At 63.2% G+C, this 226048-nt stretch carries 215 protein-coding genes, 2 tRNA genes and 3 pseudogenes (1 of these 220 cut by a window edge); 133 read left to right on the top strand and 87 right to left on the bottom strand.

Translation table 11 applies throughout. The annotated features are described in order from the left end of the window. The first annotated feature begins 182 nt into the window (after nt 1-182). Both N1058_RS02520 and N1058_RS02515 read left to right on the top strand, forming a co-directional pair. Complete coding sequence (locus tag N1058_RS02520) at nt 183-1361, top strand: low temperature requirement protein A (protein WP_265515889.1); 1179 nt, start codon at nt 183-185, stop codon at nt 1359-1361. A gap of 2 nt (nt 1362-1363) precedes the next feature. Next, complete coding sequence (locus N1058_RS02515) at nt 1364-2029, top strand: potassium channel family protein (protein ID WP_265515888.1); 666 nt, start codon at nt 1364-1366, stop codon at nt 2027-2029. Nucleotides 2030-2129: 100 nt separating this feature from the next. Here the strand turns inward: N1058_RS02515 and N1058_RS02510 are convergent, their stop codons facing one another. From N1058_RS02510 to N1058_RS02475, 8 genes are all read right to left on the bottom strand, one after another. Further along, complete coding sequence (locus tag N1058_RS02510; protein WP_265515887.1) at nt 2130-2858, bottom strand: transcriptional regulator NanR; 729 nt, start codon at nt 2856-2858, stop codon at nt 2130-2132. Nucleotides 2859-2962: 104 nt separating this feature from the next. Continuing rightward, complete coding sequence (apnL, locus tag N1058_RS02505; RefSeq protein WP_265515886.1) at nt 2963-4789, bottom strand: D-apionate lactonase; 1827 nt, start codon at nt 4787-4789, stop codon at nt 2963-2965. Continuing rightward, nucleotides 4789-5817 carry a Gfo/Idh/MocA family protein gene (locus tag N1058_RS02500; protein ID WP_265515885.1) on the bottom strand — a complete coding sequence of 343 codons (1029 nt, stop codon included), beginning with the start codon at nt 5815-5817 and terminating at the stop codon, nt 4789-4791. Before N1058_RS02500 ends, apnL begins: the two co-directional genes overlap by 1 nt. Nucleotides 5818-5828: 11 nt before the next feature. Continuing rightward, entirely contained in the window at nt 5829-6896 is a 1068-nt protein-coding gene (locus N1058_RS02495; RefSeq protein ID WP_265515884.1) for an ABC transporter permease, read from the bottom strand. Further along, complete coding sequence (locus tag N1058_RS02490; RefSeq protein WP_265515883.1) at nt 6893-8473, bottom strand: sugar ABC transporter ATP-binding protein; 1581 nt, start codon at nt 8471-8473, stop codon at nt 6893-6895. The genes N1058_RS02495 and N1058_RS02490 overlap by 4 nt, the downstream gene beginning before the upstream one ends. Next, a complete protein-coding gene (locus N1058_RS02485; RefSeq protein ID WP_265515882.1) occupies nt 8470-9126 on the bottom strand; it encodes a DUF2291 family protein in 657 nt (218 codons plus the stop codon). Before N1058_RS02485 ends, N1058_RS02490 begins: the two co-directional genes overlap by 4 nt. A 94-nt stretch (nt 9127-9220) precedes the next feature. Beyond that, nucleotides 9221-10171, bottom strand: a complete 951-nt coding sequence (locus N1058_RS02480; protein ID WP_265515881.1) for a D-ribose ABC transporter substrate-binding protein — start codon at nt 10169-10171, stop codon at nt 9221-9223. Nucleotides 10172-10247: 76 nt separating this feature from the next. Then, nucleotides 10248-11075, bottom strand: a complete 828-nt coding sequence (locus tag N1058_RS02475) for a phosphogluconate dehydrogenase C-terminal domain-containing protein (protein WP_338040607.1) — start codon at nt 11073-11075, stop codon at nt 10248-10250. A gap of 104 nt (nt 11076-11179) precedes the next feature. Between N1058_RS02475 and N1058_RS02470 the strand changes: the two genes are divergently transcribed. From N1058_RS02470 to N1058_RS02460, 3 genes are all read left to right on the top strand, one after another. Then, the gene (locus N1058_RS02470) at nt 11180-12433 is read left to right on the top strand and encodes a ribulose-bisphosphate carboxylase large subunit family protein (RefSeq protein WP_265515879.1); all 1254 of its coding nucleotides are present in this window, start codon (nt 11180-11182) and stop codon (nt 12431-12433) included. Continuing rightward, nucleotides 12430-13776 (top strand): four-carbon acid sugar kinase family protein, encoded by a 1347-nt coding sequence (locus N1058_RS02465; protein ID WP_265515878.1) that lies wholly within the window; start codon nt 12430-12432, stop codon nt 13774-13776. Before N1058_RS02470 ends, N1058_RS02465 begins: the two co-directional genes overlap by 4 nt. Nucleotides 13777-14046: 270 nt before the next feature. Continuing rightward, on the top strand, nt 14047-14811 hold the full coding sequence (locus N1058_RS02460) for a TIGR01458 family HAD-type hydrolase (protein ID WP_338040606.1): 765 nt from the start codon (nt 14047-14049) through the stop codon (nt 14809-14811). On the opposite strand, the gene N1058_RS02455 is transcribed toward N1058_RS02460, so the two are convergent. Next, the gene (locus N1058_RS02455; protein ID WP_420847931.1) at nt 14808-14951 is read right to left on the bottom strand and encodes a TOBE domain-containing protein; all 144 of its coding nucleotides are present in this window, start codon (nt 14949-14951) and stop codon (nt 14808-14810) included. The two genes, N1058_RS02460 and N1058_RS02455, sit on opposite strands and share 4 nt — an antisense overlap. Nucleotides 14952-15061: 110 nt before the next feature. Then, entirely contained in the window at nt 15062-15967 is a 906-nt protein-coding gene (locus N1058_RS02450; RefSeq protein ID WP_265515876.1) for a LysR family transcriptional regulator, read from the bottom strand. Between the two features lie 100 nt (nt 15968-16067). Here N1058_RS02450 and N1058_RS02445 point away from each other — a divergent pair, with 100 nt between their 5' ends. The 4 genes from N1058_RS02445 (at nt 16068) to N1058_RS02430 (ending at nt 19469) form a co-directional block, all read left to right on the top strand. Beyond that, nucleotides 16068-17246 carry an MFS transporter gene (locus N1058_RS02445; RefSeq protein WP_265515875.1) on the top strand — a complete coding sequence of 393 codons (1179 nt, stop codon included), beginning with the start codon at nt 16068-16070 and terminating at the stop codon, nt 17244-17246. A 31-nt stretch (nt 17247-17277) separates the two neighbouring features. Continuing rightward, a complete protein-coding gene (locus N1058_RS02440; protein WP_265515874.1) occupies nt 17278-18312 on the top strand; it encodes an aldo/keto reductase in 1035 nt (344 codons plus the stop codon). 86 nt (nt 18313-18398) lie between these two features. Next, the gene (locus tag N1058_RS02435) at nt 18399-18992 is read left to right on the top strand and encodes a 2'-5' RNA ligase family protein (RefSeq protein ID WP_265515873.1); all 594 of its coding nucleotides are present in this window, start codon (nt 18399-18401) and stop codon (nt 18990-18992) included. A gap of 129 nt (nt 18993-19121) precedes the next feature. Then, nucleotides 19122-19469, top strand: coding sequence for a TraR/DksA family transcriptional regulator (locus N1058_RS02430; RefSeq protein ID WP_265515872.1), 348 nt, complete (start codon nt 19122-19124; stop codon nt 19467-19469). Nucleotides 19470-19488: 19 nt separating this feature from the next. Here the strand turns inward: N1058_RS02430 and N1058_RS02425 are convergent, their stop codons facing one another. Then, nucleotides 19489-20550, bottom strand: a complete 1062-nt coding sequence (locus tag N1058_RS02425; RefSeq protein ID WP_420847924.1) for a fatty acid desaturase — start codon at nt 20548-20550, stop codon at nt 19489-19491. Between the two features lie 371 nt (nt 20551-20921). Here N1058_RS02425 and N1058_RS02420 point away from each other — a divergent pair, with 371 nt between their 5' ends. After that, entirely contained in the window at nt 20922-21374 is a 453-nt protein-coding gene (locus N1058_RS02420) for an SAM-dependent methyltransferase (RefSeq protein ID WP_265515871.1), read from the top strand. Nucleotides 21375-21395: 21 nt separating this feature from the next. Here the strand turns inward: N1058_RS02420 and N1058_RS02415 are convergent, their stop codons facing one another. Continuing rightward, nucleotides 21396-22133 carry a GntR family transcriptional regulator gene (locus N1058_RS02415; protein ID WP_265515870.1) on the bottom strand — a complete coding sequence of 246 codons (738 nt, stop codon included), beginning with the start codon at nt 22131-22133 and terminating at the stop codon, nt 21396-21398. Nucleotides 22134-22328: 195 nt separating this feature from the next. Between N1058_RS02415 and N1058_RS02410 the strand changes: the two genes are divergently transcribed. The 4 genes from N1058_RS02410 to N1058_RS02395 all read left to right on the top strand — a co-directional run bounded on the left by N1058_RS02410 (nt 22329) and on the right by N1058_RS02395 (nt 26775). Next, nucleotides 22329-23285, top strand: a complete 957-nt coding sequence (locus N1058_RS02410) for a sialic acid TRAP transporter substrate-binding protein SiaP (protein WP_265515921.1) — start codon at nt 22329-22331, stop codon at nt 23283-23285. A gap of 75 nt (nt 23286-23360) precedes the next feature. Beyond that, the gene (locus N1058_RS02405) at nt 23361-23912 is read left to right on the top strand and encodes a TRAP transporter small permease (RefSeq protein WP_265515869.1); all 552 of its coding nucleotides are present in this window, start codon (nt 23361-23363) and stop codon (nt 23910-23912) included. Nucleotides 23913-23920: 8 nt separating this feature from the next. Continuing rightward, nucleotides 23921-25201, top strand: coding sequence for a TRAP transporter large permease (locus tag N1058_RS02400; RefSeq protein ID WP_265515868.1), 1281 nt, complete (start codon nt 23921-23923; stop codon nt 25199-25201). Nucleotides 25202-25242: 41 nt separating this feature from the next. Then, nucleotides 25243-26775, top strand: a complete 1533-nt coding sequence (locus N1058_RS02395) for a UxaA family hydrolase (protein WP_265515867.1) — start codon at nt 25243-25245, stop codon at nt 26773-26775. Between the two features lie 320 nt (nt 26776-27095). Here the strand turns inward: N1058_RS02395 and mtnA are convergent, their stop codons facing one another. Both mtnA and mtnK read right to left on the bottom strand, forming a co-directional pair. Continuing rightward, nucleotides 27096-28202 carry an S-methyl-5-thioribose-1-phosphate isomerase gene (mtnA, locus tag N1058_RS02390; RefSeq protein WP_265515866.1) on the bottom strand — a complete coding sequence of 369 codons (1107 nt, stop codon included), beginning with the start codon at nt 28200-28202 and terminating at the stop codon, nt 27096-27098. Then, complete coding sequence (gene mtnK, locus N1058_RS02385) at nt 28199-29488, bottom strand: S-methyl-5-thioribose kinase (protein ID WP_265515865.1); 1290 nt, start codon at nt 29486-29488, stop codon at nt 28199-28201. Before mtnK ends, mtnA begins: the two co-directional genes overlap by 4 nt. 126 nt (nt 29489-29614) lie before the next feature. On the opposite strand from mtnK, the gene N1058_RS02380 reads away from it, so the two are divergent. The 3 genes from N1058_RS02380 (at nt 29615) to N1058_RS02370 (ending at nt 33296) form a co-directional block, all read left to right on the top strand. Further along, a complete protein-coding gene (locus N1058_RS02380; RefSeq protein WP_265515864.1) occupies nt 29615-31132 on the top strand; it encodes a sugar ABC transporter ATP-binding protein in 1518 nt (505 codons plus the stop codon). Between the two features lie 86 nt (nt 31133-31218). Further along, nucleotides 31219-32205, top strand: coding sequence for an ABC transporter permease (locus tag N1058_RS02375; protein ID WP_265515920.1), 987 nt, complete (start codon nt 31219-31221; stop codon nt 32203-32205). Nucleotides 32206-32240: 35 nt separating this feature from the next. Continuing rightward, nucleotides 32241-33296, top strand: a complete 1056-nt coding sequence (locus tag N1058_RS02370; protein WP_265515863.1) for a substrate-binding domain-containing protein — start codon at nt 32241-32243, stop codon at nt 33294-33296. A 67-nt stretch (nt 33297-33363) separates the two neighbouring features. Here the strand turns inward: N1058_RS02370 and N1058_RS02365 are convergent, their stop codons facing one another. From N1058_RS02365 to N1058_RS02355, 3 genes are all read right to left on the bottom strand, one after another. After that, nucleotides 33364-35418 (bottom strand): bifunctional aldolase/short-chain dehydrogenase, encoded by a 2055-nt coding sequence (locus N1058_RS02365; protein ID WP_265515862.1) that lies wholly within the window; start codon nt 35416-35418, stop codon nt 33364-33366. 96 nt (nt 35419-35514) lie between these two features. Continuing rightward, nucleotides 35515-36498: a sugar-binding transcriptional regulator gene (locus N1058_RS02360; RefSeq protein ID WP_265515861.1), complete on the bottom strand. Its 984-nt coding sequence runs from the start codon at nt 36496-36498 to the stop codon at nt 35515-35517. A 265-nt stretch (nt 36499-36763) separates the two neighbouring features. Beyond that, on the bottom strand, nt 36764-37030 hold the full coding sequence (locus N1058_RS02355) for a YMGG-like glycine zipper-containing protein (protein WP_265515860.1): 267 nt from the start codon (nt 37028-37030) through the stop codon (nt 36764-36766). A gap of 350 nt (nt 37031-37380) precedes the next feature. Between N1058_RS02355 and N1058_RS02350 the strand changes: the two genes are divergently transcribed. Next, nucleotides 37381-38961 (top strand): BCCT family transporter, encoded by a 1581-nt coding sequence (locus N1058_RS02350; protein WP_265515859.1) that lies wholly within the window; start codon nt 37381-37383, stop codon nt 38959-38961. Between the two features lie 200 nt (nt 38962-39161). Next, nucleotides 39162-40442, top strand: a complete 1281-nt coding sequence (gene sbmA, locus N1058_RS02345) for a peptide antibiotic transporter SbmA (protein WP_265515858.1) — start codon at nt 39162-39164, stop codon at nt 40440-40442. 33 nt (nt 40443-40475) lie between these two features. Here the strand turns inward: sbmA and N1058_RS02340 are convergent, their stop codons facing one another. Further along, a complete protein-coding gene (locus N1058_RS02340; RefSeq protein WP_265515857.1) occupies nt 40476-41459 on the bottom strand; it encodes a polysaccharide deacetylase family protein in 984 nt (327 codons plus the stop codon). Nucleotides 41460-41719: 260 nt separating this feature from the next. Here N1058_RS02340 and N1058_RS02335 point away from each other — a divergent pair, with 260 nt between their 5' ends. Beyond that, nucleotides 41720-42388, top strand: a complete 669-nt coding sequence (locus N1058_RS02335) for a tetratricopeptide repeat protein (RefSeq protein ID WP_265515856.1) — start codon at nt 41720-41722, stop codon at nt 42386-42388. Nucleotides 42389-42390: 2 nt separating this feature from the next. Continuing rightward, on the top strand, nt 42391-43818 hold the full coding sequence (der, locus tag N1058_RS02330) for a ribosome biogenesis GTPase Der (RefSeq protein WP_265515855.1): 1428 nt from the start codon (nt 42391-42393) through the stop codon (nt 43816-43818). An 18-nt stretch (nt 43819-43836) separates the two neighbouring features. Here der and moaB read toward each other — a convergent pair whose 3' ends face one another. The 6 genes from moaB to N1058_RS02300 form a co-directional block, all read right to left on the bottom strand. Beyond that, a complete protein-coding gene (moaB, locus tag N1058_RS02325) occupies nt 43837-44379 on the bottom strand; it encodes a molybdenum cofactor biosynthesis protein B (protein WP_265515854.1) in 543 nt (180 codons plus the stop codon). Beyond that, complete coding sequence (locus tag N1058_RS02320; protein WP_265515853.1) at nt 44372-45250, bottom strand: 4-(cytidine 5'-diphospho)-2-C-methyl-D-erythritol kinase; 879 nt, start codon at nt 45248-45250, stop codon at nt 44372-44374. Before N1058_RS02320 ends, moaB begins: the two co-directional genes overlap by 8 nt. A gap of 39 nt (nt 45251-45289) precedes the next feature. Beyond that, nucleotides 45290-45475: a hypothetical protein gene (locus tag N1058_RS02315; protein WP_265515852.1), complete on the bottom strand. Its 186-nt coding sequence runs from the start codon at nt 45473-45475 to the stop codon at nt 45290-45292. Nucleotides 45476-45544: 69 nt separating this feature from the next. Then, a complete protein-coding gene (locus tag N1058_RS02310) occupies nt 45545-46369 on the bottom strand; it encodes a S49 family peptidase (protein ID WP_420847930.1) in 825 nt (274 codons plus the stop codon). 135 nt (nt 46370-46504) lie between these two features. After that, the gene (locus N1058_RS02305; RefSeq protein WP_265515850.1) at nt 46505-47281 is read right to left on the bottom strand and encodes a tRNA1(Val) (adenine(37)-N6)-methyltransferase; all 777 of its coding nucleotides are present in this window, start codon (nt 47279-47281) and stop codon (nt 46505-46507) included. Nucleotides 47282-47296: 15 nt separating this feature from the next. Then, entirely contained in the window at nt 47297-47512 is a 216-nt protein-coding gene (locus N1058_RS02300) for a putative signal transducing protein (protein WP_265515849.1), read from the bottom strand. A gap of 166 nt (nt 47513-47678) precedes the next feature. Here N1058_RS02300 and N1058_RS02295 point away from each other — a divergent pair, with 166 nt between their 5' ends. From N1058_RS02295 to N1058_RS02285, 3 genes are all read left to right on the top strand, one after another. Then, nucleotides 47679-48695, top strand: coding sequence for a polyprenyl synthetase family protein (locus N1058_RS02295; protein ID WP_265515848.1), 1017 nt, complete (start codon nt 47679-47681; stop codon nt 48693-48695). A 111-nt stretch (nt 48696-48806) separates the two neighbouring features. Further along, nucleotides 48807-50852, top strand: coding sequence for a tetratricopeptide repeat protein (locus tag N1058_RS02290; protein WP_265515847.1), 2046 nt, complete (start codon nt 48807-48809; stop codon nt 50850-50852). Nucleotides 50853-50970: 118 nt separating this feature from the next. Further along, entirely contained in the window at nt 50971-51909 is a 939-nt protein-coding gene (locus N1058_RS02285; protein ID WP_265515919.1) for a glycine--tRNA ligase subunit alpha, read from the top strand. 306 nt (nt 51910-52215) lie between these two features. On the opposite strand, the gene N1058_RS02280 is transcribed toward N1058_RS02285, so the two are convergent. Further along, a complete protein-coding gene (locus N1058_RS02280) occupies nt 52216-52422 on the bottom strand; it encodes a hypothetical protein (protein ID WP_265515846.1) in 207 nt (68 codons plus the stop codon). Between the two features lie 224 nt (nt 52423-52646). Here N1058_RS02280 and glyS point away from each other — a divergent pair, with 224 nt between their 5' ends. From glyS to N1058_RS02245, 7 genes are all read left to right on the top strand, one after another. Then, nucleotides 52647-55040 carry a glycine--tRNA ligase subunit beta gene (gene glyS, locus N1058_RS02275; protein WP_265515845.1) on the top strand — a complete coding sequence of 798 codons (2394 nt, stop codon included), beginning with the start codon at nt 52647-52649 and terminating at the stop codon, nt 55038-55040. Nucleotides 55041-55539: 499 nt separating this feature from the next. Beyond that, nucleotides 55540-56694, top strand: a complete 1155-nt coding sequence (locus N1058_RS02270; protein ID WP_265515844.1) for a cell wall hydrolase — start codon at nt 55540-55542, stop codon at nt 56692-56694. 212 nt (nt 56695-56906) lie between these two features. Continuing rightward, nucleotides 56907-57263, top strand: coding sequence for an AtpZ/AtpI family protein (locus N1058_RS02265; protein ID WP_265515843.1), 357 nt, complete (start codon nt 56907-56909; stop codon nt 57261-57263). Between the two features lie 38 nt (nt 57264-57301). After that, the gene (locus N1058_RS02260) at nt 57302-58051 is read left to right on the top strand and encodes a F0F1 ATP synthase subunit A (protein WP_265515842.1); all 750 of its coding nucleotides are present in this window, start codon (nt 57302-57304) and stop codon (nt 58049-58051) included. Nucleotides 58052-58135: 84 nt separating this feature from the next. Continuing rightward, a complete protein-coding gene (locus N1058_RS02255) occupies nt 58136-58360 on the top strand; it encodes a F0F1 ATP synthase subunit C (protein WP_008595464.1) in 225 nt (74 codons plus the stop codon). Between the two features lie 251 nt (nt 58361-58611). Next, on the top strand, nt 58612-59190 hold the full coding sequence (locus N1058_RS02250; protein WP_265515841.1) for a F0F1 ATP synthase subunit B: 579 nt from the start codon (nt 58612-58614) through the stop codon (nt 59188-59190). A gap of 9 nt (nt 59191-59199) precedes the next feature. Further along, complete coding sequence (locus tag N1058_RS02245; RefSeq protein WP_265515840.1) at nt 59200-59679, top strand: F0F1 ATP synthase subunit B; 480 nt, start codon at nt 59200-59202, stop codon at nt 59677-59679. 102 nt (nt 59680-59781) lie between these two features. Here N1058_RS02245 and N1058_RS02240 read toward each other — a convergent pair whose 3' ends face one another. The 4 genes from N1058_RS02240 to N1058_RS02225 form a co-directional block, all read right to left on the bottom strand. Next, a complete protein-coding gene (locus tag N1058_RS02240; RefSeq protein WP_265515839.1) occupies nt 59782-60468 on the bottom strand; it encodes a ribonuclease HII in 687 nt (228 codons plus the stop codon). Nucleotides 60469-60604: 136 nt separating this feature from the next. Then, the gene (locus N1058_RS02235; RefSeq protein WP_265515838.1) at nt 60605-61759 is read right to left on the bottom strand and encodes a PA0069 family radical SAM protein; all 1155 of its coding nucleotides are present in this window, start codon (nt 61757-61759) and stop codon (nt 60605-60607) included. A gap of 149 nt (nt 61760-61908) precedes the next feature. Next, entirely contained in the window at nt 61909-62322 is a 414-nt protein-coding gene (locus N1058_RS02230; RefSeq protein WP_265515837.1) for a hypothetical protein, read from the bottom strand. A 62-nt stretch (nt 62323-62384) separates the two neighbouring features. Continuing rightward, nucleotides 62385-62855, bottom strand: coding sequence for a hypothetical protein (locus N1058_RS02225; RefSeq protein ID WP_265515836.1), 471 nt, complete (start codon nt 62853-62855; stop codon nt 62385-62387). Between the two features lie 183 nt (nt 62856-63038). Here N1058_RS02225 and N1058_RS02220 point away from each other — a divergent pair, with 183 nt between their 5' ends. From N1058_RS02220 to N1058_RS02205, 4 genes are all read left to right on the top strand, one after another. Next, nucleotides 63039-64013 carry an L-threonylcarbamoyladenylate synthase gene (locus tag N1058_RS02220; RefSeq protein ID WP_265515835.1) on the top strand — a complete coding sequence of 325 codons (975 nt, stop codon included), beginning with the start codon at nt 63039-63041 and terminating at the stop codon, nt 64011-64013. Beyond that, nucleotides 64010-65437: an FAD-binding oxidoreductase gene (locus N1058_RS02215; protein WP_265515834.1), complete on the top strand. Its 1428-nt coding sequence runs from the start codon at nt 64010-64012 to the stop codon at nt 65435-65437. Before N1058_RS02220 ends, N1058_RS02215 begins: the two co-directional genes overlap by 4 nt. Before the next feature lie 9 nt (nt 65438-65446). Next, entirely contained in the window at nt 65447-66193 is a 747-nt protein-coding gene (locus tag N1058_RS02210) for a maleate cis-trans isomerase family protein (RefSeq protein WP_265515833.1), read from the top strand. Nucleotides 66194-66406: 213 nt separating this feature from the next. Continuing rightward, nucleotides 66407-66970: a DUF6101 family protein gene (locus N1058_RS02205; protein ID WP_265515832.1), complete on the top strand. Its 564-nt coding sequence runs from the start codon at nt 66407-66409 to the stop codon at nt 66968-66970. A 21-nt stretch (nt 66971-66991) separates the two neighbouring features. Here the strand turns inward: N1058_RS02205 and ubiA are convergent, their stop codons facing one another. Further along, a complete protein-coding gene (ubiA, locus tag N1058_RS02200; RefSeq protein ID WP_265515831.1) occupies nt 66992-67975 on the bottom strand; it encodes a 4-hydroxybenzoate octaprenyltransferase in 984 nt (327 codons plus the stop codon). A gap of 124 nt (nt 67976-68099) precedes the next feature. Between ubiA and N1058_RS02195 the strand changes: the two genes are divergently transcribed. The 6 genes from N1058_RS02195 (at nt 68100) to N1058_RS02170 (ending at nt 74179) form a co-directional block, all read left to right on the top strand. Beyond that, entirely contained in the window at nt 68100-68414 is a 315-nt protein-coding gene (locus N1058_RS02195; RefSeq protein ID WP_265515830.1) for an ArsR/SmtB family transcription factor, read from the top strand. Nucleotides 68415-68416: 2 nt separating this feature from the next. Then, entirely contained in the window at nt 68417-68881 is a 465-nt protein-coding gene (locus N1058_RS02190) for an SRPBCC family protein (RefSeq protein WP_265515829.1), read from the top strand. Between the two features lie 43 nt (nt 68882-68924). Further along, entirely contained in the window at nt 68925-69338 is a 414-nt protein-coding gene (locus N1058_RS02185) for a GFA family protein (RefSeq protein ID WP_265515828.1), read from the top strand. 193 nt (nt 69339-69531) lie between these two features. Beyond that, on the top strand, nt 69532-70818 hold the full coding sequence (gene purD / locus N1058_RS02180; RefSeq protein WP_265515827.1) for a phosphoribosylamine--glycine ligase: 1287 nt from the start codon (nt 69532-69534) through the stop codon (nt 70816-70818). A gap of 818 nt (nt 70819-71636) precedes the next feature. After that, a complete protein-coding gene (locus tag N1058_RS02175) occupies nt 71637-73427 on the top strand; it encodes an acyl-CoA dehydrogenase family protein (RefSeq protein WP_265515826.1) in 1791 nt (596 codons plus the stop codon). Further along, a complete protein-coding gene (locus N1058_RS02170; RefSeq protein ID WP_265515825.1) occupies nt 73424-74179 on the top strand; it encodes a crotonase/enoyl-CoA hydratase family protein in 756 nt (251 codons plus the stop codon). Before N1058_RS02175 ends, N1058_RS02170 begins: the two co-directional genes overlap by 4 nt. Before the next feature lie 12 nt (nt 74180-74191). Here N1058_RS02170 and pdxH read toward each other — a convergent pair whose 3' ends face one another. Continuing rightward, a complete protein-coding gene (gene pdxH / locus N1058_RS02165; protein ID WP_265515918.1) occupies nt 74192-74809 on the bottom strand; it encodes a pyridoxamine 5'-phosphate oxidase in 618 nt (205 codons plus the stop codon). A 77-nt stretch (nt 74810-74886) separates the two neighbouring features. Between pdxH and N1058_RS02160 the strand changes: the two genes are divergently transcribed. The 4 genes from N1058_RS02160 to N1058_RS02145 all read left to right on the top strand — a co-directional run bounded on the left by N1058_RS02160 (nt 74887) and on the right by N1058_RS02145 (nt 77977). Beyond that, nucleotides 74887-75270: an RT0821/Lpp0805 family surface protein gene (locus N1058_RS02160; protein ID WP_265515824.1), complete on the top strand. Its 384-nt coding sequence runs from the start codon at nt 74887-74889 to the stop codon at nt 75268-75270. Between the two features lie 165 nt (nt 75271-75435). Beyond that, entirely contained in the window at nt 75436-76365 is a 930-nt protein-coding gene (locus tag N1058_RS02155) for a DnaJ C-terminal domain-containing protein (protein ID WP_265515823.1), read from the top strand. A 92-nt stretch (nt 76366-76457) separates the two neighbouring features. Further along, on the top strand, nt 76458-77276 hold the full coding sequence (fabI, locus tag N1058_RS02150; protein WP_265515822.1) for an enoyl-ACP reductase FabI: 819 nt from the start codon (nt 76458-76460) through the stop codon (nt 77274-77276). Between the two features lie 113 nt (nt 77277-77389). After that, nucleotides 77390-77977 (top strand): histidine phosphatase family protein, encoded by a 588-nt coding sequence (locus N1058_RS02145; protein ID WP_265515821.1) that lies wholly within the window; start codon nt 77390-77392, stop codon nt 77975-77977. A 557-nt stretch (nt 77978-78534) separates the two neighbouring features. On the opposite strand, the gene N1058_RS02140 is transcribed toward N1058_RS02145, so the two are convergent. After that, nucleotides 78535-78789 carry a DUF1344 domain-containing protein gene (locus N1058_RS02140; RefSeq protein ID WP_265515820.1) on the bottom strand — a complete coding sequence of 85 codons (255 nt, stop codon included), beginning with the start codon at nt 78787-78789 and terminating at the stop codon, nt 78535-78537. A gap of 162 nt (nt 78790-78951) precedes the next feature. On the opposite strand from N1058_RS02140, the gene aroC reads away from it, so the two are divergent. Next, the gene (aroC, locus tag N1058_RS02135) at nt 78952-80052 is read left to right on the top strand and encodes a chorismate synthase (protein WP_265515819.1); all 1101 of its coding nucleotides are present in this window, start codon (nt 78952-78954) and stop codon (nt 80050-80052) included. An 80-nt stretch (nt 80053-80132) separates the two neighbouring features. Next, nucleotides 80133-81233: a 3,4-dihydroxy-2-butanone-4-phosphate synthase gene (gene ribB, locus N1058_RS02130; RefSeq protein ID WP_265515818.1), complete on the top strand. Its 1101-nt coding sequence runs from the start codon at nt 80133-80135 to the stop codon at nt 81231-81233. A 64-nt stretch (nt 81234-81297) separates the two neighbouring features. On the opposite strand, the gene N1058_RS02125 is transcribed toward ribB, so the two are convergent. Beyond that, entirely contained in the window at nt 81298-82518 is a 1221-nt protein-coding gene (locus N1058_RS02125) for an MFS transporter (protein ID WP_265515817.1), read from the bottom strand. A gap of 120 nt (nt 82519-82638) precedes the next feature. Here N1058_RS02125 and N1058_RS02120 point away from each other — a divergent pair, with 120 nt between their 5' ends. The 8 genes from N1058_RS02120 to N1058_RS02085 all read left to right on the top strand — a co-directional run bounded on the left by N1058_RS02120 (nt 82639) and on the right by N1058_RS02085 (nt 90265). After that, nucleotides 82639-83244, top strand: a complete 606-nt coding sequence (locus N1058_RS02120; protein WP_265515816.1) for a TetR/AcrR family transcriptional regulator — start codon at nt 82639-82641, stop codon at nt 83242-83244. Between the two features lie 190 nt (nt 83245-83434). Continuing rightward, nucleotides 83435-84361, top strand: a complete 927-nt coding sequence (locus N1058_RS02115) for a histone deacetylase family protein (RefSeq protein ID WP_265515815.1) — start codon at nt 83435-83437, stop codon at nt 84359-84361. Nucleotides 84362-84364: 3 nt separating this feature from the next. Next, the gene (locus tag N1058_RS02110) at nt 84365-84646 is read left to right on the top strand and encodes an exodeoxyribonuclease VII small subunit (RefSeq protein ID WP_265515814.1); all 282 of its coding nucleotides are present in this window, start codon (nt 84365-84367) and stop codon (nt 84644-84646) included. A gap of 25 nt (nt 84647-84671) precedes the next feature. Continuing rightward, nucleotides 84672-86591, top strand: coding sequence for a 1-deoxy-D-xylulose-5-phosphate synthase (gene dxs / locus N1058_RS02105; protein ID WP_420847923.1), 1920 nt, complete (start codon nt 84672-84674; stop codon nt 86589-86591). Nucleotides 86592-87062: 471 nt separating this feature from the next. Next, nucleotides 87063-87332: a GIY-YIG nuclease family protein gene (locus N1058_RS02100; RefSeq protein WP_265515917.1), complete on the top strand. Its 270-nt coding sequence runs from the start codon at nt 87063-87065 to the stop codon at nt 87330-87332. Between the two features lie 377 nt (nt 87333-87709). After that, the gene (locus N1058_RS02095) at nt 87710-88495 is read left to right on the top strand and encodes a TlyA family RNA methyltransferase (protein ID WP_265515812.1); all 786 of its coding nucleotides are present in this window, start codon (nt 87710-87712) and stop codon (nt 88493-88495) included. Then, complete coding sequence (locus N1058_RS02090; protein WP_265515811.1) at nt 88492-89724, top strand: class I SAM-dependent RNA methyltransferase; 1233 nt, start codon at nt 88492-88494, stop codon at nt 89722-89724. The genes N1058_RS02095 and N1058_RS02090 overlap by 4 nt, the downstream gene beginning before the upstream one ends. 79 nt (nt 89725-89803) lie before the next feature. Next, complete coding sequence (locus tag N1058_RS02085) at nt 89804-90265, top strand: NUDIX hydrolase (RefSeq protein ID WP_265515810.1); 462 nt, start codon at nt 89804-89806, stop codon at nt 90263-90265. 122 nt (nt 90266-90387) lie between these two features. Here N1058_RS02085 and tldD (N1058_RS02080) read toward each other — a convergent pair. Further along, nucleotides 90388-90531, bottom strand: a pseudogene (gene tldD / locus N1058_RS02080) (metalloprotease TldD); the annotation flags it as partial. Between the two features lie 100 nt (nt 90532-90631). On the opposite strand from tldD (N1058_RS02080), the gene N1058_RS02075 reads away from it, so the two are divergent. Beyond that, a complete protein-coding gene (locus N1058_RS02075; RefSeq protein WP_265515809.1) occupies nt 90632-91003 on the top strand; it encodes an antitoxin Xre/MbcA/ParS toxin-binding domain-containing protein in 372 nt (123 codons plus the stop codon). After that, nucleotides 90996-91508 (top strand): annotated as a pseudogene (locus tag N1058_RS02070) (RES family NAD+ phosphorylase); the annotation flags it as partial. The gene N1058_RS02075 and the pseudogene N1058_RS02070, both read left to right, overlap by 8 nt. Before the next feature lie 71 nt (nt 91509-91579). Here N1058_RS02070 and tldD (N1058_RS02065) read toward each other — a convergent pair. Together tldD (N1058_RS02065) and N1058_RS02060 are read right to left on the bottom strand one after the other, a co-directional pair. After that, nucleotides 91580-92995, bottom strand: a complete 1416-nt coding sequence (gene tldD / locus N1058_RS02065; RefSeq protein WP_265515808.1) for a metalloprotease TldD — start codon at nt 92993-92995, stop codon at nt 91580-91582. 94 nt (nt 92996-93089) lie between these two features. Beyond that, nucleotides 93090-93599, bottom strand: coding sequence for an invasion associated locus B family protein (locus N1058_RS02060; RefSeq protein ID WP_265515807.1), 510 nt, complete (start codon nt 93597-93599; stop codon nt 93090-93092). A gap of 389 nt (nt 93600-93988) precedes the next feature. Here N1058_RS02060 and coxB point away from each other — a divergent pair, with 389 nt between their 5' ends. From coxB to N1058_RS02000, 12 genes are all read left to right on the top strand, one after another. After that, nucleotides 93989-94870, top strand: coding sequence for a cytochrome c oxidase subunit II (gene coxB, locus N1058_RS02055; RefSeq protein ID WP_265515916.1), 882 nt, complete (start codon nt 93989-93991; stop codon nt 94868-94870). A gap of 37 nt (nt 94871-94907) precedes the next feature. Beyond that, nucleotides 94908-96560 carry a cytochrome c oxidase subunit I gene (ctaD, locus tag N1058_RS02050; protein ID WP_265515806.1) on the top strand — a complete coding sequence of 551 codons (1653 nt, stop codon included), beginning with the start codon at nt 94908-94910 and terminating at the stop codon, nt 96558-96560. Between the two features lie 57 nt (nt 96561-96617). After that, a complete protein-coding gene (locus N1058_RS02045) occupies nt 96618-97550 on the top strand; it encodes a heme o synthase (RefSeq protein ID WP_265515805.1) in 933 nt (310 codons plus the stop codon). 3 nt (nt 97551-97553) lie between these two features. After that, nucleotides 97554-97715, top strand: coding sequence for a hypothetical protein (locus N1058_RS02040; RefSeq protein ID WP_265515804.1), 162 nt, complete (start codon nt 97554-97556; stop codon nt 97713-97715). Between the two features lies 1 nt (nt 97716). Further along, the gene (locus N1058_RS02035) at nt 97717-98322 is read left to right on the top strand and encodes a cytochrome c oxidase assembly protein (protein ID WP_265515803.1); all 606 of its coding nucleotides are present in this window, start codon (nt 97717-97719) and stop codon (nt 98320-98322) included. A 1-nt stretch (nt 98323) separates the two neighbouring features. Further along, the gene (locus N1058_RS02030) at nt 98324-99205 is read left to right on the top strand and encodes a cytochrome c oxidase subunit 3 (protein WP_265515802.1); all 882 of its coding nucleotides are present in this window, start codon (nt 98324-98326) and stop codon (nt 99203-99205) included. Between the two features lie 112 nt (nt 99206-99317). After that, nucleotides 99318-99707, top strand: coding sequence for a DUF983 domain-containing protein (locus N1058_RS02025; RefSeq protein ID WP_265515801.1), 390 nt, complete (start codon nt 99318-99320; stop codon nt 99705-99707). Nucleotides 99708-99718: 11 nt separating this feature from the next. After that, nucleotides 99719-100453 carry an SURF1 family protein gene (locus N1058_RS02020; protein ID WP_265515800.1) on the top strand — a complete coding sequence of 245 codons (735 nt, stop codon included), beginning with the start codon at nt 99719-99721 and terminating at the stop codon, nt 100451-100453. Between the two features lie 120 nt (nt 100454-100573). After that, nucleotides 100574-101581 carry a 4-hydroxy-3-methylbut-2-enyl diphosphate reductase gene (gene ispH / locus N1058_RS02015; RefSeq protein WP_265515799.1) on the top strand — a complete coding sequence of 336 codons (1008 nt, stop codon included), beginning with the start codon at nt 100574-100576 and terminating at the stop codon, nt 101579-101581. A 1-nt stretch (nt 101582) separates the two neighbouring features. Continuing rightward, nucleotides 101583-102551: a homoserine kinase gene (locus tag N1058_RS02010; RefSeq protein ID WP_265515798.1), complete on the top strand. Its 969-nt coding sequence runs from the start codon at nt 101583-101585 to the stop codon at nt 102549-102551. Further along, complete coding sequence (gene rnhA, locus N1058_RS02005; protein ID WP_265515797.1) at nt 102548-103012, top strand: ribonuclease HI; 465 nt, start codon at nt 102548-102550, stop codon at nt 103010-103012. Before N1058_RS02010 ends, rnhA begins: the two co-directional genes overlap by 4 nt. A gap of 90 nt (nt 103013-103102) precedes the next feature. After that, entirely contained in the window at nt 103103-104317 is a 1215-nt protein-coding gene (locus N1058_RS02000) for a hypothetical protein (RefSeq protein ID WP_265515796.1), read from the top strand. Between the two features lie 103 nt (nt 104318-104420). Here the strand turns inward: N1058_RS02000 and N1058_RS01995 are convergent, their stop codons facing one another. The 3 genes from N1058_RS01995 to N1058_RS01985 all read right to left on the bottom strand — a co-directional run bounded on the left by N1058_RS01995 (nt 104421) and on the right by N1058_RS01985 (nt 106448). Next, nucleotides 104421-104768, bottom strand: a complete 348-nt coding sequence (locus N1058_RS01995; protein ID WP_265515795.1) for a YxeA family protein — start codon at nt 104766-104768, stop codon at nt 104421-104423. Between the two features lie 214 nt (nt 104769-104982). Then, the gene (locus tag N1058_RS01990; protein ID WP_265515794.1) at nt 104983-105468 is read right to left on the bottom strand and encodes a peroxiredoxin; all 486 of its coding nucleotides are present in this window, start codon (nt 105466-105468) and stop codon (nt 104983-104985) included. A 119-nt stretch (nt 105469-105587) separates the two neighbouring features. Next, nucleotides 105588-106448, bottom strand: coding sequence for a protein-disulfide reductase DsbD domain-containing protein (locus N1058_RS01985; protein WP_265515793.1), 861 nt, complete (start codon nt 106446-106448; stop codon nt 105588-105590). A 214-nt stretch (nt 106449-106662) separates the two neighbouring features. On the opposite strand from N1058_RS01985, the gene N1058_RS01980 reads away from it, so the two are divergent. After that, the gene (locus N1058_RS01980; RefSeq protein WP_265515792.1) at nt 106663-107247 is read left to right on the top strand and encodes a YqgE/AlgH family protein; all 585 of its coding nucleotides are present in this window, start codon (nt 106663-106665) and stop codon (nt 107245-107247) included. Between the two features lie 232 nt (nt 107248-107479). Here N1058_RS01980 and N1058_RS01975 read toward each other — a convergent pair whose 3' ends face one another. The 6 genes from N1058_RS01975 to thrC all read right to left on the bottom strand — a co-directional run bounded on the left by N1058_RS01975 (nt 107480) and on the right by thrC (nt 115272). Beyond that, a complete protein-coding gene (locus N1058_RS01975; protein ID WP_265515791.1) occupies nt 107480-108124 on the bottom strand; it encodes a HEAT repeat domain-containing protein in 645 nt (214 codons plus the stop codon). Between the two features lie 156 nt (nt 108125-108280). Beyond that, nucleotides 108281-108691 (bottom strand): helix-turn-helix domain-containing protein, encoded by a 411-nt coding sequence (locus N1058_RS01970; RefSeq protein ID WP_265515790.1) that lies wholly within the window; start codon nt 108689-108691, stop codon nt 108281-108283. 335 nt (nt 108692-109026) lie between these two features. After that, nucleotides 109027-111873 carry an EAL domain-containing protein gene (locus N1058_RS01965; protein ID WP_265515915.1) on the bottom strand — a complete coding sequence of 949 codons (2847 nt, stop codon included), beginning with the start codon at nt 111871-111873 and terminating at the stop codon, nt 109027-109029. A gap of 82 nt (nt 111874-111955) precedes the next feature. Further along, the gene (locus N1058_RS01960) at nt 111956-112528 is read right to left on the bottom strand and encodes a GNAT family N-acetyltransferase (RefSeq protein ID WP_265515789.1); all 573 of its coding nucleotides are present in this window, start codon (nt 112526-112528) and stop codon (nt 111956-111958) included. A 14-nt stretch (nt 112529-112542) separates the two neighbouring features. Continuing rightward, nucleotides 112543-113835 carry a M16 family metallopeptidase gene (locus tag N1058_RS01955; protein ID WP_265515788.1) on the bottom strand — a complete coding sequence of 431 codons (1293 nt, stop codon included), beginning with the start codon at nt 113833-113835 and terminating at the stop codon, nt 112543-112545. Nucleotides 113836-113880: 45 nt separating this feature from the next. After that, the gene (thrC, locus tag N1058_RS01950) at nt 113881-115272 is read right to left on the bottom strand and encodes a threonine synthase (protein WP_265515914.1); all 1392 of its coding nucleotides are present in this window, start codon (nt 115270-115272) and stop codon (nt 113881-113883) included. Nucleotides 115273-115570: 298 nt separating this feature from the next. Between thrC and N1058_RS01945 the strand changes: the two genes are divergently transcribed. Then, the gene (locus tag N1058_RS01945) at nt 115571-116134 is read left to right on the top strand and encodes a hypothetical protein (protein ID WP_420847929.1); all 564 of its coding nucleotides are present in this window, start codon (nt 115571-115573) and stop codon (nt 116132-116134) included. 8 nt (nt 116135-116142) lie between these two features. Here N1058_RS01945 and N1058_RS01940 read toward each other — a convergent pair whose 3' ends face one another. Further along, nucleotides 116143-116835: an HAD family hydrolase gene (locus N1058_RS01940; RefSeq protein ID WP_265515786.1), complete on the bottom strand. Its 693-nt coding sequence runs from the start codon at nt 116833-116835 to the stop codon at nt 116143-116145. Nucleotides 116836-117013: 178 nt separating this feature from the next. Between N1058_RS01940 and N1058_RS01935 the strand changes: the two genes are divergently transcribed. Continuing rightward, a complete protein-coding gene (locus N1058_RS01935) occupies nt 117014-118147 on the top strand; it encodes a site-specific DNA-methyltransferase (RefSeq protein WP_265515785.1) in 1134 nt (377 codons plus the stop codon). Between the two features lie 145 nt (nt 118148-118292). On the opposite strand, the gene N1058_RS01930 is transcribed toward N1058_RS01935, so the two are convergent. Beyond that, a complete protein-coding gene (locus tag N1058_RS01930) occupies nt 118293-118904 on the bottom strand; it encodes an HAD family hydrolase (protein ID WP_265515784.1) in 612 nt (203 codons plus the stop codon). Between the two features lie 14 nt (nt 118905-118918). Continuing rightward, nucleotides 118919-120043 (bottom strand): A/G-specific adenine glycosylase, encoded by a 1125-nt coding sequence (gene mutY, locus N1058_RS01925; protein ID WP_265515783.1) that lies wholly within the window; start codon nt 120041-120043, stop codon nt 118919-118921. Between the two features lie 68 nt (nt 120044-120111). Between mutY and N1058_RS01920 the strand changes: the two genes are divergently transcribed. From N1058_RS01920 to N1058_RS01900, 5 genes are all read left to right on the top strand, one after another. Then, nucleotides 120112-120603, top strand: a complete 492-nt coding sequence (locus N1058_RS01920) for a DUF721 domain-containing protein (RefSeq protein ID WP_265515913.1) — start codon at nt 120112-120114, stop codon at nt 120601-120603. A gap of 25 nt (nt 120604-120628) precedes the next feature. Beyond that, nucleotides 120629-121135 carry an OsmC family protein gene (locus N1058_RS01915; RefSeq protein WP_265515782.1) on the top strand — a complete coding sequence of 169 codons (507 nt, stop codon included), beginning with the start codon at nt 120629-120631 and terminating at the stop codon, nt 121133-121135. A gap of 161 nt (nt 121136-121296) precedes the next feature. Further along, complete coding sequence (locus N1058_RS01910) at nt 121297-121968, top strand: DsbA family protein (RefSeq protein ID WP_265515781.1); 672 nt, start codon at nt 121297-121299, stop codon at nt 121966-121968. 51 nt (nt 121969-122019) lie between these two features. Then, nucleotides 122020-125478 (top strand): chromosome segregation protein SMC, encoded by a 3459-nt coding sequence (smc, locus tag N1058_RS01905; RefSeq protein ID WP_265515780.1) that lies wholly within the window; start codon nt 122020-122022, stop codon nt 125476-125478. 25 nt (nt 125479-125503) lie between these two features. Beyond that, nucleotides 125504-126202 carry a hypothetical protein gene (locus N1058_RS01900; RefSeq protein WP_265515779.1) on the top strand — a complete coding sequence of 233 codons (699 nt, stop codon included), beginning with the start codon at nt 125504-125506 and terminating at the stop codon, nt 126200-126202. Nucleotides 126203-126591: 389 nt separating this feature from the next. On the opposite strand, the gene N1058_RS01895 is transcribed toward N1058_RS01900, so the two are convergent. Continuing rightward, nucleotides 126592-126939, bottom strand: a complete 348-nt coding sequence (locus N1058_RS01895) for a VOC family protein (RefSeq protein ID WP_265515778.1) — start codon at nt 126937-126939, stop codon at nt 126592-126594. Between the two features lie 222 nt (nt 126940-127161). Here N1058_RS01895 and ppdK point away from each other — a divergent pair, with 222 nt between their 5' ends. Then, nucleotides 127162-129825 carry a pyruvate, phosphate dikinase gene (gene ppdK / locus N1058_RS01890; protein ID WP_265515777.1) on the top strand — a complete coding sequence of 888 codons (2664 nt, stop codon included), beginning with the start codon at nt 127162-127164 and terminating at the stop codon, nt 129823-129825. 6 nt (nt 129826-129831) lie between these two features. Here the strand turns inward: ppdK and N1058_RS01885 are convergent, their stop codons facing one another. Both N1058_RS01885 and N1058_RS01880 read right to left on the bottom strand, forming a co-directional pair. After that, on the bottom strand, nt 129832-130218 hold the full coding sequence (locus N1058_RS01885; protein WP_265515912.1) for a DUF427 domain-containing protein: 387 nt from the start codon (nt 130216-130218) through the stop codon (nt 129832-129834). A gap of 101 nt (nt 130219-130319) precedes the next feature. Then, nucleotides 130320-130664: a hypothetical protein gene (locus N1058_RS01880; protein WP_265515776.1), complete on the bottom strand. Its 345-nt coding sequence runs from the start codon at nt 130662-130664 to the stop codon at nt 130320-130322. Nucleotides 130665-130977: 313 nt separating this feature from the next. On the opposite strand from N1058_RS01880, the gene N1058_RS01875 reads away from it, so the two are divergent. Next, a complete protein-coding gene (locus tag N1058_RS01875; RefSeq protein ID WP_265515775.1) occupies nt 130978-131751 on the top strand; it encodes a DUF1499 domain-containing protein in 774 nt (257 codons plus the stop codon). 4 nt (nt 131752-131755) lie between these two features. Here the strand turns inward: N1058_RS01875 and N1058_RS01870 are convergent, their stop codons facing one another. Beyond that, nucleotides 131756-132655, bottom strand: a complete 900-nt coding sequence (locus N1058_RS01870) for an MBL fold metallo-hydrolase (protein WP_265515774.1) — start codon at nt 132653-132655, stop codon at nt 131756-131758. Between the two features lie 108 nt (nt 132656-132763). Here N1058_RS01870 and N1058_RS01865 point away from each other — a divergent pair, with 108 nt between their 5' ends. Next, nucleotides 132764-133366, top strand: coding sequence for a biotin transporter BioY (locus N1058_RS01865; RefSeq protein WP_265515773.1), 603 nt, complete (start codon nt 132764-132766; stop codon nt 133364-133366). A gap of 97 nt (nt 133367-133463) precedes the next feature. Then, complete coding sequence (gene galE, locus N1058_RS01860; RefSeq protein WP_265515772.1) at nt 133464-134453, top strand: UDP-glucose 4-epimerase GalE; 990 nt, start codon at nt 133464-133466, stop codon at nt 134451-134453. Nucleotides 134454-134492: 39 nt separating this feature from the next. On the opposite strand, the gene N1058_RS01855 is transcribed toward galE (N1058_RS01860), so the two are convergent. Together N1058_RS01855 and N1058_RS01850 are read right to left on the bottom strand one after the other, a co-directional pair. Next, nucleotides 134493-135077 carry a sugar transferase gene (locus N1058_RS01855; RefSeq protein ID WP_265515771.1) on the bottom strand — a complete coding sequence of 195 codons (585 nt, stop codon included), beginning with the start codon at nt 135075-135077 and terminating at the stop codon, nt 134493-134495. A 17-nt stretch (nt 135078-135094) separates the two neighbouring features. Then, entirely contained in the window at nt 135095-137044 is a 1950-nt protein-coding gene (locus N1058_RS01850) for a polysaccharide biosynthesis protein (RefSeq protein ID WP_265515770.1), read from the bottom strand. Nucleotides 137045-137314: 270 nt separating this feature from the next. On the opposite strand from N1058_RS01850, the gene N1058_RS01845 reads away from it, so the two are divergent. Continuing rightward, nucleotides 137315-137389, top strand: a tRNA-Gln gene (locus N1058_RS01845). Between the two features lie 278 nt (nt 137390-137667). On the opposite strand, the gene N1058_RS01840 is transcribed toward N1058_RS01845, so the two are convergent. After that, entirely contained in the window at nt 137668-139026 is a 1359-nt protein-coding gene (locus tag N1058_RS01840; RefSeq protein ID WP_265515769.1) for a phosphohexomutase domain-containing protein, read from the bottom strand. Nucleotides 139027-139263: 237 nt separating this feature from the next. Here N1058_RS01840 and N1058_RS01835 point away from each other — a divergent pair, with 237 nt between their 5' ends. The 4 genes from N1058_RS01835 to cysQ all read left to right on the top strand — a co-directional run bounded on the left by N1058_RS01835 (nt 139264) and on the right by cysQ (nt 144212). Then, nucleotides 139264-140391, top strand: a complete 1128-nt coding sequence (locus N1058_RS01835) for a DegT/DnrJ/EryC1/StrS family aminotransferase (RefSeq protein ID WP_265515768.1) — start codon at nt 139264-139266, stop codon at nt 140389-140391. A 146-nt stretch (nt 140392-140537) separates the two neighbouring features. Beyond that, nucleotides 140538-141479, top strand: a complete 942-nt coding sequence (gene cysD, locus N1058_RS01830; RefSeq protein WP_265515767.1) for a sulfate adenylyltransferase subunit CysD — start codon at nt 140538-140540, stop codon at nt 141477-141479. Nucleotides 141480-141489: 10 nt separating this feature from the next. Continuing rightward, nucleotides 141490-143394 (top strand): sulfate adenylyltransferase subunit CysN, encoded by a 1905-nt coding sequence (cysN, locus tag N1058_RS01825; RefSeq protein WP_338040605.1) that lies wholly within the window; start codon nt 141490-141492, stop codon nt 143392-143394. Further along, nucleotides 143388-144212, top strand: coding sequence for a 3'(2'),5'-bisphosphate nucleotidase CysQ (gene cysQ / locus N1058_RS01820; protein WP_265515765.1), 825 nt, complete (start codon nt 143388-143390; stop codon nt 144210-144212). Before cysN ends, cysQ begins: the two co-directional genes overlap by 7 nt. 46 nt (nt 144213-144258) lie before the next feature. On the opposite strand, the gene N1058_RS01815 is transcribed toward cysQ, so the two are convergent. From N1058_RS01815 to N1058_RS01800, 4 genes are all read right to left on the bottom strand, one after another. Then, the gene (locus N1058_RS01815; protein WP_265515764.1) at nt 144259-144618 is read right to left on the bottom strand and encodes an HVO_A0114 family putative DNA-binding protein; all 360 of its coding nucleotides are present in this window, start codon (nt 144616-144618) and stop codon (nt 144259-144261) included. Beyond that, nucleotides 144615-144896 carry a toxin-antitoxin system TumE family protein gene (locus tag N1058_RS01810; protein WP_265515763.1) on the bottom strand — a complete coding sequence of 94 codons (282 nt, stop codon included), beginning with the start codon at nt 144894-144896 and terminating at the stop codon, nt 144615-144617. The genes N1058_RS01815 and N1058_RS01810 overlap by 4 nt, the downstream gene beginning before the upstream one ends. 81 nt (nt 144897-144977) lie before the next feature. Further along, nucleotides 144978-145907 carry a carbohydrate kinase family protein gene (locus N1058_RS01805; protein WP_265515762.1) on the bottom strand — a complete coding sequence of 310 codons (930 nt, stop codon included), beginning with the start codon at nt 145905-145907 and terminating at the stop codon, nt 144978-144980. A gap of 25 nt (nt 145908-145932) precedes the next feature. Next, nucleotides 145933-147174 carry an ROK family transcriptional regulator gene (locus tag N1058_RS01800; protein WP_420847922.1) on the bottom strand — a complete coding sequence of 414 codons (1242 nt, stop codon included), beginning with the start codon at nt 147172-147174 and terminating at the stop codon, nt 145933-145935. Nucleotides 147175-147367: 193 nt separating this feature from the next. Between N1058_RS01800 and N1058_RS01795 the strand changes: the two genes are divergently transcribed. The 3 genes from N1058_RS01795 (at nt 147368) to N1058_RS01785 (ending at nt 150481) form a co-directional block, all read left to right on the top strand. Then, a complete protein-coding gene (locus tag N1058_RS01795) occupies nt 147368-148402 on the top strand; it encodes a sugar ABC transporter substrate-binding protein (RefSeq protein ID WP_420847928.1) in 1035 nt (344 codons plus the stop codon). A gap of 181 nt (nt 148403-148583) precedes the next feature. Then, entirely contained in the window at nt 148584-149663 is a 1080-nt protein-coding gene (locus N1058_RS01790; RefSeq protein ID WP_265515761.1) for an ABC transporter permease, read from the top strand. Then, entirely contained in the window at nt 149660-150481 is an 822-nt protein-coding gene (locus N1058_RS01785; RefSeq protein WP_265515760.1) for an ATP-binding cassette domain-containing protein, read from the top strand. The genes N1058_RS01790 and N1058_RS01785 overlap by 4 nt, the downstream gene beginning before the upstream one ends. A gap of 53 nt (nt 150482-150534) precedes the next feature. On the opposite strand, the gene N1058_RS01780 is transcribed toward N1058_RS01785, so the two are convergent. Beyond that, nucleotides 150535-151506: a LysR family transcriptional regulator gene (locus tag N1058_RS01780; RefSeq protein ID WP_265515759.1), complete on the bottom strand. Its 972-nt coding sequence runs from the start codon at nt 151504-151506 to the stop codon at nt 150535-150537. A gap of 138 nt (nt 151507-151644) precedes the next feature. Between N1058_RS01780 and chvE the strand changes: the two genes are divergently transcribed. The 9 genes from chvE to N1058_RS01735 all read left to right on the top strand — a co-directional run bounded on the left by chvE (nt 151645) and on the right by N1058_RS01735 (nt 162885). Beyond that, on the top strand, nt 151645-152712 hold the full coding sequence (gene chvE, locus N1058_RS01775) for a multiple monosaccharide ABC transporter substrate-binding protein (RefSeq protein WP_265515758.1): 1068 nt from the start codon (nt 151645-151647) through the stop codon (nt 152710-152712). Between the two features lie 217 nt (nt 152713-152929). Next, complete coding sequence (gene mmsA, locus N1058_RS01770) at nt 152930-154450, top strand: multiple monosaccharide ABC transporter ATP-binding protein (protein WP_265515757.1); 1521 nt, start codon at nt 152930-152932, stop codon at nt 154448-154450. A gap of 59 nt (nt 154451-154509) precedes the next feature. Then, nucleotides 154510-155685 (top strand): multiple monosaccharide ABC transporter permease, encoded by a 1176-nt coding sequence (gene mmsB, locus N1058_RS01765; protein ID WP_265515756.1) that lies wholly within the window; start codon nt 154510-154512, stop codon nt 155683-155685. 11 nt (nt 155686-155696) lie between these two features. Next, nucleotides 155697-156662: an AraD1 family protein gene (araD1, locus tag N1058_RS01760; RefSeq protein ID WP_265515755.1), complete on the top strand. Its 966-nt coding sequence runs from the start codon at nt 155697-155699 to the stop codon at nt 156660-156662. A 284-nt stretch (nt 156663-156946) separates the two neighbouring features. After that, nucleotides 156947-158692: an L-arabinonate dehydratase gene (araD, locus tag N1058_RS01755; RefSeq protein ID WP_265515754.1), complete on the top strand. Its 1746-nt coding sequence runs from the start codon at nt 156947-156949 to the stop codon at nt 158690-158692. A 110-nt stretch (nt 158693-158802) separates the two neighbouring features. Next, nucleotides 158803-159729 carry a Gfo/Idh/MocA family protein gene (locus N1058_RS01750; protein WP_265515753.1) on the top strand — a complete coding sequence of 309 codons (927 nt, stop codon included), beginning with the start codon at nt 158803-158805 and terminating at the stop codon, nt 159727-159729. Nucleotides 159730-159788: 59 nt separating this feature from the next. After that, the gene (locus tag N1058_RS01745; protein ID WP_265515752.1) at nt 159789-161315 is read left to right on the top strand and encodes an aldehyde dehydrogenase (NADP(+)); all 1527 of its coding nucleotides are present in this window, start codon (nt 159789-159791) and stop codon (nt 161313-161315) included. Between the two features lie 5 nt (nt 161316-161320). Further along, nucleotides 161321-162250, top strand: coding sequence for a 2-dehydro-3-deoxygalactonokinase (locus N1058_RS01740; RefSeq protein WP_265515751.1), 930 nt, complete (start codon nt 161321-161323; stop codon nt 162248-162250). Beyond that, on the top strand, nt 162247-162885 hold the full coding sequence (locus N1058_RS01735; RefSeq protein WP_265515750.1) for a 2-dehydro-3-deoxy-6-phosphogalactonate aldolase: 639 nt from the start codon (nt 162247-162249) through the stop codon (nt 162883-162885). The genes N1058_RS01740 and N1058_RS01735 overlap by 4 nt, the downstream gene beginning before the upstream one ends. 32 nt (nt 162886-162917) lie before the next feature. On the opposite strand, the gene N1058_RS01730 is transcribed toward N1058_RS01735, so the two are convergent. The 3 genes from N1058_RS01730 to N1058_RS01720 all read right to left on the bottom strand — a co-directional run bounded on the left by N1058_RS01730 (nt 162918) and on the right by N1058_RS01720 (nt 165957). Then, complete coding sequence (locus N1058_RS01730; protein ID WP_265515749.1) at nt 162918-163331, bottom strand: VOC family protein; 414 nt, start codon at nt 163329-163331, stop codon at nt 162918-162920. Between the two features lie 141 nt (nt 163332-163472). Further along, a complete protein-coding gene (locus tag N1058_RS01725; RefSeq protein ID WP_265515748.1) occupies nt 163473-165467 on the bottom strand; it encodes a putative bifunctional diguanylate cyclase/phosphodiesterase in 1995 nt (664 codons plus the stop codon). Nucleotides 165468-165474: 7 nt separating this feature from the next. Further along, on the bottom strand, nt 165475-165957 hold the full coding sequence (locus tag N1058_RS01720; protein WP_265515747.1) for a putative pterin-binding protein: 483 nt from the start codon (nt 165955-165957) through the stop codon (nt 165475-165477). A gap of 182 nt (nt 165958-166139) precedes the next feature. Between N1058_RS01720 and N1058_RS01715 the strand changes: the two genes are divergently transcribed. The 9 genes from N1058_RS01715 to N1058_RS01675 all read left to right on the top strand — a co-directional run bounded on the left by N1058_RS01715 (nt 166140) and on the right by N1058_RS01675 (nt 174488). Continuing rightward, complete coding sequence (locus N1058_RS01715; protein WP_265515746.1) at nt 166140-166874, top strand: GntR family transcriptional regulator; 735 nt, start codon at nt 166140-166142, stop codon at nt 166872-166874. Between the two features lie 263 nt (nt 166875-167137). Continuing rightward, complete coding sequence (gene ligM / locus N1058_RS01710; protein WP_265515745.1) at nt 167138-168550, top strand: vanillate/3-O-methylgallate O-demethylase; 1413 nt, start codon at nt 167138-167140, stop codon at nt 168548-168550. A gap of 120 nt (nt 168551-168670) precedes the next feature. Beyond that, complete coding sequence (locus tag N1058_RS01705) at nt 168671-169675, top strand: TRAP transporter substrate-binding protein (protein ID WP_265515744.1); 1005 nt, start codon at nt 168671-168673, stop codon at nt 169673-169675. 6 nt (nt 169676-169681) lie between these two features. Next, nucleotides 169682-170185 (top strand): TRAP transporter small permease, encoded by a 504-nt coding sequence (locus N1058_RS01700; RefSeq protein ID WP_265515743.1) that lies wholly within the window; start codon nt 169682-169684, stop codon nt 170183-170185. Continuing rightward, nucleotides 170182-171486, top strand: a complete 1305-nt coding sequence (locus tag N1058_RS01695; protein WP_265515742.1) for a TRAP transporter large permease — start codon at nt 170182-170184, stop codon at nt 171484-171486. Before N1058_RS01700 ends, N1058_RS01695 begins: the two co-directional genes overlap by 4 nt. A 27-nt stretch (nt 171487-171513) precedes the next feature. Further along, nucleotides 171514-172488 (top strand): catechol 2,3-dioxygenase, encoded by a 975-nt coding sequence (locus N1058_RS01690; protein ID WP_265515741.1) that lies wholly within the window; start codon nt 171514-171516, stop codon nt 172486-172488. Between the two features lie 17 nt (nt 172489-172505). Further along, nucleotides 172506-173354: a formyltetrahydrofolate deformylase gene (gene purU / locus N1058_RS01685; RefSeq protein WP_265515740.1), complete on the top strand. Its 849-nt coding sequence runs from the start codon at nt 172506-172508 to the stop codon at nt 173352-173354. A gap of 6 nt (nt 173355-173360) precedes the next feature. Next, the gene (locus N1058_RS01680; RefSeq protein WP_265515739.1) at nt 173361-173552 is read left to right on the top strand and encodes a hypothetical protein; all 192 of its coding nucleotides are present in this window, start codon (nt 173361-173363) and stop codon (nt 173550-173552) included. A gap of 9 nt (nt 173553-173561) precedes the next feature. Continuing rightward, nucleotides 173562-174488: a methylenetetrahydrofolate reductase gene (locus N1058_RS01675; protein WP_265515738.1), complete on the top strand. Its 927-nt coding sequence runs from the start codon at nt 173562-173564 to the stop codon at nt 174486-174488. Between the two features lie 73 nt (nt 174489-174561). Here N1058_RS01675 and N1058_RS01670 read toward each other — a convergent pair whose 3' ends face one another. Both N1058_RS01670 and N1058_RS01665 read right to left on the bottom strand, forming a co-directional pair. Then, entirely contained in the window at nt 174562-175395 is an 834-nt protein-coding gene (locus N1058_RS01670; protein ID WP_265515737.1) for an alpha/beta fold hydrolase, read from the bottom strand. 51 nt (nt 175396-175446) lie between these two features. After that, nucleotides 175447-176610 (bottom strand): helix-turn-helix domain-containing protein, encoded by a 1164-nt coding sequence (locus tag N1058_RS01665; protein WP_265515736.1) that lies wholly within the window; start codon nt 176608-176610, stop codon nt 175447-175449. Between the two features lie 362 nt (nt 176611-176972). On the opposite strand from N1058_RS01665, the gene N1058_RS01660 reads away from it, so the two are divergent. From N1058_RS01660 to N1058_RS01585, 16 genes and pseudogenes are all read left to right on the top strand, one after another. Beyond that, a complete protein-coding gene (locus tag N1058_RS01660; RefSeq protein ID WP_265515735.1) occupies nt 176973-177956 on the top strand; it encodes a UDP-glucuronic acid decarboxylase family protein in 984 nt (327 codons plus the stop codon). After that, entirely contained in the window at nt 177956-178945 is a 990-nt protein-coding gene (gene galE / locus N1058_RS01655) for a UDP-glucose 4-epimerase GalE (RefSeq protein WP_265515909.1), read from the top strand. The genes N1058_RS01660 and galE (N1058_RS01655) overlap by 1 nt, the downstream gene beginning before the upstream one ends. Further along, a complete protein-coding gene (locus N1058_RS01650) occupies nt 178942-180789 on the top strand; it encodes a glycosyltransferase family 2 protein (protein ID WP_265515734.1) in 1848 nt (615 codons plus the stop codon). The genes galE (N1058_RS01655) and N1058_RS01650 overlap by 4 nt, the downstream gene beginning before the upstream one ends. Nucleotides 180790-180820: 31 nt before the next feature. After that, complete coding sequence (locus N1058_RS01645) at nt 180821-182233, top strand: UDP-glucose dehydrogenase family protein (protein WP_265515733.1); 1413 nt, start codon at nt 180821-180823, stop codon at nt 182231-182233. Between the two features lie 195 nt (nt 182234-182428). Further along, nucleotides 182429-183382 (top strand): glycoside hydrolase family 26 protein, encoded by a 954-nt coding sequence (locus tag N1058_RS01640; RefSeq protein WP_265515732.1) that lies wholly within the window; start codon nt 182429-182431, stop codon nt 183380-183382. After that, nucleotides 183382-183921 (top strand): DUF995 domain-containing protein, encoded by a 540-nt coding sequence (locus N1058_RS01635; RefSeq protein WP_265515731.1) that lies wholly within the window; start codon nt 183382-183384, stop codon nt 183919-183921. The genes N1058_RS01640 and N1058_RS01635 overlap by 1 nt, the downstream gene beginning before the upstream one ends. Nucleotides 183922-184790: 869 nt before the next feature. Then, nucleotides 184791-186647: an acetyl-CoA hydrolase/transferase C-terminal domain-containing protein gene (locus tag N1058_RS01630; RefSeq protein ID WP_265515730.1), complete on the top strand. Its 1857-nt coding sequence runs from the start codon at nt 184791-184793 to the stop codon at nt 186645-186647. A 210-nt stretch (nt 186648-186857) separates the two neighbouring features. Then, nucleotides 186858-189371 carry an NAD-dependent epimerase/dehydratase family protein gene (locus N1058_RS01625; protein WP_265515729.1) on the top strand — a complete coding sequence of 838 codons (2514 nt, stop codon included), beginning with the start codon at nt 186858-186860 and terminating at the stop codon, nt 189369-189371. A 104-nt stretch (nt 189372-189475) separates the two neighbouring features. Then, the gene (locus tag N1058_RS01620) at nt 189476-189760 is read left to right on the top strand and encodes an ElaB/YgaM/YqjD family protein (RefSeq protein ID WP_265515728.1); all 285 of its coding nucleotides are present in this window, start codon (nt 189476-189478) and stop codon (nt 189758-189760) included. Nucleotides 189761-189770: 10 nt separating this feature from the next. Next, entirely contained in the window at nt 189771-190256 is a 486-nt protein-coding gene (locus N1058_RS01615; protein ID WP_265515727.1) for a hypothetical protein, read from the top strand. After that, nucleotides 190249-190467: a hypothetical protein gene (locus N1058_RS01610; RefSeq protein WP_265515726.1), complete on the top strand. Its 219-nt coding sequence runs from the start codon at nt 190249-190251 to the stop codon at nt 190465-190467. Before N1058_RS01615 ends, N1058_RS01610 begins: the two co-directional genes overlap by 8 nt. A gap of 2 nt (nt 190468-190469) precedes the next feature. Next, entirely contained in the window at nt 190470-190973 is a 504-nt protein-coding gene (locus N1058_RS01605) for a Dps family protein (RefSeq protein ID WP_265515725.1), read from the top strand. A 129-nt stretch (nt 190974-191102) separates the two neighbouring features. Beyond that, nucleotides 191103-191345 carry a hypothetical protein gene (locus tag N1058_RS01600; RefSeq protein WP_265515724.1) on the top strand — a complete coding sequence of 81 codons (243 nt, stop codon included), beginning with the start codon at nt 191103-191105 and terminating at the stop codon, nt 191343-191345. Between the two features lie 12 nt (nt 191346-191357). Continuing rightward, on the top strand, nt 191358-192206 hold the full coding sequence (gene ku, locus N1058_RS01595; RefSeq protein WP_265515723.1) for a non-homologous end joining protein Ku: 849 nt from the start codon (nt 191358-191360) through the stop codon (nt 192204-192206). A 9-nt stretch (nt 192207-192215) separates the two neighbouring features. Further along, nucleotides 192216-193730, top strand: a pseudogene (ligD, locus tag N1058_RS01590) (non-homologous end-joining DNA ligase); the annotation flags it as partial. A 108-nt stretch (nt 193731-193838) separates the two neighbouring features. After that, complete coding sequence (locus N1058_RS01585) at nt 193839-194462, top strand: flavodoxin family protein (RefSeq protein ID WP_265515721.1); 624 nt, start codon at nt 193839-193841, stop codon at nt 194460-194462. Between the two features lie 3 nt (nt 194463-194465). On the opposite strand, the gene N1058_RS01580 is transcribed toward N1058_RS01585, so the two are convergent. Both N1058_RS01580 and N1058_RS01575 read right to left on the bottom strand, forming a co-directional pair. Next, a complete protein-coding gene (locus N1058_RS01580; protein WP_265515720.1) occupies nt 194466-195611 on the bottom strand; it encodes an AI-2E family transporter in 1146 nt (381 codons plus the stop codon). Continuing rightward, nucleotides 195612-195998, bottom strand: coding sequence for a DUF427 domain-containing protein (locus N1058_RS01575; protein WP_265515719.1), 387 nt, complete (start codon nt 195996-195998; stop codon nt 195612-195614). A 237-nt stretch (nt 195999-196235) separates the two neighbouring features. Between N1058_RS01575 and N1058_RS01570 the strand changes: the two genes are divergently transcribed. After that, the gene (locus N1058_RS01570) at nt 196236-197588 is read left to right on the top strand and encodes a dihydrolipoyl dehydrogenase family protein (RefSeq protein WP_265515718.1); all 1353 of its coding nucleotides are present in this window, start codon (nt 196236-196238) and stop codon (nt 197586-197588) included. A 155-nt stretch (nt 197589-197743) separates the two neighbouring features. Here the strand turns inward: N1058_RS01570 and N1058_RS01565 are convergent, their stop codons facing one another. Together N1058_RS01565 and N1058_RS01560 are read right to left on the bottom strand one after the other, a co-directional pair. Further along, complete coding sequence (locus N1058_RS01565; RefSeq protein ID WP_265515717.1) at nt 197744-197941, bottom strand: CsbD family protein; 198 nt, start codon at nt 197939-197941, stop codon at nt 197744-197746. A gap of 188 nt (nt 197942-198129) precedes the next feature. Further along, nucleotides 198130-199251 (bottom strand): AI-2E family transporter, encoded by a 1122-nt coding sequence (locus tag N1058_RS01560; RefSeq protein ID WP_265515716.1) that lies wholly within the window; start codon nt 199249-199251, stop codon nt 198130-198132. Between the two features lie 246 nt (nt 199252-199497). Between N1058_RS01560 and N1058_RS01555 the strand changes: the two genes are divergently transcribed. After that, nucleotides 199498-199992 carry an MgtC/SapB family protein gene (locus N1058_RS01555; RefSeq protein ID WP_265515715.1) on the top strand — a complete coding sequence of 165 codons (495 nt, stop codon included), beginning with the start codon at nt 199498-199500 and terminating at the stop codon, nt 199990-199992. A gap of 392 nt (nt 199993-200384) precedes the next feature. On the opposite strand, the gene N1058_RS01550 is transcribed toward N1058_RS01555, so the two are convergent. The 4 genes from N1058_RS01550 to N1058_RS01535 all read right to left on the bottom strand — a co-directional run bounded on the left by N1058_RS01550 (nt 200385) and on the right by N1058_RS01535 (nt 202522). Then, nucleotides 200385-200798 (bottom strand): SRPBCC family protein, encoded by a 414-nt coding sequence (locus tag N1058_RS01550; protein ID WP_265515714.1) that lies wholly within the window; start codon nt 200796-200798, stop codon nt 200385-200387. Nucleotides 200799-200844: 46 nt separating this feature from the next. After that, nucleotides 200845-201288 (bottom strand): SRPBCC family protein, encoded by a 444-nt coding sequence (locus tag N1058_RS01545; protein WP_265515713.1) that lies wholly within the window; start codon nt 201286-201288, stop codon nt 200845-200847. A 50-nt stretch (nt 201289-201338) separates the two neighbouring features. Then, entirely contained in the window at nt 201339-201818 is a 480-nt protein-coding gene (locus tag N1058_RS01540; RefSeq protein ID WP_265515712.1) for a VOC family protein, read from the bottom strand. An 86-nt stretch (nt 201819-201904) separates the two neighbouring features. Beyond that, the gene (locus N1058_RS01535; protein WP_265515711.1) at nt 201905-202522 is read right to left on the bottom strand and encodes a dihydrofolate reductase family protein; all 618 of its coding nucleotides are present in this window, start codon (nt 202520-202522) and stop codon (nt 201905-201907) included. A gap of 163 nt (nt 202523-202685) precedes the next feature. On the opposite strand from N1058_RS01535, the gene N1058_RS01530 reads away from it, so the two are divergent. Beyond that, nucleotides 202686-203492 carry a nucleotidyltransferase domain-containing protein gene (locus N1058_RS01530; RefSeq protein ID WP_265515710.1) on the top strand — a complete coding sequence of 269 codons (807 nt, stop codon included), beginning with the start codon at nt 202686-202688 and terminating at the stop codon, nt 203490-203492. 301 nt (nt 203493-203793) lie between these two features. Here the strand turns inward: N1058_RS01530 and N1058_RS01525 are convergent, their stop codons facing one another. From N1058_RS01525 to N1058_RS01505, 5 genes are all read right to left on the bottom strand, one after another. Beyond that, entirely contained in the window at nt 203794-204549 is a 756-nt protein-coding gene (locus N1058_RS01525; protein ID WP_265515908.1) for an ABC transporter ATP-binding protein, read from the bottom strand. Nucleotides 204550-204551: 2 nt separating this feature from the next. Further along, nucleotides 204552-205355 (bottom strand): ABC transporter ATP-binding protein, encoded by an 804-nt coding sequence (locus tag N1058_RS01520; protein WP_265515907.1) that lies wholly within the window; start codon nt 205353-205355, stop codon nt 204552-204554. Between the two features lie 18 nt (nt 205356-205373). After that, nucleotides 205374-206558 (bottom strand): branched-chain amino acid ABC transporter permease, encoded by a 1185-nt coding sequence (locus tag N1058_RS01515; RefSeq protein WP_265515709.1) that lies wholly within the window; start codon nt 206556-206558, stop codon nt 205374-205376. 4 nt (nt 206559-206562) lie between these two features. Then, the gene (locus N1058_RS01510) at nt 206563-207591 is read right to left on the bottom strand and encodes a branched-chain amino acid ABC transporter permease (protein WP_265515708.1); all 1029 of its coding nucleotides are present in this window, start codon (nt 207589-207591) and stop codon (nt 206563-206565) included. Between the two features lie 102 nt (nt 207592-207693). Next, a complete protein-coding gene (locus N1058_RS01505; protein WP_265515707.1) occupies nt 207694-209043 on the bottom strand; it encodes a substrate-binding protein in 1350 nt (449 codons plus the stop codon). Nucleotides 209044-209228: 185 nt separating this feature from the next. Here N1058_RS01505 and N1058_RS01500 point away from each other — a divergent pair, with 185 nt between their 5' ends. From N1058_RS01500 to N1058_RS01480, 5 genes are all read left to right on the top strand, one after another. Continuing rightward, on the top strand, nt 209229-210722 hold the full coding sequence (locus N1058_RS01500; RefSeq protein ID WP_265515706.1) for a helix-turn-helix domain-containing protein: 1494 nt from the start codon (nt 209229-209231) through the stop codon (nt 210720-210722). Nucleotides 210723-210755: 33 nt separating this feature from the next. Beyond that, nucleotides 210756-211127 (top strand): response regulator transcription factor, encoded by a 372-nt coding sequence (locus N1058_RS01495; RefSeq protein ID WP_265515705.1) that lies wholly within the window; start codon nt 210756-210758, stop codon nt 211125-211127. Nucleotides 211128-211176: 49 nt separating this feature from the next. Next, nucleotides 211177-211368 carry a hypothetical protein gene (locus tag N1058_RS01490; protein ID WP_265515704.1) on the top strand — a complete coding sequence of 64 codons (192 nt, stop codon included), beginning with the start codon at nt 211177-211179 and terminating at the stop codon, nt 211366-211368. Further along, nucleotides 211368-214070, top strand: coding sequence for an ATP-binding protein (locus N1058_RS01485; protein WP_265515703.1), 2703 nt, complete (start codon nt 211368-211370; stop codon nt 214068-214070). The genes N1058_RS01490 and N1058_RS01485 overlap by 1 nt, the downstream gene beginning before the upstream one ends. A 230-nt stretch (nt 214071-214300) precedes the next feature. After that, nucleotides 214301-215191, top strand: coding sequence for a Stf0 family sulfotransferase (locus N1058_RS01480; RefSeq protein ID WP_265515702.1), 891 nt, complete (start codon nt 214301-214303; stop codon nt 215189-215191). A gap of 74 nt (nt 215192-215265) precedes the next feature. Here the strand turns inward: N1058_RS01480 and N1058_RS01475 are convergent. The 4 genes from N1058_RS01475 to betI form a co-directional block, all read right to left on the bottom strand. Beyond that, nucleotides 215266-215342, bottom strand: a tRNA-Pro gene (locus N1058_RS01475). Between the two features lie 114 nt (nt 215343-215456). Then, nucleotides 215457-216923, bottom strand: coding sequence for a betaine-aldehyde dehydrogenase (betB, locus tag N1058_RS01470; protein WP_265515701.1), 1467 nt, complete (start codon nt 216921-216923; stop codon nt 215457-215459). 20 nt (nt 216924-216943) lie between these two features. Continuing rightward, a complete protein-coding gene (gene betA / locus N1058_RS01465) occupies nt 216944-218647 on the bottom strand; it encodes a choline dehydrogenase (protein ID WP_265515906.1) in 1704 nt (567 codons plus the stop codon). A 2-nt stretch (nt 218648-218649) separates the two neighbouring features. Next, nucleotides 218650-219237: a transcriptional regulator BetI gene (betI, locus tag N1058_RS01460; protein ID WP_265515700.1), complete on the bottom strand. Its 588-nt coding sequence runs from the start codon at nt 219235-219237 to the stop codon at nt 218650-218652. Between the two features lie 254 nt (nt 219238-219491). Between betI and N1058_RS01455 the strand changes: the two genes are divergently transcribed. After that, on the top strand, nt 219492-220658 hold the full coding sequence (locus N1058_RS01455; RefSeq protein ID WP_265515699.1) for an acetyl-CoA acetyltransferase: 1167 nt from the start codon (nt 219492-219494) through the stop codon (nt 220656-220658). A gap of 22 nt (nt 220659-220680) precedes the next feature. On the opposite strand, the gene N1058_RS01450 is transcribed toward N1058_RS01455, so the two are convergent. Continuing rightward, nucleotides 220681-221451: a DUF3750 domain-containing protein gene (locus N1058_RS01450; protein ID WP_265515698.1), complete on the bottom strand. Its 771-nt coding sequence runs from the start codon at nt 221449-221451 to the stop codon at nt 220681-220683. A 65-nt stretch (nt 221452-221516) separates the two neighbouring features. Here N1058_RS01450 and N1058_RS01445 point away from each other — a divergent pair, with 65 nt between their 5' ends. Continuing rightward, complete coding sequence (locus tag N1058_RS01445) at nt 221517-222569, top strand: asparaginase (RefSeq protein ID WP_265515697.1); 1053 nt, start codon at nt 221517-221519, stop codon at nt 222567-222569. Nucleotide 222570: 1 nt separating this feature from the next. Here N1058_RS01445 and N1058_RS01440 read toward each other — a convergent pair whose 3' ends face one another. The 4 genes in view from N1058_RS01440 to scpA are tightly spaced (at most 60 nt apart) and all read right to left on the bottom strand, a layout consistent with a single transcriptional unit that may run on beyond the window. Next, on the bottom strand, nt 222571-223956 hold the full coding sequence (locus N1058_RS01440) for a TIGR03808 family TAT-translocated repetitive protein (protein WP_265515696.1): 1386 nt from the start codon (nt 223954-223956) through the stop codon (nt 222571-222573). A 58-nt stretch (nt 223957-224014) separates the two neighbouring features. After that, nucleotides 224015-224410 (bottom strand): type II toxin-antitoxin system death-on-curing family toxin, encoded by a 396-nt coding sequence (locus tag N1058_RS01435; protein WP_265515695.1) that lies wholly within the window; start codon nt 224408-224410, stop codon nt 224015-224017. After that, nucleotides 224407-224628: an AbrB/MazE/SpoVT family DNA-binding domain-containing protein gene (locus N1058_RS01430; protein ID WP_265515694.1), complete on the bottom strand. Its 222-nt coding sequence runs from the start codon at nt 224626-224628 to the stop codon at nt 224407-224409. The genes N1058_RS01435 and N1058_RS01430 overlap by 4 nt, the downstream gene beginning before the upstream one ends. 60 nt (nt 224629-224688) lie before the next feature. Then, nucleotides 224689-226048: the 3' portion of a methylmalonyl-CoA mutase gene (gene scpA / locus N1058_RS01425; RefSeq protein WP_265515693.1), read on the bottom strand. The gene runs 785 nt beyond the window's last position; the window shows 1360 of its 2145 coding nt (coding positions 786-2145); the start codon falls outside the window, past its right edge — the gene reads right to left on this strand; it ends in the stop codon at nt 224689-224691.

The following is a 226048-nucleotide window of genomic DNA, read 5'->3' as shown; positions in this document are numbered from 1 at the left end:
CATGCTGCGCTTCCTTTCCTGATGCTTGTGGCTGTCGCGACAGACCACGTTCTATCATCAGCTCGAAGCGCAGCACCTTCCCGCATCACCGTCCGAGGATGGGGCGCAAGCCGAATATCCTATCTTTTGAGTTGAGTGAACTCTTGTATAACCTCGGCAGTAGCGGACGAGGACTGTGATTGATGGCAGAAGCCACATGGCTTGCAAAGCTAGCGCCAGCAAGTGCGATCAGGGCGGAACGCGACGGTGGCCATGTGCGCGTCACCAACATGGAACTGTTCTTCGACCTCGTCTACGTCTTCTCCATTATCCAGCTTTCCCACTTTCTGCTCGCGCATCAGACCTGGACCGGGGCTCTGCAAGCGGCCACGGTCTTCGCTGCGGTCTGGTGGGCGTGGAACTACACGGCCTGGGCGGCGAACTGGCTTGATCCCGATCACCCTGCCGGCCGCGCCCTGATGATCGTGCTGATGGCTTGCGCGCTGCTGATGGCGGTGGCGATGCCCTATGCGTTCGGCCTGCGGGCGGAGCTCTTTGTAGGCGCCTACGTTGCAATGGCGCTGATCCGGGCGGGCTATGCGGCGCTGGTCATGCGTGGTCAGACAATGGGGCGGAACTACGCCCAGCTTTGCGCCTGGAGCGCCTTCTCAGGCCTGTTCTGGATCGCGGGCGCGCTCGTTCCGTCGCTCCGTCTGGAGCTCTGGATCCTCGCGGTTCTCATCGACTACGCCGCGCCTTATGCCGGGTTCTGGCTGCCGGGAAAAGGCGCTACGGCAATGGAGAGCTGGACCCTCAAGGGCCTTCATCTGCTGGAACGCAATCAACTCGTCTTCATCATCGCGCTTGGGGAATCCATCCTGCTTCTGGGCGGAACGCTTGTCGACGGGGAGCTCGGCGGGGCGACGTTGCTGGCGGCAGGGCTCGGCTTCCTGACCATTGTGACACTCTGGTGGCTCTACTTCGTGCGAACCACGGAGGGCGAGCATGCCTTCGAGCATGAACAGAACCACACCCGGCTCGCCCGCGCAGGGCTCGCCTACGCACATGGCATCATGGTCTGCGGGGCGATCGTGGTCGCCGTCGCCATTGAGGAGATCATCGCGCATCCCGACGATCCCGCGCATCTGCCGACCATCCTCATCGCGGTGACGGGGCCGTTGATCTTCCTTGTCGGCAACGCACTCTTCCGGGCCACGATGGCGCGGCGTGTGCCGCCCGTCTACCTGGTGAGCATTCTGGGTCTTTTTGCGGTCGGCTACGCGGTTCATGCGCTGCATGCTTCGGGGCTTGTTCTCGGCACCGGCGTGCTGGCGGTCCTGGTGCTGACGACATGGCTGTCCTCGCGCCGTCAGGAAACCTGATCGTGAGTAGCGGCCAGACGAGACGAGAAGGCCCCGGTGCCGAGGTTCTGAAGACCGGCGGCCTTCTGGCGGCGCTGGTAATTCACAACCTGATCTATCCGCTGTCGACCCAAGGCGTTATCGGGCCGTTCGTTTTCTATGCGATCTACGCAGCGATGTTCGTGATTGCCACCTGGCTTTTGACCGGCAACGCCGCCCTTCGCTGGGCGGCCGCGGCGACCGGTGCCGCCGTATTCACGGCAGGGCTTTTCAATTCCTACGCGCCTTCGCGACTGACGGCTCTCGCCGTCTATATCACCTCGATTGCGTATCACGGCGTCATCATGGTGGTGCTGACCTGGTACATCTTCGCAGCCCGGCAGGTGTTCACCGAGATCATCCTGGCTGCTGCGTCGCTCTATCTGGTCATCGGCTCGGCCTTCGCTGCCATCTTCGCGCTGATCGCATGGCTGGAGCCGGGCGCATTCTCGTCCGGGTCGGGAGCCGAGGTCGACTGGCAGCAATTGCTCTATTTCAGCTACATCACGCTTACGAGCCTGGGCTATGGCGATATCCTGCCGGTGAGTTTCTATGCCCAGGCCTTTGCCGCCTTCGAGGCCATCATCGGCGTGCTCTACACGGTTATTCTGCTGTCGCGGCTCGTCGGCATGCACACGGCGGCGCGATAGAAGCCGCGGGAGGCGATCAAGCACACGATCTCCATCACCTTTTCCGGAACCGGTATCCGTTTGGATCAGGCTCGATCGCTGACGCGCTCCAGGCCGCCGCTCAGTCGTGATGGCGGTAAAGGTCGTTCGAACGGTCGAGATGCGAGCGCATGGCTTCTGCGGCACGATCGGGATCGCCAGCTTCGATGCAGGCGACGATCTTCTCGTGTTCACTGAGCGTCACATTCTCCTGCCCCGACCAGTGCAGGAGATCCGTATGATAGTTGAACAGCCAGTTGAGCATGGCGTCGCTGATCGCAGCGAAAATCGGGTTGTCCGAAAGACTGGCGATCTTGCGGTGAAATGCCATGTCGCCCTTGATGAAGGCGGCCGCATCACCAAGCTTCGACCTTTGTGCCGTCACGAGACTTTTCAGTTCGTCGATATCGGATGGCTGCGCCTTCGTTGTCGCGATACGCACCATGCCGAGTTCGAACAGGCGGCGTGCCTCTTTGAGATGCTCCAGATTGTCGGGCGAAGATGAGAGCAGCATGCGCGCGACCATATCCATCTGGCGAAACATGAGATCGGCTGAAAGCTCGCTCACCCTGGCCCGCTCTCCATGCGATATGGCGATCAGTCCCAGCGTGTGCATGGACTGCATGGCCTCCCGCACGGCCGGCCGGCCCACACCGAAGCGCTCCATGAGATCGCGCTCGGACGGCATGAGGTCGCCCGGTCCCAGCTCCCCCCTGACAATCATTTCGCGCAGCCGCTCGAGAACCTGATCCGACAGCTTGCGGCGCACGATCTTGCCGTCGTCGGTATCCAGAGCGTTCCAGTTTTCCATCGGTCCAGCGACCCTTGTTCTGCTTCGATTTCGGTTGTCAGATAGCGCGAATATGAAACCGACATATATATCAAGTCGAAATGGTCGCGAACCGCGCAGGCAGCTCAAATCCTCCGTACCTCGAAGGCCGCCAGCTCATAGCCGCCTTTGAAATCCACTTCGAGTCGCCGGGTTGTCAGATTGGCGGCCAGCAAGGCCGGTCCGCCATCCATTTCCACGGCGATGGCGGCCAGGCGTTTGTCGTCGCTGACCCGGCAATCGATCAGCCGCGCATCGGCGAAACCGGCAAGGCCGGCAATCGCCTCGCCTATGGGCAGAAGCGCCCCGGTCGCTTCGTCCAGCACGCCTCGCGGGCCGGTGAAGGCGGCAGGTGTCCAGCACCCGATAGCGGCCGGGACAATCCGTGCCCCATAGCCAACCGTCCACGTGGCAGCGAAGCGACCACGCTGACGTGGATCGTCGGCGGCCATGCAGATGCGTTCGCCACGCCGATTGTCGAAGGTCCTCGTTCCATAGGGGTTCTGACGCATGCCGATGGTGGAGGGACCGATATGGTAAGGCGTGTTCGCCCCGATGAACGCGCGCGCGGAACGCGTGATATGCGGCAGGGTTTCAAGCGTCTCCATGACGCTCTCGTCGTCCGCCGCATGCACGATCGGGTTGGTGGCATGGGTGACGAAATCCAGCAGGGCGACCGGCGGGCGCTTGCGATTGAGTTCGGTGAAATAGCTGAACATGCCACCGCCGAGCGGTATATCGGGGAAAGCCTTGCGCGCCGCTTCATAGATTGCCTCCAGAGGCGGGCAGTCAGGCCAGGCGCTGCCTGGCGGCGTCGATTGGCGGTCGACGGAGGGGCAAACGGCGAGGGAAGCGAGCTTAAGTCCTGCTGACCTGACTTGTTCCGAGAGCGCTTCGAATTCGGCGCCAAGGTCGCTCTCGCAGGTCACCACATATTCAAGCTCGTATCGGGCGGGGCAGGACCTCTGCAATTCCGCGAAACCCGCCAAAGCCTGCTTTCCGTGCCCTGTTGTGGGATCGTGATGACACAGGATCGCTTGCGGCCCGATCTCGCTCAGCAGGCCGGTATGCGTCAGCACATCCCGTATCTCGTCCGGCGCGACGGCCAGGCCGATCTTGGGAAAACGCGTTGCAATCACGTCTCCCAGCTCAATCCGCAGAGGCCCATCGTGCCGACCCGGTCTGCTTATTTCGCCAGCCTTCTTTGCCCTTGCCTTGACGCGCAGATCGACGCTTTGCCGGTTGGCGGTCCCAGCCGGCATCAGATAGGGCCAAGGCAGCTCCAGCGGCCGTACATAGGTCTTGTAGGAGGCGTCGGACCAGTTGCGCTGGTCCTCCATCTCGAACGTGTCGCCTTCCATGCGGCAGGCCGCAGAAAGATGGGGCGCGGGACTGTGTGTGAGCGCGCGGATCGATTTGAACGGCTGCCAGGGTTCGATCAGATCGGGGAAGACCGTTTTCCGGATCGCGCCATCACAGTGCTCGACGGTCACCGGCGTGCCGGCGACGCCATCTATCGGATGCAGGACGCTGAAGCCGCAGCGATTGGTCTCAAAATCCCGGTCCGGGATGGCTTCGACCGAAAATAGGAGCTGCCCGTCTGCTCTGCCTTCAATCCTGGCATGGTAGGTCAGGCATGCATCGCCGCTGACGCAGGAGGCGCGATAGACGACGCGAAAACTGTCGTCGCTCTCCTCGACCTGCAATTGAGCGATGCGCGGCACCAGCGTGCCCCAGTCTCGATCCCGGACGATGTAGGAAATCGCGCGCAGGACTTCGTGGCCGTCATAGCGGATATAGCGCAGATTGCCCTCTTCCAACCGGGCAGCCAGGAGCCCGGCGCGAAGAAACCTGTAGGGCGCCGGCGGTGCGGCCGTCCCGAAGAGCCTGGTCGCTTCGTCTTCCGCTGGCATCAGGCCGCATCCCGCATTGCAATCGTCCGATTGCCCTCGGCGGCCGACGTGTAAGCCGCATAGACCAGCGCCAGCGTCTTCAGATTGTCGGCTCCCGAGGTTTCCGGTGAAATGCCATTGGAAAGACAGTCGATGAAGTGCCGCTCGATGTTCAAAACGCTTTCCTGAATATTGTGCCAGGGCCGTTCTGCCCATCGCAGCAATGGCGGCGAAACGTCGTGCTCGATGGTTCCTTCGCCGTTGTGAACCGTCATCCGATAGCCGGCGTCCAGCCGAAGCGTCCCCTCACTGCCGTCGATCTCAAGCAACGTTTCGGGAAAATTCTCGCGTGGGAGGCTGGTGGCATAGCTGCAGTCGACGATGCTTGTCGCGCCGCTCTCATGCACCAGCATCATGGTCGCGACATCCTCGGCGCGGATTTTGGGGTTCACACGCCTGGTGCTGGCGGAAATGGACGCCACGTCGCCGAACAGGAAACGGGCAATGTCGAGAATGTGGATGCCCAGGTCCTGGACGATGAATTTCTCGTCGGTGGCAAGATAGGGCTGCCCGGAATAGACATCATAGGCGGAACGAAAGCTGACGCGGCCCCAGAAGGGCCAGCCGATCGCGCCCCGGTCCATTTCCGCTTTCGCGGCACGGATTGCCGACTGCCAGCGAAAATTCTCATGCACCATCAGCGTCACGCCGGCGCTTGTCGCCACCTGCACCATGGCCTGCGCCTCCGCCATGGTCTCGGCAAAGGGCTTCTGGCAGACGATGTGCAGTCCCGCTGACGCGGCCATTTCGACAAGCGGGCGATGGGTCTGCACTGTGGTGGCGATATCCACGAAATCCAGTGCCTCGGCCTCGATCATCGCCGCGGCATCCCTATAGGTTCGTTCAATGCCGAAGCGGCGCGCCGTCTCGTCCAGTCGTGCCTCGTCGCGGTCGCACAGCGCGAGGATCTCCGCCCCGTCCACATCCCTCCAGGCATGGAGATGGTTCTGTGCAAAGAAACCGCAGCCAATCAACGCGCCTCTTTTCATCGATTTTCTCCTTACCGACCGAGCGCCGCCTGCTGCTGCAGGGCCACGCGCGCCTGCAAGCGCTGTTGCGCCTGGTCGACCACGACTGCGGCGATGATGACAAGCCCCTTGATGACGGTCTGCCAAAAGGAGCTGACGCCCATCATCACCAGCCCGTCCGACAGGATGCCGATGACGAAGGCGCCGATGATCGTTCCGGCGATGCGTCCACGCCCGCCGGACATGGAGGTGCCGCCGAGTACGGCCGCCGCGATGGCGTTGAGCTCGAAGGTCTCGCCTGTCGCCGGATGCGCCGCGACAAGCTGTGAAGAGATGACGAGGCCCACAATCGCCGCGCAGAAGCCGGAGAACATGTAGACGAACAGCTTGACCCTGTTGACCTTGACCCCGGAAAGGGCTGCTGCGCGCTCATTGCCGCCGACCGCATAGATGTGCCGGCCAAGCGGCGTGCAGCCGGCAAGATATGCTGCCCCGCAGCCGACCGCGATGAGGATCCAGATCGAGATCGGGATGCCGAGCACCGAACCTGCGCCAAGGAGATAGAAGCCAGTCGAGCCATATTCAGGATTGCCCGAAAGGTTCGGGAAGGTCGCGCCGTCGGAAGAAAGGAGCGCCAGCCCGCGGGCGACGTAGAGCGTCCCGAGCGTTGCGATGAAAGGTGCGACATTGAGCTTGGTGATGAGCAGCCCGTTGATCGCTCCGAACAGTATCCCGACGAGCAGCGTGATCAGGATGATCTCGAAGATGTTGAAGTAGAGCGTGTAGCCGATGCCCAGGTCGATGCCGTTGAGGATCAGCCACCCGGCCACCATGCCGCACAGGCCGACAATGGAGCCGACGGACAGATCGATGCCGCCGGTGATGATGACGAATGTCATGCCGATGGCCAGAAACGCGTTGAGGGCCACATGCTTCGACATGATGACGAAATTGGCCGTGCTCAGGAAGTTCGGGGCTGCGAAGGCGAAGAAGGTGAACACCGCGATGAGGGCTATGAAGGTCCGCAGCTTGAGCAGGAGCAGAAGCAGCGGCTGGCCGCCCTGACCGGGAGTAGGCACCGCAGCGGCGTTGGATGTCATGTTCGGCTCTCCCCTTTGTCGATTCCCTCGCGGCCCATGGGCGCATGCCCCTCGGCGGACGCGGCAACGATCTGTTCTTCGCGGGCTTCCGCCTGGCTGAATTCTCCGGTGATGCGGCCATTCGACATCACGATGATGCGGTCGGACAACGACATCACTTCTTCCAGATCCGATGTAACGAAGAGAATGCCGAGCCCCTCCGCCGCCAGACGCCGCATGGTGCGGAACACCTCGGCTTTGGCGCCGACATCGATGCCCCGGCTCGGCTCGTCCATCAAAAGCACCTTTGGGTGCGTCATCAGCGCCTTGGCGATCACCACCTTCTGCTGATTCCCGCCCGACAGCGAGCTGACCGGATTTTCCGGGCTCGCGATCTTGATGGCGAGATCGCGCACGAAGGACAGCACCGCATTCCGCTCGCGCTTGAGGTTGAGGTGGAAGCCGCTCGTGAAGCTTTTCAGGCTGGACAGCGACATGTTCTCGCGGATGGCCATGATCTGCACCAGCCCCTCTGCCTTGCGGTCTTCGGGGATCAGCGCAAGGCCGCGGGCGATGCGGGTGGCGACGTCGGGCTCGTTCAGCACCGCGCCATCGACGTAAAACGTCCCCGTGGAGTGGGGATGCTGCGCCATGATGCATTCGAAGAACTCCGAACGTCCCGCCCCCATCAGCCCGTATATTCCGACGATTTCGCCCGCCCTGAGGGTGAGGGAGACATGATCGACCGTGAGACCGCCGCTTTTGCCCGGTAGGCAGATTTCCTCGGCACGGAACACTTCCGGCCCCAGATCATGTATCTCGGTCTTCGCGAAATCCTTGGAAGCCGCGCCGATCATGTTGCGTACGATCCAGCCGACATCGACGCCGCCCATGCCGCGCGAGCCGGTGATCCTGCCGTCGCGCAGCACCGTGATATAGTCGCCGATGCGGATCAGCTCTTCGAGCCGGTGCGAGATATAGACAATGCCGACACCGCGCTTCTTCAGGTCGGCAATGACGCGGAAAAGGATCTCGACCTCCGCGGCGCTCAAGGCCGAAGTCGGCTCGTCCATGATGAGAATGCGGGCATCCTGCGCCAGCGCCTTGGCGATTTCGACGATCTGCTGTTCGCCGATGCGCAACTCGCCAACCAGCGCGTCGGGCGAGATGTCGTGCTCCAGCCGCTGCATCAGTTCCGCCGCGGCCTTGCGCTGTCGGTCCGTATCGATGTCGATGCGCCCGCGCGTCTTTTCCCGCGCGATGAAGATGTTCTCCGCCACCGTCATATTGGGGAACAGGTTGAGTTCCTGAAAAATGATGCCGATGCCGTGCTGTGCGGCAGCGCGCGTATCGGCGAAGGTGACGGCTTTGCCATCGACGAAAATCTCGCCGGAGGTCAGTTGCTCGACACCGGCAATGACCTTCATCAGGGTCGATTTGCCGGCACCGTTTTCCCCGACCAACACGTTTATGGCGCCCAGATGCACGTCGAAATCGACCTCGCTGAGGGCCAGCGTGCCGGGATAGACCTTGGTTGCACCGCGCACCGACAGCCCTATCTCGTGGCTCACGCCCATCGCTTGGCTCACGGCGGTCATTGTCTGACCAGCTTCATTTCAACCGGCGTGATGAGGATGGCATCGCCCTTGCCGCGCACCGTGAAGGCCCCAAGCGCCTCGACAGGCTGTCCAACGAGGCTCTCGCGCGGAAGGCCCTCCAGGGCCGTCTCGTAAGCCTTTGTGTTGAGCGCCCGCGAGAGCTGGGCAAATTCGATCTGATCGGTAAAGGATGTGAAATCGATGAAAGGCAGAACGTCGCGCAACGTCGTTCCGCGGATGACGGGACCGAGCTGCAGAACGGCATCCGCCTCGCCATCGCCATTCACGTCGACATCAGCGGTAGCTGCCCGCGTGTCGGTCTTCGCCGAAACGATCTCGCCTTTGACCGAGACCGCGAAATTCCATGGACTTCCCTCGCTGGAGGGCCGGTAGCCGTGCGCTTCGCCGGCAGCGTCGAGATCTGCCTCGATGGCCGGTCCAAGGGTCGCCAGGTCGGTGGCGCTGTCGCGCATATGCGGCAGGACCCGGGCATCCCATATTTCATCGACCAGAGCGGTCATATTCCCGCCCGACTTGCCGGAGACCATTTCGCCATCCCCGCCCTCGGATGCATTCTTGATCAGCTTGCAGCCGGCGAGACCCGTAAGTATCAGGGCAATGCAGACGGCCGGGGTTGCGTCGCGGAATATCAATATTGCCTCCTCGGCAGAAGATCAGGGTGTGCTTTGAGGCGACGGGTCCCGCATCTTTTCTCGATGCGGAACCCGCCAAAGCCACACTGGCGCGTCAGTTCATGGCAAAGGTTTCAAGATCGCCGGCGTTATCGCCGGTGATCAGAATGCAATCCATCAACTGCTTCTCGTCCTGGCCGGTCGAGCCCGTCTTGAGATACTGGTCCGCCTGCTCGACCGCCAGTTCGGCCTGCCTGTAGGCGGGCTGCAACACGGTGGCCTTGATGCCGCCCTTGAGGATGGAGTCGCGCACATCGTTGCTGCCGTCGAACCCGACGACGATCACATCGCTGCGGCCGGCCGCTTCCAGGGCAGCCCACGCGCCCATCGCCATGGTGTCGTTGCCCGAGATCACACCCTTGATGTCGGGATTGGCCTGGAGAATGGTTTCCATCTTCTCGTACGCCTCGGTCTGGCTCCAGTTGGCCGACTGCTGCGCCACCATCTCCATATCGGGATATTGATCGACGATGTCATGATAGCCGGCCGAACGGATGCCGGCATTGGTGTCGGCCTCGCGGCCGAGAAGCTCGGCATACTTGCCTTCCTCGCCCATCAGCCGGACGAACTCTTCCGCACCGAGTTGCGCTCCCTGATAATTGTTGGAAACGATCTGCGAGATGGCGATGCCCGATTCCTTGATCTCGCGGTCGATCAGGAAGGACGGGATGCCCGCCTCCTTGGCCCGTTTCACCGGGGCAACGGTGGCGTCGGCGCCGGCATTGTCGAGAATGATCGCCTTGGCGCCACGGGCAATCGCCGTATCGAACAATTCGCTCTGCTTGTTCGGGTCGTCGTCGTGAACGAGCACGATCGTCTCGTAGCCCAGTTCCTCGGCCTTCTTCTGCGCGCCGACCGCTTCGGCCTTGAAGAAGGGATTGTCGTGTGACGGCGTGATGATGGCGATCAGATCGGCCGCCGATGCGGCCGCCGGAAAGGCGGCCGGAATCACAACTGAAACGGCCAGGGCCGCGCCTGCAAGTAGGGTTCTGCGTGTGAAAGTCATGATATCCTCCCTGATAGACTTTCGATCATTTTCTTTGGACGGCCACCCCTCTCGGAGCGTCCGGCCATCTTCGATCTCATGTGATGCGCTGGATGCTCTCGGTAATCTCTTCAGGCTCGAAAACACCGAGCCAGTCGTCGCGCATGAGGCGCGGTTTGCCATTGGCGATGGCCTTGTTGCAGGCGTCCGAGAAGACGCCGTTGACTTCGCCCATCACCACCGCGCCCAGGATGTTGAGATGGCCGAGCAGGAAGTCGCGCGCGGCAACCGGGTCGACACCACGACGCACAACTTCGTCCATCGCTTCCTTCATGACGACCAGAAGCGTGGCGCATACCGTCTCCGAAAGGCCGGGCTCCAGAAGCGCCATCTGCTCGACCGTCACCCGGTGCGAACGCAGGATGGGCTGGAAAATGGTCTTGGCGATCTCCTCGCCCAGCGCGTAGTCTTCCTCCGGCCCCTGCATCAGCGCGCTGACGATGGCTTGCCTGGCGGCGACGCCGCCGAAATAATCGCGCTTGGCGGGAAGCTCGGTCTCGTCATTGAAGATGGGCGGATGGCAGGGATGGGTGACGAAGTAGGTCACGTCCTCGCGAACGGGGAAATGGCCCGCGAAGGGTGCGGCCGCATCCAGCGCGACAATCATCGTACCGGGCGCGACCTTGTCGACGAGGCCGGCCGAGACCTTCCTGATCGCCGTGTCCGGCACAGCAAGGATAACGGCGCGCGCGTCCTCCAGCGCCTCGTCCAGCGCCACGCAATCGGCCCCGATCGCCTCCTTCAGGCGCTGCTGCCCCGCCTCGCTGACCTCGACATGCGCGACGTCGAATCGCGAACCCTTGAGATTGCGCGCTAGACGCACTCCCATTTTCCCTCCGGCACCGATAAGCGCGATCTTCATTATTTCTCCTCGCAGTTGCCGGAAAAGATTTGCAGGCAATCATCATATTGTCAACTGGTATGATGAGTTGATAAGAAATGGGCGCACCGCATCAAGAGGAGAGAGCTATGGGTAGGCTGTATGCGCGCTACGAGTTGGAAAGCCCGGTCGGCCTTGAGCGCGCCGCTGCGGTGATCGCCGGCGAGCAGTCTTCCGGCACCTTCCTCAGACTCCCCGGGGAAACCGACGCGCTGCGTGAGCGCTCCGGCGCCAGGGTCGAGGAGATCGCCGAGCACTCGGTTTCAGAACGACCTTCCCTGCCGTGCCGGACCTCGGGCGGTTCCTATACCCGCGGCGAAATCCTGCTGTCGTGGCCCGTCGAGAACATGGGAGCATCGCTCACCAACGCGTTGGCCACGGTCGCCGGCAATCTGTTCGAGCTGGCCGAGGTCTCCGCTCTGCGGCTGCTCGACGTGGACTTTCCGGAAGACTTCGCAAGGGCCTATCCCGGCCCTGCCTTCGGCGTTGCCGGCACACGGCGGCTTGCGGGGGTGGAAAAGCGCCCGCTGATCGGCACCATCGTCAAGCCCAGCGTCGGCCTGTCGCCGCAGGACACGGCGGCACTGGTGCGCGAACTGGCCGAAGGCGGCATCGATTTCATCAAGGATGACGAGTTGCAGGGCAACGGCCCGCATTGCCCCTTCAACGAGCGCGTCGAGCATGTAATGCGCGTGCTGAACGACCACACCGAGCGTACCGGCAAAAAGGTCATGTATGCCTTCAACATTACCGGCGAAATCGAGGAGATGAAGCGCAATGCCGACCTGGTGCGCGATGCCGGCGGGACCTGCGTGATGGTCAGCCTTTTTTCCATTGGGCTCGCCGGCCTTTCGGCCATCCGGGCCCATGCGGAATTGCCGCTGCATTGCCACCGCAACGGCTGGGGCATTTTCTCGCGCTCGCCCGATATCGGCATAGGCTTCCGCGCCTGGCAGAAATTCTGGCGGCTGGCGGGCGCGGACCATCTGCATGTGAACGGCATCGCCAACAAGTTCACCGAAAGCGATGCATCGGTGATCGACGCAGCGCGTTCAGTGGGTGAAGCCATGTTCGCCGACAGTGCCTATGATGCGGTGCCCGTATTCTCGTCCGGCCAGACGGCTGTGCAGATGCAACTCACATATAAGGCGCTCGGAAACGGCGATTTCCTCTATTGCGCCGGCGGCGGCATCATGGGTCATCCCGGCGGGGTAGCCGGCGGCGTCGCCAGCCTGCGCCAGGCGGCGGAGGCGGCGATGAAGGGCATCGCGCTGGACGATTATGCCGCCGAACACGCGGAGTTGCGGCAAGCGCTTGCCATGTTCAAGGACAAGCGCACATGACGGGCGATTCGATGAGCGACGGGCTTCTGCTGTCCTACTACGGGGATGATTTTACCGGCTCCACCGATGTCATGGAGGCCCTCTCGTCGGGCGGCGTTCCCACCGTGCTGTTCACCGGTATTCCCGACGACGCGCGGGCCGCCAGATTTGCCGATTGCCGCGCGGTTGGCATTGCCGGCGTCAGCCGCAGCCAGACGCCGGACTGGATGGATGGCAATCTCCCTGCCATCTTCAGCTGGCTCAAAGGGCTGAATGCGCACCATTGTCACTATAAGGTCTGCTCCACCTTCGACAGTTCCCCCCGCCAGGGCTCCATCGGCCGTGCCCTGGAGATCGGCCTGCGGTGCTTCGACCAGAAGACGGCGGCGCTGGTGGTCGGCGCGCCGCAACTGCGCCGCTTTACCTATTTCAGCCAGCTTTTCGCCGCCTATCGCGACCGGGTCTACCGCATCGACCGGCATCCGGTGATGAGCGCCCATCCCGCAACGCCGATGCAGGAAGCGGACCTGCTCGTGCATCTGGGGCACCAGACCGGGTTCGCCACAGCCTGCCTCGATCCGGAGATCCTCAACGAACCGTCTCTTTCCGAGGCCCTCGCAGATTTCGACCGGCAAGCCGTTCGCTGCATTCTCATCGATGTGTACGACGCCTTCTCACAACGACAGGCAGGGCTGCTCCTCGACAAGGAGCTTGATCGGTTGGGCCCCTTCGTTATCGGCTCTTCAGGGGTCGAATACGCACTGCTGGAGGTGTGGAAGGACGCGGGCGTTGCCCGCCCGGCAGACGCACCAAAGCCTCTGCAGAAGCTGGAGCGCATCGCCGTTGTCTCCGGCAGTTGCTCGCCGACCACCGCACGCCAGATCGACGTCGCCTGCGCCAACGGTTTCGACGGAATCCCGGTTGATTTTCAGGCGCTCGTTTCGGGTCAAGGGTTGGAGGCGGCTTGTGTGGAAGCGTTGGCGCAAGCCTCCGCCGCACTCGATGCGGGAAGAAGTCCGATCCTTTACACGGCACGCGGCGCGCAAAGCGTAAGGGGGCACGTTGCGGAATCGGGTGATGCCGCCGGCCGCGCGCTCGGGCACCTGCTGAACGCTTTGATCGAACGCCACGACCTGCCTCGCGCCGTCATCGCCGGTGGGGACACGTCGAGCCATGCATTGAGCGCACTCGATGTCTTTGCGCTTACGTTGCGCCATCCCATTCCCGAAAGCCCCGGCTCGCCGGTATGTGACGCGCACCGTTCTCAAGGAGGCGTACTGGAACTGGCCCTGAAGGGCGGGCAGATTGGCCGTGACGATTACTTCGTAAAGCTGCGCGACGGCCGAGTGGGCATTCCGTCATAGGCGATCGATAATTCAGGCTCATCGCCAGCCTGCCTCATGTCTGTCAGCCAATGGCTCCCGCGCGCAGGTCCCTTCGGCGAGAGCCTGGTCACGCGTGAGGAGGAGAAGTCCGAGGCGGCAAAAGGACGGGCGACTCATTCAGCAGCCGAAGGCGCGCGAGCAGCTGGCTATCCCCAGATGGAAAGGGGCCCACACCGGTCGCAGATTTCGACGTCGAGGAAAATTGACGTATGGCCGCCTCCCGGTCATGCTCTGGGCATGATCGGCGGTGTGCTTCTTGATCTTGCTGGCGTCGTCTACGATGGCCAAAAGCCGATTTCCGGTGCGGCGGAGGCCATCGCGCGCCTACGTAAGGCCGGCCTGCCGCTGCGCTTCGTAAGCAACACCACGCGCTCGACGAAAAAGGCGGTTCTCGGTCGTCTCGACGGTTTTGAAATCTCGGTTGCGGAGAACGAGCTTCTCACGCCGGCGATAGCCGCACGGGAGTGGCTGCAAAAGCATGACTGCTCGCCCCATCTTCTGGTCCATCCAGGGCTCGAGCCGGATTTCTCCGGCCTGCCCGCTGGCGGCAAGCCGGCGGTGGTGATCGGCGACGTCGGCGAGGCGCTGGACTATTCCAAACTGAATGCCGCCTTCCGGAAACTGAGCGAGGGCGCCGAGTTCCTGGCACTCGCCAACAACCGGATATTCAAGGATGCCGACGGCAAGCCCAGCCTCGATGCGGGCCCCTTCGTGGCCGCCTTGGAATTTGCCTGCCAGCGCAGCGCCATCGTGCTTGGGAAACCTTCGGAGGATTTTTTTCGTTCGGCGCTCGCGAGCATGGGCTGCGAGCCCGAGACGGCCGTCATGGTCGGCGACGATGCCGAAGGCGATGTCGCGGGGGCCCTGCGCGCGGGATTAAGCTGCGCGCTACTTGTCCGGACCGGAAAGTACCGCTCCGGCGATGAGCAGCGCTTCGAGCCAAAGCCGACCGCCCTGGTCGACGATCTCACCGCGGCAGTGACGTGGATTCTGAAACGGAAAGCTCATAGCTAGCCTGCCCTCGAACCGGATTGCGAGAAGACGAGGGCTTTTGTTGGCTCCCAGCTGAACCGCACCGCCTCGTCCGGCACCAGATCCAGCCCCTCCCGCTGCTCGGCAACGAGCATCTGGCCGTCCCTTAGCCGGCAATGGATATAGCGCGTGCCGCCGTGATACTCCGAAAATTCGACAGTAGCCGCCAGCGCGGACGGTGCATCGCGGTCAGTCTCAGGTCTCCGCAGTCAATTGCTTCGCGCGCCACGGTTCAATGGACCGTGCCCCGCTCCGCGAGAAAATCGAGCAACGCCCTGACGCGCGACGGCAGCGGTCCGCCTTGGCCGACATGGACGGCGTAGAAGGCCTCCTTGTCTCCGGGATCGAGATGTTCGAGGACTGGTATGAGCCGCCCGGCGGAAATGTCGGCCCGCACCGTGAAGGCCGCGAGGCGGGCGAGCCCGACACCGGTCAGCGCCAGATGGCGTAGCGCCTCGCCGTCGCTCGTCTGCACGCGCCCGACCGTCGGCACCACGACCGTCTCGCCGCCTTCCTTCAATGGCCACCCGTCGACCGTCCGCACATAGCCGAAGCCGAGCCGGTTGTGCGCCTCCAGATCGGCGATCGTCTTCGGCTTTCCGAACCTTTCGAGATAGGCCGGCGCGGCGACGATCGTTATGGGCGTCTCGCCGAGCTTGCGCGCGACAAGGGTCGAGCTTTTGAGCGGCCCCGCCCGCACCGCGACATCCGTGCGTTCGGCCAGAAGGTCAATCACCGCGTCCGTCTGCACGATGTCGAGCGTTACGTCCGGATGAAGCGCCAGAAACTCCGGCAACACCGGCGCAAGCACATGGGTGGCATATGACGCGCTGGTATTGAGGCGGATGCGGCCTGCCGGCTTTTCGCCTGTGCCGGCGCTGCGTTCCGCATCTTCCAGATCGGCCAGGATGCGCGTCGAGCGCTCGTAGAAGGCGCATCCCTCCGCCGTGAGTTGAAGCCGGCGTGTCGAGCGGTTGAGCAGCCGCACACCGAGGCGCGCCTCGAGCCGGGCGATCAGCTTACTGACGGCCGAGGGCGTCATCCGGCAATGCCGTGCGGCAGGCGAGAAGCCGCCTTGCTCGACCACCTGGGCGAACACTTCCATCTCGCCCGACCGATTGACCTCCATCCGTGCCATATGAATTCAACTCACATATCATGTTCCAGAAGGCATCCTATTTCATCAAAAACATCGGGTCTATGTTCCGAACCACGATCGCGAAGGAACAGGACTAATCATGCCTTTGGCTCTCTATGCCTTGACCGTCGGCGCCTTCGGCATCGGCGTCACCGAGTTTGTCATCATGGGTCTGCTTCTGGAGGTTGGCAGTGACCTGAACGTGACCGTCGCCGCTGCCGGCCTGCTGATCTCCGGCTATGCGCTGGGTGTCATGGTCGGCGCGCCGGTGCTTACCGCGCTTACGGGGCGCTGGCCTCGCAAGAGGGTGCTGGTCGGGCTGATGTTCATCTTCACCCTCGGCAATACCGCCTGTGCGCTCGCGCCGAGTTATGGGCTGCTGATGGCCGCGCGGGTGCTCACCGCCCTGGCGCACGGCACCTTCTTCGGTGTCGGTGCGGTCGTGGCCACCGGCCTTGTCGCCAGGGAAAAGCGCGCTTCGGCCATAGCGATCATGTTCACCGGAGTGACGCTCGCCACCGTCCTCGGCGTTCCGTTCGGCACATGGCTCGGACAACAATACGGCTGGCGTGTTACCTTCTGGGCGGTGACGCTGATTGGCTTGATCGCTCTTTCTGTCATTGCGGCTCTTGTGCCGGGGGACCGGGGCGCACCCGAGGAGTCGGATTGGCGTTCCGACATCAAGGCCATCGCGCGCCGCCCGGTTCTGCTCGGTCTGGCGACCACTGTGCTCGGCTATGCCGGCGTGTTCGCGGTATTCACCTATGTTGCGCCCTTGCTCACGCAGATCAGCGGCTTTCCCGACAGCGTGGTCTCTCCAATCTTGCTGGTCTTCGGCGGCGGGCTTGTCGCTGGAAACCTCCTCGGCGGCAGGCTCGCCGACCGCAATCTTCATCGTTCCGTACTCGCCACACTCGCCGCGCTCGGCGTGGTGCTTGGTCTGATGGCCATCGCGTTTCACGAGCCCATCGCAGCCGTGCTCTTCGTCGGCTTGCTGGGCGTGGCAGGCTTCGCCACGGTCGCGCCATTGCAAATGTGGGTGCTCTCGAAGGCGGAGGGTGCCGGCCAGAGCCTCGCATCGAGCTTCAACATCGCCGCTTTCAATCTTGGCAACGCAATCGGCGCCTGGGCTGGCGGCATGATCATCGAACATGGGCCAGGCCTCGAATTCGTACCGCTGATCGCAGCGCTCTTCCCGCTGGTCGCCATCGTCATCGCATTCCTCGCGATGCGGGCAGGGCGCATTGGCCTTACGCCCCAATCCTCCACTGCCGTCTGAGGCGCCACCTTCAATCGAAAGGATTATCGTCATGGACTATCGCAATCTCGGTGCTTCCGGCCTCAAGGTGCCCGCCTTGAGCTTCGGCGCAGGCACTTTCGGAGGCTCCGGCCCGCTGTTCGGCAACTGGGGCAGTTCTGATACGCGGGAGGCACGCCGGCTCGTCGGCATCTGCCTGGATGCCGGCGTCAACCTGTTCGACACGGCCGACGTCTATTCCGACGGTGCGTCGGAACAGGTGCTGGGCGAGGCCATAAAGGGCAGGCGCGCGGAAGTGCTGATCTCGACCAAGACCGGCCTCCCGATGGGCGACGGTCCGAACGATGCGGGCTCGTCGCGCTCACGGTTGATCCGCGCGGTCGAGGATGCGCTGCGCCGGCTTGGCACCGATTACATCGACCTTCTGCAACTTCATGCCTTCGATGCCGGCACCCCGGTCGAGGAGGTGTTGTCGACGCTCGACATGCTCGTGCGGGCGGGCCAGATCCGCTATGTCGGCGTCTCCAATTTTTCCGGCTGGCAGGTGATGAAATCGCTCGCCGCCGCCGACAAGCACGGCTGGCCGCGCTATGTCGCCAACCAGGTCTACTACTCGCTCGTCGGTCGCGACTACGAATGGGACCTGATGCCGCTCGGGCTCGACCAGGGACTTGGCGCCCTGGTCTGGAGCCCGCTCGGTTGGGGTCGGCTCACCGGCAAGATCAGGCGCGGAACACCTATTCCCGAAGGCAGCCGCCTGCACGAGACCGCGAGCTTCGGGCCGCCGGTGGACGATGAGCATCTCTATCGCGTGGTCGACGCGCTCGATGCCGTTGCCGAGGAGACCGGAAGGACCGTGCCACAGATCGCGCTCAACTGGCTGCTTCAGCGCCCGACCGTGTCCTCGGTCATCATCGGCGCGCGCAACGAGGAACAGCTTCGGCAGAACCTTGGCGCTGTCGGCTGGGCTCTGACGGCCGACCAGATCGCCCGGCTCAAAGAAGCCAGCAGCGTGACCGCACCCTATCCCTACTTCCCCTATCGCCGGCAGGAGGCCTTCGCGCGTCTCAATCCGCCGATTGAATGATCGGCCGACCTCGCTTCCTCTTGCATTATGTTCTCTTTTTGTTCTAATATCGAGTGAACATCAGAGTGCGGAAAGGGAGTACGCATATGCAAGGCGTATTCGAGTTTTACCGCGACTTGCCCGTCAGGCCCAGACGGCCGGAGCGGCTGTTCTTTGCGCTGCTCCCGGATGTCGGGACAGCTATTCATATCGCGCAGTTCGGGCAACGATTCGTTCGTGAAAACCGTCTGGAGGCGAAGCGGCTCGCGACCGAACGTCTGCATGTCTCGATCCATCACGTCGGAGACTTCAAGCGTCTGCGAACCAAATTCGTCTATGCGGCGAAGCAGGCCGGCAAAGCCGTGTCGATGTCCCCGTTCGAGTTGATTTTGGGTTCCATCAAGAGCTTCGAGGGCGCTCCATCGACCGGTGGCAGGCCGCGCGGACGGCCTCTGGTCTTGCTCGGCGAGAGCGATGCTCTGCTGCAACTCCACGGGACCCTCGGCACTGCGATGGAGAGAAACGGGCTACGGGCTGCGGAGCATTTCGTTCCGCATATGACGTTGTCCTACGGCCGAAGCTCGATCCCCGAGCGGACGATCGAGCCGCTCCACTTTCGAGTGAAGGAATTCGTGCTCGTCCATAGCAGGCTGTGGCTCACACAATACGAGATCGTCGACCGCTGGCCATTGGGCAATTGAGCCGTCGTTTCCGAGCTCGAAAGCGATGTATTTGGGCGAGACAAAGGGCGATGCAATGGCCGCGACCATTTGAGTAAAGGCGCAACACCGGCCTTGAAATTTCGCCCATGCCGGGGTCTTCTGTTTTTCATGAATGACAAGGCTTATTCGGAATTGCTGCGGCGATTTCGGTCTCGGATCGAGGAAGAACTGGCCGAAATCGACAGGCTGAGCGAGGAGAATGCCGCGTGGAGCGCGCCGGTCGAACTCGACCAGCAAAGCGTCGGCCGCGTCTCCCGCACCGATGCGATGCAGATGCAGGCGATGTCGCAGGCTGTCCAGCGGCGGCGGGCGGGGCGGCGCCAATTGCTCCTGCAGGCATTGAAGCGGATGGATGAGGGCGAATTCGGCTATTGCAGCGAATGCGGCGAAGAAATCGCCCTCGGGCGCCTGAACGTCGACCCCGGCGTCACCGCATGTGTGCGGTGCGCCAAATGACGCCGTGCCTCCGGCCGATCTAAGCGCCCGCCCGCGCTTCGCGGAACGACACCAGGCGCTTGGCATTCTCGTCCCACAGCACCAGCTTCACGCAGCTCAGGCTCTCCAGGAGGGTGATGCGGCCGATGTTGCGCAGCTTGGGATGATCGCGCAGGACTTGCGGCAGACGATAGAACGGCACCTTGCTCGACAGGTGATGCACGTGATGGATACCGATATTGCCGGTGAACCAGTGCAGCACCGCCGGAAGGTCGTAGTGCGAACTACCGTGAAGCGCGGCACGCTGAAAATTCCACTCCTCGCCTTCGGACCAGTGCGTTTCCTCGAACTGGTGCTGGACATAGAAAAGCCAGACGCCGCCGGTCGCCGCCATCAGGGTGATCGGCAGCTGCACCATGAGAAACGGCCCGACCCCCATCAGCCAGATCAGGCCTGCCACCGGAAGCGCGATGCCGAGATTGGTTGCGATTGTCGAAACCCAGGGCAGGGCCCCGGCGCGCATGAACCCGACGGGCAGCCTGTACTGGCAGATGAACAGCCAGGCGGGACCGAGGCCGAACATCACCACCGGATGGCGGTAGAGCCAGTATCGCGCACGGCCCCACCACGGCAGGGCGCGGTACTCGCCGACCGTAAGCGTTTCAATGTCGCCAATGCCGCGCTGGTCGAGATTGCCCGCCGTCGCGTGATGGACGGCATGGCTGCGGCGCCAATAATCGTAAGGGGTCAGCGTCAGTACGCCGATGGTGCGTCCGGTCCAGTCGTTGGCGCCGCGCCGTCCGAACAGCGAGCCGTGCCCGCAATCGTGCTGCAATATGAACAGGCGGATCAAAAACCCGGCTGCGGGAATGGTCAAAAGCAGTCCCCACCACCAGCCATGGACGGCGGCCAAGGCGGCCATCGTCCACAGTCCCGCGAACGGAATCGCAGTTATGACGATCTCGACAGTGCTGCGGAGCGTATTCGGTTTGCGATAGGGAGCAAGGGCAGCCATCCAGGCGCGGGCATCGGTATCCATGGCGGTTTCGCCAGCGGCTTTTGACTTCACAAGACCTCCGGGCCTGGACACATGCCCAGGCAAAACGTGTATCTAAACGGGGCAGGACGTTTCATGCGTAGCCCATGATTTCTGCTCCGTGGCACGCTTAGCATGGAAAACGGAGTTCTGCGCATCAGTTTCGCTCACCGCACAGGCAAAACCGGGCCGGAGGGCCGGATGAATGTGGATGCGGTGGCGATTTAACTCGATTTTGTGCGGGAAAATCGCGGAGCGCCTGCGGCGCGGTACAAAGTTCAGCAAGCAAGATCGATCATCCACAGATGGTGGCCGTTGCTGGCTAAAACAAGGCGTGCAACGAATAGATGCGTCTTTATCTGCCGCAATTGCTTGTCCAAGCGTCAGGGGTCGCGCATGGTTGTGCTTTGCTCTCGCGTCCGCTTGCGGATGCTGTAATGAGGGAAGGCGTACTCTTGACCAAGGCGTTGTCGGCGCGACTTGCCGCAATCGTCGAAGCCCTGCCGCTCCGGTCGGGCTTGCGTGTGCTTGAGATTGGATGCGGCCCAGGGGCGATGGCGCGGGAGATCGCCAGGCGCTTGGGGGAGGGCCATATCCTGGCCATAGACCGGTCCGCCAAGGCCATCGCCCAGGCAAGGGCCGCTTCCGGCGATGAGATCGAAGCGGGCAGGCTGAGCCTGCGCCAGGTCGCCATCGAGGATTTCGAACTGCTGGCCGGCGAAGCGCCCTATGACATCGCCGTGGCCATAAGGGTCGGCGCGCTCGATGGACGCCAACCCGAGATCGGCCGGCGCGCAAGGCAGCGGATCGCTGCCGCGCTGGCGCCGAACGGTCGTCTCTACATCGGCGGCGGCGATCCGCTGTGTGAGATCGCTTTGCAAGGGGAATGAAGGCCGCTTGTATGGCGCCTTTCAGGGCTCCGCCTTGGCCACCTGATCGGCGAAGACTTCCGGATGTTCCCTCGAAAAGGTCTTGAGTTCCGCGACGACGGCATCGATATGCGCCGCCATCGCCGCACGCGCGGCAGGCGGGTCCGCGCGCTCCAATGCATCGATGATCGCCAGATGCTCCGCATAGGTGACCACGTGCCTGCGCGGCGAGCCCAAAAGGCGGCGCACACGGTCGAGACCCAGGCGCACGCTTTCGACCGTGACCCTGAGCTTCGGATAGTCGAGCGCACCCACCATACGGTCGTGGAAGGCGGTGTCGAGAGCATGGAAGCCCTCGCGGTCGTTGGCCTCCATCGCCGCCTTCTGATAGCGCATGTTGCGCCGCAAATCCTCCATCATCCGCGCGTCGGGCGCGCGGGCGAGTGCTTCCGCCACATCGGCCTCGAGCGCACGGCGAATGAACAGGTTCTCCATCACGTCGGCGAGCCGGATTAGCGAAACCCGCGAGCCGCTTTGCGGGCGAATGTCGACAAGGCCCTCGCTCTTCAGCCGGTTGAGCGCCTCGGAGATCGGAAAGCGGGAGACGCCGAACCGCGTCGTCAGCTCGGCCTTGTCGAGCGGCGTTCCCGGTGCAACTTCGAGCGTGACGATTGCCTGGCGCAACGCATCCGCTACCCTGTCCGTGGCGCCGATGCGCTCGCCCGGGCCCTTGTTGGCGTTATGGCTGCTCTTGTTCGCAATATTGGCGCTTGATGTCATGCTAGCATGTTAGTACAGTTTCGATGGCTTGAATATCACGGTTTGCAGCAACCGCCTATGGGCAACGGCTCGCTTGCACAAGCAGGGCATATCCGCCTGGGCCAGCGCGGAGGAGAACGGGCGGTCCGCTGAGGCGTGTTTCGAGTGTTTTTTAAACGGGAGGAGTTCAAGTTGAGAAAAACCGTGACCTATTCGATGGCCGCCGCCGCTCTGGCAGGCGTGTCCATGCTAGCCATGCCCGCATCCGCCCAGACGGTGCTGAAGTGGGCCCACGTCTATGAATCCAGCGAGCCCTATCACACTTGCGCCGTAGAGGCCTCGGACAAGCTGAAAGCGGCCACCGAGGACCGCTATTCGATCGAGGTCTTCCCGGCCTCGTCGCTGGGCAAGGAAGTCGACATCAACGAAGGGCTCGGCCTGGGCACCGTCGACATCATCTACACCGGCCAGCTCTTTGCCGGCCGTGCCTACGGCCCAATCGCCATCGGCGGTGCGCCGTACATGTTCCGTGACTACGAGCACTGGGACAGATACCGCAATTCCGACCTCTTCGCCGAACTGTCGGAAGGTTATGAAGAGGCCACCGGCAATCACATCACCTCGCTGACCTATTATGGCGAGCGTCATGTGACCTCCAACAAGGAGATCCAGCAACCGGGCGATATGGCCGGCCTGAAGATCCGCGTGCCGAACGCGCCGCTCTACATGATGTTTCCCGAGGCTGTGGGCGCCAATCCGACGCCCATCGCCTTCGCCGAGGTCTATCTGGCTCTGCAGCAGGGCACGGTGGATGCGCAGGAGAACCCACTGCCCACCATCCAGGCCAAGAAGTTCTACGAGGTTCAGGACTACATCACGCTGACCGGCCACATCACGGATGCGCTGTTGACCATCGTCGGCGGGCCGGCCTGGGGCGCGATGGACGAGGCGGACCGCGAGACGCTCGACAAGGTGCTGGACGAAACGGCCGCCTGCGCCACACAGCAGATCATCGACAAGGAAAAAGAGCTGGTCCAGTGGTTCCGTGACGAGGGCGTGACGGTCAATGAACCGGACCGCACACCTTTCCGTGAGGCGACGATGAAGCTTCACAACGGCGAGGACGCGACCTGGGACCAGGAAACCTACGACCGGCTTCAGTCGATCGAGTAGGCCTGACGCCGACAAGACGGAACGCGCGCGCCGCGGCCTTCAGGCTGCGGCGCGACGCCTGTACGGGACGAGTTCATGTCACAGCAAACCGACAATAGCGACCTTGCGATAACGCCCGAGGAAGAAGACCTGTCCGACGTCCAGATCGACGACTATCTGGTATTGGGCGTCTTCTGGGCCCTGGCCTTTGTCGTCTTCCTGCAGTTCTTCACCCGCTACGTGCTCAACAATTCGCTGGGCTGGACGGAGGAGATCGCGCGCTTCCTGCTGATCGGGGTCACGTTCATCGGCGCCATCATGGCGGTGCGCAAGGAAAGCCACATCGCGGTGGAGCTCTTCTATCGCTACCTGCCGCGCCGCGGCCGCTTCGCCCTTCAGATCGCCGTCGATCTGATCGCGCTCCTGTTTTACGCGGTCACCGCCTGGCTGTGCACGCAAATGGCTCAGAAGACACAGCAGATGATGGTGTCCATCGACGTGCCGAAATCGGTCGTCTACTGGATCGTCGCCGCCTGCTTTTTCGCGATGACCGCCTATGCCGTGCTTGTGCTGATAAGGCACCTGCGGACGGGCAGCAGCCGCCTCATCGATCCGGAAACCTTCGCCGTAACAGGCAAGAACATCTAGGCTGCTCAATGCTGCTCACGCTGCTTTTCGTTCTACTCTTCGCGATGATCTGCCTCGGCGTTCCCGTCGGCATCGCGCTCGCCGGATCGTCGGCCGTCTTCATCTTCCTGGATGGGCGCATCCCCGACGTCGTCGTCATCCACCGAATGATCAATGGCGTGGATTCCTTTCCGCTGCTGGCCGTCCCCTTCTTCATCCTGGCCGGCAACCTGATGAACACCGCCGGCATCACCGAGCGCATCTTCAACTTCGCTAAGGCGCTGGTCGGGTGGATGCGCGGAGGGCTCGGCCATGTGAATATCGGTGCCTCGGTCATCTTCGCCGGTATGTCGGGCGCGGCCGTCGCCGACGCCGGCGGTCTCGGCGCCATCGAGATCAAGGCCATGCGCGATGCAAACTACGACCCCGGCTTCTCGGTCGGCATAACCGCAGCTTCCTCCACCATCGGCCCCATCATCCCGCCGTCCCTTCCCATGGTCATCTATGGCGTGGTCGCCGGTGCCTCCATCGGCCAGCTTTTCGCCGCCGGTCTGATCCCCGGGCTGCTGATGGCGCTGGCGCTGATGGTGATGGTGGCCTGGTATGCCCGCGTGCGCGGCTATCCGCGCGATCAGGCCTTCCGCATCTCCAACCTGTGGAGCACGTTTAAGCAGGCTTTCCTGTCGCTGATGACCCCGGTCATCATTGTCGGCGGCATCCTTTCGGGCGCCTTCACGCCCACCGAGGCAGCGATTGCCGCCTGTGCCTGGGCGCTGTTCCTCGGCCTCTTCGTCTACCGCACGCTTCCCTTGAAACGGTTCCTGCGCGTTTCCTTCGACACGATCGAGACGACCGCCGTGGTGCTGTTCATCGTCGCGGCCGCTTCGATCTTCGCCTGGATCCTCACCTCGAACCGGGTGCCGGAACAATTCGCGTCGCTGATCCTCACCATCTCCGAAAACCCGATCATCGTCCTGCTGCTGATCAATTTGATCCTGCTCATCGTCGGCTGCTTCATGGAGACAGTCGCAGCGATCACCATCCTGGTCCCCGTGCTGTTGCCGATCGCGGTGCAGATGGGCGTCGATCCGGTGCATTTCGGCGTGATCCTGGTTCTCAACCTGATGCTGGGGCTGCTGACGCCGCCCGTGGGCATGGTGCTCTACGTGCTCTCGCGCGTGTCGAAGGTTCCCTTCGAACGCTGCATGCAGGCGACGTTGCCTTTCCTGGTGCCGCTTTTCCTGGTGCTCATGGCCGTGACATTCGTGCCGGCGCTCACCATGTGGCTGCCAACACTTATCTACCGCTGATCGAACTGAACAAGGCGGCGAGCGGCCGCCGGAGGTCTTGAATGAACCAAGAAAACGGGCAGTCGCCTTTCCTGCGGCTTGCCGAAACCGACAATATCGCCGTGGCCGCCCGCAAGGCCGACGAAGGTGCGGTCCTTCCTGGCGGAACCACCGCCAAAGCCCGCATCCCCTTCGGCCACAAGGTGGCGTTGGAGGCGATTGCCGAGGGCGCGCCCGTGCGTAAGTTCGGCCAGATCATCGGCTTTGCCAAGACGGCGATCGCGCCAGGCGAATGGGTCCATGAGCACAATCTGGCCATGGGTGACTTCGAGCGCGACTACCGCTTTTCGCAGGAAGCCCGGCCGGTCAACGTGCTACCCATCGAGGAGCAGGCGACCTTCGAAGGCTACCGCCGGGCCAATGGCCGGGTGGGCACCCGCAACTATATCGGCATCCTGACAAGCGTGAACTGCTCGGCCTCCGTGGCGCGCTTCATCGCCGAGGCGGCCAACAGATCCGGCATGCTCGACGACTGGCCGGAGATCGATGGCGTCGTCTCCTTCACCCACGGCACGGGCTGCGGCATCGCCGGCTCGGGCGAAGGCTTCGACATGCTCAAGCGCACCCAATGGGGCTATGCCGCCCATCCCAATCTCGGCGGCGTGCTGATGGTCGGCCTCGGCTGCGAGGTCTTCCAGATCGCCCGGCTGAAGGAGCTTTACGGCCTGGGGGAAAGCGAAACCTTCCGCACCATGACCATCCAGGACACCGGCGGCACGAGGCGCACTATCGAGGCAGGGCTGGAGCGCATCCGCGAGATGCTGCGCGCCGTCGGCGCCCACAAGCGCGAGACCGTACCGGCCTCCGAGATCACGCTGGCTCTCCAATGCGGTGGCTCGGATGGCTATTCCGGCATCACCGCCAATCCTGCGCTGGGCATTGCCGCGGATATTCTCGTCCGCAACGGCGGCACCGCAGTGCTGGCCGAAACGCCGGAAATATACGGTGCCGAGCACCTGCTGACGGCTCGCGCCATCAACCGTGCCGTCGGTGAAAAGCTCATCGAGCGCATTCACTGGTGGGAGGAATATACCGCCCGCAACATGGGCGAGATGAACAACAATCCCTCGCCGGGCAACAAGGCTGGCGGGCTGACGACCATCCTCGAAAAGTCGCTGGGCGCGGCCGCCAAGGGCGGCTCGACGCCGCTCAACGCGGTCTATGAATATGCCGAGCTCATCCGCGAAAAGGGTTTCGTCTTCATGGATACGCCCGGCTACGACCCCGTATCGGTGACCGGGCAGGTGGCCGGCGGCTCCAACGTCGTGTGCTTCACCACGGGCCGCGGCTCCGCCTATGGCTGCAAGCCTTCCCCCTCCATCAAGCTGGCCACCAACACCGCCATGTTCGAGCGGATGGAAGAGGACATGGACATCAATTGCGGCGACATCCTCGACGGCGTCACCTTGGAGGAGAAAGGCCGCCAGATCTTCGAGGAAGTGCTTGCGGTAGCCTCCGGCAAACGCTCCAAATCCGAAGAACTCGGCTACGGCGACAACGAGTTCGTACCCTGGCAGGTCGGCGCAACGATGTAGGGTGTCCCGTAGTACCCAACTCCGTCATCAATTCGGAGGAAGGTTGTGGATGCGCTTCAGGCGCCCGAGTACCCCAGTTCGTCATCCCGGCCGACCGCAGGGAGAGCCGGGACCCATTGGAAGGTCATCGTAGAGCGCGGCCCGGTCCTCATCCCGGCGCATGTCAGCACCGGCAGTCTTTTCTGCGGAGACCGGCCGCGCCTCTCAATAGGTCCCGGCTCTGCGCGGCTTCGCCGCTTGGCCGGGATGACGAGGTGAGGTGCCCGGTCCCACATGAATTTCACACCGATCTGCCCGGAAAACGCAGGTAAGATAAAGCCTCAAGCTGCGCTTCTAGCCCGCTCCGGGAACAGCTTCGCCAGCCCCTTCTCCGACGCCTCGGCCACGCCGCGTTCCGTGATCAGCCCGGAGATCAGCCGGGCGGGCGTCACGTCGAAGGCGGGGTTGCCGGCGGGCGTCGCCTCGGGCGAGATGCGCACCTGCCGCGTTCTGCCGTCCTCGTCGCGGCCCCAGACCAGCGACACCTCGTCGCCCGACCGCTCCTCGATCGGGATCTCCCTCACCCCGTCGCACACGGTCCAGTCGATGGTGGGCGAGGGCAGGGCCACGTAAAAGGGCACGCCATTGTCCTTGGCGGCAAGCGCCTTGAGATAGGTGCCGATCTTGTTGCACACGTCGCCGATGGATGTGGTGCGGTCGGTGCCCACGATCACCATGTCGACCATGCCGCGCTGCATCAGGTGCCCGCCGGCATTGTCGACGATCAGCGTGTGCGGCACGCCATGGCCGGCCATTTCCCAAGCGGTCAGATGCGCTCCCTGGTTCCGGGGTCTCGTTTCGTCGACATAGACATGAACCGGAATGCCTTCCTCGCTCGCCAGATAGATCGGCGATGTCGCGGTGCCGTAGTCGACCGTGGCCAGCCAGCCGGCATTGCAATGGGTGAGGATGTTCACCGGCTCGCCGGCCTTCTTGGTCCTGGCGATCTCCCTGATGATCGCCAGCCCGTGCCGGCCGATGCCGCGGTTCAGCTCCACGTCCTCGTTTGCGATCTCCGCCGCCCGCTTGTAAGCCGCAGAAGCCCGGGCGTTCTCGGGCAGTCCCCGCAGGAGCCCGCGCATCTCGTTGAGCGCCCAGCGCAGATTGATGGCGGTGGGGCGCGTTTCGTGCAGTTCTTCCCACACCGCGTCGAGCGCGGCGTCGGATGGGTCCTCGCGCATGCGCAACGCCACGCCATAGGCGGCGGTGACGCCGATCAGCGGCGCCCCGCGCACCCACATGTCGCGAATGGCGGCGGCGATGCCTTCCACGCTGGTCACGTTTTCCACCCGCAATTCGTGCGGCAGCCAGCGCTGGTCGATCAGGTCCACCGACCAGCCGTCTTCATTGACCCAGATGGTGCGATAATGTGTGCCTGCGACTTTCACGAGACTTCTCCCTCGTCGAGCAGACGGGCGAGCCTGGCGAGCTCGTCCATGGATTGGATATGGTTGCGGTTCACGGCGATGTGCCGGCCGAATTTCAGCGCCGGCGTCTCGCACCGCGCCCGCAACGCCTCGTCCTCGATAGTCTCGAAATCGGCATTGTGGGCGAGGCCCAATATGCGCCGGTGTATTTCCACACCGGCAAAGCCCAGCATGTCGGTCCATACGCCATGAACCACGTGATTGAGCGCCTGCTCCGAACCCAGCGCATCGCCCCGGTCTTCATAAAGGCAGCGATGATGCAGCATGCCCGTGCGCTCCGTGCGCCAGAGATTTGCGAATTCGGCGCGGAACACGTTCCACGTCTCCTCCACGACGCCGAGAAGATAGTCGCGCATCGACGTGCGCGATCCATCTGCCTCGTGCCCGCGCTGCGAGAAATAGGACATCCAGAAATTGGCCAGCAGCATGCCCACGTCGAAGGCGATGGGGCCATAAAAGGCGAATTCCGGGTCGATGATCCGGGTTTCGCTGTCGGTCACCATCACGGAGCCCGAATGCAGATCGCCATGCACGAGCGTCTCGGCACGTGAAGCAAATATATGCTTCATCGTCTGCGCGGCAACCTTCAGGTCGCGGTCGGCGCGCAATTCCCCGACCAGCCCGTCGAGTCCCGGCGTATGCCGGTTCATAGGCGCCTCGAAATAGGGGTCGGTGAAGACGAGGTTCTCGGTGATGTCGCACAATTCGGTATTGTCGGCGAACAGCGCCAGGTCCGCCTTGCGCTCCCTGTGCTCCATGGAAAAGTCCGAGCCGCGGAACAGGGTGCGCGCGGTGAAAAGGCCGAGATCCCTCGCGATGTTCGGCAGTTCGCGCCCATCGATCAGTGCGCGGCGCAGGATCACATGCGGCGACAGGAACTCCATGACGATGAGCGCCTGCTCCTCGTCGAAATAATGCACCGCCGGCACCGACCCCGGATCGCGCTTTTCCTGGCGGATGAGCGCGTGATATTCGAAGAAGGAGCGCTTCAGCGGCAGCGGCCAGCTGTCGCCGACAAGCCGGACATAGGGCAGCGCCTGCTTGACCACCGCCGCCCCCTTGGCGCCCTCGACGATGAAGACCAGGTTGAGATTGCCGTCGCCGACCTCGCGCACTTTCCAGCTTCCCGGCGAGTTTTCGGCGGGCCCGCCCACGAGGCTCGCCACCGCGTCCACGGAGCCCAGCCGCGCCGGCAGCGTCTCCACGCTCAGCGCCTTGAACTCCATTTCCGGGGCCGTCTTCTGCATGCGTTCCTCCCGTCGTTCTGCCTCCCGCATGATGGAGGCATCGGTGCTAGGCTAGCAAGGCTCTGTCATTTGTCAACGATATTGACAAATGCTTGTTACCTGCTAGCGTCACGATGGGAGGAAGTCATGGGCAGTGCCACATTCCGCGCCACATTCCGCATTGCGGGCTTGAGGAAGTCGTTCGGCCCCAACGAGGTGCTGCGCGGCGTCTCGCTCGAACTGCGGGGCGGCGAGGTGACCGTGCTCATGGGCGCCAACGGCGCCGGCAAGTCCACACTCGTCAAGATCATGAGCGGCATCTATCGCGCCGACCGCGGCGTCATGATGCTGGGCGAAACGCCCTTTGCGCCTTCGAGCCCGGCCGAGGCGATGCGCGCCGGCGTGGTGACCGTCCATCAGAACATCGACGACGGCGTGGTGGGCGCGCTGGACGTGGCATCCAATCTCGTTCTCGACCGGTTCAACGGTCCGGGCAGGGGCATTTTCTTCAACCCGCGCCGCACACGCCGCGAGGCGCGCGAGGTGGCCCAGCGCATGGGGCTTTCCATCGACCTCAAGGCGGATCTCACCGACCTGCCGCTCGCCGACCGCCAGATGGTGGCCATTGCCCGCGCCATGGCGCACAAGCCGCAGGTGATGGTGCTCGACGAGCCAACCTCGTCGCTCTCCAGCCACGAGGCCAACCGGCTTTTCTCCCTGATCGACCGCCTGCGCGAGCGCGGCGTCGCCATTCTCTACATCTCCCACCGCATGTCGGATATCCGCCGCGTCGCCGACCGCATCGTCAGCCTGCGCGACGGCGCGATCTCCGGCCTGTTCGAGGATAAGCCGCTGGACTACGAAGGCGCGGTCGACGCGATGCTGGGCCAGTCCCTCGGCCAAAGCGGCATTGCCGCCCGCGCGGCGACAAAACCGGTTTTCGAAGCGCGCGACCTGCAATTGAAGCCCGGCGCCACGCCGTTTTCGCTGGCCGTCGGCGCGGGCGAGATCGTCGCCGTCACGGGGCTCGTCGGCGTCGGCAAGACCCTGCTTTCCGAAACCGTATTCGGCCTTCAGGCGCCGCTGGCCGGCGCGATGCGTCTCGATGGCACATCCTACGCTCCTGCCACCCCGGCGGCAGCCATCGCCCGCGGCGTTTTCCTGGTCGCCAAGGATCGCGCCAAGACCGGCATCGTGCCGGACTTCAACGTCTATGAGAACATGAGCCTGCCCTTCCTGCCGCGCCTTTCCCGGCTGGGCGTCACGAGGCGCGGCACCGAGCGCGCCGCCGCGCGCGCCCAGATCGCCGACCTGAAGATCGTCTGCCGCTCCGAGCGCGACGATCTGGCGACGCTGTCAGGCGGCAATCAGCAAAAGGTCACGGTGGCGCGGTGGCTGGCGCAGCCCTCACGGCTTCTCGTCCTCGACGAGCCCTTTCAGGGCGTCGACATCTCCGCCCGCCACGACATAGCCGCCAAGCTCCGCGGCAGCGCCGGCGACCGCGCGACGCTCATTTTCCTGACCGAGCTCGACGAGGCGCTGGAGACGGCGGACCGGATACTGGTCATGTCGGAGCACACACTGGTGGGTGAGCACCGCAACGAAAACGTGGATATGGAACGACTCCTGGCGGATGTCGCCGGGGGGCAGGTCGGCGCAGCCTGATGACGGAGAAGCTCGGGATGGACAGTCAGTTGGCGGAAAAGACGAATGCGGATCGGCCGAAGCCGGCGGCGCGGGCCGTCCTCCCGATGCGCCATCTCGCCATCCGCTATGGCTTCCTGACGTTGCTTTTCGGCCTCATCGTCTTCTTTTCGCTGGCCACGCGCGGCTTTACTTCGCCGCAGGCGGCAGTCTTCATCCTGCAATCGGTTTCCATCACCGGCATTCTCGCGCTCGGCGTCACGGCGACGCTGGTCGTCGGCGGTTTCGACCTGTCCATCGGCTCCATCGCGACCAGCTCGATGATGGCCGCCGCCTATGTCATGGTGGTGCTGGAGCAGAATGCCCTGGTCGCCGTGCTCGCGTGCTTGGCCATCGGCGCCCTTGTCGGCCTCATCAACGGGCTGATCATCTGCTACATGCGCGTGCCCGACCTGCTCGCCACGCTCGGCATGATGTTCCTGCTGATCGGCCTCCAGCGCATCCCGACCGAAGGCCGCTCCATCGCCGCCGGCATGACCATGCCCGACGGCTCGACCGCCGAAGGAACGTTCAGCCCGGCGTTTCTGGCGCTGGGTCGGCACCGCTTCGACTTCTTCATCCAAAATCTCGTGCCCGCCTCGGTGGTCGTGCTCATCGTGCTCGCGGTCCTCATCTGGTTCTTCCTCGAATACACCCGCTTCGGCCGCATGATGTATGCCGTGGGCTCCAACGCCCGCGCAGCGGAGTTCGCCGGCGCTCCGGTCAAGGCCTACAAGATCTGGGCCTATGTGATTTCCGGCGTCTTCGCCTCCATCGGCGGCATTCTTCTGGCGGCGCGTCTTGGCCGGGGCGACATCGCATCGGGCAACAACCTGCTTCTCGACGCCGTCGCCGCCGCGCTCATCGGCTTCGCCGTCCTGGGTGCGGCCAAGCCCAACGCGTTCGGCACCGCCATCGGCGCCCTGTTCGTCGGCGTGCTCCTGCAGGGCCTGACCATGATGAACGTGCCCTACTACACTCAAGATTTCGTCAAAGGTGCGGTGCTCGTCATCGCGCTCGTGTTCACTTTCGCGCTGCTTGGCCGCACCAGGTAGCGACGGAAAAAGAGAAATAACCAGTGGAGGAAAGAATGAGATTTACCCGCAGAACCGTCGCCAAGATGGCGGCCGGCCTTCTTGGCGCCAGCATGCTGATGCCGGTGGGGGCGAGCGCGCAGGACATGCCCGCGCCCTTCGACAATCCCGGCGACGTCGAGATCGCGCTGGTGCGCTATCTGTCGACCGGTGACTTCTTCCAGGCCTATCTGTCGGGCGTGGAGGCGCAGGCCAAGGCGCTGGGCGTGAACCTGCGCGTCCTCGACAGCCGCCAGGACGCCGCCCTCCAGGCCGACATGGTCGACCAGGCCATCGCGCTCGGCGTCGACGGCATCATCATCCAGCACGGCCTGACCGAATCGATGAAGGAAGCCGCTCAGCGCGCGGTGGATGCCGGCATCAAGGTCGTGGCCTTCGACGTCAATGTCGAGAACGAGGCCATTCCGCAGATCGAGCAGTCCGACCGCGACCTCGCGCGCCTGGCGCTGGAGCAGGCCATCAAGGACAATGGCGAGGAGTGGAAGGCCGGCTATGTCTATGTCGCCGGCATCGCCCCGCTCGACCGCCGCAACGAGACCTGGCTTCAGTTCAAGGAGAAATATCCAGGCATCGAGGAAGTGGCTCAGTTCGGCACGCTGGACAACCCGATCGCCAATTCCGTCGCCAACCAGGCACGCTCGGTCGTCACGGCCAACCCGGACATCCAGGTCATGTTCGCTCCCTATGACGAGTTCGCCAAGGGCGTGAAGATCGCCGTCGACGAGGCCGGCCTGACCGACAGCATCAAGATCTACTCCGCCGACGTGTCGACCGCCGACATCTCCGCCATGCGCGAGCCGGGCAGCGCCTGGGTCGCCACCGCCGCTACCAATCCCGCGGTGGTCGGCGAGGTCTCAGTGCGCGCGCTCGCCATGCTTCTAGCCGGCGAGGATCCGGGCCAGAGCGTGATCGTGCCACCGACCCTGATCACGCAGGATGTCCTCAACGAGGGCGACATCAAGAACATGGACGAACTGGCCGCCAAACTGCCCCAGTTCGCCCACGCCGACGTCGCCGTGCCGGACTGGATGCCGCTGCCGCCGCGCGATTGAGGCGAAGGAAACTGAACGAGAAAGGGCGGCTCCCGGGCCGCCCTTTTGCATGAAAGCTTGAACGCAGCTACCGCAGCGCCGCCGCGATATTCCCGCCATCCACCGTCGTAACGTCAGCCGTCGTGCGTTCGGCCAGCGCCTGGTGCAGGAAGGCCTGCGCGACGTCTTCCGCCCGCACCTCCAGCCCGAGCAGGTTGCCGCCCATATAATCCTTCTCCGAGACGCCGCGCGCTGCCGAGCGGCTGGCAATCATCTCGTCGGTGAGAAGGCCTGAGCGGATGCGGTCGGCATTGACGGCGCTGGAGCGAATGCCGTGGGCGCCGTAGTCGAGGGCATACTGGCGCGACAGGAACAGCGTCGCCGCCTTGGGCAGTCCATAAGCGCCGAAATTCTTGCCGGGATTAACCGCCTGCTTGGACGCATTGAACAAGAGCACGCCGCCCGTTCCCTGCTTCAGGAACAGCCGCACCGCATTTTGCGCCACGCTCTGATGGGCGAAGAAGTTGAGCTCGAAGCTCTTGCGTAACGTCTCGTCGCTCAGTTCCCCTATGCGCCCTTCCCAGGCCGCGCCGGCATTGGAGACCACGATGTCGACACCGCCGAACACCGCCACCGCCCGGTCGAACGCCGCGCGGACGGAGGCGGGATCAGTAACGTCGCAGGCGACGCCGATGGAGGCGTTGCCGGTCTCCTTCGCGGCGGCGGCCGCCTTGTCGCCGTTAAGATCGGCCACCACCACGTGGGCGCCCTGGGCGGCAAACAGCTTTGCCGTCGCCGCGCCGATGGCGCCGGCACCCCCCGTCACCAGCAGCACCTGTCCGGAAAGCGCCTTGGGCTTGTTGGCGGCGAGCTTGGCCTGCTCCAGCGACCAGTATTCCAGCTCGAAAAGGTCCGACAGCGCCAGCGGATGGAACGAGCCGATGGCCTCGGCGCCGGTGACCGCCTCGACCAGCATCTCGCCCACATCGGCGGCAATCTTCGCTTCCTTCATGCTGCGGCCATGGCCGAACAGCCCGAGACCGCGCACCAGCGTAAGCCTGGGCATGGGGTCGAGCATGGTGCGCTCGACATCGTCGTTTGCGTTGTTGGTCTCGAAATATTCCTTGTAGCGCGCCGAGAATGCCGCCACCCTTTCGCGGATCACCTTGCGATACTCGTCGAGTTTTCCGGCCTCCGGCGCCGGCAGCACCATCGGCCCCGTCTTGATGCGGATGGAAAGATCGGGGGTCGAGACCCCGCGCAGGGCGAGCTCCTCCGCCGTGTCCGCGTTCACATAGTCGAGGATCTTCTCCGACGTGCGGAAGTCGCTGACCATGCGCCCATAGCGCCCTTCGCCCTCATCGATGGCGATGGCCCCGCGCAGATAGGGGCCGATCTCCTCCGGCGTCGCCAGCTTTGCGGGCAGGACGACCGGCTTGAACGGGTTCCTCCCGTTCTTCGCCACATGCTCTTCGGCCATGGTGACGAATTCGATCATCAGGTCGTAGGCTTCCTTCGCGCCCTCGGCGAAGGTGAAGATGCCGTGCTTGTCGAGGATAAGGCCCTCGACGGCGGGGTTCCGCTCATAGATTTCCGCGGCCGCCTTGGCGAGGTCGAAGCCAGGCTTGATATAGGGAACGAACCCCAGCCGGCCGCCATAGACGGCGCGGCATACTTCCTCGCTGTTTTCCTGGTCGATCAGCGCCAGAACGGCGGTCGAATGGGTGTGGTCGACGAATTTATGCGGCAGGAAGGCGTGCAGCAGCGTCTCGATTGACGGGTTGGGCGAACCCGGATCGATAAGGTTGGAACGCTGCATGGCGACCATGTCCTCGTCGGAAAGGCTGTTCAGCCCGCGCGCCGCCAGCAGCGCCTCCATCTTCACCGCCGGCAGGCCCTGCGGCTCGATCACCGCCATGTCCCAGCCGCTGCCCTTGACGCACAGCACGTCCCATTCCCGACCGAGGATGTCGGTCGCCTTGGATTTCAACGAGGTGTTGCCGCCGCCGTGCAGCACCAGCCGCGGCTCGCCGCCCAGTAGCCTGGTCGTGTAAACCCTCAGCGCAAGGTCGCGGTCGACGCCTTTTTCGCCATAGGCGTTGACGAGCTTGTCGGCTTCGCTGTCGTTCCAGAGATTCTGCATGACTGTCCTGTTTGCTTCTCGATGGGTCGTTGTGGCTGGAACATGATCCGAAAAAGGCCCCCTCTTTTCCGAAACAGGCTCCAGCAAGGAGGTCGGTCAGGCCGGCGCGCCGGCCTTCACATTCGGGCGAGGGGCCTCGCCGAACGTCTTCAGCAGCCGCCTGGCCATCGGCGCGGCGATGATGAGATGGGTGAAGAACCCGCCCTTGATCGCCGCCCGCAGCGGCTCGAATTTCTCGTCTTCCTGCACCACCATCAGGCGGCGCGGGATCGCCCGGAAGGCGTCGAAATCCGCCGATATCATCCGCTTGTTATAGTCGCAGTCGATGAGCTGGCCATCGGCATCGATGATTTGCCCCGCGATCACGCCCGTGGCGCCCAACGCCTTCAGTTGCGCCAGTTCCTCAAGGCTCAGCGCCCCGCATTTGATGACATGGCTATCGGCGTCCAGCGTTCCAACGGTGAACAGCGCCAGGTCGCACTGGCTGACGAGATCGAGCTGCTCGCGGATCACCGGCTCCTCGCGCAGCGCGGCCGCCAGCTCCTTCGATCCCAGTACCAGAGGCGCATAGAAATTAAGCCCCCGCGCGTTCAGCCTGCGGGCGATCTCCATCGTGCACTGGTCGGGCCGGTAGGAATAGGGCGAGCCCAGATTGCCGCACAGCTCCACCACGCTCACGCCTTCGCGGTCGGCATAGTTCATCGCGTCGGCGATGGCGTAGACGGTGCGTCCCCAGGCAACGCCGATGCGGTCGCCATTGCGCACCATCTCCACGAACACATTTGCCGCTAGGGTGGGGATTTCGTCGGCGGGGCTGGCCGTCAGGCCTTCCTCGCCGGCAAGCCACACCGTTTCGAGCCCCAACAGATCCTCGACCTGCCGGGCCATCATGTCGTTCCGGAACAGATGCGTGGAGGTGGAGATGTTGACGATGCCCGCCTCGCGCGCGCGGCGCAGGTAGAGCGCCACCGAGGCGCGCGAGATGTTCAGCCGCTGCGCGACTTCGTCCTGGCGCAAACCGTGCGTGTAGTAAAGCCACGCCGCCTTGTGCACGATCTGGTCAGCCGGTCGATAAGCCATCGATCTCCTCCGCTAGACATTATTCACGCACATTGACAAAAGTCAATCGTGCAAGGCTGCAGTCAAGCAAGGGGCGTGAAGGGTGATGGTTGATCATACCAGTGCTTGGCCAGGGCAGGGCCCAACGCAACAAGGCCGGAGCGTTTCCGCTCCGGCCTTGTCGGCTCGTATGGCTATGTCCCCTGCTTGGCTCCGAGAATCGGATCAAGCCCTCGCAGCGCGCGATGCATGTCCGAAAGACGCGCGCACTGGATGGGTGACTGCGCTAGTAGCCGCGCGGGCACGCTGCCGTGTAGCGGCGGCCGTATTCGTCGCGGTAGATGCATTGATTGCTATTTTCCGAGGCCCTGCCGACCAACGCACCGGCGACCGTGCCGATAGCACCGCCGATAATGGCGCCCTCAACCTTGTTGCCGGAAGCCAGCGCGCCAATTGCCGCGCCGCCTGCGCCGCCGACCGCAGCACCTTGCTGCGTGGGGGTACAAGCGCCAAGGGCAAGTACGAACGGCACCAGAAGAAGAAGTTTTTTCATGGTTCTCTCCAAAAATATATTACGCCCGGGTCAATTCGCCGCGGGTCGATTTGTTCCGGACATTGCGCGGCGATGCTGTGCTGATGCCGGACACGCGTCAAGCCTCTCCGGAAAACGTGGCGAGAATGTTCTGGAAACGACCGGGCGAAAAGTCGCTTTTTGTCCAAATGGGGTTCAATTTCGGTCCGTTTTGTTGGACGTTGGTCTCAATCCGCATGTTTGTGGTCGCAATGTGACCATTTGAGGCATTTGATTTACGACAGGCTCAGCCTGATGCGGAGGAATGTACCGGCGTTGCATCCTTGGGGCGATGCTGAATTTTCGCGCCGGACAGTAAAATGGAGAGAAAAATGACAGACACTTCCGTCCAGGAAGAGCATGGCCTCGAACCGGGACAGGACAATGTCCGTTTCTTGGGGCTCGACGTACACAATCCGGTCTTTTTCGTTTCGGCTGTTCTGATTGTGACTTTCGTGATCCTGTCCCTCATTTTCCGGGAGACTGCGGGCGAGGTGATGGGCGGCTTGCGGGTTTGGCTGACATCGACATTCGACTGGGTGTTCATGATCGCGGCCAACCTGTTCGTGATCTTCTGCCTTGTCGTGGCAGTCTCGCCTTATGGAAAGGTGCGCCTTGGGGGCAAGGATGCGGTTGCCGAATACTCCTACGCCGGCTGGTTCGCGATGCTGTTCGCCGCCGGCATGGGCATCGGCCTCATGTTCTTCGGCGTGCTGGAGCCGATGTACCACTTCAACAATCCTCCGCTGGGCGTGGCGCCGCCGCTGGTCGACGGTGAGTTGGTCGAGGGCGCCGTCGCTCAGGCGCGCGAAATGGGCATGGCCGCGACCATCTTCCATTGGGGTCTTCACCCCTGGGCGATCTATGCCTTGCTGGCGTTGTCGCTTGCGCTGGCGAGCTACAACAAGGGTCTCCCGCTTTCCGTTCGTTCGGCCTTCTATCCGATCTTCGGCGAACGCATCCGCGGATGGATCGGACATGTGATCGACATCATGGCGGTCTTCGCAACGCTTTTCGGTCTTGCCACGTCGCTTGGCTTCGGCGCATCGCAGGCACTTGCCGGTCTCAACGAGCTCTACGGCGTTCCCAATACGGACACGATGAAAGTCTTGCTCATCCTGGGCATCACCGCCATCGCCCTCGTTTCCGTCGTGGCCGGGCTCGAAGCCGGCGTGAAGCGGTTGTCGGAAATCAACATGGTTCTGGCGATCCTGCTTCTGCTCTTCGTCATCATCCTGGGACCGACAATGGCGATTATCACCGGCTTCTTCTCCAACACGTGGTACTACGTGAAGGATCTTCCGGCCCTGTCCAACTGGATCGGCCGTGAAGATACCGCCTTCATGCATGGCTGGACCACCTTCTACTGGGCCTGGTGGATTTCGTGGTCGCCTTTCGTCGGCATGTTCATCGCCCGCGTTTCCAAGGGGCGCACGGTGCGCGAATTCATCACCTGCGTGCTGATCATCCCGACACTGGTCTCCATACTCTGGATGACCACCTTCGGCGGCACGGCGCTGAACCAGTTCCTGGCCGAAGGCTATACCGGCGTTCAGCAGACGGTGGTGGACTACGTGCCGGAACTGTCGCTGTTCGCCATGTTGGCCGATCTGCCGCTGGCTGGCTTGACCTCGCTGATCGGCATTATCCTGGTGATCATCTTCTTCGTCACCTCGTCGGACTCGGGCTCGCTGGTCATCGACACCATCACCGCCGGCGGCAAGATAGACGCTCCGGTGGCGCAGCGCGTCTTCTGGGCCATCTTCGAGGGTCTGGTCGCCATCGTGCTGTTGCTGGGCGGAGGGCTCGCGGCCCTTCAAGCCGGCTCCATCGCGACCGGCTTCCCGTTCGCCATCCTCCTGGTTCTGATGCTCTACGCAACCTGGAAGGCACTGGCGACCGAGGAACGGTAAGCCGAACCGCATATTACCACTCGAACCCCGCCGGAAACGGCGGGGTTCTTTTTTTTGCGCGAGCGCGAACGATCACGCAAATGTCAATTATGTAGAATCATTGTTATGCCGAAATCCCCTACCTATAAGGTGCGCTGAAAAATGGCTTCCTGCGCCGGAGATGTCATCCGGCGCGTCATCCAGCCGCTATTGGGGCAAACATGTTCGTATCCTTCTTTCCAAAGCCGCGCTTGTTCTTCGCGAGCTTTGTCGCCTGGTCGCTGTTCTGCATCCTCGTTTGGTACGGTTTTGCAAACGACCTGGGTCAATCCCTAGGGCTCGGCCACTTCTTCGGCTACGGCTTTCCCGAAGCGCTTCAGGAAGGCGCTGACGAAGCCGCGCAGGCAGCCAATGCCGAAGCTTTGTCGAATGCTGTAGGTTTCTGGTTCTACCAGTATTTCATCGCCGCCATTCTTCTCTTCGTCGGGTTCTGGATGCGATACTCGCCGCATCCATGGGCGCGCTGGTCGGTGGCGGGTTCAGCGCTGATCCTCTTCGTCAACTGGTTCCTCGTCCAGCTCGACGTGATGATCAATGAGTGGTTCGGCACCTTCTACAACATGGTGCAACTCGCCCTGGGGAATCCTGGCGCCGTCGAGGCAGGCGATTTTTACTGGCAGATCGCCGATTTTCTCAAGATCGCGCTGGTCTATGTTTTCTTTGCCACGCTGTTCCGCTTCTTCGTAAGCCACTTCATCTTTCGTTGGCGCACGGCGATGAACGCCTACTACATGGCGCGCTGGCAGCGCCTGCGGCACATCGAAGGCGCCGCCCAGCGCGTACAGGAAGACACTATGCGCTTTGCCTCGATCACCGAAGGGCTCGGTGTAAGCCTCGTGGACTCGCTGATGACGCTGATCGCCTTCCTGCCGCTACTATGGGGACTTTCGGCCCATGTGAAGGAACTGCCTGTCATCGGCGAGGTCACCCAGGGCCTGGTGTTTGTCGCCATTCTCTGGTCGGTGTTCGGAACGGCCGTCGTTGCGGTCGCTGGCATTCGTCTGCCGGGACTGGAATTCAGGAACCAACGCGTCGAAGCTGCCTACCGTAAGGAGTTGGTTTATGGCGAGGATTACGCGGAAAGGGCGGATCCGCCGACGGTCCGAGAACTTTTCTCAAATGTCCGTCGCAATTATTTCCGGCTCTACTTCAACTACATGTACTTCAATCTGGTACGCATATTCTATCTGCAGATCGGCAACCTCGTACCCTACATCGCGCTCGGGCCGACTATCGTCAGCGGTGCAATCACGCTTGGTGTCATGCAACAGATCATCCGTGCCTTCAGCAGGGTCGAAGGCTCGTTCCAGTATCTGATCAATTCCTGGTCGACCATCGTGGAGTTGATGTCGGTCTACAAGCGGCTGCAGGCCTTCGAAGCCGAGATCGACCTCGATGCGCCACCGGATGTGGCCGAAAGCTATCTGGAGCAGGTAGCTTGAAATCGCCGCTTTGACGGCGGATAGGCTCTGGCCCTATCCGCCGACGCCCGCGCCCGTCTCTCGCCGCTTCTCCTGCAGATACTCCCGGTAGCTCACGCAGCGGACATCGTCCCTGACGCACACCTCTTCGGCGAAGCGTTCCAGCGCTTTCCAATAGGCGCCGTCATTCATCAGCGTGAAGTGGAAGCCGACCTGCAGCGGCACGCGCTCCCCGCCATATTCGCGCTCGAAGGCGGCCATGAAAGCCTCAAAGGCGCGGTCGGTGAAGGCGCCTGCCTGGTCGGGGGCCTCCTTGCCGCCGGAGTGGCGGACATAAAGATTGTAATCCATGGCGATCAGCCGCTTGGCCGAAGGGCCCTCCGGAATGAGCGGCAGCGCGAAGCGGGTGATCCAGCCATCTTTCGCCGGCCGGGCCGGGCCGCGCGAAACGGTGCTCGCATCATAATCGAAGCCATCCGCCGCCAATGCGTCGTAGAGCCCGGGACCGGTGGAAAGATAGGGCGCGCGAAAGCCCTTGATCTCGCCCGTGGCGAACGCATTCCAGCCTTCGGGCTCGCCTTCAAGGTCGTTGATCCGCCAGGCGCCCTCGAGGATCGTGGTGAACTGGTCGAACTCGGCCATCCAGTCCTTCTTGCTCCACGCCTTGCCGTCGAAATGCCCGCAGCCATGGCTGGCGATCTCATGCCCTTCCGCGCGGGCGGTCCATATTTGCCCGAGCCTTGCGCGCACATCTTCCGGCGAGGCGGCGAAGCCCACGTTGGACCGGCCGGCCTTCATGCCCGGCGCCTTGTATTCATCGCGGGTATCCCGCGTCAGCAGATAGACGCAGGACAGGAAATATGTGAAGCGCGCGCCGGTCTTGCGGCCAAGCGATCGACTGCGCTCCCACTGCTCGACGAACGAGGCCCCGTCGAAGGAGAGGATGACATATTGAGGATCTGTCGAAGGCGGGGTGGCCAGTGCGGGAAAAGGTAGGAAGGACAACGCACAAAGACCGGTACGCAGATAAGAAAACATGAAAATCCCCGAGTACTTGAACCCCGTGGCGATAGAGACGAATTATGGCCTGCTCTTGTCCGCCGGGGGCACGAACGGAGCCGCCGCCTTAATTCCGACAAGGAGCATGCAGAGGCAGTTGCGGACTGGGAAATGCGGACAGTGGGCTTTGAATCCGCCGCGCCAGCGTGTAGCCCCTTCCATATGCGTGTTTTTTCGCTAAAACGCGGGCAGAACAAAAAGGCCGGCCAGACCCGGCACAATCTCACCGACGAGGCCAAATGTCCGACGACAGTTTCATTCGCGAAGTCAACGAAGAGCTTCGCCAGGATCAGTTCAAGGCGCTGTGGAAGCGCTTTGGCACGATTGCGATTGCCGTCGCCGCTCTGGTCATCGCCGGCACTGCGGCCTTTGTCGGCTATGAATATTGGACGACGTCGCGCGCCAATGAGTCCGGCGACGCCTTTGCGCGTGCGCTGACCCTCGTGGACGAGGGCAGCACGGCCGAGGCATTGGCCGCGCTCGAGACGCTGGAGACCGAAGGCTATGGCTCCTATCCGCTGCTTGCTCGCATGCGCTCGGCGACGATCCTTGCCGATGAGGGCAGGGCGGATGAGGCGGTGGCAAAGTTCGATGCCGTCGCCGCCGATGGTTCCGCCCCGCAGGCCCTGCGCGATATCGCCCGCCTGCGCGCCGCCTTCATCCTCGTCGATGCTGGCTCTTATGCCGATGTCGCCGCGCGCGTCGAGCCGCTGACGGCGGACGGCAACGCCATGCGTCACAGTGCGCGCGAGGCGCTGGGCCTGGCCGCATGGAAGGAAGGTGACCGCGAAAACGCGCTGGCGCTCTTCGGCCAGATCATCGATGATCCGCAGGCCCCCTCCGGCGTGAAGGATCGCGCGCAACTCATGTCCGAGCTCATCGCAGGCTCCGGCCCGGCGTCCAACTAGCCATGGCGTTCAAGATCGCTATCGTCGGACGGCCGAATGTCGGCAAGTCGACTTTGTTCAACCGGCTGGTCGGCCGTCGCATCGCGCTGGTCGACGATACGCCCGGCGTTACCCGCGATCGCCGGGTGCATGCCGGCCGGCTGCAGGATCTGAAATTCGACGTCATCGACACCGCCGGTTTCGAGGATGCCGCCGCCGCCACGCTGGAAGGCCGCATGCGCGCGCAGACCGAAAGCGCGATTGCCGAGGCCGACCTGGTTCTCTTCATGATCGACGGGCGCGCCGGGTTGATGGCCGACGATCACCGCTTTGCCGAAGTGGTGCGCCGCACCTCTAAGCCGGTCGTGCTGGTCGCCAACAAGACCGATGTGCGCAGCGCCGCAAACGGCGTTCTGGAAGCCTGGAACCTTGGGATAGGAGAGCCCATCGGCATTTCGGCCGAGCATGGCATCGGCATGCCCGATTTGCGTGACGCCATTGCCGCAGTCATGGAAGGGCAAGGAGCGGTCGAGGAAGAAGTCGCTGAAATCGAGTTCCAGCCCGAAGAGGCGATGCCCGGCGATGACATCGACCCGGACGCCGAAGACATCGGCTACGACCGCACCAAGCCCATTCGCGTGGCCGTGGTCGGCAGGCCGAACGCCGGCAAGTCGACCCTGATCAACACTCTGCTCGGCGAGGAGCGCATGTTGACCGGGCCCGAAGCCGGCATCACCCGCGATTCCATCTCGGTCGACTGGTCATGGCGCGGCCGCAAGATAAAGCTGTTCGACACTGCAGGCATGCGCCGTAAGGCGAAAGTCCAGGAAAAGCTGGAAAAGCTCTCGGTCGCCGACACGCTGCGCGCGATCCGTTTCGCCGAGGTGGTCATCGTCGTCTTCGATGCGACCATGCCTTTCGAAAAACAGGACCTGCAGATCGCCGACCTGATCATCCGGGAAGGCCGCGCGCCGATCATCGCCTTCAACAAATGGGATCTGATCGAAAACCGGCAGGAAACGCTGGCCGAACTGCGTGAGAAGACCGATCGCCTCCTGCCCCAGGTTCGCGGCCTGAAGGCCATGCCGGTTTCGGCGGAGACGGGCAAGGGACTCGACCGCATGCTGGACGCGGCCCTCGAAACCCACGAGATATGGAACCGCCGCATCTCGACCGGCCCCCTCAACCGCTGGCTGGAACGGGCCTCGGCCCAACACCCGCCGCCGGCCGTCGCCGGACGCCGGCTCAAGGTCAAATATGTCTCCCAGATAAAGACGCGCCCACCCGGCTTCGTCGTGTCCTGTTCACGCCCGGAAGCCATGCCGCAATCCTATATACGCTATCTGATCAACGGGCTGCGCGAAACCTTCGACATCGCCGGCGTACCTATCCGCCTCGCCCTGCGCGCCTCCGAGAACCCCTATGCGGGACGGGCCAAGAAAAAGAAGTAGCGTTTGGGATAACGCACCCTACCCCTTCTTGCGCTGCAAATGCTCGTCCAGCCGCGGCATGATCTCGACAAAGTTGCACGGCTTATGCCGGTAGTCGAACTGGTCCTTCAATATATGGTCCCAGGCGTCGCGGCACGCGCCGGGCGAACCCGGTAGCGCGAAGACATATTTGTGCTCTATCAGCCCGGCCGTCGCCCGCGACTGTATGGTGGACGTGCCGATCTTCTCGTAGGAAATGCGGTGGAAGACATGCGAAAACCCGTCCATCCGCTTTTCGAACAATGGTTCAAGCGCCTCAGGCGTCACATCGCGGCCCGTGAAGCCGGTTCCGCCGGTTACGATGACGGCGTCCACATTCGCGTCCGCGCACATGGATGCGACGGTCCGGCGGATGCGGTGGATGTCGTCGGGAACGATCTTGCGGTCGGTCAGTACATGGCCCGCCTGCTCGATCCGCTCGACCAGGGTCGCCCCGGATTTATCGTCCTCCATCGACCGGCTGTCTGAAACCGTGAGCACGGAGAACCGCACCGGAATGAAGTCGCGTTTGGTCTCAGGCATCGGCCATCGCCTCCTTTGATGCCAGTGTCACTGTGGCCCGCACGAACCATTCAGGATGCCGGGCTACAATCGCCTCGCCTGCTTGCCGGGCGGCCTCGATGTGGTCGAACAGGCCGAAACAGGTTGCGCCCGATCCCGACATCCGCGCGAGATGCGCACCATGCTTCTCTATCGCGTCGAGCACATCGTTGATCTGGGGCAGCAATTCGCGGGCAGGGCGTTCGAGATCGTTGCGGGAAGCTCTCAGCCAACGGGCAAGACCGCCAGGCGCATTCTGGAAGTCGAGTTCCGGCAATGGCTCGTTGTCGCGCCTGCCGAGCGCCGAGAACACCTGCGGCGTCGGCAAGGGGAGGTTGGGATTGACGAGCAGCATTGCCAGTCGCGGCAGCGTCTGAACGGGTTCCAGCACCTCTCCGATACCCCGCGCCAGGAGTGGTTGGCCAGCAAGGCACATGGGCACGTCGGCGCCGAGCGCCAGCGCGATCTCATTGAGTTCCTGCCGGTCGGGGTCGATCTTCCAGAACCGGCAGAGCAGATCCAGCGCGGCCGCTGCATTGGCCGACCCACCGCCGATACCCGCCGCCACCGGCAATTGCTTGTCCAGATGGAGTGCTACAGGCGTGCCGGTCACCGCACCAAAGCGCTCGCGCATCATATCGCGGGCCTTTACAACTAGATTTTCGCCGCTGATGGGCACACGGGCGGCCTGCGGGCCGGTAATCGACAGGCTGTCCTGCCGCGCGTCCTCGGCTTCGAGCAGATCGCCAAATTCGGTAAAGACGACAAGGCTTTCAAGGAGATGATAGCCGTCCGGGCGCCGGCCCGTGACGTGGAGCGCCAGATTAATCTTTGCCGGTGCATGGCACTGCATCTTGCTCTCGCAGACTAAGATTGCGGAATGGCGGCCGTCTCAATCCTTGGCGAGGCGGTATTCGCCGGTTTCGGGATCCTTGACGAGGGTGCCCATACTGCCCGCCTCCGCCTCCCGACGGACCCGGCGTGCCCGCTGCGTCACGCGCTCGGCCTCGCGCAACAGCGCCCTATAGCCGACATAGGCCGCCACGCCGACCGCGGCAAAGAAGATCAATTGCGGCATTGGTCACCTCCCTCGTAACGCATTTGCCATAATAGGCCTTCGAGGCCGTAACGGCAAAAGCGGGAATCGCTACAGCCCGAATCGCCGCCAGAGTGCTTGTTCCTCCGCCGCGCTCAACAGCCCCGCCGCCGCCGAGGCTGCCATCTCGCCAGCCTGGTCGGCGCCGAAAAGCGTCATCCTGCGGCCGAACAGGCTGCGTGGCTGGCTGATGAGCTTCAGCATCGTCTTCTCGCCGTAGCGCTGCTTCATGAAGGAGCGCATGTCGCCGATCCCGTCCACCAGCCCCAGCGCGCGCCCGCGTTCGCCGGCCCAGAATGCGCCGGTGAACAGCTCTTCGTTATCGGCCAGCTTGGCGCCGCGCCGTTCTTTCACCAGATTGATGAAGGTCTCGTGTATCTCGAGCTGCAACGCCTTGAGGCGCTCGATGTCTTCCTTTTTCTCCGGCTGGAAGGGGTCGAGGATAGCCTTGTTCTGACCCGCCGTATGGATGCGCCGCTCGACGCCGATCTTCTTGATCATCTCCTGGAAGCCGAAACCAGCCGAAACGACGCCGATCGAGCCCACGATGGAGGAAGGATCGGCAATGATCTCGTCGCCCGCCAACGCTATGAGATATCCGCCCGAGGCGGCCACGTCCTCGACGAAGACGATGACCCGCTTCTTCTTTTCCTCCGCAAGGTCGCGGATACGCTTGTAGATGAGCCGCGACTGCACCGGCGAGCCGCCCGGCGAATTGATCGAAATCGCAACCGCCGGCGACTTCTTGTAGGAGAATGCCTTCTCGAAGAGACTGGCGGTCGAAGCCAGCGAGAGGCTCTGCCGAAGTGGACTGCCTCCCGACATGATCGTCCCCTGCAGGCGGACCACGGGAATGATCGTGCTATCGGAACGCATCGATTTCGGCAGAAAGCGGGAAAGTGCGCTGCTCAATTGGGCTTCTCCAGAAATGGCCGGGCTGGACTCGTCGGTGTTGCATGTAGGCATTTCGGCGCGGGGCGCAATGGTATGTGCGCCGCCGCCGGACTAACTTCAGTCTCCAAACAGCGCCGCTTGCCCGTTGATGACCGCTTCTGCATGCGCGCAATAGCCCGGCGTGCCCCTATGCAGGATGAGTCCCGGCAGGATACGGAGCCCGCCACGCGACCCCTTGATGGCGCGAACGACGATGCGGATTGCCGCCTCGTCCTCGTGCGGATGGATGGGAAGCATCTCGATGCCGCCGAACCGCCCGCCAAGCGCTCCCAGTATTTCCTCCGTCGAGCCGGCACGCGCGATGATGGCAAGACCGGCCGATGGCCGCGCGATGGCGGCGGCGGTTTTGATCCACCGTTCGAACATCCCGTCTTCCATGACATGGGCTTCCCGCTTCAGCGCATGCGGCGTGGCCCGGTCGCGCGCGTCGTTGAAGGGCGGGTTCATGATGATGAAATCGTAAGAGCGGTCGGCAAGTCCCGCCGCGACGCGTGCCTTGCCCGCCAGCGCCACATCGGCCTCGATCACGCTTGTCCTGCCGGCGAACGCATTGTTCTCACGCAGTGCCGCGCTCCGCCGCGCATAATCGGCCATTTCGGCCGCGCGCTCGACAAGCGTCACCCGCGCGGCGGGGCAGCGCGAGGCGACGGCGAAACCTGCCGCACCGGCGCCCGCGCCGAGATCCGCCAGATCGCCTGAAAAGCCGTCCGGAACCGCCCCGGCAAGCAGCATGGCGTCGATGCCCGAGCGGTGGCCTCTGGCCGCCGGCTGGACGAGGTGGAAGCGCCCACGGTGGAACGCGTCGAGTGTCGCCGTATTCGTTTCGCTTTCCATAACTGCCCACAGGCCCTACCGGCCGATGCTCACCCCGGCGTCCGTCAGCAATCGGCGGGCGTCTTCGAGCGCGCCGTCCTCCACCAGCACCCGGCGGGGCAGCACGCCAATCGACCCTTCCATAATGCTCATGTTCTGGTCGGCGACGAGAAAGCCGATGCCCGCATCGCGCAGCAGGCTCTCGACGAAGGAGATCGTAACGGGATCATTGGTGCGCAGGATTTCTTGCATCGACATCCACCTGATTGCTGGTGGCAGACGTTGGCAGCTTGCGCGCGCCTTGTAAATCTTTGCTGGTTGTCCTATCGCCCATCCGCGCCAATTCGCCGCTTGCAGGACCTGTCTGCGCGGCCATAAGGTTCCGAAGGCTCGGGACGAGGATAAAGAGGAGACGATGGTGGGCGTCGTAGTAAATCTCGAAGGCGGTAAACACGGCGCCGGATCCATCGAGCCGCTCGTTGCTCTCACGCGCGACGACATGGCGCGCGTCAACGAACTGATCCTGGCCAAGGCCGGTTCCGATGTCGAACTGATCCCCGAACTTGCCCAGCACCTCATCTCCTCCGGCGGCAAGCGCCTGCGGCCCATGGTGACCCTCGCGGCCGCCCAGATGTTCGGCTATGAAGGCGAAGGCCATGTGAAGCTCGCCATGGCGGTAGAATTCATGCACACGGCCACCCTCTTGCACGACGACGTTGTGGACGAGAGCGACCTGCGGCGGGGCCGCAAGACGGCGCGCATGATCTGGGGCAACCAGGCCAGCGTGCTGGTGGGCGACTACCTGCTCGGCCAGGCGTTCCGCGTGATGGTCGATGTCGGCTCGCTTGAAGCGCTCGATATCCTTTCCGCCGCCGCCTCGGTGATCGCCGAGGGCGAGGTGATGCAGCTCGGTGTGGCGAAGAACCTCGAAACCACCGAGGATGAATATCTGGCGGTCATCAAGGCCAAGACGGCCGCGCTGTTTTCCGCTGCAGCCGAGGTTGGGCCGGTTATCGCTGAGGCCAGCCGCAACGACCGATCGGCGCTGCGCTCCTTCGGCACCAATCTTGGTCTCGCCTTCCAACTGGTGGACGATGCGCTGGATTATGGCGGCAAGAGCAGCGATCTCGGCAAGAATGTCGGCGACGATTTCCGCGAGGGAAAGGTCACGCTTCCCGTCATCCTGGCTTACCGCCGCGGTTCGGACGACGAGCGGGCGTTCTGGAAGCGATCGATCGAGGAGAACGAATGCGATGACGCGGCGCTGCAAAAGGCGCTGGGGCTGATGAACAAGCACGGCGCCATCGGCGATACGATCAGCCGCGCCCGCCATTTCGGCGAGATCGCCCGCGACGCCCTGGCACCCTTGAAGAACACGCCGCAGAAGGCGGCGCTTTTCGACGTCATCGATTTTTGCATCAGCCGCGTGACGTGAACCTTCTGGAAATCGACCATACGCATTGAAGCCTTTCCGCAAAAAGGCCATTCTCTGGCGATATGTCCGAACGGGTTTGGGCCACACGGGTCTGGGCTGGATGGTTTGGCAATGGCGGCCGGGAGGCTGGCCGCCGACGGAAGGAAGATGATGCGGCAATTCAAGGCTACTCTTACGACCACCGCCGCCCTGGCGGTGCTCTTGGCCCTGACCTCGGGCAATGTTCAGGCGAAAGAGAGCGGCGGCTCCGAGGCCGTTCCCACATATTCCTTCTCCGGCGCATTTCTGGCCGGCCGCGCGGCCGAGGCCGACAATGATTTCGGCAGCGCCATCTCGTATTACAAGCGCGCCATCGCCTTCGATCCGGACAATGTGCCGTTGCAAAGCAGCCTGTTGCAGGCGCTGCTGGCCGAAGGGCGCATCGACGAAGCCATCCCCTATGCCGAAAAGCTGAAAAGCGTCCCCGAGGTAGAGCGCTTCTCGCGCTTGGTCCTGGCCGTGGATGCCTTTCGCAATGCCGATTACAAGGCGGCGGAAAACTGGCTGGAACTGGTTCTGGAGAGTGATATCGACGCGCTCATCACCGGCATCATGACGTGCTGGGCCGAGATCGGCCAGGGCGACCTGGACGCCGCGCTCGCCAATCTCGACGGCATGGACGGTCCCGACTGGTATCCGCTGTTCACCACCTATCAGCGGGCCTTGATGCTGGCGCAGGGGCAGCGCCACGACGAGGCCGTCGCGGCTTTCGACAAGGTGCTGAACGAGATCGCCCCGCGGTCCGTTGCTCCCTATACGATGGGCCGCATCGCTGAGGTCTATGCCTCCTATTTGTCGGCGCGCGGCGAAAACGACAAGGCGCTCGAGGTCCTGGACAAGGCGGAGGCCGGCGGCGGCGGCATCGCCATGATCACGGTCCTGCGTGAAAAGATCACGGCGGGCGAGACGCTGGAGCCGCTGATTCGCTCGCCAAGCGATGGCGCAGCCGAAATCCTGCTCAATCTGGCCACAGAACTGACGAATGCCGGCGGCGATGCCATCGTCCGGCTTTACCTCCAGCTCGCGCTCGCGATGCGGCCGCAGGGTGATGCCATCCTCGTCCAGCTTGCCCATGTGGCGGAGCGGCTGGAGGAGTCGGACAAGGCGATCTCCTTCTACGAGCAGATCGACGGCGGTTCGTCCTGGGCCCGCTTTGCATCCTTCCAGATCGGCCTCAACCTCGCCGACATGGACCGCCAGGAAGAGGCGATCAGCCACTTGAGCGAGGTCCTGGAAGCCGATCCTTCCGACATGCGCGCCTATCTTGCGCTTGGCAGCGTCTATGCCAGCCAGAAGGACTATGCCTCCGCCGCGGCGCTCTACGACCGGGCGGTGGAGCAGATCGGCCAGCCGGAGCCGCATCATTGGAACATCTTCTACCAGCGCGGCATCGCCTATGAACGGCTGAAGGAATGGGAGAAGGCGGAGCCCAATTTCAAGAAGGCGCTCGAGCTCTCGCCCGATCACCCGCAGGTGCTGAACTATCTCGGCTATTCCTGGGTCGACATGAACATCAACCTGGAGGAAGGGCTGGATCTCATCCGCCGTGCAGTCCAGTTGCGGCCGAGCGACGGTTACGTGGTCGATTCGCTCGGCTGGGCCTATTACCGGCTGGGGCGCTATGAGGAAGCGGTGGAGGAACTGGAGCGCGCCGTCTCGCTGCGCCCCGATGACGCCATCCTCAACGACCATCTGGGCGATGCCTATTGGCGCGTCGACCGCAAGCTCGAGGCGCGTTATCAGTGGTCGCACGTCCTCGACATGGAGGCCGAGGACGATGTGAAGGCCGAGGTGCGGCGCAAGCTGGAAGAGGGCCTGCCGGAACTTCCCGCGAAAAAGTTCGCCGACGCCGCTGGAACCGCCCGCAACGTCGCGACCGACGGACCGGTCGAAGCCGAGAAGCTGAAAGCGCCCGCCGAAGCCGAGAAGCCCGAAGCATCGGCCGAACCCGCGCTCTACACTGTCAAGCCCGGCCAGACCCTCTGGTCTATTGCCGCCGAAGAGCTTGGTGACGGCGAGCGTTTCCGCGAAATCCTGAAGCTCAACCCCGTGCTGGGCGGCAATCCCGACCGCATCGAGGTCGGCCAGGAGATCAAGCTGCCCGCTGACGGCGAGTAGAGCCAGGGACGGGTAGAGAAAGGCATCCGCCTCTCCGCGCATCCTTGACGCCCGACCGGGCGGCGAATAGGACGTTGCCACCCACCGCATCGGCCGCCGGAGACGTGACGTGAACGCCATGACACTGCCCAACACGCACCCGACCCGCTCCTTTCAGGGGCTGATCCTGGCGCTGCACAACTACTGGGCGGAAAAGGGCTGCGTGATCCTGCAGCCTTACGACATGGAAGTGGGCGCGGGAACCTTCCATCCCGCCACCACCCTGCGGTCGCTGGGCCCGAAACCGTGGAACGCAGCCTATGTCCAGCCCTCCCGCCGCCCCAAGGACGGCCGCTACGGCGAAAACCCCAACCGCCTGCAGCACTATTACCAGTATCAGGTGATCCTCAAGCCCAACCCGTCGAACCTGCAGGAGCTCTATCTGGGGTCGCTGCAGGCCATCGGCCTCGATATGGCGACCCACGACGTGCGCTTTGTCGAGGACGATTGGGAAAGCCCCACGCTCGGCGCCTGGGGGCTCGGTTGGGAGTGCTGGTGCGACGGCATGGAGGTCTCGCAGTTCACCTATTTCCAGCAGGTCTGCGGCATCGAATGCGCCCCTGTCTCCGGCGAACTCACCTATGGGCTGGAGCGGCTGGCCATGTATGTGCAGGGCGTCGACAATGTCTACGACCTGAACTTCAACGGTCTGGAAGGCGACGCCAAGGTTACCTATGGCGACGTGTTCCTGCAGGCCGAGCAGGAATATTCGCGCTTCAATTTCGAATATGCCGACACCGACATCCTGTTCCAGCACTTCAAGGATGCCGAAGCCGAGTGCCGCGCGCTCCTGAACGCCGGTGCCCCCGACGAGGCAGGTCGCCTGCACAAATGCGTGCTGCCCGCCTACGACCAGTGCATCAAGGCCAGCCACGTCTTCAACCTCCTGGACGCCCGCGGCGTCATTTCCGTCACCGAGCGCCAGAGCTACATCCTCAAGGTGCGGGACCTGGCCAAGGCCTGCGGCGAGGCGTTCTTGTTGACGGAAGCCGGCGGCGCCACCTTCGAAGCGGCCTGAGCGCCCACACGGCTTTCCCGCGCGCGGAGCATGCCAAGGTCGTCATGGACTCCGAGGAAGTTGCGGATGCGTTTTGGGGAGCGCGAGGTGTTCAGCGTTCGTCATCCCGGAAGCCCGTCAGGGCTATCCGGGACCCATTGGAAGAACATCGCAGAGCCCGGCCCGGTCCTCGCCCCGGCGCACCTCAGCACCACCCGCGCCCTTTCCTGAACCCGGCCCCGCAAACTCAATAGGTCCCGGCTCTCCCTCCGGTCGGCCGGGATGACGAGGGTGGCGCCAATTCGACCATTCCGGAAACGTGGAACGCTACCATGGACCGATGAGCGACCACCGCACCGAGCGACGCTCCATGGGCATTGCCGGCAGTTGCGCCGCCAACACCGAAACCGGCCGGTCCATCGTCTGCAACGCCCGCCGTATGCCGGCCTGTTCTTCACCGATCGCCGGTATCGCCTGCACGGCGAGGCAGGCGCTGAGCGCACATATGTGCAAAAGGGTCGATACCGTTGTCATAGCCGCTTTCCGGACAAGAATTGCCTATCTGAAGCGTTTGTCGCTTCAGCGCGCCTTTCGGTTCATTGGAGATTTCGCTTCAAGGACGGCCGCATTCCAGGCACGCCGACAAAGGCGGCAAAATTATCGCGGTGCGGAGAATGCAGCTCTCGGCTATGGGAAAGGGTGACAGCGATGGGCTGAGTTGCTATTGCCCGCGCCGGACCCCCATGTGAGAACGATCCATGCCCGACCTTCTTCTCGAACTTCGCTCCGAAGAGATTCCCGCCCGCATGCAGCGCAAGGCGGCGGGCGATCTGAAGAAGCTCGTCACCGATGCGCTGGTGGACGCCGGGCTCACCTATGAAGGCGCGCAGGAATACTGGACGCCGCGCCGGCTGACGCTCGATCTTCGCGGCCTGACGGCCCGCTCCAAGGATGTGCGCGAGGAGCGCAAGGGCCCGCGCACCGATGCGCCGGAAAAGGCCGTCGAAGGCTTTCTGCGCGGCGCCGGCCTTTCCTCGGTGGACGAGGCCGAAATCCGCACCGACCCGAAGAAGGGTGATTTCTACGTCGCCGTGATCGAGAAAAAGGGCAGGGCGGCGGAGGAGATCATCGCCGAGATCATGCCGTCGATCATCCGCGATTTCCCATGGCCGAAATCCATGCGCTGGGGCGCGGCCTCGCGCAAGCCGGGCAGCCTGCGCTGGGTGCGTCCCCTGCAATCCATCCTCTGCACCTTCGGGCCGGAGACGGAGGAGCCGGTGGTGGTCGATTTCGAGGTCGACGGCATCCGCTCCTCGAACGTCACCTACGGCCACCGCTTCCACGCGCCCGAGGCCATCAAGGTGCGCCGCTTCGAGGATTACGCCGAGAAGCTGGACGCGGCCAAGGTGGTGCTCGACGCCGAGCGCCGCAAGCGCATGATCCTGGACGATGCCCGCAACCTGGCCTTCGCCAACGGGCTGGAACTGGTCGAGGACGAGGGGCTGCTCGAAGAGGTCTCCGGCCTCGTCGAATGGCCGGTTGTCCTCATGGGCACCTTCGAGGAGGAATATCTGGAAATCCCGCCGGAAGTGATCCGGCTCACCATCCGCGCCAACCAGAAATGCTTCGTCTGCCGCCCGCAGGGCGAACCGGACAAACTCTCCAACCGCTTCGTCATCACCGCCAATATCGAGGCGAAGGACGGCGGCAAGGAAATCGCCCACGGCAACGGCAAGGTCGTGCGCGCCCGGCTTTCCGACGCGCTCTACTTCTGGAAGACCGACCAGGCCGACCTGCCCGACCTCGACAAGCTCGCGGCATCGGCCGAAAAATTCGGCCTGGATCTCAAAAAGCCGCTGGACCAGCGCATGGCGCGGCTCGACCACCTCGGCGTCACCTTCCACGCCAAGCTCGGCACGCAGGGCGAGCGCGTGGAGCGCATCCGCGGGCTGGCGCGCGAGTTGGCGCTGATCTTCGGCGCCGACCCGGACCTTGCCGAGCGCGCCGCCGTCCTGGCGAAAGCGGATCTCCAGACGGAAGTCGTCGGCGAATTCCCCGAACTCCAGGGCGCCATCGGCCGCAAATATGCCGACCTGCAAGGCGAACACCCCGCCGTCGCCGCCGCCATCGAGGAGCACTACAAGCCGCTCGGGCCAACGGACGTGGTTCCGGTCGATCCTGTGTCGGTGGCCGTAGCATTGGTCGATAAACTCGACATGCTTGTAGGTTTCTGGGCCATCGACGAGAAACCGACGGGCAGCAAGGATCCGTATGCGCTGAGACGGGCAGCGCTGGGGGTAATCCGGATTGTTGTGGAGAATGGAGTTCGGCTTGGATTAGCTAGTAGCATCATCAAGCGTGACTCTTTGGCGTTGCTCATCTTCTTAAAGGGCCGTGAGTTTAGGGACGTCGGAGAGAATGCTTTTGCGCCCGACATTCGTGTACTGCTTAGCGTTGAGGAGCTGAAGACGTTAGCCTACCGCATGGTAGATGCTGATAATTCAGCTACAGAGCAGTCGCTGTTGGAGCAGAATGATAAGTCGCTTTCTGACCTCCTCTCCTTCTTCCACGACCGCCTAAAGGTCTACCTCCGCGACAAGGGCGCGCGCTACGATCTCATTGACGCGGTGCTGGCCAGCGATGCGTACCAAGCGTCCGACCGGACGCCGGGCGACGTTTCGCCCGCCCCCGCGGAGGCGTCTGCGAAGCAGACTGCCGCGAGCGCAAACAATGACGACCTCCTCCTCATCGTCCGCCGCGTGGAAGCCCTGTCGGAGCTCCTCGCCACCCCCGACGGCGAAAACCTCCTTGCCGGCACCAAGCGCGCCGCCAACATTCTCGCCGCCGAGGAAAAGAAGGGCACCCGCATCGCCGACGCGGTCGACCCCGCGCTGCTGACCGAGGCTTCCGAAAAGGCGCTCTTTACCGCCGTGGACGCCGCCGAGAAGAAAGCCGCCGAAGCGATTCAAAATCAGGACTTTTCCGCCGCAATGAAAGCGCTTGCCGCACTGCGCGAGCCCGTTGATTCATTCTTCGAGCATGTGCTCGTAAACGACGAGAATGATTCAATTCGTGCCAACCGCCTCGCACTCCTCGCCCGCATCCGCCGGGCAACCGGCCAGGTCGCCGATTTCTCGAAAATCGCCGGATAACAACGCCACGCTTCCGGGACGACGCACACCCAATCCCGTAATCCCGTATAGCGCTGGCGCTTTCGGAGTGACGAAGTTTGGCGTCCAACTCCGTCATCCCGGCCGACCGCAGGGAGAGCCGGGACCTATTGGTCGCGCATCGTAAAGCGCGGCCCGGTTCTCGCCCTGGCGCATGTCAGCACCGCCCGCACCTTCCCCTGAACCCGGCCGCGCCTCTCAATGGGTCCCGGCTCTCCCTGCGGTCAGCCGGGATGACGAACTGCTGCGGATCTTGCATTCTCCAAGACGCATCAACGAATCGTCAGAGCCGATAACGGAGCTTGGCGCCCACCCCATCACCCAAACCGCCCCTCATATCACCCTCCGCGCCTCCAGAATGACACCTTCACCCACCATCGCTCCCGCGTTAACGGCTGATCAAGGTTAATCGATTACCGTCAAATTCGGTTGGTTTTTGCGTAATGCGTTGTGTGAGGGTCGGGTGTTTGGTTCGGGTGTAATGCGGGCTCGGAAACGGGCGGGTCGCGAAACCTCTCTTCTTTCTCCCATCTGTCTGGGACTGGCGATCTGGATCGGCTTTCCGACCGCCGCCGCCTATCAGGACATGGCGAGCATGATTTCGGGGCAGGACGGCAAGGCCCGCTGGATGGCGGTGGTCGAGCGTTCGGTCGCCGGCTCCGTGCACCAGGCGGAAATGCCTTTCGCCGATGAGACCCTACGCAGCGAGCAGCTTTCCGGCGCGGGGATGAATGCGCCGGGCATCGGCGAGGTGGCACTGCGCACCAAGGCCAGCGCGGTCGAAACGCCGGATGAAGAGCGCATCAACCGCGCTGGAAAGCAGGGCCGCATCGTCCATGTCGCCCCGGTCGCCCCGCCGAAATTCTTCAACGCCGGTTCCGTGCTGGAGCGCACGGGCGCGCTGCTTTCGCCCAAGGCGGGGCCGGAGAATCGGATGGCCTTCACAAAGCCCGACATCAAGGGCAGAGAAGTGCAGATTGCCCAGGCATTTCACATCAAGCACGACAGGCCCGCCACCGCCGGCATGCCCAGCATGATCGCCGAACTGGTGAACAACGACGAGGCCGACATCCTCGCCACAGCCTACGCGCCGCCCGAGCCCGACTACGCCAAGGCGTCGCCCTTCGCCAGCATTCTCAAGGAAGAAAAGGCCGGCCGCTTCATTCCGCCGGTCGCCGAAAGCGATCACCCGTGGGCGCGCCGGCCTTTGCCGGCGTCCGTGTTTTCGGATCGCGAGCAGCAATGCCTGGCGGCCGGCATCTATTTCGAAGCGCGCGGCGAAGTGGTGAAGGGGCAGGCTGCCGTCGCGCAGGTGATCCTCAACCGGGTGCGCAATCCCACCTATCCCAATACGATCTGCGGCGTTGTCTACCAGAACAAGGAATGGCGCAACCGCTGCCAGTTCTCCTTCGCCTGCGACGGCATTCGCGAGCGCGTGCAAAGCCCCGGCCATTACAAAACCGCCGAGGAAGTGGCCATGGCCGTCACCGCCGGAAAGATATGGCTGGAGGAGGTCGGTTCCTCTACCCACTATCACGCCACCTATGTGCGGCCGCGCTGGGCGTCCGCCATGGAGCGCATGAACAAGATCGGCCAACACATCTTTTACCGCACCTATGGCGGCGGCTGGAACTGAGCGGATTCCGGCTCACAGGCCCCGATTCTCCACAGCTGCGGCAACCGATCCTGGATGGCGCATTGTCGCACCGCGGTAAATAGCTGTTTTTCCATATAAAAATGCCCTGTAGGCAGAGGCGTTACGCGGCTTGACTGGCGCGGGGCCGGTCACTATGTTGCGCGCGACTTTGAAGCGGATAGCCGCTTGCCGATAACCGGACGGAGGTTGCGGTGGCCAATCGGGAAAAGCCGGACGATCTGGACAGACGGCGGCGAGATCTCGAGACCGCGCTGGCAGCCAGAAGGCCGGCCGGATCGGAGGGGGATAAGGCCGCCGGGACCGGCAGCATGGGCGGGTATGGGAATGCTCTCAAGCTTTCCAGCGAGTTCATTGCGGGCATCCTGGTCGGTGCGGGGTTAGGCTGGTTCATCGACAGGGTGGCCGGCACGTCTCCGTGGGGTTTGATTATTTTCCTGCTCCTCGGTTTCGGGGCAGGGGTTCTTAATGTCCTGCGTTCTGCAGGGAAAGTTGCCGAATTCGGGGCGCGGACGCCAGATAAAGGCCGTTCCGACCGAGAGGCGAAGTAGGCGGCAGTGGGCCGCGATTTGAAAGCGAGGGGATCCCAGTGGCAACCGATCCGATCCACCAGTTCCAGATCTCGAAACTGATCCCCATCGAGATCGGCGGACTTGATTTCTCCTTTACCAACTCGTCCGCTTTCATGCTGGCGACGGTGCTTGGCGCAGGCGCCTTTCTCTTCCTGACCACGTCGAGCCGGGGCCTCGTGCCGGGCCGCCTTCAGTCCATCTCCGAGATGGCCTATGAGTTCATCGCCTCGATGCTGCGCGATGCGGCCGGCTCGCAGGGCATGCGGTTTTTCCCGCTCGTCTTCTCGCTCTTCATGTTCGTGCTGGTCGCCAATCTTTTCGGCATGGTGCCGTATTTCTTCACCGTCACCAGCCACATCATCGTCACCTTCGCGCTGGCGATACTGGTGATCGGCACCGTCCTCGTCTACGGCTTCTGGAAGCACGGGCTTAAATTCCTCAACCTGTTCGTGCCGGAGGGCGTTCCCGCCGCCCTGGTGCCGCTGGTGGTGCTGATCGAGGTCGTGTCCTTCCTGTCCCGTCCCGTCAGCCTGTCCGTGCGCCTGTTCGCCAACATGCTGGCCGGGCACATCACGCTCAAGGTTTTCGCCGGTTTCGTTACCTCGCTCAGCGCCTTCGGCGCGGTCGGCGTCGCCGGCGCCGTGCTGCCGCTCGCTATGACGGTGGCGCTTACCGGTCTTGAATTTCTGGTGGCCTTCCTGCAGGCCTACGTCTTTGCGGTCCTCACCTGCATGTATCTCAACGACGCTCTGCACCCCAGTCACTAGTGGAATAGGTCACCAATGGAATCGGCGGGCTGAACCCGCTGCAATACGCAATCTGAAAAGCTACGATCCACAAGGAGTTGTAAGATGGAAGTAGAAGCAGCAAAGGCAATCGGTGCGGGCATCGCCTGCCTCGGCATGGGCGGCGCCGGCATCGGCCTCGGTCACATTTTCGGCAACTACCTGGCGGGCGCGCTGCGCAACCCGTCGGCTGCCGATGGCCAGTTCGGCCGTCTCATTTTTGGCTTCGCCGTGACCGAAGCGCTGGGCATCTTCTCGCTGCTCGTCGCACTGCTCCTCCTCTTCACCTAAGCGGCGGGCTCTCCCGCTTGTTCCGGTCGCGCTAGGCGCGGCCGGAAGGTTTTAGAGCAATTCCGAAAAGTGGGAACCGGTTTTCCGTCCGGAATTGCGTAAAATCGAGCAGTCGGATCATTTCACCATTTCCGCGAAATGATCTAGGAGCGGGTTCGGTTCCGGCCGAAGCCGCCGCAAGACAGAGATAGTGAACGAGGCACATGATTGCGGCAGCGCTCATGTGCCAGGCAACGCCCAAGGGGAAAGCCATGTTCGTGGCGCCTGCATATGCCCAAACGCCGGCAACCGACGCCGAGACGCACACCGAGACGGGTGTGGCGGATCATGGCGCCGGCGAGCCTGCGTTTCCGCCGTTTGAAACGGAGAGCTACCCGTCCCAGCTTCTGTGGCTGGCGATCACTTTCGGGCTGTTCTACCTGTTCCTGAAAAAGGTCGCTCTGCCGCGCATCGGCAGCATTCTCGAGGTGCGCCGCGACCGTATCGCGCAGGATCTCGATCAGGCGGCCCGCATGAAGGAAGAGGCCGACGAGGCCGTCGCCGCCTATGAGCAGGAACTGGCCGATGCCCGCAAGAAGGCAGGCGCCATCGCTCAGGAAGCGCGCGACAACGCCAAGGCGGAAGCCGAGGCCGAGCGCCGTGAGGTCGAGCGGTCCCTGGACGCCAAGCTGGGCGAGGCGGAAGCCCGCATCACAGAGATCAAGAGCGCCGCGCTGAAGGATGTTGGAACGATCGCCGAGGAAACGGCCGGCACCATTGTGCAGGAGCTGATCGGCGGGACCGTCGACAAGAAGAGCCTGACGGCAGCCGTCAAGGCTGTCGGGCAGTAGGAGAGAGCCATGGACGCGACATTCTGGGCACTCATATCGCTCATCATCTTTCTGGCCATCCTGGCCTATCTCAAAGTGCCGGGCATGATCGGCAAGTCGCTGGACGACCGCGCCCATCGCATCAAGAACGAGCTGGAGGAGGCGCGCAAGCTGCGCGAGGACGCCCAGCAGCTCCTGGCCGAATATCAGCGTAAGCGGCAGGAAGCAGAGCAGGAGGCGAAGGATCTCGTCGCCGCCGCCAAGCGCGAGTCCAAGCAGATCGTGGCCGAGGCCAAGCAGAAGACCGAGGAATATGTTGCCCGCCGCACGGAACTGGCCGAGCAGAAAATCGCCCAGGCCGAGCGCGACGCGGTCAGCGAAGTGCGTGCGCTCGCGGTCGATGTGGCCGTGGCCGCCGCCAGCCGTATCCTGGCCGACAAGGTCGACGCCAAGACGGGCGGCGATCTGTTCAAGTCCTCTGTGACCGAGGTCAAATCCAAGCTGAACTGAGTTGGTGCCTGCACCCGTTTTGGCCGGAAATCAGTATCGGAAACGCCGTCGGCACTGCCGGCGGCGTTTTTCTTGTAGCTTCTGAATTTTGTCGGCTTTCCACTACGCCGGAACGTCCGCCGTGCAGGCTCCCTCATCTCGTACACGCAGTGGGGCAAAGCTCATTCGGTGCAGGCGCAGCCAGGGGCCATGCTCGGCGATGGCGGTTCGGTGGCGTTGGGTGGCATAGCCGACATGGCTTTCGAACCCATAATGCGGTCTCACCCCGCCGGTGCGGACCATCATGCGGTCACGGGTGATCTTGGCGACGATCGAGGCTGCGGCAACGGATTGTGATCGCTGGTCGCCCTTGACGATTGCGCGGCAGGGGCAGCACAGGCCCGGTGGAATGTCGCGCCCATCGGCGAATGCGTAGCGGGGCGTCACGCAAAGACCGTGTAGTGCACGGCGCATCGCTTCGAGGCTGGCCTTGCGAATATCCGAAGCGTCGATGGAGGCAGCGGAGACCGAGGCCACGGAAACGGCGATGGCCGCCTCGAAGATGGCCCGCGCCAGGGCTTCCCTTGTTTCCGTCGACAGCCGCTTGGAATCGTCGAGGCCATCTGGAATGCGCTCGGGATCGAGAATGACAGCCGCCGCGACCACCGGCCCCGCCAGCGGGCCTCGGCCAACCTCATCAAGACCCGCGACGGGCGCATGCCCGTCGCGCATGATCCCCGCTTCGAGCGTGAAGTCGGGACGCACGGGCAGGTCGAAGAGGAGCGGAGAATCGGATTGCGATGAAGCCATTGTGCGGCAATGCTCGCATCGCATCCGATTCTCCGCAAGCCTTTCCCGGTGGCAGGGGCGGCGAAAACCGGGAAGGCGCCGTCGGCCCCGGGGCAGGGCGTGCGACGGAAGTTCTGCGGGGGCCTCGGGAGCCCCGTCACAGGAGCACGAGCTGCTCCCCTGCGCCGGCGGGCGCCGTGAAAAGGTCGGTCCGCAGGCTCAGCTTCTCACGGTTGAGACCGATGCGCCTTGCGGCAATCTCGAAGCGGCGGCCGATCTGCCAGGCATAGGGACCGGTGCCCTTCATCCGCTTACCCCATTCGGCATCATAATCCTTGCCGCCGCGCATGGAGCGTATCAGCGACATGACATGCCGGTAGCGGTCGGGATAATGGCGCAGCAGCCAATCCTTGAAGATCGGGCTGACCTCGAGCGGCAGGCGCAGGATGATGTAGCCTGCCTCGCGTGCCCCAGCCGCATGGGCCGATTCTAGGATACGTTCGATCTCGCTATCGGTCATGCCGGGAATGACCGGGCCGATCATGACGGAAGTGGGGATGCCGGCGTCGCTCAGCTTGCGGATTGCCTCCAGCCGTAGCGGCGGCGTCGCCGCCCTTGGCTCCATCGTCCTGGCAAGCTGCCGGTCCAGCGTGGTCACCGACAGCGCGACCTTGGCAAGGCCCTGCTCGGCCATCCGCCCCAATATGTCGATGTCGCGCGTCACAAGGGCCGACTTGGTGACGATGCCGACGGGATGCCTGTGGGCCTCCAGCACTTCGAGCACTTCGCGCATGATCCGCCACTTCCGCTCGACCGGCTGATAGGGATCGGTATTGGTGCCGATGGCGATCGTGCGCGGCTGATAGCCGGGCTTGGAGAGCTCTTTTTCCAGAAGCCGCGCCGCATCCGGCTTGGCGAAAAGCCGCGATTCGAAATCCAGGCCCGCCGAGAGCCCCATATAGCTGTGGGTCGGCCGCGCGAAGCAGTAGACGCAGCCATGCTCGCAGCCGCGGTACGGATTTATCGACCGGTCGAAGGAAATGTCCGGCGACGAATTCTTGGTGATGATCGTGCGGGGCTTTTCCACCTGCACTTCGGTCTTGAAGGGCGGCAGGTCCTCCAGCGTCTCCCACCCGTCGTCGAAGACATGCCGGGTCAGCGGCTCAAAACGTCCAGTCGGGTTGACCCCCGCCGCGCGTCCCCGGCGCCTGGTATCGGCAACACGAACGCCCGCTTCCTCGATTATCGCGTTGGCCATCGAAACGCCTCCGCCTTTGGAGGCTGCAATGTCCGCTCGGGTAATCTGTTCCATCGTGGTTGCCTCCGCAGCCTGCGCCAGCCGTGCTTGCGATTCGCTTCATGAATCTATTCCTATCCGCAGAACTGGAACAAATCAAGAACAATCTGGCAACCACGGAACAACGACCGCGACGGGTGGAGGCGAGATCTGTTGGAGCGAAACTAGCCGAACGCCAGAACGGCAAGCGCCACGGCAACATAGGCGGCGACGCCCGAAAGCGGACCGAGCCGGCGCAGCAGAGCGGGCGGCGGCGAGCCCGGCGTCGCCCTCTGCATGGCGACGAAGCCGAAGATGCCGACGCCCAGGATGAAAGCGGCGACCATCAGCTTGAGAACGAAAATGGGACCCAGAAGCGCACCGCCATAGGCCGAAAGCCACATCCACAGTCCGGTGACCCAAAGAAGCAGAATGCCGATGAAGCCGGCCATCCCGAAACGTCCGCGAAGCGCTACGAGCGCTGGCGGCGGCGGCCCGTCCAGCCGTCTGGCCTGCATCGCCAGGAACATACTTCCCATACCGCCGCCGGCCCCCAGCATGAGACCGAAGAGGTGCAGCATCTTCATGAGTATCAGCACGGTTTCCCCCAAGACAGGTTCGTTCGCCGGAAGGTGCGCCCGTTTGAACGACGAATCAACGCCTATTCGGGTTCGGCAAAGCTGGTGGGAGGCGTCGCGGGCATGTGTGGTGAAGGCTGGGGCGGCATATCGCCGCCTCTGCCGGCGGGTCTGCCGCCGGATGCGCCAGGCGGCGGTGTTGCCGGCGCGCCTGCCTGCGCCCGCAGATAGGGCGCCCCGCTGATCCCGCCGCGGATGACCAGAGCCTGCCGGCCGCGCGGCAGCTTGGCGCTTTGCCTCTGGTCTGCGGTTCTTTCAACGGCCTCCGCCGGCACGCCATAGGCGATGATCGAGGGGCTGATGGCCGCCGCCTTTTCGACAGTCTTTTCCGGCGAGGCCTGGTCATGATGCGCGACCGCCGGTTCGGCGCTTCCCAGCACGATCATCGACGGGCTGACGGTGGTTTTCGGCGCTTCGAGCACGACAAAGGACGACGCGCGAGCGGAGCCCAAGGCCATAGGCACGAGTAAAGCGATCGACCACAAGATGCGCATCGGATTCTGCCTTGACCCTTCCATGCATGGCGCGAACGTTCCCGGCGGCAGTCGACGGGACTCGCCGTGACGGTAACATTGCAGGCCTTAACAAAACGGTGACGCAGCGCCGGCGGTGTGCCGGGCCTTGTGATCGTCGGCCTTGCGCGATACGCAGCACAATAGCTGCAGGAGTGAAAAGAGTTGGCCAGGATCGTTGCCGAAGAGGATGCATTGGAAGAGGCGTGCCGGCGCCTGGCAGTGGGCGAACCCGTCGCCATCCCGACCGAGACGGTCTATGGCCTGGCGGCCGACGCCACCGATGGCACGGCGGTGGCACGCATTTTCGAGATCAAGGAGCGGCCGCGCTTCAACCCGCTGATCGCCCATGTGGCTGACATGGCAATGGCTCGCTCCATCGCCGTCTTTACGCCGCTGGCTTCGAAACTGGCGGGGGCATTCTGGCCAGGGCCGCTCACGCTGGTGCTCCCGATGCGCGAAAATTCAGGCATTCATCCGCTGGTGACTGCCGGCCTCGACACGGTCGCGTTGCGCAATCCGCTAGGCTTCGGCGCCATGGTCATCGCCCGTCTCGGCCGCCCGCTGGCCGCCCCCAGCGCCAATACGTCGGGCCGTATAAGCGGCACCAGCGCCGGCGCGGTCAACGCCGACCTTGGGGACCGTATCGGAATGATCGTCGATGGCGGCCCTACGCGCGTCGGGTTGGAATCCACCATCGTCAAGGTCGAGGGCGACCGGCTTCTCCTGCTGCGCCCGGGTGGTATCCCGGCCGAGGAAATAGAGGCCGTGGCCGGCGTGAGGCTGGAGCGCGGCGCAACCGACGTGCAGGCGCCCGGCATGCTGGCTTCCCACTATGCGCCGGATGCGCCGGTCCGGCTCAACGCGGATAAGGTGCGTCCGGGCGAAGCCCTGCTCGCTTTCGGCCCGCGCCGCATCGGCAATGCCGATGCAGCCGTCAAGGTGCTTAACCTTTCGCAGCGCAGCGACCTGAAGGAGGCAGCGGTCAATCTGTTTGCCCACCTCCTGGCGCTGGACGCCGTGGGTGCAATGGCCATCGCGGTCGAGCCCATTCCGGTCGCGGGTCTCGGCGAAGCCATCAACGATCGCCTGGCGCGCGCCGCCGCTCCGCGTGAAAACAGCGGGGAGACAGGAGCATGAACGAAGCGATGGAACTGGATGCCGGGCTGATCGACCGCTTTGCCGAAATCGTCGGCGACAAACACGCTCTGCGGCTGCCGCAGGACATCGCTCCCCATCTGGTGGAGCCGCGCGGCCTGTTTGCCGGGCGTACCGCTCTGGTTCTGCAGCCGGGTTCCACCGAAGAGGTGAGCCGCATCCTCGCCCTGGCGACACAAACCGGCACGCCCATTGTACCCCAGGGCGGCAATACCGGCCTCGTCGGCGGTCAGATGCCGGACCAGGGCGGCGGCGAGATCGTCGTTTCGCTGTCCCGCCTCAACACGATACGCGAGATCGACCTGGAAACGAATACGGCGACGGTGGAGGCCGGCGTCATCCTGCAGACCCTGCAGGAAGCGGCGGCGGCCAACGACCGGCTGTTCCCGCTCTCGCTTGCCTCCCAGGGCTCCTGCCAGATCGGCGGAAACCTTTCGGCCAATGCCGGCGGCATCGGCGCCCTGGCCTATGGCGTGGCGCGCGACCTTTGCCTGGGCGTCCAGGTGGTTCTGCCCACGGGCGAAGTGCTCGACGATCTGCGCAAGCTGAAGAAGGACAATACCGGCTACGACCTCAAAGACCTTTTCATAGGCGCTGAAGGCACGCTGGGCATCATCACGGCAGCCGTGGTGAAGCTCTTTCCCAAGCCGAAGGGCCGGGAACTGGCCTGGGCCGGGGTCGCCTCGCCCAAGGCCGCGCTCGATTTTCTTGGTATGGCCGCAGGCATGGCCGGCGGTGCGCTGACGGCGTTCGAGCTCATGTCGGCAACGCCGCTCGACTTCGTGCTGGCGCATGTGCCCGGCGTCAGGCCGCCGCTCGAGGCGGCCCATCCCTGGCACGTCCTGCTGGAGGTCTCGTCCGGCCGCTCCGCCGACGACGCAAATGTGCTGATGGAAGAGATCCTGGCCGCCGCTTTCGAGGAGGGCACGGTCGCCGACGCGGTGATCGCCCAGAGCCAGCAGCAGGCGGAGGCGTTGCGTCACCTGCGCGAGGCGATGTCGGAAGCACAGAAGCCGGAAGGCGGCTCGATCAAGCATGATATCGCCGTCCCCGTCGCCGCCATCCCCGAATTCATCGCCCGGGCCGATGCCGCCGCCGCGCAAGTGGTCAAGGGCTGCCGTCCGGCCTGCTTCGGCCATATGGGCGACGGCAATCTCCACTACAATGTTTCTCAGCCCGTCGGCATGGACAAGGCCGCCTATCTGGAACACTACCGCGCCATGAACAACGCCGTGCATGCCATCGTGCGCGACCTCGGCGGCTCGTTCTCGGCCGAGCACGGCATAGGACGGTTGAAACGCGACGAACTCATCGCAACACAGCCGCCCGTCGCGACCGATCTCATGCGGCGGGTGAAAAAGGCGTTCGACCCCGCCGGCATCATGAATCCCGGCAAGGTCATCTGAAAGGCGATCATGGATCAGAAATTTTTCGATGCCGGCAGGCCGGTGATCGGCACGATTCTCCTGGCGACCGATCTTGTCACCGAGAACGACATCCGCGCCATCATGCCGCCAAAGGTAACGGTGTGCGCCACGCGCGTTCCCTTCGAGAACCCGACATCGCCGGAGCAACTGCGCCGCACGCTGCCGCATCTGGGCGAGGCGGCGCGCTTGGTGGTGCCGGGCGTGCCGCTCTCCGCGCTCTATTTCTCCTGCACGTCGGCCACCGTGGTGCTGGGCGAGGACAAGGTTGCCACCGCCATTGCCGAAGGCCGGCCCGGCATCGCGCCGATAACGCCCATAATGGCCGCCAAACGGGCGTTCCGCGCGCTCGGCGCCCGCCGCATCGCGGTGATGACGCCCTATATCGCGGACACGGCGACCGCCATCGTCAACCACCTCGAAGGCCACGGCTTCGAAGTCGTCAACGCCCATGGCCTCGACATGGAGGACGACCGCGACATGGCGCGGCTCGATCCGCGGCTGATAGTCGAGGCCGCCGAGGATGCGATGGTGGCGGGCGCCGAAGCGCTGTTCATCTCGTGCACGGCGCTGCCGGCGGCAACGCTCGCGCCCGAGATAGAGCGCCGCATCGGCTGCCCGGTCGTCACCTCCAACCTGGCCGGCCTGTGGATGGCCATGCGCCGGGCCGGCGTTGACGACAGCCTGCCGGAAAAGGGCCGGCTGCTTACCTGCCCGCTGCCGCCGGCGCTGGCGTGAGATGCCGGTTTACCGGCCGGTGACATTCGTTACGCAACTCTTGCGGCAGGTCTGAAACCGCTAACCAACTATCAGATCAGCAAAATTTAACCGAGTTTCTAAGCCCGTAGGTAACAACCCCGCGCTACAGTCCTTCCCATAACGAGGCCGGAAGAAATCTGGCCCGGAGAGACCGGAAAACCGGCTCTCAGGAGTAACAGGAAGGCATAAAGTATGGCGAGTGGTCTCAAGCCCGTCTGGGCGGGCCGCGCAATGCGGCTCGACCCTTTCCGCCTGCCCCAGGCGGTCAGCTACGCATCGCACGATGCATTCGGCGAAGTGGCGTTCACCATCGACAAGCGCGGTGTGCGCATGCGCCGCCATCTGAACATGAGCCAGCTTCCCGTCACCTTTGCCTTGCCGCCCAATGCCTTCGAAGGCGTGGCCGCGCGGGCCATAGAGGACGGCGAGGGCGATGTGACGGTGACGCTGGAGCTCCTGCACAAGGACCCGATGCTGTCGGTTCCGCTGCTGGTCGCCGGCGATTTCGACGATGTGGCGGCGGATTGGCGGGCTTGGTCGGAAGCCTATGGCCTGCCGATGATGCTGGTCGAGGCCGACGGCATCGCCCGTACGCTTGAGGATTCGCTGGGCCAGATCAAGGCTGACGCACCCAAGGAACGCCGCCGCGGACGCCCCGTGCGCCAGCGCCGGCCGCGCTTCCTCGCCCGCCGCAAGCAGGGTTCGCTGGGTCTGCGGCTGGTCGTCGGCGGCGAAGAGATCATCGCCCGCGACTGATCGTCGGGGGACCCTGGCTGTTCAGAAATACGGGCTGAGCGTCGCCCAGGCGCCGCCGCCCAGCAATCCCAGAAAGATGAGCGCGCCCACCACCGTGTTCGACTTGAACAGGGCCAGGCACTGGTCCGGGTCATCAATGTCCAGCGTGCGGATCTGGCGCGCCATGTGCGCCCCCGCCGCCACAAGGCCGGCAAGCGCCGGCATGGGCACCGCGGCAAGCCCGAAAGCGACGGCGAAAAACAAAAGCGCCCCGGCATAGAGCGCTATCAGCCAGTAGCTCGTGTTCTCGGCGAACAGCCGTGCCGTGGAACGCACGCCGACAATCGCGTCATCCTCCTTGTCCTGATGCGCATAGATCGTGTCGTACCCGATCACCCAAAGGATCGAACCGAAATAAAGGAGCAGCGGCGCCAGCGTCAGATTGCCGAAGGTCACCGCCCAGCCCATCAGCGCGCCCCATGAAAAGGCCAGCCCCAGGAAAAGCTGCGGCCAGTCCGTGAAGCGCTTGGCGAACGGATAGATGGCGACGACGGCCAGCGATGCCAGCCCGAGCAGGATGGCGAAGCCGTTGAACTGTACCAGCACGATCAGCCCCGCCAGCGCCTGCGCGCAGAGGAACACCCATGCCTGCCGCCGCGAAACCTGACCCGAGGGCAGGGGGCGCGAGCGCGTGCGCTCCACCGCCTCATCGATGCGCTGGTCCACGAGATCGTTATAGGTGCACCCGGCGCCGCGCATCGCAATGGCGCCGATAACGAATAACAGGACATAGAGCGGCGAAGGCATCACGCTCCACAGTGGCGCACCCGGTTTGGCCCCCGCGCTGGCCGCCATGGCGAGCGACCACAGGCAGGGCCACAGCAGCAACTGCCAGCCGATCGGTCGGTCCCAGCGGGCAAGCTGGGCATAGGGCCAGGCCGAACGCGGCAGGAGCCGGTAGACCCAATGGCCCGACGGCGCATCGGCGACGCGGCCGCGCTCGGCTCTGGACTGGATCTTTTCCATGCTTCTTCCCGAAAACTTTGGCTCGGATGATGGAGTGGCAAGACAGGCCGCTTCCGTCAAGGTGGAACTCTCTTGACATGCAGGTATTTACCTGCATATCTGTCGTCAGATACGAGCAGGACCGATGGACACTGACAAGGTTTTCAAAGCTCTGGGCGACCCGACACGCAGAAGGCTGCTTGACCTTCTTTGTGACAAGAACGGGCAGACGCTCGGCCAGCTCTGCGAAAATCTGGACATGGCCCGGCAATCCGCCACGCAGCACCTCGGCATACTGGAGGAGGCCAATCTGGTGAGCACGGTCCGGCGCGGCAGGGAAAAGCTGCATTTCATCAACCCCGTGCCGCTCCACGAGGTCTACGAACGGTGGGTGCGGAAATTCGAGCGTCAGCGGCTCAGCCTGCTGCACGATCTGAAGAAAGAACTCGAAGGAGAGTAGCAATGACCAAAGAGACGACCAGCTTCGTTTACGTGACCTACATTCTCTCGACGCCGGAAAAGGTGTTCGAGGCCATTACGAAACCGGACGTCGCAAGGCGCTATTGGGGCCACGAAAACGTCTCCGACTGGAAGCTCGGGTCGAAGTGGGAACACATCCGCGCCAATGACGAACGCACCGTCGAACTCGTCGGCAAGGTCGTTGAGGTCTCGCCGCCGACCCGTCTCGTCATCACCTGGGCAAACGCTTCGCAGGCGTCCGATCCGGAAGCCTACAGCCGGGTGACGTTTGAGATCGAGGAATACGAAGACATGGTCCGCCTGACCGTCACCCATGACGAGCTCGAAGCCGGCAGCGGAATGGCGAACGGCATCAGCAAAGGTTGGCCGGCCGTCCTCTCCAGCCTGAAATCCTTCCTGGAAACCGGCCGCGGGCTCGACGTATTCGCCAAGCCCAAGGCGGCCTGATTCAGCGCCGCGTCAAATCCAGAACATCCCGAGGAGAAAAACTATGACCAAGTCCTACAAGGGCGGATGCGCGTGCGGCGCGATCCGTTATGAAACGAGCAGTGAACCGGTCTTCGAGAACCACTGCCAATGCACGGATTGCCAGAAACGAAGCGGCACCGGGCACGGATCCTATCTGACCTTCTCACCGCGCGCCGATGTGAGGATTGCGGGCGAAGCGGGACAGTGGCGGATTGTGGCCGACAGCGGCGTGGAAAAGGACCACGCCTTCTGCCCCATCTGCGGAACGCCGGTCTACCTGACGTTTCCCGCCAGGCCGGACGTGATTGCCGTCCACGCGGGCAGCCTGGACGACCCAGCCAAATTCAACCCGCAGGTGGTTACCTACACCATCCGCGCCCATGCCTGGGACACGATCGATTCCTCGCTGCGGACATTCGAGCGAATGCCCGGATAGATTCTGTCGTAAGCAGTACGAAACTGCCGACGATGCTAAGGTCCGAAAAAACGGATCATGGAAGCCTGGGGCTGCAAAGTTCCATATACGATAGCCCTGCGCTTTTCCTTTGCGCAACCGCACGCCTTTGCTTGACGCGCGGGCGTTTCGGTCATAGCCCGATGCCAACTGAAAACGGCACGAGGTGGCGACCATGAATGTTCTTCTCATCGGCTCGGGCGGCCGCGAGCACGCGCTGGCTTGGAAGATCGCCGCCTCGCCCCTTTTTGAGAAGTTCTACGCCGCCCCCGGCAATCCCGGCATCGCGCAGGAAGCCGAATGCGTGCCGCTGAATGTCGACGACCACGATGCGGTCTGCCGTTTCTGCATCGACAAGAAGATCGATTTCGTGGTGGTGGGGCCGGAAGCCCCCCTGGTGGCCGGGCTGGCCGATGCGCTCAAGGCCGGCGGCATAGCGGTGTTCGGGCCGTCCGCGGCCGCCGCGCGCCTGGAGGGCTCCAAGGGCTTCACCAAGGATCTGTGTTCCCGCTACGCAATCCCGACCGCCGGCTATGGCCGCTTCGCTGACGCTGCCCAGGCCAAGGATTACATACGGCAGGTGGGCGTGCCCATCGTCGTCAAGGCCGACGGCCTTGCCGCGGGCAAGGGCGTGACCATCGCCATGACCGAGAACGAAGCCTGCGCGGCCATCGACGATTGCTTCTCCGGCCTGTTCGGTGGTGCCGGCGCGGAGGTCGTCGTCGAGGAGTTCCTTCAAGGCGAGGAAGCAAGCTTCTTCTGCCTCTGCGACGGCAAGACTGCGCTGCCCTTCGGCACGGCGCAGGACCACAAGCGCCTCAGTGAGGGCGATACCGGTCCCAATACGGGCGGCATGGGGGCCTACTCCCCCGCGCCTGTAATGACCGACGCGATGATAGAGCGCACCATGCGCGAGATCATCGAGCCCACCCTGAAGGGCATGGCCGAGATGGGAGCTCCCTTTACGGGCGTGCTCTATGCCGGGCTGATGATCACCGCCGATGGACCGAGCCTGATCGAATATAATGTTCGTTTTGGCGACCCGGAATGCCAGGTCCTGATGCCACGCCTGAAAGACGATCTGCTGCTGCTTCTCAAGGGAGCTGCCGATGGGCAGCTCGCCCATATGTCGGCGCGCTGGCGCGACGAGGCCGCGCTCACGGTGGTGATGGCGGCCAGGGGCTATCCCGGAACGCCGGAAAAAGGCACGAGGATCGATGGCGTCGGCGATGCCGCCGACCCGACCCTCGGCGTCAACATCTTCCACGCGGGCACGGCCTTGAAGGACGGCCAACTCGTCGCCAATGGCGGCCGCGTCCTAAACGTCACGGCGCTGGGCCATTCCGTCGCGGAGGCCGGCACCGCCGCCTACGCCGCCGTCGACCGCATCGACTGGCCCGGCGGCTTCTGCCGCCGCGACATCGGCTGGCGCGCGATAGAGCGTGAGAAGGCCGGCCGGTAGCGGCGGAGATTCGCGACTCCACGGCGGTCATACGAGAAGGTTCGGTTCGCTGTCCTTCTGGTTCCCACCCCTTGGACCGGGACGAGTTTTGACGGGGCGAGATATCCAATTCCGTCATCCCGGCCAAGCGGCGAAGCCGCGCAGAGCCGGGACCCATTGAGAGGCGCGGCCGGTCTCCGCAGAAGGAGCGGGCGGTGCTGTAATGTGCAGGGACTAGGGCGGGGCCGTCCGCTATGCTATTCTTCCAATGGTCCCGGCTACCCTTCGGGCTTCCGGGACGATGAAGCCGCACACTACTTCCGACCAATTCCTGCCGCAGTGGCTGATCGGCCGGCAACTCAGCCTACAACAGCATCCTTGTTCGTCCCATCCACCCGACACAGGTTGGCGTATCTTCAGGGTTCAGGCACGGATCCTCGGCTCAAGGCCATGCGCGGGAGAGGCACGGGCAAGCGCGGGCGAGTTATCCAATTCCGTCATCCCGGCCAAGCGGCGAAGCCGCGCAGAGCCGGGACCCATTGAGAGGCGCGGCCGGTCTCCATAGAAAGCGCGTGTGGTCCTGAAGTGTGCCGGGGCGGAGGCCGGGTCGTGCTCGATGCTGTTCTTCCAATAGGCCCGGATAGAGCCCCGCGGGCTTCCAGGGTGACGAAGCCGGGTACTTCAGACCATTCTTACCGGAACGGCCAAATGGCAGGCATGCATGCCTCACGATTGACGTTTACGTAAAAAGAAAATATCACATACCCAATGCGAAGACTGGCCCCCTGCGCCGTCGAAGGCTAGCCTTCGCAAGGCCCGTGATTTTGGAGGAGGACTGCATGTATCGCGCACCGGTCAAAGAGATCGCCCATACATTGAACCATGTCGCCGGGATGAAGAAGGCGCTCGAGGAAGGTCTTTACGGCGACCTCTCCGAAGACCTTGTCGACGCGATTCTGGAGGAGGCCGGGCGCTTTGCCGGCGAGGAGGTCGCGCCGCTTGCCCGTATTGGCGACGAGAAGGGCGCGGTCCTCGAAGATGGCGCGGTGACCATGCCGCCCGGCTGGCGCGAACTCTACCGGAACTGGTGCGAAGGCGGTTGGAATGCGCTGGCCGCTCCGCAGGAATGGGGCGGGCAGGGCCTGCCGATGACCCTTGCGGTGGCCGCCTTGGAAATGTGGAACTCCAGCTCCATGGCCTTCGCCCTCGGGCCGACCTTGACGATGGGCGCCATCGAGGCGCTGGACAGGCACGCCTCCGAAGACCTCAAGAAGACTTATCTGGAAAAGCTGGTCTCCGGCGAGTGGGCCGGCACGATGAACCTGACTGAACCGCAGGCCGGTTCCGACCTGAATGCGCTCAAAACCCGCGCCGAACGTTCGCCTGATGGGACCTACCGCATTTTCGGCCAGAAGATATTCATCACCTATGGCGAGCACGACCTGACCGATAACATCGTGCATCTGGTTCTGGCCCGGCTGCCCGACGCGCCCGCCGGAACGAGGGGCATTTCGCTATTCCTCGTGCCGAAATATCTGGTCGACGAGGACGGTTCGGTCGGCCCCCGCAACGACGCCTTCTGCGCTTCCATCGAACACAAGCTCGGCATCCACGCCTCGCCGACCTGCACCATGATCTATGGCGACGGCAAATATGGGGACCAGCCGGGCGCGGTCGGCTGGCTCATCGGCGAGGAGAATCGCGGCCTGGCCTGCATGTTCACCATGATGAACAATGCCAGGCTCGCCGTCGGCATGCAGGGCGTGGCGGTCGCCGAAGCCGCCTACCAGAAGGCTCTGGCCTATGCGAAGGAACGCCGCCAGGGCCGTGCGCCTAATGACAAGGGCGCCGACAAGGGTGACGACATGAGCCCCATCGTGTCCCACCCCGATGTGCAGCGCACACTCCTGACGATGAAGGCCATGACGCAGGCCGCCCGCGCCATCGCCTATTCCTGCGCCCATGCCATGGATATGGCCCGCCTCGGCGGCAGCGAAACGGCGGCGCACTGGCAGGAGCGCGCCAACCTCCTGACGCCGCTCGCCAAGGCGTTTTCCACCGATATCGGCGTCGAGGCGGCATCGCTCGGCCTGCAGGTCCATGGCGGCATGGGCTATATTGAGGAAACCGGCGCCGCAGCGCTCTACCGCGATGCGCGCATTGCGCCGATCTATGAAGGCACAAACGGCATCCAGGCCATCGACCTCGTCATGCGCAAGTTGCCCCAGTCGGGCGGCGATCACGTGCGCGGCTTCATTGTCGAATTGCGGGAGACGGCGGAGCGGGTTCGCGGCGCCAACATGCCGGAACTGGGCGAGACCGCTTCGCGTCTTGCCGCCGGGATCGACGATCTGGAAGAGGCTACGGACCACCTCCTGTCGCTGGTCGCCGACGGCAAGGCCGAAAGCGCCCTGTGCGGCGCAACGCCTTATCTGCGCCTGTTCTCGCTGGCGGCCGGCGCAACCATGGCGGCGGGCGGCGCTGTCGCCGGTTCCAATGCCGATGCCGCGCGCGTTGCACGTTTCCTGGCCGAAAACCTCCTGCCTGAAACGGCCGCTTTGAAGCGCCAGGTGATCGCCGGCGAGGACAGTCTCCTTGCCGCAGCCGGCCTGCTGGACGTAAACGGATGAGCGAGCACATCATTGTCGAGCGCCGTGGGGCGGTGCAGATCGTCCGCCTCAACCGGCCGGAGAAGAAGAACGCCATCACGCTGGCCATGTATCGCGCGATGGCGGAAGCGTTGAAGTCGGCCGGCGACGATCCGCAGGTGCGCTGCAACGTCATGCTCGGCCAGCCCGGCGCATTCTCGGCGGGCAACGACCTATCCGATTTCCTCGCCGCCGCCGGCGGTAATGATTTCGGGGCTGAGGTCTTCGATTTCCTGTTCGCGCTGGCGCAAAGCCGCAAGCCGGTCGTCTCCGGCGTGGATGGCATCGCCGTCGGCATCGGAACCACGATCCACCTGCATTGCGACCTGACCTTCGCCACGCCCGAAACCGTGTTCAGGACGCCTTTCGTCGATCTTGGTCTGGTTCCCGAAGCCGGGTCAAGCCTGCTCGCACCTGCCGTTCTGGGTCACCAGCGCGCCTTCGCGCTCTTGGCCCTCGGCGAGGGGCTGAGCGCGGACGAGGCCTTGCGGGCCGGGCTTATCCACAAGGTTGTCGACGCATCGGAGCTTGAGGACCGGACCCTTGCCGCGGCGGAAGCGCTCGCGGCCAAGCCGCCGGAAGCCCTGGCCATTTCGCGCGATCTCATCAGGGCGTCGCGCGGAGACGTGATCGCCCGCATCAAGGAGGAAGGCGAACATTTCCGCGCGCGGCTGAAGTCGGACGAAGCCCGCGCCGCCTTCCTCGCTTTCATGAGCCGCAAGAAGTCGGGGTAAGTTGGCCCTCGTTCAGGGATAAAGGCGTTCCGTCTCCCACTTTCCGGCATCGGTGCGGGTGAAGACCAATCGGTCGTGAAGCCGGAACGGCTTGTCCTGCCAGAACTCGATGCTGACCGGCCGGATGCGGAAGCCCGACCAGTAGGGTGGGCGGGGGATCTCTCCCACGGCGTATTTCGCCGTGTATTCGGCGACGGCCTTCTCCAGCGCGAACCGGCTCTCCAGTGGGCGCGACTGTTTCGAGGCCCATGCCCCGATGCGGCTGCCGCGCGGGCGCGAAGCGAAATAGGCGTCGGCCTCGGCATCGCTGACCTTTTCGACCGCACCGCGAATGCGCACCTGCCGGCGCAGGCTTTTCCAGTGGAAGCACATGGCGGCCTTCATCGTCGCGAGGATCTCGCCGCCCTTGGCGCTTTCGAAATTGGTGTAGAAGACGAAGCCTTCTTCATCGAAGCCCTTGAGCAGGACCATGCGGACATTCGGCATGCCGTCAGGGTCGACGGTGGCGAGCGCCGTCGCATTGGGGTCGTTCGGCTCCGATTTCTCGGCTTCCGCCAGCCATTCGGCGAAAACCCTGTAAGGCTCTGCACCCTCGGTAAAATCGGACTTCTTTAACCCGTTGGTAACCATCATCCTGCCCATTATTGCCCAGGTTGGGAGAATGCCGATTGCCTTACGTGATGCAAGAGGCAGGTAGGGGTATACGATTGGTTCTGCTGCGGCTTTTTGTGTTGATTGCCGTCCTTCAGGGCTGCGCCAGCGCGCCGCAGGAGGTGCTGGCGCCCGACACGACGCTCATCACCGCGTCTATCCAAGAGGCCCGGCCCCTCCTTTCCGATCCCCTGCTGGCGGAGGACGCGCCTTCGATCGTGTCCGCGCTGGCGCTGGGAAGCAGCGGAAAAGCCTGGCAAAACGGGACGACCGGAGCTCATGGCGAGATCGTTTCGGCATTCGCGGCGAACGAGACCGGGCGGTCCTGTATCGCCTTTACGACGACGCGCGAAAGCTTCGACGGCGTCGGCCTCTACGACGGCAAGGCGTGCGAGGATGCCGCCGGCGCCTTGCGGCTCGTCCGGCTGGAGATGCGGTAGAAGCGGCCGGAAATTTTCAGCTGAAAGCGCCAAATCTGTCGAAGTTTCAGCCGGGATACTGGAATTTTGAGCTGAAAATGCGCATATATGGGTCGAATATCTGTGTAAAATCACTGATTTGACGGTCCGGCCGAAGGTCCGGGCCGTTCTTTGGGTAAGGGCAGAATGAGGAACCCATATGACGTGCTGGGCGTGCAGAAGAGCGCGTCGGCCAAGGACATAAAGTCGGCCTATCGGCGGCTTGCCAAGAAGTATCATCCGGACCAGCAGCCGGATGATCCGCAGGCCAAGGAGCGCTTCGCCGAAATTGGCCAAGCCTACGAAATCCTCGGCGACGAGGAAAAGCGCCGAGCCTTCGACAATGGCGAGATCGACGCCAGCGGCAAGCCCCGTTTCGCCGGCTTCGAGGGCGGGGCCCATGGCGACCCGTTCGCCGGCTTCCGCCGCGGCGCCGGTGGCGGTCCCCGGGGCGCCCATTTCGAGTTCCGCTCCGGCGGCCCCGATGGTGCGGGCCTTGGCGGCGAGGATATATTCAGCGAGATATTCGGCCACGCCTTTTCGGGCGGCGGCGGCGCGGGGCGAGCGAAGCGCCGGCCCGAGGGCCTTGGCGACATCCGCGCGACCCTCGATGTCGGGGTCGAAGACATTGCCACCGAATCCAAGGTCGCTGCGGTTTTCCCGGACGGCCGCCGGCTTGCCGTCAAGCTACCGCGCTATGTCGAGGACGGCCAGACCATCCGGCTGAAGGGGCAGGGCGCCGAGACGCCGTTCGGCGAGCGCGGCGACGCGCTGGTGACGCTGCGCCTGAAGTCCGACCCGCGCTACCGCGTGGAGGGCCGGGACCTGCACGCCGACATCCCTGTCAGCCTGCGCGATGCCGTCCTGGGCGCCAAGGTGACGGTCGCAACGCCCACAGGCAAGGTTGCGGTCAAGGTGCCGGCCTGGTCGAGCTCCGACCGCACGCTTCGCCTCAAGGGTCGCGGCCTGCCCCTGAAAACCGGCGGCAATGGCGACTTCTACGGGCATGTGCGTATCATGCTGCCGGAAGGCGGAGATCCCGCGCTGGAGGCGCTTTTCCGCAAAGCCGAAGCTTAGCGGCGCGGCGGCCCGGCAGCTATGCGCTTGATGCAGCGTTGCCCCTGTGCGATAGGGCGTCCTCCGCAGTGTAGAAGTTCGGAGAATCGGCAATGACAACTGGGAATGGCCTTATGGCCGGTAAGCGAGGGCTTATTCTGGGCGTGGCCAACAATCGCTCGATTGCCTGGGGCATTGCCAAGGCATGCGCGAATGAAGGGGCCGAGCTTGCGCTCACCTATCAGGGGGACGCCTTCCGCAAGCGTGTCGAGCCGCTGGCCGAAGAACTGGGCGCTATCGTTGTCGGCCATTGCGACGTCACCGATCCCGACAGCCTCGATGCCGTCTTCTCCGAAGTCGAGAAGCGCTGGGGCAAGATCGATTTCCTCGTGCACGCCATCGCTTTCTCCGACAAGGCCGAGCTCGACGGCCGTTATATCGAGACGACACGGGATAACTTCCTGCGCACCATGGATATCTCTGTCTACTCGCTGACGACGGTGGCCAAGCGCGCCGAGCCCTTGATGACCGATGGCGGCTCGATCCTGACCCTCACCTATTACGGCGCCGAAAAGGTGATGCCGCACTATAATGTGATGGGCGTCGCCAAGGCGGCGCTGGAAGCCAGCGTGCGCTATCTGGCGGTTGATCTCGGCGGCAGCAATATCCGCGTGAACGCCATCTCGGCCGGCCCGATCAAGACGCTGGCCGCATCCGGCATCGGCGATTTCCGCTATATCCTGCGCTGGAACGAATACAATTCGCCGCTCAAGCGGGTTGTCACCGTCGAGGAGGTCGGCGATTCGGCCCTTTACCTGCTCTCGCGCCTTTCGCGCGGGGTGACCGGCGAAGTGCTGCATGTCGATTCGGGCTACCATGTCGTTGGCATGAAGGCGGTGGACGCGCCGGACATATCGGTCGTCACCGAATAGGATTTCAGAAACGGAAGCGTGGGCCCCGGCCCACGCTCTATCTCTTTGTTTTTCCGCGTTTATGCGGACGTCGGGTGAATCCGGCCAACTGCAGTATGCTATAGGGGCAGATCGTGCCGCCGCTGATCTATTTCGTGCGCCATGGCCAGACCGACTGGAACCTCCAGTCGCGCCTCCAGGGCCAGGCGGACACCGACATCAACGAGACCGGCCGCGCCCAAGCGGACCGCAATGGAAAGCGGCTGGCGGCGCTGGTAGAGGATCCCTTGGCTTTCGATTACGTCGCAAGCCCTTTGCGGCGTACCTGCGAGACCATGGAACGGGTGCGCGCAATCCTCGGCCTGCCTCGCGAGGGCTATCGCACCGACCCGAGGCTGCGCGAGGTGCATTTCGGCGCGTGGCAGGGTTTCACCTATGCCGAACTGGAAGCCAGGAATCCCGGCTGCACGGAAGCCCGGTCGCGAATGAAATGGCATTTCCTGCCGCCGGGAGACGATGCCGAGACCTATGAAATGCTTGCCGGACGTGTCCGGCCATGGCTGGACGAAGTGGTCCATCCCACGATCTGCGTCACCCATGGCGGCGTCATCAGAGCCGTTTTCCGCTGGCTGGCGGGAGTGCCGGGAGAGGACGCGGCGATGCTCGACATTCCCCACGACCGCATCCTGCGCCACGAGAATGGCCGGCTGGAGTGGTTTTAATTGTAAGTTGATTATCGCTGAGCCCCTTCGCATCCCCTCTGTCCATTCGACAGGTTCAGGGCAGAGGGCAGGGGAATCGCATATGTCGGCGCCTTCCCCCCACTCCGTCCCGCTTCGCGGTCCACCTCTCCCCCGCAACGGGGGAGAGGAAGCACCGGCCGTGATGCAGGGCACCCTTCCTCTCCCCACGTTTTGTGGGGGAGAGGTGGATCGGCCGAAGGCCGAGACGGAGTGGGGGAGCAACGCCGCTTCCATATGCGATAGGCCTGGGGCAGGGGGGGGCGCGGCGGCAAATCGCAACTGCAACTAGGCGAGGCCCTTCGACAAGCTCAGAGGGGCCGCGCTCTACGGTACGCGCGCGGCCGGTCTCCGCAGAAGGGGTGGGTGGTGCTGAAATACGCCGGGGCGAGGACCGGGCCGCGCTCCATGCTGTTCTTCCAATAGGTCCCGGATAAGCCTTCGGCTTTCCGGGATGACGATGTGGTGAACTCTTGCCCTTCCAAGTGCGTCGACTGCTTCATCAGAGTTGTTTATGAGAACGCAGCCGCAGCCGAGCCCTACTCCGGCAGGAACATGTCGGTGATCTGCTTCTCGCCATTCTCCTTCTCGAGATAGGCGATGACGACGTCGACATCGGTGCTGATGCCGGACAAGTTCATGTCCTGGGGCAGCTTGTAGGTCACGCCGTCGCTGAGCGTGATGGTCATGGTTTCCTCGTCGATCTTGGTGATCGTTCCTTCCGCGTCGGCGGCAAGGGCAAGCCCCGGGGACAGGAAAATGGCAAGGGAAAGAGCGGCAGCGGCGATGCGCATGATTGAACCTCTGGTCTGAAGGTAGTCCGACCACGCGGACCGTATCGTTGATGCAGCGGAGTGGAAACCAAAAATATGTCAAAAGTGGTTCGCGACGCGGTGTTTGACCGCGCTTTCAAAGGCCAATAGAAGCTAGCGGAACCTACTTGCGATCGGGCGACCATGTCTCACAACACTTTTGGCCATCTCTTCCGTGTCACCACCTGGGGCGAAAGCCATGGGCCGGCCATCGGCTGCGTCGTCGACGGCTGCCCGCCCGGCATCCGCTTCACCCAGGCGGAGGTCCAGGCCGACCTCGACAAGCGCCGCCCGGGCCAGTCGCGCTTCGTCACGCAAAGGCGGGAGCCCGACCAGGTGAAGATCCTGTCCGGCGTGATGACCGACGAGGATGGCGAGACGCTGATCACCACCGGCACACCGGTTTCCATGCTGATCGAGAATGTCGATCAAAGGTCGAAGGATTACAGCGATATCGCCAAGCGGTTTCGCCCCGGCCACGCCGATTACACTTATGAGGCAAAATACGGCCTCAGGGACTACCGCGGCGGGGGCCGGTCTTCGGCGCGGGAAACGGCCACGCGCGTTGCCGCCGGCGCGCTGGCCCGCAAGGTCGTGCCGGGCATGGTCGTGCGCGGGGCGCTGGTCGCGATGGGCGAAAAAACCATCGACCGCACCAATTGGGACTGGGATTACATCGGACATGCGGAGAACCCGTTCTTCACGCCAGATCCGGCCTCGGTGGCCATCTTCGCGGACTATCTCGACGGCATCCGCAAGAAGGGATCGTCAGTGGGCGCGGTGATCGAAGTGGTCGCAGAGGGCGTGCCGGCGGGTCTCGGCGCGCCGATCTATGCCAAGCTGGACCAGGATATCTGCGCCAATCTGATGTCGATCAACGCCGTCAAGGGCGTGGAGATCGGCAACGGGTTCGAGGCGGCCCGCATCACCGGCGAGGAAAACGCCGACGAGATGCGCATGGGCGCCGACGGGAAGCCGGTCTTCCTGTCCAACAATTCAGGCGGCGTGCTGGGCGGCATTTCCACCGGCGGGCCCATCGTCGCCCGTTTCGCCGTCAAGCCGACATCCTCCATCCTCACGCCGCGCAAATCCGTGGACAAGGACGGTGCGGAGGTCGACGTCATGACCAAGGGACGGCACGACCCCTGCGTGGGCATCCGCGCTGTGCCTATCGCCGAAGCAATGCTTGCCTGCACCATCGCCGATCATTATCTGCGCCATCGGGGACAGACAGGGAAACAGTGAACAGGATTGGTCTCGGTGCTCGTTGTTCTGGACAAGCCTGCCGCACCATTCACCATTCACCAATTGGAACAATGCAATAGATGCCATACGATCAGAAGAAAGTCGTCGAGGCGCTGCGCGCCTTTGAAGCTGGCGAGATCGTCGTCGTCATGGACGATGACGGGCGCGAGAACGAAGGCGACCTGATCGTCGCGGCGGTGCATTGCACGCCGGAGAAGATGGCCTTCATTGTGCGCCACACGTCCGGCATCGTCTGTGCGCCCATGCCGCGCGAGGAGGCCAAGCGCCTCAGCCTGGCGCCCATGGTCGCCGACAACGACGCGCCGCACCAGACGGCCTTTACCGTCAGCGTGGATTTCAAGCACGGCACGACCACCGGCATATCGGCCGAGGACCGCACCCTGACGGTGCGCAACCTCGCCAATCCCAATGTCGGCGCATCCGACTTCGTGCGGCCGGGCCACATCTTTCCGCTGGTGGCCCGCGAAGGCGGCGTGCTGATGCGCTCGGGACATACGGAAGCAGCCGTCGATCTTTGCAAGCTGGCCGGCCTGCCGCCGATCGGCGTCATCTGCGAACTGGTCAATGACGACGGGGCGGTAAAGCGCGGGCCGGACGTGCAGGCCTTCGCCGAGGAGCACGGGCTGAAGCAGGTCTCCGTCGCCGATCTCATCGCCTACCGGCAGCGCCAGGAAACGCTGGTCGAGCGCGTCGGCACCTTTCCCATCACGACACGTTCCGGCCCCGCAACCGCCCACGCCTACACATTGCCCTGGGAGGCGATGCAGCATCTGGCCATCGTGTTCGGCGATATCCGGGACGGGTACGAGATTCCGGTGCGGCTGCACACGGAGGATGTGGCAGAGGATGTCTTCGGCGCCGAACAACGCCTGCAAAAGACCGTGGAGCACATGGCGGCGCAGGGACGCGGCGTGCTGGTCTATCTGCGCGAAGGCTCCATCGGCGTGGCCCACCAGCAGCGTCGTGCCCACGGCACGGCGGACAGCGAAGCGCATGCGGAAGCCCTCCAGCGCGAAAGTGAATGGCGCGAGATCGGGCTCGGGGCGCAAATCCTGCGCGACCTCGGCATCTCGTCCATCCGCCTCATCGCATCGCGCGAGCGCCACTATGTCGGACTGGAAGGCTTCGGCATCGAGATCGCCTCCACGGATATCCTTTAGCAGAAGAGGCCCCGCATCGAGGCGGAGCCTTTTCTTTCGAGCGTCCAATCTTCCTGGAATTGCTCTATTCGGCAGGTTGCGGCACAGGTGTTGCGATGGGCGCGCGTCCTCCGTCGGCCAGCACCCGCTGCCCGAGAAGAACCGTCAGCAGTGCCGCCATTGCCGACACGACGGAAACCCAGAAGCCGTTATGCGGACCGAAAGTGTCGACCACCCAGCCGGCCGTGAACGCGCCCGCGGCCATGCCGATGCCGATGCCGGTCATCACCCAGGTGATACCCTCGGTCAGCGCCGTTTCCGGCACGCGGCGCTCGATCAGCCCGAATGCGGTGATGAAGGTCGGCGAGATGGCAAGTCCGCTGACGAACACGGCCAGCGCCAGGAGAGCCACCGTGTCGGCGAAGAGCAGCGGCACGGTTGTCACCGCGATCACCGTGACGGCGATGGCGAGCTGGCGGTGCAGCGGCGTGGCGAGGTTGAGCGCCCCCAGCACGAGCCCCACGACGAACGATCCGACCGCATAGACGCCGATCACCAGGCTGGCCGCGCCGGGCTGCCCAAGTTCCTTGGTGATCGCGACCGCGCTCACTTCGGCGGTGGCGAAGATCGCGCCTATGAACACCAGCGCAAGCGTGAGGATCTGCACCGGCCTCAGCCTGATCGCCGAAACGCTGGCGACGTCCATGGTGGGCCGGAGGGTCGGTTCGGTCGACCGCTGGAGCAGGAAAGCAACCGTGCCCACGGCCAGGAACAGCGTGCTGACCAGCATGCCCGCTTCCGGGAACAGGGAGACGCTCAGGCCCACCGAGAGCGACGCGCCGGCGATGTACATCAGTTCGTCGGCCGCCGATTCGAAGGCGAAGGCGGTATTCAGCTCGGGCCTGTTGCGGAAGATCCCCGTCCAGCGTGCGCGTATCATCGCCGGCATGCTGGGCATGGCTGCGGCCAGGAACGCCGAGACGAACAACGTCCAGGCAGGCCAGTCCTGGTTCGCGGCGGCGATCAGCGCCATGAACGCGACGACGGAGATGGCGGTGGTGGGCCCCACCACGGCCGTCTGGCCGAGCCTGTCGACCCGACGCGAGATTTGCGGGGCGAGGAAAGCATTGGTCAGCGCGAAGGTGGCGGAAACGGCCCCTGCCAACCAGTATTCGCCCTGTGTCTGGGACAGCATGGCGACGATGCCGATCGGCACCATGGCGATCGGCAGCCGGGCGAGGAAGCCGGCAGCGGCGAAGCCTTTGGCTCCCGGCGCCTTGAAGATCTCGCTATAAGGGTTAGGCATCGATGTGATCCTTGATGGAGGGTGCGAAGAGGTTTACATACGCTGCGTATGTTCATCAGATAATGACATACGGTTCGTATGTCAAATAATATACGTAGCGTATGTGAAGACGAGGAATGGATGGCGCATAAACCGCGCAGCGAAATGATCGCAGAAACCCGTGCCAAGCTGGTCGCCGCTGCCCGCCAGGCCTTCGGCACCGTCGGCTATGCGGACGCGTCGATGGATGACTTCACCGCCGAGGCGGGGCTGACGCGCGGCGCGCTCTATCACCATTTCGGCGGCAAGAAGGGCCTGCTGGAAGCCGTGATCGCGGAAATCGACGCGGAGATGAACGAACGCCTTCGCGAGATCACGGCGGACGCCGAAACGCCGTGGCAGGGGTTCGTGGACGAGTGCATCGCCTATCTGAGAATGGCGCTCGAGCCGGAAATCCAGCGCATCATGCTGCGCGACGGTCCCGCCGTTCTCGGCGATCCCACGACATGGCCGAACCAGAGCGCCTGCATCGCCTCGCTTTCGACGAATCTGCGCAGGCTGCGGGATGCCGGCACGATCGTCGATCTCGACCCGGACGCCATGGCGCATCTGATCAACGGCGCGTCGCTGAACGCTTCGCTGTGGATCGCCAACGCGCCCGATCCGGAAGAGACGTCGCGAAGGGCGGTGGGTGCCTTCAGGGTGCTGCTTGAAGGACTGCTGGCAGACAAGCCCGCGCGGCAGTGAATCTTCCGCCTGGCGGCGTTGACTGACGGACCAGGCCTATGCCCGAAGGCGAAAGGGGCGTGGCCAAACGGCCAATTCCCGCTTAGAGCCGATTTTGGCAGAAACAAAATCTCGCTCTAAGCCTTTGTTTGGTCGCAAGTCTTTTCGGAAAACCGGTTCCCACTTTTCCGGACTTGCTCTATATCGGGGCATGACCACGAGATTGTACAGCCATCCCGCCTGCCTCGAACACATCACGCCTCCCGGCCATCCGGAGCGCCCGGACAGGCTGCGCGCCATCGAGCGCGTGCTGCAGCATGAGGTTTTCGAGCCGCTCGACCGGGCCGAGGCGCCGCTGGCCGACGAGGCGGCGATCCTTTTGGCCCATCCCGAAAGCTACCGCGCGCGGGTGCGCGGCACGGTCCCGGAAACCGGGATGGCGCGCATCGACGCGGACACGTCCGTCAGCCCCGGAAGCTACGAGGCAGCGCTGCGCGCCGTCGGCGGCGCGATGGCGGCGGTCGACGCCGTCTTTACCGGCACGGCGGACAACGCCTTCGTGGCGACCCGCCCGCCGGGCCATCACGCCGAGAAGAACAAGGCCATGGGCTTTTGCCTCTTCAACAACGCCGCGATCGCCGCGCGCCATGCCCAGAAGGCGCATGGCGCCGAGCGCGTGGTCATCGTCGACTGGGACGTGCACCACGGCAACGGCACGCAGGACATATTCTGGGACGACCCGACCGTCATGTACTGCTCCACGCATGAGATGCCGCTTTATCCGGGCACCGGCGCGGCCAGCGAGACGGGAGCGGGCAACATCGTCAACGTGCCGCTGGCCGCCGGCGACGGCGGCGACGCCTTGCGCGACGCCTTTGATGCGGTGATCCTGCCGCGCGTCGTCGAATTCCGGCCCGACCTGATCATCATTTCGGCCGGTTTCGATGCCCATTATCGCGATCCGCTGGCCGATCTGAACTTTCGCGAGGAGGATTTCGCGTGGGCAACCTCGATGCTTATGGAAAAGGCCGACCGTTTGTGCGGCAGCCGCATTGTCAGCCTGCTTGAAGGCGGCTACGACCTCGAGGGGCTGGCGCTTTCGGTCGCCGCCCATGTCGGACGCTTGATGAAAGGGTGAGGGATGACCCCCGAGACCAATATTGGCGAAACCACTACCGCCGAAGCCAACAAGGACATCAAGGCGATGAGCTTCGAGCAGGCGCTGGAGGCGCTGGAGAACATCGTCAACGACCTGGAGCGCGGCGACGTGCCGCTGGAACAGTCGATCCGCATCTATGAGCGCGGCGAAGCCCTGAAGGCGCATTGCGACAAGCTGCTGAAAGCGGCCGAGGACAAGGTGGAGAAGATCCGCCTTTCGCGCGAAGGCCAGGCCGCCGGCGTCGAGCCTCTCGACCCGCAATAGACCACGCCCGCCACACTTTCCGAAAGTGAAGCCCGTGAAGCCGCTCCAGACACCGCTGCTCGACACGATCCGTGTTCCCGCCGACATGAAGCGGCTGGGGGAGGGCGACCTTCCGCAACTGGCCGAGGAACTGCGCGCCGAGACGATCGACGCCGTGTCGCGGACCGGCGGGCATCTCGGCGCGGGGCTGGGCGTGGTCGAGCTCACCGTGGCGCTGCACTATGTCTTCGACACGCCCGACGACCGGCTGATCTGGGATGTCGGCCATCAGGCCTATCCGCACAAGATCCTGACCGGACGCCGCGACCGCATCCGCACCCTGCGGCAGGAAGGCGGGCTCTCCGGCTTCACCAGGCGCGTGGAAAGCGAATACGACGCCTTCGGCGCGGCCCATTCGTCCACGTCGATCTCGGCCGGCCTCGGCATGGCGGTGGCCCGCGACCTGAAAGGCCGGCGCAACAACGTCATCTCGGTCATCGGCGATGGGGCCATGTCCGCCGGCATGGCCTATGAGGCGATGAACAATGCCGGCGCGCTGGATGCGCGCCTGATCGTCATCCTCAACGACAACGACATGTCGATCGCCCCGCCCCAGGGCGCGATGAGCGCTTATCTCGCGCGCCTGGCCTCCGGCCGCACCTATCAGGGCTTTCGCGACTTCGGAAAGAAGCTGACCTCCTATCTCGGCAAGAATGTCGACCGCGCCATCACCCGCGCCGTGGAGCATGCGCGCGGCTATGTCACCGGCGGCACGCTGTTCGAGGAGATGGGCTTCTTCCATATCGGCCCGATCGACGGGCACAATCTGGAGCATCTCATCCCGGTCCTGAAGAATGTGCGCGACCACGGCCAGGGCCCGGTGCTGATCCATGTCGTGACCCAGAAGGGCAAGGGCTATGCGCCGGCCGAAGCCGCCGCCGACAAATATCACGGCGTGTCGAAGTTCGACGTCATCACGGGCGCGCAGGCCAAGGCCCCTTCCAACGCGCCCTCCTACACCAAGGTTTTCGCGCAGAGCCTCATCGAGGAAGCGCGCGAGGACGACCGCATCGTGGCCGTTACCGCGGCCATGCCGTCGGGCACCGGGCTCGATCTGTTCGGCAAGGAATTTCCCGGCCGCACCTTCGATGTCGGCATCGCCGAACAGCACGGCGTGACCTTCGCCGCCGGCATGGCGACCGAGGGCTACCGGCCATTCGCGGCCATCTATTCCACCTTCCTGCAGCGCGCCTACGATCAGGTGGTGCATGACGTGGCGATCCAGAACCTGCCGGTGCGCTTTGCCATAGACCGCGCCGGCTTCGTCGGCGCCGACGGGGCGACCCACTGCGGCGCTTTCGACATAGCCTATCTGGCGAGCCTGCCGAACTTCGTGGTGATGGCGGCGGGCGACGAGGCGGAGCTGAAGCACATGGTGCGCACGGCGGCCGTCCACGACAGCGGGCCCATCGCCTTCCGCTATCCGCGCGGCAATGGCGTCGGCGTCGACATGCCGGAGCGCGGCGAGGTGCTGGAGATCGGCAAGGGCCGGATCATGCGCGAGGGCTCCAAGGTCGCCATCCTTTCCTACGGCGCGCGGCTGGCCGACTGCCTCAAGGCGGCGGACGAGCTGGATTCGGCGGGCCTTTCCACCACCGTCGCCGACGCCCGCTTCGCCAAGCCGCTGGACGAGGCACTGATACGCGCCCTCGCTGAAAACCACGAGGTTCTGGTGACCGTCGAGGAAGGCTCAGTCGGCGGCTTCAGCGCGCATGTCATGCATTTCCTGGCGCATGAGGGGCTGCTGGAAAGCGGCCTGAAGCTGCGCCCGCTGGTGATGCCCGACATCTTCATGGACCACGCCAAGCCGGAAAAGATGGTGGCGGATGCCGGGCTCGACGCGGCGGGCATCGTGGGCACCGTATTTGCGGCGCTTGGCCGTGCCGATCAAGCCGTCCGCGCCTGATCACCCACGCCTTGCGATCAATTCTGCGTTGCGTTCCGCGCTTGCGGGATGGCGAAATTGGCACCGACCTCGTCATCAGCTCTGAGCGCATTCGTTGACAGGCTCGGGAGCGCGCGAGTTTCCCACATCGTCATCCCGGCCGACCGCAGGGAGAGCCGGGACCTATTGGGTTTGCGCGGCCGGGTTCCGCAGAAGGCGCGGGTGGTGTTGCAATGTGCCGGGGCGAGGACTGGGCCGGGCTCTACGATGTTCTTCCAATGGGTCCCGGATAGCCCTTCGGGCTTCCGGGATGACGAACTGCTGCGGGCCTGCATCCTCCAAAACGCATCAACGGATCCTCAGGGTTGATGACGACGGTGGGGCGGCTTCATCCTCCTTCGGAAGCGCCAACGACTGTCTTGCTGGAGCCAATAAGTGTTGCAGAACACAACTTAAAGGTGCATTTTGCTGCTCATGGGCGGGTAAGTCTACATCCTGGCATCGCGGAAGAACGGAACGCTTTACACCGGCGTTACCGGCAATCTTGAGCAACGCATGTGGGAACATAAAGAAGGTCTCACCGGCGGTTTTACCAAGAAGTATGGTGTGAAAACGCTGGTTTGGTACCAGGAGTATCGCGACATCCGCGATGCCATCGAGGACGAAAAGCGCATCAAGCGATGGCGGCGCAGATGGAAGCTGGAGATGATCGAGGCCATCAATCCCGGCTGGGACGACTTGTACGAGACGTTGAATATGTGAGCGTAATAAACTCAGGCTCGTCATCAACTCTGTTTTTCGAGGTGGAGTCCCTGATTCCGACGTTAAGGATGACGAAGCCGAGCGCCCCACCTTCGTCATCCCGGCCGACCGCAGGGAGAGCCGGGACCCATTGAGAGGCGCGGCCGGTCTCCGCAGAAGGGGCTGTCGGTGCAGAAATGCGCCAAGGGCCAGGACCGGGCAGCGCCCTGCGATGCTCTTCCAATGGGTCCCGGATGGCCCTTCGGGCTTCCGGGATGACGAAGGTGGGGAACTCGTGCACTTCCAAAAGCGCGTCGACTGCTTCCTCAGAGTTGATGACGAGGTGAGAACCCTGCGACCCACTTGCCATCCGGGGCCGCTTCCTTCACTGAACAGCCATGACCGCCCCGACGACACAATCCGGCATCCGGCCCGGCATCCGGCCCCGCATCCGTCTCGACCAGCTTCTGGTCGAGCGCGGTGTTTTCGCCACGCGGGCGCGGGCTCGCGACGCGATCCAGCGGGGCACGGTGCGGGTGGCGGGGGCGGTGGCCGTCAAGCCGGGGCAGATGGTTGCCGGCAATGCGGAGGTGGCCGTGGACGATCCTGCGCGGCGCTATGTCTCGCGCGCCGCGCTCAAGCTCGTTCACGGGCTGGACCATTTCGGCCTTAACCCGGCCGGGGCGCTTGCGCTGGACATCGGGGCGTCCACGGGCGGGTTTACGCAGGTGCTTTTGGAGCGCGGCGCGGCCCGTGTGATCGCCATCGACGTGGGCACCGGCCAGATGGACCCGGAGATCGCCAGCGATCCGCGCGTGACCGGCATCGAAGGGATCAATGCGCGGGCCCTGACGCTGGACGATATCGGCGGCGTGCCTCCCGATTTCCTCGTCTGCGACGTCAGCTTCATCTCGCTCAGGCTGGCGCTGCCGCCGGCCCTGGACATGGCCGCGCGGGGCGCGCATGGACTGTTTCTCGTCAAGCCGCAATTCGAGGCCGGGCGCGAGGCGATCGGCAAGGGAGGCCTGTTGCGCGATCCCTCGCGGGCGGATGCGATAGCCGACGACATGGCAGGGTGGCTTGGCCGGCAGGACGGGTGGCGAACGATCGGCCTGACGCAATCCCCCATAGAAGGCGGCGACGGCAATCGCGAATTCCTTCTCGCCGCGCGGAAGGACATATGAGCCAGACATTGACCATCGCCACCCTGGGGGCGCAGGGGGACGGCATCGCCGAGACGCCGCAAGGGCCGGTTTTCGTGCCCTTCGCGCTGCCCGGCGAAACCGTGCGCGCCGAGGTCGGCAAGGGCAAGGCCGTGCTGGAAGAGGTTCTAACGCCGGCGCCGGAACGGGCCGTGCCCGCCTGCCGCCATTTCACCGATTGCGGCGGCTGCGCGGCCCAGCATCTCGGCGCCGCTTCCTATGCCGAATGGAAGCGCGAAAAGCTGGTCAGGGCGCTCACCATGCGCGGGATAGAAGCCGAAGTGGCGCCGCTGATCGGCTGCCCTCCAGCTTCCAGGCGGAGGGTCACTTTCACCGCGCGGAAGCTGAAGGACAAGGTTCTTCTCGGCTACAATGCCGCCCAGTCCCACCGCATCGTCGATATCGAGGAATGTCCGATCTCGCTGCCGGTGATCGTTGCCGCTAAGGAAGACATCCGGCAATTGGCCGGCGTGCTCGCCGCGACGCCCAAGCCTTTCCGCATCACCGTGACGGCGACGGCGACCGGGCTCGACATATCGGTCGACGGCGCGGGCAGGCTGGGCGAGAAGCAGGGGCGCAAGGCGGTCGATCTGGCGCTGGGCGCCGGCTTTGCCCGGGTTGTCGCCGGCGGCGAGACGCTGGTGGAAAGCGCGCGGCCGAAGGTGATCTTCGGCGGCATCGCCGTCTCGCTGCCGCCGGGGGGCTTTCTGCAGGCGGTCGAGGCTGCCGAGGAAGCCATGGCCGGGCTCGTTGGCGACCATCTCGCGGGCTCGAATTTCACGGCCGATCTTTTTGCCGGCTCCGGCACCTTCGCGCTGCGGCTGGCAAGGCAGGGCAGGGTTCATGCGGTCGAAGGGGATGCGGCGGCGCTGGCGGCGCTCGACGAGGCCGCGCGCCTGTCGCCGCAGCTCAAGCCGGTGACCTCGGAAAGGCGCGATCTCTACAACCGGCCTTTGCTGGCCCGCGAGCTCGACCGTTTCGACGGCCTCGTCTTCGACCCGCCCCGCGCCGGCGCGGAGGACCAGTGCCGGCAGATCGCCAAGTCGAAGATCAGGCGCATCGCCGCCGTCTCGTGCAATCCCGGAACGCTCGCCCGCGACCTGGCTGTTCTCATCGAAGGCGGCTACTGCATCGCGCGGGTCACGCCCATCGACCAGTTCCTCTGGTCGCCGCATGTGGAGGCGGTGGCGCTCCTGGAGCGGGGAAGGTGATGCTGCCGCCCCCTTGTCAGACGACCGCATGGGGCTCCGAGCCCTTTGCGGGCGCGCCGAAAGCGGGTAGTGAGTCGCCATGACAAAATGGCGTCCGAGATCCAGCATCAGGGTGATCGCAATTGGCCTGCATTGGCGGGACGGGCGCCTGCTGGCCGCCGAAATTTACGACGATAAGGGACAGGTGAAGGGTGTGCGCCCACTCGGTGGCGAGGTGGAATTCGGAGAGCTTTGGTCGACAGCAATCGTCAGAGAATTTAAGGAAGAGTTGGGGATCGACGTCTCCGTCAAAGGCGATCCACTTGTCATGGAGAACATCTTTACCCATGAGGGTGTGGCCGGCCATGAAGTCGTTTTCATCGGCGAGGTTTTGTTCCCCGATTGCGCGTTCGCTGGGCAGGACAGGATCGCCTTTCAGGAGGACAACGGAGTGCCTTGCCTGGCGCGCTGGTTCGACCTCAGCGATCTCGACCTTGATAGCGGGCCGAGGCTCTATCCTTCGGGCCTGAAAGACCTACTGCTGAATACAATCGACGCATAACGGCCGAGGCTTGGTCAAACTCCAGTCCAGTTTAATCCGCGGCGCTGGGATTCAAGTTTTTATCGAAGAACTTGAAACCAGACGCCCGTGATTCAACCAAACTTCAATCCGTCACCTGCCCGTCACGCCTGCGTGCCGCCCACCGTCATCCTGTCCCATCCTGAGATGCGGCCGGCCGGCGCCGACGGGGACAACTTGGCCCGCCTTGCCGCACATGCCGATGCCGACTTCATGTTATTGCCGAAAACAGAGACGCGGTGGATGGCGCCTACTGCATCGCCTTTCTGACCGAGCGCTGCGCTTGAATTGAGCGCCTATTGAGCTTACATTGGGCGTGATACCATAAAATCATGTAAGGATTCTGGTATGACCGCCGCGGTATTCGATGTTTCCGCGTCCCATTTCAGGGAGGACAGCGCGCCCTTTCTGTCGGCACGCCGCGTGGCCGAAAGGCTAGGGGTGACTCTCACTGAACTGGCCGGGCTGATCGGCGTGGCCCGCAATACTCTGACCGCCAAGGCCGGCGCCCGCAAGGTCGATGCGGCGTTGAGCCCCGTCGTCCGCATCCTGGCGATGGCCGGCGAGATGGCCGGCGGCGAGGATCGTGCCGCGATCTGGTTCAAGCATCAGCCGATTCCCGGCTGGGCGGGAAAGACCGCCTACGATCTCGTGCGCGAGAAAAAGGCCGACAAGGTTCTTGCCTATCTCGAGGCCGTTCGCTCGGGCGTCTATGCCTGAAGACGAACGGCGGCGGCTCGCTCTTTGGCGTGCCTTCGTGCCGCGATGGGCACATCTGCCGTTGTCCGGCGAAGGTGCCGCCCGCTTCGGCGGACGCTGGAACCCGCCGGGCCAGCGGACGATCTATGCCGCATGCGAGCTTTCGACGGCCTGGGCGGAATACAATCAGGGCTTCGTCCAGCATCCCGCGCTCATTGCGCAACTCGAACTGACCGGTGCGCGATTGGCCGACCTGACCGCGACGGATATCCTCGATTCGCTAGGTGTCAGCGCACAGATCCACCGATGCGAATGGCGCGCGATGCTCGACAACGGTGTCGAGCCGGAAACGCACCAGCTACAGCGGCGCCTTTTACGGGATGATTTCGACGGTGTGCTCTACCCGTCCTTCATGTCGCCGGGCGGCACCTGCGTCGCCCTTTGGCGCTGGAACGAGGAGGGATCGCCCCGGCTCAAGGTTGTCGACCCGGAGCATAGACTGCCGCGAACGCCGGCGTCCTGGGTGGAGCCAGAGCCTTGGCGATCGACCATCCAAGGCCACTTTGATCGCCGGCGCTTGCGCGGCCATAGCGCCGTTCACGCCTGCGTGCCGCCTACCGTCATCCTGTCCATCCTGAGGTGCGGCTGGCCGACGCCGACGGGGACGCCCTGGCCGGCTTTGCCGCACATGCCGATGCCGGTGTCGAGCTTCATGTCGTTGCCGACCATGGAGACGCGGTGCATGGCGTCGGGGCCGTTGCCGATGAGCATGGCGCCCTTGATGGGGTGGGTGACTTTGCCGTCCTCGATCATGTAGGCCTCGGTGCAGCCGAACACGAACTTGCCGGAGGTGATGTCGACCTGGCCGCCGCCGAAGGACACGGCGTAGACGCCCTTCTTCACCGAGGCGATGATCTCCTCGGGCGTCTTGTCGCCGCTCGTCATGTAGGTGTTGGTCATGCGTGGCATGGGCTCGTGCGCGTAGGATTCGCGGCGTCCGTTGCCGGTGGGCTTCATGCCCATGAGGCGGGCGTTCTGCCGGTCCTGCATGTAGCCGACCAGCTTGCCGTCCTCTATCAGCACATTGCGGGCCGAGGACGTGCCCTCGTCGTCGATGGTCAGCGAGCCGCGGCGCTCGGCCATCGTGCCGTCGTCGACGACGGTCACGCCTTTTGCAGCAACCTGCTGGCCCATGAGCCCGGCGAAGGCGGAGGTCTTCTTGCGGTTGAAATCGCCCTCCAGCCCATGGCCGACGGCCTCGTGCAGCATGACCCCAGGCCAGCCATTGGCCAGAACGATGTCGAAGGTGCCGGCCGGCGCCGGCCTGGCGTCGAGATTGACGAGTGCCTGGCGCAGCGCTTCGCCGGCGGCGAACTGCCAGGAATCCTCGGCAAGGAAATCACCGAAGCTCTTGCGCCCGCCCATGCCGTATGAGCCCGATTCCTGCCGGTCGCCGTCGCCCACGATGACGGAGACGTTGAAGCGGACGAGCGGGCGGATGTCGCGGGCAAGGTGCCCGTCGGCGCGCAGGATCTCCACGTGCTGCCACGAGGCGGCCAGCGATGCCGTTACCTGGCGGACGCGCGGGTCCCGCGCGCGCAGCCATGCGTCGATCTCCTGCAGCAGCCTTGCCTTCGCCTCGAAGCCGGGCGCGGCAATGGGATTGTCGTCGCCGTAAAGGCGCTGGTTGGTGCCTTGCGGTGCCGCGGCGAGCTTGCCCGAATAGCCGTGCTTGACGGCGGCGACGGCTTCAGATGCACGCTTGAGCGAGGCTTCCGACAGCTCGCTGGAATGGGCGTAGCCGGTGGCCTCTCCCGCGACCGCGCGCAAGCCGAAACCCTGATCGGTGTTGAAACTGGCGGTCTTCAGACGGCCGTCGTCGAGCACCAGCGCCTCGCCTTCCCGGTATTCCAGGAAGAGCTCGCCGTCGTCGGCCCCGCCGAGGACGTCGGCGACGACCTTCTTCAGCCGGTCTTCGGAACAATCAAAACTGTCGAGGAGGGAGCGGGCCATGCGGAATTCCTTAGTTGCGGGGCTTCACCCCATTTAAGGAAGTCCGCGCCCACATTCCAGTACGGGGCGTTCGGTCGATGCGTGCAGCCGCGGTTCAGGGCAGCGCGTCGAAGCCCTCGCCGAAGCCGGTGAGGTCCACGGGAATGCCGATGCCTTCCTCCGGCGTCTGGAAGACGATGAAGGTGGCCGATTCGCCGGTCTTCAGCGTTTCGAGCAGCGGCTCCTCGAGGATGACCTCGGCATAGCACCCGTCCTGGAAGCAGCGCACGAAATAGGCGCGTCCGATGTCCTTGCCGTCGACATTGAGCCCGAGCCCGTTGGGCAGGAGCACGCCGAGCGGGGCCAGAACCCGCAATATCTCGGCCTTGTCGTCGGCGGTGCGCAGGACGACCACCGACAGGCCCACTTCCGGCCGGTCCTCCGCGACCACATTCTGCATCATGGCGCATTGCTCGGACGAAGCGCCGGCCGGCGTATCGCATATGATCGACCATGCCCCATGCGTGGAGCGTACCGTGCCGCCCGGCTGCTGCTGCGCGGACGCGGCGGCCAGGCTGAGCAACAAGGCGGACGCCCCTACGAGGGCGCGTGAGACAAAACGCATGGCTGAACCTCTCTCCCAGCGAATCACGGCAATCTATCGTGCGGCGAGCTTGCTCGAAAGTGAAACAGGATGCGAGCACAACCACGCCTTCCTGCAGGACTGCCGCGCAAGACTGCCCAAGAAATCGGCCGGAACCGCGAATACGCCCGCCGAACCTCCGCCGCCGCTGTTTCTGGACACTTCGAATGGGGGCTGAATGTGTCGAAAACCGGGAATAGCGCAAAAATGCCGCATCTTGGCATCCACGCCTTTCTTGCGGTTCAAAGGAGAGTATGGTTTGAGAGCCCTGAACAAAGCCAGATTTCACGATGCGGTTTTCTCGCCCGGGCTTGGTGCTGCCATTTGTGGCCTGGGGCGAAAGCACATCGATCGGGGAGATGACGAGGGTGATGAAGAAATTTGTTGCAGGCCTTGGGCTTTCCGCGCTGCCGCTCTGCGCCGCAGGGACGGCTTTCGCGGCCCAGCCACAAGATTGGCAGTGGCGCTTCCAGCCCGCCGCGACGGGCATCATGGAAGAGATCCGCTGGTTTGAGGTCTACACGCTGTGGTTCATCGTGCCGATCACGCTGCTGGTCATGGCGCTTCTGGCCTGGTGCACCTTCCGCTTTCGCGCCAGCGCCAATCCGGTGCCCTCGCGCACCAGCCACAATACGCTCATCGAAGTTTTGTGGACGGTCGGTCCGGTTCTGATTCTCCTGTTCCTGGCCATTCCCTCGTTCCAGCTCCTGACGGCGCAGTACACGCCCGTCGAGGAGCCGGAGATGACGATCAAGGCGACCGGCGTGCAGTGGTACTGGGACTATGAGTATCAGGGCGAGGAAGATTCCCTGTCATTCACGTCTCTCATGCTGCGGGAGGGCGACCGCCCGGCGGCCGGCAAGGAAGACAAATCCGTCTATCCGCGCCTGCTCGCGGTCGACAATGAAGTGGTCGTCCCGGTCGACACGACCGTGCGCGTTCTGGCGACGGCAAGCGACGTCATCCATGCCTTCGCGATGCCGGCCTTCGGCATCAAGGTCGACGCCGTGCCGGGCCGCATCAACGAGACCTGGTTCAAGGCGGAGCGTGAAGGCATCTATTACGGGCAGTGCTCGGAGCTTTGCGGCAAGGATCACGCTTTCATGCCGATCGCCATCCGGGTGGTCAGCCAGGAGCAATATGCCAACTGGTACGCCGCCGCCCAGGAGAATCTGGGCGAGGCGAATCGCGCCTTGATGGCTGCGGTCGAGAGCGGCAAGGATGAGGAGAAGGTTGCTTCCGTGGCCGAATAGGCCCAAGCGATCTCGAGGACAACTGGAGCGACAGGACATGGCAGGCGCTGCGACGCACGACACCCACCACGACCACAAGCCTTCGGGCTGGGTGCGTTGGGTCAATTCCACCAACCACAAGGATATCGGCACGCTGTACCTGATCTTCGCGATCACGGCCGGCGTGATCGGCGGCGCGCTCTCGGTGTTCATGCGTTGGGAGCTCGCCGAACCGGGCATCCAGATCTTCCACGGCCTGGCGGGCATGGTCTATGGCTTCGAAGGCGATGCGGCCATCGATGCCGGCAAGCAGATGTTCAACGTCTTCACGACGGCGCACGCCCTTATCATGATCTTCTTCATGGTGATGCCGGCGCTGATCGGCGGTTTCGCCAACTGGATGGTGCCGATCATGATCGGTGCGCCGGACATGGCGTTCCCGCGCATGAACAACATCTCGTTCTGGCTCCTGCCGCCAGCCTTCATCCTGGTGCTGCTTTCCATGTTCGTGCCCGGCCCCGCCGGCGGCTATGGCGCGGGCGGCGGCTGGACGATCTATCCGCCGCTGTCGACCTCCGGCCAGCCCGGACCGGCGATGGATCTCGTCATTCTGGGCCTGCATATTGCCGGCGCCTCGTCCATCCTCGGCGCCATCAATTTCATCACCACCATCTTCAACATGCGCGCGCCGGGCATGACCCTGCACAAGATGCCGCTGTTTGCCTGGTCGGTGCTGATCACCGCCTTCCTGCTGCTCCTGTCGCTGCCGGTTTTGGCGGGCGGCATCACCATGCTTCTGACCGACCGCAACTTCGGCACGGCCTTTTTCGCGCCCGAGGGCGGCGGCGATCCGATCCTGTTCCAGCACCTGTTCTGGTTCTTCGGCCACCCGGAGGTCTACATCCTGATCCTGCCGGGCTTCGGCATCGTCAGCCACATCGTGTCGACCTTCTCGCGCAAGCCGATCTTCGGTTATCTCGGCATGGCCTATGCCATGGTGGCGATCGGCGCGGTCGGCTTCGTCGTGTGGGCCCACCACATGTACACGACCGGCCTGTCGCTTGACACGCAGCGCTATTTCGTCTTCGCCACGATGGTGATCGCGGTGCCGACGGGCGTGAAGATCTTCTCGTGGATCGCCACGATGTGGGGCGGTTCGATCTCCTTCCGCGTGCCGATGCTGTGGGCCATCGCCTTCATCTTCCTGTTCACGCTGGGCGGCGTGACGGGCGTACAGCTCGCCAATGCCGGCCTCGACCGCGCCATGCACGACACCTACTACGTGGTGGCCCATTTCCACTACGTCCTGTCGATGGGCGCGGTGTTCGCCATCTTCGCCGGCTGGTATTACTGGTTTCCGAAGATGACCGGCTACATGTACAATTCCTTCATCGCCCGCCTGCATTTCTGGATCACCTTCATCGGCGTGAACGTGATCTTCTTTCCGCAGCATTTCCTGGGGCTGGCCGGCATGCCGCGCCGCTATATCGACTACCCCGACGCATTCGCCGGATGGAACATGGTTTCCTCCTACGGCTCCTATCTGGCGGCTGTCGGCGTGCTCGTGTTCCTCTACGGTGTCGCGGAAGCCTTCATGAAGAAGCGCGTCGCCGGCGCGAATCCGTGGGGCGAGGGGGCAACAACGCTGGAATGGCAGCTGCCTTCGCCGCCGCCTTACCACCAGTGGGAACAGCTACCGAAGATCAAGTAGGCACATGCGGCGGTGTCCGGGGGAAATCCCGGACACCGCGATTTTGGACCGAGAGACATGGCGCTAATCGAGCAGAAACATCTGGAAGAGCCGGCCGCTCGCCTTTCCGAGGCGACGCCCGGCGATTTCATCCAGCTTCTGAAGCCGCGCGTCATGTCGCTGGTCGTCTTCACGGCTTTTGTCGGCATGGCCGTTGCGCCGGCCAGCCCGAACCTCCTCATCGCAGCGATCTCGATCCTGGCGATCGCTGTCGGCGCCGGCGCCTCGGGCGCGCTGAACATGTGGTACGACGCCGACATCGACGCGGTCATGTCGCGCACCGCGCGCCGGCCCGTGCCTTCCGGCAAGGTGATGCCTGGCGAGGCACTGGCTTTCGGCCTGATCCTGTCGGTCTTCTCGGTGCTGACGCTCGGCCTGATGGCCAATTGGCTCGCCGGCGGCCTTCTCGCCTTCACCATCTTCTTCTACGCCGTCATCTATACGATGTGGCTGAAACGCTCGACGCCGCAGAACATCGTCATCGGAGGGGCGGCCGGCGCCCTGCCGCCGGTGATCGGATGGGCGGCTGTTACGGGGAGCGTGTCGCCGGAAAGCCTCGTGCTGTTCCTGATCATCTTCCTGTGGACGCCGCCGCATTTCTGGGCGCTGGCGCTGTTCAAGTCCGGCGACTACGAACGGGCGGGCATTCCGATGCTGCCCAATGTGGCGGGCGAGGCCCATACGCGGAAGCAGATATTCGCCTATGCAGTGCTTGTCGCGGCGATCGGCGTGGCGCCGACCCTGATGGGCTTTGCCAGCCTGTCCTACGGTGCGATCGCGCTGACGCTGGGCGCCGGCTTCGTCTGGTATGCGCTGGGCGTTCTGCGCATGGACCCGGCCGACCGCGAGATGCGTCCCGCCAAGGCGCTGTTCGGCTTTTCGCTGGTCTATCTCTTCGCCATTTTCGCCGCGCTCCTGTGCGACGGTCTGCTTGAAAGGTTGGGGAGCTAGGGTATGACGCAGGAACAGGAATATCTGAAACCCACCGAAAAGCAGCTCAAGGCGCGCCGTAACCGCAACATCGCGCTCGCACTGGCTTTGGCCGCTTTCGTCATTCTGGTCTATGTCGGCAGCCTTGCGAAGCTCGGCCCGGAACTGTTTGACAGGACGCTCTAGCATGAGTGAAGAGAGCCAGAACGGGACTGCCCCCGGCATGCGCAACGCAGGCGTTGCGCTGGCATGTTTCGGCGTGTTCGCCGGCATGGTCGGTCTGTCCTATGCCGCGGTGCCGCTCTATCAGCTTTTCTGCCAGGTGACCGGCTATGGCGGCACCACGCAGCGTGCGGAACAATATTCCGATACGATCCTCGATGAGACGATCACCGTGCGTTTCGACGCGAACACCAACAATCTTCCCTGGGATTTCAAGCCCAAGCAGAGGCAGGTGACGCTGAAGATCGGCGAGACGATGCAGATTGCCTACCTGGCCAAGAATCTGGCACGGACGGCGACCAGCGGCACCGCGACCTTCAATGTCTCGCCGCCGCTTGCGGGCGCCTATTTCAACAAGGTGGAGTGTTTCTGCTTTACCGAGCAGAAGCTGGAGCCTGGACAATCCTATGAAATGCCGGTGCTCTTCTTCATCGATCCGGAGATCGTCAACGTTCCCGAATTGAAGAACCTCACCGAAATCACCCTTTCCTACACATTTTATCCGCTGAATCAGAGCACGGCCGAGGCGCCGAAGAACGATGAAGCAAAAAACCAGAAGCTCGGGGGATAACATGGCCGACGCCCACGCTAAGAACCACGACTACCACATCATCGATCCCAGCCCCTGGCCGTTCATCGCCTCGGTGGGCGCGTTGATCACCGCGCTCGGCGCGATCGCCTGGATGAAGGCTTCCGCGGGAACCGATTTCTCGCTCTTCGGCGTCAACCTTGCCGGGGCGAATTTCTGGATCTTCGCCATCGGCATGGTGATCATTCTGTACACCATGTATGCGTGGTGGTCGGATACGATCAAGGAAGCGCACGAGGGCCATCACACCAAGGTCGTCTCGCTGCATCTGCGCTACGGCATGATCATGTTCATCGCCTCGGAGCTGATGTTCTTCGTGGCGTGGTTCTGGGCTTTCTTCGACGCCAGCCTGTTTCCGGGCGACGCCACGCAGGTTGCACGGGCAGAGTTCACGGGCGGCGTCTGGCCGCCGGAAGGCATCGAGGTCCTCGACCCCTTCCACCTGCCGCTCTACAACACGATCATCCTGCTCCTGTCGGGCACCACGGTTACCTGGGCTCACCACGCGCTTCTGGAGAACGACCGCAAGGGGCTCGTCGCCGGACTGGCGCTCACCGTCGTGCTTGGCGTGTTGTTCAGCTTCGTTCAGGCCTATGAGTATCTGCACGCGCCGTTCGCTTTCAGGGACTCCATCTACGGCGCCACCTTCTTCCTGGCGACCGGCTTCCATGGGTTCCACGTGATCGTGGGCACCATTTTCCTGGCGGTCTGCCTGTTGCGCGCCATGGCCGGCGATTTCACGCCGAAGCAGCATTTCGGCTTCGAGGCGGCCGCATGGTACTGGCACTTCGTCGACGTGGTATGGCTGTTCCTCTTCACCTTCGTCTATGTCTGGGCGTCGGCGGGGGCCACGATCGCCCATTGATCGTCGACAGGACAAACGACAGGGGCAGCCTCGGTTCCGAGGGCTGCCCCTTTTTGCTTCAGATCGCGATGACGCTTCGTCTCTGTGATCGACCGCGGTAGAAGGCTGGGAAATGAGCGATGACAAGGCCATATGGCCACCCGTCGATCCGGTCGGCGCCGGGTTGAAGGGACGATGCCCGCGCTGCGGCGAGGGAGGGCTCTTTTCCGGTTTCCTGACAGTGGCGGGCCGCTGCCGCAACTGCAAACTGGACTACAGTTTTGCCGACGCGGGCGACGGGCCGGCAGTCTTTGTCATTCTGATCATCGGATTTATCGTGGTCGGCCTTGCCCTCTGGCTCGAAGTGACGACGAGCGCGCCGCTGTGGCTTCACTTCATCCTGTGGATACCTTTGACACTGGTCCTCTCGCTGACATCATTGCGCCTTATCAAGGGGCTCCTGATCGCACTGCAATATCGAAACAAGGCGGCTGAAGGCCGGCTGGACAACGGACACTCATGACGAGCGACGTGATGAAACCTGCTTCACGACGCAGCACCTGGCTTCTGCTGGCGGTGAGCATACCGACGCTGATCCTGCTTCTCATCCTCGGCACTTGGCAGGTGGAGCGGCTGCAATGGAAAGAGGCGCTGCTGGACAGGATCGCCGAACGGGTGGCGGCTGAGCCCGTCCCGCTCGCCGATATCGCCGGCGCCTATGAAGCCGGGGCCGATATCGAGTACAGGCCGGTAACTCTTTCGGGGCGGCTGATGAACGACCGGGAGCAGCATTATCTGGCGACCTGGCAGGGGCAGTCCGGCTTCTTCGTGCACACACCCATGGCGCTTGCAGACGGGCGCAGCATTTTCGTCAATCGCGGCTTCGTGCCGTACGATCGCAAGGACGCGGAAACACGCGCGGCGGGCCAGACGGAAGGCGTCGTCCAGATCGGTGGCCTGGCGCGGATAGCGCCCGAGGAAAAGCCGTCTTTCCTCGTTCCGGACAACGCGCCGGACCAGAACATCTTCTACTGGAAGGACCTGGACGCGATGGTGGCGTCCGCGCGCCTGACCCCGGAGGCCGTATATCCCTTCTATGTGGATGCCGACGAAGCGCCCAATCCCGGCGGGCTTCCCGTCGGCGGCGTGACGCGGATCGACCTTCCCAACAGTCATCTGCAATATGCCGTCACCTGGTACGGGCTGGCCTTTGCGCTTGTCATCGTGCTCGGGTTCTGGTTTCTGCGGCGGAACGACCACAACGCTTGACGCGGACAGGAGGCCGAACCATTTTCCGGCTGACCCCGCGAAGGGCCTTCTTGTTCTCCGCATTTAGGCGGAGGTCAGGTGATTCCACCTGATTGCGAAATACTATAGGAACCACCGGCGATGAACGACGCACAGAAGGAAAAGCTGACCGTCCGCCTTTGCGGCCCGCGCGGCTTTTGCGCCGGCGTCGACCGGGCCATTCAGATCGTCGTCCTGGCGCTCAAGAAATACGGCGCTCCGGTCTATGTGCGCCACGAGATCGTGCATAATCGCTATGTGGTGGAGGGTCTGCAGGAGCGCGGGGCGGTGTTCATCGAGGAACTGCACGAAATCCCCGCCGACCATCGCCATTGCCCGGTTGTCTTTTCCGCCCATGGGGTGCCCAAATCGGTGCCGGCCGACGCCGAGGCGCGCGATTTGTTTTATCTCGACGCCACCTGCCCGCTGGTCTCCAAGGTCCACAAGCAGGCAATGCGGCATGAGCGCCTCGGCCGCCATATCCTGCTGATCGGCCATGCCGGCCATCCGGAGGTGATCGGCACCATGGGGCAGTTGCCCGAAGGGGTGGTGACGCTGGTCGAGACGGTGGAAGATGCGGCGCGGCTTCAGCCGCCCGAGGGCGCGGAACTGGGCTTCGTCACCCAGACGACGCTTTCGGTGGAAGACACCGCCGGCATCATCCGTGCCCTGCAGGACCGCTTTCCGGACCTTAAGGCACCCGCCGCCGAATCCATCTGCTATGCCACGACCAACCGCCAGGAAGCGGTCAAGGCGGCCGCGCCCGGCTCGGACCTGTTCCTGGTCGTGGGAGCGCCCAACTCCTCCAACTCCCGCCGTCTTGTCGAGGTGGCGGAAAGGGCGGGGGCCAAAAAGGCGCTGCTGGTGCAGCGGGCCAGCGAAATACGGTGGGACGAAATCGGAAAGATCGGCGTTCTCGGCCTGTCGGCCGGCGCTTCGGCGCCTGAGATCATCGTCAACGAGATCATCGACGCTTTTGCCGAGCGCTACGACGTCACCGTCGATCTTGCGACCACCGCCGAGGAACTGGAGAACTTCCCTGTAATGCGTACCCTGCGCGACGTGGAACTGACCAAGGCGGACATGGCCTTCGTGAACGGAACCGTCTGACGTGGCGGTCTATACCGACATCTCCGAAGAAGAGCTCGGCGCGTTCCTGCGCGGTTACCACGTGGGCGAGCTTCTTTCGTACAAGGGCATCGCGGAGGGAACGGAGAACTCCAACTACCTGCTGCACACCAGCACCGCCTCCTTCATCCTCACCCTCTACGAACGCCGCGTGGAGCGCGAGGACCTGCCGTTCTTCCTGGGGCTGATGGAGCATCTGGCGGGCAAGGGCGTTTCCTGCCCCTTGCCGGTGCACCGCCGCGACGGCGCGCTGATCGGCGAACTGGCCGGCCGGCCGGCCGCGCTCATCACCTTTCTCGAAGGCATGTGGATGCGCCGCCCCACGGCGCAGCACTGCCGCGAAGTGGGCAAGGCGCTGGCCGAACTGCACAACGCCGCCGCCGATTTCCCGCTCACGCGAAAGAATGCACTCGCCCCGCGTGACTGGGCGACCCTTTGGGAGGCGTGCCGGGACCGGGCCGACGAGGTGGAGCCGGGGCTTGCCAGCGAGGTCGAGGCCGGTCTCGATGAGGTGCTTGCCGGCTGGCCCTCTCATCTTCCTTCCGGGGTGATCCACGCCGATCTGTTTCCAGACAATGTCTTTTTCCTCGGCGGCAGGCTGTCGGGGCTGATCGACTTCTATTTCGCCTGCAACGATCTGCTCGCCTACGACGTTGCGACCTGCCTCAATGCCTGGTGTTTCGAGAAAGACCTTTCCTACAATCTGACCAAGGGCACGGCGCTCCTTGCCGGCTATCAGAGCGTGCGTCCGCTTCAAGCCGCCGAGACCGAGTTCCTGCCGCTGCTGGCCCGCGGCTCGGCGCTGCGCTTCATGCTGACGCGCCTGCACGATTGGCTTCTCATCCCGGACGGCCCGATGATCGAGAAGCGCGACCCGATGGAATATATAAGGCGCCTGCGCTTCCACAGGCAGATCGCGGCGCCTACCGAATATGGGATCGAAATCGCTTGAAACGTGTCGAGATTTTCACTGATGGAGCATGCTCCGGCAATCCGGGCCCCGGCGGTTGGGGCGCCGTGCTGCGCTATAACGGGAAGGAGAAGGAACTTTCCGGCGGCGAGGCCGACACGACCAACAATCGCATGGAACTGAAAGCGGCGACGGAGGCGCTGAATGCGCTCAGGGAACCCTGCGAGGTCGATCTTTATACGGACAGCAACTATGTCCGCGACGGCATCTCCGGCTGGATCGACGGCTGGAAACGCAATGGCTGGAAGACGGCCGCCAAGAAGCCCGTCAAGAACGCCGAGCTGTGGCAGGCGCTCGACGAGGCCCGCCGCCGCCACAAGGTGCACTGGCACTGGGTGAAGGGCCATGCGGGCCATCCGGAGAACGAACGGGCCGACGCGCTGGCGCGTGCCGGAATGGCGCCCTTCAAGAACAACGGCCGCCGGGCGCTCGCGTCGTCTTAACCTCGTTTGAAAGCCGGCATTTCCGCGCCTCAGGGCAAATGCTATTGACCGTTCCGGGATGCGGCAGGTTGCATTGCCGTGGGGGACGTCATGGCTGTATCTGCACGGGTTGAGACGACGGTCGCCGTCATGTACCGGGCATGGCTCGCTCACGCGAGGCTTCTCGGCGCGCTGCTCATGGGCGGTTATTTCGTCACGGTAGCCGCCGTCGCCTGGGCCTACCCATTGGCTAACTGGGACATTGTGGCCTATGTCGCCGCCGCCCTGAACGACGGTGTGCGGAGCGCCGTGGAAATCCACGGCCTTGCCTGGCGGGCGGTCGAGGAACGGGTGAGCGCGGGCGACTTTCTGGTTCTGACGGCGGACCGGCCCTACCGGATCCGCCAATATGCCGATCCGCAGGCTTTCGCGACCATGCTGGGCTTCTACGAGACCAAGATCGCCTATGTCGCCGCGATCGGGTGGCTTTCCCACTGGATGCAGGCCGTCGATGCGGTCCGTCTCATCTCGGCGGCCTCGGCGCTGGCGTTCGGGGCGACCGTTCTTCTCTGGGCGCGGTCGCGGGGACTGCTGGGCCACGCGCCGCTGATACTGGCGTTCCTCGCCGCCGCCGGGTTTTCGGAGATGGCCCGGTCGGGCATACCCGATCTCTTCGCGGCGCTGTTCATTCTTCTCGCCGTCTGGAGTTACCTCCGCGGACAGGATGCGCTGACGGCCGCCGCCCTGCTTGCGGCCGTTGCCGTTCGCCCGGACCATGTCGCCTTCGTCGGCGTGTTCGCCTGCGCAGCGCTGCTGAAGCGCCAGGGCGCTGTCGCGGCGCTGGGAGCTCTTGTTGCGGCGGCGGTGGCCTATCTCGTCATCATGCGGACGTCGGAGCATCCCGGCTGGTGGGTGCAGATGTGGTTCACCCACATAGAATATGTGCCGACGCTGGAGGGGTTTTCGCCCGAATTCTCGCTGGTATCCTATGGGCTGATCGTGGTCAGGGCCGTCGTGCGCGCGCTCGTCGAGGAGAACTGGCTGCTTCTCCTGTTGCTGCTGGCCGCCGGCTATGGCCGGCTTCTCGCACGCGATGCTTTCATGGCAGGGCGGGAGCAGGTGGTTCTGTTGGCAGGTTTTGGCACGATCCTGGCGAAGTTCGCAGTGTTTCCGCTATTCGAATCCCGCTTTCACCTGGCCTATCTGACCGTCATCGGAATGACGCTGCTGGCCGTCGCAGTGCGGAATGCGGCGACGGTCCATCAGGCGGCGGGCCCGGAGCATCCCGCCATGGCAAGGAAACGGCAAAACAAGCTGGCCGTTTGATTTTCACGTAATCCCGCTCGAACGGGCCCGAGCAATTACGGGCCGCCTGACGGCAAGATGCCGTGGATTGCGATGGCGCTTGCCCGGACCGTCGCCGGATCCTTCACCGCAAGGCCGGCCGCACGCTCGGCGGCACGAGATCCGGCCTCACTTCTTCCCAGGCCGTCACCTCGCCGCCCTTGACGTAGAGCCGCAACAGAGCGCCATCCCTGAGCGCCTTTGGTGCCAGAAAGGCAAGCTGGGTCTGCGCGCCGTTCTCGCTGTAGCAGGAAAGCCGGTACTGGAACCGCCAGTCGCCAAACTCGGCACGGTCGAGTTCGGCGTATTCGGAGCCGACACGAACGTAGCACTGGTCGGCGAACCACCGATTGCTGTTCGCCGCAAACAATCCAAGGAACACGCCCACGGCGAGCAGAAGCAAGGCTACAATGACAATGATTATATACTTCATAATATTGTCCCGAATATACAGTGCTCGAATACATAAACGTAAACACTATATAAACGAACCTGCCGCGCCCGGCAAGCCAGGAGGAGCCGAGCGTCGGTCCGCCTTCGGCGAGGATCAAGGGGCGTGGCCGCCCGGCGTCCAGATCAGTTTCACAGAAACGCCGAACTGATCCAATCCGGACGGAAAGCCGGCCTCCACTTTTCCTGGAATTTCTCTAGAGCTGGTCGAGTATGCGCGCGGCGCCGCTCGTCACGGCCTTGCCCGGCACTTCCTCCAGATTGAGCTTCTTCACGACGCCGTCTTCGACGATCATCGAAAAACGCCTCGAACGCTGGCCGAGGCCCCGGTCCGAAAGGTCGGCGTCGAGCCCCAGCGCCCTGGCGAAGGTGCCGTTGCCGTCGGCCAGGAAAACCAGCCTGTCCTCCGCTCCGGTGAAACGGGCCCAGGCGCCCATGACATGGGCATCGTTGACCGAGACCACCGCAATGGCGTCGATGCCGCGCGCCGTTATGGCGTCGAAATTTTCGACGAAGCCCGGCAGATGATCGTTGCTGCAGGTCGGCGTAAACGCGCCCGGCACGCCGAACAGGACGATCCTGCGGCCGGCGAAGAAGTCGGCGACGCCGATTTCTTCGGCGCCGTTGGGGGACGCCTTCTTGAGCTTGACGTCTGGAAGGCGGTCTCCAACGGAAATCGGCATGCGGTGGTCTCCAGTCTGTCGCTTGGGTGGTCGGGTGGGTTCGGACGGCGGGTGCTGCCGTGAATGCGGCAGGTTCTCAGGTGGATTTAGGACGCTTTTCCGCCGACTTCCAGAGACCGTTACCGTATTTCTTGCGGCACCTGTATTTCACCGGTCACCGCCTCCTCCGCCTGGACGAGGGTGTAGGAGATTTCCTGTTCACGGCCTTCGCCCTGCGGCGTACCGCCCATGAGCGAAACGGAAAACCGGCCGCCGCCCATGTGCCGGGGCACGCCCAATTGCAGGCCGTCCGCGCCCGCCAGGAAAAGCTGCGCGGCATCCGGGTCGCCCGCGATGTCGGCGCTGAGGATGATCTCGCCCGGCCTGCGCTCTGCCTTCACGATCCGCAGTCCTTCCCGCGGCTGGCCCGGCAGTGCCATGAACGCCCGCTGGACGAGGAGGGCATCCTGCGGATTGTCGGGATCGGCGCCCGAATCGAACGAGAATGCCGCCTGGAGGGGAATGCAGATCGTCTCGCATATGCCGAGCAGCACTTCCCCCTCGATAATGCCGCCGCTGTTTGCCGCTTCCATCCGGAAGGTCAGCGGCAGGGCGACGCTGTGCTTGTAGCCGGCCCATGTGGAATATTCATCGGTGACCCAGGCCGGCGCGGGGTAATGGATCTCCACCGCCTGCGCCGCCGACGATGGCGAAAGCTCTATCTGCGGCGGGATGCCGGCCTCGCCGGGCGCGCGCCAATAGGTTTTCCAGCCGGGCTTCAGCCGGATTTCCAGGGCGCCACTTGCCACGCCACGCGCGTCGGACAGCCCTGTTGAGACGATGCGGACGGCTCCCCCTTCGCTCTCCATCCACTGGCTGGAGGAGGGAAGGGCCAGGCTACCGGAAGCCACAAGAAGGGCGGAAGCAAGAAGCAGCGTTTTCATGACGGCGAAGATGTGCCGACCGGGCCGAAAGCGCAATGACAGGGAGGCGAACCGCAATCATTTTCTCGTGAATCCGAGGTCATTAAAATCAAACCGGCGTCCCTTTCATGCGAGGGTGAAAAGCGGTAGGCTTGCGTTGGAGCCTGTCTTTAAAGTCGTGATGGCGGACTGCGAACTGCGTTTATGCGCACCGGTGCGCGAAAGGCATCGTTCCCGGTTCGCCCTGACGGGTTTCAAGACAGTCTTTGGAACAGGCGAAGACGGTGCAATCATGGTCTCGACGGATGGAAATCTCCAGAACCACTTCCTGATCGCCATGCCCGGCATGCGCGACGAACGGTTTTTGCGCTCCGTCATCTATCTTTGCGCCCATGGCGAGGACGGAGCCATGGGCCTGATGATCAATCAGGCCCAGCAGCTTGGTTTTGCCGACGTGCTGGTCGAACTGGGCATCCTGGAGCGCAGCCAGTCGATCCGCCTGCCGTACAATGCGCGCAAGATGTCGGTGCTCAATGGCGGTCCGGTGGACCGCAGCCGGGGCTTCGTTCTCCACAGCGGCGACTACATGGTGGATTCGTCCATGGCCGTTTCCGAGCAGATCTGCCTGACCGCCACGGTCGACATCCTGCGGGCGATCTCGGCGGGCAGCGGCCCGCGCCAGGCCATCATGGCGCTCGGCTATTCCGGCTGGGCCTCCGGGCAGCTGGAACACGAGATTGCCGAGAATGGCTGGCTGGCGATCCCGGCCACGCCGGAGCTGCTGTTCGGCAGCGACGTGGACACCGCCTATGACCGCATCCTTGCATCGATGGGCATAGACCCGACGCATCTCAGCCAGACCTCCGGACACGCCTGACAACCCGGCGGCGCCCCTGCCGGATTTGCGCATCCGATCAGCGCAACGGCGGCCGAAGTGGTTCGTGAAGGCGTGCACCGCTGCTCTGACAATTCAGAAGAGAATTGAGTGATTCGCTCAGACCAGGAGTGGAGGTGAAGGATCCCAGCGCCGGGTACTTCCGCTTCCGACCCATTGCGGAACTAAAGCCACCCTTGCCCTGGTCATTGAAGCCGTCGATCAGTATTCCGCCTCAACCCTTGGTCGATCTCGTGCGGCCTAGGGCAACCTCACGGCGGGCGCTTTTTAGTGAAGTGGCGAACCCAGAATCGGGATCTTGCAATAACCGCACCGTCGCATCCACGTGCTGCCGAACCGTCGCATCTCCGCGTTCTGCCGCGACAGCAAGGACAGGATCGATCACGTCCTTTCCTAAAGCAACAAGGGCTCGGCTCAAGCTGCGTTGCGTCTCCGCATCCCCATGGCCAAGGCTTGCCGCAAGTTTTCCGGCCAGCCAGTCGCGCTTGTTTTCGGGCACCAGCGCCACGGCCGCATACCAGGCCGTGCGGACAACGCGCTGGTCCTCGTCATCCAGGCAACCCGCAACGGCTGGCCACGCCGTTGCATCCTTGAACTTGGACAGCGTGTGGAGGGCCTGGAGCCTGGCCTGCGGTTCGGGGCGGGCCAGTTCCTCGCACACGCGCGGCACGACCATGTTCGCCGGGAGCCGAATCAGTGCCCAAGTCAGCATTTCACGGACCTGGAAATCCGGCTCGACCGCACATTGGTGCAGCAATATCTCCAGGTCCGGCAACGAAGGGGTCATTCCCGCTCGGAGGACCGCGTTGAGACGCAGTGATGGATCGGGGTTGGCGAAAGCGGCTTCGAGAGGGCTCATCGGCGTATCGGTTGAGACTTCGGAAAGGACATTTCGTTGGTTGGCCGCTAATGGCCGGACCGGCTGTTACTTAGGTAGGCTGACCGCTTGCTCTGGAGCGCGGCCCGATACCGGTCCACAACCTGTTCCCAGCCCCCTTCGGTTTGCAGATCACAGTCAAGTCTCCAGGCATGCGCTGACGAGCTTGAGCAACATCGCGGCGTCGGCCGGCGATGCGACAAGGATGACCTTGACGCTGCGACGCTCGGGGTCATGCGCGATATCGACCGAGATGGGAGCGCCGGAGGGTTCTTTGCCTTTGGAGGCTCCGAGCAGAACTGCTGATAGGCGTTGCAGAAGCGCCGGATCGACATCTGCAATGTCGACAATGCTGGTGGCTTTGGCATCGCGCCCGTCATTCGGACTCTTCGAACCAGCAAATGTGTTCAGGTCGGACCGCATCACGCGGTACTGCTTGCCCACCTTGGTCGCGCGCAGCCGCCCCTCCCGGATAAACCGCAGAACGGTCTTCGGATGCAATTGCAGGAGATGAGCGGCCGTTTCTACCGTCAAGAATTCCGTTGTCATTCGTTCTCGTTAGTCCTCTATAATTCCCAATTATAAGATACATAAGGTGCGGTAGGGAGTCAACGCCGTGCGCTGTAACGCGGTCGTCTCAGCGGCGGCAGGGGGAACTGACAATGAACGAAGATGCTATCCGGCGAGCCAGGACAAGCAAACGTATGACAGCTATGTTACCTACGCGCCCGCAAGCTGCCCGTCTGCTTCCCACCCCTTCTGCGACGCTGCGCGTGCCGAGGCTCGAGTTTTCGCATCTTCGCCCCTACACAAAGTAGGGGAGAAGCAAATTCGGCCTTAATCTCAGGCCCCGCTTCCGGGAGCGATGGGTGAATGTCGCGCCGTCACGCCTGGGCCAGGGGGTATTGCTCCTGCAGCATTCTCAGGGTCGATTCGGCGTCGGCGGGCACGCCGAAATGGAAGCTCTGGGCGTATTCGCAGCCGGTCTGGCGCAGTAAATGGGCGTCGGCTTCCTCGCTCACGCCCTCGGCGACGACCGACAGGCCGAGATCGTGCGCCATCGACACCATGGAGCGCAGCAAAACGTCGCCTTTTGAGCTCGGGTCGTCGAGGAAGCTCTTGTCGATCTTGATCGTGTCGAAGGGGAAGCGGGTGAGATAGGCGAGCGAGGAGTAGCCCGTGCCGAAATCGTCGAGCGACAGGCCGATCCCGAGTTCCTTGAGCTTAGCCAGCACATGGGCGGATTGCTCGGGATTGTCCATGACGAGCGATTCGGTGAGTTCGAGCCGGAAGCATCGCGGCTTGATGTTCGACCGCGCGATCACAGAGCGCACGTCGCCGACCAGGTCGCGGCGGATCAGCTGGCGGCTGGAAAGATTGACCGACATGAACAGGGGCACGTCGCCGAGCTGCTTCTGCCAGGCATAGAGATCCTCGGCGGCCTGCTGCATCGCGAAGAGGCCAAGCTGGACGATCAATCCGGAGCTTTCGGCAATGGGGATGAAATCCGACGGGGGGATGGTGCCGCGGCGCGGGTGCTCCCACCGCAAAAGCGCTTCGAAACCGGCCACGGATCCATCGTCCAGCCGCACGATGGGCTGGTAGGCGAGCCGCAGTTCGCTCCGTTCGACCGCCCGTCGAAGATCGGATTCGATCTGCAGCCGGTCGGTGCCGATGGAGCGGAAGGCGGGGCGGAACGGCTCTATGCGGTCGCCGCCGAAACGTTTTGCCTGATACATCGCAAGCTCGGCGTCCTTGAGCATTTCTTCCGCCGAACTCTGCGCCGAGGTCCACGACACCAGCCCGATCGACGGCGTCAGGACGATCTCGCGGCGCGCGAAGGTGACGGGCGTGCCGATAGCCTGGCGCACGGCCTCGGCCACCGAGGCGATACGGGCGGGGTCCTGCTCCGACAGGAGCATCATGGCGAACTGGTCGCCGGCAATGCGCGACAGCGAATCGCCGGGATTCAGCAGGCGGTGCAGCCGCCGCGCGATGGTCAGCAGGATCGTGTCGCCGGCCGAAATGCCGAGCTCGTCATTGACCAGCTTGAAGCGGTCTATGTCGATGACGAGGACGGTGGGTCGAATGTTGCGCTCGTTGCTCGCCATGGCGATGGTGGCGTCGAGGCGGTTCAGGAACAGCTCGCGATTGGGCAGGCCTGTCAGATTGTCGTGGACGGCATCGTGCAGAAGGCGTTCTTCGGCCTTCTTCTGCTCGGTCACGTCGACCATGGTGCCGACGCAGCGGATTACCTCGCCATCCGAGCCGATGACAGGGCGCGCGCGGAGCGAAAACCAGTGATAGTGGCCGTCAGCGCCGCGCACGCGGAAGCCCTGCGAAATGCGCCCGCGGCGATGTTCCAGGATGACGTCGAGCGTGGTGCGGAAGGTGTCGCGGTCGTCGGCATGGAGCAAAGGCAGCCATGAGCGCGCCGGCCCGTGCAGGGTGTTCGCGGGCAATCCGAGCTGGCGGCTGATGTCCGGCCTGGTGATCACCCGGTCGCGCAGCACGTCCCAGTCCCACACGACGTCGCCCGAGCCGGTGATGGCCAGCGCCTGGCGCTCCATGTCGCTGAACAGTCCCTGAAAGAGTGCGCTGCCGGAGAATGCGTGCTGCATGACCGTGAAGCCGATCAGGAGCACGATGAGGATCAGCCCGCCGCCGATGGCCGGCTGCACGATGTCGTTGTCCAGCCTTCCGGTGACCGCCATCCATGCGCCGGCCAGCCAGACGAGGACCATCAGCCAGCTGGGCACCAGCATGATGGCACGGTCGTAGCCCTGGTAGCCGAGATAGACGATGAGGCCGAGCCCGACGACCGCCGTCGCGGCGAAGGAAAGGCGGGCGATGCCTGCCGCCATCGCCGGATCGATCACCGCCACGCCGGCCAGAAGCACCAGGCCGAGGATCCACGCCAGTACACCATAGCTGAAGTGATCGTGCCATCGATTGAGGTTCAGATAGGCGAACAGAAAGATCACGAATGTCGCGGCCAGCGATACTTCGGTGCCTGCCCGCCACAATTGCTCCGTGCCCGGCGAGATCTCGACGATACGGCTGAGAAAGCCGAAATCGATGGAGATATAGGCCAGGATCGCCCAGGCAAGCGCTGCCGTTGCCGGAAACATCGAGGTGCCCTTGACCACGAAAAGGATGGTCAGGAACAGCGCCAGGAGGCCGGCGATGCCGATCACGATGCCGCGGAAAAGCGTATAGGAATTGACGGTATCCTTATAGGCGGAGGGCGCCCAGAGATAGACCTGCGGCAGATTGCGCGAGGACAGTTCGGCGACGAAGGTCACGACCGTATTGGGATTGAGCGTGACCAGGAATTCGTCCGCGTCGCTGCTCTTCTGGCGGTCGAGAGCGAAGCCTTCGCTGGGCGTGATGGCGGCGATGCGCTGTGAGCCGAGGTCCGGCCAGATCAGGCCCGAGCCGACGAGGCGGAAATGCGGCGCGACGATCAGCCGGTCGAGCTGTTCGTCGGTGGTGTTGGCCAGCGCGAAAACCGCCCAGTCGCCCGTCGACCCTGAATCCTGAGCCTCCACCTCGATGCGGCGCACGATGCCATCCGCGCCGGGCGCCGTCGACACCTGGAAATTTTCACCCTGTCCCCGGTAGATCTCCACCGCATCGGAAAGGTCCAGCGCCACATCGTCCGGCGATATCTTGATAGGTTCTACCGCGGCCCCCGGCGCCACGAGACCGGAGAGCATGAGCATGGCCATCGCCAGGATCAGGAACAAACGATGGGCGACTGGCGGGATACGCTGCAACGATCAGCCTCTTCGAGCGGTAAACAAATTCATATTAGGCCTCCGCAACAATCGCGTACAGGAAATGATCGTGCCAGGAGCCATTGATCCGGAGGTATGATCTGGCAAGTCCTTCGCGCTGAAATCCGGCTTTTTCAAGCAATCGTATTGAACGCTTGTTCTCGGGAATACAGGCGGCCTCCAGGCGGTGCAACCTCATGCGGTCGAATGCAAAGGGGATAACGGCCTCAAGCGCGTCCAGCATAAGGCCCCGGCCGGCGAACCGCTCGCCCATCCAGTAGCCGACACTGGCCGCCTGCGCGACACCGCGCCGCACATTGGAAAGCGATATGCCACCGGCAAGCTGCCCACTTTCCCGTTCGAAGATGAAAAAGGATATGCCGGTTCCCCGGTCATATTCGGAGCGGTAGCGCTTCAGCCGAAGACGGAAGGAGCGGCGGGTCAGTTCGTCCGGAGCCCAACTGGGCTCCCAGGGTTCCAGAAACGCACGGCTTTCTCCGCGCAGCGCGGCCCAGGGTCCGTAGTCCTCCGCGCGCGGTGCGCGCAGCCGCACCTTTGCGCCTTCAAGCGCCGGTATCTCTCGGCGGAAGAAAGGCGGCTGGAACATGGCGTGCCGAAATCTCAGACGGCCAGTCTGCGTGGCATCTGTCGCGGCGTCATGAGCGTGTCGCTGATCGTCTCGAACGGGGCGAGCGATCCGACGGGTCCGACAGCGGTCACCGTCGGCCTGGAGCTGAACAGCCGCGCGGAGAGGTCGGCGAGCCGCTCGACGGTCAGGCCGGAAAGCCGGTCGATCAGCTCTTCCATCTCGATGGGCCGACCATAGAGCAGCAATTGCCGGGCGATCTGCGAGGCGCGGCTGGCCGAGCTTTCGCGCGACATCATGAGGCCGGCGCGATACTGGGCGCGCGCCCTTTCGAGCTCGGCCTGGTCGATCTTCTCGCCCGCCCTTTGCAACTCGTTGAGAATGACCGGGAGCAGTTCCTCGATATCGCTGCGCCCGGTGGCCGCATGAACGCCGAAGATGCCGGTATCGGAGAAGCCCCAGTGAAAGGCGTAGACGGCATAGCAGAGCCCGCGCTTTTCGCGCACTTCCTGGAACAGCCTCGACGACATGCCACCGCCGAGGATCATGGAAAGAACCTGCGAGGCATAGAAATCGCGCACGTGATAGGCGCGGCCTTCGAAGCCCAGGATGATCTGCGCATCCATCAGGTCGCGATGCTCGCGGTAGTCGCCGCCCACATAGTGGGCATATTGCGGAGCGGCGGTCTCGGCCTTGGCGCGGAAGGTGCCGAGGCGGGATTCGACTTCGCGGACGAAGTCGTCATGCTTCACGCCGCCGGCGGCCACGACGACCATGCGGTCGGCGCCATATTGCCGCTCGAGGAAACCGTGAAGCTGCGAGGAGGTGAACGATTCCACCGTTTCCGGCGTGCCGAGAATGGATCGCCCGACCGCCTGATGGCGGAACGCGGTCTCGGTGAAGCGGTCGAACACGACGTCGTCCGGCGTGTCGTGGGCGGCGCCGATTTCCTGCAGGATGACGTGCTGCTCGCGCTCCAGCTCGGCCGGTTCGAACTTCGAATCCGTCAGGATATCGGCAAGGATATCGATGGCGAGCGGCAGATTGTCCTGCAGGACGCGGGCGTAGAACGCGGTCGTCTCCACGCTCGTCGCGGCGTTGATCTCGCCGCCGACATCCTCGATGTCCGTGGCGATCTGCAGCGCGCTGCGCTTGCCGGTGCCCTTGAAAGCCATGTGTTCGAGCAGATGGGCCATGCCATGCTCGTCTTCCCGCTCATTGCGCGATCCCGATTTCACCCATATGCCCAGTGAAACGGATTCCATGTGCGGAAGGGTTTCGGTCGCGACCGTCAAGCCGTTCGACAGACGGCTTACCTCTACACCCATGCGGAACTCACTCCCTACTCGATATTGATCCGCCCATAGCTGGCCTCAACGGACCTTTTGGCGGTTGATGTGATCTTCCACCATTTTCAGGTCCGATGGAAGGACCGTATAGCTTTCTTCTCTTTCCATGAGGTCGCCCAGCCACTCCGGCAAAGAGGGCATCACGCCGCATGCGGCCGCTACCGCCGCCGGGAACTTTGCTGGATGGGCTGTGGAAAGCACCACCATCGTCTCGCCCTCGCGCCGGCGCGTTTGGGCGACACGAAGCGCGGTGGCCGTATGGGGATCGGCAAGATAGTCGTTGTCCTTCAGCATATCCCGGATGGCTAAGGCCGCCTCGTCCGTTCCCGCGCGAGCGGCCTCGAAGCGCTCGCGTATATTGGCCAGCGTTTGGCCCGCGAGGGTGAACCCGCCGGACTGCCTGAGGCTTTCCATGTTGCCGCGGACTTCGCCCGCGTTGCGGGAGGATGCCTCGAAAAGCAGGCGTTCGAAGTTGGACGAAACCTGTATATCCATCGAGGGCGAGGTGGTCTCGACCACCGAGCGGGTTGTGTACGCGCCGCTTTCCAGCGTGCGGGCGAGAATGTCGTTCTCGTTGGTGGCGATCACCAGGCGGCCGATGGGAAGACCCATCTGCGCGGCGGCGTAGCCCGCGAAGATATCGCCGAAATTGCCGGTCGGAACGGTGAAGGAGACGGCGCGGTCAGGCGCGCCGAGGGTGACGGCGGAGGTGAAGTAATAGACGATCTGCGCCATGATGCGCGACCAGTTGATCGAGTTGACGCCGGCCAATCCCACACCGTCGCGGAAGGCATGATCGTTGAACATCGCCTTCACCAGCGCCTGGCAATCGTCGAAATTGCCTTCGATGGCCAGCGCCTCGACATTGGCCGCGCCGGACGTCGTCATCTGGCGCTGCTGAACGGGGGAGACCTTGCCATGGGGAAAGAGGATGAAGACGTCGGCCCGGCTCATGCCGGCGAAGGCATGGATGGCCGCGCCGCCCGTATCGCCCGAGGTCGCCCCGGCAATGGTCACGCGCTCGCCGCGCTCGGCCAGCACATGGTCCATGAGGCGGGCCAGAAGCTGCATGGCCACGTCCTTGAAGGCCAGGGTAGGGCCGTGGAACAGTTCGAGTATGAAGTCGGAAGGGCCGCTCTGGACCAGCGGACAGACGGCCCTGTGGCGGAAGGTCGCATAGGTTTCGTCGATGATGGCTTTGAGCTTCGCGTCCGGAATCTCTCCGCCCACGAAAGGCTTGAGGACGCGGAAAGCCACATCTTCGTAAGGCAGGCCGCGCAGGGCGCGGATGTCGTCGGCCAAGAATTGCGGCCATGTCCGCGGCACATAGAGGCCGCCATCACGCGCAAGGCCCTGCAACAGCACGTCAGCAAATCCAAGGGCTGGCGCTTCACCGCGCGTGCTCACATATTCCATCGTCATCATGTCTTCCGGTTGTGGGGACGATCAGGAGTGGGAGCCAGACCGAAAATTCGGACGGGTCGGTCCGGGGTCTTTGCGCCCCTGATAAGAGGGCCGGATTTGCCAATATTCCCCGATATTGCCTGCATCCGTCCCTCTTCTCAGGATCCAAAATCCCTCGCCAGCCCTCAACCGCCGAATTCTCGGTCAGGCTCTGAATCAAAAACCCGAAATCCACAGGTCGAATTTTCGTCGCGCGGTTGGTATAGAGCATCAACCTCACCATAGGAAAGTGCAGTTCATGGGGCTTTTCGTGCAAAGCATTTCAAAAAGGCGCATCGCCGCCGCCGCCTTTCTCGCATCTTCCGCAATTCTCGCCGGCTGTCAGTCGGGCAGTGGACCCAATTTCGGCGCGGACGGCCAGAACGCCGGAGCGGAGGGGGATGCGATCCGCGAAAGCGAGTTGCGGGCATACTGCCCACCGGTTTCCCTGCGCGAAGGAACGGCCTATTTCCGTACCTACGAAAGGGGCGGCGAGGGCGACGACAGCAAGATCATCTATCAGGCGTCCATTAACGACGTTACCCGTGCCTGCAAATATCAGGGCACGCCCGCGGTCACGGTCGCCGTGGCCGGCAGGGTCGTGCCCGGGCCCAGTGGTCGGGCCGGCACCATCACGATGCCGATCCGGATTGCCGCCACGCGGGGCGACGAAGTCGTCTACTCCCAGCTGTTCAAGCATCAGGTATCCATCGATGACACCTCGGGCGCGACGCAGTTCGTGTTCACCGATCCCGATATAGCCATCCCGGGCGGGATAGACCGCACCATCCAGCTCCATGTCGGTTACGACGAGGGGCCTTACGATACGCCGTAGAACGGCCTTCAGATATCGGCCGAGAACTCCGACAAGGCAGCGATTACGCCGCCGAGGTCGGACATGCGGCTGATGGTCGTTTCCGCGCCGGCATCCATCAGCATGTCGGCGTGGCGGGGATGGCTGTGGGAGGCGCCGGTGAAGCCGATTACCCGCATGCCGGCGGCCCGCGCGCCGACGATGCCGTGAACCGAATCCTCGATCACGAAACAGGCACCCGGCCGCGCGCCCATGCGTTCCGCCGCATGCAGGAACACGTCGGGCGCGGGCTTGGGAAGCCTGGTCGGCGTTTCCAGCGATGAGAAGATGACGCCCTCGAACAGTGGGGCGAGCCTCGTGCGTTGAAGCATCGCTTCGATGCGCTGCGAGGTCGAGTTCGAGCAGATGCATATCTTGAGCCTCAGCAACTCGGCAACCGCCTCGGCCACTCCGGGAATCGCCTTGACCTCCTTCCGCAGCCGATCGTCCACTTTCGCTTCGGCATGATCGATCAGCGACGCCTGGAACAGCATCTGCGCCTCCTGCTCGATGGAAAGCAGGATGTCTCGGAAGGTCAGGCCGGAATAGCGCTCCGCGATCTCCTCGGCCGAAATCTCATAGCCTGCCTCGCGCAGCATCTGCGCCTCGACGCGCGCGGCGACGATTTCCGAATCGACCAGAACGCCGTCGCAGTCGAAGATGATGAGTTCGGGGGAAGGCATGGCATATCCGTGTTTTTTGGGCAGAAACAAACGCACCCGCCAAACAGGCCTTGGCGGGCTAACCGCTCCTTTTCGCACAGTCCGCCGGCGCCGACAATTCGGCAGCCTCCTTGACGGAATATTTACCATCCTGGGTAACCATAACCTTCAGTAAACAGTGTCAGTTTGAGGTTTGCGTATGTCTGCTGTGCGTCGCCTGGAGGAGCTTTCCTCCGCTCCGGCCAAATCGGAATGGCTGGACACGATCGTGAAGGGCGACTGCGTGGCCGCGCTTTCGCGCCTGCCGGAAAAATCGGCGGACGTGATCTTCGCCGATCCTCCCTACAATCTGCAGCTCGACGGCGATCTTCACCGTCCGGACCAGTCCAAGGTCGACGCGGTCGACGATGCCTGGGACCAGTTCGAGAGCTTCGCCGCCTATGACGCCTTCACCCGCGCATGGCTGCTGGCGGCGCGGCGCGTCCTGAAGCCGAGCGGCACGATCTGGGTGATCGGCTCCTATCACAATATCTTCCGGGTCGGCGCCATCATGCAGGATCTGGGCTTCTGGATCCTCAACGACGTGGTCTGGCGCAAGACCAACCCGATGCCGAACTTTCGCGGACGCCGGTTCCAGAACGCCCATGAGACCATGATCTGGGCCTCGCGCGACCAGAACGCCAAGAGCTACACCTTCAACTACGACGCCATGAAGGCGGCCAATGACGACGTGCAGATGCGGTCCGACTGGCTCTTCCCTATCTGCACGGGCGGCGAACGGCTGAAGGACGAGGAAGGCCGGAAGCTGCATCCGACCCAGAAACCGGAAGCGCTGCTGGCCCGCGTGCTCCTGTCTTCGACGAAAACGGGCGACGTGGTGCTCGACCCCTTCTTCGGCTCGGGAACGACGGGCGCGGTCGCCAAGCGCCTCGGCCGTCATTTCATCGGCATCGAGCGCGACCAGACCTATATCGACGCTGCCCGCAGGCGCATCGATTCCGTGGAAAGGCTCGACAGCGCCAGCCTGGAAGTGGTGAGCGGCAAACGGGCCGAACCGCGCGTGGCCTTCGTCAGCCTGATCGATTCGGGCCTGATGCAGCCCGGCGCGCAGCTCTACGACGCCAAGAAGCGCTGGACCGCCAGCGTGCGCGCCGACGGCACCATTGCGGTCGGCCAGGAGGCCGGCTCCATCCATCGCCTGGGCGCCCGTGTCCAGGGGCTCGACGCCTGCAATGGCTGGACCTTCTGGCATTATGAGCAGGATGGCGAGCTGAAACCCATCGACGCCCTGCGCCAGGTGGCCCGCCAGAGCCTTCAGGCGCTGGGGGCCTGAGCGCCCGTCTTGAAAGTCGGGCGGGTCTTTTCCCATCCGCGCTTCGCCTCCGTCACCCCGATAGCCCTTCGGGCTTCCGGGATGACGGGATGGGGGTGCCTGGCTTCGTCATCCTCAACGCCATGACGACTTTTGAACCGGGCTGTCAGGCATCGATGCCGGCTGCCTTGAGGTCCGCCTTCAACTGCTCAGGGTTCTTGAAATGCACGGCCTGCCAGCCCGCCGCCCGCGCGCCTTCGACGTTCTTCGGGCTGTCGTCGATGAACAAGGTGGCGGCAGGATCGAGCCCGAACGCCTTGGCGTGATGGTCGTAGATTTCGCGGTCGGGCTTGATAAGCCCGATTTCGCCGGAGACGGTGACACCGCGCGGCTTGTTGAGGAAATCGAACATCTCGCGCGCCTCCGCGAAAGTGTCGGCGGCGAAGTTGGTCAGCATGGTCACGTCATGGCCGTCCTCGATCAGGGCGTCGAGAATGGCGACCGAATCCGCGTAGTGAGGCACCACCATCTCGTGCCAGTTCAGCCTGAACGCGCGGATGAGGTCGGCGCGGTCCGGGTGTTCGGCAATGAGCAGTGCCTCGGCTTCTTCCCATGAACGACCGCGATCCTGTTCCAGGTTCCACTCATGGGTGCACACATTGTCGAAGAACCAGCGCCGCTCGTCTTCGTCCGGGATAAGCCGGGCAAAGGGGACTTCGGGATCGTAGTGGATCAGGACCCTGCCGATGTCGAAGACGATGTGGCGAACGCTGCTCATGGATCTGTTTGCCCTTACTGCTGTTTCTTTGTGGCACCGTGCATAGCCGCTTCTATTGCCTTTTTCATGACAGTTGGAAGCGCCTCGCCGGTAAGCTCCGAAGGAATGGACCACCAATGGCCGGGTGGGGCTTCCTTCCGCGATGTTTCGGCGCGATAGACGCTCAATGTGAGCCGGAAATGGGTAAAGGTGTGGGTAATCGCGCCGCATTTCGTCCAGTCGGCCGCAAACGGGGCCGATTCCCGCCCGGTTGAGCCGTCTGTCCGCGCGCTCCACGCGCTTCCGGGAACCTCGCTCATGCCGCCCAGCAGCCCCTCGGTCCGGCGCTGCCGGAGCAGCACGGCGCCGTCCGTGCGCACGGCGACGAATGCCGCGCCCAGCCTTTGCGGCTTGTCCGCCTTGTCAGGCTTGACGGGGAAGGCTTCCTGCGTGCCGGCGGCCCGGGCCTCGCAGTCGGAAGCCAGCGGACAGAGGATGCAGGCGGGACGTCGCGGTGTGCAGATGGTCGCGCCGAGGTCCATCGTGGCCTGGGCGAAATCGCCGGGACGGTCGCGCGACAGGACCTCCTCGACAAAGGCCCTTATGGTCGGCTTGGCCGCCGGCAGCGGCGTTGAGATGGCGGCAAGGCGCGTGACGACGCGCTCCACATTGCCGTCCACCACCGCCACCGGGCGGTCATGGGCGATGGCGGCAATCGCGGCGGCGGTGTAGTCGCCGATGCCGGGAAGTTCCTTGAGGCGGGCGACCGTGTCGGGGAAGATTCCGGCATGGCGTTCGGCGACAGCCTCGGCGCATTTCTTGAGGTTGCGCGCGCGGGAATAGTAGCCGAGCCCGGCCCAGGCTTTCATGACGTCGTCGACATGCGCCTCGGCCAGCGAGCCTATGTCCGGCCAGCGTCGGAGGAACGTTTCGTAATAGGACCTGACGCTGGCGACGGTGGTCTGCTGCAGCATGATCTCCGACAGCCACACGCGGTAGGGATCGGGCGCGATGCCGGCGCGGCGGTCGCCGGGGCTCACGCGCCATGGCAGGTGGCGGTGGCTGCGGTCGTACCAGGCAAGAAGCCTGTCGGCGAGCGGTGCGTCGCCGGTCCCACCGCCGGTTCCATGGGCTGCCTGCCTGTCGATTTGCTGTGTCATGGAATGGTCGATTAGTCTAATATCCGGTCGAAGGAAATCACTATGGCACATTGGTTGACGGTATCGGCATGACAGGCAAATGGCGTGGCGGCAATCCCGTACCGGTGAGCGACCTGACGAGCGCATTGCTCGACCCGGTGCTGCGCCGGCGCGCAGGGCTTTCCATCGACCTGGTTCAAAGCTGGCCCGAAATCGTCGGCGACCGCCTGGCTGTACGGACGCGGCCGGAGAAGATCGCCTGGCCGCGCCGGCTGCAGGAGGACGATCCCTTTCAACCCGCGACGCTGATCATCGCCTGCGACGGCGCTGCCGCCCTGCATGTGCAGCACGAGACGATGGAGATCATCGACCGGGCCAACGCCTTCCTCGGCTTCAATGCGATAGGTCGCGTCCGCATCGTGCAGAAGCAGGTGGAAACGGCAACGCGCCGCAAGCCGCCGCCGCCGAAGCCGCTATCGGCCGACCAGAAGGAAAAGATCGGCCGCATCACGAGCAAGATCGAGGATGACGGTCTGCGCGAAAGCCTGGAGCGGCTGGGCGCCAGCGTGCTTGGCCGCTAGATTTTGGGGGAGGAGGAGAGAGCCGATGGATGCCGTGGGACTGAAGGAGGTGCAGGCCCCGCTCAAGCAGGTCTATCGCGAGGCGCCGGAAAAAGCCCTGATCACGCTGCGTGCCAGGGGGGCGCTCGACGATAGCGAGATCGCCTGCAGGGTGGAGACCGGCCGGATGCTTGCCGTGGCCGGCCTGCACCCGGCGACCGGCGGCTCCGGCATGGAGCTCTGCTCGGGCGACATGCTTCTGGAAGCGCTCGTCGCCTGCGCCGGGGTTACCATGAAAGCGGTTGCGACGGCGCTCGAGTTCAGGCTCGGCGCGGCCACCATCGAGGCGGAAGGCGACCTCGATTTCCGGGGCACGCTCGGATTGGCCAAGGACGCGCCGGTCGGCTTCTGCGCCATCAGGCTGACCTGCAATCTCGATACGGACGAGCCGCAGGAGCGTATCGACGCGCTTTTGAAACTCACCGAACGCTACTGCGTCGTCTTCCAGACGCTGAACAGCAGGCCGGAGCTGACAGTGACGGGACACGCCTGATCGCCGGCTCAGTGCAGAGCGCCGCGGCAACCGCTCGCGAATTCGTGAGCGCGCCGTGATGATATGCATTTGGCTTGAACCCCGCTTTGCCTTATTTCACGCGAACTATCGCTATCCACTAAGAGGCGGGTAGGATTTTCAGAGAAACAAGGGTGATTCGCATGACCGGAACGATTTCGCGCAGGCGCGTTCTTTCAACCATCGCAGCACTACCGGCGGCCTCGCTGCTGGTGGGGTGGAGCGATAGCGCCAATGCGCAGCAAAGCGTCTCGCCTCCCGCCTCCAGCGGGGATGTGGATATGGCGAAGCTGCTGGAGCCCGGCGTGCTGGAAGACAAGGTCGAGGGTGCCGAGGATGCACCGGTGACCGTCGTCGAATACGCGTCGATGACCTGCGGCCATTGCGCCAATTTCCACAAGAATACCTATCCCGCGCTCAAGGAAAAATACATCGACACGGGCAAGGTGCGCTTCATCATGCGAGAGTTCCCCTTCGATCCGCGCGCCGAGGCCGCCTTTATGTTGGCGCGCTGTTCGGACGGCAAATATTTCGCAATGATCGATGTGCTGTTCAAGCAGCAGGACAACTGGGCGCGGGCGCAGGACGCCAGCGGAGCATTGCTGCAAATCGCCAAATTGGGCGGTTTTACACAAGAGTCCTTCACGGCATGCTTGACTAATCAGGAGCTTCTCGACGATGTGAGAAGCGTGCGAAACCGCGCGGCCGAGGAATTCGGCGTGGACGCGACGCCCACCTTCTTCATAGATGGGAAGAAGTATTCGGGAGCAATGTCGATTGAGGAGATGTCGGCGATCATCGATCCCCTTCTCTAAAGGGACGGACAGCGCCGGCAACACCAAGCGCGCATGCGGGAGCATGCGCGTATGAAATTCAGCAAGCTCCGTCTGCTCGGCTTCAAATCCTTCGTGGAGCCCGGAGAGTTCGTCATCGAGCGCGGGCTGACCGGCGTTGTCGGGCCGAACGGCTGCGGCAAGTCGAACCTCGTCGAGGCGCTGCGCTGGGTGATGGGCGAAAGCTCATACAAGAACATGCGCGCCTCCGGCATGGACGACGTGATCTTCTCCGGCTCCGGCACGCGGCCCGCCCGCAACACGGCCGAGGTCACGCTTTTCCTCGACAATTCGGACCGCACGGCCCCCGCCAGCTTCAACGACGCCGACGAACTGCAGGTCTCGCGCCGCATCGAGCGCGAGGCGGGCTCGGTCTACCGCATCAACGGCAAGGAGGCGCGTGCGCGCGACGTGCAACTGCTCTTTGCCGATCAGTCGACCGGCGCCCGCTCGCCGTCGATGGTGGGGCAGGGCCGCATCGGCGAATTGATCCAGGCCAAGCCCCAGGCCCGCCGGGCGCTTCTGGAGGAAGCGGCGGGCATTTCCGGCCTGCATTCGCGCCGGCACGAGGCCGAACTGCGGCTGCGCGCGGCCGAGCAGAACCTGGAACGGCTCGACGATGTGGTGGGCGAGCTCGAAAGCCAGATCGAAAGCCTGAAGCGCCAGGCGCGCCAGGCTTCGCGCTTCAAGAATCTTTCTGCCGAAATCCGCAAGGCCGAGGCGGCGCTGCTGCATCTGCGCTGGAGCCAGGCGAAGGAGCAGGAGGCCGAGGCCAAATCGGCGCTTTCCGCCGCCACCAGCCAGGTCGCCGAACGGGCCAGCACCCAGATGGAAGCCGCCAAGCAGCAGGCGATCGCCGCCAAGCGCCTGCCGGAACTGCGCGAGGCCGAGGCCTCCGCCGCCGCCGCCCTGCAACGGCTGACCATTGCGCGCACGCAGATGGAGCAAGAGGCCACCCGCATTCGCAATCGCGCCGCCGAACTGGAAAAGCGCGTCGAGCAGATGAATGCCGACATGGCCCGCGAAGAGCAGATGGTGCGGGACAATGCCGACATATTGAAGCGGCTGGCCGAGGAGGAAGCGGGTCTGCGCGAGGCGGAAGCCGGCGCCGGCGGCCGCGAGGAAGAGGCCCGCAAGACACTGGCCGAAATCAGCGAGGACCTTGCCGACAAGGAGGACGCGCTTTCGCAGCTGACGGCGAGAAAGGCTGAAGCCAGCGCCGTGCGCAGCCAGGCCGAGCGGGCCATCCGCGACACGGCGGAACGGCGCGACCGGCTGGCGCGCCAGCTTGCCGATGCCGACCGCCAGCTGCAGGAGATCGCCGCGCGCATCGGCGCGCTTCCCGACCCTGCCGACAAGCAGCGCGAGCTGGAAGCGACGCTGGCCGGCCAGGAACAGGCGGAACGGGATGCGATCGAGGCCGAACAGGCGGTGTTCGCCGCGCGCGCGGCCGAAAACGAGGCGCGCCAGCCGCTTTCCGAAGCCAGAACAAGGCTGCAAGGCATCGAAACGGAAGCGCGTACGCTGGAACGCGTCCTGAATGCCGGCGACGACGCCAGATTCCCCGCCGTTCTGGAAAAGGTGCAGGTGGCGCGCGGCTTTGAGACGGCGCTGGGCGCGGCCCTTGGCGAGGACCTCGACGTGCCGCTCGACCCCGCCGCGCCCGCGCATTGGGGTGGTGCCGAGGCCATGGAGGACGATCCGGCATTGCCGGCGCCCGCCCGCCCGCTGTCGGAATTGGTGCAGGCCCCGGCCCAGCTTGCGCGCCGGCTGGCCCAGATCGGCATTGTCGAGGCGGAAGAGGGCACGCGGCTGCAAGCCTTGCTGCGGCCCGGCCAACGCCTGGTCAGCACGGATGGCGCGCTGTGGCGCTGGGACGGCTATCGCGCGAGCGCCGATGCCCCGACAGCCGCGGCCCAGCGGCTGGCGCAGAAGAACCGTCTCGCCGAATTGCAAAAGGAGGCAGGGCAGGCGGCTGAGGCCGTCGCCAGCGCCGAGAAGGCGCTTGCCGAAAAGGAACAGGCCCTCCGGCAGGCCGTGGCGAACGAGCAGGCGGTTCGCGAGCAGCTCCGCTCGGCCCAGCGCGCGGTGGGCGCGGCCCGCGAGGCGCTGGCGCAGGCGGAGAAGGCTTCCGGCGAACTGGCCAGCCGGCGCAGCGCTCTGACGGAATCGCGCAACAGGCTGGCCGAGGACCATGGTGAAGCGGTGGGCGCTGTCGGCGAAGCCGAGGCGGCGCTGGCTTCCGCGCCGGACCTTTCCGAGCTTCAGGCGCAGCTAGACGGCGCATCTTCGCAGGTAACCGAAGCGCGCGGCAAGGCGGCCGAGGCGCGCGCGGCCCATGAGGGCCTGAAACGGGAGGCCGAAGCGCGCCGGCAGCGGCTGGAAGCGATCGCCCGCGAGCGCCAGAGCTGGACGGCCCGCGCCGAAAACGCAGACAAGCAGATCGCCGCGCTCGGCGAGCGGCGCACCGAGGCCGCCGGCGAACTGGCGAAACTGGCCGATGCGCCCGACGAAATCGAGGCGCAGGGTCGCCAGCTCCTGTCGCAGATCTCCGAGGCCGAAGCGCTTCGCAGACAGGCGGCGGACCGCCTGCAGGAGGCCGAGACCCGGCAGGCAGAGCTGGACAAGCACGCCGCCGCCGCGATCCAGAACCTTTCCAGCGCGCGCGAGGGCAGGGCGCGGGCCGAGGAGCGGGAAGCCGCCGCCGAGGAGCGGCGCAAGGAAGCCGAAGCGCGCATCCAGGAGGCGCTGGGCGTGGCGCCGCATCTGGTGATCCAGCAGGCCGAACTCGACCCGGCCGGTCCCATGCCGGACATGGCCGAGCTGGAGCGCCGGCTGGAGCGGCTGAAGATCGAGCGCGAGCGGCTGGGCGCGGTCAATCTGCGCGCCGAGGAAGAGCAGCGCGAATTGAGCGAGCGGCTGGAGCACATCGTCTCCGAGCGCGAGGACGTGATCGAGGCCATCCGCAAGCTGCGCTCGGCCATCCAGAGCCTCAACCGCGAAGGGCGCGAAAGGCTGCTGGCCGCCTTCGACGTCGTCAACGAGCAGTTCAAGCGGCTGTTCACCCATCTTTTCGGCGGCGGCACCGCCGAGCTGCAACTGATCGAATCCGACGATCCGCTGGAGGCGGGGCTGGAAATCCTCGCCCGCCCGCCGGGCAAGCGCCCGCAGACCATGACGCTGCTTTCGGGCGGCGAGCAGGCGCTGACGGCCATGGCGCTGATCTTCGCCGTCTTCCTGACCAATCCCGCGCCCATATGCGTGCTCGACGAGGTGGACGCGCCGCTCGACGATCACAATGTCGAGCGCTTCTGCAACCTGATGGACGAGATGGCCAGCTCCACGGAAACCCGCTTCGTCATCATCACGCACAACCCGATCACCATGGCCCGCATGAACCGCCTGTTCGGCGTCACCATGGCGGAGCAGGGGGTGAGCCAGCTCGTCTCTGTGGATTTGCAGACGGCCGAGCAGATGCGCGAGGCAGTTTAAGGGGGGCAAGTTTTTGAGAACTGCATTGAGGGCGCGCTACAAAGAAATGCAGGACTCGATTTTGCCGCTAATAGTGGATGGCGGGTATGGACCTTGGCCAGCCGGAACTTGTCATCTTCTATCGATAAAAAGCAAATTCTTTGCTGTGTTTACCAAGCACCAACTGCAGAATAGTCCCGGTAGGCCGGCGCTTCCCTGTTCTGACGGCTCTGCGAAAGCTTTATGTGACATAAGGTGTATTAATTTAAACGAGGGCGTCATCAAGGAATGGGGTGATGTACTCGTAGCAGAAGTAGATACGTTTTGGGACGTTTGCACGCCGTTTTCAGTCAATCTCCGACGAGAATTCACGCCTCCCAACGCTGGGTGCATCGGTGTTGCATATGGGTACGCCTTGAAAGCAGAAAATCGTGACTGGTATGAAAATGCGCACGACACCGATTGGAACGAAAACATGCCTCTACGGGAACTGCAGCCAATCGAAGTAGTTGGAAAAATCTTTCCAGACTGGGCAGGCATATCGACCCTGGTAGTTCCGCCGGCTAGCAACGGCTCAATATTACTAGAAGGCGAATACGAGGGAATGAGCGGCGGCCCCGTGTTCTCCGTACGAGATCATTCAGATCCATTGTCTTACGAGGGCGTTATTATAACTGGGGGCGCAGACAGGCTCAGATTGATTTCCGCCGGGATTGTTTATCAGATTTTGGGAACGCTTACGTGAAGCGCATTTTGGAAGGTGACCAAACGTTCGCTGGGCGATAGTTGCAGCTCTGCAACCGACGTGGCCATAGTCCGTTTTCCAAGTTGAATTGGCGTACGCATGAGGACCGATATAGTTGACGATGCCACCGCGCCTCAGATTGCGGCACAGCCTTTCCACTTCGTCATCCTTGGGCTTTTCGACCCGAGGATCCATGCCGTGCCAGTCGCAAAGGCCGCGCCGCCGCCCGCATGGGGCGCCCAGTGCCGGCAGCGTTGGGCGTGGTCGCAGAAGGAACGGCATGGATCCCAGGGTCTCCGCCTTTGGCTCCGCCCTGGGATGACGAAGGTTGAGGGGTTGCAGCAAATCACCGAGGCCGGCGACTTGCGGCATCCCGTCCGGCGATAACCCTATTCCTCGCTCCAGACGGCCAGCTCGTTCCCCGCCGGATCGGCAAAATGGAACCGCCGCCCGCCGGGGAAGGAGAAGATCGGCCGGACGATCCTGCCGCCGGCATCCTCTACCGCGGCCAGGGTGGCCTCGAGATCGTGGGAATAAAGAACCGGCAGCGGCTTTACGGCGCCTTCGGCCGGGTCGCCGTCGAAACCGCCGTCGAGCCCTTCGGAAAAGGCTGAATATCCGGGGCCGTAGTCGGTGAAGCTCCACGAAAAAGCCGCGGCGTAAAAAGCCTTCACACTGTCCAGCGTACCGCCGCCGGCCGGCATTTCAATGTAATCGACCTTGCCTGTCTCGCGCATCTTGTCCTCCTTAATGTTCTTGAAATGTTCTATACAGTTTCCGCGTTTTCCGCAAGATTGGAATCGCAGTGTGCCGATCCCAGGCACCATGAGCATCCTTCAATCGATATAGATGCGGATGCGACGCATGGCGGGCTTGCCTCACAGCCTCTCGCCCCTTAACGCTGCCGTTACCGGCGGTTCCCCGCCGGCTGCGACAACGGCTCCAAGGGGGATAGCGGCATGGCCAAGTGGGTCTATGGCTTTGGCGACGGCAAGGCGGAAGGGCGCGCATCGGATCGCGACCTTCTTGGCGGCAAGGGGGCGAACCTTGCCGAGATGTGCAGCCTGGGGCTGCCCGTGCCGCCGGGCTTTACCATCTCCACCGAGGTCTGCGCCCATTACTACGCCAACGGCCAGACCTATGCCCCGGAACTCCAGGACCAGGTCGATGCGGCGCTTGAGGAAGTGGGGCGCATCGCCGGGCGCAGGTTCGGCGACCCTCAACGCCCGCTGCTCGTCTCGGTCCGCTCCGGTTCGCGGGCTTCGATGCCCGGCATGATGGACACGGTGCTCAATCTGGGCCTCAACGACGAGACGGTGGAGGCGCTTGCGGCCGAGTCCGGTGACGCGCGCTTTGCCTATGACAGCTACCGCCGCTTCATACAGATGTATAGCGACGTGGTCATGGGCCTCGATCACGACGTCTTCGAGGAAATCCTTTCCGAGGAAAAGGCGCGCCGGGGCTACGATGTCGATACCGAATTTTCGGGCGACGAGTGGCGCGAGATCGTCGGACTCTACAAGGCGCGCATCCAGGAGGAGCTCGGCGAGCCCTTTCCGCAGGATCCGCATGCTCAGCTCTGGGGCGCCATAGGCGCGGTCTTCTCGAGCTGGATGAACGCGCGCGCCGTTACCTACCGCCGGCTGCACGACATTCCCGAAAGCTGGGGCACCGCGGTCAATGTGCAGGCCATGGTATTCGGCAATATGGGCGAGGATTCGGCCACCGGCGTTGCCTTCACGCGCAATCCTTCGACCGGCGAGAAGCGCCTTTATGGCGAGTTCCTCGTCAACGCCCAGGGGGAGGATGTGGTTGCCGGCATCCGCACGCCCCAGAGCCTCACCGAGGCCGCAAGGCTGGAGGCGGGCTCCGACAAGCCGTCCCTGGAAAAGGTGCTGCCGGAAGCCTTCGCTTCCTTCGTCGAGATCGCGGACAAGCTCGAGGCTCACTACCGCGACATGCAGGATCTGGAATTCACCATCGAGCGCGGCAAATTGTGGATGCTGCAGACCCGCTCGGGCAAGCGCACCACGAAGGCGGCGCTGCGGATCGCCGTCGACATGGCTGATGAAGGGCTGATCACGCGCGAGGAGGCTGTCTGCCGCATCGAGCCGTCCTCGCTCGACCAGCTGCTGCATCCGACCATCGATCCGGGCGCCAAGCGCGATGTCATCGGCATGGGATTGCCGGCCTCGCCGGGGGCAGCCACCGGCGAGATCGTGTTCTCGTCCGAAGAGGCCGAGGAGATGAAGGCGCATGGCGCGAGCGTCATTCTCGTCCGCGTGGAGACGAGCCCGGAGGACATCCATGGCATGCACGCGGCCGAAGGCATATTGACCACGCGCGGCGGGATGACCAGCCACGCCGCGGTCGTCGCGCGCGGCATGGGCAAGCCCTGCGTCTCCGGCGCCGGCACGCTCCGGGTGGACTACCGCGCCGGCACGATGACCAGCATGGGGCGCACCTTCTCGAAGGGTGACGTCGTCACCATCGACGGCTCGACGGGCCAGGTTCTGGCCGGCGCCGTCCCGATGCTTCAGCCGGCGCTTTCCGGGGCCTTCTCGACGCTGATGGAGTGGGCCGACGCCGCGCGCCGGATGAAGGTGCGGGCCAATGCTGAAACGCCGGCCGACGCGCGCACGGCACGGTCCTTCGGCGCCGAAGGGATAGGCCTGTGCCGGACCGAGCACATGTTCTTCGATGACGATCGCATTCTGGCCATGCGCGAAATGGTCTTGGCCGACACGGTCGAGCAGCGCCAGGCGGCGCTCGCCAAGCTTTTGCCCATGCAGCGCGCCGACTTCATCGAGCTTTTCGAGATCATGTCCGGCATGCCCGTCACCATCCGTCTGCTCGATCCGCCACTGCACGAGTTCCTGCCCAAGACGGAAGAGGAAATCGCCGAGGTGGCCGCCGCCATGGGGGTGGATGCAAACCGGTTGCGCGAGCGCACGGAAGAGCTCCACGAGGTCAACCCGATGCTCGGCCATCGCGGCTGCAGGCTGGCGATCTCCTATCCCGAGATCGCCGAAATGCAGGCGCGGGCCATCTTCGAGGCGGCAGCGGAAGCCGCGCGGAGGACCGGCGCGCCGGTTGTGCCGGAAATCATGGTCCCGCTGGTCGGCATGGCCGCCGAGCTGATCTTCGTGAAGGCGCGCATCGACGCGGTTGCCAAGGAGGTTCTGTCAGTCGACGGCACGCAGATCGACTATATGGTCGGCACCATGATCGAGTTGCCGCGCGCGGCGCTGCATGCCGGCGAGATTGCCGGTTCGGCCGAATTCTTCTCCTTCGGCACCAACGATCTGACCCAGACGACGTTTGGGATCTCGCGTGACGACGCGCCCAGCTTCCTTGAAACCTATCGGAAGAAGGGCATCATCGAGAAAGATCCCTTCGTCTCGATCGACGTCGATGGCGTGGGCACGCTCATCCGCCTGGCCGTGGAGAAGGGGAGGGCCGCACGGAACGGCATCAAGCTGGGCATTTGCGGCGAGCATGGAGGCGACCCGCACTCCATCCACTTCTGCGAGGAAGTGGGGCTCGACTATGTGTCCTGCTCGCCCTTCCGCGTGCCGATCGCCCGCCTGGCGGCTGCCCAGGCGGCCTGCAAGACGGTGTAGAAGAAGCTAGGACGATTTCTCGATCGTCACCTGGCCTTCGTAGAAGGCGCCGTGATCCTTGATCTCGGCCATTTCGTCGTAGGGTGCCTCGTAGGCCCACATGAGATCCTGGCCCGGTTCTCCGGGTGCGGACAGCCGCCAATAGCTCGCATCGCCCTTGTAGGGGCAGTGCGTCTTCGTGTCGGTTCGCTCGAGATTGGTGAAGCCGATATCTTCGAAGGGGATGTAGAGGACCGGCGGATAGCCGTCCTCCTTCAGCAGTTTGGCTTTTGTCGTTGCGGCAATGACCACGTCGGCGACCTTGACGGTTACCGAACCCTTGAAGGGTTCGACCACAATTTTCTTCCCGGGATTGCGAGTGAAGCCGGGAGCGGGGCTGGCTGTTCGTTCGATCATGGTGTTGTGTCTCATGGTTTCAACGACACTTGTAGAACGCAGCATGCACCCGATGCGTTCCTGACGGAAACTCGATTCCCATTTTTCTTGGAACTGCTTTAACGGCCGGCGGGATCGAGTTGCTGCATGAGATCTGCATAAGCCCGTGCGATCTTGGCGACGGGCAACTCGCTCGTCTCAGCATCCTCGACCCACAGAGGGCCGCCGCCGGGGGATTGGGCAACGATGGCCAGCCTGCGGCCTTCGTCCGAATAGAGCTCGACGGCTGCGACCCAGTCGCAATCGGCTACGCCGTCCATCCGCATGTGGAAGAGGAGCTTGCCGTCAATGCGCTCGAGCGCCTGACGCACCGCCCCTTCCAGACCTTTTTCAAGGAGGTTCTCGTGCCGCAGCGCAAGCTCGAGCTCGACGATTTCCAGCGGAAGAGCGGGCGATTGGTTCATTTTTGCAGCTATCGTTTCCATGCCACTCATACGCCTCCGGTCCCCATCCCAGCCGAAGGCAACGATCAGCTTCGCAATAAGTTCCGACTAATGAATGGGTTACTGAAAGATTCGGGCACAATTGCGCTACCGGGCATTTCAGTTCTTCCCAACACAATAGCATTCATGCGGAATGACAAAGTGATAGAGTGCCCGTTATGCGTCCGGAGGGACGCACGACGCTCCTTGAACGTGGACGAATGTCCACTGCTGCTTTGACCGGGCGCAGGTGACCGGGTAGAAGGCACGGGGGTGTGCAGATTGCAGGACATGGATGGCTGGAATCATGGAAGTGCGCCGTGCAAGAACGGCCGACTGGTCGCGCTCGGTGTCGATGTTCGCGCTCGTGCTTTTCATCGTATCGGCGCTGGCCCACCGCTTTTTGCTGTTGGAAACCGTCCCGTTTCTCTGGCTGCTCGGCATCGTCGGCGCGTTGGCCCTGACGGGGCTGCTGCTCGGTCTGCTGGCTCTGGTGCAGATGTGGGAGCACGGGCTTGCGGGGCTGGGCGCGGCAGTGGCCGGCTTCATCGTGGCGCTGCTGGCACTAGCGCCTTACGGATGGTCCGCCTATCGGCTCGCCACGCACCCGCAACTGGTCGACATCTCCACCGATCTGGAGGACCCGCCCGCCCTGCACCGGGCACCGGATTTGCGGTCCCCGCCGATGAACGCGCTGGAGCCGCTCACCGACCAAGCCAAGGCAATGCAGGCGGAGGCGTATCCCGAGTTGACGGGACGCCGTTATGAATATGCGCCTGAAAGCGTTGCAGCGGCGATAGCGGGTCTGCTGGCCGACCGGGGCTGGGTGGTCGTGAGTGATGCGGAGGTGGAGGGCAATGCGCTGTCAATCGAGGCCGTGGCCCGCTCCTATCTTCTCGGATTTGCCTCGGATGTGGCGATCCGTGTGGAAGACCGCGCCAACGCAACTTATGTCGATATGCGCTCCGCCTCGCGCTACGGCCGGCATGATCTCGGCGACAACGCCAAGCGCATAGAGCGCTTCTTCAACGACCTCGATGCCCGCATGGAAGCGCTCGACACGCTTTGAGATGCTAGGCGGGATGGTAGATCCCGTCGATGGAAGGTTCGCCTTCGACCCGGGCGCGGCTGCGGGAAACGAGATCCTCGAGATGCGCCAGAACGGACAGGCCGGCGGCGCCGTGCAGCCGGGGGTCCGTGTCGCGGTAAATGGCGCGGACGATCTCGCGGATCGTTCGGTCGCCGGACGACAGGCGCTCCAGAATGGCGCGCTCGCGCATCTTGCGGTGCGTCTTCAGCCCTCGAAGAAACGATTTCGGCTTTGCCACGATGCCGCCATGGCCGGGCAGAAACAGTCGGTCGTCACGCTCCAGCATGCGGTCGAGCGAGGCCATGAAGTCCGACATGGCGCCGTCCGGCGGGGCGACGATGGTCGTCGACCACGCCATCACATGGTCCGCGGAGAAGACGATGCCGGTGCCTTCCAGCGCAAAGGCGCAGTGGTTGGCGGTGTGGCCGGGCGTGTGGATAGTGCGGATCGACCAGTCATCGCCTTCGACGACCTGCTCGTCTGCCAGAAATAGGTCGGGTTTGAATTCCGTATCGGCGCTGGCGTCGAGCGGGTTCAATTCGCCTGTTCGCAGCGGCCTTGCCGCGCGGTGCGGTCCCTCGGCGCAGACGGTCGCGCCGGTGAGCGCAGCCAGCCGGGCCGCCAGTGGGGAGTGGTCGCGGTGGGTGTGGCTGACGAAGATGTGGCTCACGGGACGGTTGCCGATGGCGCCGAGCAGGGCCCGCAGATGGGCCTCGTCCTCGGGACCGGGGTCGACGACCGCCAGCGCGGACACGCCGACAATATAGCTGTTCGTGCCGTGAAAGGTGAACGGGCTCGGATTGTTGACGGTGACGCGCTGGACGCCGGGGGCGACCTCGACCGGCTGGCCGTAGCGAGGGTCGAACGTGGTATCGAATTCCATTGCAAGACTCTCTCTGGGCAAGGCCGCGCGGCATGTTGCCGCTTACCATGGAAGCGAATATAGAGAAACGCGGCAATGCGCCCGCAAGACAAATCCCATGGAGGCCCCATGTCCCAAGCTATCGCTTCAAGACCGCTCGTTTCTCTCGCGCTGCCCGAAAAGGGCATGTCCCGCCTGTTTGCGCAGGGCCTGATCGCCCTGACGGGAACACTGCTCCTTACCCTGGCGGCCAAGACGAAGGTCGTGCTCGGCCCCGTCGATCTTTCGCTGCAGAACCTGGCGATTTTGCTGATTGCCGCTTCCTTCGGCTTCCGGCTTGGCGTTGCCACGCTGCTTCTTTACCTGGCCGAGGGCGCCATGGGCTTTCCGGTCTTCCAGAGCACGCCTGAAAAGGGCATCGGCCTTGCCTACATGGTCGGCCCGACCGGCGGCTACCTCGTTGGCTTCGTCGCCATGGCCGCGATGGTGGGCTGGGCCGCCGACCGCGGCTGGGACCGCAACGTGCTCAAGCTCGGCGGCGTCATGTTCGCCGCGCAGGCGGTATTGCTGTTCCTCGGCTTTGCGTGGCTGGCAACGCTGATCGGCGCCGACAAGGCGTGGCAGTTCGGCGTCGCGCCCTTCATCCTGCCGGATCTCGTCAAGGCCGCGCTCGCCGCCTGCCTGGTCTCGGCTGGCTGGAGCGTGCTGAAGGCCTTCGGCATCGGCCGCTAGCCGGCTTCGGCCTACGATGAAATGCGAGAAGGGCCATGACCGGCCGGTCGGTGGCCCTTTTCACGTCAAATGCCAATCTTCTTGAAGGAGAGCCATCGTGGCGGTTCTGGTGACGGGCGGTGCCGGCTATATCGGCAGTCACATGGTCTGGGAACTGCTCGACCATGGCGAGGACGTCGTCGTCCTCGACCGGCTGTCGACGGGCTTCGACTGGGCCGTGGCCGAGGCCGCGCGCCTGGTGGTGGGCGATATCGCCGACCAGAAGCTGGTCGAGGAAACCATCGAGCGCTGTTCTATCGACGCCGTCATCCATTTCGCGGGCTCGATCATCGTGCCCGAATCCGTCGCCGATCCGCTCGGCTACTATCTGAACAACACGGTGAAATCGCGGGCGCTGATCGAAAGCGCGGTGCGCATGGGCGTGCGCCATTTCATCTTCTCCTCGACGGCTGCCGTCTATGGCACGCCTGAAACCAATCCGGTTTCCGAGGAAGAGCCACTGAAGCCCGAATCTCCCTACGGCACATCGAAGCTGATGACCGAGCTGATGTTGCGCGATGCCGCCGCAGCCCATGACTTCGCCTATACGGCGCTGCGCTACTTCAATGTCTGTGGCGCCGATCCGAAACTACGCACCGGCCAGTCCACCAAAGGCGCCACCCACCTGATCAAGGTCGCCTGCGAGACCGCGACGGGCAAGCGCCCGCAGATGGAAGTCTTCGGCGACGACTACCCGACCCGGGACGGCACGTGCGTCCGCGATTACATCCACGTCTCCGACCTGGTGAACGCCCATTACCTGGCGCTCCGGCGCCTGCGTGCCGTCGGCGAGAGTCTGGTGGCCAATTGCGGCTATGGCCGCGGCTATTCGGTTCTCGACGTGATCGACACGGTGAAGCGCGTCAGCGGCACGGATTTCGCTGTGAAGCGGAGCGCCAGGCGCCCCGGCGACGCGGTGTCCATCGTGGCCAGCGCGGAGCGTTGCGTTTCGCAGCTTGGCTGGAAGCCGCGGCACGACGATTTGGAAGAGATCGTCAGTCACGCGCTGCGCTGGGAAGAAAAGCTCGCGCGCCGTAATCGGATGTAGACGGGTGATCGTAGACGGGACCGCCGCAGGCGGGGTCGGTTACAAGCGGGGGAACGCGGTCCGGATGATAAGCGCGATATCGCCGGACAAGGTCCAGTTCGCCAGATATTCCGCATCCGATTTGGCGCAAAGTGCGGGCCGCGACATGTCGATGCCGCGCAATTGCGCGAGTCCGGTGATGCCGGGGCGGCCGGAAAAAACGCCAAGCCGCTCTCGGTGCGCGATCAGATCGGTTTGCGTGACGAGGCAGGGGCGAGGGCCGACAAGCGACATCTCGCCTTTCACCACATTCCACAATTGCGGCAACTCGTCGAGCTTGGTGCGGCGCAAAAATCGGCCGACGCCCGTGATGGCGTGCTTTTGCGTCTCATGGGTCGGCACCGAAGGCGTATCGATATGCATGGTGCGCAGCTTGTAGCAGCGAAAGGGCTTTCCGCCCCGGCCGATGCGCATCTGGCTATAGATCGCGGGTCCGCGGGACGTGGCCCAGACGAGCAAACCTGTCACCAGAATCACGGGCGTGGCCAGTATGAGACCCGGTACGGACAGGACCAGATCGAAAGCGCGCTTGCCCCTGTGGGCGCCGCTGTCGAAAGACAGGCTGGATATGTCAACCGTGCTCATGAGAGATGTGTCCTTGCTCATCCTGGCCGCCCGTACTGCACCGCCGGCGTATCATCCGCCACGGCGGGCGTGGAAGAGGCGACGATCGCGATATCGCCGCCCTTTTCAAGATGGCCGAACAGAACCTGCCGCACCACATCCCGATCGCCGGCTTGCAGGGCTTCCTTGAGCTGGGCGATCATGGTCGGGATGCGCACGGCCTTCCCGTTTTGCGGGTTGGCGCGAAGAATCTTGGGATGGAGTGTCGCGGTGACGCCGGAAGGATCGTAAAAGAGCTCCTCGCTCAGCTTCTCGGCCGGGCGCATGCCGATCGTCACGATCTCGATATCGCCGTCCGGATTCTCGCTGTCGCGGATAGTCAGCCCGGCCAGCATGATCATGTCCTTCGCCAGATCGCGGATTCTGACCGGCTCGCCCATGTCGAGAAGCAGGATGTCGCCGCTGCTGGACAGCGCTCCCGCCTGGACGATCAGTTCGGCGGCCTCGCGAACCGACATGAAATAGCGCGTCATCTCCTCATGGGTCAGGGTGATGGGGCCACCGGCGGCAATCTGTTCCTTGAACAAGGGCACGACCGACCCGCTGGACCCGATGACATTGCCGAACCGGACCGAGGAGAAGACACACTGTTTGCCGTTCTTTTGCGACTTGGCGCCGTAATGGCGGACGATCAGTTCGGCCCAGCGCTTGGTCGCGCCCATGACGCTCGACGGCCGCACCGCCTTGTCGGAGGATATGAGAATGAAGTTCTCGACGCCGGCCGCGCAGGATTCGTGGACGAGGTTCAGCGTGCCAAGGACATTGTTGCGCACGCCCTCGATGACATTCTGCTCGACGAGGGAGACATGCTTGTAGGCGGCGCAATGATAGACGGTCTCTACCGAATGCTCGCCAAGCGTCCGCCTCACCAGCGCATCGTCGGTGACCGAACCGAGGACGGGCACGACGGAAAAATCCCCGTAGCGGCGCAGTTCGCGCTCGATCTGGTAGAGGCCGAGTTCGTTCATCTCGAACAGAACGAGCTTGGCCGGGCCGGCCTGGGCGACCGTGCGGCAGACCGCCGAGCCGATGGAGCCGGCCGCGCCGGAGATCATGATGGTGCGTCCGGAGACCGTGGACCGCATCAGTTCCGGGTCGGCCGGAACCGGAGACCGGCCGAGCAGATCGTCGATGTCGATGTCCCGGATATAGCTGACGAGGTATTTACCCGAGGCCAAATCGGCAATCGGGGGGAGCACACGGATTTTCACCGGAAAACGGCCGAGGCTCGCCACCAACTCGCGCCGGCGCCGCGAACTGGCCTGGGCCGTCGCGATGATGACCTCTTTCACATCGAGATTGGGGATGAGCTCCTCGAGCCGGTCCGTCGCGAAGACGCGAATGCCCAGCATGTCCATGCCGCGTAGACCGGGGTCGTCGGAAAGGAAGCCCACCACCCGCCTGTCCGGCGAGGCATTCAGCGCATCGACGAGGTGCACGGCTGAATCGCCCGCCCCATAGACGAGCACGTTCTGCTTGTCCGCCGAACGCGGGACGCCGCGGCGCAGCAGCCATTTGACGGTGAAGCGGGTGCCGGCCACCGCAATGATGCTGCCGATCCAGTAAAGGACCGCGATCGTTCTGGGGACGCCGGAGGAGCCATAGGACAGCGTGAGAAACACGAGACTGACCCAGATGAGCGTCGAGACGGTGACCGCCTGGATGATCGTCCAGATCGCCCTTTCACGCAGATAGCGCAGGACGGCGCGGTAAAGCCCCATATAGGCGAAGATGGGGATTGCGATCAGCGGCCCGGCGACGATGAACATCGCCTGTTCCATGTTGGGCATGAAGATGCGGTCGAACCGGATGCAGAACGAGGCCCAGATGATGAAACTCAGGCCCAGGAAATCCGCAGCAAGCAGCATCAGGCGCTTGGTGCGCCGCGGCCGGGCCTGAATCCACTCACGGATTCCAGTCAACGTCATGGTCAGTCAATGCTCGTTCATTGTTCAACGGGAAGGCTGGCCCAGATCAATCCCATATCCCCCGAAAGGTTTCCGATTGTAACTAACAGCAAAAGGTATTGAGGTCGAATAGCAAATGCTTACTTGGCCGTAACACAAGGCGGCAGAATACGGGAGGGGAAAAATTGGTTATCACTTTTCCTGGAAGCGCCCAACGCCGTTGCGCTTCATCCGCAGAATCTTTATAGGGGCTTCGTCCGGCGGTCGGCCTGCCGGACACCCGACCCGAGTTGGGGCGTCGCCAAGCGGTAAGGCAGCGGCTTTTGGTGCCGCCATTCGCAGGTTCGAATCCTGCCGCCCCAGCCAAGGTCTGTTGGCCCGTTCGGGACACGTAGGTCACGTTTTATTCTTGAGACATAGGTAATACTTTCGGCCCGACGGTGTTGTCGAGTGGTTCCCTGCGCCATGGCGAACGCTGGTTCTGTTCGGAAGGCGAGGCGGGCGGGCTGGCGAAGATCGCGGGTATGAAAAAGCCCGCCGTGCGAGCGGCGGGCTTTTGGTAGGTCGGCGAAGATCGTCAGCCATGCGCTGCTTTCGGCGCGTCGGTCAGCTTCGGTGAACGGCGATCCGCCGCCTCAGCCAGCTCAACTGCCCTCGATCAGCCCGCGCAGCTCGTCCACCTTGGCCTCCAGCAGAGCCTTGTCGCCGCGGGTTTCCACGTTGAGCCTCAGGAGCGGTTCGGTGTTGGATGCGCGCAGGTTGAAGCGCCAGTTGTCGAAGACCATGCCGAGGCCGTCGATCGTTTCGAGCTCAGGGTTCAGCCGCTGGTAGTGCTCGGCCACCTTCTCCTGCGCGCCTTTGGCGTCGTTGACGGTGAAGTTGATCTCGCCCGAGCATGGGAATTTGGCGATCCTTTCTTCCAGGACGTCGGCCAATCTGGCGCCTGAGGCCGACAGTTCCGAGACGACGGCAAGCCACGCCAGCATGCCCGAATCGCAGTAGCTGAAATCCCGGAAATAGTGGTGCGCGCTCATCTCGCCGCCATAGATGGCGTTCTCCTCGCGCATAATCTGCTTGAAATAGGCGTGGCCCGTACGGCACGGCTTGGCGACGCCGCCGGCCGCCTCGACCACGTCGATCGTGTTCCAGGTCAGTCGCGGATCGTAGAGGATGGTGCCGCCCGGCGCCTTTTCCAGCATGTGCTTGGCGATCATGCCGACGAGGTAATAGCCCTCCACGAAGCGGCCCTGGTGATCATAGAGGAAGCAGCGGTCGAAATCGCCGTCCCAGGCGATGGCAAGGTCCGCGCCGTGCTCGACGACGGCGCGGCTGGCTTTCTCGCGCTTTTCCGGCAGAAGAGGGTTCGGTATGCCGTTGGGCAGACGGGGATCGGGCTCGTGATCGACCTTGATGAAGGTGAAGGGCAGGTACCGTTCCAGAAGGTCGATCACCGGGCCGGCGCAGCCATTGCCGGCGTGGCAGACGATCTTCAGCGGCTTGAGGTCCTGTCCGGCCACTTCCGCCAGAAGCCGCTCGATATAGGCCTGGCGGTCGCATGTTTCGTGAAGCACGCCGCGCTCGGTGTAGCTGTTGGCGGTTTCAAAAAGCGTGTCCGAGCGCAACAGCTTCTCGATGGCGTTGAAGGCGTTGTCGGGCGTTGCGGCGGCCGCGCCCTTCAGCACCATCTTGATGCCGTTGTAATCGATCGGATTGTGGCTCGCCGTCACCATCAGTCCGGCATCCGCGCCGGAGCGCGCGGTGTGGAAATAGACCTCTTCGGTGCCGCACTGGCCGACCGGCAGCACGTCCACGCCGCTGTCGAGAAAGCCCTGCGCCAGCGCCTGTGCCAGGGCGGGACTGTCGAGGCGCATGTCGTGCCCCAGAACGACCGAGTTGGTGCCGAGCGAGGCCTTCGTCGCCTGGGCAAAACGATAGGCGAAGGGAACGTTGAGTTCCTGTGGAATTTGGCCGCGAACGTCATACGCCTTGAAAGGAGCGCCCATGCCTGTCCTTCTCCTGAGTTGGAAATGCGGCCAATCGCGGCCGCCGGATGCCCTGTACTATCCATTCTGTTAGATGTGAAATTATGGCAAAGCAAATCACGGCGCTTCTTCGCCGATCACCGGCTGTGACAATGCTGCCGATAGATTGAACGTTCCCTCATGTTGCGAAAATTCTCTGGCCCGCCTATTCAGCGGTCTGTTGAAGGCCCGGCAGCGCGCCGCAAGGTAGGAAGCCAAATGCAGTTTATCGATCTCGGCGCCCAGCGCGAGCGCATCCAGACCAGGCTGGAGAAGCGGTTGGCCAAGGTATTGGCCGAAGGCCGCTATATATTGGGACCGGAAGTTGCCGAATTCGAGCAGCAATTGGCCGAATATATGGGCGTCCGGCACGTGGTGGCCTGCGCCAACGGCACCGACGCGCTGCTGATCCCGTTGATGGCGATGGGTATCGGCCCCGGCGATGCCGTCTTCTGCCCCAGCTTCACATTCGCCGCGACGGCGGAAGTGGTTGCCCTTGCGGGCGCTTCGCCGGTGTTCGTCGACATCGATCCCGACACCTACAACATCGACACTTCGAGTCTCGAAGCGGCAATCCGCCATGTGCGGGAGGAGACGGACCTTACGCCCAAGGCGATCATTCCGGTCGATCTGTTCGGCCTTGCGGCGGATTATCAGACGATCTCGCGCATTGCCGCGCGGGAGGGGCTTTTCGTCATCGAGGACGCCGCGCAGGCGACGGGCGGGTCCTCCGGCAATACGATGTGCGGCGCGTTCGGCGACGTGGCGGGCACCAGCTTCTATCCCGCCAAGCCCCTGGGCTGCTACGGCGACGGCGGCGCGATGTTCACCAATGACGACGATCTTGCCGAGAAGCTGCGGTCGATCGCCTTTCACGGCAAGGGCAAGAGCCAGTACGACAATGTGCGCATCGGCCTGAATTCACGCCTGGACACGATCCAGGCCGCCATCCTGATCGAGAAGCTGGGCCTGCTGGCCGAGGAAATGGATCTGCGTCAGAACGTGGCGAACCGCTATGCGGAGGGCCTGGGCGATCTGGTCAAGGTGCCGCGCATCGCCGCCGGAAACCGTTCCGCATGGGCGCAATACGCCATCGAGGTGCCCGCCCGTGATGCCGTGCGGGCGCATCTTTCCGAGAAGGGCATCCCCTCGGTGATCTATTATGAGCGCCCGCTGCATGTGCAGGATGCCTATAGCACCTATCCGCGTACGCCGGCCGGTCTGCCTGTTTCGGAGAGCCTGCCCGAGCGCATTCTTTGCCTGCCCATGCATCCCTATCTGTCGCATTCGGATCAGGACCGCGTCATCGACGCGGTGCGCGAGGGCGCCAGTCGGGCGTCCAGGTAACGACACGAGAGGAAGAAGAGAGAAACAACTTTCCGCCCCCGCTCCAAAAGACGCAAAGAACGCTTACCCAGTGACCGAAGGTTGGTTTTGCCCCCCTTGAGAGCGGTGTGACGGGCATTGTAGTTTCCCTCCAAATCAAAGCGCGGATGCTGGCGTCAGCTCGCGCACAAGTGGAGTACAAGATGCCGGCGACCTTATCGCACCTTCAGCGGCTTGAGGCCGAAGCGATCCACATCATGCGCGAGGTGGCGGCGACGTTCTCGAAGCCGGTCATGCTGTATTCGATCGGCAAGGATTCTTCCGTGCTGCTTCATCTGGCGATGAAGGCATTCCATCCGGGCAAGCCGCCCTTTCCCTTTCTGCATGTGGATACGACCTGGAAATTCCGCGAGATGATCGCGTTCCGCGACCGCATGGCGCGGGAGCTCGGCTTCGACCTTCTGGTCCATATCAACGAGGACGGCGTGCGCGAGGGCATCGGTCCTTTCAGCCACGGTTCCAATGTCCATACCCATGTGATGAAGACGGTGGCGCTGCGCCAGGCGCTCGACAAACACGGCTTCGACGCGGCGTTCGGCGGTGCACGCCGGGACGAGGAAAAGTCGCGTGCCAAGGAGCGCATCTTCTCCTTCCGCACCAAGGCGCATGGCTGGGACCCCAAGAACCAGCGTCCGGAGATGTGGAAGACCTACAATACGCGCGTCGCGCAAGGAGAATCGATTCGCGTGTTTCCGCTGTCCAACTGGACCGAGCTCGACATCTGGCAGTACATCCTTCAGGAGGACATTCCGATCGTCCCGCTCTATTTCGCCAAGAAGCGCCCGGTTGTGGAGCGCGACGGCATGACCATCATGGTGGACGATGATAGGATGCAGCTCTTGCCGGGCGAGAAGGTTGAAGAACGCATGGTGCGCTTCCGTACGCTGGGCTGCTATCCGCTGACCGGCGCGATCGAATCTTCGGCCGATACGCTGGAGGCCATCGTCGCCGAGATGCTGACGGCGCGCACCTCGGAGCGTCAGGGCCGGGCCATCGACAAGGACGAGGCCGGCTCGATGGAGAAAAAGAAGCGCGAGGGGTATTTCTGAGGTGTTAGACGTGACCGAAACCATTCCCCGCGAGGTGGAAGCCAGCGGCATTCGCGATTATCTGGCGCTGCAGGAGAACAAGACGCTCCTGCGGTTTCTGACCTGTGGCTCTGTCGATGACGGCAAGTCGACCCTTATCGGTCGGCTGCTCTACGACACCAAGCTGATCTTCGAGGACCAGCTTGCCACGCTTGAGAAGGATTCGAAAAAGCACGGCACGACCGGCGAGGATATCGACCTGGCGCTTCTGGTCGACGGGCTGGAGGCCGAGCGCGAGCAGGGCATCACCATCGATGTCGCCTACCGCTTCTTCGCCACACCCAAGCGCAAATTCATTGTTGCCGATACGCCAGGCCATGAGCAATACACGCGCAACATGGCGACGGGTGCTTCCACGGCGGATGTTGCCGTCGTGCTGGTCGACGCGCGCCAGGGCATCCTGCCGCAGACGCGCCGTCACTCGATCATCGCCTCGCTGCTTGGCATCCGGCACGTCGTGCTGGCGGTCAACAAGATCGATCTGGTGGATTTCGACGAGGCAGTGTTCGCCGGCATCGTGGCGGACTACGAAGCCTTCGCGAAGGATCTGGGCTTTGCCACCGTTCAGCCCATTCCCATGTCGGCCCGCTATGGCGACAACGTCACCCGGCCTTCCGCCAACACTCCCTGGTATACCGGGCAGTCGTTGATCTCCTATCTGGAAACGCTGGATGTGGAGAGCGATCTTCGCGAGAAGCCGTTCCGCTTTCCCGTGCAATATGTGAACCGGCCCAACCTGAATTTCCGGGGTTTCGCCGGCACGGTCGCCTCGGGCGAGATCGCGGTCGGGGATGCGGTCGTCGTGGCCAAGTCCGGCAAGCCGTCGCGGGTCAAGCGCATCGCCACCTATGACGGCGACCGCGAGCGGGCGGGCGAGGGCGAAGCCGTCACCCTGGTGCTCGAGGACGAGATCGAAGTCTCGCGCGGCAACATGCTGGTGGCGCCCGACGCACGGCCCCATGTGGCCGATCAGCTGGCCGCCAATGTGGTCTGGTTCGACGAGCATCCGCTGATGCCGGGACGCATGTATATTCTGCGCACCGAGACGGACGAGGTCAGCGCCACGGTCAGCCATCTCAAGCACCGGGTGAATATCCACAATTTTGCGCATGAGGCGGCCAAGTGCCTCGACCTGAACGAGGTCGGCGTGTGCAATTTCTCACTGCAGGCGCCGGTTGCCTTCGACACGTTCGCGGAAAACCGCACCACCGGCTCATTCGTTCTGATCGACCGCCTGACCAATGCCACGGTCGGCGCCGGCATGATCCTGCACCCCTTGCGCCGTGCGGCCAATATTCATTGGCAGGCGCTGGACGTAACCAAGGTGTCGCGGGCCGAGCAGAAGCATCAAAAGCCTGCGGTCCTGTGGTTCACGGGGCTTTCGGGCTCCGGCAAGTCGACCATCGCCAATCTTCTGGAAAAGAAACTGCATGTAAGCGGCCGGCACACCTACATCCTCGATGGCGACAATGTGCGCCACGGGCTGAACCGCGATCTCGGCTTCACCGAGGAGGACCGGGTGGAGAATATCCGTCGCGTCTCCGAGGTCGCCAAGCTGATGGCGGATGCGGGGCTGATCGTGCTGGTCTCGTTCATCTCTCCTTTCCGGGCCGAACGACGCATGGCGCGCGACATGATGCCGGATGGCGAATTCGTCGAGGTGTTCGTCGACACACCGTTCGAGGAGTGCGCCAAGCGCGACCCCAAGGGGCTCTACGCAAGGGCGCTCAAGGGCGAGATCAAGAACTTCACGGGCGTCGATTCGCCCTATGAGGAACCGGAACGGGCGGATATTCATCTGCGCACCGTCGGCCGGGAACCGGAAGAGCTCGTCGACGAGCTGGAAGCCTGGCTGCGGGAGAAGGGCTATTGCTGACCGTTTCGAAGACGGATGCAACGGGTGACGATGCAGCGCTGCTGAGCCTGTTCGAAGAACTCGCCGTTGAAGCCGGCGCGGCGATCATGCGCCACTATGAGGCTGGTGTCGCGGTCGAGGAAAAGGCCGATTCATCGCCGGTGACCGAGGCGGATCGCGAGGCTGAGGCAATCATCCTCGCCGGGCTGGCGCGGCTGCCGGTCGGCACGCCTTGCGTCTCGGAGGAGGCGGCATCGGGCGGCGTGATACCGGTATGCGGCGATGACGGCTTCCTGCTGGTCGATCCCCTGGACGGCACGCGCGAATTCATCAACCGTCGGCCGGACTTCACGGTGAACATCGCGCTCGTGCGCGCCGGGGCGCCGGTGTTGGGCGTGGTCTACGCGCCTGCGCAGGGGCTGCTCTACGCCGGACAGCCGGGCGCGGCGTTCGAAGCCCGTTGCCGCGATGGGAAGACGCTGACGGACCGCCGGCAAATCCGCGCCGAGACCATGCGCCGGCCGCCCCGCATCGTCGCCAGCCGGTCGCACCTGACGCCGGAAACCGAGGAATTCATTGCCCGCCATCCGGGCGCAGAGACCGTCTCGGTGGGCTCGTCCCTCAAATTCTGCATCATGGCGCGCGGCGATGCCGACCTCTACCCCCGCTTCGGCCCCACCATGCAGTGGGACACCGCGGCGGGCGACGCCGTCCTGCGCGCCGCCGGCGGAAGAACGCTCAATCTCGACGGCAGTCCCTTCACCTACGGGCCGAAGGGCGCCGATGGCGTCAAGGCCTTTGCAAATCCGTTTTTTATCGCCGAGGGGGCAACAGGCTAGCCCGGCTGAAAAGGGTGGGTCGTTGGAACCCGGCCTTTCCAGTTGATCAGGCTGCCGCGCTCACATCGAATTCGAAATGGATGTTGTCATAGGGGAACTCGACCCCCTTTTCGGTGCGGTCGATGACTCCCGTATTGACGAGCAAAGTCACGTCCCGATGCACGGCCTGCACATCGCGCTTGACCCTGCGCGCGACTTCACGGATCGACAAGGGCCCCTGCCCAGCCAGCGTCTTGACTATGGCGAGGCGGGAGGGTGCCAGGACCTTGTGCATGTCATCGTAACTGGCGAAATTCAGCGTGGAGGTGGCTTCGACGGCCTTACCCGCGAGGGCGCGTTCTCCAGCCTCGACAAAACGAGCCTTGATATCGGCCATGGTACTCAGGCGTACGGTCAATGTGTTCATTGGAGTATCCTTTCCATATCGGCGTGGAAGGCATCAAACAGGGCTCTGAGCGAGGTGAATTCGATAGGTTCCTCGCAATTTCCGAGGTGCCGGTGATCGCCCTTGCCGCGCTCGTTGTCGTAGCGCAGGACGCATTCGTCGTTTACCACCAGCGCCAGCCTGCATTTGAACGGATGTTCGCTGCCGGGGACCGGGGCGGGCAGGTGCCACAAGACGACCTCGAAAAAGGCCGAGTCATCGATCACGGTTCGTGATTTCTCAATCAGCTCCGCCTTCATGTTGTTATTAGTAACAACGCCCACCGGATGTTGTTAATCATGACGACGTCTGCTGACCGGCTATTGAAAAGAGATAGACGCTCAACCCCCGCCCAGTTCGTCCCGGCGCGGCGGGTTTGCGCCGGCGCGCGACACGGTGACGGCGGCGACGCGGGTTGCGAAAGACAGCGCCTCGCGTACGGCCTGCTCATCGAGCGCGGCAAGGTGATCCTTGGTCAGCCTGCCGGCCTCGTGGAGCCAGGCGAGAATGGCGGCGTTGAAGGAATCGCCGGCGCCGACGGTATCCACGACATCGACCTTCAAGGGAGGCTCGAACACTGAGCCACCGCTCCAGAAGCCGTGCGCGCCTTCGCCTCCCTTTGTAGCGATCACCAGTTTGGCGCCATGGGACAGATATGCCCGCGCGGCGGCTTCGATCCTGTCGAAGCCGCCCAGCCAGGCCAGATCTTCCTCGGAAATCTTGATGATGTCCGCCAGGCCCATCATGCGCCGCATCCGGCTCCGGTGGGCTTCCCCGTCGGCGATGAAGGCGGGGCGGATATTGGGGTCGAGCATTGAGACGCGGCTGGTGGCCGCCCGCTCCATCATCGTCTCATAGGTACTCCCGCAAGGCTCGCTCACCAGGCTGATGCCGCCGAAGAGCAGGGCAGGCACGTCATCGCCCAGCATCGGCAGGTCGGCAGACGTGAGCATGCGGCCGGCAGAGTTCTCATCGTAGAAATGATAGCTTGCCTGCCCGCCGGACAGGCTGACAAAGGCGAGCGTCGTGGGTCGGTCGCTGATCCGTGCGGGAGAAATATCGACCCGGCTTTCCTCAAGGCTCCGGCAGAGTTGCCGGCCGAAGAGATCGCGCGAAAGGCCGGAGAAGAAGCCGGTGGGAACGCCGAGCCGGGCAAGGGCGATGGCGGTGTTGAAGACCGACCCGCCGGGATAGGGCACGAAGCCGGTTTCACCGCCTTCCGTCTTGCGCGGCAACATGTCGATCAGCGCTTCTCCGCAACAAAGGATCATGCGGCTTCCTTTCACAAGGGTGGTGTCAGAGCGAATACGCGGGACTTGACGGCGCACCCACCAGGAAACGCTCGGCCAGAGGCAGGCTGGCGCCGCCCAGCGCGCGCGCGTGTTTGCCGACCGTGCCCTCGCGCACATCGGGAAGGCTGAGCCCTTCGGAGTCCTTGGTTTGCAGGAACCCTCTCGTGCGGCGGACGATCTCCGAGCGCACCGAAAGGGGCATCCAGCCCTCGATGATGGATTCTTCGAAGTCGATCACGGCGGCCGCCGCGATGATCGCGTCGGCCAGCCCCTCGGCGGTGCCCTCCATCCAGCGGTCCAGGTCCTCGCCGAGATCACCCCAATCGTCGGGCGCGGTCCAAAGATGCTGGGCCTCGCGTCCGCGGGCTACCAGCGCCTTCTCCAGGACGCTTATCGAAGCGACGTCGATGAGCTGGCGGGTCTTGCCGCCGGGGCCGGGCACCGGCATCGATCCCAGCGCGCCAGCATTGCCGGTGCGGCCGCCGAACAGGCGTCCGCCGAGCGCGATCCCGCCGCCGACGAACGCGCCGATGTAGAAATAGATGAAGTCGCATTGTTTGAGCGGTGTGCCGAACACCAGCTCCGCGCCGCATGCCGAAGTCCCGTCGTTCTGCAGATAGACCGGGAAAGGACATCGGCTGGAAAGCTCACGGCGCATATCGAACTTGCGCCAGCCGTCCATGGCCCCCGGGGGTGCGCCGGCCGCATCCGCCCAGTTCCAAAGTTCGAAGGGCATGGCGACGCCGAGCCCGCCGATGCGATTCCAGACCGCGCGATCCTCGCTGTCGCGAAGCTGCGCGATGTCGTCCATCACGAAGGCGATGGTCTCTTCCGGCGTCGGCCAAGCATAGGAGTGCTGGCGCATCCGCCGGATCGTGCCGCGAAAATCGATCAGCACGAGCTCGGAACTGCGCCGCCCGATCTTGAGGCCGAAGAAATAGGCGCCGTCGGGGTTGAGGCTCATGGGGATGGATGGCTGACCCACCTTGCCGCGTTGCGGGCTGCCACGAACCAAAAGGGCGTCCGCCTCCAGGCTGCGCACGATCACTGAAACCGTTTGCGCCGAAAGGCCGGTCGTGCGCGCGATCTCGGTCTTGGCCATGCTTCCGTGCTGACGCAGCAGGGACATCACCAGGCGCTCGTTGAAGTCGCGCATGCCGCTCTGGTTGGTGCCCAGATTCTGTCGCGGGGAACCCGGACTATCGCCGGTCCGTATCGAACCTTCCACGCCCTCATCTCCTCCCATGCCGCCTCTATATGAAGAATGCCCTTTGCAAAAGGCGCCTGTCAATAAATAAATAAGAGTGATTTATCTATTGACAGGCGTCACCGCTTTTTGTTTTGTTGAATAACGCTGACGGGCTGGCCGTACGGCGTGTTCGTGGCGCTCGCGGGCGTCATCGAGATTTTTCGGGAGGATTACCGTGAACAAACATTCGTTGCTCAAGACAACCGCACTCAAGACAGCCGCGCTCGCAATTGCCGGCGCGGGCTTTCTCGGCCTGGTACAGCCGGCTTCGGCCCAGGATGTCGGAGCGTGCCTCATCACCAAGACAGATATCAATCCCTTCTTCGTCAAGATGAGAGAGGGCGCGACCGCCAAGGCCGAAGAGCTGGGCATCAGTCTGTCGACCTATGCCGGCAAGGTCGACGGCGACCATGAGACCCAGGTGCAGGCCATCGAAACCTGCATCGTCTCCGGCGCCAAGGGCATCCTGCTCACGGCGTCCGACACCAAGGCCATCGTGCCGGCGGTCAAGAAAGCGCGCGATGCCGGGCTTCTGGTCATCGCGCTCGACACGCCGCTCGAGCCCATCGATGCGGCCGACGCCACTTTCGCCACCGACAACTTCAAGGCCGGCGAGCTGGTTGGCCAGTGGGCTGCGAAGACCCTGGGCGACGAGGCGGCGAACGCCAAGATCGCTTTGCTCGATCTTTCGCCTAGCCAGCCTTCAGTGGACGTGCTGCGCGACCAGGGCTTCCTCACGGGTTTCGGCATCGATACCAAGGACCCGAACATGATCGGGGATGAGGACGATGCCCGCATCGTGGGCAACGACGTGACAAGCGGCAATGAGGAGGGCGGCCGCGAGGCCATGGAAAACCTGCTCCAGAGAGATCCGGACATCAATGTCGTCTACACGATCAACGAGCCCGCCGCGGCCGGCGCCTATGAGGCCCTGTCGTCCTTCGGGAAAACCGAGGGCGTGCTGATCGTCTCTGTCGACGGCGGCTGCCCGGGCGTCCAGAACGTCAAGGAAGGCATCATTGGCGCGACCTCGCAGCAATATCCGCTGCTCATGGCGTCGCTCGGCGTCGAGGCGATCGCCAAATATGCCGAGACCGGCGAGCTGCCCGAGCCGTCTCCCGGGCTCGACTTCTTCAACACAGGCGTGACGCTGGTCACCGATCAACCTGTGGAGGGCGTGGAGTCGATCAGTTCCGACGAGGGGCTGGAGCGCTGCTGGGGCTGAGGCAGGCCTGATCTGCCAGTAAATGCGCGGGATGGCCCACGGCCGTCCCGCGTAATGCAAAAGAAATTCGATCTCCGGCGGAATTCGCGCGTAGAATTCATCGTGGCACGAGCGGCGGCCTCTTGCCGCTCGATGGACCGGCGCCGGTGAACGCACCGGCGAAATGATGGGAGGAACGATCATGAGCGATGCGGATGCGGCGCGCCGCAAACAGGACTTCGAAAATGGCCTGAACGGCAGCGACGCTCAAGTGGCCAGCTTCGAGGGCCACGAGAAGACTTTCGTCGACCGCCTGCAGCATTTCCTGCACGCCAACCCGACGATGGTGCCGATCATCGTGCTGCTGCTGAGCGTCGCTGCTTTCGGGGTGATTGCCGGCGGCAATTTCTTCAGTGCGTTCAACCTGTCCCTGATCATGCAGCAGGTGTCGATCATCGGCATTCTCGCGGCCGCCCAAAGCCTCGTCATCCTGACCGCCGGCATCGATCTTTCGGTCGGCGCGAGCATGGTGCTGGTTTCCGTCATCATGGGCAATCTCGCCGTCAATATGGGCGTGCCCACGCCTTTGGCGATAGGTATCGGTTTTATCTGCGGCACGCTCGCCGGCATGCTCAACGGCTTCTTCGTCACACGCGTGAAGCTGCCGCCTTTCATTGTGACGCTCGGCACCTGGAACATCTTCTTTGCGCTCAATCTGTGGCTTTCCGGCGCCCAGTCGATCCGCAGCCAGGACATCGACGCCACCGCGCCGCTGCTGAAGTTTTTCGGCGAGAGCGTCCGTATCGGCGGTGCGCAATTCACTTTCGGCTCCATTCTGATGGTGCTGATCTTCGCCGTGCTCTGGTACGTGCTCAACCGCACGGCATGGGGCAGGCATGTCTATGCGGTGGGCGACGACAAGGAAGCGGCCGAGCTTTCGGGCATTCGCACCGACCGCACGCTGGTGCAGGTCTATGCCGCGGCGGGCCTCGTCTGCGCCATCGGCGCCTGGGCGGCCATCGGCCGCGTCGGCTCGGTCTCGCCGCAAAGCTTCCAGGAAGCAAACCTGCAGTCCATCACTGCCGTGGTGATCGGCGGCATCTCGCTCTTCGGCGGGCGCGGCTCGATCATCGGTCCGCTGGTCGGCGCGCTGATCGTCGGCGTGTTCAACTCCGGCCTCCGGCTTGCCGGCGTCGACGTGCTTTGGCAGGTTTTCGCCATCGGCTGGCTAACCATCATCGCCGTTGCGATGGATCAATGGATCAGAAAGGTGTCGGCATGACTCATTCCCAACCCCTGGCCCAACCCTTGGCCCAATCCTCGGCCCAAGCCGTTCTCACCGCGCGCGGCCTGGTCAAGCATTACGGCCGGGTCGTGGCTCTCAACCACGCCGACTTCGACCTTTACGCAGGCGAGGTACTGGCCGTGATCGGCGACAACGGCGCCGGCAAGACCACCCTGATCAAGGCCATCTCCGGGGCGATCCGCCCCGACGAGGGCGAAATCAGGCTGGACGGAAAACCGGTCAGCTTCCGCTCCCCGCTGGAGGCCCGCGAACACGGCATCGAGACCGTCTACCAGACGCTTGCCCTTTCGCCGGCCCTTTCCATCGCCGACAACATGTTTCTGGGCCGGGAGTTGCGCAAGCCGGGATTCATGGGGCGCTGGTTCCGGGCGCTGGACCGCGAGGCGATGGAACGGCAGGCGCGCCAGAAACTCAGCGATCTCGGTCTCATGACCATTCAGAATATCGGCCAGGCGGTGGAAACGCTGTCTGGCGGCCAGAGACAGGGCGTGGCGGTGGCGCGCGCCGCCGCCTTCGGCTCCAAGGTGATCGTCATGGACGAGCCGACAGCCGCGCTCGGCGTGAAGGAATCGCGCCGTGTGCTGGAGCTGATCCAGGACGTAAAGGCGCGTGGCATGCCGATCGTGCTCATCTCGCATAATATGCCGCATGTCTTCGAAGTCGCCGACCGCATCCACGTCCACAGGCTCGGCCGCAGGCTCTGCGTGATCGACCCGAAGGAATATACGATGTCCGATGCGGTAGCCTTCATGACGGGAGCCAAGGAACCGCCCGCCGAGGCCATGGCGGCATAGTTCTGCAGTTGCGGTTTACTGCTGCCGCCTTCAGTCCGGTTGATGACCGCTCGTCAACTCTCCGCGGCGCTCCGTGCCAACTCGGTTGTTACAAGCGCGTGAAGCCGCGCCGCAAGCGGCGACAGCGCCCGACTCTTCAGCGAGAGAAGGTGGTACGGCGTGACGACGATCGGCACGTCCACGGGCAGGCGCGCCAGCCCGAGACCGCCATTGTTGCCGCCGAGCAGTTCGGCAACCTCGCGGGAGAGCGGGGCGATGGCGTCGGAGGTCATCAGCAGCGCGATCATCGCCAGGAGCGAGGTGGTGTTGATGATGTTCTGCGGCAGCGGTGCCCCTGCTTCCATGAAGGCCGTTTCAACGGCTGCCCGCAGGGGCGTGCCGAGCGTCTGCATCACCCATTCATAGTCGCTCAACGCACGGATGGACAGGGAAGGGATGGCCGCCAGCGGGTGGTCCTTGCGCACGAGCAGTTCGACGACTTCGCCGCGTCCGCGCGCAATGGTGAAATGGCGGGGATCGTAAGGGTGGGGAATGCGGCCGAGGACGAAATCGAAATTGCCCGCCGACAGTTCCCGTATCAGCGCATCGCTGGGGGCGACGTCGATATGCACGTCGGCATGGGGTGAGCCCGCCTTGAGCTTGTGGATGGCCGGCATGACATAGCCGACCGCCGCACCCGTGACAGCGCCGACCCTTACCCGTCCACCCTTGCCGAGCTTGAACTCGTCGATCTCCTGCATGGTGTTGCGTACCTGGCTCAGCAGCGCTTCGGCGCGGCGCGCGATGACCTGGCCGAGATCGGTCAGTTCCATCCCCTTTGCGTGCCGCTCGAAAAGCCTGGCGCCGACGATCGCCTCGATCTGGGTCAGCATCCGCGATGCCGCCGGCTGCGTCATGGCAAGCATGGAGGCGGCGGTGCTGAGCTGGCCGTGCTCGGCGACCGCCGCGATGAGGCGGAAATGGGTGAGCTTGAGCTTGGCGGCGGCGTCGGTGAGCATCTCTGACAGGTATACCAATATAGGCATGTAGTTAAGCGCAAAATGAATTTGATTGGTATGTAACATCTCCCTAGTCTGTTCGTGGATCGGGGAGATCCGTTCACTCAAAGAGACTTGCCCGAGCGCGGCCAAAGAACCGTGCTGGAGGGCCTGGGAGGAAAGTAAATGCGAAAACTTACAGCGATTTTCACGTCGCTTGCGCTGGGTGCTGCCGTGTTCGCAGGCGCCGCGCAGGCACAGGACAAGGGTTATGTCGGCATCGCCATGCCAACCAAATCCTCCGCCCGCTGGATTTCGGACGGTGAGTCCATGGTCAAGCAGTTCGAAGAAGCCGGCTACAAGACCGACCTGCAGTATGCCGAAGACGATATCCCGAACCAGCTCGCGCAGATTGAGAACATGATCACCAAGGGCGTCAATGTTCTGGTCATCGCCGCCATCGACGGCACGACGCTTTCCAATGCGCTCGAAAACGCCAATGCGGCGGACATCAAGGTGATCGCCTACGACCGGCTCATCCGCGACAGCGAATATGTCGATTACTATGCCACCTTCGACAATTTCCAGGTTGGCGTGCAGCAGGCGAGCTCGCTGGTGGCCGGCCTGAAGGATCGTTTCCCCGATCAGAAGCCATGGAACGTGGAACTGTTCGGCGGCTCGCCCGACGATAACAACGCCTATTTCTTCTACAATGGCGGCATGTCGGTGCTTCAGCCGCTGATCGATGCCGGCGAGATCGCAATCGTTTCCGGTCAGGAAGGCATGGACACGGTCGGCACGCTGCGCTGGGACGGCGCGGTTGCCCAGTCGCGCATGGACAACCTTCTGTCCGCCTACTACACGGACAAGCAGGTGCACGGCGTTCTTTCGCCCTATGACGGCCTGTCCATCGGCATCCTTTCCTCGCTCAAGGGCGTGGGCTACGGCTCGGGCGATCTTAAGATGCCCATCGTGTCCGGTCAGGATGCCGAGGTTCCGTCGGTGAAGTCGATCCTCGCCGGCGAGCAGTATTCGTCCATCTTCAAGGATACCCGTGAGCTGGCCGGCGTCACCGTCGGCATGGTCGACGCCTTGCTGCAGGGTGGCGAGCCGGAGATCAACGACACCGAGACCTATGACAACGGCGTCAAGGTCGTGCCGTCCTACCTGCTCGAGCCGGTGCTGGTCGATGCCAGCAATTGGGAAGAAGTCCTGATCGGTAGCGGTTATTACCAGATCGACCAGATCAAGTAATACGAGGCCGGCAGAACGGTCCGCCCTCTGGGCGGACCGTGTCGGGGCGGCGCGCCCACGGGGGGCGGGCGCGCCAGCCGCTCCGGCAATCAAGGATGTTTGCGCCTGGCCCGCCATTCGGGCGGACAGAGGCGTAGATTCAATCATTTACAGCTTCCTTGTGTGGCGTCCTGAAGGACGCGCGGCGCTGTAACGCAAAAGAAGCGGAATGCTTTCGATGGAACCCATTCTGGAGATGCGCGGCATCACCAAGGTCTTCCCCGGTGTGAAGGCTCTGGACGATGTGAACCTCAGGGTCGTACCCGGCGAAATCCACGCATTGGTGGGCGAGAACGGCGCCGGCAAGTCTACGCTCATGAAGGTTCTGAGCGGTGTTTATCCGCACGGCACTTACGATGGCGACATCGAATTCGAAGGCAAGCCTGTCTCCTTTTCCGGCATTTCCGACAGTGAAAAGGTCGGCATCATCATCATCCATCAGGAGCTTGCCCTGGTGCCGCTCCTGTCGATTGCCGAAAACATCTTTCTCGGCAACGAGGTTGCGGCCGCCGGCGTCGTCAACTGGCCGGAGACCAATTCCCGCACCGACGAATTGCTGAGGAAAGTAGGTCTTCGGGAAAGGTCCTCGACCCTGGTCGACAAGCTGGGCGTCGGCAAGCAGCAGCTCGTCGAAATCGCAAAGGCGCTGTCGAAGAAGGTCAAGCTGCTCATTCTCGACGAGCCCACCGCCTCGCTTCAGGAAAACGACAGCCAGAAGCTTCTCGATCTCCTGCTCGAGTTCAAGGCGCAGGGCATCGCCTCCATCCTCATCTCGCACAAGCTCAACGAGGTGAGCCGGGTCGCCGATTCCATCACCGTGCTGCGCGACGGCCAGACGGTTTCGACGCTCGACTGCCATGCCGAGGAGATCAGCGAGGAGCGCATCATCCGCGACATGGTGGGCCGCGACATGGCGCACCGCTATCCCGACCGGACGCCGAAAATCGGCGAGACCCTGCTGGAGGTCTCGGACTGGAACGTGACCCATCCCGATCATTCCGACCGGCAGGTGATACGGAATGTTTCCTTCAAGGTATCGGCCGGCGAGGTGGTCGGTATTGCCGGACTGATGGGGTCGGGCCGCACGGAGCTCGCCATGAGCATCTTCGGCCGCTCCTACGGCAACAATATCAGAGGGTCGGTAAAGCTGCGCGGCAAGGAGATCGACGTCTCCACGGTCGGCCGCGCCATCGACAGCGGCCTGGCCTATGTGACGGAGGACCGCAAGGCGCTCGGCCTGGTCCTCGAAGAGGATATCCTGCGCAATACGACGCTGGCCAATCTGGCGCGTGTTTCGAAGAACGGTGTCATCAACGACGCCGAGGAACGCAAGGTCTCCGAGAGCTATCGCGCGGCGCTGGGCATTCGCACGCCCAGCGTCTTCCAGAAGGTGATGAATCTTTCGGGCGGCAACCAGCAGAAGGTCGTGCTGTCCAAATGGCTTTTTGCCGAACCGGAAGTGCTGATCCTCGACGAGCCGACGCGCGGCATCGATGTCGGCGCCAAGTTCGAAATCTACACCATCATCAATGAGCTGGCCGCACAGGGCAAGGGCGTCGTGATGATCTCGTCGGAGATGCCTGAACTGCTCGGCATGTGCGACCGCATCTATGTGATGAACGAAGGCCGACTGGTCGGCGAACTCGATGGGCGCGAAGCGACCCAGGAGAAAATCATGTCCATGATCGTGAGGTCATAACCATGTCCGATGCTGCCGCAAGACAAGACAAAGCGGGTCCAAACCCCGGGGAGAAAAGAATGGAAGGCGCTGCAATCTCGATCGGCGGCTATCTGAAGAACCATCTGCGCGACTACGGCATGCTCGTCGCGCTGGTAGTGATCATGGGCTTCTTTCAGGTCGTGACAGACGGGACGCTGATGCGGCCGGTCAACCTGACCAATCTGATCCTGCAGAACAGCTACATCGTCATCATGGCGCTGGGCATGCTGCTGGTCATCGTCGCCGGGCATATCGACCTTTCGGTGGGCTCCGTCGTGGGCTTCATCGGCGGGCTGGCCGCCGTCATGATGGTCAATTGGGATCTGCCGAGCTTCATCGTCATTCCGGTCTGCCTTGCGACCGGCATCCTGATCGGCGCGGCGCAAGGCTACTGGATCGCCTATTGGCGCATTCCGTCCTTCATCGTCACCCTGGCCGGCATGCTCGTTTTCCGCGGCCTGACGCTGTGGCTGCTCGAGGGGCAGTCGGTCGGTCCGTTCCCGCGCGAGTTCCAGCTTTTGAGCACCGGTTTCGTCGTCGATATATTCGGTACGGCAAAGCCGAACATCACCGCGATTCTCCTGGGCGCGCTGACGGCCGGCAGCATCGTCTATCTGGCCGTGCGCAGCCGCCGCCGCAACACCGAGTACGGCATCGAGGACGAGCCTTTCCCGTTCTTCCTGGCCAAGAACGGGCTGGTCGCCTTCGCCATCCTCTACCTGTCCTATCTGCTGTCGACCTATCGCGGCTTTCCCAATGTACTCATCACCATGGCGGTGCTGACGGCGGCTTATACGTTCCTCACCAACTCGACCACGCTTGGCCGGCGCATCTATGCGCTGGGCGGCAACGAGAAGGCGGCGAAGCTCTCCGGCATCAAGACCGAGAAGCTGACTTTCCTCACCTTCGCCAACATGGGCATGCTGGCCGCCCTTGCCGGGCTGATCTTCGCCGCGCGCCTCAACACGGCGACGCCCAAGGCGGGCGTGGCCTTCGAACTGGACGTGATCGCCGCCGTCTTCATCGGCGGTGCGTCGATGTCCGGCGGTGTCGGCAAGATCGTCGGCGCGGTGGTCGGCGCCTTCATCATGGGCGTGATGAACAACGGCATGTCGATCGTCGGCATCGGCATCGACTATCAGCAGGTCATCAAGGGGCTCGTGCTCCTCGCGGCCGTTATCTTCGACGTCTACAACAAGAACAAATCCAGCTGATGGGGCGGGACATGCATCTTTCGCAACTGAAAAAGGGCGGTGTCATCTGCCGCCGGGGCAATGATGCCCGCCTTGTGAACGGCACTGAGAGCACCTATGCGCTGGCCGTCGAGGCCATTGAAAAGGGCCTGCCGCTGGCCGCCGCGATAGAAGCACGCGGGCTGGGCGATGCCGTGGATCTGGAAGCGCTGGCCGCCCAGGGCGCGCTCGACTGCCCGGTCCGGCATCCGGACCCGGCCCACATGTTCCTGACCGGCACGGGGCTCACCCATCTGGGCTCAGCCTCCACCCGCGACGCCATGCACGCCGATGAAAAGGGCATGAGCGACTCCATGAAGATGTTCAAGATGGGCATCGAGGGCGGCAAGCCGGAAAAGGGAAAGGAAGGCGTTCAGCCCGAATGGTTCTACAAGGGCACCGGCACTTGCGCCGTCGCTCCCGGCGACCCGCTCCATTCGCCCGATTGCGCGCTGGACGGGGGCGAGGAGCCGGAGATCGCCGGCTTCTACGTCGTGGGCGCCGACGGCCAGCCGTACCGGCTCGGCTTCTCGCTCGCCAACGAGTTCTCCGACCATGTAACCGAGCGCATCAACTATCTGTTTCTCGCCCACTCCAAGCTGCGGCCCGCCTCCTTCGGCCCCGAGCTTCTGGTCGGCGACCTGCCGCGCGACATCAGGGGCACCTCGCGCATCTTGCGGGAGGGCAAGGCGGTCTGGGAAAAGCCGTTCCTTTCGGGCGAGGACAACATGTCCCACTCGATCGCCAATCTTGAATACCACCATTTCAAATACGGCCTGTTCCGCCAGCCGGGCGACCTGCACGTGCACATGTTCGGCACCGCCACGCTCTCCTTCGCCGACGGAGTATCGTGCGGCGAGGGGGACGTGTGGGAGATCTCGGCACCGGATTTCGGCCTGCCGCTGAGGAACCCGCATGGGCGCGAGAAGAAGGGTTTTGCGGCGGTGAAGGCGCTTTAGAGCGGGAGCGGGAACATGCCCGGAGACGCCAGCGCTTCTTTACCCCCTCTGCCCTGCCGGGGCATCTCCCCCTCAAGGGGGGAGATCAGCCGTCGCGATGGTCTTCGCCAATCACGAGCGTTTCAGAGTAAGGGCCGGAGCGCGCGGCCGGCGCAATCTCCCCCCTTGAGGGGGAGATGCCCGGCAGGGCAAAGGGGGGTGCGAAGGGGCGTTATCCATTCCGTTCGTTCCAACACATTCATACGGCATTCCGGCCATTGGTTCCGGAAAGGAAGCAGAAACGCATGAGCGCATTCACCCCGAAGCCCTGGCCACGCACGCTGCGCTCGCAAGAGTGGTTCGGCGGCACCTCGCGCGACCATATCTACCACCGTTCCTGGATGAAGAACCAGGGCCTGCCTGCCGATCTTTTCGACGGGCGGCCGGTGATCGGCATCTGCAACACATGGTCCCAGCTTACCCCCTGCAACGCGCATCTGCGCGACCTTGCCGAGCGGGTGAAGCACGGCATCTATGAAGCGGGCGGACTGCCGCTGGAGTTTCCGGTTTTCTCGACCGGCGAGAGCGCGCTGCGGCCTACCGCCATGATGTACCGCAACCTGGCAGCCATGGATGTGGAGGAGGCGCTGCGGGCCAACCCGCTCGACGGCGTGGTGCTCCTGGCCGGCTGCGACAAGACCACGCCCGCTCTCTTGATGGGCGCGGCCAGCACCGACCTGCCGGCCATCGTCCTGTCCGGCGGCCCGATGCTGAACGGGTGGTTCCGCGGCGAGCGCGTCGGCTCCGGCACGGCGCTGTGGCAGATGTCGGAGGCGATCAAGGCCGGGACCATGAGCCAGGAGGATTTCCTCGAGGCCGAGCAGGCGATGAGCCGCTCGCCCGGCTCCTGCAACACGATGGGCACCGCCTCGACCATGGCCTCGATGGCCGAGGCGCTGGGCATGGCGCTGTCCGGCAATGCCGCGATCCCCGCCGTCGACAGCCGCCGCCGGGTGATGGCGCATCTGTCGGGCAGGCGCATCGTCGACATGGTGAAGGACGACCTGAAGCCCTCCGACATCCTGACGCGCGAGGCGTTCGAGAACGCCATCCGCGTCAACGGGACCATCGGAGGCTCGACCAATGCCGTCGTCCATCTGCTGGCGCTCGCCGGCCGGGCGGGCGTCGACCTGACGCTGGACGACTGGGACCGGCTGGGCCGCGATCTGCCGACCATCGTCAACCTCATGCCCTCCGGCAAATATCTCATGGAGGAGTTCTTTTATGCCGGCGGCCTGCCGGTCGTCATGAAGGTGCTGGGCGAGGGCGGCAAGCTGCACCGCGATGCGCTCACGGTGTCGGGCGGCCCGGTCTGGGACGAGATCAAGGATGTGCGCAACTGGAACGAGGACGTCATTCGACCGCTCGACAAGGCGCTGACCCAGCAGGGCGGCATCGCCGTCTTGAAGGGCAACCTCGCGCCGCGCGGCGCCGTGCTGAAACCTTCGGCGGCTTCGCCGGAGCTGCTGCAGCACCGGGGCAGGGCGGTCGTCTTCGAGGACATCGACGACTACAAGGCCAAGATCGGCGACGACGCGCTGGATGTCGACGAGACATGCATCCTGGTTCTGAAGAACTGCGGGCCGAAGGGCTATCCGGGCATGTCGGAGGTCGGCAATATGGGGCTTCCGCCGAAGGTGCTGAGGAAGGGCGTCACCGACATGGTGCGCATCTCCGACGCCCGCATGTCGGGCACGGCCTACGGCACCGTGGTGCTGCATACCTCGCCGGAGGCGGCGGTGGGCGGGCCGCTGGCGGTGGTTCGCAATGGCGACATGATCGAAATCGACGTGCCGGCGCGCCGCCTGCATCTCGATATATCTGACGAGGAACTGCAACGCAGGCTCGAGGCCTGGACGCCGCTGGTCGAGCGGCCCAATGGCGGCTACGCGCAGCTCTTCCACGACCATGTGGAGGGCGCCGATACCGGCGCCGATTTCGACTTTCTGAAAGGATGCCGGGGCAATGCCGTGCCGCGCGATTCGCACTAGAGCGCCGTGCGTCCATCTGGACGCACAAGGACGCTCCAACCTTTTGAATCTACGCATCGTGCTTTCCAAAACCGATTCCGATTTTCGGACCGATGCTGCAAGGAGCGACCATGAGTGAACCGACGAAGATCGGTCTTGTCGGCATAGGCAAGATCGCTCGCGACCAGCATATCCCCTCCATCGAGCGCTCGCCGTCCTTCGCCCTGGCAGCCGGCGTCAGCCGCAATGCGAAGGTGGACGGCGTCGAGAATTTCACGGATCTGGAAGCCTTCCTTTCGGCGCGCCCGGACGTTCTGGCCGTCTCTTTGTGCACGCCGCCTTCATCGCGTTTCGAAATGGCGGTTTCGGCCATCAAGGCCGGGCGCGACGTGATGCTGGAAAAGCCGCCCGGAGCCACGCTCGGGGAGGTCGAGGCGCTGGTGGCGCTGGCCGAGCACCATCAGGTCAGCCTCTTTGCGACCTGGCATTCGCGCTTCGCGCCGGCCGTGGAGCCGGCCCGCAAATGGCTGAAGGGCAAGACGATCCGCTCGGTCGAGATCGTCTGGAAGGAGGACGTGCGGCGCTGGCACCCCGGCCAGGACTGGATATGGGAGGCGGGCGGTTTCGGCGTGTTCGATCCCGGCATCAACGCCCTGTCGATCCTGACGGCGCTCGTGCCCTCCGTGTTCGTGACCGGGGCGATACTCGAAACGCCGGAAAACCGCGCGATGCCCATTGCCGCGAAACTGTCGATGAGGAACCTCGACGGCGTGGCCGTCGAAGCCGATTTCGACTGGCGCCAGGAAGGGCCGCAGACCTGGGACATCGCCATCCGCACCGACCAGGGCGAACTCAAGCTTTCCCGCGGCGGCGCGAGCATGAGCGTCGACGGCCGCATGCGCAAGGAGGAGCCGGAGGCTGAATATGACGGTCTTTATGCGCGCTTCGCGGAGCTTGTTGCAAATAACGAGATCGATGTGGACCTCAGTCCGCTGAAGATTGTGGCTGACGCATTTCTTTGCGGCCGAAAGGTCGACGTCGCCCCCTTTCATGAATAGATAGGGCTAATGCCGAAGGCATCATTCACCCTACATCTCCCAAACCCAAGGATCCTACGATGTCCCAAAGCTTCGAGCCACGCGGAAAACATTTGATTGCCGGCGAGTGGGTCGCAGGAGACAAGACATTTGCTTCCGATCCCGTCACCGGGCCCAAGCATGAGTTCTCCGTCGGAACGGCGGCGGATGTGGACCGGGCCGCCAAGGCGGCCGAGGAAGCGTTCTGGACCTATGGCTATTCCAGCCGCACCGAGCGCGCCGCATTCCTGCGCGCCATCGCCGACGAGATCGAAGCGCGCGGCGCGGCCATTACAGAGATCGGCGTCCAGGAAACCGGCCTGCCGGAAGCCCGCCTCAACGGCGAGCGCGGACGCACCACCGGGCAGCTTCGGCTGTTCGCCGACCATATCGAGAAGGGCGACTATCTCGACCGCCGCCACGACCCGGCCAATCCCGACCGCCAGCCGCTGCCCAAGCCGGACCTGAAGCTGATGCAGCTTCCCATCGGGCCGGTGGGCGTTTTCGGCGCTTCGAACTTTCCGCTGGCCTTTTCCACCGCCGGCGGCGACACGGCGTCGGCGCTGGCAGCCGGCTGCCCGGTCATCGTGAAGGGCCATCCGGCGCATCCGGGCACCGGTGAGATCGTCGCCGAGGCCATTGCGGCGGCCATCGAGAAGACGGGACAGAACCCGGGCGTTTTCTCGCTGATCCAGAGCAATAGCAACGAGGCAGGCGAGGCGATCGTCACGCATCCGCTGGTCAAGGCGATCGGGTTCACCGGGTCGCTGGGCGGCGGGCGCGCGCTGTTCAACCTCGCTCAGGGCCGCGACGAGCCCATTCCGTTTTTCGGCGAACTCGGCTCCGTCAATCCGCAGTTCCTGCTGCCCGCCGCCCTCGGCGCGCGCGGCGGAAAGATCGCCGAAGGCTGGGCGGCGTCGCTGACCATGGGCGTGGGCCAGTTCTGCACCAATCCCGGCGTCGCCATCGCGCTTGCCGGAGACAATGTCGACGGCTTCGCGCAAACGGCCAAGGGCGTGCTGGAAAAGGTCCTCGCACAGCCCATGCTGACCAGCGGCATCGCCGATGCCTATCGGCGCGGGCGCGACAAGGTGGTGGGCCTCGGCTGCGCCAAGGCCACGCTCGGCTCCACCGGCGAGGGCCGCAACAGCGGCCCGGACCTGCTGGAGACGACGGGCGAGGACTGGCTTGCCAATCCCGACCTTCACAATGAGGTCTTCGGCCCGCTGGGGCTTCTGGTCCGGGTCAAGGACGAAGAGGAGATGCGGGCGGTGGCGCACAGCCTGGAAGGTCAGTTGACCTGCACGCTGCACATGGACGACGCGGACCGGACGCTGGCCGCCTCGCTGATGCCCATCCTCCAGCGCAAGGCCGGACGTCTCATCGCCAACGGATTTCCGACCGGCGTGGAGGTCAGCGACGCGATGATGCACGGCGGTCCCTATCCGGCCAGCACCAATGTCTCGACCACCTCGGTCGGCACGCTGGCGATCCGCCGCTTCCTGCGTCCGGTCGCCTTCCAGGATATGCCGGCGGCGCTGCTGCCGGCCGATCTGGCGGACGTCTGACGGAAATGAGCGGGGCGGAGCCTCAGGCCTTTTGTGCTGCCATAGATTGGGGCACGACCAACATGCGGCTGTGGCTGCTGGGCGGTGAGGGCTCAGTTATCGCCCAACGCGCCAGCGGCGAGGGCATGCGCGCCTGCATGCCCGACCGCTTCGAGGCGGTCATGGAGACGCATCTTTCCGTCGTGGGCGCACCGGACGATCTGCCCGTGATCGTAAGCGGCATGGCCGGTGCGCGCGGCGGCTGGGCGGAAGCGCCGTATCTCGATGCGCCCGCGGACCTGCGCGACCTCGGGCGGAACGCCTTGCGCGTTGTGTCCGCGCGGCGCGATGTGCGCATCCTGCCCGGCGTCTGCCAGCGCATGGCGGGGCGGGAAGACGTGATGCGCGGCGAGGAAACGCAACTGGCCGGCGCGATGGCGACCGGCACGGGATCGGGCCTTTTTTGCCTTCCCGGAACCCATTCGAAATGGGCGAGGCTTGAAGAGGGACGGCTGACCGGCTTCACCACCTTCATGACCGGCGAACTTTATGCGCTGATGCGCCAGCACTCGATCCTGCGGGACACGCTAGGCGAAGGCGATGCCGATCCGGGCAACCCGGCGTTCGGCGATGCCGTTCGCGAGATGCTGTCGGGGGATGCCGTCACGGCGGCGCTTTTCTCGCTGCGCGCGGCAGCGCTTTTGTCGGGGACCGCTCCCGAGGAATTGCGGGCGCGGCTTTCCGGCCTGTTGCTTGGAAGCGAGATAGCGGCCGCAATTCGCCAGGAGAGGCCGGATGAGGTTCAACTGGTTGCCGCAGGCGGCCAGGCCCGGCTTTACGAAACCGCCTTCGAGGCCGCCGGCATCGCGGGCCGGACGCTCGACGGCGCGGAACTCGTGCGCCGTGGATTGTTCGACGCGGCGTGTATTCTTTGGCCCGAAAGGATTGCTCCATGACCGGAACCCGTATTGCGTGGCCGAAGCTGCGCCGCGATCTCGTGGCGATCCTGCGCGGGCTGACGCCCGATGAAGCGCCCGGCGTCATCGATGCTCTCCTGGATGCGGGTTTCGAGGCGATCGAAGTGCCGCTGAACTCGCCGGAGCCTTTCCGCACGATCGAGCAGGCCGCGCGCAATGCGCCCGAGGGTGTGTTGATCGGCGCGGGTACCGTCCTCACTGTGGAGGACGTCAAGCGTCTTCATGAAGCCGGCGGGCAGCTGATGGTTAGTCCCAATGTCGAGCCCGAGGTCATCCGCGCGGCGGCGTCCCATGGCATGGTGACGATGCCCGGCGTCTTCTCGCCCACGGAAGCGCTGGCTGCCGTCAAGGCCGGAGCATCCGGCCTGAAATTCTTTCCGGCAAGCGTGCTGGGACCGTCCGGCATCAAGGCCGTCAGCGCGGTCCTGCCCGCCGATGTGCCGATCGGCGCGGTCGGCGGCGTCTCCGACAAGGACTTCGCTGCCTACAAGGCCGTCGGCATACGTACTTTCGGCCTGGGTTCGAGCCTGTACAAGCCCGGCGACGGTGCCGTGGAGACCGCGCGGAAGGCGGGGGCGGCGGTGGCGGCTTATGATGCGGTGTTCAGCGGGTAGGGCACCCTGCCGCCACGTTCGCGTGGCGGGTCTCAGCTTGCGTAGACGGTGCCGAGATCGGCAAAGCCCTTTATCTCTATGGGATTGCCGAAAGGATCGCGGAAGAACATCGTATTCTGTTCGCCCGGCTCGCCCTCGAAACGGGTGGTCGGGGCGATGATGAAGTCGACGCCGGCGTCCTTAAGGCGGGAGGCGAGCGCCTGCCAGTCGTCGCGCTGCAGGATGACGCCGAGATGCGGCATGGGCACCATGTGCTCGCCGACCTTGCCGGTCGCCGCCGTGGCGAAAGGCTCGCCCAGATGCAGCGATATCTGATGGCCGAAGAAGTCGAAGTCGACCCAGCTCGGCGCGCTGCGGCCTTCCTTGCATCCGAGCAGGCCGCCATAGAAGCGGCGGGCTTCGTCGAGGTCGGTCACGTTGTAGGCCAGGTGAAAGATGGATCGCATGCGGCGCACTCCTGAAATGCTTGTCTAGATCATTTCACCGTTTCACGGAAACGACAGGATGATCCAACTGGCTGATTCCACTCGGTTCCGGACGGAAAACCGGTTCCCATTTTTCCTGGGGTCGCTCCAAGCTCGCCGAATCTAATGCCGGCGGGCGAGCTTTACATTGGAATCGGGTGCTGGACCATATTCCAAAGATGCGGATGCGTGCGCGCGCAGTATCGTTGTGGGTAAATCCTCTGCCGAAACGGGGCGGCCGTAGAGAAAGCCCTGGCCTATGTCGCAATGTACGGCCTTCAGGATGCGCTCCTGCTCGACGGTTTCGACGCCCTCCACGATGACCTTCGCGCCGATTTCCTCGGCGAGCATGCGCACGGCGCGGATGATGATGAGGTCGAGTGGCTCGTCCAGAACCGAGCGAACGAAGCTGCGGTCGATCTTCAACTCGTTCCAGCGGAAATTGCGCAGATAGGCGAGCGAGGAATATCCGGTGCCGAAATCGTCGAGGGCGATCGACACGCCGATGGATTGCAGCTCGTGCAAGGCGACGACCACGCGCTCCGCGTCGTGCATCAGGACGGATTCGGTGACTTCCAGCTTCAGGCGGCTGGCAGGGAGGCCGGTTTCGCCAAGTATTGTGGCAACCGTGCTCACCAGTTTGTCGTCCATGGTTTGCGCCACGGACAGGTTGACGGAAACGGGAATGTCGTCCGGGAAAAGGAGAGCGTCGCGGCAAGCCTGCCGCAGAATCGAATAGCCCAGCTCGACGATGTCACCCGTGGACTCGGCTATGGGAATGAACTCCACAGGGGAAATGTCGCCCAAGGTGGGATGGCGCCAGCGCGCCAGAGCTTCCGCGCCGCTCAGGCGACCGGTCGCAAGGTCCACCTGTATCTGGTAGTTGGCGAATATCTGGCCGGCATTGATTGCCGTCACCAGATCGCGCTCGATATGGCGCTGCCGTTCAATTTCGTTGCGCAGCGCCCGATCGAAATGCACCACCTGTCCCTTGCCGCGAGACTTGGCGACACTGAGCGCAAGGTCGGCGTCGAGTATGAGATTGCGGTCCGGATCGTCGGTGATGTCGCTGACCGCGATGCCGATCGATGCGGCAACCGACGCGGGAACCTTTCCGAGTTGCACGGGCTCTTCGACCGCCCGCCGGATATCTTCGGCGATGACGACGGGGCACGAACCTTCCGGCAAGTTTACAAGCGCAACGAACTCGTCGCCGCCGAAACGCGAGACGATGTTGTTCTTGTCGAACTTCCTGGCTGCCCGAAGGAGGCGGTCCGCGACGATCTTCAACAATTCGTCGCCCGCCGTGTGGCCAAGCGTATCGTTGACCGCCTTGAAGCCGTCCAGATCGATCGCCAGAATGCCTATATGGTCTTCTTCGCTCCGTGCCGGACCGCGCATCGCTTTCATTGAGGCAACGAAAGCGCGCCGGTTCGGCAGTTTGGTCAGGGCGTCGTGGCGCGCAAGGAAGCCGTTGCGTTCGGCAATCGCGCGCGCGGTCCGATGGGCGCGCTGCAGCGAGCGGTTCTGGAAGAATATCGCTGCCAGCAGCCCGCTGCCGACCGCAAGGACGAGGACGAAGATAAGGTTCTGGTTGCGCTGGTTCTGCCTGAGATCTTGGTAGGCGCGTGACGACTCGATGACGCCGGCGGTATGGGCATCGCCGCCGATGCCGTCGATGGCGGCGCGCGCCGTCTGGAGTTCCGCCAGGATATGGCGCTGGGCTGCCGGATCCTCGAGACTGGCGAAATAGTTCGACAATCCGTCGATCCGCCGCTTCAATTGAGCCAGCTGGGCCGCCCTGTCCGGGCGGCTGTCCAGGAACTTCTTGAAGACGCCGCGATCCCACATATCGAGCCGCCCCTGCAAGATCTGATAGTAAAGACGCGCATTCTCGCGGTCCTGCGTCGTGCCGCTTACGGCATAGCGGGCGACGTACTTCTCCAGCGTCGTCGCTTCGAGGCGCCCGTGCATTCCGATCCAGGACAGGTCGAGTCTCAGCGAGCGTTCCGCGGCGTTCTTCGATACTTCCAGAGACCAGAAGTGGCTCGCAGCGACCACGGTGAGGAAGATCAGCGTGCCACCTGCAAGGTAGCGAAATCTCGTTATCCAGCCCATCACATGCTCAAGGAGTGACGGTTATCCGACGCACCTGCCAGGCGGAGCGGGCGTGATAGAGCTCGTCCTTGAGCATTGGGCGGTCGTCGAAAGGATAAACAACGAAGAGGGGCCCCTTGTCGGCGATCGGCATATGGTCGCCGTTTCTCCTGAAGGCCAGTATGACGCCGTAGTCGTTGAAGTCGACAAATGGAATTTCGGTCACGTAATTGTTCAGCGCAAGGACCCGGGCCGTGCCCCCCTTGGCGCCGACAGCCTCCATTAGCGCCGCCATCGGTACGCCCTCGAAAGAAACGACGCCGTCCTCCCACGGCATGGACGTGGCAATGGTCGCCGACGGCATTTGCTCGAGCTCTTCGAGCGTATAGTCGATGCTGCCGCCCTCTATCGCACCGTCGATCGTCAGCACGACCGCGTCTTCCGCGGCGGCTGTGAGCGGTGCAGCCAAAAGCAGACTCGAAACGAAGACGGCGTAAAGTAGCTTGATCATCAGAAAGCCCCCATTTGGAGACGGATTATGCCGGTTAATCCTCTACAGCGAGTAAAGCTGTTGCCGCGCCCATCGTGCGTTTTCCAACACGGCCATCAAGAGCGCGCGGCCGATTGAGCAAAGAATTGGCGCCGAGACGGCGCATCATGTATACATGGTGCCGGAAAAGAGATGGAATCACTGTGGAAAAGTCCTCAAGCAACACGCATGCTGCACGCGCGATGATCGAGCTCAGGCAGCGGATATTCGACGGCAGTCTCGCCGGCGGAACCCGCCTCTTCGAGGTGCCGCTCGCCGAGGAGCTCGGGATTTCGCGAACGCCTGTGCGCGAGGCCATGTCGAGGTTGGCCGAGGAGGGGCTGCTCGACCGCGCCCGCGGCGGCGGGTTCGTGGTGCGCAGCTTCCGCTACAAGGATGTGGTCGACGCGATCGAGTTGCGCGGGGTGCTGGAGGGTACGGCTGTGAGGCTGGCGGCCGAGCGTGGCGTCGACTCGGCAGCGCTGATACGCATACACAAGACGCTCCTGCGCCTCGACCGCTGCTTCGGCCCCGAGCCGGGCGACGTGGATGTGGAAAGCTACCGGGAGTTCAACGGCGTCTTCCATGAGGAGCTAGCGACGCTTTCGGGCAGCGACGTGGTGTTGCGCGAGATCGATCGGGTGAACCGGCTGCCCTTCGCCTCGCCCACGGCTTTCCTGCCCGACAGGGGATACCACCCCAACTTCCGGCTGACGCTGCCGGCGAACCAGGCGCAGCACCGGGCCATCGTTGCCGCTATCGAGGCGCGGGAAGGGGCGCGGGCCGAGGCGCTCGCGCGTGAGCACGCGCGCGCCGCGCGCACCAATCTGGAATATTTCATGGCCGAGCACAGCAACCTGATCGGAAGCGTGCCGGGCCTTGCCCTCGTCATGAACTGACGGACCGCCTGAAGGGCCGGCGCTAGCGCGCGCCGCAACTACAGCATCGGCCAGAAAATCGGAATCGGTTTTTCGAAGAGCCCGATGAGCAGATTCCAAAATCGGAGTGGCCCTTGTGCGCCCGAATGGACGGGCAGCGCTCCGAGGGCGTTGTCCTCCATAAGCGCTCGCGCAGACCTTTTTCGTTAGATCGTGCTTGCAAAGCATGGGGGATTGGGGCAGCATCATGTATACATTTTGATGTTCACTTGGGAGGAGCGATCATGGCTGCAACGTCCAGTCTTCAGGCAATTATAGAGGAAAAGGGCAACATCGTCCCCGTCCTGCGCAATTCGAAAGTCGGGATGTATGTATACCCGGTTGTGGCCTCCGAGTTCACAAACTGGCGCGATGAGCAGCGTGCCTGGCGCGACGCCGCAGTCCTTTTCGACCAGTCGCATCATATGGACGAGCTGATCGTCGAGGGACCGGACGCAGCACCCTTCCTCGAACATGTCGGCATCAACAGCTTCACCAATTTCGACCTCAATCGGGCCAAGCATTTTGTTCCCGTCTCGCCGGCCGGGCACGTGATTGGCGACATGATCATCTTCCGCGAGCGCGAGGACAAATTCGTGCTGGTCGGCCGGGCGCCGACCGCCAATTGGGTAAAGTTCCAGCAGGCAATCGGCAGTTGGAAGGTGCGGCTGGTTCACGATCCGCGTTCCGATAGCCGCCCCGACGGCAAGGCGATTTATCGCACCCATTACCGGTTCCAGATCCAGGGGCCCGATGCCAACCGGATCCTGGACAAGATCAATGGCGGCCCGGTTCCAGACATCAAGTTCTTCCATGTCGACTGGATCAATGTGGGGTCACGCCGCGTACAGGCCTTGCGCCACGGCATGGCCGGGGCGCCGGGTCTGGAAATCTGGGGCCCCTACGCGGACAAGCACTATATTCAGTCCACCATTCTCGAGGCGGCCCGCGAAATCGGGGTCGATTTGCGCCAGGTGGGGGCCAGAGCCTATTCCACCAACACGCTGGAGTCCGGCTGGATTCCTTCGCCGCTGCCCGGCATCTACACGGGCGACGGCATGATGAAGGCGTATCGTGAGTGGCTGGGAGCAGACAGCTACGAGGCGGCGGGCTCGATCGGTGGCAGCTTCGTCAGCGACAATATCGAGGACTATTACGTAAACCCGTTCGAGCTGGGTTACGGCTTTTACATCGGATGGAAGTCCGACTTCATCGGCAAAGAGGCGTTGCAAGGGATGAAGGATCGGAAGAACCGCAAGAAGGTGACCTTCGAGTGGAACCGTGACGACGTGCTGAAGGTCATTGCGTCCGGCTTCGAGGACGGCATGCCTTACAAGTGGATAGATTTCCCGCAGCCGAACTATGCCTCGTCCAGCGCCGACATGATCATGCGCGACGGCAAGATGGTCGGCATGTCGATGTTCAACGGCTACAGCTTCAACGAGCGCTGCATGCTGTCGCTCGGCGTCGTCGACGCGGACATCGAGGAAGGCGACGTGCTGACCCTCATCTGGGGCGAACCCGACGGCGGCACCGAAAAGACCTCGACTGAGCGGCACAAGCAGGCGGAGATCCGCGTGCGTGTCTCCCCCACTCCCTATTCCCGCATGGCACGGGAGGAATATGCCGACAGCTGGCGCAAGAAGCAGGGCGCCTGAGCGGGGATCCTGCCGCCGGCCAACCCTCGACAACCGACAGAAAAAGAAGCTTATCTTTCACATGTCTGACCCCGCACCCGCGATTGCGGAAAGGGACTGCACGATCAGGGAGGAACTCAAATGCTTGAAAACAATCTGTTGCGTCACACCGCACGGGCAGCAGTTGCCGCGGGCTTTGCGACGATGCTGACGGCTGCGCCGCTCTCGGCCGAAACCCTGAAGCTCGCGCATTTCGTCTCGCCGGCGCACACGGTCAACACAGCGGTCGTCGAGCCGCTGGCGAACGGCGTGGCGGAGGATACGAACGGCGAACTGACCATACAGACCTATCCCGGCGGCGAATTGGGCGCCGGGCCCATGGAACAATATGTGCGGGCGATGCAAGGCGTGGCCGACATCACCTGGGGCCTTCAGGGCTACACGTCCTCGCAGTTTTCCAAGACCATGGTCGTCGAGATGCCCGGCGCGATCCCCGAAGGCATGACCGGCTACGACCTGTTGTGGAACGCCTTTGACGAGCATCTGGCAGATGAATACCCCGGCACGAAGCCGCTCGCGCTCTATGTTTCCGAGCCTAACATCATCATCATGAAGGGCCGGCACGTCCGCACCCCCGCCGACCTCAAGGGTCTCAAGATCCGTGTGTCGGGCACTATCGCCGGGTCGGTGGTGGAGGCGCTGGGCGCCACGCCGGTGCAGATGCCGGCAGGCGAGATCTATAATGCGCTGCAGACCGGCCTGATCGACGGTCTGATCACCGGCGCGAGCGCCGTCTCCGACTTCAAGCTCGACGAGGTGGCCGACAGCTACACGCTCGGCGCCCCGCTCGGCCATATCAGCTTTTACCTGGTGATGAACCAGGCCCGGTATGACGGTCTGTCCGACGAATTCAAGGAGGCCATCGACGCACATAGCGGGAGGGAGTTGTCGAAGAGCGGCGAGGAAGGCTGGAACGCGCGCGCCGTGGAGACGATCCAGGCTCTTCGCGATGCCGGTAACAACACGGTAGTCGATCTCAACCCGGAGGAGGTGGAGGCCTTTGCCGAACTGACGCTGCCGGTGACCGAGAAGCTCATCGCCGAAATGGGGGCCGAAGACGTGCTCGCCGCCATGCGGGGGCAATAGCTTCCCATGCTGTCCACCCTGCGGCGGCTCGCGGACGGGCTGATCGGCCTGTCCGCAACGATCGGATCGCTCGGCCTCATCTTCCAGGTGGTGGTGATCCTCGCGGACGTGACCGGCCGGCATTTCGGGCGGCCGCTGACGGGCGCACAGGATCTGTCGCAGATGGCGATGGTTATCCTCGTCTTCGGAGCGATGGCGCTGTGCGACCGGCTCGGCGGCCACATCGCGGTCGACATTTTCGAGACCAGTTTTCCCCCGTGGTTCAACCGCCTAACCGATGTCGTGAGCGCGCTCATCGGCGTTCTCATCTTCGTGGGGATCGCCTGGACCGTGTACGAATCCTCGAAACTCTCGCAGATGCTCAACCTTTCAACCAACGTGATCCGGCTGCCGAAAGTCTACTTTCAGTGGGCGCTGTGTGCGTTCAGTCTCGTCGCCGCGCTCGGAATGCTGCTGCGGACCGCTGAACTCATCCTGGCAGGTCGCGATATCCGCAAGGAGCCGGCATGAGTTCCATGATGGTCGGCGGCGTCGGCATGGCGATCCTTCTCGCCCTGCTCGTGCTGCGCGTGCCGGTGGCGTTTGCCATGTTCGCCGTCGGCTTCTGCGGCATCGCCGTCCTCAACGGCATACCATCGGCCATGAGCCTTTTGGCATCGGAGAGCTTCACGCTTGCCTCCTCCGCCGAACTTGTGGTGGTGCCGCTTTTCATCCTGATGGGCAATGTCGCCTCGGCGACCGGCATGAGCAGCCGGCTTTACGACGCGGCCTATGCGATCGTCGGTTCGATCCGGGGCGGCCTGGCCTCGGCGACGATCATCGGCTGTGGCGGCTTTGCCGCTCTTTCCGGCTCCTCCGTCGCCTCGGCGCTCACCATGGGCAAGGTCTCGCTCGCCGAGATGAAGCGCTTCAACTACGATTCCCGCCTTTCGACCGGAGCGGTGGCCGCCGGTGGCACGCTCGGCATCCTCATCCCCCCTTCGACGGGCTTCGTGATCTACGCCATCCTGACCCAGCAATCGATCGGGCGGCTGTTCCTGGCGGGCGTTCTGCCCGGCCTGATGCTGCTTGTGCTGTTCGTGCTGCTGATAAGCGTGATGTGCTGGCTGCGTCCCGAACTCGGGCCCAGCGGACCGCGCACCACCATGCGGGAAAAGACGAAGGCGCTGGCAGGCGCCGTGCCTATCCTCAGCGTCATCCTGCTGACCATCGGCGGTATCTATGGCGGCATCTTCTCGCCGGTGGAAGCGGCGGCGGTGGGCGCGGGCCTGATGATCCTGACGGGCGCGCTCGCGCGCAAACTCACTCTTGGAACGCTCTGGTCGGCAACGAAGGATTCCGTCGTCACGACAGCGACGGTCATGCTCATCCTCATAGCCGCCCACCTGCTCAACCCGTTCCTCGCCCTAAGCCACATCCCGCAGGCCGTCGGCACGTTTCTCGGCGGGCTCGATATCCCCGCCCTCGGTGTGCTCGGGCTGATCCTTGCCTGCTATCTCGTCCTCGGATGCTTCATCGAGGGCTTTGCAATGCTGGTGCTGACCATGCCGATCTTCTTTCCGGTCATCACGATGCTCGGCTTCGATCCGATCTGGTTCGGCGTCCTGGTTGTCGTGACCCTGGAGATGGGATTGATCTCGCCGCCCGTGGGCGTCAACGTTTTCATCGTGAAATCGGTCGCGCCGAACGTGCCGCTGGGCAAGATATTCATCGGCGTGCTGCCTTTCTGGGGCGCGATGCTGGTGGCGCTCGGTCTGCTGGTCGCCTTTCCGCAGATCGCCCTCTTCCTGCCCAACAGCATGATCCAGTGAGTTGGAGCCATGCCAAGGAGAGCGGATTTGACTGAACCCTGCTTCGACGTCGCACATCTTGGACATGTGGAATTGCTGACCGACCGCTTCGAGGAAAGTCTCGACTTCTTCGTGCGCGTCTATGGGCTCACCGAGAGCGGGCGCGACGAAAACTCGGTCTACCTGCGCGCGTGGGACGACTACGAGTTCCACTCGCTCAAGCTGACGCGCTCGGATACCACCGGCATGGCGCATTGCGGCTACCGCACCTCGTCGGAAGCCGCGCTGCATCGCCGGGTGAAGGTGATCGAGGAGATGGGGCTCGGCATCGGCTGGACAGACGGCGATCTCGGTCACGGCCCCTCCTATCGCTTCAACAGTCCTGACGGGCACGTCTTCGAGCTCTATTGGGAAACCAACAAATATGTCGCGCCGCAGGGCGAGAAGCCGGCGCTGAAGAACATCGCCCAGCGCTATCACGGCCGCGGGGTGGCGCCTCGCCGGATCGACCATTTCAACCTGCTCGCCAGCGACGTGTCGAAAATCCGCGACTTCATGGTGAAGGCAATGGGCAGCCGTGTCACCGAGATGATCCGTCTCGACAATGGACGTATCGGCGGCTGCTGGTTCACGGTCAACAACAAGGGCTACGACATGGCCTGCACGGAGGACCGTTCCGGCGCGCGGGGCCGTTTCCACCATATCACCTACGCCACCGACCACAGGGACGATATCCTGCGGGCGGCCGACATCTTTCTGGAGAACGGCGTCTTCATCGAGACCGGCCCGCACAAGCACGCCATCCAGGGAACTTTCTTCCTCTACGTCTACGAGCCGGCCGGAAATCGGGTCGAAGTCGCCAATGCCGGTGCGCGGCTGATCCTCGATCCCGACTGGGAGCCGGTCGTCTGGACGGAGGCCGAGCGCAGGAAGGGCCAGGCCTGGGGGCTGAAGACGATCGAATCCTTCCACACACACGGTACGCCGCCGGTGGCGACGAAAACAGACTCTGCGAAATCGTGATTTCGGGAACGCAAACCGTGGCCAATTACATTCTCACCCTCCGCTGCAAGAACCGCCCCGGCATCGTGGCCGCTGTCGCGGCGCAACTTGCCGAACATGGCGGCGATATCACCGAGGCGCATCAGTTCGACGACGGCCAGACCGGCAATTTCTTCATGCGGGTGGCCTTTTCCATGGAGCCGCCGATTGAGGCCTTCAAAGCTGCCCTCGGCCCTCTGGTCGAACGCATCGGCCTTCAATGGACACTGCGCCTGGCCGGAGAGAAACGGCGCATGCTCATCCTGGTCTCGAAGTTCGACCACTGCCTGGGTGACCTGCTTTACCGTATGCGGATCGGTGAACTGAATATGGAGGTGGCGGGCATCGTCTCCAATCATTCGCATGAGGCGCTCAAGCTAACGGTCGACGAGGGCATCCCGTACCACCACTTGCCCGTCACCAGGGAAACCAAGCGCGAGCAGGAAGCCCGCGTGAAGGCTGTGATCGAGGATACGGGCGCGGAACTGGTCGTGCTGGCGCGCTACATGCAGGTGCTGTCGGACGACCTTTCGACCTACCTTGCCGGCCGCTGCATCAATATCCACCACAGCTTCCTGCCGGGCTTCAAGGGCGCCAAGCCCTACCACCAAGCGCACGAGCGCGGAGTGAAGATGATCGGCGCCACGGCGCATTACGTGACCAGCGATCTGGACGAGGGACCGATCATCACCCAGGACGTGGAGCACGTCACCCACGCCGACACGCCGGACGATCTCGTGCGCAAGGGCCGCGACATCGAGCGCAGGGTGCTCGCCCGGGCGGTGGCCTGGCATCTGGAGGATCGGGTGCTTCTCAACGGCCAGAAAACCGTGGTGTTCGGCAAATAACCAGGCTTGGCTGAAATCGACAGAACACGCCGCTTCCCCATGATTGTATTCATGGAGCGCGGCATTTCCGGCTATTTGCATACCTTTGAAAGGCTCTCTCAGCGGATAACAGCGGTAAAAGCTGGTTTTAGTGCCTCGCACCTGAAAAGCGTTTCCTTTCCCGCCTCTATCATGTATACATACATGGATGCATGGTAGAGGTGCCTCATGGCCTGGCTGAACTTTCCGAGACGCGCCACAGGCGACGTAGCTGCCTTCGCTCCTGGCCTGAATGACCTGCTTTCCAGCTATTCGATCGAGGTCGTGCCGCGCACCGCCGCGAAGGTCGAATCCTTCGCGGATCTCCTGCCGGAGAACACACGAGTATACATCGCCCATATCGAGGGCACCCCGATAGACGATATGGTCGCGACTGCGAGGCGGCTTGCCAAGGAAGGCTTTCCGGTAATGCCGCATTTCCCGGCCCGCATCATTGGGGACAGGGCCATGCTGGAGGACTGGATCCGCCGATACCGGGACGAGGCCGGCGTCAGCGAGGCGCTGATACTGGCCGGCGGCAGGGCCACGCCGCAGGGCGAATTCGAAAGCTCGATCGAGCTTCTGGAGACCGGCCTCTTCGACAAATACGGTTTTCGACGCCTGCATGTGGCAGGCCATCCCGAGGGCAACAGCGATATCGATCCCGACGGATCCACGCGCCAGGCGGATGCAGCCCTTGCCTGGAAGCAGTCCTTCAGCGAGCAGACCGATGCCGAAATGGCCATCGCCACGCAATTCTTCTTCGATGCAAAGCCGGTGATCCGCTGGTCCGAGAGGCTGCGGGGGGAGGGCATCACGCTGCCGATCCATGCGGGCGTCGCGGGACCGGCCAAGCTGCAGACGCTGATCAAATATGCGCTTGCCTGTGGCGTTGGTCCCTCGCTCAAGGTCCTGCAGAAGCGGGCGATGGACGTTTCGAAACTCATGCTGCCTTATGAACCGGGCGAAGTCCTTTCGGAGCTTGCCGCCTATCGTGCATCCCATCCGGACAGCACGATCGAGCAGGTCCATTTCTTCCCGCTCGGAGGAATCCGGGCTGCTGCCGAATGGGCCAATGAACATGGTGAGCCGATTCGGAAAGTGGGCGCTGCCTAGGGCGCCATGCTCCGTTGCGGAAATTGAAGAGAGGGAGGGGAAATGCGTTCGCCCTTCCCAGCGGGCACTCCCTTCATCGATTCTTGTTCTCGTATGATAAAAACGCGTTCAGCCGCTCCAGAACCAGGTCCGGAGCTTCAAGCTGAGGCAAATGGCCGACACCGGGCAGCGTTTCGAAGGACGCCTGTGGGATCAGCGCGTGGAGCGCTTTGCCTCGCGCCAGCGGGATCCACGGATCGTCCTCGCCCCAGACGATTTCGACCGGGCATCGAATATCCGCGAACACCGGCTCGACTTCGGCGGTATAATTTTCGTCGGCTTGCGCGAACTGCCGATAGAAGCTCCCTCGACCCTCTTCGGAAAGCCATGGCTCGATAAGCTTTTCGAAATCGCCGGAACCGATGTCGTTGACGAGCGCCCCTTTGATGTAGGCTTCGACGACCGCCTTGTGGATGTGCGGTGGCAGCCCCATGAACGCCTCCACATGACGGCCTACATGATCGAAGAACTCCGATCCCCACGGGCGCATTGCGACGACATTCATCAGGACATACCGGTCGAAGTCGCAGCCGTGCAGCAAGTGCGCTCGCAATGTCGTCGCTCCGCCCATGTCGTGGGCGACGACGATGGGACGTTCAAGCCCCCAATGCACAAGCATCTCGGCGAAGACCTTTCCCTGCACATCGAGCGACGTGCGCTGCTCGGCGCCCTTGTCGGATTGCCCGTATCCGGGCATGTCGTACCAATGGACCCGATACCGGCTTGCAAGGCCTGGAATGATCCGATGCCATGAGAACGAGGACCACGGCCAGCCGTGGGCCAGCACGAGCGCACGCCCGCTGCCAAGCCGCCCGGCTGCCACCGTACCCGCAGATGTCTCGACGGCCTCATTGAGTTTCCACGACATTGGATGTGCACCTGGATCAGGAGGACGATTCAGCGAAACCTTATCCTGCCCCTAGCGCCCGAGAGCGGCAAGCCAATCCCCAAAGCTCTCCATGTCATCGGGGGTCTGCAAGCCACTATATGCGCTGTGCTCAGCCGTTGCATGCTCCCGTGCTTCGCGCGGGCTGTAGCCGAATTCGAGCTTGAACGCGCGGCTGAAGTTGGCCGGGGAATCGAAGCCGGCAGCCTCCGCTATTTCCAGGATGCGCTGGTTGTTGGCCGGATCGCTGAGCGAGGCATGGGCCGCCAGCAGCCGTTTTCTTGTTATATAATGCAGGACGCCGCCGCTGGGCTCGAACAGCTGGTATAGCCGGGTGCGGGAAATGCCAAGTTCCTGGCACAGGCTTTCGGGCGTAAGGTCGGGTGAGGCGAGGTGCTGCCGGATGTAACGGCGCCCCCGCTCCATGAGGGCCATGCCGTGATGCTCCGTTGCGTGCTTGTGCTCGACCGAAGACAGGCTCGCGGTCACCATGTCGCGCAGCGTATGGACAATTCCAGGGAGATCCTCCGCGACAAGACTGTGCAGCGAAGCCTCCAGGCTGCCGATATAATCGTTCAGCAGCTGAGCCAGATTGCCTGACAAGATCGAATTGTTGGCAGCATCGAGAACCGGTGCCGAGTCGCCAAAGAGATCGCGGGGCAGGTAGATCACAACGGCTTCCGCATCGATGGTTCGGCCCCGAAAGGAGTGCCCAAGCGTCCTGAACGTCGCCTTGCCCGGCTCGTTCTGCACGACATATCCATCTACCTCCGTCCAGCTTCGTCCGCTGCGCAGTATGCTGATGAACCAGTGATCGATGGGGCTGGCGTGAAGCTTGGTTGTCGACCGCCGGTAACTATGTGCGGGCACGCGCTGCTGCACAATGAGCACGCTACCCAGGTTCCAGGCGACGTGATCGACGGGAAAGCCGTCTCTGGGTCCCTTATCATCGGGTAGCCGATACTCGGCGACCATCTCCATATAGGACTGCCAGGCGCTGAACTGCTGCTTTTTCGGCAAATCCCGCGTGGAAAACTTGAGCGGCTTCAGAACGGGCGGTCCCTGTATCGAAGGTGCTTCCCCGGCTATCCGCTCTTCCCGCGGCCAGCGCCGCCGCTCCGGCCTCGGTTCCGCCGTGGTGGAATCGGCCCTTTCGATCTTCCTGTCAGGAGTTTGAGAGTCCCGCCCTTGAATCATCTTCCACCTTGGCCTCCCTCATGGCTGTCGGTTCTCGGAGATGCCCGTTACCAATTACATACAATAGTTGGTGATGCATTTGGTTCCAAGTCAAAAGGGAACTCAGGTGATCGGCTGGAGCCTTCCCGCAGATATGAAAAAATGTACGCTGTGATAAATTTGCGGATTCTGGGGTAACGACAGACCTCTTCCGGAAGCATATTTTCTCGGTATGTCTGGAGAGCCAGCCAGTTCTTGGAAATAACAATAATATATATATAGCTATCCCGCAAGAAGACTAGAAGCATCTAAGTATAAAAAGATGAGGATGGCGCATGCGCTGCCCTCACGAGGTGCTTATTGCCATCCGGGGGCTAAACACCATGCTTGCAAATCTGGGATCGAAACGAATTCTTGTGACGGGTGGTGCGGGTTTTCTCGGCTCGCATTTGTGTGAGGCCCTCCTGCGATCCGGCCATCATGTGATCTGTCTAGACAATCTTTCCACGGGTCTCCGCCGGAACATCGAGCATCTGACAGACACCGAACACTTCAGCTTCATCAAGCACGACATAGTCACGCCGATCGCCCTCGAAGTCGATCAGATTTTCAACCTCGCCTGTCCAGCATCGCCCCCACACTACCAGGCAGACCCGATACATACGACGAAAACGAGCGTGCTGGGCTCGCTGAACCTTCTCGAACTCGCTCGCCGCCGCAATGCACGCTTTCTCCAGGCCTCCACCTCGGAAGTTTATGGTGATCCCAATGTGCATCCGCAGGTTGAAGGCTACTGGGGCAATGTCAACCCGTTCGGTCCCCGTGCCTGCTACGACGAAGGCAAACGGTGCGCCGAGACGCTCTGCTTCGACTATCACCAGAGGCATGGCGTCGAAGTGAAGATCGCGCGCATCTTCAACACCTATGGACCGCGCATGCGGCCCGATGACGGTCGTGTCGTTTCCAACTTTATCGTCCAGGCGCTGAAAGGAGACGACATCACCATCTATGGCGACGGCAGCCAGACCCGTTCCTTCTGCTTCGTGGACGACCTGATTGACGGCTTCCTGTGTCTCATGGCCTCCCCGGCTTCTTTCACGGGGCCGGTCAATCTCGGCAATCCTTGCGAGTTCGCCATCGGCGAGCTGGCCGAACAGGTGATCGAACTCACGGGGTCGAGGTCGAGGATCGTGAATCATCCGCTGCCGACAGACGATCCCCGCCAGCGCTGCCCCAATATCTCTCTAGCCATGCGGGAGCTGGGTTGGCAGCCCCGCGTGACACTCTTCGAGGGTCTCGGTAGGACGATCCGCCATTTCGATGGCCTGCTGGCAAACGCCGCCTCCAAACTCGTCGAGGTCGCATGATGCCCGCTGATCGTATCCTTGTTACCGGCGGCGCCGGCTTCATCGGAAGCCATACCGCAAAGCTGCTCAGCGCCAGCGGTATCGAACCTGTGGTGTTCGACAACCTGTCCACCGGAAACCGGTCCTCGGTGCGCTGGGGGCCGTTTGTTCAGGGTGACATCCTCGACACTTCCTTGCTTGCCCGAACAATCGCGCACTACAAGCCGGCGGCGGTCATCCATTTCGCGGCCTGCGCCTATGTGGGCGAATCCGTCGAGCAGCCGGCCAAATACTACCGGAACAATATCACCGGAACCCAATCGCTGCTTGACGCCTGCCGCCAGGGTGGGCTCGGCAATGTCATCTTCTCCTCAAGCTGCGCGACGTATGGAGTGCCGCCGCATCTTCCTATCGTCGAAGACGCTCCACAGTCACCGATCAACCCCTACGGCCGCACAAAGCTGATCGCCGAGCACATGCTGCGCGATTATGCGGCGGCCTATGGCCTGCGCTACGTGGCTCTTCGCTATTTCAACGCCTGCGGAGCCGACCCCGAGGGCGAGATCGGCGAATGGCACGATCCGGAGACGCATCTTATCCCGCGGGCCCTGATGGCCACGGCGGGTGCGATCCCGTTCCTCGAGGTCTTCGGCGATGATTACGAAACCGCCGATGGTACCTGCGTTCGGGATTATATCCATGTCTGCGATCTGGCGCAGGCCCATGTCCTTGCCTACGAACACCTGGCGGCAGGAGGGGGCAACCTGGCCGTCAATGTGGGCACCGGTCGCGGCACGTCAATTCGCGAGATCCTTGCCGCGATCGGCCGCGTTACCGGTCGGAAGGTGCCTATCCGCATGTACCCACGGCGGGCGGGCGATCCGCCGGCGCTCTATGCCGACCCGAGTCTGGCACGTACGGCGATCGGCTTCTCTGCCCGACACTCTGACCTCGATACGATCATGCGGACGGCCTCGCCCTTCTTCGGACTGGAGGTGCGGCCACAATGAACGTTATCTCCAGGCGCCCTGTCAGGTCCGCCGACGCGGGCACCGCGCCGCTGCTGGTCTCCGTTTTCACCGCATACCGCAAGGCCGAGTACCTCGTGGGCGGGGTGGTCTGGGCTGCGGCCCTCTTCTATTTCTGGGCATGGTGGCTGACACCCGAGCATCATTTCAGTGTCGCTGGCTCGGTTCTGATCACTGGGGTACTCGCCTGGGTAACATTTCTACCCGCCTATTTTCTGGCGGTCTTCTATCGCGGCCGAAAGCCGAACGGCCCGCTGCGTCTCCCCGCGGAAAGTCGCAGCGCCATGGTCGTAACCAAGGCACCGGCCGAACCCTTCGCCGTGGTGGCGCAGACGCTGAAGGCGATGCTCGCCCAGCAAGTGCCGCACGACACATGGCTGGCGGATGAAGACCCTTCTCCCGAGACGTTGGACTGGTGTCGCAGGCACGGCGTGTTCGTCTCCACCCGCAAGGGACGGGCCGACTATCATCGTACCAACTGGCCGCGGCGCACGCGCTGCAAGGAGGGTAACCTCGCCTTCTTCTATGACCACTACGGCTATGAGCGTTACGACTTCGTCGCGCAGCTTGACGCCGATCACGTGCCCGAGCCCGGTTATCTCTTTGAGGTGCTGCGGCCCTTTGCGGATCCTGCCGTCGGCTATGTCTCCGCACCCAGCATATGCGACCGCAATGCGCATGAAAGCTGGTCCGCGCGCGGCAGGCTCTACGCGGAAGCAAGCATGCACGGCTCACTTCAGGCCGGGTACAATGGCGGGCTCGCTCCGCTGTGTATCGGCTCGCACTATGCCGTGCGCACCAAGGCGTTGAAGCAGATCGGCGGCCTCGGTCCCGAGCTTGCCGAAGACCACTCCACGACCTTAATGATGAACGCCCATGGCTGGCGCGGCGTGCACGCGCTGGACGCGATCGCCCATGGCGACGGGCCGCGCACCTTTGCCGATCTCGTGACCCAGGAATTCCAGTGGTCGCGCAGTCTGGTCATGCTGCTCCTCCAGTATTCGCCCAAATACGTGCGCAATCTGCCGCCGCGCCTGAAATTCCAGTTCCTGTTCTCGCAACTCTGGTATCCGCTGTTCTCGCTCTTCATGGCGCTGATGTTCGCGATGCCGATCATCGCGCTGCTGCGCGGCGAGATCTTCGTTGGTGTTACCTATCCAGCCTTCCTCGCCCATTTCGCGCCTGTCTCGGTCGTCCTGATCCTGATGGCCTATCGTTGGCGCAGCGGCGGCACGTTCCGTCCGGTCGACGCCAAGGTGCTGAGCTGGGAGGCGATGCTCTTTCTCCTGGCACGCTGGCCCTGGGCGCTTGCGGGATGTGCGGCGGCCGTTCGCGACTGGCTCACCGGCTCTTTCGTCGATTTCCGCGTTACACCCAAAGGCACCTGCGAAGTGGATGCGTTGCCCATACGTGTGCTCGCTCCCTACGGCATGCTCTCGCTTGCCTCGATACTGCCTGTGCTGACCGTGGAGGATGCTGGCGATACGCGCGGCTTCTATCTTTTCGCCATCGTCAACGCGGCGCTCTACGCGGTCCTCCTGCTGGTGATTGTAAGCCGGCACGCCCGTGAGAACGCCGTCAGGATGCGGACCCGCTTCTATCGGCCGGCGCTAGCGGCAAGCCTCCTCGCTCTCTTCGTGCTGCCTGGGATGGCCACGGCCGAGCGCGGGAAACAGGGACTCGAAGCCCTCTCCTGGGGTGCGGGAAATCTCTACCTCTTCGAAGACCGCTATTCGGTGGCCGGCGCCGGCATCGGCCAGCCAGGACTGCGCAGGAGCGTCTTCAACCCGAGATGGCGGCACGCGAAACCGAGCACGACACACTGAAACGAAGAAGGGGCGCTCTGCGCAGGATCCCATGAAAATAGCAGTTATCGGAACCGGATATGTCGGCCTGGTCAGCGGCACCTGCTTTGCTGAATGGGGCAACGAGGTGGCCTGCGTCGATATGAACGCGGAGAAGATCCTAGGCCTTCGCCGGGGCAAGCTGCCGATCTATGAGCCCGGATTGGACGAACTGGTCGAGCGCAACTACGCCGAGGGGCGGCTGTCTTTCACCACGGACATCGCCAAGGCGGTGAAGGACGCTGCCGCCGTGTTTATCGCGGTTGGCACGCCTTCGCGGCCCGGTCACGGGGATGCCGATCTATCCTTCATCTACATGGCGGCCAAGGAAATAGCGCCTCTGCTCGCGGAGAACGCCGTGGTGGTGGTGAAATCCACCGTTCCGGTCGGCACAGGTGATGCGGTTGAGAAAATCATCGCAGTCAAGCGCCGCCGCGGCACCTTCTCCGTGGCTTCCAACCCGGAATTCCTCAGGGAAGGCGTCGCCATTCGCGATTTCCTCGAACCCGATCGCGTCGTGATCGGGGTTGCCGACGAGCGTGCCCGCGAGGTCCTGATGGAAATCTACGGCGCGCCGCTGGCGCAGGTCGATGCCCCCATCGTCGTGGCAAAGCGGCGCACCTCCGAACTCATCAAATATGCTTCCAACGCCTTCCTGGCGACGAAGATCACCTTCATCAACGAGCTTGCCGATCTCTGCGAGCAGGTGGGCACCGACGTGGAAGAACTTGCGCTGGGCATGGGACTCGACAAGCGTATCGGCGCGAGCTTTCTCAATGCCGGTCCGGGTTATGGCGGATCCTGTTTTCCCAAGGATACGCTGGCGCTCCTGCGTACCGCACAGGATCATGGCGTGGCCCTGCGGATCGTTCAGGAAACGGCAAGCGCCAACGAAGCACGCAAGCGCAGGATGGCGCTCAAGGTGATGGATGCCATCGGGGGCAATATCGACGGCCTCACCATCGCTGTCCTGGGCCTCACCTTCAAGCCCGACACCGACGATATGCGCGAGGCTCCATCCGTGCCGCTGATCGAAACGTTGCAACGCTTCGGCGCCATTGTGCGCGCGCATGATCCGGTCGGCATGGAAAATGCCGCGCGGATGCTCGAAAATGTCGAACTCCTCGAAGACCCTTACGAGTGCGCGCGCGGCGCCGATGCCGTTGTCATCGTCACGGACTGGGACAGCATCCAGAACCTCGATCTTGTCCGCCTGCGGCGGACGATGCGCTCGCCTGTTCTGGTCGACCTGCGCGGCGCGTTCAAGGCAGGCCTGGCGGAAGAAGCGGGCTTTCACGTCTCCGCCATCGGTCGCCCGGCTCTGCGGCCGGTCGAGCTCTCGCCGGGCTTTCCCGACACCAGATATCGTCTGCCCGGCGCAAGCGAGGCGAGTGGTCGCGTCCTTGGAGGAAGATATGACCACTAGGCAAGCCATCGGACGTGCTCACCGCCCTTTCAGGCACACTGTGCCGAAGGACAGCGACGAGTTCGCAAAGCTCGTGCGCGAAGATTTGGTCTCTTCAAAACTGGAGTTCGCCGAGAGGCCCCAAGGATGGCCTTGAGAAGACGTCGCTCCAGCAGCAGACGACGGACGATGCAGAGAGAAAAATGGAGAACCAAGATGAACAGAACATTGAAAACAGCAGCCCTTTCGGCTGCAGCCATAGTGGCATCGGGAGTCGTGTTCGCGGCCAACAGCCCGCGCGGTATTCCCGATCCGAACTCGACCACAGCCGGAACTCCATCCGACAAACGGCCGGTCGTTACCCCGTCATCCATCTCGTTCGGGGCCTATGATCCCCATGGGGATTTTGGCGAAGATCCCAATTCGACAATCGAACATCTCTTCCTCCCGTGGGAGGACGTGGACCTTTCCACCCTCGCCATAGCGGACGAATATGCATTGGCGCGCGGCCGCTCGCTTCTGATCAGCGTGGAGCCGTGGTCCTGGGATCGCGACTGGCGGGTGTCGTCGGGAGAACTCTATAGCGGCATTGTGAGCGGCCGCTATGACGCCAATGCGGCAGCGGTTTGCTCGCAGGTGGCAGGACTCCAGAGCCCCGTTACCGTCCGTTTCGCGCAGGAAATGGATGAGCGCGACAACCAGTTCACCTGGGCGCAGTGGTCCGGCCCCGAGTATATCAGGGCGTATCGGCGCTTCGTGACCGAGTGCCGCAAGCACCTGCCGAACGTCGAGTTCATGTGGTCGCCGAAGGGCAATGCGGATCTTCAGGACTACTATCCCGGCGACGATGTCGTGGATGTGATCGGCCTGTCGGTCTTTGGCTACCAGCCCTACGACCAGGAGCAAACCGGGCGCGACCAGACTTTCGCGGAGCGTCTGGCGCCCGGCTACAATCTGGTCAAGGGCTACGGGAAGGCGATCGTGGTCGCCGAGCTTGGCTATGAGGGCGACCAGGCCTACGTCCGCCGATGGGCGGAAGCAGTGACCAAGCGTCACGCCGAGTTCCCGGAACTCACGGCCGTCGTCTACTTCAACGACCGCGAGGTCTATCCGTGGCCGGACAATTTCGGACTCCCCAACTGGCGGGTTGTCGAGGAATCGACGAACTGATGCACAACAAGTCCGAACAAAGGAGTATTCCCATGTCTCGTGCAGCACTCATGGCAGCTGCCGTTATCGCCGGCCTCGGGGCCGGCGCCTTCGACATCGCGACGACCTCGGCCCATGCCAAGGAGGCCCAAGCAGCACGGCCACTCACCAGCGGCGAAGTCTACCAGCTCTATGCCAACCGCTCGTGGATCTGGAAGGAAGGCGCCGGATTTTTCGCCGTGAAGAAGCGTGAGTTCAGCGCCTGGTCCCGTGAAGGAGGGAAGGCTTCTTACAGCATTGGCCGCTGGTTTATCACAGCGCCCGGCAAGCTGTGTTTCAGGGCCGAATGGCGCGCGGCGGATGGTTCCGCTCCGGCGGTAACCTGCTTCAGCCACCGCGAAAAAGACGGTGTCATCTACCAGAAGCGCGAGCCGGATGGCCAATGGTACGTCTTCAGGCAGATGCCAGCCAGGAAGAGCGATGAATACGCCAAGCTACACCGGGGCGACTATGTCATTACCCGGATGCGCCGGATTGAAACAAAGCTCGGTAACCGCTAAAGCCCGTTGCCTATCCAGCTCGTGGAGCCCGCCGCATCACCAACTACCGGGAGAAGGTGGCCAGCAAGCACTGGCTTCTCCCGCCCCTTGCCGACTCATCGCCGAGCAGAGCGCGTGAAGCATGTGGACGTACGTCCGAAACCGCTCGGCGTGCAGATATAAGGTGCGCTACCGAGATATTGGCCGCTTGCCAGCTTCACCGTAGGCCGCGTGCTGGTCGCTTTGGCCTTTACCGCCTTCTTCACGACCGGCTTCTCCACCGATGCCGAATATGCATATGTTCTGAGGGAGTGGGATGAAAGCGTCGTCGCCTCGCCGGAACCCAGGTTGGAGCATCCAGCCATCGGAATGAGAAAAAATGCAGCTCCCACTATAGAAAGTATACGTGTGGAAGTGGGGGTGCGGCTCCGATATTTATAGTGCCTTTGGGTTGCATTATTTACCATGAGAAGCCCTTTTTATTATCTGCTCTGCGATATTGATACCTCTTAGCCACTAAAGGGCTGTGTAAGAAATTCCAAAAGAACGGAATCTTCATCGAAATAGTTCATTAACGGTGTCGGTTTGAAATCCGCCGTGAAAAACAATTGCACAACGCGAAGGGCGGGGTCCGGGACATCGATGCGCAACGAGCCTGGCTGAGGAAGGCGGAGCCATCCGCCATGCCGGAATGTCCAGGGGTGATGACGCGGGACCGCGTGGGAACCGCAGGGCCGTCAGATCGTTGAGCGCACATGAGTCTGCACGCCTCACAAAACGTTCTCACGCGCCCGGTTGTCCCGGGAGCCGAGGCTGCACCTGATGCAGGCTGGAAGCCGATCGGCGGGGAAGCCGGGCAAGCTCGGAACAGATCCGGGGCCGCGTGACACGTGAGCGCGCAATACCACAAGAATGCCGACGCGCTTGCCGAAGCAATCGTCCGCGAAGTGGGTTCGCACATCGTGCTCGCCCTGCCGCTCGGGCTCGGTAAAGCGAACCATGTCGCAAACGCGCTTTACGCCCGCGCGGCAGCCGATCCCAAGCTCAAGCTCACGATCCTGACGGCGCTGACACTGGAAAAGCCCCGCGGCGGTTCCGATCTGCAGGAACGGTTCATTGGCCCGGTGATCGATCGGCTGTTCGGCGGCTATCCCGATCTCGCCTATGTCCAGGCGTTGCGAGACGGCACGCTGCCGCCCAATGTCAAAGTCAGCGAGTTCTTCCTGATGGCGGGGCGCTGGCTCGGCATCGATCACGTGCAGCAGAACTACATTCCCGCCAATTACACCCATGCCGCACGCTACGTTCTCGATCGGGGCGTCAACGTGGTGGCGCAACTCGTCGCCGGCAAGCCGGGGCCGGAAACCCGCTACAGCCTTTCGTGCAACAGCGACATCACGCTCGACCTTCTTCGGGACCGGCCCGACATCATGCTGGTGGGCCAGGTCAACGGCGAACTGCCCTACATGCTCGGCGAAGCGGAACTGGGACCGTCTGCTTTCACCCACATTCTCGATTCGCCGGATTTCGATTTCCCGCTTTTTGCGCCGCCCAAACAACCGGTAGAGCTCGCCGACTATGCGACGGGCCTGCACATCGCGCGGCTTGTTCCCGACGCGGGCACGCTTCAGATCGGCATCGGCTCAATCGGCGATGCGATGGCCAAGGCGCTCATCCTTCGCCATCAGGAAAACCGGCATTTCAGAAAACTGCTGGCGCAACTCGGTCCGTCCACGGCGCTGGATCAGGTCGAGCCATTCGATACCGGCCTCTATGGTTTGAGCGAAATGCTGGTCGACAACTTTCTCGATCTCTACCGCGCCGGCATACTCAAGCGCCGGATCGACGGCGCGCTCATGGATGCGGCTTTCTTCCTCGGGCCGAAGTCCTTTTACCGCGAACTGCGTGAGATGCCGGAGAAGGAGCGCGCGCTCTTCCGCATGAGAGGCGTTTCCTATGTCAATGAGCTCTATGGCGATGAGGGCGAAAAGCTGCGCGCCCGGACCGGTGCACGCTTCGTCAACAACGCGATGATGGTGACACTATCCGGCGCCGTTGTCTCGGACGGGCTGGAAGATGGAGGCGTGGTCAGCGGTGTCGGCGGCCAGTACAATTTCGTATCGCAGGCCTTCGCTCTGCCTGGCGCCCGATCCGTCATCACACTGCCCTCGACGCGGCGCAGCAGGGGGAAAACCATATCCAACATACGCTGGTCCTACGGCCATACTACCATCCCGCACCATCTGCGCGATATTGTGGTGACGGAGTACGGCATCGCCGATCTGCGCGGCAAGACCGATGCCGAGGCAGTCGCCGCGATGCTCGACATCACGGATTCGCGGTTTCAGGCCGAACTTCTCGACAAGGCCAAGACAGCCGGCAAAATCGCCAGCGATTATCGCATCCCGGAGGCACGCCGCCGCAATAGCCCGGAAGTCATCGAGGAAGCGCTGGGACCTGCCCGCCAAGCCGATCTGCTTCCCTCATTTCCCTTCGGCACCGATTTCACAGAAATCGAGCAGCGACTGATCCCTGCACTCAAGAAGTTGGGCGATGCCCAGCATTCCACCTATGCATTGGGGCAGCTCTTTGCCGCGGGCATGCGCCGGCCTTCCGCCGAAGATCGGGCCTGCCTTGAGCGCATGGCAATGTCCTCATCGAGAAGCGCGAAGGAATTCTTCTACCGCACTTTGCTCAAGGGCGGATTGGCCAAGACACGCTCTCGTTCCGATCTGACGAAATCTTAAACTATTGAAATGACTACGTTTAACGTAGCTAGGGCACCTGGGTCGCGAAGTCGGGTTAGGGAACTATTCAGTGACCGAGTCGTTGGGAGGGTTGCGTTGTGTCGACCAGGAGCCGGTGTGACCTGCGCGTGCACAAAGGTCGGCCAGCGATTCAGGCACGGTTTCACAGGATGGGGGAACCCCAAGTAAACTCAGAAAACGGGTCGGGGAATGAGCAGGAAAGACGTCGTCATCGTCACGGGGAGTAGCGGCTACATCGGGAGCGCGCTGGTTGAAGCGCTCTCGTCGAAATATACCGTGGTTGGCCTCGATCAGCCAGGTTCCGACAAGCCGGCTGCGTCCGTACAGCACATCGATGTGGACCTGACCTCGGACGAGAGCGTGGCGGCCGCTTTTGCCAAGGTGCGCAAGTCCCATGGCGCACGCATCGCGTCTGTCATTCATTTGGCCGCCTATTTCGACCTGACCGGAGAGCCTGATCCCAAATATGACGCCGTCACCGTGCGAGGCACTGAACGCCTGCTGCGCGCGCTGCAGGATTTCGAGGTTGAACAGCTGATCTTCTCCGGCACGATGCTTGCGCACGCTGCTGTCAAGCCGGGGCAGAGGATCGACGAAAGCCAGACACTCGACCCAAAACTTCCCTACCGGGCATCGAAGATCAAGACCGAGCATCTGATTCACGACCTGCGGGGAGGGATTCCCGTGGTCTATTTGCGGCCGGCGGGCGTATATGACGACCGCTGCAGCAATCCCTTCCTCGCCCACCAGATCGCCCGCATCTATGAGCGCAGCCCAAGAAGCCATGTCTACCCGGCCGACCTGAAGACGGGGCAATCGTTCCTGCATCTCGACGACCTGATCGACGCGCTTTCGAAATTGATCGAGCGGCGCAAGAACTTGCCGCAGGAACTGCCGCTGCTGCTCGGCGAGCCGGACGTGATGAGCTACGACGACCTGCAGCAGACGATAGGCCGTCTTGTCCATGAGGAGGAATGGAGAACCTGGAAGATTCCGAAAGCGCTGGCAAAGACCGGCGCCTGGGTCGAGGAGGAGGTGCTGGGCGATGAGCCGTTCATCAAGCCCTGGATGGTCGATATTGCCGACGATCATTACGCACTGGATATTGGCCGTGCTCAAGAGCATCTCGACTGGCAGCCGCGGCGATCGCTTCGCGACACGCTTTTCAGGATGATCACAGCGTTAAAGGAAGATCCTGCTGCCTGGTATGGGCACAACAACCTCAACCAGGCGCGCGTCGCCACAGCCCGTATGCAGGCCGACAGGCCGCCCGCAGCGGACGAGATGCACGAGCATATGGAAGAGATGCGACAGATGCATCTGGCAAACTCGTGGGCCCATTTTCTCAATATCGGATTTGGGCTGTGGTTGATGAGCAGCCCGTTTGCCTTCGGCCTATTCGATCCGGAAACGGCCCGGCATGTCGTGCGTGACGTGACGATGGAACGCGGTCTACCGTCTCCTGAAATACGCAACATGCTGATCGGCATCAGCGACATCGCCGCCGGGGTTCTGATCGTCATCTTCGGGGCGTTGTCGCTCAAGCCACGTTTCAGCTGGGCGCCGTGGGCAACCGCCTTCGTGGGCATCTGGCTGCTGTTCGCGCCCTTGATCCTGTGGGCACCGACGGCTGCCGCCTACAACAACGACACGATCGTCGGCGCACTCGTCATAGCCTTCGCGATCCTCGTCCCGATGATGCCTGGCATGAGCCATGAAGGCATGATGCAGAAGGCCGACGTTCCGCCCGGTTGGACCTATTCGCCATCGACCTATCTGCAGCGTCTGCCGATCATAGCGCTTGGGGTGGTCGGTTTCATCATCGCCCGCCAGCTCTCCGCCTATCAGCTGGGCCATGCGGGGGCTGTTTGGGAGCCGTTTTTTGGCGGCGAAGGGGGCATGAACGGATCCGAGACAATCATCACCTCCGATGTCTCGCAGGCCTGGCCGATTGCCGATGGTGGGCTCGGCGCCGTCTCCTACATGTTCGAGATCCTGATGGGTGTCATGGGCGGCAGCCGCCGGTGGCGCACCATGCCATGGATGGTGCTCCTGTTCGGTATCGTCGTGGTGCCGCTCGGCGTGGTCAGCATCTACTTCATCATCATCCAACCCATCGTGATCGGCACCTACTGTACGCTGTGCCTGCTGGCCGCGCTGGCAATGCTCATCATGATACCGTTCGCGATCGACGAACTCGTGGCCATGGGCCAGTTTCTCCTGCACAGCCACCGCGCGGGCCAGCCCTTCTGGCGCTCCTTCTTCATGGGCGGCGCCATGCCCGGCGCCACCGAAAGCAAGCGGCCCGGCTACGGCGCGGATTTGCGATCCATGATCGCCCATATGGCGTGGGGCGTGACAGTACCTTGGACGCTGGTCGCATCGAGCCTAATCGGCATCTGGCTGATGCTGACCCCGCTCATCCTGAGTACGCAGCAACCCTATGCCCATAGCGATCATCTGGTAGGTGCGCTGGTCATAACCGTGGCGGTCATCGCCATGGCCGAAGCCGTGCGACCAATGCGGTTCATCAACATTGCCTTTGGACTGTGGCTGATAGTTGCACCGTGGTTGCTTGATGGGGCAGGAGCAATCGGCTCCGCGAACGGTATCGTTGCCGGTATCGCGCTGATCCTTCTCAGCCTGCCGCGCGGTTCACGCAGCGCCGAGCATTATGGCGGGTGGGATCGATACATCATTTGAACGGCAAGGGTTTTTCGGTGGTTCCCGAACACGCGCCATCGCGCCTTCCGGGAACAACGAGGCCGCTCATGCGTTCGAAGCCTGAACCCAAAAAGGAGGTGATCATGGCTACTACCGCCGAAAAAGCATCGAACCGGAGCACTGGAACGCGGGGCGGAACTGAGAATCTGGAATCCGATATCCAGCGGTTGCGCGACGACATCGCCAAGCTGACAGAGGATATGCGGAAGATGGGAAACCGGTCCTTGTCGCGGGCGCGCCAGGCGGCAACGGAGAGTGCGGAGGAGTGGCAGAGTGAAATAACCGAAACAGTGCGTGAGAAGCCGTTTACCGCACTGGCGGTGGCGGCGGGTGTAGGCTGGCTCCTTGCCATGATGATGCGCCGCTAGCGGGGCGGCCATGTTTGCCCGTCTCATCGCGTTGCTCGCCACTGGCGAGGCGACGCTTATCAAACGCCGCTTGAAATCCGGTCTCGTCGCCTATTCGATCCTGGCGCTGACCGCGTTATTGGCCCTCGTCTTCCTGCTTCTGGCAGCCTATCTCGCCGCTACCGCCCGCTGGGGCGCCATAAATGCCGCCCTGTGGTTCGGCATCGGCTTTCTGGTGCTGAGCCTTGCCGTCTTCATCGCCTACAAGATCGTCGCCAGGGCGCAGCGGCGGGCACAGCAGCGCAAACGGGTTTCCGATACGGGAATGCTTGTGGGCGCTACTGCCGTCGCGATGCTGCCGGCGATTCTCGGCAAGCGGAGCGGGGCGATCGGTATTCTATTAACGCTGGCCGGTGTTGCCGGTTACGCGGCCTATCGCGAAAACGAGCGCAGGCGCGACGCCGGCGGAGCCGCCAGACGTACGAGTATCCGGAAAGGTGGTGCAGACCATGAATGACAAGCTACCGGCCCGAAAGGCGCGCCAAGGGCGCAAAGGCTTCCCGGTCCTTGCGGTACTCGTCGTCAGCCTCGTCCTGGCCGGTATCGTGTGGGCGCTGGTCGAGTACTACGGGATGTTCATCGACGAACAGCAACCGCGGGAACTGCCATCGTCGAGCGACATTCCGGTGGACGAGGGTGGAGCTCTCCCCCAACAGGAAGGATATTAGCAATGAGCAAGGCGGCGAATGTCCTGAAACCGCGCATGCATACGGACGCCATGGATGTCGGTCTTTCGGGGGAGGATCGCAAGGAACTGGCCAACGGGCTTTCGGAAATCCTGGTTGACACCTACAGGCTCCTTATCAAGACGCACATCTATCACTGGAATGTCGTGGGGCCGCTGTTCCACACGATCCATGTCCTGACGGAGGAGCAGTACAACGCGCTCTTCCAAGCGACCGATGTCATAGCCGAGCGTGTACGCGCCCTCGGCCACCACGCCCCAACGGGGCGCGGCGTGGATACTTCCGTCGCGATCGAGGCGCCCGGCCAGTCGGCATTGGAAATGGTCGAAGATCTCATCGTCGACCATGAAGCAGCGGTGCGGAAAATGCGCGATGTGGCGACCAGCGCGGAGGAGAAGGGCGATCTCGTCACCAACGACATGCTGACGGAACGCCTGACCTTCCACGAAAAGGCGCTGTGGATGCTGAGGGCGACCGTCGCCGAATAGTTTCGTTTTTGCAGGCTCTGCCGGTTCTTGTCGCTCCCTCGGAATTGCCAGCCAAGTGCCTTGGGGGGTCCTGACTTTGTCGTGGAACGCTTTGCGCTTCCCGCCGTTCGACCGAAAAGGAGATTTCTCATGACAGCCAAGCGCAAAGCCGAAACTGCGAAAGAGATTCGAGAAAGCGATCTCGCCCAGGAAAAGATGGGCAAGAACAAGCTGCAGGGTGACGATCAGCTTTCGGTCCGGAACCAGCGTCGCGCGGTGCCGGACGTCAAGTCTGAACCCGATGACCTGTTGGAGAGCTTCGAGAAGTTGGACAAGGACAAGCGGGCGCGCACAGATTTGGGCAAAGGTGCCCGCAAGTCTGGCAGCAAATAGGCGGTACTGGAGATGGCACCTCGGCCTGTATGGAAGGGACAGCTCCGATTGTCGTTGGTTGCGATACCGGTCGAGATGTTCTCCGCTACCGACCGTAAGGCGCGCATCTCATTCCGCCAGATCCACAAGCCTTCCGGCAAACGCGTCCATTACCAGAAGGTGGTGCCGGGTGTCGGACCGGTCGACAATGAGGATATCTGGAAGGGCTATGAAGTCGACAGCGATGAATATGTGGTGATCGATCCGGCCGAGATCGAGGATATCAAGCTGGAATCGAAGAAGACTTTGGAACTGGTTCAGTTCGTCGGCATTACGGAGATTCCACCGATATATTTCGACAAGCCCTACTTCCTCAGCCCCGGCGACGAATTGGCGGAGGATGCATTCCGGGTCGTGCGGGACGCCTTGCGTGAAACCGGCAAGGCAGGCCTGGGGCAACTTGCCATGCGCGGCTATGAATATCTGGTGGCGGTCCGCCCCTGCGGCAGCGGTCTGCTCCTGGAAACGCTCCACTACGAAAACGAAATCCGCAAGACGGACTCCTTCTTTTCATCGATTTCGGAAAAGAAGGCGGAGAAAGACCTGCTTTCGGTCGCGATGGAGCTGATAGAGCGCAAGAGCGCGCCCTTCGATGCCGATGCTTTCAAGGATCGATACTCGGAAGCCATACATGCGCTCGTCGAAGAAAAGGCGGGCAAGCGCAAGAAGGGGGCATCCCGCGTGAAGGCAGGCAAGGAACCGGCCGAGGGTGACAATGTGGTCGACCTGATGGCGGCTCTCAAACAGAGTGTCGAGAAATCGAACCGAAAGAGCAAGGGAAAGGCATCAACTCCCTCGGCCAGGAAAAAGAAATCCGCGTGAGGTTTTCCCATGGCACGACGGCAGGCCGAGACACTGCTCAAGGAGTACCGTACCAAGCGCGATTTCTCTAAAACGCGTGAACCCGACGACCACAGGCCCGCGCGCGGCACAAAGAAAACGGCGCCCGTTTTCGTAGTGCAGAAGCACGACGCCACCCGCCTCCATTACGATTTCCGGCTGGAATGGGATGGCGTTCTGAAGAGCTGGGCGGTGACCAAGGGACCAAGTCTCGATCCTTCCGAGAATCGGCTGGCGGTGCGTACCGAGGACCATCCCTTGTCCTACGGTTCATTCGAGGGCACGATCCCGAAAGGACAGTACGGCGCCGGTACGGTGATGCTCTGGGACAAGGGCCACTGGGAACCCGAAGACGACCCCGGCCAGGGGCTCAAAAAGGGAAAACTTACCTTCACGCTGCACGGCGAACGGTTGAAGGGCAAATGGTCTCTCGTGCGCATGTCCGGGAAACCGGGCGAAAAGCGTGAGAACTGGCTGCTCATCAAGGCCGACGACGAGCATTCGTCGCGCCGTGGCGACGTGCTCAGGAAATACACGAAAAGCATAGAATCCAGCCGCACCATGCGGAAGATTTCCGTCTCCGACGTTGAACTGCCGAAATGGCGGGAGCCGCAGCTTGCCACCCTCGCCGATGCGGCACCCGACGGGGAGGGGTGGCTCACGGAGATGAAGTATGACGGCTATCGCGCCCTGATTGCCGTGGCCGCCGGCGCTGCACGCATCTATACGCGCAACGGGCAGGATTGGACCGAGCGGTTCTCCGAAATCGCTGAGGCGGCTGCCGGACTGCCGACCAGCGGCACGCTTATGGACAGCGAAATCGTTGCTTTCAACGCCGATGGCAAGACCGATTTCTCCTCTCTGCAGAAGGCGCTGAACTCCGGTAGGGCACTGTCTTGCTTCGTCTTCGACCTCCTGGAGGAGGAGGGGGAAGACGTGACGTCGCTACCTCTCCACGAGCGCAAGCGGCGACTCGAGAAGTTGCTGGGCGGCGAGAGCGAGCCACTGATCTTTTCAGCGCATGTTGCAGGCAACGCTTCCGAGATACATCGCAGCCTTTGCTCCGCCGGCTATGAAGGCATCATCGCCAAGCGCGCGAACAGCAGCTACCGGTCGGGACGGACGAAAAGCTGGCTGAAGGTCAAGTGCACGAACAGGCAGGAACTGGTGATCGGCGGCTACTCGCCATCGGACAAACGGGGCCGGCCCTTCGCCTCGATCCTGCTGGGTGCCTACGAAGGTAATGCCCTGATCTACAAGGGCCGCGTCGGTGCTGGCTTCGACGAGGATATGATGGAGAAGCTGGCTGCCTCATTCCGCAAAAGGGCACGCAAGACCGCGCCGTTTGCCGACGTGCCGCGCGATATCGCCCGCCAAGCACGATATGTGACACCGGATCTGGTGGCCGAGATCGAGTTCACGGAATTCACCTCCGACGGCATGGTGCGCCATGGCGTCTTCAAAGGCTTGCGTCACGACAAGGGCGCCAGGGAGGTGGTCGTCGAGCGGGGAAGCAAAGCCCGGTAGCGCCGCCGTTGATGGCGACGCGTTACCGATATCGCAGACCAGGAAGACGGTTAGCTGTCCGCCGTCTGGACATCGGGAAGGAAAGCCATGTTACAGAAACTTTCGGCCTTTGCCCTGAACTGTTCGCTGAAATCCGCCACGGACAAGGAACACTCGTCTACCGAGAAGATGCTGACCGACCTCATCGCCGAACTGGCAAAGCTCGACGTCGAGGGCGAGATCGTCCGGGCGGTGGATGAGCACATCAAGCCAGGCGTCCTTTCCGACATGGGCGAAGGCGACGGCTGGCCGCGGCTGAGGCAAAAGATCGTCGACGCGGACATCTTCATCCTTGGTACGCCGATCTGGCTCGGCAAACCCTCCAGCCTCGCGCAGCGTGTCATGGAGCGGCTGGACGCCTTCCTCGGCGAGACCGACGACAGGGGCCGGATGCCCGCCACAGGAAAGGCGGCGCTCGTCGCCGTCGTCGGCAATGAGGACGGCGCGCACCATTGCCATGCCGAGTGCTTCCAGGCGCTCAACGACGTTGGATTCACCGTTCCGGCCAATGCGGGCCCCTATTGGGTGGGTGAGGCTATGCAGGCCGTCGACTACAAGGATCTCGACGAGATGCCGGAAAAGGTGCGGCTTTCGCTTCGCATGGCGGCTTCAAACGCGGTGCATCTGGCGCGGCTTCTCAAGGCGGAGAACTATCCCGGCGGGACGGACTGAGCCTCACGCCGAGGTCACGGCACGTAGTTCGTCCCCATCCTTGCAGTTCGACAGGAACAGAGCGACCGGCTGCAGTACCGGAATCTTTGCAGTGACGATCATCACCACGAGCGTCATTGGTACGGCCACCAGCGCGCCTGCCCAACCCCATACCCATGACCAGAATATCAGTGCGACCAGAATGGCCAAAGGCGACAGGGCAAGCTGCTGGCCCTGCAGTTTCGGGTCCACGTAGTTGCCCATCACCTGTTCGATCACGAGAAGTCCGAGCCCGTAGAGCGCAGCCGTCCAGATATTGAGTTGAAGGAAGGCGAACGCCACCGGCAGGAGGCCGGCGATGAGGGAGCCAACCGTCGGGATATAGTTCAGAAGAAGGGCCAGCAGACCCCAGACGAAGATGAAATCGAGGCCCCACAACCAACTCCAGAGCAAATACAGGAGACCCGTGATGAGCCCCAGCATCGTCCGCACCGCCAGATACCACCGTACACGTGCCGCGATGGTAGAGAGCGTGGAGCGGTACCGTTCGCCGTCCCAGCGGCCTGTCACCGACTGCAACTTTCTTGACAGGAGGGGTGCCTCGACGAGCATCAGCAGCACCAGGAAAAAGATCAGCGAGAGAATGCCGGCGAGATGGGAGGTTGACTGCACGATCGCGGAGGCGAAACTGACCGCCGGGTCCATGAGGCGGCTCGCCAGGGTGCTTTCGTCATTCCCCATGACACTGGACAAATCGATCCAGGCAGAGAGTTTTTCTCCCCAGGCCAGGGTTACCCCCTCATACTTGGGAAGATTGGCGGCGATCTGGCCAGCCGCGAGAACGATGCCGCCAAGGAACAACGCGAAGACGATCAGCATCAGCGCAAGCGCGGCGGCGTGCCCGAGCCACTGCATCCAGCGCGGCGTCCGGTGGCGAATGAAGATATCGACGGGCCACAGAGCCAGCGCGATGAAAAACGCCAAGGCAAGCGTGGAAGATATCCAGGCCGTGGCGCGCAGCGCGGCGATCACCAGCACGACGGCTATGATGCCCATCAGCCAGAGACCCAACCGGGTTGCCAAGTCCGACCTGCCCGACATTTTATCGGGCGGCCGGGACTGGGCGGCCGATGAACCCGTGCCGTGTCGCAGGGGGTCGGTGTCGCCCATCTACACCATGTCCGTCGTCTCGCGCGGGCTTTCGTCCGGTGTCGCCTCGATCATGACCTTCTCGGGATCGAACGCCCCGTAACCGGCGATCTGCCGCGCCTGTTCATACGGCGTTTCATAGATCCACATCACGTCGTGCGCGGCTTCGCCGACAGCTTCCACGCCCCAGTATCTGGCTTCGCCCTTCAACGGACATCGGGTACGGGTTTCGGAGGGGCGCAGAAACTCGAAATAAATGTGTTCCGACGGAATGTAGAATACGGGTTCGCGTCCTTCCTCGTGCAGGACCAGGGCGTCGCCCGTCGATGCGATAATTGCGTCGGAGAAACGAACATTGACTGTGCCCTTATACGGGACGACTGTGATGCGTCGCCGTGTTTCGGTCATCGCCTTCACCTCCTGTCTCTGTTTCGTCAAACCATGGCGATGCTCGGAAGTTCCAGGCGACCATAGCCTTTCGCGGTGATGCGGAATCGACCGATGTCCGAATAGCTGCGGAAAAACAAAAGGATACGGCGTCATCAAAATGGCGCTCGGTACTTTGCCGCATGGGCCCGAGAATCGAGAATGCGCAAGCGCCGATCCTTGTGCGCGAAAGGCGCGGGAGATCAGGAAAGGACGGGTATGATGGATATCTACGACCTCATCGTGCTTGGCACAGGCACGGCCGCGACAACGGCAGCGCACAAGTGCGCATCAGCGGGATGGCGCGTCGCGATCGTCGACGAACTTCCCTATGGCGGCACTTGTCCGCTGCGCGGGTGCGATCCAAAGAAGATCCTGAGGCGAGGTGCGGAGGTCGCCTCAGCCGCACGGCTGATGGACGGCAAAGGCATCCGACCGAACGAAATGGCGGTCGACTGGGCCGACCTGGTCTCATTCAAGCGCAGCTTCACCGAGGCGATGCCGGATCGGATCGAGGGTGCGCTCCGGAAACAGGGCATCGTGACGCTGCACGGATCCGCCCGCTTCACCGGGCCGGATACGGTCGCTATCGGCCGACAGGAATACAAGGCTCAGAATGTGCTGATCGCGACGGGAGCAGGGCCCCGTCCGCTTGACGAACCGGGCGCCCAACACCTCGTTGACAATGCGGGCTTCATGGAGCTCGACAAACTGCCAAAGCGGGTCCTGTTTGTCGGCGGAGGCTATGTTTCCTTCGAATTCGCGCACATCTGCGCGCGTGTGGGTAGCAAGGTCACTATCATCAGCCGCGACAAGCATCTGTTGAAGGCCTTCGATCCGGACCTGGTCGACAGGCTGGTTGCCCGCAGTCGCGAGGAGGGCATGGACATCGAACTGGCCACCAGCCTCCTGTCGGTGGAGCGGCGCGATGGAGCCTTCGTAGTGACGGGCGAGCGCGAGGGAAAGCGGCTGACGTGGGAAGTGGACCTGGTGGTGCACGGCGCTGGCCGTACTCCGGCAGTCGAAGCACTCGAGCTGGAGACCGCTGGTGTCGATTTCTCAAAGAAGGGTGTGACCGTTGATGCAACGCTTCGCAGTGTCTCCAATCCTTCGGTTTTTGCGGCAGGGGACGTCGCGGACACGCCGGGTGCGCCGCTGACGCCGGTGGCGGCAATCGAGGGGAAGGTTGCAGCCTCGAACATGTTGCGCAAGGAGGATGTCGAGCCCGACTACTCCGGTGTGCCGAGCGTGGTCTTCACCATACCTGAACTGGCCCGTGTGGGCATGCTCGAAGCCGAAGCGAAGGAAACCGGCCGCAACGTGAGCGTTCGCTTCAACGACACGGGGGACTGGTTCTCCAACATGCGGGTGGGTGAAAGCTGTGCGGCGGTGAAGATTCTCGTCGATGAAAACAGCGACGAAATCCTCGGCGCGCACCTGATAGGCCCCGGCTACGCGGAACTGGTCAACCTGTTCGGTCTGGCGATCAAGGTTGGTCTGACAGCCACGGAGCTCAAGTCTATGACCCCTGCTTATCCGACGGTTGGATCCGATATCGGATCGATGCTTTGACCTTAAACGAGGTGGTCGGGATCAACTGCTCCTGCGAGGCCGGTATGCTGGCCTCGCGGGGATTTTGTTGCGAGCTGTCTGGTACCGGTAGTTTTCAGCACCGGGCAGAGCACGTATAAAACGGCGGCCTGGCGCCGCAGCCTGGACGAAGGCGGTTACAGGCGGCGAGCCCACTCATCGACCTCGCGTTCGGCCTCAGCTCTGGCGATCCCGTACTTTTCCTGGATCTTGCCGACCAATTGCTCGCGCTGGCCTTCGACCCGATCCAAATCATCGTCGGTGAGGTCACCCCACTTCTCTTTGGCCTTGCCGGTATACTGCTTCCACTGTCCCTTGATCCGATCCCAATTCATGACGCGCTCCAGTTCAAGTTTGCACGCACAGTAACTGCCTCAACAGGGATTGGTTCCGGCTGTCGATACCACTCGCAGCCGAACGGCCGCGCTGGAAATGTAGCTGCTTGACCTGGTTCATCGAACGCCGGCCAAACGACTGAGGCTTGCCCTCCTGGACCGATGACAGCGCCGACTCAAAATGCCATCTAGGGTAGGCGGGAACCCGGTTGGTGCGGGGCTTGCGAAAGGCCCCATCCGAAGCCGGGCACGATATTGCGGATTATCGCAAAGAGGATGAGCAGTGCCGGTATGGCAATGAAGCCTCCAATCGGACCCCACAGCCACAGCCAAAATATCACCGCCAGGAAAACCAGGAATGGATTGAGAGTCATATGGCGGCCGATCACGATGGGCGTGACGAATTGTGCCTCGATGCCATTGAGCACAAGATAGGCGAGCGGCGGCAGGAGGGCGCCGGCAAAGGTATCGAAATTGGTGAGGCCGATGCCCAGGAGGATCGCGGCCATAATTGCCGGGCCGATATAGATGACGAAGTTCAGGATGCCTGCAAGCGCGCCCCAGAGCGGCGCCGAGGGAACACCGAGGAGCCACAGCGCGATACCGACGGCCAGGCCGAGTCCGATATTGATGAGCGTGATTGCCACGAGATAGTTGGAGATGAGATTCTCGACATCACGGAAGACATGTGCGGTGTGCCAGCGTAACCGCCGCCCGGTGCAGAGTTTCAGAATCATCAACCGGGTGTCGTGCCGTGTGGCGATGAAGAAGTAGAGGCTGGCGAGGAAGATCAGAATTTGCGCGAGCAGTGCCGGGGCCAGAGCAGCCATGTTTTCGACCGGCGAGCCCTCCTCGACCGAAACGGTTATATCCGAACCGCCCATGACGGTACGCATGTGTTCACGCATGCTTTTGATAGTGGCGAGCGGCTCCGACAGGCTTGTCACCTGAAGTTGCAGCTCACTCCAGATCTGCGGCACCAGGCTGGCCAGGGTTGTCAATGGAGCAGCGACCGCAGCGCCAAGGATGCTCAACACCATGATGAATATTGCCACAGCCACTCCCGCGGAGACGCTGGGCGGCACGCCGCGCACCTCCATCCGGGTGGCGATCGGGCTGAGCATGAGCCCGACGATGACGGCGAGCGTAACCGGGGCAAGCAGGAAACGCCCTGCCTGCAGCGCCAGCACGAGGCCGAGAAAACCCAGGAACAGGAGCGCTACCTGCGCGCCTCGCGCCAATGTAACATCCAGATCTGATTTCGGCGGCAGGCGGACGACAGGCGGTTTTTTCAGCTCTCTGACGCGCATCAACGGCTCCTCCCGGAAAGCTTATCAACGGGTGTCGCGTCCGCTTGTTCCTGTGCGTGTCGAGATAGACGGAGTCGGGCATGTACTCCGACATCGATAAGCTCTGCAGGCGGTGCCGAAGGCGATATGAACCGGCGAAAGCCTCTGCAATCAACGATCTCACCGCTGCCGCTTTAAACCCGATGAATCTCAACTGGCCTCGCCGGCACAGGGAACCGCGTACGCCCGTTCGGCGTTGCTGCCGGCATGGAAGCACTCCTCCAAGATTTTACACCCGAAACAGCACTGCCCTGGCAAGTCATCACGGTGCGACTGCTGTTTGCCATCCTGTTTGGCGGAATTCTGGGTTTCGAACGCGAGCTTGCCGAACGTCCGGCGGGGCTCAGAACCCACATGCTGGTCTGCCTGGCCTCGGCCACCTTCGCCATCGTTGCCGTTGAAATTGTTTCAATGGCCATTTTCCAGGACGATCAGGTGCGAGCTGACCCTGTTCGCCTTGTGGAGGCAATAACATCGGGCGTGGCCTTTCTGGCAGCGGGCTTTATCATTTTCAAACGCGGCCAAGTGCGCGGCCTCACCACAGGCGCGGGCATGTGGCTGGCCGCGGCAACCGGCCTCGCCGTAGGTCTGGGGCTCTGGCTCGTAGCGGCGCTATCCTGCCTGTTGGGCACGATCGTGCTTGCGGTCCTTCGTCGGCTGGAAATTCATTTTGAGCTCAAGGAACCGCGGCACCATGACTAGAGTGCCACGCGCGTCAAACAGTATCCGCCCAACCGATCGCACCCGACACGGAGCATATCAGCTCGTCGAGCTTGAACGATTGGTGAGGCTTTTGAGCCCGCTAGCTGGTTGCCAAGGCATCAAACCATGACCAGAGAAGTGCAGCCAAGGCAATTACGATGATCGCAATCATGGCGCCGACCCATGCCGCCATCCGATACCTCGCATTTGTGCTGCTTTGATCGTCTTTAACGTCCCGTAGTGAACTCATCCGACCGCCCTCGTTACACGCTCGAAACACCAAAGTCCGTATCAGGGAAGGTAGTGTAGCATCGATCCCGATACAACAAAGATCGGCGCGATTGTTGGCAGGAATACGGCATGGAGGCGGTCGGCTGAGCGATGGATGGGCGTCACCTTTCAACATAACTTCCGAAGTTGTTCAGGATCGCCTGCCAGCCGTCGCGCTGCATCTCAATGGAGTTCTGCGTCTCGGCGTCGAATGTTGTCGTCACCTTCGTACCATTCCCAGTTGCTTCGAAGGTCGTGCGCGCCTTGCGCCCGTCGCTCATGGCCAATGTGATCGCCTTGTACGGGTCGACCTCTTCGTACACCGCTTCGAAATCGAAGCCGAAGCTGCCGTCCTTGGCTTCCATGCGCGCCTTGTAGCCGCCGCCCACCTTCAGGTCGGCTTCGGCGCTTGGGCAGCACCAGTCATCGGAAGCGAAATTCCACTGCGTGATATCGGCGGGCGTCGTGTAGGCCTCCCAGACGCGCTCGACCGGTGCGGCGATCGTGGTGGCGATGGTGATCTGCTGGTTGGTCATTCTTGCTTTCCTTGCTGTCACAGTTGGGCGAGATTTCGCCAACGGCTCACTGCGTGATTTCGGGCTCGACGAGTTTGGCAAGTTTGCGCAGGGATTCCTGCCAGCCGAGATAGCAGGCTTCGCGCGGGATCACATCCGGAATGCCTTGCTGCTCGATGCTCACTTCCGTTCCGACTGAAACGGCCGTCAGCGTGACGGTCACCGTCATCTCGCCCGGAAGGTTCGGATCATCGAACACATCGCTGTAGACGAGCATTTCGCCGGGAACCAGTTTCAGATAGGTGCCGCCGAAGGAATGGCTTTGCCCGGTCGTGAAATTTCGGAAGGACATTCTGTGCTTGCCGCCTTCCTTGGCCTCAAGCTCATGGACCGTGCAGGTAAAGCCGAAGGGCGGAAGCCAACTCGCAACCGCGTCAGGCTCCAGAAATGCGCGGTAAACCTTTTCGGGCTTCGTCGCGAAAACCCGGTGCAGCTTAACGGTACTTGGCATGATCATCTCCATTGAGTGAGCCCATCAAGGCGTCGTTGCCTTGGGCCGGTTTAATCTGCTGCTGCGGCTTCCAGCGTCGCGATGTCGATCTTCTTCATCGTCATCATCGCCTCCATCGCACGCTTGGCCTTGGCGCGGTCGGGACTGGTCGTCAGTTCCATCAGCCGCTTCGGCGTGATCTGCCAGGAGAAGCCCCAGCGATCCTTGCACCAGCCGCAGGCGCTCTCCGCACCGCCGTTACCGACGATGGCGTTCCAGTAGCGGTCGGTCTCTTCCTGATCTTCGGTCAGCACCATCAAGCTCACGGATTCGTTCGCCTTGAAATTAGGGCCGCCGTTCAGGCCGAGGAACGACTGGCCGAGCAGCGTGAACTCGACGGTCAGTTCATTGCCTTCCTTGCCGCCGGGATAGTCGGATGCGGACGCATTCACCCGATCCACATGACTGTCCGGAAAGGTGGCGGCATAGAACTCCGCCGCCTTGCCTGCTTCGCCGTGATCGAACCACAGGCAGGTTACGAGTTTGGTCATATCTAATCTCCTCGGTTCTTGGTGTGGTGTTCGTGCGGCGCCTGCAAGTACGTAAACAAACCTGCTGGGGCGCCTCCTTCATCTGGTCAGCCGGGCGGCTCTGCAAAGGATCCGGTCCGCAGCGATCCGACGGGTCGATACGTGTTCATGAGTACGCCCGAGGAGGCGGCCTTCGTGCTGACGAGAGCCAGTTCGCGCGGGTCGACACTGTCCGAAAAGAAGCGCTTTCCCCGGCCGAGCAAGACCGGATAGACGAGCAGCAGGACTTCGTCGGCCAGCCCCTCTTCGAGCAGCACGGGCGTCAGCGTCGAACTTCCCCAGACGATCAGGTCAGCGCCGTCCTTTGCCTTGATCCGGCGAACGCCCTCGACGACGTCTGCTCCAAGATCCTCGACCGGCCCCCATTCGAGGCTGCCCGGCCTGTGGGTCGCGACATATTTCGTTGCGGCGTTCAAACTGTCTGCCATCGGATTGTTCTCGATCTTCGGCCAGTAGCCGCTCCAGATATCGTAGGTGCGGCGGCCAAGCAGCAGATCGAACGCCTTGCCGTGAGCTGCGACGATGGCCTCTCCCACGGCCGGATCGGAACGCGGCACGATCCACCCTCCAAGTTCGAAATCACCATCTCTGTCTTCGTCCGATCCGCCGGGCGCCTGGATCACGCCGTCCAGCGAGATGTGTTCGATGATCCTGATCTTTCTCATGGGTCTTCCAGCTATGTTCATTGTTTCGTAGCCCGAGGACGAACATGTGGCGCGTCTCCCGACAACCAACATATTTATTCGGCCACGGGATTTCGCGGCCCATGCGGACAGTTGAACACCGGGAGTGTTCTGGTAACTTCCCTCGCCGGAGGGAGTTGAACGCATGGAGCCCGCCACTGCAATCGAGGCGATCACCGGGGAACTCAAGGATGAGCCGGGCATAAGGGCGCTGTTCTTGAGCGGTAGCTACGGGGCGGGTCTCGAAGACGCGTATAGCGACATCGATTTCCTGATGGTGGCTGCCGACGGTCCCACGGACGAAGTTGCCAGACTTTGGCACAAGGCAGTCAGCCGCACGGGCGAGATCGTATTGTGGTGGGATCGGCTGGTCAGGCCGGTCCTGATCAATGCTATCACGCGCGACTGGTCGCGAACCGATGTCGTGATCCTGAAGCCCGACCAGATGGGCAGGCAGGCGAAGGACGGCTTGAAGGTTCTTTTCGATCACGATCGGATATTCGATACCCTGCCGGCATCTTCAAAGACGACCGGCCCGGACCCGCGACGTATGAAGTACCAGTTCGAAGAGTTCATCCGAATTCTCGGCCTCCTGCCACTTGCGATGGGCAGAGAGGAATATCTCAACGGCGTCCTGGGTGTGTTCCACCTGCGCAATCTTCTCGTGGACCTTCTCATCGAGGAAACCGGAGCACCCCATCGAGGCGGTGCGCTCCATCTGAACAGGCTGATCACCGACGAACAGAAGGAGGTTCTTGCCTCGCTGCCACCGCCAGTCCCGACAAGAGATATGTTGATAGCTGCCCATATGGCTTACGCAGCAGCTTACCTGCCGCGTGCTCGCAAGCTTGCCAAGCTGTGGGAGATCGACTGGCCGGAACGGTTTGAAGCGGTAACATGGGAGCGTCTTAAAGAGGCGCTGGAGATTGAGCCGCCCTTCGCCTCAACTTGATCTCAAGCGGATCAAGCAAAGGAAAGCTTCGAGCCCTGAGCAGACTTCGAGCTTTCAGCGCGTGGTCTTTAACCGACGAACGCCAGTGCGAAGATGCTGACAAGCCCGACGGCGCAACGTCCTCCCGTGTGAAACGTCCTCCCGTGCAACAAGCGGCGGGGCAATCATGGCCACTGCGCCATGCTCCCGACAGCTCATGCGCAAACTTCGCCAGAACGGCGTCAATGTCTGGAGGCCCCATATCGGCAAGAATTTGCGCGCCGATAGGGAAGAGCGCAGGCTGCCCGCGCCGTCCTGCAGTTCAGATCGCGAGATATTCGTGGCGCAGGCTCTCGTTCTCGAGCACTTCCCTGGCCGAGCCGCCGAAGACCAGCTCGCCAGTATCGAGAATGATCGCCCGATCGGCGATCTTCAGCGCGGCGACCGCATTCTGTTCAACGATGATCGTGGTGATACCGGCATTGCGCACTTCGATCAGAGCTTGCTCGATATCATGGCGAACCACCGGCGCGAGTCCCTCATACGGTTCGTCCAAAAGAAGCAGCTTGAGGTCGCGGGCCAGTGCACGGCCGATGGCGAGCATCTGCTGCTCGCCGCCCGAGAGCGTGGTGCCTTCCTGCCGGCGGCGCTCCTTGAGCCGCGGGAAAAGCTCGTATATGCGCTCGTATTCCCAGCCGATTTCACCTGAAATGCAGGCGAGATCGAGATTTTCCTCCACGGTCATGCCCGGTATGATGCGCCGGTCCTCCGGTACGAGCTGTATACCGTGGCGGGCTGCCTCGTAGGACTGCATCTCGTGGACGGGTTTGCCCTGCAGCCAAATCTCCCCATCGCGCAATTCCGGTGAACCGGCACGGGCGATCGTGCGCAGCGTCGATGTCTTGCCGGCGCCGTTGCGGCCGAGCAGCGCCAGGATCTCGCCTTCGTTGATGTCGAAGGAGATGTCCTGAACAATGTAGCTGTCGCCGTAAAAGGCCTTGATGCCGCGGACGGCGAAATACTGCGAGGTGGGATCGACGTTAAGGCTTTCAGTCTCGCTCAGCTGCTGCATGGCCATGTTCATACCTGTTCCTCCCCGAGATAGGCTTCCTTCACCTTCGGGTTGTTCTTGATCTCCTCGGGCGAACCTTGCGCGATTATGCGGCCGCCCGCCAGCACCGTGATGCGGTCGGCAAGCGAAAACACCACATGCATGTCATGTTCGATGATGATCTTGGTCATCCCGTTTTCCTTGATCTCCTTCAGCAGATCGATGGTTGCGTTTGTGTCGTGGCGCGCCATGCCGGCAGTCGGCTCGTCGAGCAGCAGCAGCTTGGGATGCTGGATCAGGCACATGGCAAGTTCCAGTCGGCGCTTGTCGCCGCGCGACAGGCTCGATGCCGGCGAGTGGATGTGGTACTTGAGCCCGACATTGGCGATCACCTCCTCCGCCTCGTCACGAATGGCGGTCTCGCCTGCGAATGCCGTGAAAGGGTTGAGGTTGAAGTAGCCGTCGCGCTTCGACAGCGCCGGCACCATCACGTTTTGCAGCACGGAGAGGTCGAGGAAGACCTCCGGCGTCTGGAAGACGCGCGCCACGCCCAGCTGGTTGATCTCGTGCGGCGCCTTGCCCGTAAGCGTGTTGCCGTCGAAGATGACCGCGCCGCGATCCGGCTTGATGCGGCCGACGCAGACGTTGAGCAGCGTCGATTTGCCGGCGCCGTTGGGGCCGATGATCGCGTGGGTCTCGCCCTGGCGCACGTCGAGATCGACATCGGAGAGCGCATGGAGGCCCGCGAAGCTCTTGTGGACGTCGTCGACGTGCAGCACCTTGTTGGGAACGCCGCTGCGGAAGCCCCGCTCGTCGGTGCCATGCGTTGCCATTTCAGCCACGGACATGTTTCAGCCCCTTTCCTGTACCGGTGATGTGGACGACATGGTGCGGCTCGCTGAGGACCTGCCGCTCGTGAGAGCCCGGCGCAGCCGCCGGAAGCCCTCCATCAGCCCGCCAGGCAGGAAGATCACGATGATCATGAACATCAAGCCGAGCGTCAGGTGCCAGCCCTCGCCCACGAACAGGGTGGCGAACTCGACGAAGAAGTCCTGCACCGGCCCCGGCAGCAAGGAGAAGGCATCGTGCAGAATGCCCTCGTTCCAGGACGAGACCTTCTGCTCGGCATATTTGATGAGGCCGGCACCGAGGACCGGACCAATGAGCGTACCCGCACCACCGAGGATCGTCATCAGGACCACCTCGCCGGACGCCGTCCACTGCATGCGCTCCGCGCCCGCGATGGGATCCGTGATCGAAAGAAGCGAGCCGGCAAGCCCGGCATACATGCCGGAGATGACGAATGCCGCGATCAGGTACGGACGGGTGTGGACGCCGGTATATTTCAGCCGGTTCTGGTTGGATTTGATCGCCTTTAGCATCATGCCGAAATTGGACCGCGAGATGCTGAGCGCGATAAAGAAGCCTATGATCAACAACACGGCGCAGAAATAGAAGCCGGGATAACCGCTCATCTTCATTCCGAACAGATTGGAGATCGGGATGCCGACCTCCTGGACGCCAAGCGCCTGGTCGATGATGCGTACGTCGCCGTCGCGCAGCGGGGTTTCAGCGCTCGCCCGGATGGCTCGCACCTGCAGACCCGTCTCGCCATTGGTGATCGGTGTGAATACGGAGTAGGCGAGGTTGTAGCTCATTTGCGCGAACGCAAGCGTCAGGATCGAGAAATAGATGCCGGAGCGCCTGAGCGACACGTAGCCGATGAGGAAGGCGAACACGCCTGCCACAGCGACCGAGAGGGCAAGTGCGGGAAGCACGTTCATCGTCAGCAGCTTGAAGGACCAGACGGCGGCATAGGAGCCGACGCCGAGGAAGGCGGCGTGGCCGAAGGACAGATATCCGGTCAGTCCGAACAGGATGTTGAAGCCGATCGCGAAGAGGCCGTAGATGGCGAATTTCTGCAACAGGTCCGGATAGGCGGCGCCGATGGGCTGCATCGTCCATGGCAGGGTCAGCACGACCGCCGCGAAGACGATCAAAAGCAGCCAGTCGGAGCGTGAGAGCGTTCGAAGCATTTGGTCAGTCCTCCGCCACGCCGGGACGGCCCATCAGGCCGCGCGGCAGGGTAAGCAGCACGATCACTGCGACGAGATAGATGATGATCTGGTCGATCCCGGGCAGGATGGACTTGATCGCAGTCATCGAGGCGAAGCTCTGCAGGATGCCCAGCAGGAATCCCGCCAGCACCGCGCCACCAAGCGAGCCCATGCCGCCCACGACGACGACGACGAAGGACAGGACCAGGAAGTCCATGCCCATGTGATAGTCGGGCGGCAAAATTGGCGTGTACATCGCGCCCGCGATTCCGGCCACGGCGGCGGCCAATCCGAACACGATGGTGAAACGACGCTGAATGTTAATTCCCAGAAGGCCGACGGTTTCGCGGTCGTGCATGCCGGCACGAACCACCATGCCGAACGTCGTGAACTGCAGAAAGGCGAAGACGGCGAAGATGACAACTGCCGAAAACAGGAAATATATCAGCCGCCACCAGGGATAGATCAGGTTGTCGCCGAGCCCGAGCCACGCTCCGACGTTCGCCGCGCCCGCTACGATATCGGGTGCAGGCTGGGGAATTGGGTTGGCGCCGAAAAAGTGCCGGACGATCTCCTGAAGGACGATCGCGAGACCGAACGTCACCAGGATCTGATCGGCGTGCGGCCGCTTGTAGAAATGCTTGATGAGGCCGCGCTCCATCGCAATGCCGACGATCGCCATGACGACGACGGCTAGAAGGATGGAGATCGGAACAGACCAGTCGAGCAGGAAACCCGCGACCTCCGGCCCGAACCACTGTTCGAGATAGGGAACCTGCTCCACGAGCGGCTTGCCCAGAAAGTTCGTTTCCGTCTCGCTCACCCTTTCGAAGGAGATGTTGAGGAGGCGGTTCAGCGTCACCGCGCAAAAGGCGCCAAGCATGAACAGCGCGCCGTGGGCGAAGTTGACGACACCCAGGGTGCCGAACACCAGGGTGAGGCCAAGTGCGATCAGCGCATAGGCGCCGCCCTTGTCCAGCCCGTTGAGTATCTGGAGAAATATTGCATCCATATTCGACAACCAAACAATCTGCGGCCGCGTCGATCGCGGCAAAGCGGCATGTCACCACCGGCCGCGGACGGCAGCCGGTGGTGAAGCACCTATTGGAGGAGACTAGACGCCATCGTTGTAGGGGCCAAGTTCGCCGCCGAGCAGCTCGGGCGGATACTCGACCTGCTCCCTCGGCGTGATCTCGACGACCTCGAGAAGGTCGAACTTGGAGTCCGGGTTCTCCTTGCCCTTCACGACCAGCACGTCCTTGAAGCACTGGTGATCGGCTTCGCGATACAGGACCGGGCCGTTGCCGAGGCCGTCGAACTCGAAGCCTTCCAGCGCCTTGCCGACTTCCGAAGGCTGGAATGTGCCGGAGCGCTGGGCGGCGTCGGCATAGAGCAGCGTCTGGCAGTAGCAGGTATGGGCGGCCTGGGACGGCGGGAAGCCGTACTTCTCGCCGAAGGACTTCACGAAGGCTTTGGAGCCTTCGTCCTGCAGCGACCAGTGCCAGTTGGTCGAACCGAAGATGCCCTTCACGTTTTCGCCCGCGCCTTGGGCCATCAGGCGCGAATACAGCGGCACGACGATGACGAAGTCCTTGCCGTTTACCTGCTTGTCGCGCAGGCCGAACTGAACGGCCTGGGTCAGCGAGTTGACCATGTCCTTGCCGTAGTGGTTGAGGACCAGAACGTCCGCGCCCGAATTGAGAACCGGTGTCAGATATTGAGAAAAGTCGCCGGCACCCAGCGGCGTGCGCACGGCGTCCACGGTCTCCCAGCCAAGCTGCTCCGTATATTTCTTGATCGAGCCTTCCTGGGACCAGCCCCAGGTGTAGTCTGCGGTCAGGTGGTAGGCCTTGCGGTCGGTGCCGTAGGCATTCTTCAGCACCGGGGCAAGTGCGGCGCCCGTCATCTCGGTGTTGAAGAAGTGACGGAAGCCATTGGCGCGCTTGTCCTTGCCGGTGGTGTCGTTGGAGTGGGTGAGGCCGGCCATGAAGATGACGCCGGCCTCCTGGCAGAGCCCCTGCACCGCGATCGCCACGCCCGACGACGAACCACCGGTGATCATGACGGCGCCGTCATTCTCGATCATGCGCTTGGCCGATGCGCGGGCGGCATCCGACTTGGTCTGCGTATCGCCGGTCACGAAGGCGACCTTCTTGCCGTTGACGCCGTTGCCCTCGAGCGCCTTGGAGGAGAAGGTGTTGAGCATGCCCCCGTCACCTTCTCCGTTCAGATGCTCGACCGCGAGCTGGTAAGCGCGCAGTTCGTCCGCCCCTTCGTCGGCATAAGCGCCCGTCTGCGGCACGTTGAAGCCGAGCGTGACGGTGTCACCCTCCGGCGCGTTGCGGTAGTCCATGCTCTGTGCAAACGCGCCCCTAGAAAAGAAATACGGCGTCGCAAGCGTCGTCACGCCGGCGGCCGCGCCTATTTTCAGGATCTTGCGGCGGTTCGGATTTCGGAAAGTCATCAGGTTCCTCCCTTGGAATTGCAAGTGGGTGCGCTGCCGGTTCGGCGACACGCAGCCTTCCGTGAACCTGCCCGCTTGTCGTAAACATGGCAATAAGCCTTTGGTTTAACAATATTTTTTTGTTAATAATTTTACTGCTATGGCGTTGTATCTGTAATTAATTATCATTGTGCAGGGAGGAAGGCATGGCGCAGAAGCTGACTGGTCTGAAAATCCGCGCGCGCCGCAAGGAACTGGGCCTGACCCAGGCCGATCTGGCGCGGCACGCCGGTATTTCCGCGCCCTATCTCAACCTGATCGAGGGTAACCGGCGCCCGGTGGGCGCCGCGCTTTTGAAAAGGATCAGCGCCGAACTCAATGTCGATGTCGCGCAGCTCGACGGGGGCGCCGAGCGCCGGCTGGTGCAGGCACTGGAGGAACTGGCGGCCGATCCGCGATTCGCGGATCCGAACAGCACGCGCGGCAACGCGGAAGACCTCGTCGGGCGGCATCCGGGCTGGAGCGAACTCATCCTTGGCCTGTTCCGGGCATACGAAGACCAGCGGCAGGCCGTGCTGGCACTTGCCGACCGGCTGAACCACGATCCTTTCCTGGGCGAAAACGTGCACCAGATGCTGACCAACGCGACCTCGCTGAGTTCGGCTGCCGAGATCCTGGCGGGCGGCAGTCTCTCGGAAAAGGAGCAGCGGCGATTCGGCGCGATCGTGCAGAGCGACGTCGCCAGGCTGTCGGCCACCGCGCGGGCGCTGCTCGGTTTTTTCGACAGCGCGGAAATGCGCGTCCGCTCGGCGACGCCGAGCGAGCATGTGGACGCCTTCATTCTCCAGGAAAACAATCACTTCCCTACGCTGGAGGCCCTTGCCAAGGATTATCTGCAGGCGCCGTCACGGGACGGTTTCCGCGACGTCTCTCCTATGACGGACGCGCCCGATGACACGCCGGAGACACAGCGTTTTGCGCTGGCGAAGAGGACCGCTCGACGGATCGGCAGCGAGGCGGTGGGCGAAATCGTGCACGGGCATTCCGCACTGCCATCGGAGGATTCGCGGCGTCTCGCGGAGGCGGCGATCTACAGCTATCTGGCCGGTGCGATTCTGATGCCCTACGAGCCGTTTCTGGAGGCCGCCGAGCGGCATCGCTACGACATCGATGCCTTGTGTCGCCGGTTCGGCGTTTCCTATGAGCAGGCGGCGCATCGACTGGCCACGCTGCGCAGGCCTGGCGCGGAAGGCGTGCAGCTTGCATTCATGCGTTCCGACGTTTCGGGCCATGTGACCAAGAGGCTGCCTCTGCCGGGACTGCCGCTGCCGCGCTATACGACTGCGTGTTCGCTATGGGCCATCTACAGCGCCTTTCAGACGCCGGGAATCACGGTGCGGCAATACGGCGAGCTGCCGTCGGGCGACCGGTTTCTGTTCTTCGCCCGGGCTGTCGACAAGATGCCGGCGCGCATCGGTTACCCGCGCAAGCTTTTGTCGGTCATGATGGCCTGTCCGGCGAATGAGGTCGGCCGCGTGGTCTATGGCGACGGGCTCGACCTGGAGAAAGCCGCCGTATCGATAGGCACCGTTTGCCGCCTTTGCCGGCGCGAGGATTGCGGTTATCGTCAGGAGGAGCAACTGATCGCCGGTCCGGCTTTATCGGACAAAAGGCGCATGTCCGACGCCAATCATTCCTGATAACAATGGGCGAGCCGTGGGGAGGGTAGGTGTTTGTCGTCCAATCGTATTCTGGTCGTGGAAGACGAGCCGAACATCGTCGAATCACTCCGCTTCATCCTGGAGCGGGTGAATTACGACGTGGAGTCGGTGTCGAACGGACTCACGGCGCTGGAACAGATGCGGAAGCAGGCTTTCTCCGCCGTTGTGCTCGATATCATGCTCCCCGGCATGAATGGGCTCGATGTGCTACGCACCATGAGGGAGGACAGCAGGCTCTCCAAGCTTCCGGTGATCGTGCTTACTGCCAAGGGTCAGGCGCAGGACCGGAAAGCCGCCGAAGAGACCGGTGCTAATGCCTTCATTACAAAGCCTTATTCCAATGCCGAAGTGGTCAAGCAGGTCGAGAAATTCGCAAGACGGTAAGACGGACCGCTTCGAGGCCGGTTCGCGCGGCGTCAGGGACGCAGCCTCCATGCTGCCCTTTATCGCGATCATACTGCTGTTTCCTCCGATTATCCTGATCTTCTCCAAGCCCGTGGCGCTCTTCGGCCTTCCGCTTATTGTCGTTTACCTTTTTGCGGTCTGGGCAGTCGTGATCGCTGCCGCCTTCCTGTTGTCGTTGCGGCTCGGCAAGCCCGACCCGGCAGACAACGAGCCGGGCTGATGCTGCCGACCGATCTCGTCATCTTCGTCTGCCTCGGCTACGTGGCGATCCTGTTCGCCGTCGCCTTCGCCGGCGACCGGCGCGCGCGGCGCGACCCTTCCGGTTGGCTGTCCTCGCCGCTTGTCTATACACTGTCGATCTCTATCTACTGCACGTCGTGGACGTTCTTCGGCGCGGTCGGTTCGGCGGCGCGCAACGGCTTCGAGTTCCTGACGATCTACCTCGGCCCAACCGTTGTCTTCGTCGGCTGGTGGGTCTTCCTGCGCAAGCTGGTGACGGTCGGCCGCGTCTATCACACGACGTCCATCGCCGACCTGATCTCCGCGCGTTTCGGCAAGGACCCCACGCTGGGCGCGCTCGTCACCATCATGGCGATGGTGGTGACGGCACCGTATATCGCGCTGCAGCTTCAGGCGCTGACGTCGAGCTTTCAGGTCATCACCTTCCATGCCGGGGCGGTAACGGCCGCCAATACCAGTCTGGAGCCCGACTTCACGACCGCCTTCTGGCTGGCGGTCGGGCTGTGCGTGTTCTCGATCATTTTCGGCGTACGCAATATCGACGTGAATGAGCGCCATCACGGCGTCATCGCTGCGATCGCGGTTGAGGCGGTCATCAAGTTCATCGCGCTTCTGGTCGTCGGCTTGTGGGTCGTCTTTGCGATACAGGGCTCGCCGGCGGCGGTCTTCGAAAACGCACCAGACAATCTCGTCGCCCCTGATGATACATTCGGCCTGCGCTGGATCACGCTGTGCTTCCTGGCGGGCGCGGCCGTCATCTGTCTGCCGCGGCAGTTCCAGGTGACGGTGGTGGAGAACTCCAGCGAGAGCCAGATCAGAACGGCTTCATGGCTGTTTCCGCTCTATCTGTTCCTCATCTGCCTGTTCATCATCCCTATCGCGGTGACGGGCCTCACCCAGCTTCCGGAAGGCTCGAACCCGGACCTCTTCGTGCTTACGCTGCCGCTGAACGCCGATCAGGACATGATCGCGCTGCTTGCCTTCCTGGGCGGATTCTCGTCGGCCACCTCCATGGTGATCGTGTCATCCATCGCGCTGTCGACGATGATCTCGAACCATCTGGTCATGCCGCTTGCGCTGCGGTTTTCGATCGCGCCTGCGGCCAGCCCGGATGCGATGCGGAGCTTCATTCTTGGTGTGCGGCGCGCCAGCATCGTGTTCATCGTCTTCCTGGGCTTCCTCTATTTCTTCCTCAGCGGTGCATCCGACGCGCTGGCAGCCATCGGTTTGATCTCGTTCTGCGGCGTGGCGCAATTCCTGCCGAGCCTAGTGGGCGGTCTCTTCTGGCGCAACGCTACGCACGGCGGCGCGCTCGCCGGCCTCGTTGCCGGTTTCACGCTCTGGGGCTACACATTGTTCCTGCCGAGCTTCGGCGGTGCCTTCCTGATGCCCGAGAGCGTGATCCTTCATGGCCCGTGGGGAATCGATTGGCTGAAGCCGCAGGCGCTGTTCGGGCTGGAGGGCGTGGACCCGCTTGTTCAAGCGACATTCTGGAGCCTGTTTGTCAACGCAGCGCTGTTCGTGTGCGTGCCCATGTTCTCGGAACCGACGCCGTTGGCGCGCTACCAGTCACGGCTCTTCGTCGACGTGTTCCGCCACCAGGCAGATTCTGAACTCTCGGTCATGCGGCGCACGGCGCGCATCGCCGACCTGAAGCACATCGCCAACCGCGTATTGGGCGCGCAGGAAGCATTCGCCCTGTTCGCAACAAAAGGGATCCCCGGCCGCCGTTCGGTGATCGCCAGCGACGAACTGATCTCCGAAGTCGAGCAGCGGCTGGCTGCCAATGTCGGCGCCGCGACCGCGCGCACGCTGGTGTCCAGCGTGGTCACCAGGGAGACGATCAGCGTCGAGGAACTCAAACGGCTAGCCGATGAAACCGAGCAGATCCGCGCCTATTCAGCGGAGCTGGAACGCAAGTCACGCCAGGTGGAGGTGACGGCTGCCGAACTGGCCCGCGCCAACGATCAACTGCGCCAGATCGACCTGCAGAAGGACGAGTTCTTGAGCCAGGTCAGCCATGAGGTGCGGACCCCCATGTCATCGATACGCTCCTTCAGCGATATCCTGCTGTCCGATCCGCAGCTCGATCCCGAGCGAAAGCAGAGATTCCTGCGCATTATCCAGAACGAGAGCATCCGGCTGACCAAGCTGCTCGACGGCATTCTCGACCTCAACCAGCTCGAGAACGGTGATGTGGAGTGGGAGGTCGAGTACTTCGACCCGAACAGCGCGCTCGACCAGGCGATAGAAAGCTGCGAGGCGCTGGCGAGCGCGGCGGGCGTGAAACTGACCCGCAAGGGCAAGGTGCCTCGCTGCCGCGTCAGCGGCAATCGCGACAAGCTCGCACAGGCGTTCATCAACCTGATCTCCAATGGGATCAAGTACAACACGAGCGCGAATCCGATTGTGACTGTCTCGACTTCCCTCCGCCGGGGCGTCTATGAGGCCTGTGTCGCAGACAACGGGCCCAGCATTCCAGAATCAGAGCGGGAGCGCATATTCGTCCGTTTCGCACGGGGGCCAATGCCGCGCAAGGTGGGCGCCGGGCTCGGGCTCGCGATCAGTCGCCAGATCGTGGAACGGCTGGGCGGCAAACTTGCGCTGGCCGACAGCAAGAGCGGAGCGCAGTTTGTGATAACCCTGCCGGCAACCAACCGCTCCCCACGAGGCGATCGGTAGGAAAGCGGCACGTGCCGGCGCTGCCGTAGCGTGCACAGGAAGCGGAAGACCCAGGGAGTTCTGCCTGCCCTTGGTCCCTGATACCGCCGCTTCCACGCTGCCCGAAACCTCGATTGTCAATCGTTCACATGGCTTCCTCTGCATCGCGCAGATTCAAATAATAGCGCGTGTAGCGGCGCTCTCCCGTTCTGGTGAGGGCGCCGATCCCGACCAGCTCGTGCCGATCACGCGTGGCGGTCGCCCGCGATGTCCAAGTTATACATGTCTGCTTTCTAGACTTTACGGACTACAGCAGTCAGACCGCTTCCCACACCGAAGCCGACATCAGATTGTCACGCAATTTGGCTAACCCGCCGAGCATGACAAAATATGATGCCTATGTGATTTGCACTTCACCCCGCAGTGGCAGCACGCTGCTGTGCAGGCTGCTGGCGGCGACGAGTGTTGCCGGAAACCCCGCGTCCTACTTTCACCGCCCGTCGGTCGATGAATGGGCGGCAAAGCTCGGTGTCGCACCAGAAGAAGCGGCGACCGAGCGGGAGGTTCTCAAGGCGGGTTTCCGAGCCGCCGTTCTCAAGGGAAGCAATGGCACGGGAATATTCGGGCTGCGTCTGCAAGCACACAGTTTCGGGTTCTTCCGTGAGAAATTGGCCGTTCTGTACCCGGAGGAGCTTTCCGATACCGAGCGCTTCCGGCGGGCCTTTGGGGCAACCTTGTTCGTGCATTTGACGCGGCCCGACAAGATCGAACAGGCCGTATCTTATCTGAAGGCCCAGCAAACCGGCCTTTGGCATATGGCGCCGGACGGCACGGAGTTGGAACGGCTCGCCCCGCATAAAGAGCCGTCCTACGACAGCAACGAGATCCAAGCCTGCGCCGAGACGATGGCGGTCTACGATGACGACTGGAATCACTGGTTCGCAAGCGAAGGGATCGAGCCGGTCTGTATCACTTATGACGATCTGTCTGCCGATCCGCTGGAAATCCTGCGATATCTTCTGGACTGTCTAGGGATCGACCGTGCCGCCGCGGACGGTATTGAGCCTAGTGTGAAGAAGCTGGCCGACAGCACGAATCAGGACTGGGTAGCGCGGTATCGATCCGAGCAGGTTTCAATCTGAACCCGGGCGGCCGAGCGCCCGCTCCACAAACCGGCTATTCCGCACTGGGAGGTGCTAGAAGCCTTTGAAAAGTCTGGTCGGAGTGGCAGGATTTGAACCTGCGACCCCCTCGTCCCGAACGAGGTGCGCTACCAGGCTGCGCTACACTCCGTGACCCGACGGCGGGCTTATAGCGGCGATGCCTTTCCTCCGCAAGCCGAAACCTGCAGCGCCGGGCGTTGTTTTGGCCGCACAAAGGGCCGCTGCAACGCGTGGAATCCGACGGTCAGTAGGGGCTTTCGACATTCCCCGTTTCCACATAGACAGACTTGATCTGCGAATAGTGGGCGAGGGCCGCGAGGGCGTTCTCGCGGCCGATGCCGGAGTTCTTCACGCCGCCGAACGGCAGTTCCAGCGGGGTCAGGTTGTAGGTGTTGATCCAGCAGATGCCGGCTTGCAGGGCATCGGCCACGCGGTGGCCGCGCGCCAGGTCGGCGGTGAAGACGCCGGCGGCCAGGCCGAACTCGGTGCCGTTGGCGCGGGCGACGGCTTCGTCCTCGTCGCGGAAGGTGAGGACGGACATTACGGGGCCGAAGATTTCCTCGCGGGCGATCCGCATATGGTCCTCGACATCGGTGAAGATCGTGGGCTCCACATAGAAGCCGTTCTCGAAGCCTTGCAGGCTTGGCGCCCCGCCGCCCAGATGGAGCGTCGCGCCTTCCTGCTTGCCTATCTCGATATAATCGAGCACCCGCTGGCGCTGGTCCTGCGAGACGAGGGGGCCGAGATGGGTGTCGGGATCGAGCGGGTCGCCCAGCCTGATCTTGCGCGTACGCTCCGTCAGCTTCTCCATGAAGCGGTCGCGAATGCCTTCCTGCAGGAAAACGCGGGTTCCGTTGGAGCAGATCTGGCCGGTGGAATAGAAATTGCCGAGGATGGCGCCGCCGACGGCGTTCTCCACGTCGGCATCGTCGAAGACGACGATGGGCGACTTGCCGCCAAGCTCCATCGTGCCCTGCTTCATGTGGCTGCCGGCGAGCGCCATGACCTTCTTGCCGGTGGCAACGGACCCGGTGAGCGAGACCTTGGCGGTCGCCGGATGCGAGATCAGCGCTTCGCCCGCCTCGCGCGCGCCCTGAACCACGTTGAAGAGGCCGTCCGGCAAACCGGCCTCGGTGAGGATTTCGGCCAGCTTCAGTGCCGATAGGGGCGTGTTCTCGGACGGCTTGAAGATCATGGCGTTGCCCATGGCGAGCGCCGGGGCGGCTTTCCAGGCGGATATCTGGATGGGATAGTTCCACGCGCCGATGCCCACGCAAACGCCGAGCGGCTCGCGCTTGGTATAGCCGAAGGCGCCGCCGCCGAGATCGACGTGATCGCCGCGCTCGGCGGCGATGACGCAGCCGTAGAACTCCAGCGCCTCGGCGGCCGAAGCGGCGTCGGCTACGAGGGTTTCCTGCAGCGCCTTGCCGGTGTCGAGGGTTTCCAGACGCGAAAGCTCCTCATTGCGCTCGCGCAGGATTTCCGCCGCCCGCCGCAGCACCCGGCCGCGCTCGATCGGCTTCACCTTCGCCCAGGCGGCTTGCGCGGACCGCGCCGCCTCGACGGCCAGTTCGACGATATTGGGAGTGGCCAGGTGAAGGCGGGCGATCGTCTCGGCGGTCGCCGGATAGAGGACGTCGAGCGCCGGCCCCTGCGTGTCCTCCACATAGGCGCCGTTGATGTAGTGCGAGGCTGTCGGTTGGGCGCGCATGGCCGCTCCTGATGTTGACGTCAGTAGGTTACAGCGTCCTTCGAGCGTTCGATAGGACGCTCGGCGCTGTCGCGGTCCGAAACCCGCCAATGCGGGTTGATCCACGGTTCCTGATTTGAAGGGGGAAGGGGCGTCTTGTCCAGGATGAGGTCCGCCGCCTTCTCGCCCACCATGATCGACGGCGCGTTGAGATTGCCGTTGGTGATGCGCGGGAAGATCGAGGAATCGGCCACCCGCAGGCCCTCGACGCCGATCACCCTCAAGGCGGGATCGACCACGCTCATCGGATCGTCGGCGGCGCCCATGCGGCAGGTGCCGCAGGGATGGTAGGCGCTCTCGACATGTTCGCGGATATGGTCGTCGAGGGCTTCGTCGGAAACGGCGTCGTCGCCCGGCGAAAGCTCCCTGCCGGCGTAGGGCTTGAAAGCTTCCTGCGAAAAGATTTCCCGGGTGAGGCGGATGCAGTGGCGGAAGTCGGCCCAGTCGTCCTCATGCGCCATGTAGTTGAAAAGGATCTTCGGGGCATCCTTCGGGTCGGGCGAGGCGAGACTGATGTGGCCGCGAGATTTCGAGCGCATCGGCCCGACATGGGCCTGGAAGCCGTGGGCCTTGGCCGCCGCCTTGCCATCGTACCGGATGGCGACCGGCAGGAAGTGGTACTGGATGTCGGGATACTCGATGCCGGCGCGCGAGCGGACGAAGGCGGCGGCCTCGAAATGATTGGACGCGCCGTGGCCGTTCTTGAACAGGAGCCATTGCGCCCCGATGAGCGCCTTCGAGAACAGGTTCAGGCTCGAGTAAAGGGTGATCGGCTGGCGGCATTCCTGCTGGACGTAGAGCTCCAGATGGTCCTGGAGGTTCTGGCCGACACCCGGCCTGTCGGCCACCACGTCAATGCCGAGACGCCGCAATTCGCCGGCCGGCCCTATGCCCGAATGCAGCAGGAGGGCGGGGGAGTTGATTGCGGAGGCGGCGACGATGACCTCGCGCTTTGCCTTAACGAGTTGAATCTTTTTGCCAGCTTCGATCTCGACGCCTGTCGCACGTTGATTCTGTATGGCAATCCTGCGGACGAAACCTCTGACAAGACTCACGTTTCGGCGCTTCAGCGCCGGCTTCAGATAGGCATTGGCCGCGGACCAGCGGCGACCCTTGTGGATCGTCTGCTCCATGGCGCCGAAGCCTTCCTGACGGGAGCCATTATAGTCCTCGGTGGTCCCGAAGCCGGCTTCGCGCCCGGCTTCGATGAAGGCCTTGTAGAGCGGATTGATGCGCCTGCCATGTTGCACATGCAGCGGCCCATCGGTTCCCCGCCAGCCGTCTTCGCCGTGGTGCGCGTGCTCCATGCGTTTGAAATAGGGCAGCACGTCGGCGAAGGACCAGCCGTGCGCGCCGCTCGCCGCCCAGTGGTCGAAGTCGCGCGCATGGCCGCGCACATAGACCATGCCGTTGATCGAGGACGAGCCGCCGATCACTCTGCCGCGCGGCGTGGCGAGGCTGCGCCCGCCAAGATGCGGCTCGGGCTCGGTGCGATAGCCCCAGTCGTAGCGCGACATGTTCATGGGGAAGGAGAGGGCGGCCGGCATCTGGATGAAGGGGCCGAAATCACTGCCGCCGGCCTCGGTGACGATCACCGAATGGCGGCCGTCCTCCGACAGCCTGTAGGCGAGCGTGCACCCGGCCGAGCCGGCGCCGACGATCACGTAATCGGCTTCGAGCGGCATGTTCATGAGGACCTCTCCGCTTTCACCTGTAGCTCCAGATAATCCTGTACCAGGGCGCCTGCCGAGGCTGCATCGGGGGGGCCGTCCTTGAGCGCGCGGCGGATATAGAGCCCGTCTATCAGGGCGGCGATGCCCTCGGCGGCGCGCCGGGCCACGGCATCCGCCATGAGCGGCCGCAAAGCATAAAGAAGGTTCGAGTGAAGCCGGCGCGCATAGATTCTGAGCAGCCGCCGCAAGGGAGTGCTGTGCTGCGCCTCCACGTAAAAGGCAAGCCATGCCGAAACGATCTCGGGCTGGAACTGCTTGGGCGAGAAGTTGACGGCGATCACCGCCTCTACCCGCTCGATTCCCTGCTTCCCGGCCACGGCCCGGCGCAGATCACCGCCAAGCTCTGCAAGGACGTGGCGCATGGCGGCGTGGAGCAGATCTTCCTTGCCGCCAAAATAATGATGCGCGAGGGCCGTGGACACGCCAGCGCGTCCGGCGATGTCCGACATGGTGACGTCGAGGGAACCACGCTCGCCGATGGCGAGTATGGCGGCATCGATAAGCGCGCGGCGGCGTATGGGTTCCATTCCGATCTTGGGCATGACCTCGATATAGTTTTGATTGACTGATCAATCAAGAAAAAAGATTTGGCGTGAGTGCTGCGTTGCGATAGAAGGTTCATTGTTGAACAAATAGCCGTCTCGCATAGGCGAGGTTTTGTGCTATGTAACAGCCCACAGCGCCTTGTATTCTTCGGGCGTACACAAGGACGCCGTGGGTATTGAATCTGTGGATCGCGCTTTCGGAAAGACCGGTTCCGGTTTTCCTGCCGATGCTGCGGCACGAGGAGGAAGTCATGACGGCAAGCATAGTCGGCTGGGCGCATTCGAAGTTCGGCAAACTTTCGGACGAGACGCTGGAAGGTTTGATCGTGAAGGTGGCCGGAGAAGCCATCGAACATGCCGGCATTGGCCCGGAAGACGTCGACGAAATCGTGCTCGGCCATTTCAATGGCGGCTTCTCCGCCCAGGATTTCACGGCAAGCCTCGTGCTGCAGGCCGATGACCGGCTGCGGTTCAAGCCCGCAACGCGTGTGGAGAACGCCTGCGCCACCGGTTCGGCTGCCGTCCGCCAGGGCCTGCGGGCTATCGACGCCAACGCGGCGCGCATCGTGCTCGTGGTCGGCGCCGAACAGATGACGACCACGCCCGGCCCCGAGGTCGGCCGCAACCTGCTCAAGGCGTCCTATCTGCCGGAGGAGGGCGATATTCCCGGCGGTTTCGCCGGTGTTTTCGGCCAGATCGCCGCCGCCTATTTCCAGCGCCATGGCGACCAGTCCGACGCTCTGGCGCGGATCGCCGCCAAGAACCACAAGAACGGCGCCAGCAATCCGCTGGCCCAGATGCAGAAGGATCTGGGCTACGAGTTCTGCCGGCACGAGAGCGAGCGCAACCCCTTTGTCGCCGGCCCCTTGAAGCGCACGGACTGCTCGCTCGTGTCCGACGGCGCGGCGGCCATCGTGCTGGCCGACACGCAGACGTCGCTGTCCATGCGCCGGGCGATCGCCTTTCGCGCGAACGAGCATGTGCAGGACTTCCTGCCCATGTCGAAGCGCGACATATTGGCATTCGAAGGCTGCGGTCAGGCCTGGAGCCGGGCGCTGAAGCGCGCCGGCATCACTATCGACGAGCTGTCCTTCGTCGAAACCCATGACTGCTTCACCATTGCCGAACTGATCGAATATGAGGCCATGGGGCTGGCCAAGCCCGGCGAAGGCGCGAGGGTGGCGCTCGAAGGCCAGACGGAAATGGGCGGGCGCCTGCCGGTGAACCCATCGGGCGGGCTCAAGGCAAAGGGGCATCCCATCGGTGCGACCGGTGTTTCCATGCACGCGCTGAGCGCTATGCAGCTTGCTGGCGAAGCAGGCGGAATACAGGTTCCCGACGCCGCACTGGCCGGCATCTTCAACATGGGCGGCGCGGCAGTGGCGAACTACGTGTCGATCCTCGAACGGATCAAGTAGGCTGAATTCCGGACGGGCCGCGCTAACCTTTGTCCTGCGTGGCCGCCACGGCTGTTTGAGGCCAGAACGCAACGCGGCCGAAGCCGGGGAGGAGGAGCGCCGGGTCGTGAAAGTCGGCGCCGGCCACGAGGCCGAACAGGTTGAATTCCACCCCCCATCGGCTGGCCGCAACGCCCACCAGACCACCCAGCGACAAACGGATCCCGCCGCGCGCGCGGTCATAGGCAAAAGACGCCCAGTCGGGCTGATAGTCGCGGCCGATGGCGTTCGATGGCATGGTGGCGCCGAGATCGGGCACGTTGCGCAGCACATGGGCGACGAAGGAGTTGGAGTTCGGCCCCGGCCAGATCGAATAGTCACCCTGCGCCGCATAGGGGTAGGCGGCGACGGCTTGCCGGACGAGGGGAATGAGGCTTTTTGCCTGGTCGCCCGAGATGGCTTTCACCAGATAGGGCGGGTTTGAATACCAGCGGCCATCGGGCGGATAGGCATTGCGGCGGATCGGGCTGCCCCAGCCGACCTTGTCATAGCGCTCATAGACGCCGCCTTCCTCCTTGAGCACGATCCACGTGTGAACCGAGAGCGCGCCCTTCAGACCACCGGTGCGGGCGGCGAGCACATAAATGACCGGTGCGGGCGACAATTCGGCCGCCGTAAGCAGGCCCGACGCGCTCCAATCGGCCGTGCGCCAGGAGGTCGGACGCTCCTTTATGGTCCACCATGCTCCGAACAGCAGGACGGGCAGGATGAAAAGGCCGAAAATAATCGCGATCGTGAGCTTGATTTTCCGCACGGCGCCCGTTCTTTTCCACACCCGACAAGACGAAGCTGAACCCAGCGCAGCATAGTGGTGAGACAATGGCAAATCCCGTTCTGGCGGCAAATCCCATTCTGGCGGCAAATCCCGTTCTGGTGGAAGTGACGCGCGGTAAAATTATCGAGAGCCACCATCGCGGCGCTGTCGCTGTCTTCGACGCGGACGGCAAGGCGGTGCTGGAGATCGGCGACACGGGGCGACCGGTCTTTCCGCGTTCGGCGGTGAAGGCGATCCAGGCGCTGCCATTCGTGGAGAGCGGCGCTGCCGATGCATTCGGCTTCGGCGACCGCGAGATCGCGCTGGCCTGCGCCTCCCATTCGGGAGAGCCCGAACATGTCGCGCTGGCCCTTTCCATGCTCGAACGCGCCGGCCTCGGAGAGGAAGCCTATGAGTGCGGCGCGCACTGGCCGACGCAGCAGGAGGCAACGGTCAAGCTGGCGCAGGGCGGCGGCGCGCCCGGCGCGGCACATAATAATTGCTCGGGAAAACATGCGGGCTTTCTCTGTACCTGCCGGCACATGGGCATCGACCACAAGGGCTATGTCGCCCATGGCCATGCCGTCCAGGAGGCTGTGCGTGAGGCGATGGAAGCAGTGACGGGCGCCGCCCATTCGACCGATCTAAGCGGCACGGACGGCTGTTCCATCCCCACCTATGCCGTGCCGCTGGAAAGCCTGGCCAGCGGCTTTGCCCGGTTGGCCACGGGCAACGGTCTGGGCCCCGAACGCGCCCGCGCAGCTCGCCGGATCATCGCGGCCTGCATGGCGGAACCGTTCTTCGTCGCCGGCACGAAGCGCGCCGACACGGTGATGATGCAGATGGGGAAGGGCCGGATCTTCACCAAGATCGGGGCCGAGGGCGTCTATTGCGCTGCCATTCCCGAACGCGGCCTGGGCATCGCGGTCAAATGCGACGATGGCGCCGCACGCGGTGCTGAAGTCACGGTCGCGGCCGTCCTGGCAGGGCTGTTGGGAAAGGACGACCCGCTGGCCGCCGAACTGGACGGGCTGGTGCGCCCGACATTGAGGAACTGGCGCGGCATTGAAGTAGGCGGGCTACGCCCGGCGGCAGCGCTGACGGAGACCATGGCTTAGGTTATTCGGGGCTTAGGGTATCCGGGGCCTCGGATATCTGGTTGCCGGCCACCGTCAGATGCGCGAAGCCGCTGGCGCTTCCGTTCGCCAATTCCCCGGTGGCGGCATCGGCCCAGCGGTAGCCGACGATGGCTCCGCGCTCGCTTTCCGAGATGACGTTATCGGAGATGACGGCCGACCCGGAGCCTTCGACGACGGATACGGCAATACCGGTTCCCGATCTGCGGATGACGTTGCCGGTGGCCGCAACGTTGCGCAAGAAGGGGCCCCAGCCCAGATGCATGCCATAGGTCGGCGCGTTCTCGATAACGTTGCCGGTGGCCGTGCAGTCGGCTTCCACCGTTATGCCGGTGCCGAAACCCGGGGCGCCGGTCTCGTATGGCCCCGTCTTCGACAGGTTGCGGACGAGGTTGCCGGTGCAGGTGGCGAGCCGTCCGCCTTCGTTAAAGTTGACGATGGAGACGCCGTTCGCCGCGCCGTCGACGATGTTGTTGGCGATCACCGCACCTTCGAAGGAGAACTCGCTGTAGATCGCGGTCTCGCCCGAGTGCAGGCACTGGTTGCCGATCACCTGGAGATTGCTGCCGCCATTGGAGCGGATGGCCGAGAATGCGCAGGCGGATACGTGGTTTCCCGAGATCGATACATCGCCCGCGCGATAGACATTTATGCCATTGCCGAACTGGCCGGTGCCGCCCTGGTCGGCCCGAATATGGGCGATGCGGTTGCCGGTGACCCGCGTGCCGTCGGCGCCATGCGCGCTGCGATGAACGAGAATACCGCCATTGGCGCAGTGGCGCACGTCGTTTCCGGCGATGTCGAGCGTGCCGGCGTCGACGCTGAAGATGCCGATATCGGCGGCGTGCTCTATTCGTGTCCGCCGGATGCGGCCGGAGGCGCGCTCGAGCGCGATACCGCTCCTGCCACTGTTGACGACGGCGCAGGAGGCGATGTCGAGCGCCTCTACGCCGCGCAGATCGAGAAGCGCGTTGGCTCCGCCCGAAAACCAGCGATGGGCGCCGTCGAAGGTCAGTCCCGCCAGATGAAGGGCGCCGATATCATCGCCCCGAAAGATGGGGCCGTCGCCCGCCGGCACGAGCCGGGTGGCACCCTCGATCCCCATGAGCCTCGTGCTGCGCGGCAGAAGAATGCCGGAAACCAGGTAGGTGCCGGGCGGCAGGAAGATGGGCTGGTCGCTGGAAGAAGCCTGCTCCAGCATGGCGGAAAAGGCACGGGACTGATCGCCGGCTGCGTTCGGTCGGACGCCGAAGGCCTCGGCGCTTGCGGCACCGGTGGCGGACATAGCCGCCGCGGCCGGGCTTTGGGCCATGGCCCAGCCCGAGACACCGAATGCCACACCGGCTGTAAGGAATCTGCGTCTGTTCAATTCCGGCACATCCCGTTCGCTGCGCATAGGGGTGACGCAAGGGCTGTGCCGCTAGATATCATGCGTCCCGGTTCGTCGGAGCCGTGAAGTCGTGAAAGAACGCTGCCGCGCCTGCCTCGTCGATTTCGCCGGCTGCAATATCCATGACGAACCTGTAGACGAGTCCATTATCCGCCGTCATGCGCCGACCATTCAACAACAGGAAAGTACCGGCTGCGACGATAGCCGTTCTCTTGTTGCCGTCAACGAAAGCGTGATTCCGGGCCAAGCCGAAGACATAGGCGGCGGCAAGATCCCAAATGTCGGGTTGACCGTAGGCGGCTTTATTTTCGGCCCTGGCGAGGGCCGACTCCAGTGCATTTTCGTCACGCAGCCCACGGGCTCCGCCGTGGCGGCGCAATTGTTCGTCGTGCATGGCTTCAACCGCGAGCCGGGTAAGAAAAACCCAACTCATTCGGCGAGCTTTTGCAACGCGACCTTGTACTGATCCATGATCTCCTGGGCGGCTTCGAGCTGCCGGTCGAAGTGCTGGTCTGCGGCAGTCAGGCTGATGCCCTGGTCATTTTCATGCAGAACCAGCTGGTCGCCCGACTTCAGATTATGCCGCTCCAGCACCTCCCTGGGCAGGATAACGCCTTCGGAATTGCCGATCTTTCGGATGGTGACGTTCATGGCTGACTGCCTCGTTTCGGAGTATGTTATAACACAAGATATAACATGGAGGCGGAGACTTCAAGACGCCGCGCGCTCTTCGTCGGCCAACAGACCGTCGAGCAGGCGCACGGCGGCCTCGGGGATGACCGTCCCGGGCGGGAAGATTTCCATAGCGCCGGCTTTGCGAACCGCTTTGTAGTCGTCCGGAGGAATGACGCCGCCGGCAACGATCATGATGTCGCTTCGGCCTCGCTTGTCCAGCGCCTCCCGCAACTCGGGAATGAGCGTCAGATGGCCCGCTGCAAGCGAGGAAGCGCCGACGATGTGCACGTCCTTCTCGTCGGCAAGTTTGGCAACCTCGTCCGGCGTCTGGAACATGGTGCCGACGGTGACCTCGAACCCCAGATCGCCGAAAGCGGTGGCGATGACCTTCTGGCCGCGGTCGTGGCCATCCTGGCCGATCTTGGCGATCAGGATGCGCGGCGGTGTGCCCGTCTTCTCCTTGAAGGCTTCGGCAAGTCCCTGGGCGCGGTCCACGGCAGCGTTCTCGCCAATCTCCTTGCGATAAACTCCGGAAATGGTGCGTACATCGGCAACGTGTCGGCCGAACACCTTTTCGAGCGCCAGCGATATCTCGCCGACCGTTGCCTTGGCGCGGGCGGCGCGGATGGCGAATTCGAGGAGGTTGCCGCCTTCCGCCGCCGCTTTTGTGAGCGCTGAAAGCGCCGTCTCGACATCGCCGACATTGCGAGTGCCCTTGAGCTGCTGCAGCTTGGCAAGCTGGCGCGCGCGCACCTCGGCATTGTCGACCTTGAGCACGTCCACTTCCATATCCTGCGAGGGCCGGAACCGATTGACCCCGACGACCACCTGCTGGCCCGAATCGATGCGCGCCTGGGAGCGCGCGGCGGCTTCCTCGATCCGCATCTTCGGCACGCCCTTTTCGATCGCCGCAGCCATGCCGCCGAGGCTCTCGATCTCTTCGATATGAGCCAGCGCGCGCGCGGCGAGGTCGTGGGTCAGCCGCTCCACGAAAGCCGATCCGCCCCAGGGGTCGACGATCTGCGTGGTGCCCGATTCGAGCTGGAGAACGAGCTGCGTGTTGCGGGCGATGCGGGCGGAATGGTCGGTCGGCAGCGCCAGCGCCTCGTCGAAGGAATTGGTGTGCAGCGACTGCGTGTGCCCCTGCGTCGCGGCCATGGCCTCGATCATGGTGCGCATGATGTTGTTGTGCGGATCCTGCGCCGTCAGCGACCAGCCGGATGTCTGGCAATGGGTGCGCAGGGACAGGGAGCGCTGGTCCCTTGGCGAAAAGTTCCGCTTGATGAGTGCCGCCCACAGCATGCGCGCCGCCCGCATCTTGGCCACTTCCATGAAGAAGTTCATGCCGATAGCCCAGAAGAAGGAAAGGCGCGGCGCGAAGCGGTCGATGTCGAGA

The organism is Nitratireductor luteus (genome assembly GCF_026162365.1).
Taxonomy (GTDB): domain Bacteria; phylum Pseudomonadota; class Alphaproteobacteria; order Rhizobiales; family Rhizobiaceae; genus Chelativorans; species Chelativorans luteus.
This window is presented reverse-complemented; position numbering and strand designations above follow the sequence as displayed.

What these genes read in the sequence shown, in the direction of transcription:
- N1058_RS02170 (WP_265515825.1), top strand. Translation starts at nt 73,424, where the DNA reads ATGAGCGAGCACATCATTGTCGAGCGCCGTGGGGCGGTGCAGATCGTC.
- N1058_RS01840 (WP_265515769.1), bottom strand. Translation starts at nt 139,026, where the DNA reads ATGGGCGCTCCTTTCAAGGCGTATGACGTTCGCGGCCAAATTCCACAG.
- N1058_RS01895 (WP_265515778.1), bottom strand. Translation starts at nt 126,939, where the DNA reads ATGCGCGAGACAGGCAAGGTCGATTACATTGAAATGCCGGCCGGCGGC.
- N1058_RS01915 (WP_265515782.1), top strand. Translation starts at nt 120,629, where the DNA reads ATGGATGCCGTGGGACTGAAGGAGGTGCAGGCCCCGCTCAAGCAGGTC.
- N1058_RS01740 (WP_265515751.1), top strand. Translation starts at nt 161,321, where the DNA reads ATGAGCGGGGCGGAGCCTCAGGCCTTTTGTGCTGCCATAGATTGGGGC.
- tldD (WP_265515808.1), bottom strand. Translation starts at nt 92,995, where the DNA reads ATGGCCCGCTCCCTCCTCGACAGTTTTGATTGTTCCGAAGACCGGCTG.
- mmsA (WP_265515757.1), top strand. Translation starts at nt 152,930, where the DNA reads ATGGAACCCATTCTGGAGATGCGCGGCATCACCAAGGTCTTCCCCGGT.
- cysD (WP_265515767.1), top strand. Translation starts at nt 140,538, where the DNA reads ATGCTGGCGTCAGCTCGCGCACAAGTGGAGTACAAGATGCCGGCGACC.
- N1058_RS01815 (WP_265515764.1), bottom strand. Translation starts at nt 144,618, where the DNA reads ATGAACACATTGACCGTACGCCTGAGTACCATGGCCGATATCAAGGCT.
- N1058_RS02415 (WP_265515870.1), bottom strand. Translation starts at nt 22,133, where the DNA reads ATGACATCAAGCGCCAATATTGCGAACAAGAGCAGCCATAACGCCAAC.
- N1058_RS02175 (WP_265515826.1), top strand. Translation starts at nt 71,637, where the DNA reads ATGTATCGCGCACCGGTCAAAGAGATCGCCCATACATTGAACCATGTC.
- N1058_RS01705 (WP_265515744.1), top strand. Translation starts at nt 168,671, where the DNA reads ATGCTTGAAAACAATCTGTTGCGTCACACCGCACGGGCAGCAGTTGCC.
- N1058_RS01800 (WP_420847922.1), bottom strand. Translation starts at nt 147,174, where the DNA reads ATGGGAGGAGATGAGGGCGTGGAAGGTTCGATACGGACCGGCGATAGT.
- N1058_RS02225 (WP_265515836.1), bottom strand. Translation starts at nt 62,855, where the DNA reads ATGCGCATCTTGTGGTCGATCGCTTTACTCGTGCCTATGGCCTTGGGC.
- N1058_RS02480 (WP_265515881.1), bottom strand. Translation starts at nt 10,171, where the DNA reads ATGACTTTCACACGCAGAACCCTACTTGCAGGCGCGGCCCTGGCCGTT.
- N1058_RS02075 (WP_265515809.1), top strand. Translation starts at nt 90,632, where the DNA reads ATGACCGCCGCGGTATTCGATGTTTCCGCGTCCCATTTCAGGGAGGAC.
- N1058_RS01870 (WP_265515774.1), bottom strand. Translation starts at nt 132,655, where the DNA reads ATGGAATTCGATACCACGTTCGACCCTCGCTACGGCCAGCCGGTCGAG.
- N1058_RS02305 (WP_265515850.1), bottom strand. Translation starts at nt 47,281, where the DNA reads ATGGAAAGCGAAACGAATACGGCGACACTCGACGCGTTCCACCGTGGG.
- araD (WP_265515754.1), top strand. Translation starts at nt 156,947, where the DNA reads ATGAGCGCATTCACCCCGAAGCCCTGGCCACGCACGCTGCGCTCGCAA.
- N1058_RS02500 (WP_265515885.1), bottom strand. Translation starts at nt 5,817, where the DNA reads ATGAAAAGAGGCGCGTTGATTGGCTGCGGTTTCTTTGCACAGAACCAT.
- betB (WP_265515701.1), bottom strand. Translation starts at nt 216,923, where the DNA reads ATGCGCGCCCAACCGACAGCCTCGCACTACATCAACGGCGCCTATGTG.
- N1058_RS02440 (WP_265515874.1), top strand. Translation starts at nt 17,278, where the DNA reads ATGGACTATCGCAATCTCGGTGCTTCCGGCCTCAAGGTGCCCGCCTTG.
- N1058_RS02335 (WP_265515856.1), top strand. Translation starts at nt 41,720, where the DNA reads ATGTCCGACGACAGTTTCATTCGCGAAGTCAACGAAGAGCTTCGCCAG.
- N1058_RS02355 (WP_265515860.1), bottom strand. Translation starts at nt 37,030, where the DNA reads ATGAAAAAACTTCTTCTTCTGGTGCCGTTCGTACTTGCCCTTGGCGCT.
- N1058_RS01700 (WP_265515743.1), top strand. Translation starts at nt 169,682, where the DNA reads ATGCTGTCCACCCTGCGGCGGCTCGCGGACGGGCTGATCGGCCTGTCC.
- N1058_RS01560 (WP_265515716.1), bottom strand. Translation starts at nt 199,251, where the DNA reads ATGCGCGTCAGAGAGCTGAAAAAACCGCCTGTCGTCCGCCTGCCGCCG.
- N1058_RS02435 (WP_265515873.1), top strand. Translation starts at nt 18,399, where the DNA reads ATGCAAGGCGTATTCGAGTTTTACCGCGACTTGCCCGTCAGGCCCAGA.
- N1058_RS01555 (WP_265515715.1), top strand. Translation starts at nt 199,498, where the DNA reads ATGGAAGCACTCCTCCAAGATTTTACACCCGAAACAGCACTGCCCTGG.
- N1058_RS01810 (WP_265515763.1), bottom strand. Translation starts at nt 144,896, where the DNA reads ATGAAGGCGGAGCTGATTGAGAAATCACGAACCGTGATCGATGACTCG.
- N1058_RS02085 (WP_265515810.1), top strand. Translation starts at nt 89,804, where the DNA reads ATGACAAAATGGCGTCCGAGATCCAGCATCAGGGTGATCGCAATTGGC.
- N1058_RS01550 (WP_265515714.1), bottom strand. Translation starts at nt 200,798, where the DNA reads ATGACCAACCAGCAGATCACCATCGCCACCACGATCGCCGCACCGGTC.
- N1058_RS01525 (WP_265515908.1), bottom strand. Translation starts at nt 204,549, where the DNA reads ATGGCCATGCAGCAGCTGAGCGAGACTGAAAGCCTTAACGTCGATCCC.
- N1058_RS02465 (WP_265515878.1), top strand. Translation starts at nt 12,430, where the DNA reads ATGACGGGCGATTCGATGAGCGACGGGCTTCTGCTGTCCTACTACGGG.
- N1058_RS01455 (WP_265515699.1), top strand. Translation starts at nt 219,492, where the DNA reads ATGACGGCAAGCATAGTCGGCTGGGCGCATTCGAAGTTCGGCAAACTT.
- N1058_RS02300 (WP_265515849.1), bottom strand. Translation starts at nt 47,512, where the DNA reads ATGCAAGAAATCCTGCGCACCAATGATCCCGTTACGATCTCCTTCGTC.
- N1058_RS02395 (WP_265515867.1), top strand. Translation starts at nt 25,243, where the DNA reads ATGAACCAAGAAAACGGGCAGTCGCCTTTCCTGCGGCTTGCCGAAACC.
- N1058_RS02090 (WP_265515811.1), top strand. Translation starts at nt 88,492, where the DNA reads ATGAGCCAGACATTGACCATCGCCACCCTGGGGGCGCAGGGGGACGGC.
- N1058_RS01610 (WP_265515726.1), top strand. Translation starts at nt 190,249, where the DNA reads ATGAATGACAAGCTACCGGCCCGAAAGGCGCGCCAAGGGCGCAAAGGC.
- N1058_RS02315 (WP_265515852.1), bottom strand. Translation starts at nt 45,475, where the DNA reads ATGCCGCAATTGATCTTCTTTGCCGCGGTCGGCGTGGCGGCCTATGTC.
- N1058_RS02110 (WP_265515814.1), top strand. Translation starts at nt 84,365, where the DNA reads ATGACCCCCGAGACCAATATTGGCGAAACCACTACCGCCGAAGCCAAC.
- N1058_RS02000 (WP_265515796.1), top strand. Translation starts at nt 103,103, where the DNA reads ATGGCTGTATCTGCACGGGTTGAGACGACGGTCGCCGTCATGTACCGG.
- ctaD (WP_265515806.1), top strand. Translation starts at nt 94,908, where the DNA reads ATGGCAGGCGCTGCGACGCACGACACCCACCACGACCACAAGCCTTCG.
- N1058_RS01545 (WP_265515713.1), bottom strand. Translation starts at nt 201,288, where the DNA reads ATGCCAAGTACCGTTAAGCTGCACCGGGTTTTCGCGACGAAGCCCGAA.
- N1058_RS01505 (WP_265515707.1), bottom strand. Translation starts at nt 209,043, where the DNA reads ATGACTTTCCGAAATCCGAACCGCCGCAAGATCCTGAAAATAGGCGCG.
- N1058_RS02285 (WP_265515919.1), top strand. Translation starts at nt 50,971, where the DNA reads ATGACACTGCCCAACACGCACCCGACCCGCTCCTTTCAGGGGCTGATC.
- mmsB (WP_265515756.1), top strand. Translation starts at nt 154,510, where the DNA reads ATGGAAGGCGCTGCAATCTCGATCGGCGGCTATCTGAAGAACCATCTG.
- N1058_RS02350 (WP_265515859.1), top strand. Translation starts at nt 37,381, where the DNA reads ATGACAGACACTTCCGTCCAGGAAGAGCATGGCCTCGAACCGGGACAG.
- araD1 (WP_265515755.1), top strand. Translation starts at nt 155,697, where the DNA reads ATGCATCTTTCGCAACTGAAAAAGGGCGGTGTCATCTGCCGCCGGGGC.
- mtnK (WP_265515865.1), bottom strand. Translation starts at nt 29,488, where the DNA reads ATGCAGAAGACGGCCCCGGAAATGGAGTTCAAGGCGCTGAGCGTGGAG.
- sbmA (WP_265515858.1), top strand. Translation starts at nt 39,162, where the DNA reads ATGTTCGTATCCTTCTTTCCAAAGCCGCGCTTGTTCTTCGCGAGCTTT.
- N1058_RS01785 (WP_265515760.1), top strand. Translation starts at nt 149,660, where the DNA reads ATGACTCATTCCCAACCCCTGGCCCAACCCTTGGCCCAATCCTCGGCC.
- N1058_RS01435 (WP_265515695.1), bottom strand. Translation starts at nt 224,410, where the DNA reads ATGAGTTGGGTTTTTCTTACCCGGCTCGCGGTTGAAGCCATGCACGAC.
- N1058_RS02060 (WP_265515807.1), bottom strand. Translation starts at nt 93,599, where the DNA reads ATGCGTTTTGTCTCACGCGCCCTCGTAGGGGCGTCCGCCTTGTTGCTC.
- N1058_RS01750 (WP_265515753.1), top strand. Translation starts at nt 158,803, where the DNA reads ATGAGTGAACCGACGAAGATCGGTCTTGTCGGCATAGGCAAGATCGCT.
- N1058_RS02240 (WP_265515839.1), bottom strand. Translation starts at nt 60,468, where the DNA reads ATGGCTTCATCGCAATCCGATTCTCCGCTCCTCTTCGACCTGCCCGTG.
- chvE (WP_265515758.1), top strand. Translation starts at nt 151,645, where the DNA reads ATGCGAAAACTTACAGCGATTTTCACGTCGCTTGCGCTGGGTGCTGCC.
- N1058_RS02470 (WP_265515879.1), top strand. Translation starts at nt 11,180, where the DNA reads ATGGGTAGGCTGTATGCGCGCTACGAGTTGGAAAGCCCGGTCGGCCTT.
- N1058_RS01650 (WP_265515734.1), top strand. Translation starts at nt 178,942, where the DNA reads ATGAACGTTATCTCCAGGCGCCCTGTCAGGTCCGCCGACGCGGGCACC.
- N1058_RS02205 (WP_265515832.1), top strand. Translation starts at nt 66,407, where the DNA reads ATGGCGAGTGGTCTCAAGCCCGTCTGGGCGGGCCGCGCAATGCGGCTC.
- betA (WP_265515906.1), bottom strand. Translation starts at nt 218,647, where the DNA reads ATGCCGCTCGAAGCCGATTACGTGATCGTCGGCGCCGGCTCGGCCGGG.
- N1058_RS02445 (WP_265515875.1), top strand. Translation starts at nt 16,068, where the DNA reads ATGCCTTTGGCTCTCTATGCCTTGACCGTCGGCGCCTTCGGCATCGGC.
- N1058_RS02185 (WP_265515828.1), top strand. Translation starts at nt 68,925, where the DNA reads ATGACCAAGTCCTACAAGGGCGGATGCGCGTGCGGCGCGATCCGTTAT.
- N1058_RS02255 (WP_008595464.1), top strand. Translation starts at nt 58,136, where the DNA reads ATGGAAGTAGAAGCAGCAAAGGCAATCGGTGCGGGCATCGCCTGCCTC.
- ppdK (WP_265515777.1), top strand. Translation starts at nt 127,162, where the DNA reads ATGGCCAAGTGGGTCTATGGCTTTGGCGACGGCAAGGCGGAAGGGCGC.
- N1058_RS01535 (WP_265515711.1), bottom strand. Translation starts at nt 202,522, where the DNA reads ATGAGAAAGATCAGGATCATCGAACACATCTCGCTGGACGGCGTGATC.
- N1058_RS01675 (WP_265515738.1), top strand. Translation starts at nt 173,562, where the DNA reads ATGGCCTGGCTGAACTTTCCGAGACGCGCCACAGGCGACGTAGCTGCC.
- N1058_RS02115 (WP_265515815.1), top strand. Translation starts at nt 83,435, where the DNA reads ATGACCACGAGATTGTACAGCCATCCCGCCTGCCTCGAACACATCACG.
- N1058_RS01850 (WP_265515770.1), bottom strand. Translation starts at nt 137,044, where the DNA reads ATGACGTTGACTGGAATCCGTGAGTGGATTCAGGCCCGGCCGCGGCGC.
- N1058_RS01445 (WP_265515697.1), top strand. Translation starts at nt 221,517, where the DNA reads ATGGCAAATCCCGTTCTGGCGGCAAATCCCATTCTGGCGGCAAATCCC.
- N1058_RS02320 (WP_265515853.1), bottom strand. Translation starts at nt 45,250, where the DNA reads ATGCAGTGCCATGCACCGGCAAAGATTAATCTGGCGCTCCACGTCACG.
- N1058_RS02280 (WP_265515846.1), bottom strand. Translation starts at nt 52,422, where the DNA reads ATGACAACGGTATCGACCCTTTTGCACATATGTGCGCTCAGCGCCTGC.
- N1058_RS01580 (WP_265515720.1), bottom strand. Translation starts at nt 195,611, where the DNA reads ATGGGCGACACCGACCCCCTGCGACACGGCACGGGTTCATCGGCCGCC.
- N1058_RS01575 (WP_265515719.1), bottom strand. Translation starts at nt 195,998, where the DNA reads ATGACCGAAACACGGCGACGCATCACAGTCGTCCCGTATAAGGGCACA.
- N1058_RS02250 (WP_265515841.1), top strand. Translation starts at nt 58,612, where the DNA reads ATGTTCGTGGCGCCTGCATATGCCCAAACGCCGGCAACCGACGCCGAG.
- N1058_RS01995 (WP_265515795.1), bottom strand. Translation starts at nt 104,768, where the DNA reads ATGAAGTATATAATCATTGTCATTGTAGCCTTGCTTCTGCTCGCCGTG.
- N1058_RS02235 (WP_265515838.1), bottom strand. Translation starts at nt 61,759, where the DNA reads ATGGAACAGATTACCCGAGCGGACATTGCAGCCTCCAAAGGCGGAGGC.
- N1058_RS02195 (WP_265515830.1), top strand. Translation starts at nt 68,100, where the DNA reads ATGGACACTGACAAGGTTTTCAAAGCTCTGGGCGACCCGACACGCAGA.
- mutY (WP_265515783.1), bottom strand. Translation starts at nt 120,043, where the DNA reads ATGACACAGCAAATCGACAGGCAGGCAGCCCATGGAACCGGCGGTGGG.
- N1058_RS01570 (WP_265515718.1), top strand. Translation starts at nt 196,236, where the DNA reads ATGATGGATATCTACGACCTCATCGTGCTTGGCACAGGCACGGCCGCG.
- N1058_RS02420 (WP_265515871.1), top strand. Translation starts at nt 20,922, where the DNA reads ATGAGGGAAGGCGTACTCTTGACCAAGGCGTTGTCGGCGCGACTTGCC.
- N1058_RS01625 (WP_265515729.1), top strand. Translation starts at nt 186,858, where the DNA reads ATGAGCAGGAAAGACGTCGTCATCGTCACGGGGAGTAGCGGCTACATC.
- N1058_RS01670 (WP_265515737.1), bottom strand. Translation starts at nt 175,395, where the DNA reads ATGTCGTGGAAACTCAATGAGGCCGTCGAGACATCTGCGGGTACGGTG.
- glyS (WP_265515845.1), top strand. Translation starts at nt 52,647, where the DNA reads ATGCCCGACCTTCTTCTCGAACTTCGCTCCGAAGAGATTCCCGCCCGC.
- N1058_RS01515 (WP_265515709.1), bottom strand. Translation starts at nt 206,558, where the DNA reads ATGCTTCGAACGCTCTCACGCTCCGACTGGCTGCTTTTGATCGTCTTC.
- N1058_RS01520 (WP_265515907.1), bottom strand. Translation starts at nt 205,355, where the DNA reads ATGGCAACGCATGGCACCGACGAGCGGGGCTTCCGCAGCGGCGTTCCC.
- N1058_RS01855 (WP_265515771.1), bottom strand. Translation starts at nt 135,077, where the DNA reads ATGAGCACGGTTGACATATCCAGCCTGTCTTTCGACAGCGGCGCCCAC.
- N1058_RS01745 (WP_265515752.1), top strand. Translation starts at nt 159,789, where the DNA reads ATGTCCCAAAGCTTCGAGCCACGCGGAAAACATTTGATTGCCGGCGAG.
- N1058_RS01720 (WP_265515747.1), bottom strand. Translation starts at nt 165,957, where the DNA reads ATGATCAAGCTACTTTACGCCGTCTTCGTTTCGAGTCTGCTTTTGGCT.
- N1058_RS02125 (WP_265515817.1), bottom strand. Translation starts at nt 82,518, where the DNA reads ATGCCTAACCCTTATAGCGAGATCTTCAAGGCGCCGGGAGCCAAAGGC.
- N1058_RS01730 (WP_265515749.1), bottom strand. Translation starts at nt 163,331, where the DNA reads ATGCGATCCATCTTTCACCTGGCCTACAACGTGACCGACCTCGACGAA.
- N1058_RS01645 (WP_265515733.1), top strand. Translation starts at nt 180,821, where the DNA reads ATGAAAATAGCAGTTATCGGAACCGGATATGTCGGCCTGGTCAGCGGC.
- ribB (WP_265515818.1), top strand. Translation starts at nt 80,133, where the DNA reads ATGCCATACGATCAGAAGAAAGTCGTCGAGGCGCTGCGCGCCTTTGAA.
- galE (WP_265515909.1), top strand. Translation starts at nt 177,956, where the DNA reads ATGCCCGCTGATCGTATCCTTGTTACCGGCGGCGCCGGCTTCATCGGA.
- N1058_RS01980 (WP_265515792.1), top strand. Translation starts at nt 106,663, where the DNA reads ATGGTCTCGACGGATGGAAATCTCCAGAACCACTTCCTGATCGCCATG.
- N1058_RS01660 (WP_265515735.1), top strand. Translation starts at nt 176,973, where the DNA reads ATGCTTGCAAATCTGGGATCGAAACGAATTCTTGTGACGGGTGGTGCG.
- purD (WP_265515827.1), top strand. Translation starts at nt 69,532, where the DNA reads ATGAATGTTCTTCTCATCGGCTCGGGCGGCCGCGAGCACGCGCTGGCT.
- N1058_RS02400 (WP_265515868.1), top strand. Translation starts at nt 23,921, where the DNA reads ATGCTGCTCACGCTGCTTTTCGTTCTACTCTTCGCGATGATCTGCCTC.
- N1058_RS02210 (WP_265515833.1), top strand. Translation starts at nt 65,447, where the DNA reads ATGGATCAGAAATTTTTCGATGCCGGCAGGCCGGTGATCGGCACGATT.
- N1058_RS01735 (WP_265515750.1), top strand. Translation starts at nt 162,247, where the DNA reads ATGACCGGAACCCGTATTGCGTGGCCGAAGCTGCGCCGCGATCTCGTG.
- N1058_RS02510 (WP_265515887.1), bottom strand. Translation starts at nt 2,858, where the DNA reads ATGGAAAACTGGAACGCTCTGGATACCGACGACGGCAAGATCGTGCGC.
- smc (WP_265515780.1), top strand. Translation starts at nt 122,020, where the DNA reads ATGAAATTCAGCAAGCTCCGTCTGCTCGGCTTCAAATCCTTCGTGGAG.
- N1058_RS01935 (WP_265515785.1), top strand. Translation starts at nt 117,014, where the DNA reads ATGTCTGCTGTGCGTCGCCTGGAGGAGCTTTCCTCCGCTCCGGCCAAA.
- moaB (WP_265515854.1), bottom strand. Translation starts at nt 44,379, where the DNA reads ATGCCTGAGACCAAACGCGACTTCATTCCGGTGCGGTTCTCCGTGCTC.
- apnL (WP_265515886.1), bottom strand. Translation starts at nt 4,789, where the DNA reads ATGCCAGCGGAAGACGAAGCGACCAGGCTCTTCGGGACGGCCGCACCG.
- N1058_RS02490 (WP_265515883.1), bottom strand. Translation starts at nt 8,473, where the DNA reads ATGACCGCCGTGAGCCAAGCGATGGGCGTGAGCCACGAGATAGGGCTG.
- N1058_RS01910 (WP_265515781.1), top strand. Translation starts at nt 121,297, where the DNA reads ATGACCGGAACGATTTCGCGCAGGCGCGTTCTTTCAACCATCGCAGCA.
- pdxH (WP_265515918.1), bottom strand. Translation starts at nt 74,809, where the DNA reads ATGGTTACCAACGGGTTAAAGAAGTCCGATTTTACCGAGGGTGCAGAG.
- N1058_RS01975 (WP_265515791.1), bottom strand. Translation starts at nt 108,124, where the DNA reads ATGAGCCCTCTCGAAGCCGCTTTCGCCAACCCCGATCCATCACTGCGT.
- N1058_RS01790 (WP_265515761.1), top strand. Translation starts at nt 148,584, where the DNA reads ATGAGCGATGCGGATGCGGCGCGCCGCAAACAGGACTTCGAAAATGGC.
- N1058_RS02495 (WP_265515884.1), bottom strand. Translation starts at nt 6,896, where the DNA reads ATGACATCCAACGCCGCTGCGGTGCCTACTCCCGGTCAGGGCGGCCAG.
- ku (WP_265515723.1), top strand. Translation starts at nt 191,358, where the DNA reads ATGGCACCTCGGCCTGTATGGAAGGGACAGCTCCGATTGTCGTTGGTT.
- N1058_RS02290 (WP_265515847.1), top strand. Translation starts at nt 48,807, where the DNA reads ATGGCGGCCGGGAGGCTGGCCGCCGACGGAAGGAAGATGATGCGGCAA.
- N1058_RS02020 (WP_265515800.1), top strand. Translation starts at nt 99,719, where the DNA reads ATGAAACCTGCTTCACGACGCAGCACCTGGCTTCTGCTGGCGGTGAGC.
- N1058_RS02270 (WP_265515844.1), top strand. Translation starts at nt 55,540, where the DNA reads ATGCGGGCTCGGAAACGGGCGGGTCGCGAAACCTCTCTTCTTTCTCCC.
- N1058_RS01615 (WP_265515727.1), top strand. Translation starts at nt 189,771, where the DNA reads ATGTTTGCCCGTCTCATCGCGTTGCTCGCCACTGGCGAGGCGACGCTT.
- der (WP_265515855.1), top strand. Translation starts at nt 42,391, where the DNA reads ATGGCGTTCAAGATCGCTATCGTCGGACGGCCGAATGTCGGCAAGTCG.
- N1058_RS01500 (WP_265515706.1), top strand. Translation starts at nt 209,229, where the DNA reads ATGGCGCAGAAGCTGACTGGTCTGAAAATCCGCGCGCGCCGCAAGGAA.
- N1058_RS01970 (WP_265515790.1), bottom strand. Translation starts at nt 108,691, where the DNA reads ATGACAACGGAATTCTTGACGGTAGAAACGGCCGCTCATCTCCTGCAA.
- N1058_RS02430 (WP_265515872.1), top strand. Translation starts at nt 19,122, where the DNA reads ATGAATGACAAGGCTTATTCGGAATTGCTGCGGCGATTTCGGTCTCGG.
- N1058_RS01540 (WP_265515712.1), bottom strand. Translation starts at nt 201,818, where the DNA reads ATGACCAAACTCGTAACCTGCCTGTGGTTCGATCACGGCGAAGCAGGC.
- ubiA (WP_265515831.1), bottom strand. Translation starts at nt 67,975, where the DNA reads ATGGAAAAGATCCAGTCCAGAGCCGAGCGCGGCCGCGTCGCCGATGCG.
- N1058_RS01865 (WP_265515773.1), top strand. Translation starts at nt 132,764, where the DNA reads ATGTCCCAAGCTATCGCTTCAAGACCGCTCGTTTCTCTCGCGCTGCCC.
- N1058_RS02310 (WP_420847930.1), bottom strand. Translation starts at nt 46,369, where the DNA reads ATGCGTTCCGATAGCACGATCATTCCCGTGGTCCGCCTGCAGGGGACG.
- coxB (WP_265515916.1), top strand. Translation starts at nt 93,989, where the DNA reads ATGAAGAAATTTGTTGCAGGCCTTGGGCTTTCCGCGCTGCCGCTCTGC.
- N1058_RS01605 (WP_265515725.1), top strand. Translation starts at nt 190,470, where the DNA reads ATGAGCAAGGCGGCGAATGTCCTGAAACCGCGCATGCATACGGACGCC.
- N1058_RS01640 (WP_265515732.1), top strand. Translation starts at nt 182,429, where the DNA reads ATGAACAGAACATTGAAAACAGCAGCCCTTTCGGCTGCAGCCATAGTG.
- ligM (WP_265515745.1), top strand. Translation starts at nt 167,138, where the DNA reads ATGGCTGCAACGTCCAGTCTTCAGGCAATTATAGAGGAAAAGGGCAAC.
- N1058_RS02095 (WP_265515812.1), top strand. Translation starts at nt 87,710, where the DNA reads ATGACCGCCCCGACGACACAATCCGGCATCCGGCCCGGCATCCGGCCC.
- N1058_RS02380 (WP_265515864.1), top strand. Translation starts at nt 29,615, where the DNA reads ATGGGCAGTGCCACATTCCGCGCCACATTCCGCATTGCGGGCTTGAGG.
- N1058_RS01530 (WP_265515710.1), top strand. Translation starts at nt 202,686, where the DNA reads ATGGAGCCCGCCACTGCAATCGAGGCGATCACCGGGGAACTCAAGGAT.
- N1058_RS02245 (WP_265515840.1), top strand. Translation starts at nt 59,200, where the DNA reads ATGGACGCGACATTCTGGGCACTCATATCGCTCATCATCTTTCTGGCC.
- N1058_RS01585 (WP_265515721.1), top strand. Translation starts at nt 193,839, where the DNA reads ATGTTACAGAAACTTTCGGCCTTTGCCCTGAACTGTTCGCTGAAATCC.
- N1058_RS01990 (WP_265515794.1), bottom strand. Translation starts at nt 105,468, where the DNA reads ATGCCGATTTCCGTTGGAGACCGCCTTCCAGACGTCAAGCTCAAGAAG.
- N1058_RS01510 (WP_265515708.1), bottom strand. Translation starts at nt 207,591, where the DNA reads ATGGATGCAATATTTCTCCAGATACTCAACGGGCTGGACAAGGGCGGC.
- N1058_RS01485 (WP_265515703.1), top strand. Translation starts at nt 211,368, where the DNA reads ATGCTGCCGACCGATCTCGTCATCTTCGTCTGCCTCGGCTACGTGGCG.
- N1058_RS01965 (WP_265515915.1), bottom strand. Translation starts at nt 111,873, where the DNA reads ATGGCCATGCTCATGCTCTCCGGTCTCGTGGCGCCGGGGGCCGCGGTA.
- N1058_RS01725 (WP_265515748.1), bottom strand. Translation starts at nt 165,467, where the DNA reads ATGGGCTGGATAACGAGATTTCGCTACCTTGCAGGTGGCACGCTGATC.
- N1058_RS01620 (WP_265515728.1), top strand. Translation starts at nt 189,476, where the DNA reads ATGGCTACTACCGCCGAAAAAGCATCGAACCGGAGCACTGGAACGCGG.
- N1058_RS02360 (WP_265515861.1), bottom strand. Translation starts at nt 36,498, where the DNA reads ATGGCTTATCGACCGGCTGACCAGATCGTGCACAAGGCGGCGTGGCTT.
- N1058_RS02215 (WP_265515834.1), top strand. Translation starts at nt 64,010, where the DNA reads ATGAACGAAGCGATGGAACTGGATGCCGGGCTGATCGACCGCTTTGCC.
- N1058_RS02140 (WP_265515820.1), bottom strand. Translation starts at nt 78,789, where the DNA reads ATGCGCATCGCCGCTGCCGCTCTTTCCCTTGCCATTTTCCTGTCCCCG.
- betI (WP_265515700.1), bottom strand. Translation starts at nt 219,237, where the DNA reads ATGCCCAAGATCGGAATGGAACCCATACGCCGCCGCGCGCTTATCGAT.
- N1058_RS02025 (WP_265515801.1), top strand. Translation starts at nt 99,318, where the DNA reads ATGAGCGATGACAAGGCCATATGGCCACCCGTCGATCCGGTCGGCGCC.
- N1058_RS02405 (WP_265515869.1), top strand. Translation starts at nt 23,361, where the DNA reads ATGTCACAGCAAACCGACAATAGCGACCTTGCGATAACGCCCGAGGAA.
- N1058_RS01695 (WP_265515742.1), top strand. Translation starts at nt 170,182, where the DNA reads ATGAGTTCCATGATGGTCGGCGGCGTCGGCATGGCGATCCTTCTCGCC.
- N1058_RS01940 (WP_265515786.1), bottom strand. Translation starts at nt 116,835, where the DNA reads ATGCCTTCCCCCGAACTCATCATCTTCGACTGCGACGGCGTTCTGGTC.
- N1058_RS02520 (WP_265515889.1), top strand. Translation starts at nt 183, where the DNA reads ATGGCAGAAGCCACATGGCTTGCAAAGCTAGCGCCAGCAAGTGCGATC.
- aroC (WP_265515819.1), top strand. Translation starts at nt 78,952, where the DNA reads ATGTCTCACAACACTTTTGGCCATCTCTTCCGTGTCACCACCTGGGGC.
- N1058_RS02375 (WP_265515920.1), top strand. Translation starts at nt 31,219, where the DNA reads ATGCGCCATCTCGCCATCCGCTATGGCTTCCTGACGTTGCTTTTCGGC.
- N1058_RS02370 (WP_265515863.1), top strand. Translation starts at nt 32,241, where the DNA reads ATGAGATTTACCCGCAGAACCGTCGCCAAGATGGCGGCCGGCCTTCTT.
- N1058_RS02045 (WP_265515805.1), top strand. Translation starts at nt 96,618, where the DNA reads ATGGCGCTAATCGAGCAGAAACATCTGGAAGAGCCGGCCGCTCGCCTT.
- N1058_RS02155 (WP_265515823.1), top strand. Translation starts at nt 75,436, where the DNA reads ATGAGGAACCCATATGACGTGCTGGGCGTGCAGAAGAGCGCGTCGGCC.
- N1058_RS02450 (WP_265515876.1), bottom strand. Translation starts at nt 15,967, where the DNA reads ATGGCACGGATGGAGGTCAATCGGTCGGGCGAGATGGAAGTGTTCGCC.
- N1058_RS01930 (WP_265515784.1), bottom strand. Translation starts at nt 118,904, where the DNA reads ATGAGCAGCGTTCGCCACATCGTCTTCGACATCGGCAGGGTCCTGATC.
- N1058_RS02340 (WP_265515857.1), bottom strand. Translation starts at nt 41,459, where the DNA reads ATGTTTTCTTATCTGCGTACCGGTCTTTGTGCGTTGTCCTTCCTACCT.
- N1058_RS01635 (WP_265515731.1), top strand. Translation starts at nt 183,382, where the DNA reads ATGCACAACAAGTCCGAACAAAGGAGTATTCCCATGTCTCGTGCAGCA.
- N1058_RS01920 (WP_265515913.1), top strand. Translation starts at nt 120,112, where the DNA reads ATGACAGGCAAATGGCGTGGCGGCAATCCCGTACCGGTGAGCGACCTG.
- thrC (WP_265515914.1), bottom strand. Translation starts at nt 115,272, where the DNA reads ATGGAATATGTGAGCACGCGCGGTGAAGCGCCAGCCCTTGGATTTGCT.
- N1058_RS02035 (WP_265515803.1), top strand. Translation starts at nt 97,717, where the DNA reads ATGAGTGAAGAGAGCCAGAACGGGACTGCCCCCGGCATGCGCAACGCA.
- N1058_RS01960 (WP_265515789.1), bottom strand. Translation starts at nt 112,528, where the DNA reads ATGTTCCAGCCGCCTTTCTTCCGCCGAGAGATACCGGCGCTTGAAGGC.
- N1058_RS01835 (WP_265515768.1), top strand. Translation starts at nt 139,264, where the DNA reads ATGCAGTTTATCGATCTCGGCGCCCAGCGCGAGCGCATCCAGACCAGG.
- N1058_RS01565 (WP_265515717.1), bottom strand. Translation starts at nt 197,941, where the DNA reads ATGAATTGGGATCGGATCAAGGGACAGTGGAAGCAGTATACCGGCAAG.
- N1058_RS02120 (WP_265515816.1), top strand. Translation starts at nt 82,639, where the DNA reads ATGGCGCATAAACCGCGCAGCGAAATGATCGCAGAAACCCGTGCCAAG.
- N1058_RS01600 (WP_265515724.1), top strand. Translation starts at nt 191,103, where the DNA reads ATGACAGCCAAGCGCAAAGCCGAAACTGCGAAAGAGATTCGAGAAAGC.
- ispH (WP_265515799.1), top strand. Translation starts at nt 100,574, where the DNA reads ATGAACGACGCACAGAAGGAAAAGCTGACCGTCCGCCTTTGCGGCCCG.
- fabI (WP_265515822.1), top strand. Translation starts at nt 76,458, where the DNA reads ATGACAACTGGGAATGGCCTTATGGCCGGTAAGCGAGGGCTTATTCTG.
- N1058_RS01880 (WP_265515776.1), bottom strand. Translation starts at nt 130,664, where the DNA reads ATGAACCAATCGCCCGCTCTTCCGCTGGAAATCGTCGAGCTCGAGCTT.
- N1058_RS01780 (WP_265515759.1), bottom strand. Translation starts at nt 151,506, where the DNA reads ATGCCTATATTGGTATACCTGTCAGAGATGCTCACCGACGCCGCCGCC.
- N1058_RS02040 (WP_265515804.1), top strand. Translation starts at nt 97,554, where the DNA reads ATGACGCAGGAACAGGAATATCTGAAACCCACCGAAAAGCAGCTCAAG.
- N1058_RS01665 (WP_265515736.1), bottom strand. Translation starts at nt 176,610, where the DNA reads ATGATTCAAGGGCGGGACTCTCAAACTCCTGACAGGAAGATCGAAAGG.
- N1058_RS01875 (WP_265515775.1), top strand. Translation starts at nt 130,978, where the DNA reads ATGGCTGGAATCATGGAAGTGCGCCGTGCAAGAACGGCCGACTGGTCG.
- N1058_RS02410 (WP_265515921.1), top strand. Translation starts at nt 22,329, where the DNA reads ATGGCCGCCGCCGCTCTGGCAGGCGTGTCCATGCTAGCCATGCCCGCA.
- N1058_RS01430 (WP_265515694.1), bottom strand. Translation starts at nt 224,628, where the DNA reads ATGAACGTCACCATCCGAAAGATCGGCAATTCCGAAGGCGTTATCCTG.
- N1058_RS02190 (WP_265515829.1), top strand. Translation starts at nt 68,417, where the DNA reads ATGACCAAAGAGACGACCAGCTTCGTTTACGTGACCTACATTCTCTCG.
- N1058_RS01490 (WP_265515704.1), top strand. Translation starts at nt 211,177, where the DNA reads ATGCTGCCCTTTATCGCGATCATACTGCTGTTTCCTCCGATTATCCTG.
- N1058_RS01805 (WP_265515762.1), bottom strand. Translation starts at nt 145,907, where the DNA reads ATGATCCTTTGTTGCGGAGAAGCGCTGATCGACATGTTGCCGCGCAAG.
- N1058_RS02365 (WP_265515862.1), bottom strand. Translation starts at nt 35,418, where the DNA reads ATGCAGAATCTCTGGAACGACAGCGAAGCCGACAAGCTCGTCAACGCC.
- N1058_RS02030 (WP_265515802.1), top strand. Translation starts at nt 98,324, where the DNA reads ATGGCCGACGCCCACGCTAAGAACCACGACTACCACATCATCGATCCC.
- N1058_RS01955 (WP_265515788.1), bottom strand. Translation starts at nt 113,835, where the DNA reads ATGGGTGTAGAGGTAAGCCGTCTGTCGAACGGCTTGACGGTCGCGACC.